Below are 228,195 nucleotides of genomic sequence, written 5' to 3' on the forward strand. Positions count from 1 at the left end.
GCTTCGTCGTAGGCCGCGCGCAGGGTGGGCGAGGCCAGGGTGGCGTAGCGGATCGTCATTTGTGGAGTGACGTGCCCGAGTAAGGACATCAAGGCCTGCAGACTCATCCCGGCGTTGGCGAGTTCGGTGGCCCAGGTGTGGCGCAACTGATGTGGAGTGACCATCAGGACGCCGCCGTCGGGACGGTGCAACCCGGCGGATTCAGCGGCGGTGAGCAGCCCGTTGCGCAGCCGGGTGTAGCCCAGGCGGCGTCCGTGCCGGGTGAACAGAAAGTCGGTGAGCACGCCGGTGCGTGGGTGCGGCAGCGGCCGGTGCGTGCCGCGGAGGGCGACCCACTCGTCGAGCGCGGCGAGGGTCGCGGCGGAGAGCGGGACCATGCGTTCGGTGGCGAGCTTGCCCAGTGGCACCTTCAGCCAGGTTCCGGCCGGTCCGTAGTCGATGATGCTGCCCAGTTCGAGGTCGAGCAGTTCCCCCGCCCGCAGGCCGGCACCACGCAGCACGGTCAGGCCGATGCGGGCGAACGGATCCTGCAGGTGGGCAACGGCGTTCATCACTGCCGCGTCCACATCGGGTGCTAGCGCGCGTGGCAACGGCTGGTCGAGTTTGGGGACGTCGGCGGCGAATACCAACCGCCGTGGTGGGGCCTGCGCCCAGCCCCAGGCGGTGATGTCGTCGAGCAGGTTGCGCAGACTGAGCACTGCCGACTGGGCCACCGCGGCCGAGACGGTGCGCCCGGCGCCCGCGGCGGCGCGCTGACCACGCCAGCCCCGGGTGCGATTCCATTTCAGGTAGCCCTCGATGCAGCTCCGGTCGAGTTCACGCAGGCTGATGACGTCGGGATGGTGAGCGGTGAGGTATTCGGCGAAGGGCAGCAGGTCGTTGATCAGCGACTCGACCGATTTGGGCCGCAGCACCGCCGCGCGCACGCCGATGTAGCGCAGCAACGTCTGACGGATCGGGTCGGGCATCTCCACCTCGGTGAAGCGCTGCTCGAGGCTACGGGCCCACCGCCGGCGTTTCGGCGCGGTGTCGATGACCGCGGTCTCGAACAACAGCTGCCGCAGGCTGGCCAGCCGCCCCCTGTATGCCCGCCGCGACGATGGCGGCACCACGGTACGTGACAGCGCGGCGTCGAAGTCGTCGAGCGCGTCGCCGGTCAGGTCGGCGACCATTCCGCCGTGGTGTGCCAGCACTACCGCCAGACATTCGCCGAGGACCGTCTCGACCCAGGAACTCCTCCAGCCCAACCGAATTCCCGCATTCCGCAACGCGGCGAATCCGCTCGGATCCCGGTCCTCCACTGCGCGGCCCAGCCCGGTCAACTGTTTGACCGCGGCCAGCTCGACGTCCAGCCGTAACCGGCCGGTGCCGATCGTGTGACAGATCAGCGGCCACGCCCCGGTGTCCCGTATCTCGGCGATCCGCTCGGCTGCCGGCAGCGTCATCCAGGCGTGCAGGTCGCGGTGGCGTGCGGTGAAGTCGCGAGCGATCCGAATCCGGTCGCGTACCGCCCGCCCGCTCAAACCCAGGGTGGCGACGTGGTCGAGATAATCCGCCACCACCTCGTCGGCGCCTACGGGTTGGCCGACCAACACCGTGGTCACTGCCGGGCTCCGGCCAACGTCGCACGAGCAGCACCGTATTCGGCGGCGAGCTGCTCGATCGACAAATGCACGTAGCGGGCCGTGGTCTCCGGCGAGACATGCCCCATCAACGCCCGCAACGCCAGCAGATCGATTCCGGCCGCCGACAATTCGGTGCCGTAGGTATGCCGTAAACGGTGCGGGCGGACTCTTGTGGCGCCAGAGGTCTCCCGGTGCCGACGGAACAGGCTGCGCAGCCCGGCCTCGCTGACCGGTGCACCGGTCGTCGGGCCGCGCAGCACTACGAAGCACTGCGGCGTCGCCAACCCCGGCGGCCGCTCCCATCGCAGGTAGGCGGCGAGCTCGGTGAAGAACGCCGCATCGACCGGGACATGACGTTCCTTGCCGCCCTTGCCGATCACCCGAAGCCGGCGCCGGCCCATATCGACGTCGGCGAGCAGCAGGCCACGCGCCTCGGCCGAACGCAGCCCTCCGAGTAGCATCACCAGCACCATCGCCCGGTCCCGGTGCGTTGCCAGTGTCGCCAGGAACGCGTCGACATCGTTGGTGGACAACGATTCCGGAAGACGCTGCGGCTGACGCACCAACCTACCGCCACTGCGTGCACGCCCGGGACCCAGATGACCGAGCAACCCCCGCTGCGACTGGCGCAGCCCCTGTCCCCGCCGCGGCGACGGCACCGGATTGTCGGTGCAGACACCGGTCATCACCAGATACTCGAATAACGCGCGCACTGCCGCGACCCGGCGGTTCACCGTCGAAGCTGCCGGCGGGGTCGACGAGCGGTGACCGCCGGTGGGCTGGTCCGTTCGGCGGACGCCTTGCCAGTCGATCCAGTCGAACACCAACGGCGCATCGACCGCGGCGAGCCCGACCGCTTGCTGGACGAGGAACCGGCTCAAATTGGCGACGTCGAATGCGTAGGCCCGCACCGTGGCCGCGCTGAACCCCCGTCCCGCCAAATGGTTGAGAAACGCGTTCACCGCGTCCTGCCCGTCCCAGTCGCCCTCCAGGACATATCCGCTGTCGCTCTTGAGTACCCGCATCGCCGCTCCGCCTTCCCCCACCGAGATGCAGACAGCATCCATCCGTGCTCAGCGCTTGTGCGTGAACCTCACGCTGCAGCCCGAACCGTGTCCCCGGAGAGCCGGTTAACGGATATCGGATTGTTCGACCAGATTTTCTGCCAATGCGCCTTCGGGAACGCGGTGAATGCCAACACGTCGGTCTTGGCCTCGGCCATCATCGTCGCCACTTTCGGGAACGAGGCGGCCAGGGTGTCGGCGACGCGGTCCCATTGTGCGGCGACCTCGCCGGGGTCGGTGTGGGCGAAGATGGTCTTGACCGCCGCGGTCACCGCCGGGGCGTGTTTGGCCGATACGGCGGTGTGCAGGTTGCGCATGAAATGCACCCGGCAACGCTGCCACGACGAGCCGGTGAACTGTTGGGCGACAGCGGCTTTCAATCCTGCGTGGGCGTCGGAGATGACCAGGTGAACGCCAGTCAGACCGCGAGAGCGCAGCGAGGTCAGGAATTCACGCCAGAACTCGTAGGACTCGCTGTCCCCGACGGCGGTGCCCAGGACTTCGCGGGTGCCGTCGATGGACACCCCGGTGGCCACCACCAGGGCCTGAGAGACCACGTGAGCCCCAATACGGACCTTGCAGAACGTCGCATCGCAGAACACGTACGGGAACTCGGTGTGGGACAGGCTACGGGTGCGAAACGCCTCGATCTCCTTGTCCAGGCCAGCGCAGATCCGCGAGACCTCGGACTTGGACACCCCGGCTTGCACGCCCATCGCCGACACCAGGTCATCGACGCTGCGCGTCGACACTCCGTGCACGTAAGCCTCCATGATCACCGCGTGCAAGGCCCGGTCGATGCGGCGGCGCCGCTCCAGCAGCGACGGGAAGAACGACCCGGCACGCAGCTTGGGGACCTGCACCTCGATGTCGCCGGCCGTCGTGGACACCGTCTTGGGCCGGTGCCCGTTACGGTGCGTACCGCGACCGTCGGTGCGCTCATAGCGGCCGGCGCCGATCCTCTCAGTGGCTTCGGCCTCGATCAGCGCCTGCAGCCCGGCGCGGATCAGCTCGGCGAACACCGCCCCGACATCAGCCGATTTCAACGCATCGAGCTGGGCCAGCAGAGCAGAATGGTCCTGGGTCATCGCGTGGTGTGTCCTTTTCCTGAGTCACTTTGGTAGGTAACTCACTGACCACTACGCGATGGCCCCACCCCAACACCGGCAACGACACACCCGGCAAAGGCCCGGCACCGTCACACCCCGATTCCGAAACCCCACCACCCCAGGGGACTTACCCTGGATAGCCGTCTGCTACCACAATAAGCCGCACGACGGTGTTGGAGAGGTTGGCCTGTGGAAACTGGGACTGAGCCCGGCGCAAATGTTCGAGCATGGCGTCTCGCGCGCCGGGTATATCGAGGCGCCGCGCGAACCCGACTTCGCCTATAACTTCCTGAAAGTGGAATGGCGGACGATTCAGCATTACGGTGTTCAGGTCGACAACCGTATCTACCGCGGTTCTGGACTGACGGGATATCGGCCGGGGGAGAAGAGTTCCTTCCGAGAACATCACGGGCAGTGGCCGTTTCATGTCGACCCTAACGACGTGCGCTTCATCTACTTTTTCGACTCCAAATCGACCCGCCGGTGGCACGCGTTGATGTGGGACCATGCCGATCTGTGTGATGGCCCAATGAACGAGGACGGGCTGTTATTCAGCCGTGAACTGGTGAAGGCTAAATACCGTTATTTTGACGACAAGTTGGCATTGTCTGAATTTCTCGAACGCCGCAACCTTGGTCAAGGACACACCATGGCCGAGCGACGAGCTGCCCTGCGCTTGTCTCGCGAGCAGTCCAGTCTGGCCCTGGATGTCAAGCAAGCGGCGCACGTTCCCGAACTGCCCACGGCGAAAAGGATCCTCGGTGCACTGACCGCGACGGAGATTGGGCCAGATGACCCGGGATCGGCCGACGAACTCGACGACGATCCGCGCATCGACGACGGTCACTTCTATGAGGATGTATTGGAGGACGTATGAGTGCGACCGGGGTGGCGAGCCGGAAAAAGACCAGTAACTTAGATAACCTGACGCTGTCGCGCAAGGAGGGATGGCGTGAGTATGTCGAGGCGCCCCGGCGGATCAGGCCCGAAGAGCTCTCGAGAGGCCAGATCCGCCGTCTCGGCGATGCAGCAGCCGACATCTACAATCAGCGACGAGCCGACTGGCACAACAACATTGGCCCGTTGAGAACACCACAGCTCGCGATGCTGCATGAAGATCTGTGGGACATCATGGATAGCAGCACGCAGGACGGAAATCATGCCAAGGGCGCAGTGGCAATAGACGGCTACCCCGGCTTAGGCAAGACCTGGGCGGCGGAAACCTTCGCGAAGGAGTTCCATAAGCGCGAGATTGGGCGGCATGGTGAATTCACGGTCGCCGGGAACGAGCGTTGGCCGGTCTGCCGAATAGGTATGCGCGGCAATACCAGCATGAAGGACTTCAATGCCGCGCTGTGCGACTTTTATGCGCATCCAGGCTACCGTCGCGGAAACAGAAGTAACGATCAACTAGGACGCCAAGCGCTCGATTGCGTACTAAGCTGCGAGACAAGGCTACTGATCATCGATGACCTCCACTTCCTGCACTGGCAGCGATCTGGTGGAGTGGAGATCAGCAACCATTTCAAGTATGTCTCCAACGAGTTCCCAGTAACGTTGCTGTTCATCGGCATTGGGCTCGGTGATCGGGGAGTATTGATGGAGGACCTGTGCTGCAGCCTCGAGGGAGCAGGCTACGGCGACATCGTGCTAGAACAAACGGCCCGGCGCACAACAATGTTGGAGATGCGGCCGTACGGTCTGCAAAACGACAAAGAACGATGCCAATGGAACGCGCTCCTAGCCACCGTGGAGCAGCGACTGGTCCTGGGGGCCAAACATCAGGGCATGCTGGTGGAAGATTTGTCAGAGTATCTCTATGAACGAAGCACCGGTCACATCGGATCGCTCATGGAGCTCATCCGGCGCGGATGTGCCCGCGCGGTTCGAACCGGCACTGAAACATTGAACCGAAAAATGTTGGACTCGTTCAGGATTGACAGTGCGGCCGAAAAGGCGCGGAAAGAACTCGCTGCAGCATTCCGCACTCGCCGCCTGCGAGCGCGATCTGCGCGACCGCCACGTGTGTCATAGATTCAGGCGCTGCTGAGCGATGCCGCCACGCACACTGCCCATCAGGGTTGCTCCGGTCCCTGGAGAGGCCCTGGAGTCGTGGTTGGGTGCAATTGCGCGAAGGCTCGAAACTCCTTGGGGCCATCTACTCGCAGCGCTCGAGCCGACGCCAGCCGACCCGCCAGGTCTCGTTCGAGAGAACCTCACGGCCTGCCTTCACACCCGCGAAGCCGCAGCAATCGCCCATGCCACTGGGATCTGGCAAGCTGCGGTCGAAGCCTCGACGCTCGGTCACTACGACGGGCATCTGATCACCGTCGATCGATCCACCGGACGGGTGCGGTCGACCTGGAAGTCCGTGCGATCGAGATTTTGCCCGCAGTGTCTTCGCGTCTCGAACGGCCGCTGGCAATTATCGTGGCGACTTCCGTGGATCTTCACCTGCCAGGTACACAGTTGCCTGCTCGTCGATGTGTGCCCCGAATGCGCAATGTTTCAGCGTGTGATGCCGTGGTGGCTGCGGGCGCACGAGATTCCGGACCTCTGTCGATGTTCAAGGAATATTGAATTAGATGGTGAGAAGCGCCGATGCCTCGGCGATCTCGCGTATGCTGCGATGCCATACTTAGCCCGGCAGCACCCAATCATGTTGGCGCAGTGCCGTCTATCGGGACTGCTGTCGCGGTCGGTGATCGACTGTGGGATATATCAGGCGATGCCAACGTCGACCCTTGATTTCCTCCGAGACGTGCGACTGCTTTCGGCGCGAATGCTGTCGATGGCAAAGCTTGACTACATCGCAGAGTCACTCGAGATGCGTGGAGATAGTCATATTCGAGAGCATTCGGCAGCTTACGGTTCGAATCTGGACCGCTGGTCGACACCTGGGGCCTTCGCGGCGAGCGCACCTGCGTTGGTCACCGGGCTTGGAATCATGCTGGCCCTCGATGTCATTGGACGTGAAAGTGTAGAAGATGCCGCGTCGCGGCTTCGCCCGCTCATAGAAAGGGCGAAGGCAACGGGACGAGAGCTCACACCGACGCTTCTTCGCTGCGGCGGCCCGACTGCAACGATGGACGCCGTTCACATCCGTGCATTCGAGCCTTCGTTCGGGGTGTTGGATAGGATGCGATACGGCACGGCGTCGTGCTTGCCGCGCTATCCGCGCACGTTGACCCCCGACTCGTTGCGGTCAATCCCCACCTTGTTCTGGCGCGAGTGGTCTTTTCGCTTGACCGTCGGACGCGGCACTCTTTCCGTGATCCGCCCAGTGCTCTCGATCATGCTCGTGTGCCACGGACATCAGACAACGGTGCCAAGTGCCGCCCGCAGACTGAGCCTGTCGATGACGGACAGGAGATTCGCCTACATGGTCGCAGAACTGCGCCCTCACCGGTTGTGGCCAAACATCCTCGCCACGATGATGCGGCTGGCCGACTATCTTCGCGAAAACCCGAGTCCGATCGACTACCAACGACGTCGCCTGCTTGATTACCGAGACCTGCTGCCGGCCCAGCAATGGAATGCCATCTACGACAACGCTTATCACGGACCCGGCTGGAGAAACCGGGTCGGCGACATTGCGCGATCATGGCTCTTTGAGCGGATAAGTATGCTGCCCCGAAGCGCTGCCCCATTTAAAACGACAACGCAATACCGCGATGCTGTGCGCGCCGAGATGATCGCTATGTTCACACCCGCCCTGATCGATGCTCTGAACAGTGCCGGTCTGCAATACCTATCGCACAACAACGTGATAGGCGAGCCCCTTACCTGGGCGCCGCCGTTCTCCCTAATTAACGACCTTGAGTTGCCGCGACCGGACCTCAACTCGATTTCTGTCACGCAGGTGCACCAGCTAGCTCAGGATCCCTTAATGACCACGGCTGCAATCGCGCGCAATTTGGCGGTTTCCGCCGACGTCGTGAGGTATCTGCTGGAGCAATTTCCGCTTGTGCGACCAACGACACGCCGGCGGATTCGCAACGACCCCGCCGAGACGCGCCTGACAAAAGCAGACCTTCTTCGCATGTACAACCGCGAGGGCATGACGCTGACGGCCATCGCGGCCGAGGTCGGCGTCGGGCGTGAGGCGGTCGGCGACCTAGCCCGAAAGTATGGCATCCCAATTCGTCACTACTACAGAATTGGTCCGGACATCTTGGACTGGCTGTACGAAGAACACGTCGTCAAGCAGCGCACCCTCACCGCTATAGCTCAAGACGTCGGCGTCTCTCTTTCCGCTTTGAGTCGAGCAGCGAGAAAGTACGGCATCCTGGTCTGCCGAGACCCCCGCAAGCGGCGCCAGTCTTCTCAGCGTGCATGAGAGTCGTTTACCGCTCTGCGTGACCAGCTCCGTGACTACCTACCGCGTCGAGAGTCGGCGAGCGGCGGTTGCCTGCACGCTGCCGATCACACGGCGCTGAGTTGCGGCCCAGTCCCCGGGAATGGTCGAGTCGTCCGATGTTGGTGCAAACTGCGCGACGAAAGCACCGTCCGTCGCAGGGCGTCAAGTGACGGGCTGTGCCCGATGTTCCAACAGTTCCGGGAATCCATCGGTGAGAATCCACGCCGGCGCATCGACGTCGTCAGCCATTGCAGGCGCTGGGCGGCGATCTCGGTGTCATCAGCCTGGAGGACGGGCATCGCCATACAAGCGGTGACGGCATCGGCGGCGGCGTTCGAGCACGCTACCCGCGCACCGCCACCCGTGACTAAAGGCCGCGCAAACCCGTTCTTTGCTGCGAGCACGAACTGCTCCCAGAGCAGATCGGAGATCGGGGCGGCCACATGAAAGGGCTGCGCGTAGCGCAACATCCAACTGCCCAGCGTGTGTAGATCTCCCATGAATATCGTCGATGGCACTGGCGACGACCCGTAGATGCCACCCAACGCATAGCCCGCGCGCAGCACGCGGAGAAGCTCGCATTGGGTCACCACCGCCGGATCTGTCCCGAGGCGTATGGCAGGAGCACCCGACAACGGCTCATGGCACCGTGGTCCCTCGCCGGATCGGGTCACACCCCGGGTGCACGACCCCAGCTTCGGTACCTCGTTGAAGCGAGGCGGTGCCGTGCGCTGCAGACCGCCGCAGACGCGGCACGCGTCGGCGAGCAAGGATCCATGCGTCGGGCACACGAATGCCCACCGCAACCGCCACCACACCCGCCATCTGCCACCGCGCTCCTCAAGGCACTTGGGACAGAACCGCGAACCAGTCATGCGCAGTGAGGCTGCAGACGGACGTTGCCAGCTGGTGTCGTTGATCCACGGTTGCAGAGTCATCGCCTGAAGCAGGCAGGGTTCGACGCCGGTGCAGTAGCTGATGGTGTCCCCCTGCCCCGGTGTCAGCGACACGTTGGCCCGCCCCGCCCAGTGCGAGGCCGTATTACCCCGCGCTCCCGAAATATCTACTGCGCGCAAAATTTGACCCCAGGTCGCGTCTGTGCGGCTAGCCAACGCTTCCAGCCAGGACTCAAGGCTCTCTTCTGGCAACGGTTTCACCCGGATCGGCAGAGTCCGCACTGCGCGCCAAGGCTCTACGCCGCCGCCGCGAGGGACGACCTCCCGTGGAAGCACCTCGGCGACCATCAACCCAGAATGCACTACTAGTAGTGCATTCTGGGTTGATTCGCCATTGCCGTGCTGCGCGTTTGGGATGTCGGGATTTCGGGCTCCGGCGTCCTAATTGTGCAGAGTCAAGTCTCGCCCCCGCCAATCCGAGCAAACTCGCGTATAGAGGTGAGTGAACGCGTCACATGCACCGAGATCCGGGGGGTCCACGCTCGGTGGGCGGCCATACTGCAAATTTAGACCTACTAGTAGGGCAGACTTTTCCGGGATCTGCAGCAGTACTGGTATGCGTGCCGACGCGCCCCAGTCAAAACGACCCCAAACGGGTCGCTGTGTGGGAGAGACGGCGCCGTCAGGTGGGCACTCGAATACAGACCCTGCGCATCGACCGCGGCTACACCCAAGAGGAGCTTGCATTGAGGTCCGGTGTTTCACGCAACGTGTTAATCGACCTCGAGTACGGCCGCCGCGGCATCCTGCACGAAAGACTATTCGATATCGCGAAGGCCCTCGGCGTGTCCGCTTCAGAGCTGCTCGAGGGCATAAAATGACTGATGTCGGAGCGCTCGACCAACTCGGTCGAGATTTGTTGTCAACAGTGTTTCCTCGAGCTGAGGACTCGCGGGCTCGGAGGGCAGGCGGACGCTCTATCGCGCTGCACGCGGGTGTACCCCGCAATGTGCTGATCCATGTCGAGTTCGGCCGGCGTGGCCTGCTTTACGCAGCTTTTTGACCTCGCGGACGCCCTCGAGGCGCCGGTCGCTGATCTGCTTGTCGTACCCGAACCGGCACCAGCGCGTAAGCGACACTCCAAGCCTCCTACGAAATAATGCTGCATTCCGGTTGACGTAGACGGGTGTCGACGTCTGCGGCCAAATGCGCGATCCAATGCAACACAACAACGTGTTCTGCCCTACTAGTGCTACACTCTGCAATGGGGACCTGGTCTGCTGGCTGACCTGAAGAGTCGGACAACGGGTGAGGATTCGGCCGCGCAAGGGGCGGTTCACCGCCGATCAGACGCCCCGCAGTGCCGCCGGCCAGGTCCACCCGCCACCGCGGCCACCTTGCCGCTCCCGGGCGGGCGCAAGCGTGACGGAGGTTGGGCATGTCACCACATGGTTGGCGGGAGTGGCTCGACACCGCCAACAACCTCATACCCGACCAGCGAGGCGCGCACCGCAGAGCCATTGCCTACAGCAGGTTGGAGGGCTGGAATCCTGATGCGCGATCCGTGAAACGGCTCGCCCAATTCAGCAGTGGGGCAACCACCTTCACCGAATACCGGGCGATCGTGCTAGATGGAGCGCGAGTTGGTCTCCGGCTACCCGAACGGTGGTTGATGAAGCAGACATTGAGGCCAAACACTATTCACAATAGGTCGACGTTGAAGGGTTTTCGGTCACGGCGCTCAGGGGGTGATTCCACGGTCGGCGAGCAGTCGCTCTTGCTGCGGGTCGATATCGATCACCGGTCAACTCGAAATCAATCTGACGCCATGGCGATCTCATGCCAGCCGCGACGGTATGGATGACAACCGGAGATGCATATGGTCGATTTCGCCCATGTCCGGAGTGAGGCCGAGTACCGAGAACAGCTCGAGCATGCTCGCGCCGAGGCGCGCCGCCGCTACCGCGACCACCTGGCGGCGGCATTCGAGCTGCACCGCTGCCCGCAACCCGAGACGCTCGCCGACCTCGCGCTCAAGGCACTCACGGATTGGCGCTACATCGACAGCGGCGAGCGATGCCGGTGCGGCTGCCACCCGCGGCTACCCGAAAGTGATTTTCACGACTACGGATTTGATTGCGTGTGCACACGCACGCCCGAGGATCGCCGCCGCTCGTGGCAGAAGTGGCGCCAGGGCCTGGCGGCGATCTGGGAATCGCCAGAGGGCCAACAGATCAAAGCCGACGCGCAAACCGCCGAAGCCGACCTGCAGGCCTGGCTGGCGGGCCAGAGCGATGTCATAGTGCGCAGCCATGGCGGGTGGTTCCCCGAAGAGTGGACCGGAGAAGTCGACGGCCACAGCTTCTACTTCTGTGAACGCCGCGGCGAGTGGCGCATCGAACTCGACCTGCGGCCAAGCGGTCGCTTCGTCCGTACTCTGACTGAGGACGACAGTGATGGTGCGGGCCAATGCTACGAGCGTGAACTGGACGAAGGTGATGTAATCGCCTCTGGCACAATCGATGTTGAGGGATACGGCAGCACCCCAGCTCAGCGGGCAGACTTCATTATCGATACCATCCGCGTCCATCTCGCCCGCCAAGCATGCACACTGCACCGCGACAACCTGCCCTCGATACAAGCGTCGCTGGGCGGCGTGCTCAGCTGGTGCCCAGCTTGCGGAACCCGCCTATCCACCTCGTGACCGCAGCAACCAACGCACGTTTTCAGTGCCAAACCGCCACCGGCGAAGCGCTGAGATCGATACGCGGCCGTCGACACGAAAACCCGTTGACGACCCGGCAGACAGGTGAGAATCTGTCAAGCTGTCCTGTAGCCGAATCACCCCAAAGCGATGAACCGCAACGCTAGCGGATCGAACGATCTGCCTGCCGGGCTCACCCGAGGCGCGGACCCAGTCCGCCGACCCATCACCGACGTCAACGGCTGGCTGGACAGCCAGAATGGCGACGTGCGATCAGCGCTGTGCGCACTCGGGGAGTTGCTGGTCGGCGTCGCCGAACAAGACAGTGCCGAGAACGCTGAACGATTCACCGCCCGCTGCCTCGGCGTACCGGACTGCGGGCACCTGCTCGACGAGGAACGCCCCTTGCATCCGGTATCACGACTGACCACCGCACTGGCGTTGGCGCAATGGATCGAGGAACACAGGCCGGACTGCGAGATCGGTCCAGGCGAATCCACCCACCCCCCAACGTGGACGCAGACCAAGATCGGCGCCCGACGCTACCGCCACCCACTCTGCCTGCGTGTGCACTTTCCCGCCGGGACGCTGCTCGACGACACCGGATGCATCATCCACATCGAGACCCGTGAGAACGTCATGCGGTCCGCTCACGTGAGTGCCTTCGTGACGCCCGATAAGCAAGCAGATGCCTGCGCGCTATTGGATCGGCTCGCCGAACGCGCCAACGCACTCAACCCGTACCGCGGCCGCGCGGTGCGCGCCACCTACCAACGCGGACTGAGCCTGGACGTCATCGACCTGCCCGCAACCGCGACGCGCCACAACGTCATCGTCGGCGACGAGGTGTGGGCCGAGGTCGATCTTGGTGTCACCGCGGTACGCGACCGCCACAGCGTGCTCAACGCGCACGGCTCGGGGTCCCGCCGCGGGGTTTTGCTGTGCGGACCACCCGGCACCGGCAAGTCAGCGATTAGCGCGGTCGTGGCCAGCGAAGTCGTCGGCGACTTCACCGTCATCTACATCGAGGCCAAGGCGGGTGCTGAGCTGCTGACCGCCGTCGTCGAGGAGGCGCAGCGCCTCGACGGTCCGGTGCTGCTCGTCCTGGAGGACGTCGACCTCTGGTGCCGGGACCGCTCGACCGGTGATGGGGGACTGTCGGAACTGTTGCAGGCAATGGACATCGAACCCAACGCCCGCATCCTGACACTGGCGTCCACGAACGATGCCGCCACATTGGATAAGGCGGCGATCCGCACGGGGCGATTCGACTCCATCGTCGAGGTCGGTTATCCAAACAGCACGCAGGCTGCCCGGATCCTCTCGGTGTTGATCAACGAGATTCCCGGCGGTCAGACCATTGACATTGCGACCGTCGTAGCCGCGCTGCCTGAAAATACCAGCGGCAGTGACCTTCGTGAAGTTGTGCGCCGTGCCGTGCTCGCCCCCGGTGACGAGGGAAGCATCAGTACCGCGACGTTGCTATCCGAAGTCGGCACCGGGCGATACCGGGCCCAGTTGTCGTCAGGGATGTACCTGTAACGAGCCACCGCGACAGCATCCCCGAGCTCAGCTAGTAGAACGGGGCCCCGTCGGCGAGCTGTGCCTCCCGAGCTACGCCACGTCACCAGAGTCGAAGGGGGACTGGAACTCCGAGCTTCGGTGGCCAAAACCGGGCATTATTCTCCTGTGGCCGCGACGCCGACCTTATCGATCCGACGTAATTGGTCATTATCGGGGCTTCTCCGACGCGGGATAATCTCCGAACCATGCGAAGTGAAGGCTCGGACTGCCGCGCTGGTTGGCTGTGACGAGCCGAGGTTTTGGCCGCATCCGGTCCATTGCTAATCACAGTTCGTATGCATTAACCATCGGCGCCCCAGGGCACGATTGTGGTGGACAGGCTTCGTCAAGGCGACGTGCGGCGCTGCGCTCCGGGGAAGGGTCGAGTAGCCGTCAAGCTCCGGTGGCGCTGATGTCTGGGGTGTCGAACATCTTGCCGAGGTCGAGTTGACCGGACTGCACCGCGCCGAAGAATCCGCCATCGGTAACCAATGCTTCGCCGTTGATGTAGCTCGATCGGGGGCTGTTAAGGAAGATCAGAGGCCACGCCTGTTCCTCGGCGGTTGAGCGCCGACGGATCGGCCCGACGAAGGCGTCAATGATGTTCTGCCCGGCGAATTCCACGAAATGGGGCAGCATCGCGGTGTCGGTGGGGCCGGGGTTGATGCAGTTGAGCCGGATGTCATCGGTGATCAGCGTGGCGGCCCGGGACGCCACCCAGGCGTTGATCGCCTTCTTGGAAAGTGGGTATGCACCGACCGCTCCCATCTCGTCATTAGCCACACACCACCGCTTGCCCTCATCGAACCCGTCGGTGGACACCAGTTCCATAAGCTGCTCCAGCTCCTTTTGCCACCCCATGGCGGCATTGGACGCGACCACCGCGATCGCACCGCCGGCAGGAATCTTGGGCAGGACCAGGTCCACCAGGTGCCGGGCTCCGACGAAGTTGACCAGCAACACGTCCAGGCCAGAGAACGGCGGCCCAGGCAGGCCCGCGCAGCCAAAATAACCATGGACCGGCCCGTCGATGGACTCGGCTGCCCGCTCGATCGATGTGCGATCACGCAAGTCCACTTCCAGCGCCCGGTCGACCGACGCCTCGGTAGGCCGCACGTCGAGCGCAGTGACGCGTGCCCCTAGCTTGGTCAAGATCGTTGCCGTCGCTGCGCCCATGCCCGACGCGGCGCCGGTAACCACCACATGGCGCCCCGCATATCCCAGTACGTCTTCCATGTTTCCTCCAACCAAGTTGACCGCGAAGATGATGACTACCGGTATACAGATATAACAGGTGTCCAAAGAGGAACATTATATTCTCCCTATAGGGATACGCTGTTGCTAGCGTCTTCTGGCATCGGCACGTCTGCGGCAGTAGGCCCGACTGGGCGATGCAGCGGGCGTCAAATTCTTCAGAGTTGGAGGTAATGCGCGGTGAGCGACCGCTGGGATTACGACAACATGTTCATCGACGGCGCTTGGACGGCCGACGACACGGTCGGGGTCATCAAAGTCATAGACCCGGCCACCGAGGAGGCCATCGGCTCGGTCCCGGAAGCGGGCCTCAAGGCCACCCGCGCGGCGATCGCAGCCGCCCGCCGGGCATTCGACGACGGCCCCTGGCCGCGGACGTCGCCGCGAGATCGGGCAAAGGTCCTACGCCGATTCGCCGCCATCCTTGATGAGCGCCATAATTTCCTCAAGAAGCTGGTGATGGCCGAGTCCGGGTCGGTCGGCTTTCTCGCCGACATCATTCAGGTGCGCGGCACGATTGACATCGCCGAGTGGATTGCCGAGGCCATGGAACTCGCGGTGCGGTGGACCGAAGTGTCTCCGCCGGCCGGGGGTCCGACCGGAATGGCCGGGCACGTTGTGGTCCGCGAACCGGTCGGTGTGGTGGCCGCGATCACCCCGTTCAACTTCCCGTTTTTCCTCAACATTGTGAAGGTCTTGCCGGCTCTGGCGGCCGGCTGCACCGTGGTGCTCAAGCCGCACCAGTGGACGCCGCTTGACGCCTTCGAGATCGCCAAAGCGGCTCAGGATGCTGACCTTCCGCCAGGCGTGCTCAACGTCATCGCGGGTGGCCCCGAGGTCGGGGCGGAGATGACCACCCACCCGCTGGTCGACATGGTCACTTTCACCGGCTCGACTACCACCGGGCGAGCCATCATGGCGGCCGCTGCCCCCACAGTCAAGCGCCTGCAACTCGAGCTCGGCGGTAAAAGTGCGTCGATCGTCTTGGACGATGTCCCTGAAGACCACGTCGCCAACATGGGCATTATCACCTCGATGATCCATGCTGGGCAGGGCTGCGCCATCCAGACGAGAATGCTGCTGCCCGAGCACTTGCTCGATGCGTACGTCGACGGCGCCAAGAGGTCGGCGTCGTCTCTGAAGGTCGGCGACCCCCGCGAGTCCGACACGCTCATCGGCCCGTTGATCCGAGAGCGGCAGCGAGCCCGGGTCGAGGCATACGTGCAATCCGGTCTGGATGAGGGAGCCGAGCTGGTCTTCGGCGGCAAGCGTCCCGCGCACTTAGCCAAGGGGTTCTTTTACGAGCCGACGCTGTTCGTCAACGCCCGCAATGACATGCGGATTGCGCGGGAGGAAATCTTCGGTCCGGTCCTCACCGTGATCACCTACAAGACTGAAGAGGAGGCGATTCGCATCGCCAACGATTCGATTTACGGACTCGGCGGCGGCGTCATCACGGGCAACACCGCGCGCGGCTTCAACGTTGCCCGTCAGATCCGGGCCGGAAATGTCTCGGTGCAGACGGTGGGGCCGCCCACCGTCAACGTCGAGGCTCTGGGCAGCTCCGGCCCTGGCTGGTCAGCCGATCAGCCCAATGGGGTGGGCATCACCGGTGTCTTCGGCGGATTCAAGCAGAGCGGCATTGGCAGGGAATGGGGCCACCACGGAATTGAGGAGTTCACCGAACTCAAATCCATCGCCTGGAGCTGAGTTGCAATCACTATCACGTGTGCGATAGGCAGGCTGGCTTTGATTCAGCATGTTAACCTCGTGAGACAGCACCTGAGCGTTTTGCACTGGTAGAACATGGTGGGCGTCATGCAAGAATTTGCTCACTCAAACCGAGGGCATGAGGGAGACAAGTGGAGGCTCAATGGGGGTCATCTGTCTCCGAACGGACCTGTGGTGTGCCGTTGAACGAGAAGCAGGTTGTTGAGGGCCGTGCATGACTGGGCAGCTGGGAGCGCCTCGTCCCTTCACCTATCAACACGATGGGTTGACGTTGGCCTATGCGGTGGTCGGCGACGGACCTCAGCCGGTCTTGTTCGTCCACGGCGCGACCGCCACGGGCGAGTTCGAGTGGGCTGGCCTGGCCGCGGCCCTGGGGCCGGGGTACCGATGCATCCTGCCCGATCTACGCGGCCATGGCCGATCGGAATTCCGATCGACGGCTACGACGGGGACCGCAGTCCGCTCCGACCTGCGGTATCTCATCGAGTATTTGGACCTGGGACGCCCGCACATCGTGGGTTTCTCCTATGGTGCGGAGATTGCGCTGACGCTGGAATTGGAGAACCCGGGAACGGCCCGATCCTTGATCCTCATTTCTCCCGGGACGGGACGCCCCAGCGACTACCGCGCTCCTCGGCTGGAGCATCTGCACCGCACGTGGCCGTTTGCGCTACGACGCTTGCATGAGGCCGTGCACGGGCCCGAGCACTGGCGCGACCTGGTCACCGCGCTACACGAGGACAGCGTGTCTTGGCCCGAATTGAGCGAGGAGACGTTGGCCGGCATCGCGTGCCCGATTCTGTTGATGGCAGGGGATCGGGACGAACTCACGCGTCAGCAGCAGGGTCGGCGATTCGCGCAAGTCAATCCGCGGGCCCGGTTTGTCGAGATAGCGGGCGCGGCGCATTCCGCCCACCAGAAGTGCCCAGATACGGTCAGGGGAGTTATCGGCGACTTCCTGGCCGAAGTCGACCTTGAGAGAGCGGAGCGTCATGGCGCGGTCAACTGAGCTGAAGGCAAAGAAAAATCACCAGCCGGCGGAGGCGCCCGTACCGAGTTGGCAGCGGGACAGTGTCGATCGCTCGCTGCGCAACGCCCGCGCGCGAGCCCAGGCACGTAGCGATCGCTTCGTGTCGGCGGCGATACAGCTCCTGGGGGAGCGAGACGAAAGCGACTTCACCATCCAAGACGTCGTTGACAAATCCAGCATGTCGCAGCGGACTTTTTACACCTTTTTCGATGGCAAAGACAGCCTGCTGTTGGCGGTGTACGAGACGATCCTGCGGACCACGGCGATGCCAATGATCCGCGAGCGGTGCGACGGCATCACGGATCCCGTGCAGCGGGTGCGGGCCTTAATGGAGGCACTGTCTGAAATCACCGCGATGCCGGCCCGACTGGCGCGTGGGCTCAGTGTCCTGCACCTGCGGCTGGCCGAGTCCCGCCCCAACGACCTCGCTTACGCCCTGGAACCCTTGCACTCCTTCATCGTTGAGTTGCTCGAAGAGGTTGCCGATGCAGGCTTGCTCCGCGATGACGTGCCGTTAGCCACCCAGGCCGCGCTACTTCAGGAGCTCCTGCTGGCGACGTCGCACTCCGCGGTGTTGTCCGGTGGGCGGACGACCAGTGTCGATGACCTGTGGGCTTTCTGCTCGGCGGCCATCCTCCGCGCGGCAACCTAACAGCCGAGGCGGCACTTCTCAGGTCACCGCGCCACTGACCTTGAGGTCGATCAGTTCGTCGTCCGACTTGCCGAGCGCCCGCAGAATGTCATCGGTGTGCTCGGCGAATTGTGGCGCCCGCTTGAGCTGTACGGGCTTCTCGTCGAACTGCACCGGGTTGGCGACCAGTTCCCGCGGAGCGCCGTCGATGTCGAGTACTTCGGCGATCATTCCATTGGCTCGCAACGCCGGGTCCTGGCCCACTTCCCACGGATCCTGCGCGATGGCCCACTGGCCTTCCATGCCGGCGAACCGGGTGACCCATTCGGCCAGCGGCCGCGCGGCGAGCACCTCTTGCACGATCTCGGCCGCTACCGGCGTATTGCCCATGAGTGCCTCGGTGCTAGCGAATCGCTCGTCATGGATGAGGTCCTCGCGGTCGATGTGCCGACAGAACTCGGGCCAATAGCGCCCGGGTTGGAGCATGGCCAGCACGAGCCAACGGTTGTCGGCGGTTCGGTAGTTGCCCACCAGCGGGTTCATCGGCGCCGTGTTGCCGGGTGCGCGGGGCGCCGGTGGGCCGCCCTCGAGAAGCGCCAAACCTACGGAGAGAGCGCTGGCCCAGGCACCCACGCCGAGCAGTGAGACGTCGACAACCGACGTTTCGCCGGTGCGTTCGCGCGCTAGGAGCGCCGCGGCGATGCCTCCGGCGATGGTCATTCCGCCCAACGAATCACCGTAGGCACCGGCAGGCATCTTGGGAATGCCATCGAACTCTGCAGGCGCGGCCCCCACCGCGCCACCGGCCCGAGCCCAGAAGGCGGTGCTGTCGTAGCCGCCCTTCTCGCTGTCAGGGCCGTTGGCGCCGAAACCGGATCCGCGGACGTAGATGATGTCCGGATTGATCTTGCGGACATCGTCGAGTTCGATGCCCAGCCGCCGTCGCGCGGCGGGCAGGAAGTTCGTCAAGAACACGTCACTGGTGCGGATCAGCTCGTGCAGCACCTGCAGCGCTTGGGGCTGCTCCAGCGCGAGGCCGATGCTGCGCTTGCCCCGATTGGGGTGTTCCATCAAGGGTGCGAACGACCCGCTGCCGACCGCCATGCCCATCACGGCGCTCAGGCCGCGCTGGGCATCACCCTTTTCTGCGTGCTCGACCTTGATGACGTCGGCACCCCAGTCGGCCAAGACCGCACCCGCGGACGGGACGAAGGTGAACTGTGCCACCTCCAGTACCCGGACGCCGTCCATCGGTCGAATCACTTTGTCTCCTTTGCGGTTTCGGCTTCATCCTGGGGAGGGGCTCAGCTGCTGGCCGGACGGACGTGGATCACATCCATCATCACTTCGCGGGGCCTGGTGATGACGTCGTGCAACACGTCGGCGACGGTGGCCGAGGTGAGGAGGTGGGTACCACTCATCCGGGTGAGGTAGCCGTCGGCTTCCCACAGCGGCCAGGCCTTTTCGAGGTCGCCCGGCCCGAAGTTCTCGTGGATTCCGGTATCTCCGACCGCGCCGAGGACGACCAAGGTCACCCGGATGCCGTCTCGGCGCAGCTCCTTGCTCATGGCTCCGGTGAAACCGTTGAGGCCACGTTTGGTGGCGGCGTAAAGGGTCATCATCGGCATGTCGTCGAGCGTGATCTCCGAGGAGATGTTCATGATGTCGCCGCCGCCGGCCGCGCGCAGTAGCGGAATGGCAGAACGCGTCGTGTAGATGGGTGCCACCAGGTTGGTGTTGACGGTCACGGCGATATCTTCGTCGCTGGCTTCTTCGATCAGCCGGATCCGGCTGGCACCCGCGGAATTGATCAGGACGTCGATACGGCCGAACTGCGTCGCGATCTGTTCGAAGGCGGCCTGCACATCGTGGCTGTTGGTGATGTCGGTGACGATCGGAACGGCACTGGGCCCGATGATCTCGACGACCTCGTCGAGCAGCAATTTACGGCGGGCCAGCAGCACGACCGTCGCGCCGTCCTGCGCGAGGCGGATGGCGGTGGCCCGGCCGACGCCCATCGATGAGCCGGCAATCACGGCGACTCGGCCCTCCATGCTCTGCGACATCACGCTCCTCATACTGGCCGGTTGCCGCGCTATCGAAAAACGCGGATCAGGGTGCATCGAGCATGCACTTGTTCCTTGCATGCAATGCACATATGGTTCTACCATGACGCGTACGTGATAGTCATCACCTGGCCCGGAACTCGCGTCCGGCAAAAATGCAGAAGGAGTCGGTTGTGGTCACAGGTGTCACCGGCAAAGAGGCGAAGGACTGGGCGTCGGAGCACCTGTGGGGCAATTGCAGTTCGCTCTACACTCCGTTCTACGGTCTCGACGGCGACGAAATCGACTACGGGGCACTGCGCGCGCTGGTGCGGCATTGCCTGGTCGACCTGGACCAGGACGGTATTTGGCTGACCGGCGGTATCGCCGAATTCTGGTCACTGACCACCGACGAACTCAAAGAAGTAGTCCGGGTCGCGATCGAGGAGGCTCGACGGGTCAAACCCGGCGCGCTGGTGCAGGTGATGTCGAGTACCGACACTGCCAAGCAGGCCGTCGAGCTCACGCTGAACGCCCAAGAGCTGGGCGCCGACATCTGCTACATCCTGACGCCGTATTTCGAGTGCTCGGGGAAGCCCGGGGTGCTGGAATATCTGCGCTATGTCGCCGATCGCACCGATATGCCGCTGGGCTTTTTCAACTCTCACTCGACAGGGCTGGTGTTAACCCCCGAGGAATGTGTCGAGCTCTACCGTGAGATCCCCGCTCTGTGCGGACTGAAGAACGGGCTGCTCGATGCGGAGCACAGCCTCGCGATTCACAAGCTGGCCCCGGAAATGGTGTTGTGGGAAGCGGCCGATGAGGCCGGGATCCGGTTAGGGATACCCCACCCCGGAGCGCTGGGTTCGGCCCTCTACCTCTACGAGAAGCCGGGTGCACTGCTGTTCAGCGAGTGGCGCGCACTGCTGATGCTAGGCGATTTCGAGCGCGCCGATACCTTCGCGGCCGAGACCGGTCTGACCGCCATGCGCGAGGCGAGCCGCCGCTATCAGTCCCATCCCGCCCGCCCCGGAATGTTCACGCATTGGGGAGCCGGGTTCAAATTCGGCGCTTCGTTGCTCGGCCTCCCCGTCGGTGACCACCCTGCCCGGCCGCCGCAAACCGCGTTCCCCGACGACCTGAAGCAGCCGATCCGTGAGGCCTATGTCGCCTCTGGGTTCATCGAGTCCTGAGAACGGAGAGCTGTAGTGGAGGTGCGCGAATTTCGCGCCAGCGTGCGGGCCTGGATCGACGAGGTCGGAGAGCCGTTGGTCCCCGCGATCGAAGACCAAAGTGTTGACGCCCAGCTGCACCATCAACGTCAAGTGCAGCGACTGCTGTTCGACGCCGGCTGGATGCGCTGGGGCTGGCCGACCCGGATCGGTGGCCTGGGGGGCTCGCCGATGCTGCGCGCCGTCCTCGGCGAGGAGCTCACCAGCCGAGCGCTGGTGCACACCACGTCCTGGTCGATGCACGAAGTGCTCGGGCCGGCGGTGGCCGAGTTCGGCCGGCCCGAACTGGTCGAGGAGATCTTCCCGCGGCTATTGCGGGGCGAGGAATTCTGGTGTCAGGGGTTCTCCGAGCCCGATGCGGGCAGCGACCTGGGATCGATGCGGACGACCGCGCGCCCGTGCGGCGACGGCTGGGTGATCAACGGCGAGAAGTTGTGGACCAGCTGGGCGCACCACGCCACCCGGTGCATCGTGTTGGCCAGAACCGGCAGCGCCGGATCGCGGGGTATCAGCGCTTTTCTGGTGGATATGGACACCCGGGGCGTGACCGCGAGCCCGCTGGAGACGATGGCCGGTGTCGACGAATTCTGCTCGACGTCGTTCGTCGACGTCGAGGTCCCCGCGCAGCGTCTGCTCGGTGAGCTGAACGCCGGCTGGCGGGTCGCACAGTTCATTTTGTCCTGTGAACGCGGCCCGATTTTCTGGCAGCGCGGCGCCTGGCTTGCCCACCATCTCGGTCTGCTCCTTGACGCCGCACGCGACGGGGCGTCCGCGTCGACCCTCGGCGAGGCCTACCAGCTGTTGTGGGCTTTTCGCGCCACCTCGAAGAACACACAGGACCGCATCGCTGCGGGTGATATGCCAGGACCCGAAGCCTCGGTGGACAAGATCATGATCGCTGCCGCTGATCAGGCCGTGTTCGACGCGGCGCGCGAGCTGCTGCGCGGCGACATGGAAACCGATGACACCGCGCGCAGCCGGGCGTGGCGCCGCGAGTGGGCGTATTCGCGCGCTGCCACCATCTACGGGGGCACCAGTGAAATACAGAAAGATATCGTGGCTACGCGGCTGCTCGGATTGCCGAGAAGCGCGTGAAGCAGGCTCACACCATCGATGCCGCCGAGCGGGAACTGATGGCGACGACCATCCGTGGACTGGCGGAGGAACTCGACGGGACCGAGCTTGCGCAGGCACTCGATGCGTTCGGGTTCGCCGACTTGCTCGCCGAGGCGCCCCGGGATGCGGTGTCGGCGCTGTTCACCGCGCTCGGTGGCGCCGGATCGATGTCGACGTCGCTGCAGGATGTGCTGCTGCGACCGTTGGCCGAACATCTGCCGGCCGCGGCGACGGGATACAACGTTGTCCTACCCGGCATCGGCGCCGATCTGGTCGGCGCGGCTGACGGCGAGCTGCTGGCGGTGCGCGGCCTGGTCATCGGAGCGCGGCCGGTGTTGAGGTATCTGGCGCCGATCGCGATCCGCGGTGAGCTGGTCTGGGTTGACCTGCAGGAGTCGTCGGGGGTCTCGACGCGGCGGATCGATGGTCTTGATCCGGCATTGCAGATGATCGAAGTCAGCGGCGTCGACGTGCTGTCCGAGGTGGTCCTGGCTGGGAAACAGGCCGTTGCAGCCTGGGATGCAGTGGCAACGGCAGGCCGGGTGGCGCTGGGCTACCAGATCATCGGGGCGGTCGGGCGGATGATCGAGCTTGCCATCGACCACGCCTGCAGCAGAGTGCAATTCGGCCGGCCTATCGGCTCCTTTCAGGCGGTAAGCACCCGGCTGGCCGACGCACACGTCGCTCGTGCGGGCGCCGCCGCGGCCCTCACGTCGGCCTGGGATGCCGATGATGCCGTTTTAGCGGGTCTGCTGGCGAAGTCGTTGGCGGGGCGTGCGGCCCGCATCGCCGCCACCCAGTGCCAGCAAGTCCTGGCCGGCATCGGCTTCACTGCCGAGCATCCCTTCCACCGCTTCTTGGCCCGTGCGCTGGTGCTGGATTCGGTGCTGGGCTCGGCCAGCGAACTGCCCTCGGTGATCGGTGCCCGTTTGATTTCGGCCGGGACGATTCCCCGGTTGGTAGAGCTGTGAGCGGCGGCGATCCGTCCTGCGCGGAAACGCATCCGGCCGTCATCGTCGACCGTCTCGGGTCGGTGGCGCGCGTGACGTTGTCCCGGCCGGAAAAGGCCAACGCCCTGGACGCCGAGATCACCGATGCACTGCTCGGGGCCGTCCTTGCGCTGCGTGATGAGCCAGACGTGCGCGCGATGGTGCTGACCGGCGAGGGCAGCGCATTCAGCGCCGGCGGGGACTTCAAGACCATCCGTGCCATGCGCGATGACCGCTCTCTGCGCGACACCGTGCTCGCCGCCCACCAAGAGCTGTTCTGGGCAATGACGCGCCTGCCGTTTCCCACCGTCGCCGCCGTCAACGGCGCCGCGGTCGGTGCTGGCGTCACGGTGGCGCTGCTGTGCGACCTGGTCGTGGTGGCCGAAGACTCCTTCCTCAGTGATCCGCGGGTTTCGCTAGGGCTGCTCGACGGTGCCGGCGGGTTGCTGCTGTGGCCGTTGCGCACGAGCCTGTCCGCCGCCAAGGAACATCTGCTCCTGGGCGACCGGGTCAGTGGCGCCGAAGCGCATCGCCTGGGGCTGGCGAACCGGGCGGTACCCGCAGCCGACGTGTTGCAGGAGGCGCTGCAGCTGGCCGATCGCCTCGCCGCGCTCCCGCAGCAGGCCGTCCGGCAGACGCGCCAGCTGCTGAATTTCCACATCGACCGGGTTGCCGCGTTACTGCCACATTGTGCCCGCGCGGAAAGCGAGTGCTTTGACACCGAGGAGCATCGCGTGCTGCTCGAGCGGCTGAGCGCACGCGCGGCAGCCAAGAACGCGAGGATCCCGTAATGGCTCGCGTCGCATTGGTCACGGGCGGCACCCGGGGGATAGGTCGTGCCATCACCGACCGGCTGACGCATGCCGGTGTCGCGGTGGCCGCGGCATATGCCCGCGACGACGTCGCCGCACACGCCGTGCGCGAGGAGGCTTCGCGGTGCGGGGCCACGGTGAGCCTGCATCAGGCCGATGTCGGGGAGCCGACATCCTGCCAGCGGCTGGTTGCCGACGTTCTCGAGCAGCACGGCCGGCTGGACTACTTGGTCAACAACGCCGGGATGGTCAACGAGCAACGGCTCAGCGAGGTCAGCTCCGAGGACTGGCAACGCCAGCTCGCGGTCAACCTGTCTGCGGCGTTTTACCTTAGCCAGGCCACGCTGGCGCACATGACCCAGCAGCGTTTCGGGCGGGTGGTCAACATCGGCTCGGTCACGGCACTGCTGGGCAGCCCGGTGCAGATCGCCTACGGCGCTGCCAAGGGCGGCATCGTCGGCCTGACCAGATCGTGTGCTCGGGCGGTCGCGCGCAAGGGCATCACCGTGAATTGCGTGATACCCGGCAGCTTCGATACCGATATGTCGGCCGAGCTGGCATACACCGACCGGGATGCGGTGACGTCGATGATCCCGGTCGGGCGCTGGGGCCGTCCCGAGGAGCTGGCGCACGCCGTCGCGTTTCTGCTCGACGACCTCGCTTCCTATGTCACCGGCGCCGTCCTGACCGTCGACGGCGGAATGAGCATGGGTGGATGAGCATGAACCGAACTCGACTCACCGCGAGTGACATCGTGGCGCCGCCGGTGGCCCCGGAGCGCCTCGCCGAATACCGCCGCTTCGGCTACATCAGCGACCAGACGATTTCTGCGTCGGTCGTCCGCGCCGCCCGTCAGTGGGGCTCACAGCCGGCCCTCGCCGAAGGCGGCCATCAGCTGACGTACCAGGAGCTGCTCGAGGTGGTCGAACGTGCTGCCGCGTGGCTGACCGGGGCGGGTATCGGGTCCGGCGACGTCGTCTGCTGGCAGACGCCGAACTGGTGGGAAGCTCACGTGCTGGGTCTGGCGGTCTGGCATGCCGGGGCGGTGAGCTGCCCGGTCGCCCCGTTCTACCGGGAACACGAGCTGCGCCAGGTCATCGAAGAGGTGCGGCCGGCCGCTGTGGTGACCGCCGAGGCATTTCGTGGATTCGCCCACGCCGACGCGTTCGACGACCTGCTTGCGGCGACCGGTCTCGGCGACGTTGCCCGAATCGTGCTGCGGGGGACCCGGCCGGGCTGGGCGCCGTTCGACGCGGTCGTCTCGCACGGGCGCCGCCAGAAATCCGCCACGGTCGGACCCGATGATCCGTGCCTGATCCTCTTCACTTCGGGCACGACGTCGGGTGCTAAGGCCGCGGTGCACTCGTCGCGCACGTTGCTGGCCGAAACCCGCCAGCTCGTTGATGCGTGGGGCCTGTCCTGGGAGGACGTCGCCTACATGGCCGCCCCGCTGCAGCACATCACCGGCGTGCTCAACGCAATGACCATCCCGTTGCTGGTCGGCGCCTCCGCGGTGCTGGCCGACCGTTGGGAACCTGACGTCGCGGTGGCCGACATCATGCGCCACCGGGTGACGTATTCGGCGGGGGCAACGGTTTTCCTGCAGGAATTGACCGACGCCGCTCGCGCCGCCCGCGTGCACCTGCCGCTGCGGATGTTCGCCTGCGGCGGGGCGGCGGTGCCGCGCGCGGTCATGGAACGCAGTGAAGAGCAGGGGATTCCGGCCGCCCGGGTGTACGGCATGACCGAACTTCCGACCGTGACGGTGATGAACCGCGCGTATCCGTTCGACCTGCGCGCGGGGACCGACGGCGCGATCGCCCCGGGGGTGCAGGTCCGGGTCGTCGGGACGGACGGCGAGCCGCTGGCCGCAGGCTGCCCGGGCGAACTGCTGGTGCGCGGGCCCGAGCAGATGCTCGGCTACCTCGATCCTGACGCCAACCGGGCGGCCCTCGACGACGCGGGATGGTTCAGCACCGGGGATGTCGGTCTCGTCGACGGTGCCGGCTTCGTCACCATCACCGGGCGGGTCAAAGACGTGATCAACCGCGGCGGCGAGAAGTTCTCGGCCCGCGAGATCGAAGACCTGCTCGTCAAACACCCGGCGGTGCGCAGCGCCGCCGTGGTACCCGGACCCGACGCAAGGTTCGGCGAAGTGCCCGTGGCGTTCGTCGTATTCGACCAGCCAGGCCAGGTGACAGCCGAAGACCTGTGCCGCCATCTGCACGCCACCGGACTGGCCCGCCAAAAGACCCCCGTCGCTTGGCATTTCGTCGACGCGTTGCCGACGACCCCTTCGGGGAAGGTCAAGAAGTTCGAGCTGGTCGCAACCGCGAGCACCGAGTAAAGGCTGGGATGAATCTCGATCAATTTCGCGCCATGCTCACCCTCGGCGACGACATCAAGGGCCGCACCGTGTTGCCGGTGCCGGATCCGAGCGCAGAGCGGATCTTCGGCGGACAAATCATGGCCCAGCTCATCGTTGCCGCCGCACCACCGGGATCTGCCAAAGCGGTGAAGTCACTGCAGATCGCGTTCCCGCGCGCCGGACGCGCTGCCGACCCGTTGTACCTGGACCTCGAGCAAACCCACGACGGTCGGTCACTGGGCCATCGGCGCGCGGTGGCGTGGCAGGGCGAGGAGGCCGGCCGGCGGGTGGTCGCGACCGCGTCGATCCTCGTCGACCGCGCCGACCCAACTGAGCAAGGGTACAACTATCAGTACAGCGCCGCCGCGGCCGGTGATCCGATGGCCGCCAAACCCATTGACTTTGCCGTGATCCCGGGCGAAGCCCGCTTGATCGGCGACGGTCTGGATGTTGAGGACGCGGTGGCCGCGGACCTGGCGTTCTGGATGCGCTGCCCGGACTTCACCGATACCGCGCTTGCCCAACCCGTCATCGCCTACATCTCGGACTGGCCGCTGATCGGCACCCTGCTCCAGGCGGTGCCCGGGGTCAGCCAGCGCGACGCCCACGTCAGCGTCCAAACCGGTGTCGTGACGCATTCGGTGTGGTTTCACCAGCCGTTCGACGTCGCGCAGTGGCTGCGGGTGCAGATCCACGGCGTGCGATTGATCGGTGGCCGCGGCTTCGGCACCGGCGACGTGTACACCCAGTCCGGATCACACGTGGCGTCCTTCGCGCAGGAAAGCGTCATAAGGACCCCACCGAAAGGAATGCAGCCATGACAGCTCAACACTTCGTCCGCTACGACTTCGACGATCGGGTCGCGGTCATCACCCTGGACCGCCCCGACGCCGCCAACGCCCAAACCCCGGGCATCCTCAAGGACCTCGACGAGGCCTGGCGTCGCGCCGACGAGGACCCCGAGGTCCGGGTCATCGTCTTCCAAACCACCGGTAAGCATTTCTCGGCCGGGCACGACATGTCGGGCACCGATCCTTCGGCCGACGGACGCAGCCTGAGCCCGCAGCGCACCGACGGCAAGCTGCTCGCCGACACCTACTACGACTGGGAGACCCGCGGTTACCTCGAATACGCGAAGCGCTGGCGCGACATCCCCAAGCCGTCCATCGCCGCGGTGCAGGGCAAGTGCATCGCGGCCGGGCTGATGCTGTGCTGGCCGTGCGATCTCATCGTCGCCGCGGACAACGCGCAGTTCTCCGACCCGGTCGGTCTGCTGGGCATCATGGGCGTCGAATACCATGCTCACACTTGGGAACTCGGTCCCCGCAAGGCCAAGGAGATGCTGTTCACCGCGGGTTCGGTGTCGGCCGAAGAGGCGCTGCGCTGCGGGATGGTCAACCATGTCGTACCGCTGGACGACTTACGTTCCGCCACAATGGATCTCGCTCATCGCGTCGCTCAGACCGATCCGTGGGCCCTGCGAATGGCCAAGCGGGCGGTCAATCAGACCCTGGACACCATGGGCTTCTCGACGGCGATCGCCTCATGTTTCGACATGCATCATCTCGGCCACACCCGGGCGCTGGCCGCGACGAACGGCCAGACGGTCGTGATGGCCGACCTGGAACGGATGAAAGCCGCGGGCCGCGCCCGGTGAAAAGGCTGGGTCGGAGTCAGGAATTGGCCACGGTGAGTAGGCCACGCGGTCGCCGCGGGAGTCAGCGGGCGGTAACGTCGGCGGCAAGCCCTCGACGCGAACCGATGCTTTACTTGCTCGCGCGAACAGATACTACGTATGTTGAGACTCATGGCAGGGAAGCCGGGCAGCAAGAGAGCGCGAAGGACAAAGCTCGAAGGGGTGACCTCGCTTAGCGCGGGTGAATCCAAGGTGATTCGCGCCTTACACCCGGGTTTTGTGACCATGATGCGGCAACTCGATGCTGACTTGCAGCACGAACATCGCATGTCGCACGCGGAATTCGTCGCGTTGATGTTCTTGTCCGAGGCTCCCGACCGTACGCTCGGGCTCAGCGAACTGGCTCGGCGCTGCCAGCAGTCGCTGAGCGCGATTAGCCGCACCATCGGGCGGATGGCGGCCGATGGGTTGGTCCGCCGTGAGCAGTCATCTCAGGACGCCCGCGCTTACAACGCCGTGCTCACTGATGAAGGGCTCACCCGATTGGAGCAAGCCGTCCCCACCCACGTGGTCAGCCTGCGTCGCCACCTATTCGATCACCTCGACGGTGTCGACCTCAGTGCCATCGGCGATGCATTCGAAAGCATCGCGGCCGCCGCTAGTGGAGACCCCCATATAGTTCCCGATCAACCATCACCAGACACCCCGGTAGGGCGATACATCACGGGCTGAACGGGCTGGGGTCGGTGGCGGTAGTCCCGGCAATCGGGCAGAGAGACCCGCCCGGATTCCCGGCTCTATTCCTTCCGCCCGCCGAGATGGGCTGCCGCCGGGTGGGGCTGTCTTCTGGCAACTACAGCTGAGGCCGCCAAACGGGTTGGGGTCGGTGCCGCCGATCGCGTTCGGGTCGGCGTTGGCGGGGGACGCCCCAACAACGGAGCCGAGAGCGATTGCTGCGCTGACCACTATTTTCGTGATCGCTCGGCGGTGCTGACTTGTCATGTCATCTTCTTTCGTTTGAGACGAACGGACGCCGCATCGTTGCGCAGACTGACTGGCTTGCTTGCGCCAGCAAGCATATGATTGCTTGCGCGTACAAGCAAGCGGTAGGTCTGTCGACGTGACACACAGCAGGGCGGTGCCGCCGCTGACCGCTCAGGAACGCAGGGTGATCGGGGCTCTCCCCGCGGCCCCCTGGCCATGATGGGCGAATTCGACGCCGACCGTGTTGCAGGAGCCGGCACGCAGGCTTCCCACGCCAAGGCCAGGGTTCGGGTAGTCGCTGGGCCTGTCACTAGAAGCTGGACGTGCCGCGCCCTCGGCACTCCGCTCTAACGCATTGCTGCCGCGCAGCATTCAATTCTGTGTCCAGCTTGTGATTGCAGGCCGCGAGGACCGACCAGCAGGGTCGTTGCGGTCGATCTTCTCAGCGTCGCACATTGTCGCCTGTGGGCGACGCCACCAATTGACCTCTGCCATCGGCACTTGTTTGTTGGCGCCGGCAAGCATATGATTGCTCGCGCAAGCAAATTACTAGGAAGGGTGCCAGACCCATGACCGCCGCCCCCATAACCCATCGGCGTGACAACCGTCGTTTCGCTGACGACATCCGGAATTTCACGGCGTCCCCACAACTGGCCGTCAATCTGCAGCGCGTGCTGGTCGACCTCGTTGAGCTGCACCTGCAGGGCAAGCAAGCACACTGGAACGTCATCGGCTCCAACTTTCGCGACCTGCACCTGCAGCTCGATGAGCTCGTTGACGCCGCCCGCGAGGCCAGCGACACCGTTGCCGAACGGATGCGTGCCCTCGATGCCGTTCCCGACGGCCGGTCCGACACGGTCGCAGCCACGACGAGCCTGCCGCAGTTCCCGAGCAACGAGATAAACACCGGCGACGTCGTCGATCTGGTGACCACACAGACGTACGCAACGGTCGATACCATCCGTGACGTGCACGACGCCGTCGACGCCGACGACCCCAGCACGAGCGATCTGCTCCACGAGATCATCGACTCGCTGGAGAAGCTCGCTTGGATGATCAAGTCCGAGAACCGCAAGATTTAACCCGGCAAGCACGACCGCCCGCCGGCTCCGCGTGGTCTGCTGAACGAGTCAGCGCCTGCGGCGCAAGTACGCCGATCGGATCGCCGACGATTCTCAGCGCTTCCCGACCAAGCCGTCAAACCGAATGTCCCACTGCCCCTCGACGACGCCCTGATTGCGGCGGGCCGGGCAGATTGCTCCTTCGGAGCTGACTATCGGCGGAGCATTCGCTTGCTGTCAAAGCTGTTCCACGCCTGCGGACGAAGCTCGATAACGACGCGGTCCTGCCGGGCCAACACCGCGGCGTCTAGGCCGGCCATTTTGCAGAACTGCGGGTAGAACCATTCGGTTGTGGACACGTCATCGCGCACGACTTCCAACGTCCGGGCACTGACCATCCGGCCATGGCCAAGCGGTTTACTGCGCTGGAAACTGCGACCGTGCTTCGGGGGTCGCCTATTAGGCAGTCGATTCCGGGACGGTCGCGGAAGGACGTCACCCAGAACGCATCGCGCTCAAACACATAGGTTAGGAATGCCGACACTGGCCAACCGTCGCTGTTGAGCCAGGAGACGGTGCATTCGTTCTGCGCTGCAAGAAGCTGCATTCGCTCGTCATCCGTCGGACGGAAGGCTGCGAAATCCACGGTTTTGCCTTCTTAGGCACGACGAAGTTGGTCCGTCGTCAACAGCCTAATCAGCCCATGGCGATCGAGCTTGCCGGTAGGGAGCATCGGTACCTCGCTCTCGGCAAGGATCGCGATCACTGTCGGCACCTTGAACCTGGAGAGGTTGGCGCCGGCGTGGGTGGCAACGGCGTCGGTGGACAACTGGGCGCCGTGCGCGGGCACGACGGCGGCTCCGACGACCTCGCCGCGGACGGGGTGGGGCAGGGCGACGACGAAGCTGTGCAGCACGCCGGGCATGGCGTCCAGAACCGATTCGACCTCTGCCGGTGAGACATTGGACCCGGCCGTTTTGATCAGGGCGCTGGCGCGGCCGGTGAAGTGCAGATGCCCGGCGTCGTCGAACCAGCCGCGGTCCCCGGTGTCATACCAGCCGTCGGCGGTGAACACCTCGTGGCGTTCCTGTTTGTAGATCGCGTTCATCAGGATCTGGCCGCGCACCTGGATCTGGCCCTCCTGACTCTGCGGCACCGGAAGACCCGCGGTATCAACGATCCGGTGCTGCACAACCCCGGGCAACGGGATTCCGAAGGAACCGCGCCGTTCCGGGGGAAGCGGGGTGTCGGGCACCTCGACCATGGTGTGCGGGCCGCCGGTCTCGGTCATGCCGAGCAGGTTTGGGGCCAGCTCGGGTTCGCTGGGTCGACGGTCGGGCGGGAGCGCCTGCAGCATGGTGCCGCCCCGGACGGTGGACAGGTCGCGCTTGGCGAAATCGGGGTGGTCGGCCATGGCCTGGCTGGCTTGTGCCCAGCAGGAGATGAAGGTGGCTCGGTCCCGTTCCAGCAGGGCAAGCGTGGCGCCTGCGTCGAACACGTCTTGAGCCAGGATCGCGGCTCCGGTGGACAGTGCCTGCAACACCACCATGGTCAGTCCGCCCACCCAGAAGAACGGCATTGGGGAGTAGATGCGGTCGGCAGCGGTGATGCCGCGGTGGCGGGCCAGGATGGCCGCGTGGCGCACCAGGCTGCCATGGGTGTGTACGACGGATTTCGGCAGCGCCGTGGTACCCGACGTCGTCACCAGCACGAGCTCGTCGGCGGGTTCGACCTCCTGCTCGGCCGAGCCTGTCAGGGTCGCGACGGGCCCCTTGTTGCCGGGCCACGGCGTTGTCCACTCCCGGTCGCAGTCGGGCCAGACGTGCACTCGGCGCAGGTACGGGACCGCGGCTAGAGCGATCGCCGCGTTGCCGTCGGCCACGCCCGGTAGTGCATCGGCTACTCGGGCAACCAGATCGTGGCCGGCGATCGACCGGCCCATCAATAGCACCTGAGTGTCGGTGTGGCGCAACAGCCGAGCGAGTTCGGCGCCCGGTGCAAAGGTCGACAACGGGACGGTGAGCGCGCCGATGCGCGCCGCGGCCAACCATGCGATGAGCCACTGGGCGCAGTTGGGGAACAGGATGCCGACGCGGGTTCCCTTGCCCACGCCCGATGCCAACAGCGCATCGGCGAGTGCCCTGGACTGCGCGTCGGCCTCAGCGAAACTGAGCCGCTCGGAGTCGGTGACCAGGAACTCGCCAGCAGGCTCGGCGCGCCGCCGTGACAGCAACTCGGGGACACTGCCCGGCAGCCCAAGGAATGCATCCGAGGCGGTCTGCGCCGCGGCCATCAGGCGACGTGCACCGGGATATGGGAGTAGCCGGCTACGTTGGACATTGTCACCCGCCGCAACCCTTCGGTATCCACGGTGAACCGCGGCCAGCGCTCGCGGATCGCGTGCAAGGCCACCCGAGTCTCGAGCCGCGCCAACCAAGAGCCCAGACAGCTGTGCGCGCCATATCCGAAAGCCAGGGTGGTGGAGCCGCCCCGCCTGATGTCGAACGCGTCGGGCTGGTCATAGGCCCGCGGGTCGCGGGTCGCAGCCCCGGTAACAAGCAGCGTCGGAGATCCGGCGGGGATGGTGCCGCCGTCGAGTACCACATCACGGGTGGCGAACCGGCCCTGATACTGCGAGGGCGGGTTGAGTCGCAGCATCTCCTCGATCGCGCCGGGGACTAGGCCGGGATCGGCGAGCACCAACTCCCACTGATCGGGATTGTGGTGAAAAGCCATGGTGCCGTTGCCAATTAGCTTGGTGACTGTTTCGCTGCCCGCCGCCGCGATCAGCACCGCGAACGTGGCGATGTCCTCGTCGGTGAGCCGGTGCGTCACCCCGGTCTCGTCCTCGTAGGTCGCGTCCACCAGCCTGCTAATGATCAGGTCGTCGGGCTGGCGGCGCTTCTCCTTGGACAGGGCCAGGAAGTAAGCGTTCATCGCCATCGAGTCGGCGACGCCGCTTTCGGTAGCGAAGGGGTTGTTCGGCTCACGGTGCAGGAACCCGTCGGTCCAATGCCGGATCTGCTGGCGCTCTCCCGGGGGGACGCCGAGCATTGAGGAGATGATTTCAACCGGGAACAGCGCCGCGAAGTCGGCCACGATGTCGAAATCGTCTCTGCCACTGAGGGCGTCGGCGTAGGAGGTGACGACGTCGGTCACTAGCGGCTCCAGGTTGGCGATCGCCGCCTTGGTGAAGACCTGGCGGACCAGCTTGCGGAGCAGTTCGTGTTCGGGGGGATCCATGAGGATCAACATCTTGAGTTCGTCGAACCTGTGGCGCATCGACAGTGCGTCCAGGGTGACGCCGTAGGCGCTGCTGAATGTCTCCCAGTCGCGGTGGGCGGCAACGACATCCTCATTCCGGGTCAGGGCATAGAAATCCCACCGCTCGCTGTAGTACACCGGCGCCTCGTCGCGCATCCAGCGATAGGTGTCGTAGGGGTCGTCGAAGAAGCTGTCGGAGTACGGGTCGAACTCCATGGGGGAGCCATCCTCGCGTGGTTTGGTGGCCGATCCCGCACCGTGGTCAGTCGACATCTCAGGCGTCTATCCGCATCATGTTCGACAGCGCCGATGATGCACTGGAATTCGCCCGCACGCACCGCGGTCCCGACGGCGCTCAACTGATCAACGATGTCCTGGTCCGCGAGCGCCTGGCCCGCATGGCGATGGAAGCTCAGGTGGCCGACCTGCTGGACCTGCGGGTGGCCTTCCTCGACGCCGAGGGCGAAAAGCCAGGTCCGGTATCGGCGTTGTTCGGGCCGGAAAGCTACGTGCGCGCATCGGCCGCGGCGGTCGACATAGCGGGGGCCGCGGGCATGATCGACTGGACCGACCCGGAATGCGCTGTGGACGGCGCCCTGGACGCGCACTATCGCAGCGCCGTCGCGTCGACGATCTACGGCGGGTCCAGCGAGGTGCTGCGCAGCCTCATCGTGGAGAACCGCCTCGGGTTTCCGCGTAGCCGTCCACGGCGCTGACGGGCCTCCCCCGCGGACGATACGCCGAGAAGGCAACGCGCTCAAAGGAAGTCGCTGCCACCGTCGACATTGAGGTGGGCGCCCGTCATAAACGTGTTGTCTGGTGAGGCACAGAACGCGATGACGGCGGCGACCTCGTGAGGCAGCCCGAGCCGACCCAAATCCACCGACATGCCGTGGCCGCGCCCCAGCAGTCCGAAGGCGCCCACGGGATCATTCGTCGCGATGCCGGCGGAGGCGAGCACCGGTCGCGCCCAATCGGTGAGGATCGGACCCGGGGCGACGGCGTTGACCAAGATGGCATCGCTGGCCAGACTGCGGGCGAGGTTCTTCGTCACGCTGAGGAGCGCGCTCTTGGCCGCGGTGTAGCTCACCAACCCCGCCGACTGGTGCTGCACCGACATCGCCGTCACGTTGACCACCCGGGCCCACTCTGCGGCTCGCAGCAGCGGTAAGGCCGCACGCACACACCGGACCGTGGACAAGACGCCCTGGTCGAACGCCGCCGTCCACGCCGCGTCGCCCAGGTCCTCGAAGCGACCGGCGCCGGTCGGACCGGCCGCATTGACCAGCACGTTGAGCGCACCCCAGCGCACGCCAACCATGTCGAAGATGGCCTCGACATCAGACGTCGAACTGAGATCCGCGGTCAACGGCAGCACCTCCGGACTGCCGGCGTCCGCCAATGTCGCGGCGGTTTCCTTCAGCCGGGCGTCGTCCCTGCCGATGACGCCGATCCGCGCGCCCTGTTCGGCCAGGCATACCGCCGTCGCCAGCCCGATGCCGCGGGTGCCCCCCGCGATCACCGCGGTGGCATCGCCGAATCCAAGATCCACGATCGTCGCCTACTACGACAGCGCCAGGGCGGCGTATTCGTCGGGCCGGCCCATCCGACGGGGGAAGGCCGCGTCGCGGGTCAGCTCACCAGCCATTTTCTCCGGAATTCGCGACGTGATCCCGGTGGCGAACAGGCTCGGCGCGACGGCGGTGACCCGGATGCCGAGGCTGCCGAGATCACGCGCCATGGTCAAAGTCATGCCCGCGATCGCGGCCTTCGCGGCGCTGTAGGCGACCTGGCCGATCTGCCCTTCGAACGCCGCAATCGAGGAAGTGTTGACGATGACGCCGCGTTCCTCGTCGTCGGGCTCGTTGCGACTCATGTGCCAGGCCTGTAACCGGTTCAGGTTGAAGGTGGCGATCAGGTTCAGCTCGATCACCGAACGGAAGGCGTCCAGGGGGTGCGGTCCGCTCTTGGACAGCGTGCGCGCCGACACCCCGCCACCTGCGGTGTTGATCGCGATGTGCAGGGCCCCCAGGCCTTCGATGACCGCCCCTAGCGCAGTCTCCACGCCGTCGGTGTCGGTGACGTCGCACGGGTGAAACGACGCGCCAGCGCCAAGTTCGCTGGCCACCGCGGCTCCGTCCGACGACGGCAGGTCCAGCACGGCGACTCGAGCACCCCGCTCGGCCAGCCGTTCGGCGGTCGCCCGGCCCATGCCCGAGGCGCCCCCGACGACCACCGCGCCGCTGTCCTTGACCTTCACGCCAACCTCAATCCGCTGTCACGACGTGCTGTCCTCCTACGAGGACATCACAGTACACATAAGTAGATCCATGCTCTATTAATTCGGCTAGGCATATATTCGTAATCTGTTACGGTGCGTGTTGGTTGTTCGTCGGTTGTGACCGGAGGTGTGATGACAGAGCCCGGCCCCGCCGAGCCGGTGGCGCGGCCGCTGCCGCAACCGACCATCAGCTCCGAGCCGTTCTGGACGAGTGGAGCCGACGGGCGCCTGCGGATCGCTCAATGCCAGGCGTGCGGCCGCTACCAGCACCCGCCCCAGCCGATCTGCCCGCACTGCCGCAGCTGCGAGGTGGCGATGACCGCGGTATCGGGACGTGCGACCGTCGCCGGTTTCACCGTGAATCATCAGCAGTGGCTGCGACGCTTCCCGCCGCCCTACGTCGTCGCGGTCGTCGCCATCGCCGAAGACCTTTCGGCCCGACTGACCACCAACATCGTTGGCTGCGAACCCGAGCGCGTCGCTGTCGGGCTGCAGGTCAAGGTGGTGTTCGAGCAGCACGACGATATCTGGATTCCGCTGTTCGAACCGGATTCCGAGGCCGCCGAGGTCGGGCCGGTTCCAGGCCCCCGGGATCTGACTCGCGATGTGCGGCCCATGTTGTCCACCCGCAAGTTCGAAGACAAGGTGGCGCTCACGGGGGTCGGGAGCTCGACGATCGGGCGTCGCCTCATGGTCGATCCGGTGTCATTGACCGTTACGGCGTGCCTGCACGCCGTGGCCGACGCCGGCTTAACGCTCGAAGACATCGACGGTCTGGCCACCTATCCGGGCGGGCTTGCCGGAGGGATGTCGGAGGGCGGGGTCACGGCGGTCGAGGAGGCTCTGCGCATCCGGCCCACCTGGATCGCTGGTGGGGCCGAAGTTCCCGGACCCAGCGGCAGCGTCGTGTCGGCCATGCTCGCCGTCGCCTCTGGGCTGTGTCGGCACGTGTTGTGCTTTCGAACGGTCTGGGAATCAACCCATACTGCCCTGGCCAGGCGCGCCCAGCCCGCGGCAAGGGAAGGGCGGGCATCGGGCATATTCGAGTGGCGCGCACCGTTCGGCGCGATGTCGGCAGCCAACTGGATCGGGGTCAACGCGTCGCACTACTTCTGGCGCTACGGCGGCGACCGCGCCTCGACGCTGGCCCCCATCGCCCTGACGGCGCGGGCGAACGCGTCGCGCAATCCGGCAGCGATCTACCGCGATCCCCTCACCCTGGACGACTATCTGTCAGCACGGATGATCAGCTCGCCGTTCGGCCTCTACGACTGCGACGTGCCGTGCGACGGGGCGATCGCGGTCGTCGTGTCGTCGATTGACACCGCGGCGGATCGGCCGAAACCACCGGTGCTGGTTGAAGCGGTCGGAACCCAGGTGCTCGACCGGATCTCTTGGGACCAGGACACTCTCACGCACGAACCGCAGGTGTTTGGTCCCGCGAAACACCTGTGGACCAGAACCAGCCTGCGGCCCGACGATATCGACGTCGCCGAGCTCTACGACGGGTTCACCTTCAACGCCGTCTCGTGGCTGGAGGCGCTCGGGTTCTGTGGTGTCGGCGAGGCCGCGGATTTTCTCGACGGCGGAACCACGATCGCGCTGGACGGGAAGTTGCCGCTGAATACCCACGGGGGTCAATTGTCTGCCGGACGGACCCACGGCTTCGGCTTCTTGGCCGAGGCCATCGCGCAACTGCGTGGCGAGGCCGCCGGGCGACAGGTCGCCAACGCACAGGTTGCGGTCGTCACTACCGGCGGCGGTACGCCCGGTGGAGCGCTGCTGCTGAGACGGGAGCACTGATGCGCAGGACGGACGGATGAAGCTGCAACAGGATCCAGAGATCGAGAGCTTCCGCGCCGAGGTCAGAGGTTTCCTCGAGCAGCACCGGCCGCCGGTGCGCACGCTGGGTAGAGCCGGGGTGCGCGCACCCGACGCCGAGGACATTCCCGCCCTGCGGACATGGACCGCCCAGCTGTTTGAGGCCGGGTACGTGGGCGCTGACTGGCCCGTCGAATGGGGCGGTGCCGGCACCAAGGACGCGCTGCGCGCGACAGTCGTCGGCGAGGAGATGGCGCGGGCTCGGGTACCCACGCCGATCGGTGCCGGCCTGCTGGCCGCCGCGGCCCTCATCCACTGCGGGCGCCCCGACCAGCAGAGGCGCTACCTGCCCCGGATCCGGACCGGCGAAGACATCTGGTGCCAACTATTCAGCGAACCCAGCGCGGGCAGCGACCTGGCGAGCCTGACCACGCGCGCGCGTCGCGACGGCGATGACTTCATCGTGGACGGTCAAAAGGTCTGGACCACCAACGGCCAGCACGCCCAACTCGGCTACCTGTTGGCCCGAACAAATCCCGATGTACCCAAGCATGCCGGCATAACCGCGTTCGTCCTGGACATGACCAGCCCGGGCGTCGACGTGCGGCCGCTGCGCGAGATCACCGGCACCAGCGACTTCAACGAAGTCTTCTTCGATGGTGTGCGGATACCTGCGAACAATGTGCTCGGCGAAGTCGACCAAGGCTGGAAGGTCGCGACCACGAGTCTCGTTGAGGAGCGCTCCAGTGTGGGCACCGCGGGCATCATCCAGTTGCGTGCGGTACGTGACGCCGTGGTGATGGCGCGGTCGCTGCGGCGCGGATCCGGCCCAGCGCTGGACAACGATACGGTCCGCCAAGACATCGGCCGGCTGTACGCGGCCGCGCGGGTCAGCGTTCGGCTGGGCCAGTACAACTTGTCGCGCGCGTTGAGTGGCGATTCCGATCCCGGCGATGCTCCTTTGGCCAAGGTGCTCTACAGCGAGACCAATCTCGCGCTCACCGAGTTCGGGCTCGGGCTGCAGGGCACCGATGCGCTGCTCACCGAAGACGACCCCGAGGCGATCGCGGGCGGTTGGTGGCAGGACGCATTCCTTTATTCGCGGGCTCTGACGATCGCCGGTGGCGCCAATGAGGTGTTGCGCAACATGATCGCCGAGCGTTCGCTTGGACTGCCCAGGGAACCGCGCGGTTCTTGACGTCTTCGGAGGTAAGTCGTGGATTTCACCGTGAGTGATGAACAACGGATGCTCGTGGAAAGCAGCCGCAAGTTCCTGGCGCGCGAATCGCCGATCAGTCGTGTGCGCGAACTCGCCGATTCCGATGAGCGCGGCTACGACGAGCGCGTTTGGCAGTTGGGCGCGGAACTGGGGTGGGCCGGCTTACTCATCGCCGAGCAATATGACGGTTTGGGGCGCGATCTGGTGGACGTCGCGCTGATCGCCGAGGAACACGGCAGGACGGTGCAGCCGGGCCCGCTCATCGGTAATACCCTTGCGGCAGTGGCGATCTCACAATCCGGACGCGACGACCTGTGTTCGGAGATATTGCCGCTACTGGCAAGTGCCCGGGGCGTCGCAGCGTGGGCCTTCGCGGAGTCGCGCCAGCCGTGGGACGCCGACGGAGTGTGCGCGGTGGCTGCCGAACATGCCGGGGGCTTCCGGCTGAGCGGCATCAAGGTCGCGGTGCAAGACGCCGACGCCGCGGGCTGGATTCTGGTCACCGCCCAGCTGGGAGGCCGCGTGGCGCAATTCCTTGTCGACCGACGGTCCGCAGGAATCGGTGTGCGGCGCCAGCACACCCTCGACATCACCCGGCGCCTCGACGAGGTCGTGTTCGACGATGTTGCGGTGCCGCCATCGGCGCTGCTGCACGCAGGCGACGCTGCGGAAACGGCGGCTGCACACCAAAATCGCTGTGGTGCAGTACTTGTCAGCGCTGACAATATCGGTGTCGGTGAGGCCGTGCTGGAGATGACTGTCCGGTACGCAAAGCTGCGGGTCCAGTTCGGTCGCCCCATCGGTAGCTTCCAGGCGGTCAAACACAAGTGCGCGACGATGCGGATGTGGCTGCAAGCTTCGAAGGCCGCGACCTATTACGCCGCGATGGCCGTGGCCGCCGAGGCGGATGATGCCGAGGAAGCCGCCAGCGTCGCAAAGGCGTACACCTCTTCGGCGATCGCCGCTCTGACCAGTGAGGCCCTTCAGGTGCACGGTGGCATCGGCTTCACCTGGGAACACGACCTGCATCTCTACCATCGTCGGGCCAAGGCGAACCAGGTCCTGTTCGGTGATCCTTATCTGCACCACGAGCGGCTCGCGGCGGTGCTGGAAACGGCTACCGCCTAGGCAACTGTTCGCCGGCCGAACTGGCGGGCCAACCAGTCCGCGCTGTCGCGTGCCGCGGTTCGCGCCACGGCGGTGTCGGCGAACATGTCGAAGCCATGCACAGCGCCTGAGTAGACATGCAGTTCGGTGGGCACCGCCGCCCGGGACAGTCGCGCGGCGAAATCGATCGACTCATCGCGCAAGCAGTCAGCCGTGCCGACGGCGATGAAAGTCGCTGGCAGACCTTTTAATTCGGTCGCCCGCGCAGGCGCCGCATCTTCTGGCACGTCTTCGGTGCGATACCGGTCGCCGAGATAGCTGCGCCAGCCGAACGCGTTGGATTCCCGGGTCCACACCGGCAATCCTTGGAGCTGGCTCGACGCGGTGCGGCCGCGGTCATCGAGCATCGGATATTCCAGGTATTGAAATGCCAAGGGGGCGTTTACATTATCGCGCCACCGTAGCGACAGGCCCGCCGCCAGTGCCCCGCCGGCACTGCGTCCGGCGATACCGACCTGCTGCGGGTCGACCTCTAGCTCATGGGCGTGTTCGAAGAGGAAGCGCAGCCCGGCCTCGCAGTCGTCCAGCGGGGCGGGGTAAGGCGATTCGGGTGCCAGCCGGTATTCGACGCTGACGCAGACGCAACCCAACCAGCGGCACCACTCGATCAGGCGGGCATCGTCCATGTGCCGGTTGCCGATCACCATCCCGCCCCCGTGCATCCAGAACAGGACGGGCGGCTCGGCCGCGGCTTCGACGGGTCGTAGCAGCGACAGAGCGACGCCATCGCGTTCGGTGGTCAGCTCGAGGCGCTCGATGTCGGGCGCGGACTGCGGCTCGAACATCGATCCGGCGCGCATGGCCGGAAGCGTGTCGATGGAGAAGTCGAAATCGGGGAATCCATCCAGACTTTCGTTTATCTCCGGGTCGATCCAGGTGGCTTTGATCGTCGCCATTAACCGACACCCATCAGGTGCTTGCCCGCGCCTACGAGACCACCGTCGACGCGGATGTCGCAGCCGGAGATGAACCCCGCGGCGTCGGACTCCAAGAAGGCCACCGCGGCGGCGATGTCCTCGGGACGCCCGGGCAGCGGTCGGTCTGGGCGCTTGACCGGGGTCACGTCGATCATGACCGGGATGATCTGCTGACGATCCAGTTCCAGCCTGCCCATCGGTGTGTCGATCAGGCCGGGTGAGATCGCGGGTGCGGCCGCCCCTTTTGCCCCACGGCGTGGCCAGCCGTTCTGCTAGCCGGACCACGCCGCGTTTGGCCAGGACGTAGGCCGTGGCACTGTCGAGCTCTTGGCCCATGGCCTGTTCGATCGTGGCGAAGAACCCTTCGGCCAGCGGATCGTCCAGCAACGGCTCGACGCCCGCGGGGACGTCACTGTATCCGGCGATCGATCCGATCAGGATCGCGGAGCTCCCCGGGTTGACCAGCGGGAGCAAGGCGTCGGTGATTCGGACCGATCCGGCCAGGTCCACGTCGAGCACCGTCGCCGCACCGGCCATTTCCGGTGAGACACCCGCGGTGTGCACGAGGCAGCGCAGACGCCCGAGCTCGCGTACCCGATCGGCGACCGCGGCGACATCGGCGGGGGAGGTCACGTCGCAGCGCAGCGTCTCGACGTCGGCCCCGTGCCCAGTCAGCGCCTTGCGCGCCTGGTCGAGTAGATCCTCGCGCATGTCCACGAGCAGCAGGCGGCCACGATCGGCCAGCGCGCGGGCGCAGGCCAGCCCCATGCCGCCCGCACCCCCGGTGATCACCAGGACGTTGTTCACAGTCATCCGGCTCCTCTCCATCGGTGGATCACCATCGGCCCCGCTGGCCGACGAATCCGCCGACAAGCCGTAGTGTGCCATAAAAGCAACTTAATATATGCGATGGAGGAAACCCTAGTTGTCCTAGAAAGAATGTGATGGTCTACTCGACTTATGAAGGTGACTTTCGAGCCCGATCTCTGTGAAGCCAATGGATTATGCGTGCTAGCGGCGCCCGAAGTATTCGAACTTATCGATGACGACGTCGTCGAGATCCTGTTTCCGGAACCGGCACCCGAGGTGGAGTCCGCCGTCACTGACGCGGTGATTGCCTGCCCTAAGCAGGCATTGCGACTACCTGCGGACTGACCTCAGCGCTTGTTGCAACGCTACATCGCACACGAACATTGCAGAATACGAACTTATCGTTCTACTCTGAGGGAAGTCTGCCTTACAGCTGACTGCGAGCTTGTTTATCCGTCTGTGCCATGAGGAGTCCTTAATGCTGCCCGACGACGCCAAGATCATTTCCGTCGACGACCACGTCATCGAGCACCCCCGAGTGTGGCTGGACCGCGTCCCCGCCAAGTACGCCGACGTGGCTCCGCGCATCGTCAAGCTGCCCGACGGCAACGACACCTGGCTCTACGAGGGCAGCCAGTCCGGCAACTTTGCCCTCAACGCCGTTGCGGGCAAGCACCCACGCGACTTCGGCATGGACCCGCGCAGCTACGACGACATGTTGCCCGGATGTCATGAAATCGCCGACCGCATCAAGGACATGGACACCGAGGGTGTGTGGGCGCAGCTGTGTTTCCCCAACTTCGGCGGATTCGCCGGCAGCACATTTCACAAGGCCAAGGACAAGGACTTCGCCAAACTGTGCATCAGCGCCTACAACGACTTCATCCTCGACGAATGGTGCGGCTACGCCCCGGAACGTCAGATCCCACTGATGATGGTTCCGTTCTGGGATGTCGAGGCCTCGGTCGCCGAAGTCGAGCGCACCGCGGCTAAGGGCGCTAAATCCATCTCGTTCATCGAGGCGCCGCACAAGATCGGACTGCCGTCGTTTCACACCGACCACTGGGATCCGCTGCTGCGCATCTGCGAGGAAGCGGAACTGCCGCTGTCCATGCACTTCGGCTCCGGTGGGATGCCGCAGGGGCTCGCCCCCGACGGCGACCTGTTCATCGGCATCGCATTGTTCGGATTGAATTCGATGATGGCCACCGTCGACCTGCTGATGTCGGAGGTGTTCTACAAGTTCCCCAAACTCAAGGTCGCGCTGTCCGAGGGCGGTATCGGATGGATGCCCTATCTGTTGGAGCGCATCGACTACTCGTTCGGCCGGCACAAGTATTGGTGCAACATCAACGCTGACAAGTTGCCCTCGGAGTTGTTCCGCGAGCACATCTACGGGTGCTTCATCTCCGACCGGTCCGGGATCGAGCAGCGTCACCGCATCGGTGTGGACAACATTATGTTCGAAAGCGACTACCCGCATTCGGATTCCAACTGGCCACACACCCGCAAGCTGCTCGCCGAACACCTGGTCGACGTACCCGACGAGGAAGCGCGCAAGATCGTCGAACTCAACGCCCGGGCCCTATACAACTTCTGGGTCTAAACCCGGCCGGCTCGTGACGACCCAGCAACCGCGCCGTTTACCCGTGCCAGCTCGGATACCGCGGGCGTGCTCATCTGCGCATGATGAAAGGTGACCGAATGATTGACCTCACACGGGGAAAGCGACTGCGATGCCGGCTGCGTGGCTCGAAGACGCCGGTGGTCATTCGCGACGCGCTGCCGCAAACCTCGACCGGAAAGGTCCTGCGGCGCGATCTCATCGCCGACCTACTCGGCGCGAAGCGGGCAGCGACTTTATGACCGATCAACCGCCGCACCCAACCTTCGACGGAAGCGACAACAATGCCTGACGCGCTCATACTCTCGGCCGCTAGAACACCAATCGGCAGGGCCCGCAAGGGATCCCTGACGTCAGTCGACGCCTACGAACTCGCCGAGGTCGCCGTTACCGCGGCCGTCGAACGGTCACAGATCTCCGTGGCTGACCTCGACGACCTGTTGCTCGCGGAGTCCCTGCAGGGCGGAGGGGTGATCGGGCGCAACATCGCAGTGCGCCTCTGCATGACCAACGTGCCCGGGGTGGCTATCAATCGGCACTGCGCCTCGGGCGCCACTGCCGTGCAGTTGGCGGCGGCCACCATCATGGCCGGCATGGCAGACGTGATCGTCGCCGGTGGAACGGAAAGCGCGAGCACCATGCCGCGGCTGACCAAGGTGGCACCAGGTGCCCAAGAACCAACCCCATGGTCGCCGCAGAGCCATCCCGACGCCCCCGGCATTCCCGCTTTCGATATGTCGGTCACCATCGGTGAAAACACCGCCCGGCTCCACCATGTTACCCGCGAGCAAGCCGACGCCTGGTCCGCACGCTCACAGCAGCGGGCGCTCAACGCGATTGCCAAGGGATATTTCGACGACGAGATTGTCACCGTCCCCATCAACCACGGCGAAGCTGTGTTCGACACCGACGAGCACCCGCGAGACACCACGCCCGACGCGCTCGCCGGGCTGAAGGTCCTGCACCCGGAACTACCCGACGCGGTCGTTACTGCCGGAAATTCTGCGGGCATCAACGATGCCGCCGCCGCGCTGGTTATCGGAGGCTCTGACTTCGCGTCCAGTCGCGGCCTCACACCGCTGGCACGGATCCGGGGTTGGGCATCTGTGGGCGTGGAGGTCGAACACACCGGAATGGCCCCGGTGACCGCAATCCCGTTGGCGCTCAGGCGCAGCGGTCTCACAGTGGACGACGTGGACCTCTTCGAGATCAACGAGGCGTTCGCCACGATGGCCGTGGCGTGCACGCGTGACCTCGGATTGGACGAGTCAATCGTGAATGTGAACGGCAGCGGTATCAGTCTTGGCCACCCCATCGCGGCGACTGGCGCTCGGATGGTGGTGTCGATCGTTCATGAACTCGCACGCCGCGATTCGCGCATCGGGGTGGTGGCGATGTGCGCCGGGGGAGGGATGGGCTCAGCGATGGTCGTCGAACGGATCTAACTCGAGCCCGAACGCTCAGCGCTGGACGGTGAGCTTGGTGTAACGGCCGCCCAAAAGCCATTCAGACACATAGAGATTTCCGTCGGGGTCCGTTGCGACAGCGTGCGGGGAGTTGAAGCGATCGTGGCTGGGCAGGTGCGGTATCTCCGTACGCCCATCGCCGGCGAGCGTGTTGGGCCAGCCCGGCCGGGTCGGCCACCCCGGGGCGGCAGTGGGGTCGTCGCCGATGTATCCCAGCAGATTGTCCTCGGGATCGAGTACGGCCACTCGCCCATAGAGCTCGGCGACGACCAGCAGGTCGCCCCACTGCGCAAAATCGCTGGGGCTGTTGAGGAACTGTTCACCGAAGGACCGCAGATAGCGACCGCCGATATCGTAGACCAGCACGCGGGTGTTGACTCGGTCGGCAACGTAGAGCTCAGGGACCGTTTTGCGGCGATCGATCAAAATTGCGTGTGGACATGCGAGTCGTTGGCCGACTTCCTCACCGGTCAGCGTCGACCGATGGTTTCCCTGCTTGTCGAAGCGGTGCACGACACCTGACCCGTATCCGTCCGCCACCCAGATGTCGCCCGTTCCACCGAACCGCTCCTCGTCCACAGCGCAACCACACGGACAATACGGTCCCATCGGGCCGGCGGGGATGGCCGGATTCTGTTGGGGCACAGGCAACTCGGACCGGATCTGACCGTCCACGGTCATCTTCACCACTCGGGGTGCCCGGGTCTGGCAGCGGACTCCCTTGCCGAACATCGGAGTCCAGTCGGGGTCTCCGTCGTCGGCGCCGCAGCTGAACACGAACCCTGGATCGCTCACCCAGAGGAGTTCGTCATCGCCCTCGCGCACGAGAGTGATGCCATGGCCTTCGGTGAGGTCTGTGTCGACCACGCGGAGCAGACGGCCTCCGGTGTCGAACGCGACGAGTCGCCCGGCGTGGAAACTGATGATCTCGCCACCGTCGGTGGCGACGACAGCGTTGTGCACCCAACAGGACGGGGCACCCGGGACGGCGGACAGTTCTGCCCAATCACCGACCACCTCGTAGGAGGGGATGCTAATGGGCCTGCGGGTATCTGATGACACGACGAGCCTTCCGCTCTACTCGGCGGCGATAGCGCTACCGCAGCTCGCCTGAACTTCGTGATATTGACGAAACCCTCTCGGGTTCAGCGTCGTTCGCTCTGGACCACACCTGGCCCGCATCGTCTTCAAACTTGATCCGCACGTCGGGTGCAGCGTTGGGTTCCAACGAATAAAGGGCGGAAGCGTGTTGGTTTGGCCGTAGCCAGCGCGGGAAGTCCACTGCGTTGTGGGCAGCAACAAGGTCCATCCGGTTGGCTAGGAACGCCGGCTGCCGAGTTGGTAAGGCCCCGCCCCTTTCGAGCAGTGGGTGATGCTCGTCGGGCCACGGACCAGTGCTCAGCTTGGCGACGACGTCGGCGATCGCTTGCGTCGAGCGTTTGGCACCGCCGGGTCGAGCGCGTCCTTTGGAGTCGACCGCGCCTACCGAGACCTGTAGGTCGACGGCTAAAGAGGTGCCGTGATTCACCACTGTCACGGCCCAGATCTGCGGGCCAAGAAACGCCACTGGCGTCCGGTAGATCCTTACTTGCCGTGCCGATGCGATGCGTTCGGATTCCACGGTCAGCGCGCCGAGATCGGCGTCGGTCAGATCGGCTGCAATCGCGCTTTGCAAGCGGCCCTCGAAGTCAGCATCCCCATGACCAATGTAGCGCGGACAGATCCCTTCCCTTGTCAGTCGCTGCGTCACGTTGTCAAGCCAACTCTGGTCGTCCGAACTGGGCCCGTGCGAAGGTGATTCGGCGATGAGCCAAACGAGTACCAACTTGCCGGCTCGCTTTGCGCGCTCTACGTCACCCATCACCTCAACGACATCGCGGCCCATCGGGTCGAAGAGGGCGATGAACGCGTCGCAGCGGTCGGTGATCCCGCTCGACGGAATTAACGCAATCTGGGTCCGCTGCCCGCTCGCGCAGTTCCACCAATTCAGAGCATGACCAATGGCGGTGCGAGATCGCCCCGTGTCGTCGGGCGAGGCGATTGCCACCTCCATAACGTGGGCGGGGAACACTTTCTCATCTCCTCAGAGATACGTCAGCACTCAAGCGGTGCTGCGATGGATGACGTTGAGTGCTTTTTAATCTACCGGTCCTTGCTTCATTGGGAAATGACATCCTACTATAGCGAACACAGCCTTGTAGCTTAGTGCTGATCGACCGGTTGCAACATGGCTCGCAGGCGTTCGCCAGTGAACAGGAGGGACATTGTCGACGGAGGGAAGCGTGCTGGAGTTCGACCCGTTCAAGCCTGGTCCCGCTGACGAGTTGCCAGCGGTTTACGCGGCGCTGCGAGAGCGGTTTCCGGTCTACCGGACCGGTACGAATATCTGGGTGATATCGCGATTTGATGATGTGAAGGCCGTTCAATCCAATCCCGCTGTTTTCTCGTCCCGTCCCAACCCCTACGAGGGAGATTCAGCACCGGCGGATGCCGAGATGAAGCCCGAGGTCATCGAGCGACTCATGGCCCTGACCGCGGGGATTCCCGTCGACATGAACGAGATGGCCTCCGCCAAGACCATCGCCGCCGCGGACCCGCCTCAACACACCCGGATACGCAGAATCGTGAGCAGGGGTTTCACGCCCCCTCGAATCAAGGAGATGGCTGACGCGATCGCCACGATCGTCGACCGCTGCCTAAGCGGTATTGACGAGCTTCCCAGCTTCGACCTGGTCGAGCGGCTGGCTATTCCACTGCCGGTGGAGATGATCTGCCACATCCTCGGTATCGACCGAAGCGAGTACGGGCGCGCCAAGTGCTGGTCCGACGCTTTCGCCGCCGCCGCCGGCGGCAATTTCAGCAGTGCCGCCGAACGCAACGAGTTGATGTTGACGACGATCAAGGAGTTCAGCACCTACTTCGTGCCGTTGATCGAAGCGAGGCGAGTTGAGCCGAGGAATGATTTGGTCAGTGCGATGGTCGCGGCGATCGACAACGAGTCGCTGACCAACGTCGAAACATTGATGGTGGCGATCACCATCATGGTCGCCGGCAACGAGACGACCACGAACCTTATCGGCAATGCCGTGGTCGAACTGCTGGCCAACCCCGACCAGCTCAAATTGTTGCTCGACGATCCGTCGTTGTTGCCCAACGCCGTCGATGAGGCGAACCGGCTGACGACGCCGATCCAGTTCGCATTTCGGGAGGCGACCGAAGACACCGTCGTCGCTGGTACGACGATTCCGAAGGGGGCCATCATCGCTCTGCACATGGCCGCAGCGAATCGCGATCCGCGCCGCTTCGACGAGCCCGATCGTTTTTTGATCACTCGTCCTCCCGGTAAAAGCCTGGCCTTCGGTCACGGCATCCACTTTTGTCTGGGTGCTCACCTGGCAGGGCAGGAAGTGCGCGCGGCGATCGGCGGGCTGCTGCCCTACCTCGACCGCCTCAAATTGACCGATGCGCCGCTGGAACGCAACCCGACGGCGCTGCTCAACGGGTGGCAACGGGTCGAACTAGCGTGGGTGTCGTAGTGGGCCTGGGGAATTCCCGTTGAACGCGGACAGATAACGATGTTGACGGCATCGATGCTGCTAGACCCGGCAGTCCTGCAGAACCCCTACGCCTTCTACGCGATGCTGCGGGAGCAGGCGCCGGTCTGGATGGTGCCTGGTACGGACGTCGTCGCAATCAGCACTTTCGCACTGTTGTCGGAGGCGGTCGCGCGGCCCGAGGATTTCTCCTCGATCATGCGTTGTCTGCTTTACCGCGATCAGGATGGACTGCCTGCGCGCCTCGATTTCGGTGAGGCGGCCATGCCGACGCTGGCGACCGCGGACCCGCCCGTGCACACCACGCATCGGCGCGCGGTCTTCCCCGAATTAGTGGCACGGCGCATGCGCACCCTGGAGGACGACATTCGCGCGTTGTCAGCGGCCGCAGTCAAGCAAGCCCTAGATGACGGCAGCTTCGACTTCATGGCGAAGATCGGCAACATGGTGCCGATCACCGTGGTGGCCAGGCTGATCGGTTTTCGCGACATCGACCCCATGCAACTATTGGAAGCGGCCTTCGACTCCACCACGATGGTGGGCGGCACGATGTCAATGGATGAGCTCAGTACTTTTGTCGCGCGCACCGAGACTATCGAGGCCTGGATCGCCGATCAGATCGCGGGCACCGGCGAGGGGGGAGAAGAGGGAATCCTGCTGGCGGTTCGGCGGGCGCTGGATGCTGGCACCTTGCGCATCGGGGAGGCCACCATCATCCTGCACACCATGCTAAGCGCCGGCGGGGAGTCCACGACCAGCCTGCTGGGCAATGCGGTCCGGATGCTCGCTGAAAATCCCGGATTACAACAGCGGCTGCGCGAAAAGCCGCAGGACATCGATGTTTTCGTCGAGGAGGCGCTGCGGCTCGAGTCACCGTTTCGGCAAATGATGCGCAGCGTGCCACGCGACACCACGCTCGGCGGCGTCGAGATCGCCTCGGGCTCCACGGTGTTGCTTCTCTTCGCGGCCGGGAACCGCGACCCCGCTCAGTTCAAACACCCCGACCGAATCGACCTGACGCGCGAATCCCCCAAACGTCACCTCGCTTTCGGGCACGGCATTCATTTCTGCGTCGGGGCGGCTCTCGCGCGTATCGAAGCCCGTGCGGTGCTCGGCGCAATCCTCGAGCAGACCCGATGCTTCACGCTCGACGAGGATCGCGCACCGCGGTGGGTGGACAGCCTGTTGGTCCGTCGGCACGCAGAACTCCACGTCTGCGCTACTCCCCGGTGAGCTATGAGTCCCGACAGCGAGGCGGAGGGGAATGTCGCCTCCGTCAATGGAGTTGGGAGATAACGGCGATCTCGGTGGGCGCGCGGGAGGCGAAGTCGATCACTCGCGCGCCGGCGGGCTAGACATCAGGTATCGGCTGGATGTCGCTGCCCACAGCGTCATCGAGGTGGACGACGACGCCGGCGGGTGGTTGTTCGATCGGGTGATGGCCGGGTGGGACGCCACTGTCTTCCTCGCCGCCGACGCCGATGTGCGAGAGCTGATAGCGCGGTCCTGCTGTGAGCGGACCGGCCAGCGAATGCTAAACGACATCATCGAACACCGGCTCGGCCAGTTCGGTCATTGCCGATCGGCCTCGAAGCCACGCCGAACCGCGCGTTGCCCAGTGCTCCCGTTCCAACACCTGGGCTAGAGCGAGTGCGCTACCCGACGCCAGAATTCTGGAGTCCCATTGCTTGGCGTGATCAGCCAAGCGTGCGGCCTCGTTGACGGCGTCTCCAATGACCGTGTATTCGTAGCGGTTCTCCGCGCCGATATTGCCTGCGAATACCGCACCGGCGGCCACTCCGATACCGAAGTCCACCAGTGGCAGCGCCCTCAGTTCCGTGCCGAGCGCGCGTGCCGTCGCGAGCGCCGCCGAAGCCGGTTCATCAATGTCGATGGGTGCTCCGAACACGGCCAGGACCGCGTCGCCTTCGAACTTATTGATCAGGCCGTGCTGCTGGTGCACGGCCGCGACCACTATGCGGAAGAAGTCGTTCAGGATGCTCGCGACTTCCTCGGGCCGCCGGCCGGCGGCGATCGCCGTTGACCCCACCAGATCGACGAAGAGTACGGCGACATCGCGGACGTCACCCGATAGGGAGCCATCGTGTTGAAGTGCCTGGCGTGCCACGTCTGCGCCCACGTGGCGCCCGAAGAGGTCCCGGAGGCGTTCCCTTTCCTCAAGGCCTGCCACCATCCGGTTGAATCCGACCTGGAGTCGTCCGATTTCGGAGGGCTCATACACCTCGACGAGCGCCCCGCCATGGCCGTGCTCCACCTCGGTCATGGCGATGACGACTTCACGAACTGGGTCCGAGATTGACCGGGCAACCAAGATCATCGCGCGAAACCCCAAGGCGAGGGATGCCACAGCGAGCACCAGAACCGGTGTTTCGATTGGCGCTGACTTCGGCACAAGCCACCCGTTGGAGCGCGACAAGACGATCAATGCGATTCCAGCGATGGGTAATGCACTAAAGAGGACCCACGTAATCATCACTCGTGCAAGTACCCCCGGCATTTCGCTAGAGGGTTCGGCGGTCTTCATTGACGCCGCCAGGATGGGCCGCAGGATGCGTTGAGTTATCAGATAGCCCATGGAGGCGGTGGCCGCACCCCCGAACAGAATGGCGGTACCGATCACGCAGGCGACGGCGCCGCCGGCGTGAAAGTTGACCAGAACCAACACTGCGCCGCCGACAGCCCAGATGCCGAACTGGACGACGGTCTGGCGGGCGGCTATGCGCATAGCCGCGCGCTGTTGAGCGGGCGTTGGTTCGGCGCCATCGGCGAACCAACGGAAGGACGGAACCATATTCAAGACACCGGCCACACCACCGACGGTTGCCGAGATTGCGACCAGACCGCACACAGCAATCAGGTTCTTTCTGCTGGAGAGGATGCCGGGGTCCCCGCCGCGGTTACGGGTGAGCGAGACGATCATCAAAGAGACTGCGCCGGCGGCCAGGAGGTGCGCGGAGGTCAGCGCAGCCGCATAACTGAGCCCAAGACGAATTGCAGCTTTGCGCCCAGGAGTCCGGATTGACAGCCATGGAGGATAGGATGATTCCACTGGTAGACCGTCACTTCCGTTTAACGCATCTAACGACTACCATAAACAGCATTAATTGTTCTACTTCGTAGGTATCCAAACTTCGCGCACGTTAAAACCCATGACGAGGCCAGGACAAGACTGAATGACTGCGCACACGACGCTGATTCCGCACTTCATCGATGGGCAGCGCACCGCCGGGCAGTCCGGTCGCAGCGCTGACGTCTTCGACCCCAGCACCGGGGGTGTCCAGGCGACGGTGCCGATGGCCGGCCAGGCCGACATCGATGCCGCGGTGGTATCGGCCGTCGAGGCCCAAAAGGGTTGGGCTGCAACAAATCCGCAGCGGCGCGCGCGGGTGATGATGCGCTTCATCGAGCTGGTCAACAAGCACAACGACGAGCTGGCCGAACTGCTGTCCCGCGAGCACGGCAAGACACTGGCCGACGCCAAGGGCGACATCCAGCGCGGCATCGAGGTCATCGAGTTCTGCATCGGCATCCCGCACCTGCTCAAGGGCGAATACAGCGAGGGCGCCGGCCCGGGCATCGACGTCTACTCGCTGCGCCAGCCCCTGGGCGTGGTCGCCGGCATCACCCCGTTCAACTTCCCGGCGATGATCCCGCTGTGGAAGGCCGGCCCGGCGCTGGCCTGCGGCAACGCGTTCGTGCTCAAGCCCAGCGAGCGGGACCCCTCGGTGCCGGTGCGGCTGGCCGAGCTCTTTGTGGAGGCGGGCCTGCCGCCCGGGGTGTTCCAGGTGGTGCACGGCGACAAAGAGGCCGTCGATGCCATCCTGAACCACCCCGACATCCAGGCGGTCGGGTTCGTCGGCAGCTCCGAGATCGCCCAGTACATCTACGCCGGGGCCGCGGCCACCGGCAAGCGTGCGCAGTGCTTCGGCGGCGCCAAGAACCACATGATCGTGATGCCCGACGCCGACCTGGATCAGGCCGTCGACGCCCTGATCGGGGCCGGCTACGGCAGCGCCGGCGAGCGCTGCATGGCGATCAGCGTGGCGGTCCCGGTCGGTGACCAGACCGCCGACCGGCTGCGCGCCCGGCTGATCGAGCGGGTCAACAACCTGCGCGTCGGACACAGCCTGGACCCCAAGGCCGACTACGGCCCGCTGGTGACCGAGGCCGCCGTGGCGCGGGTGCGCGACTACATCGCCCAGGGCGTGGACGCGGGAGCCGAACTGGTCATCGACGGCCGCGAACGCGCCAGCGACGACCTGGCTTTCGGTGACGCCAACCTTGAACGCGGCTTCTTCATCGGCCCCACCCTGTTCGACCACGTCACCCCGGACATGTCGATCTACACCGACGAGATCTTCGGGCCGGTGCTGTGCATCGTGCGCGCGCACGACTACGAGGAGGCGCTGCGGCTGCCGTCCGAGCACGAATACGGCAACGGCGTGGCGGTGTTCACCCGCGACGGCGACGCCGCCCGCGACTTCGTCTCCCGCGTGCAGGTCGGCATGGTCGGTGTCAACGTGCCGATCCCGGTGCCGGTGGCCTACCACACCTTCGGCGGCTGGAAGCGTTCGGGCTTCGGCGATCTCAACCAGCACGGCCCCTCGTCGATCACCTTCTACACCAAGACCAAAACCGTGACGTCGCGGTGGCCGTCCGGCATCAAGGACGGCGCCGAATTCAGCATTCCGACCATGAAATAGCCTTGACAGCAACCACTTTCATACCGTCCCAGCAGATTTCACACTCCAGCGCAGGAGCGGCAGTGAGCGAACCAGTCATCATCGAGGCCGCGATCAACGGTGCGACGTCGAAGACCGTGAATCCGAACGTGCCGGTGACAGAAGACGAGATCGTTGCCGACGCACTGTCCTGCTTCGAGGCCGGGGCCGCGATCGTTCACCAACACGTATCGAGCTTCAACGTGTCCGGCGATGAGGCGGCCGAAGTGTATCTCGGTATCTGGCGACGCGTGCTGGCTGAGCGCCCCGATGCGTTGTGGTACCCGACAATCAACCTCGGGCCAGCAGCCCACTGGTACGACCACATTTCGCCCCTGGCGGAGTCCGGGCTGCTCCGGATGGGAGTCAGTGACCCGGGGTCGGTCAACATGGGAGTCCTCGTGGACGGCCTGCCCGTCGGTTCCTTCGTGTACGCCAACACCTTCGACGACGTCGCCCATCAACTGGACCTGTGTCGCACCCACCGGCTGGGACCGAGCTTAGCCATCTACGAACCGGGCTTTCTGCGCACCGTCTTGGCCTACCACCGCAGCGACCAGCTCCCCGCGGGCTCGTTCATCAAGCTGTACTTCAGCTCCGAGGCTGGCCTCAGCGGAACGGCATTCGGGTTGCCGCCCAGCGCCACAGCTCTCGCGGCGTACGTCGAGCTTCTCGACGGTACCGGACTGCCCTGGGCAGCATCCGCAGTTGGCGCTGACCTCGTTCGCAGTGAGCTGTGCGGCGCGGCGCTCGACGCCGGTGGTCACCTTCACGTGGGGCTGGAGTTCTATGCCGGCGAGCGCACCCCCACCAACCTCGAACTGGTGACGGAGGCCGTCGAGGCGACCGCCGCAGCCGGCCGGAAGGTGGCCACCAGCGCCGAAGCCGCGGCACTACTCGGCCTACCACGGACCCTGGAATCGGTGCCGAATTAACCATTGCGGATTCGAAATCGGTTGCCGGACAATGATAAGAGAGAGCTGGTGTAATGAGTTACGATCTGGTGATCCGGGACGGCTCGATCGTTGACGGTTTGGGGGGAGCGCCCTATCGGGGCGACGTCGCGGTGCGTGGTGGTGTCATCGTGGCGGTTGGTCCGGTCGATGGTGTGGGCAGGCGTGAGATCGATGCGGCAGGCCTGTTGGTCACGCCGGGGTTCATTGACCTGCACACCCACTACGACGGTCAGGCGATCTGGTCGGATCGGCTCAACCCGTCGTCTTCGCATGGCGTGACCACCGCGATAATAGGTAACTGCGGGGTAGGCTTCGCGCCGTGCCGGCCGGCTGATCATGACGTGCTCGTCGATGTGATGGCCGGGGTCGAGGATATTCCTGGCGTGGTCATGGTTGAGGGGCTGGAGTGGGACTGGGAGACTTTCCCCGAATTCCTGGATCGGCTCGAAGCGGGTCGGCGCGACATTGATGTGGCTGCGTTGCTGCCGCATTCGCCGTTGCGGGTCTACGTGATGGGACAGCGCGGCGCGGACCGCGAAGCGGCGACGGTTGACGACCTGGCCGAGATGCGCGGTCTGGCTGCCGAGGCGGTGCGGGCCGGAGCGTTGGGCTTCGCCTCGTCGCGGTTGGCTACCCACCGCACCGACGGCGGTCAGCAAATCCCGAGCTTTGAGGCCGGAGAGGCGGAGATTCTCGAGATTGCGCGGGGGATAGCCGACGGCGGTGGGGGATTGATTCAGTTCGTACCGGATATTCCGGCCGGCGGCTATGAATCGGTGTTGCAGAATGTGTTTGACGCCGCCAACGTCACGGGTCTACCGGTGACTTTCACGCTTCTCGTCGGCAATGCCGGTGATCCGCTGTGGGAGGAGGCAATCGCGATGGTCGAGAAAGCTAACGACGCCGGCGGGCAGATTACCGCGCAGGTCTTTCCCAGGCCCATCGGGTTGATGCTGGGCCTGGAGTTGACGATAAACCCGTTCACGTTGTGTCCCGCCTACCGCCAGATCGCTGATCTTCCGCTGGCCGAACGCGTTGCGCAGATGCGCAAACCCGTTGTGCGCGCGAAGATTCTGGCTGATCGACCCACCGACGCCGCATCCAATCCGTTGTTCCACTTGGGACAAGCGTGGGAATGGATCTTTCCGATCGATGATCGCGCTGTTTACGAGCCCGACCGCGCCGAGAGCATATTGGCCAGGGCGCGAGCCCGGGATGTCTCACCGTTGGAGGAGGCTTACGATCGTCTGCTCGATGATGATGGCCACGCCATGCTGCTGGGCGCCATGGCTAACTTCACCGACAACTCCCTGGATACTATCGGCAGCCTGATACGCCGTGACGACGTTGTGCTGGGTTTGGGTGACGGCGGCGCACATTACGGGATGATCTGCGACTCAAGCTATCCGACCTATCTGCTGGCTCATTGGGCCCGCGACCGCGCCACGGGCCGACTGTCGGTTGCCGAGGCAATCCGGGAACTGACTTCGACACCTGCCAAGGTCGCCGGACTGCTGGACCGTGGTCGCGTCGGGGTTGGCTACAAGGCCGACCTCAACATCATCGACCACGCCAGGCTGCGGTTGCACAAGCCGGTGATTACCCACGATCTGCCCACGGGGGGACGTAGATTAGACCAAACCGCCAGCGGCTACGTCGCGACTATCGTCTCCGGCCAGGTGATCGCCGAGCACGACGCGGGCAACGACGCCCGGCCCGGCCGACTTGTCCGCGGTCGTCAGCCCGCGCCGGGCTGATCGCGAGCGCGGGGCTGATGAAGGCCACGGTCCTGGAGTCGGTGGACGCCGAAAGTCATGGTTCCCAAGACGACCGCGTTCGACAGCGACCTGCCACGCGAAGACTCAGGCAAGCTATTCAAACGACGACCCGATACTGGCGGGATATCGAAGCCAACATCTGAGCTCGCTCGTAACGTGATCCAGGCATCTAGCGGACGCCTCCCGCCGATGACGACACAGTGTCGAGCCCGCCTCGCGCAGTCGGGATCACGGCAGGCGTAGACAAGCACATAAACATATATTCATTTAAGTAATAGAAACCTCTAGACGACTTCGCGGCGCCGTGAGTAGCCTACGTGCATGTCAGGTTCATTTCTGTCCTACATCGGCTAGGTTTCAGTCGATCCGATCGGCCCGGCCAGCTCTCGGTCGCAGAGCGTCCGGCGCCCAGCGCCGCCGACCACCGCTCGGTGGCTGAGAAGGAGGACTTGGACATGCAGTATCGGCCGCAGCGCCTGCCGGCCTTGGTGGTTGCCACCGGCGCTCTGTTGAGCCTTCCCGTCGCGCATGCGGATAATGACAACAACACGCTCGTACCGAACAACAAGCGACTCAACGATGGTGTCGTCGCTAACGTCTTCACCGTGCAGCATCAAGCGGGCTGCACTAACGACGTGAGAATCAGCCCCCAACTTCAAGCCGCTGCGCAGCGGCACACCCAGGATGTGTTGAACAACCGGGCCCTCGATGGTGATATCGGTTCGGACGGGTCTAGCCCCCAAGACCGCGCCAATGCAGCTGGTTTCCACGGCCTTGTGGCCGAGACGGTGGCGATCAATCAGTCAATCGCGATCAGCGGCAATGACTTAATCAACCGGTGGTACTACAACCCCGACTATTTCAAGATCATGTCCAGCTGTGCGAACAGCCAGATGGGGGTGTGGTCGCTGAACAGTCCGGATCGTACGGTTGTGGTTGCGGTCTACGGACAGCCACAAGCCGATCCCTCGGGACGAGGAGCAACACCGCTGAACACCGAAGGACAGAACATTCCGCTCGATCCCAGTCCCGACTATGACGCCAGCGATGAACTCCAGTTCGGTCTCAACTGGTTCCCGTGGATCCTGAGGGGCGTGTACCCGCCGCCCGGCAATCCTCCGCAGTAGAGCGAGATTCGTCTATCGTTGGCGAACGTGCGTCAGCTTGGAACGTTCCGTCACAGACGAACCTGCGGCGACGTCGGCGCTGCTGCAAGCTGTGCCACAGCGGAATCGACGACAAAGCGGGGCCCATGATCTTCGCCACTCGATTTCGCCTTTTGTCCGCAACACTATTCGCTCGGCGAAGGCAGGGAGACGGTCGTTTTCAAGTGGTCATCGCGACAGCCGTCGCAATAACCGGCCGACCAGGTACTGTGTCCGAGCAGCTGCGGAACTCGGCGGTGAACTCCTGACGGGAGTCCTCCGGTCCCGGCCAGTTCTTGTGGAAGTCTGATGCCCCAGAATTGGGGCGAGGACGACTCGATTCATGGCACGGCGGCATACACCCGAGCAGGTGGTCCGCAAGCTGCGTGAGGGTGAACGGCTGCTCGGTGAGGGCACAGACCTCGGCGCGGTATGCCGGCATCTGGAGGTCAGTGAGCAGACCTGGCATTGCTGGCGAAATCAGTACGGCGGGATGAAAGCCGAAGACACCAAACGGCTCAAGGAGCTTGAGCGGGAGAATCAGAGGCTTAAGAAGTTTGTCGCCGAGCAGGCCCTCGATATCGACATGCTCAAGGAGACCAGCCGGGGGAAACTTGTGAGCCCGGGTCTGCTGCACGATCGGGTGACAATTTCGGTCACGCAGCCTGACTGGCCGGTGTGATCATGATTGCTTCGTTTTCGACGGGGGTCAACCGGCCGAGGGTGGCCTGGCGGCGGCGACGGTGGTAGGTGCGCTCGATCCAGGTGACGATTGCGATGCGTAGTTGCTCGCGGGTGTCCCCGCGGCGGCGGTCCAGAACGTTCTTCTGAAGCAGGGGAAAGAAGCTCTCCGTGGCGGCGTTGTCACGGGCCGCGTCAACACGGCCCATGGAGCCGGCCGTGTCGTGACGCGCCAAAGCACGAACGAATTTCCGGCTGCGAAATTGACTACCCCTGTCGGTGTGCAGGATGCAGCCGCGACCTCACCACGGCGTGCCACCGCACTGGCCAGCGCTGTGGTGGCCAGACGTGATTTCATCCGGGAGTCGATGCTGTAGCCGACGATGCGGTTAGAGAACACGTCCTTGATCGCACACACGTAGAGCTTTCCTTCGCCGGCTTGGATTGCAGTAGTCGTTGCAACACCTTCTGGAGGTGGCGGCGATGGCCGGTTCGAAGTACAGCAAGGAGCAGGAGGACGAGTTCTTCAGGTTGCTCGACAAGGGTGGACCCGTGCGTGCGGCAGCTCGAGCGGTGGGTGTGCATCAGGATGCGGGCTATAACTGGCTGCGAAACTCCGGGTTAACGATGCAGCGGGCGACGCCGCGGAAGTACTCAGCGGAGGACAAGGCCGAATTGTTCCGGCGGTTGGCGCTGAACCCGAACGTCTCAGCGGTCGCCAGGGAACTGGGGTTCACGCGAATCACCTGCTATTCGTGGGCCTTTAAGGCCGGCATCCCCACCAGCGAGGCCCGCAAGGTCAATCCCCAAAGGGAGGAGTTCCTGAGGCTTCGCAAGCAAGGCCTGACCCGCGCGCAGGCCAGGGCAGGTGTCGGCGCCGATGCCCGATCAGCCACCGTTTGGGATAAAGGCATCATTATCATCAACCGTGGCCGGATCTATTCCGATGGCCGCGTCGTGCGCTACCCGGACCCGACACTGATCGGCGTGAATGCAGAACGCAAGATGCGCGCAATTGGTGGAAGTGTCGACTGAACAAGGTCGAGAAGGTCATCGACGCCCGCTATTTGAGCTTGGTCGAACGCGAACTGCTCCAAGACCTTCACCGCACGGGAGTGACGATCAGACGGATCGCCGCTGCGCTGGACCGCTCACCGTCAACGGTCAGCCGCGAGCTACGACGCAACACCATCTCGACTCAGGGTTATCTGCCCCATACCGCCCACCGCCTGTCGGTTGCGCGGCGAACCCGATCTCGAAAAGTGAAGCTGATAACCAACATTGAGCTTCGCGCGTACGTGCAAGCGAAACTGGCCAAGAAGTGGTCGCCGTAGCAAATCGGCAACTGACTGATCCGGGACTTCCCGGCCACGGTGGAGATGCGGGTCAGTACCGAGACGATCTACCAAGCGATTTACGTCCACGCCCGCGGCGAACTCAAACGCGAGCTCGGCAAACAGTTGCGCCGCGGCCGGGCCGCCCGCAAGCCGCGCAAGCAGCCCGATGCACGTCGCCCACGTTTCGTCGACCCCCTGAAAACGATCAGCCACCGCCCCGCGGCCGCGCAGTCACGCGAAGTCCCAGGCTATTGGGAAGGCGACCTCATCACCGGCGCTTCCGGTGGATCAGCGATCGCAACGTTAGTTGAGCGCTCCAGCCGCTACGTCATGCTCGGATACCTCGGCCGCGAACGAAGCGCCGACTCCGTGCGCGACAACCCGGCACGTCACCGCTACGGGAATCCCGTCCGCGGCGAGCTCCTTCACGAGCGGGTAGAGCCTTTTGCCCGCAGATTTGCCTGCGACAGGTAGGCCGCGGCCCGGCGAAGGACCTCGTTTTCCTGCTCCAACAGGCGATTTCGGCGAAGCAGCTCCCGCAGCTCGGCCGACTCACTGGTGCTCTTGCCGGGCTTGGCGCCCTCATCGATGTCGGCTTGGCGCATCCAGTTCGCCAGCGTCATCGGATGAACACCGAAGTCGGTGGCAATCTGGTCGATCGTCACACCGTCCTCACGGTTGCGAGCGACCCGCACGACATTGTCACGGAACTCACAGGGATAAGGCTGGGCACACTGACTTCCTTCCAGCCTACCCGTCACGGGCAAGCCATCTCAGTTGTCACCTGTTCGGGCAGCAGACCCCCGGGGCACATCAAGGTCTGCATCAAACGTGGGACGGTGCAGTGTGCTGGCACGCCGGATTAGTCCTCAACGCAGACCAGAACTTTGTCTCCACCTCGTCCCAAAGCCTTGCCGCGAGACCTCCGGTCGAGGCCGAGCCGGGTCTCGTTGGGTTGTGCAAATGTCTCAGTAGTTGGCGGCTTGTCAACCGCGCGGCTAGTCCTCTACGGTAATCGCTAAACAAATAACGATTTTGCTCACAGAGCCGTGGTCAGTGTGATGGCAATCACGCTGACCACGCCGCGAACGTGCCAGCGGGACGAGCGTGCCAGCAGGGGAGGACGTTGGATGAAGGCGTGGCCTCAGATGGGGTCCGATGCTAAAAGGTGTGGCGCCAGGCAATTTATGTCTCCCCACGGATGGTCGGCGCCCGGCGTGGGCGCGTCAGCGCTGAGCGACCTCGGGCTCATCGGTGCACGGCCAATGAGGGTGGTACTACCAAAGCGTCGCGAAGACGGTTCGGCCGTGCTGCGCAGTCTGGAGACCTACTCCTCACGCAAGGCTTTTGGCATGCCGGGTAGCCTGCTGCCGCTAGTGCCTATCGCCCTTGACCCGTGGGAGCGCGTGCGTTTTCACAAGTGCGCTGGCGGTGATTCATGACCACTCGCATCGACGACGACCTACCTCAGGACGCGTTGAGTTCGGGCTTCAGCAGCGTGGGCCGATCACTGCTTATGGTTTACCCGCTCAGAGCTGCGCGCCACGTGGGCATGATTCCAAGGCGTACCGCGGCCACGACGGGTCGTGGTGTGCAGCTGTTTGCGGACGTGGTGCGCTACATCGTTGCCGACACCATTGCCATGAGGCTCCCAGTCGGCGAAATCGTTGTGCAGGCATGGATCTTGCTCAAAGTGACGACCATACCCGCGCTGCTGATGGCTGTTCCGATCGGCGCAATCACAACCATTGTGACGTCGGGTCTTGTCAACCAACTGGGGGCAACCTCGCTGCTTGGCGCGGCCGCCGGGGTCGGTGTTGTTCGGCAGGGAGCGCCGATGACGGCGGGATTGTTGATGGGTGCCGCAGCAGCTTCGGCCATTGCGTCGGACTTTGGGGCACGCGCAATCCGTGAAGAACTTGACGCAATGCGGGTAATGGGTATTGACCCGGTCCGCCACTTGGTGGTCCCACGTTTTCTCGCACTGCTATTGATAGCCCCGATTTTATGCATATTTATTGTGGCGTCGGGAATGGCGTCCTCATTTTTGATGGCAGTGGGAGCCTCCGACGTGGCGCCGGGAAGTTTCTGGATGTCCTTCGGGACATTCTCGAAGGTGGTGGACGTATGGTTCGCCATCGGCAAAACGCTCGTCTTTGGGGCAATCGTGGGCTTAGTTTCATCGCTACGCGGAATGGAGGCGAAGGGTGGCCCGCGGGGCGTAGCAGACGCCGTGAACTCATCGGTAGTGGTCAATGTCGTTTGGATTGTTTTCGCAAACCTCGCGATAACGCAGTTGCAGTCGATGTTTGCTCCGCTGGAGGTAGCGTAATGACTCCCGGTAGCGGCGCAACAGTACCTAGTATGTATTTCAGTACTCGACTGGTAACAGCGGCAGTCGAGCCGATCGGCGGGATGTTCCATAACCTTGGGCAGTGGGTGGTGTTCATTGCCAAGACATTCAGCTCGGTGCCAATAGCGGTCGTTAAGTATCGGCGACAAACATTGCAACAGATGAACAGTCTCGCTTGGGGTAGGGGTTCGCTGATCGTGGATGGTGGAGCGATAAGCGTATTATTGCTCCTCGGTATTGCGGTCGGTGCCTCGTTAGCCGTTGAGGCGTTTGCTGTCTTGAATATTATTGGCTTCGGTGGCTTGTCTGGGATTGTCGGCGGGATAGGAGGGGTGCGCGAGATCGGGCCGATAGTGAGCGCCGTCGCGTTCGCTGGACAAACGGGGTGCCGGATGACCGCCGAGATCGGTGCCATGCGCATCGCCGAAGAGATCGATGCCCTAGAAGCGATGGGGCTCAGGCCGCTGCCGTTTGTGGTCGGCACTCGCCTGGTCGGCGCGATGATATGTGTGGTGCCGGGATTTCTAGTGGCGCTGATAGCCAACTTCTTCGTCATGGACGCCGTCATCCGAGTATCTCACAATCAGCCCGGCGGAACATACGATCATTACTTTGCCGAGTTTTTGGTACCTAGGGATCTTGCATACTCTGTGATCAAAATAGCCGTCTACTGTGCGGCCGTGACCTTGATCCATTGCTATTACGGATACTTTGCTTCGGGTGGACCGGTCGGCGTTGGTCAAGCGTCGGGTCGCGCTGTGCGGACCAGTCTGATCACGATCATTGTCTTGGATTTGATAATGACCGTGGCGCTGTGGGGCCTTCATCCAGTGTTCGTGTTCAAAGGTTAGGTGAGCAGACATGCTACTGCACGCTTCTGCGGAATCTGAGAAGCGAACGCTGACCATCGTCGGCGCAGCGCTTGTGCTCTGCGTCGCTGCCGTGGGTGGCCTACTTATGGTGTTCAAGCCATTCGGCGGGAGACCAGCGAATGCAATTTCCATGGCAATCGATACGCCATATGTCGGTCCCGGGGTGGCCAAGGGGACGGAGTTGGTCATGCATGGGGTAAAGGTCGGCGAGGTCACGGCCGTGTCCAGATTGTCCGGGGGAGGTGTTCGGCTCAATGCTGATCTGCAAAAAACGCCAATAGCGGGATTAACTGATGCGATGGGTATTGATTTCCGGCCCGTCAACTATTTTGGGGTGACCGGTATCAATCTAATCGCAGGTGCGGGTGGGCGACCACTCCGCGATGGGACCCACCTGAAGATCACGCCGAAGGGCAACTTTACGCTTCAAGCCTTACTATCTCGCCTTGGAAGACTTGCTACGGGAACATTAACCTCGCGGCTGATCCAGGTGGTCGAGAAGGCCACTCGATACACTGATGCGTTGGATCCGCTGGCCGAGACCCTCTTGATTTCGGCTAATGCGCTTGCCAACACGCAAACAGTGAGTACCGCGCAACTATTAAGAAACGCGACAGGAATGAGTGTTGCATTTCCGTCGTTTACCGACGCGATGCTCGATGCCGGCGCCGATTTAACGCACGGTACTAATAAATTGAACAAGGGTACATGGAACGCCAGCGATGACGAATACTCGCATACTATTCTACCGTTCATGCAATTCGTAGCGGATAACCTGTTTGGTGCAATCGGCAGGCTGGAGTACACGCACATCGACGATCTGGCGCCCATGGTTGATACTGTCAAGGCGCTGACCGATGTGGTGCCGCCACTGATCAGGCCTCAAGGCATTTCGGAGATGCTCGTGGAACTGCGTTCCCGGCTTGAGAAAATGTACGCGGGAACGCCTGAGCAACGTGCGCTTCAGGTTCGCATTGTTCTTGACAGCCTTCCGGGTGTCGCGGCGCCACTTGCCGCTTTGGGAGGTGCCCGATGAAGCCTAGAGCGGCGTTGTGGCGACTCGCGATCAGCGGGGTCGTCGCGATCGTTCTGTTTATTCTGGTTGCGAATGTCATTAGGCAGCCCATGGCGGCGGAAACGCGATCGTACGATGCCGAGTTCACTGACGCATCGGGATTGCATCAGGACGCCGACGTGCGGGTCCGCGGAGTCCGAGTCGGGAAGGTCCACTCAGTCGGTCTCGAGCGAAGGCACGGTCAAAGCATCGCCGTGGTCGGGTTTACGCTCGACAAGCGATATGGCGTGGTATCCGGAACCCGGCTTGCCATCAAGTTCGAGGCTCTTACCGGTCTGCGGTATTTAGATGTCGTGGACGCGACAGAGGGGTATTCGAAGGCCGCGCTTGTCACCCATGTGACCACCGCGATGACGCAACCGTCTTTCGACGTCACCACGTTATTCAACGGGCTACAACCCGTGATTGCCACTCTGAACCCTGACGAGGTAAACACCTTTACCGCCAATGCGGCAGCATATCTCTCCGGTGATGGCGGTGGCTTGGCGCCGATGCTGGAGAGCATCCGCAAGCTCACCAGGTTTGCATCGGACCGTCAACAAGTCATCGCAACGCTGATGCGCAATCTCAAGGAAATTTCCGATACTATGGGCGGACATGGAAAAGACCTGATCCAGATAGCGGACTGGCTTAATAAAGGCCCGGTAGCTGGCATCTTTGGAATATTGGACGAGTTTCGAAAAGCTTACCTCTACGGTGAGTTTACAGGTGATGTCGCGCAATTGGTGGCTAACTTAGGATTTCCACCTGGTGTGAATAATGGCGATTACTTCACCTACGGCCCGGCCGCCAACAAGAATGCCAGTGACATGGACCAGGGTCTGGACCGTGCGTTCACCGTCCTCGACGACTTTACGGACGCCTTCAAGCTCGTTCCGGTCATGTGGGAAAACATCCCACCACCGCCGGAGGCCGGCGCGCCCTTGGCCTGTTCCCGGGGCAAGGCCCAGTTACCTGAGCAAATGGACGTACTTCTCAACGGCCGAAAAGTGGTGTTGTGCAACCGATGAAAGCGTTACGTAATCCGACTCTGTGGGGTGCTGGTGCCCTTGCCCTAGTGACGATTGTGGCGCTCGCGACGGCGATGCTCTATATCAGCCCCCCCGGGCAGAAGACCGTCACCTTCTACACCGACGACGCGGCGGCGATCCGTCCAGGAGACCCGGTACGCATTGCCGGAATCAACGTGGGCAAGGTGAAGGATCTGGCACTGGAATCGAACCGAGTGCGCGTCCGAGCACGGGTTGACGCTAGTGCATTTGTCGGTGATCGCTCGCAGGTGCAAGTCCGCATGCTCACGGTGGTTGGGGGCTATTATGTGAGCATCGTGTCACTAGGTGACAGTTCTTTAGGCGCTAAGCCTATTCCGGTCGAACGCGTGACGATGCCTTACAGCTTGATACAGACTCTCACCGACGCGACGAAGATCACCGACAAGGTTGACCCAAAGCCGATAAATGAATCGCTCAACCAGGTGCAGCAGGGGCTTAACGGCACCAACGTGGAATCAATCTCGGCGGTTATCGATGCGGGCAACAAGCTTATGTCGACAATTGAGAAGCAACGTGGACAAGTGAGTGCCATCCTGAATCTATCCAATGAGTATGTCGGAAAGCTGAACAATTACAGTGACGACCTCAAGGACATGGTCCGGAAATTGTCGATCATTGAACAGTCACTTACGCTCTACAGCGAGGGACTCGCCAGGGCGCTTAAAGGCATGGGCGACACCATGGATGGCCTATCACCAATCTTCATTTACTACGAGAATCATCGCGACACGGCTCTAGCTAGGATCCGTGACTGGGTGCAAAAAGCACGAATGTGGTCGGACCGCAACGGTGTAATAATCCGGGCGCTGCGCCTGGGGCGGAGAAAAATCGAACGGGTCCTGGGCGCACAGCAGGAGGCTCCGGAGCTATTGGCCACCGATCTGTGTATGCCGATACCGGGGAGTCCGTGCTAATGGCCTTGTCAGGTTCGCATCGCCTTGGTCGGCTCGGCGCGATCGCTTTGACAGCAGCGGCGGTAATGACCCTTGTGGCCTCATGCGGGCGGCTGCATGAAAGACAGCCGCACGCCGAATACTGCGCAATGATGCCCGACAGCATCGGGCTATATGTCGGCAATCCGGTCACGCAGATGGGCTATCAGATCGGGAAAGTCACGAGCATCACCCCCGGTACAACGGACGTCCGTGTCGATTTCAGTGTGACTGAGCGGCGTCCGTTGCCAGCGGATGTCAAGGCAATCATCAGGTCGACATCGATCCTTGCTGACCGGTCGCTGGAGCTTGTCGGCAACCCTGGTGCGGCACCTCACCTCGGTGCCGGTGAGTGTATTCCGCTTACCCGTTCGTGGACGCCGAAGAGCCTGTCCGAAGTGATCGGCTCGGCGACCAATTTCCTCAACAAGATCAACCCGGGTGGGTCGACGAATGTCGGCGATGTCGTGCGTGAGCTCGATCAGGCGCTGCACAACAATGGAGCCGGCGTCAATCAGCTGCTGACCACGTCATCGGCGGTAGTCGATAGCCCTGATCAAACGATCAGCGACATCGGATCCGTGATCACGAACCTTGCTGAACTGAGTTCGGCGCTCACCGAGATCAGAGGCCCGCTGAAGGAGGTTCTGCTCAACGCGGAACAGAACATGTCGGACTTCGCCGTGACGGTGGATGGCGGCAATCATATGGTCGGAGGATTTATGGGCTTGGTCAAAACGGGTGTCGACGTGGAAGACAACCTCGGTGACGAGCTTCAGTTCACGCTCGACTCGACGTCGGTTGCCCTGAGGAAGTTCAGTGCACACGCGCCGTGGCTGGCGAATCTTCTGAATCCGGTGCCTTGGTGGGTCAATACGCTAGCCAACCACTTCAATAACCGTGAGTTCCATATCACCTACCGTCCGCCGCTGTATCGCGTCCGTACCCCCAATGGACTTGCGCTGTGTGGCGTGATGAACGCTTCGATGCCCGGAAGCTGCGCGGATGTTGCTGGGCAACCGTACGCGGTTGATGTTGCGCTGCTTCAATACGTCCTCAACCAGGCGAACCGATGATCCGCCGGATGTGGCGGTTGGCCGCGGTCACTGCCGGTGTCGTCGCACTTTCATCGTGTGCATCGCTCAATGTGAGTTCGTTGCCTCAGCCTGGTAATAGCTATCGCGGTGGATATGACATCGTCATCGAATTTAACAACGCGCTCAACTTGCCGGATCGGGCAAAGGTGGTGTTGGACGGCACCACGGTCGGCGTCGTCACCAAGGTGGCACTATCCAGCCGTGCGGTCGACGTCACCTCGAGAATCGACCCCAACGTCGCGGTGCCGTCGAACATCCGAGCGGTCCTGCAGCAGGACACTGTCTTGGGCGACATCTATGTCGCCCTCGAGCGACCGCAAACCGACCAGGCTGCGGCACCAGCGTTGAGGTCCGGCGACCGCATCCCGCTGGCGCAGACTACATCTCCGCAACAACTGGAAGACACAATCGCGAACATGGCGAACTTCGTGTCGAGCGGATCCATCCAGCGCATACAGAACTCGATCATCCGTATCAACCGAGTCCAGCCGCCGGGAGGAGAAGGCGCGATTCGGAAGGTGGCTTCCCAAGTGGCAGCCGACCTCGGGGACCTGTCTGACAACATGAATCTGGTCGACCAATGGCTCAATGGCGTGTCCGAAACGGTCGATGTCATGCACAGGAGGATCCTGGTAATCCAGGAAATGTTCTCGAAGCAAGGCATGACAGCGATTAAACGGTTCTTGGAGATCTTTTCGTATGTGGGTACCATCCTTCCGTCTACCGGTAGTATATACGCCGGTGGTTTCTGGCTGGTGCCGTTACTGCGATCATTGAGTGATGAGATGGGCGCTCTTCAGCATTCCAAATGGGAGTTTGAAAAGGAGTGGCCCGCATGGCGCCGGCTATTCACTGGCTTCTTCCTTCCGGAAGATAAATATCCAGCGATCAATATTACGTCGATAGTCGGACCCGACGGTCGGGAAATGTCGGGCAACGTGCAGGATGTGCTACGGATCTTAGGTGCGACACCATGAGGGTGCGAGCCATTTTGTCCTTCATTGCATTTGCCCTGATGATTGCGTTTGCCGTGAGCTACATTGGCTCGCTCGGCGTGCGGGTTAGAGCGCCTTCTGACCGTACCAATCTCTCCATGACGGTGGGAGATATCAACGGTCTCGTTGTCGATTCAAATATCCTGCTGCGTGGCGTGCCAGTCGGCAAAGTAAGCCGTATCGCATCGTCTCTCGACGGAGCTACTATCGACTTCTACGTCGACGGCCACTTGCGCATCCCCGCCGACTGCGATGTTCGACTCGAGAATCTGTCTGCCCTCGGTGAAACCTATATAGGCCTGTTTCCGCGGCGTCGGGACGGCCCAATGTTGCACGACGGCCAGCACATCGCAACCGAGTCGGTAATACAACCACCATCAATAACAGAGCTGGCGGTAAGTGTCACGCGGATACTCAATCAGCTCGATCCCGAAGCGGTCGAACGCATCATCCATGAGGGTGACGCTGCACTGCCTGATCCAAACTTGGTGCTGCCTAACCTGTCGCACGCTAGCGAGTTGCTGAGAAACACAGCAGCGGACATGCATGGCCATGGGCGAGTGCTGCTGAGCAACTTCCAGACCCTCTTACGCAACGCTGGGTGGGTCGGGCCCACGCTCGCTGGCCTGATACCCGGAATCCGGGATAGCGCCGACAATTCTAAAAAGATCCTGCAAGGCTTTTCGGTAGGTGCCCTCGAGATCGGTCCGGACGGTATGCGCAAATTCGGCCACCTGCTTAGCCGGGTCCAGAAGTTATTGGATCAGAACGGCGGTGACCTCAAAGTGCTGGGTGAAGCGCTTCGGCCACGGGTGAAGGCCATCGCCGGTGCGTTGTTGAACTTCGACCCCAGTCAGATCCTGTCCAACATCCTGGACACAGTGCCCGAAGATGGCGCGATTACGCTGCACGTGGCCATCCCCCAGAATTAAATAGGCAGGCATGGCCGTGCGAGACCACGAATTAAGGAATTTACGTGATGATTGATACCGAAATAAATACCCCCGGACCGGATGCGGCCCAGGCCGATTCAGCCGAGTTTGAGCCAGCGGACGAGACACCCACTGAGGACACTTCGTCGACTACGGACGAGCCTCAGGGCAAGAAGTCCAGACGAGCGCAGCTCTCGGTTTCTCTTCCTAGCCTGGTGATCGCCGTCGCGATCGCCGTCCTTGTCGGCGGCGTCGCAGTGTTGGGCTGGCTATATGTTGGAGCGAAACACAAGCTGGACGAGCAGGCTCGGCAATCCGAAAACAAGGTGCACGCCGAAAACGTCGCTTTGCACTACGCGGTAGAAGCGGCAGCGATGAACTACCAAGATCTGAACTCGTGGAAAGGCAAGCTTGTCGGCGGCACCAGTCCCGAACTGAAGGACAAGTTGACCAAGGCCGCAACGTCAATGGAACAGATTCTGGTGCCGCTGCAATGGAATTCAACGGCACGGCCGCTGGCGGCCAAGGTCCGCAAAGTAACCGGCGCTACCTACGTCGTCGACTCTTTTGTAATGGTGCTTACCAAGACCGCGCAAGCTCCGGAGCCACTGCAGTCGACGGCAACGTATAGCGTCACAATCGATAGCAGTAAGGATTGGCAAATTACCGAGGTTGGCGGAGTTGGCGACGCGTTAGAACAGAAATAGAACTCCCGAACAGGAGATTATGATGGCTCGAACTAGGTGGCCCGATCTGGATGGCTGCGTTCATAGCTGTCTCCGCATAGTAGGAGTGTCTGCTGTCAAAGCTACGATGCGAAGCGTGTTTGCTCGTCCGATTGTGGTCTTGACATCCGTCCTGATTACGTTGTCCGGTGTGACCGTCGCGACTGAGCCCGCTTCTCGAGCCGATCCGTCCGATTACGAGCGGCCTCCCGAGCCATTACCGGTGGTCACTCCGACGCCTTCAAACTGGGCGCCCAAATTTCCATTCCCTTATGACGAAACAAAAGGAAGCGTCACCGATGCGGACATCAATGCGGAACGGGAGATGTGCCAGTGGTTCAACGCTCAATATGACGAATTGACGCGCCAGATCAACAGGCTTCAATTCAACCGGATCACACCGAATGGACCGGGGGTCATCTCGGGCGCCGGTTCCGACTGGGACTACAGCATCGGCGACCTTCAACAGCAAGCTGACATCGTTACCGCAAATATCGACCAGTCGGTAGACTTCCTCGCCCCGCGCGTTCAGGCGCTTACTCAGTCCACGGACCCTGCGGGTGATGTCTACTTCCCGCTCTATGAAGGTAAGAGTTTCTACCTACTGTGGCAGCACCTGTCCAATGTCAGCGCAGGGATCAAAAGCCATCAACCCGACTGGTTCACAGGTCCATCGGTGCAAAGAGTATTGCGTTGGGGTACTCGAATCCGCCGTTCGCACGTATGTCAGTAGAACGTAGTCCGGTAACTGAGAGGATGCGCCGAGCGTGCGCTTCGTGTCAATTCACAGCGGACTCCGATCTCTGGGTTAAACCAGTCTCTGGTGAGGGTGAGCGGTGGCGGTGAGCTGGGCCGACGTGGTTGCCGTTCGTAGCTTGCGCGCTGCTCCGGAGAAGGAGAATCACAGAATGTATCGCCGTGTTGGCAGTCGCCGGTGGTTGGCGACCACTGCCTCTGCGATCGGGTTGGTCTTGGGTACCGTCGCTCCGGCACACGCGGACCCGCCTGGCGGTGCTCCCGCGAATCCTTTTCCAGAGATGGCGCACATATCGGCGTGGTACGACAAATTCGAGCCAGACCGATTCTTCCTTGCTGACCATCCCGGTGTTTGGTTCTTGTCACCCTCTGGACTCAACTGCGGCATCTGGGATAGGGGAAGCTTTGGTTGCAGCGGCGTTATTCCGGGTGCACCCGCGGACAGCAATCACATCGCTTGGTTCAACGGAAACCGCTCCGTGCACCACGGCTGGACGGCGGCCATTCAGTTCCCTGCCGGACAAGCGGATCAAACCCTGCCGCCGCGCAGTTACGTAACGTACAACTCAACGACTTGTGCGATCGAGCCAGACGGCAGCACCTATTGCGGGCACGGCGAATTTAAGTTCTTGATAACCCACACAGAGACATGGTTCAAAGGCTACGACGAGGCCTCCACGCGGGTGTGCCTAAGCTACGGGTCTTGTTGACACAAGGCTTCTCTGCTACCAGTGAGGCCAGCGAGTTCTAACCGCACGACGAGAAAAGGCACATGTTGTCCCGCACTTCTGTGGCTCGTAATGGATTTCCAGAGAAGGAGTTGTAAGTGCTAAGACAATCACTTGCGCCGCTCGGTGGCCGCAAGTCGGCGCCGATACTCCCGTGCCGGAGGAAGGTGATCCGACTGGTAGTCGTGTTCATGCTGGCCTTTTCCGGTGCTATGGTGCTGACGCCATCGGCTCTGGCGGATTCGGAAGACAACCTGAAATACGCAATGGAGACCGCCCGCGGCGGGACGTCATGTCAGCCGTTGAGCTACAACCCGGTAGTCGAAAAGGCAGCGAGGATCATTAATCAGTCGACCGATGACTACCTTAGCCATAACTCAACACACCTCCCGATCACTGACCCGCTGCCAGGGTTAAAGGATCTCGGCTACGGCGGCAACAAGGCCGTCCTGCTTCAAGGTGCCCGCATGACCGAAGCTGATGCGATAAAGGGCGCGTTACTACAAGGCTCCACCGCCATCCCTGATTGCTCCTACACAGACTTAGGGATAGATGTGCGACGCAATGAAGCGACCGGTAATAGCTTGGTTTTGTTACTGTTAGCGGGGGCCCAGCGACCATGATTGCATCGGGTTTTGGCAATGACAGGCGTCTCACTAGCTCGGTGCATTGTTGCTATCCGGCCTGGTCAGCATTGAGCTCGACAGTGATACCTGCCGGAGGGATTAATGATTCGTACCCAGCTGATAATTATTGCGCTGATTACCGGCATTTCTGCCGTCGCGGTGGCGCCGGACGCTCGCGCTGAGGATAGCGTTACATACGAGGTCGTTTCAAACGATGTCGCCGCAGCAAATCTGGAGTACTTCGACTCCTCTGAGCGAAAAGTACTGGACGGCGTGCCACTGCCATGGCGGACCACCGTGACGGTGATGAATGCTCTCAGTCCATCAGTAGACGGCGCGGAAGTTCGCGCCGACTGGCGCCCTCGCGTGTGTGATGGGCGAGCCTGGTGCCCAGAGGCTAGGCCTAATAAGTGGGTAACGGTCCGGATCTATTTTCGCGGGAAGGTCATCTGCGAAAGCACCCTTGATGTGGGCAACGCGGCATGCTACGGCAGCACATCTTTTAAATCCTGACAGTCGATAACACCAAACCTCGTAGCACGCTCCACCTGTCGGGGTGGTGTGCGCATTATTCGGATCACTAAGCGGTCTTAAGTAAGTCGAGACATGCCGGCAGATGTCGCACGTTCCAACGGTGCCTGCTAACAATTGGAGTGTGCGCGACGATGGCCGCAAGCTCGATCACGAAGCTTCCCCAGAGTGTGGAGGTGACGGGGTCGCAGCTTTCCGGGCCAGTGTCTACGAGACTTGTTGGTGGGTGGTTTCGCAGTGCATTCGGAACCCCTCGGGGGTGAGGTCGTTGAGTGCGCTGTTGGGGTCGGTAGGTGTTGCATTCGGTGCGAGCCCACCGAACCCAAGGGTGCTCAATCCGCGAGGGCGTGACTAGTCAGGTCGGGTCCGTTGTGCATGCGGATGTGTTCGGGCTTGTGGCCCGTGTTCATGATCAGCTCATCGAGGAGGCCGGTGGTCCGATCGGCATTCAATGAGCGACGTGGCCGTGTCGCCAATGCCTTACGGGTGACTCGTCGATGACGTTGCAGAAGCGCAGCGCACGGCCGTCGACGGTGAGGTCGTGCTGATAGTCCAGCGCCCAGACGTGGTCGGGCGGACCGCCGCCATGCGCCATGGCTCCGAACTGTGGCCCAGGCGCAGGCGCTTGCGGGCCTTCGACGGACGTTGCCGCCGTTCGTCTTTCCACAATCGGTGGGTGCGTCTGGGATTGACCACCGGACCTTCGGACTTGGCGATGGCATGCGCCTTGCGCCAGCCCCACCGCGGATGCCCGAAGGCGATCTCGCGCAATCGGGCGCGCAGCCGCGCTTCGTCGCCATCGGGTCGGCGCGGCCCGTACTGCGCACCGAACTGTGTTGGCCGACCACCCGGCAGGCACGCCGGTGCGAGACCCCGAACCGCTCAACAAGCACAACCACCGCTCGCCGCCAACGGTCGGGGCTCACAAGTTTCCCCGGCTGATCTCCTTGAGCATGTCGATATCGAGGGCCTGCTCGGTGACAAACTTCTTAAGCCTCTGATTCTCCCGCTCAAGCTCCTTGATGACAGGATGCTCGATCTTCACCACGTCGGCGCCCCAGTCGGCGAGCACAGCGCCTGCCGAGGGAACGAAGGTGAACTGGGCGACCTCCAGCACGCGAACCCGGTGAGCGGTTTACGCATCAGATGTCCTTCAAGTGAGGGTGGGCACGGTGCCCACTCAGTGCATGATGTCTCGGACCTTCGTCTTCTCGTGGCCCTTGAGTAGCTCAGCGCTGGCGCTCTCCATGTGTCGCCGCCAATGCGCCTCGGCCTCGGCGCCGTCCCGGGCGGCCACCAAGTCGGCGAGTCGGGTGTAGGACCGCATCAGCTTGTTGTACTGAGCCTTGGGCACGACGTTCTGAACGCTGAGAAATGCTGCGGTCATGTGCCTTTCGAAGATTTCGTGCAGCATGCCGACGATCACGGTCAGTGTCGCGTTGCCCGACAGTTCGACTAGCCGGCGGTGCAATGCGGTGGACGCCGCGCCCAGCTTGCCGGTCTCCCATGCAGCGGGGATCTCCTCGATGAGTTCGCGTAACTCGCGGTGGGCCGCAGCGGTGCCATCCTCTGCGAGCAGCCGGGCCGCATACGGTTCAATGCCCATCCGTGCCGTCATCACGTCCGCGAGCGTCGTTCCCGCCATCTCGAGCAGGAAGCCCGCCGGCCGCGCGACGATCTCGGGGCCCGGCACGCGAACCCGGGCGCCGGTGCGTGAGCCGCGCCGCACCTCCACGAGGCGGTCGGACTCCAAGACTCGCACCGCTTCTCGCAGTGACGGCCGGCTGACCTGAAAGTGATCCATGAGTTCGGCTTCGTAGGGAAGGAAGTCGCCGTCTTTGAGCTGTCCCTCGACGATCATCCGCCGCAACGTGTCCGCCACGATCTCGGCCGTCTTCGGCGACCGCACCGCACCGTTATTCTGTGACGTGGCCATCGGCGCGAGCGGTTCCCGCTTGGGCATCGCGACCTCCTGAACTCGACATGTATTACTCAGTACACCATGTAAGGCACCCATCTGGTGCATCCGTAGCTGGCGTCAATGTAGTTGCGAAAGAACGCGCGTCGCGGCCGCACCATAGCCGGAGCGTCGTCGACGTCCGACCAGGAAGCTTGGCGGTGAGGCAAATGCCGTGTCGGGCACTCGTTTGCGAGTCGCCAGCATCTCGCGTGCCTGTGTGTCGTCGCCACAGATCGCGATCGACCACAGCATATCGTCAGTGACGTGGTCGGCGATCGTTTCCGGATGGCCGCTGCGGAAGGCCGATCGGATCCGGGCGACCTGGTCTGTCCAGCCGTGCAGTTCGACGAGTGAGTCGTAGGTCTTCACGGTGAAGTAGAAGGCGATCTGCAGCCGCGCGTCCCGGACAGCCCGTGCCGGGTCGTCGTTGTCGATCGCGGTGATCAGCCACCCCCAACGTCGTAGCTCGGCCGGGTCACGTCCGCTTGCTTCCGCGCCGCGGACCAGTTCGGGCTCCACGACTTCGGTCCACCACCGATCGGTGAACAGGCCGTGCCCCAGTACGCCATCGGCGGTGCGACCTACCGTCCGCAACATGATCTTGTTGAACGCTCCGATCAGGATGGGAACGTCTAACCGGCCGAGCACCGGTGCACGGATGTCGGCGTCAATCGTGTAGAACCGGCCCTCGTAACGGACGCGTTCGCCGTTCTCGGCGTTCAGGAACGCCCGTATCGCCTCGATCAGTTCGGCCATCCGGGGGGCGGGGTGGGCGGCGTCGACACCAAACCAGTCCTTATTCATCCGTGAGGTCCCCGACCCAAGTCCCAGAAAGACCCTGCCCGGGGCGAGTGTCCAGAGATGTCGGACCGCCGCGGCGTGCACGAACGGGGACCGGGCGAATGCGTATGCGATTCCCGGGCCGATGTACGCCCCCGAGGTACCGAGAGCCATCTCGGTCGCGGTGATGTATGCGTTGAGGTCGGCGAACTCGCCGGCGCAAAACGCCTGCGCGCCGGCGGTCTCCGCCTGCGCTGCCAGCGCGGGCCCCGGCCACGGCAGACCCCAGTCCATGCGTCCTCGCATCCGTCGGCACTACGTCACTAACCTAGTTAGATACGTAATTGTACTTCCTGCCCGGTGGCTACGCCATCGCCCCTGCATCGATCGTTTTCGACAAAAGTGTCAAAAAAGAGTAGCCTCGCGATAGTCCTGCTGCTAGGCGTCGTGCGTGGAAAGGACATTCCGATAATGCAAACATTGCCGAGCATGCTGCCCACCGGGTGGTTTCAGGTCGCCTGGAGCGCTGACCTTGCCGTCGCCGAGGTTATCCCGATGCACTACTTCGGCCGGGATCTGGTCGCCTTCCGGCAGCTGGATGGGGTGGTGAAGGTGCTGGACGCGCACTGCCAGCATCTTGGCGCGAGCCTGGCCCACGGCGGCTGCGTAGTCGAAGAAGGCATCCAGTGCCCTTTTCACGGCTGGGTGTGGAACGGCGCGGGACGCAACGTCCACATTCCCTACCAGGATCGGCCCAATAAGGGCCGCCGAGTACGTAGCTACCCGGTCGCCGAGCTCAACGATTCGATCTTGATCTGGCATGACAGCGCGGGCAGAGATCCATTGTGGGCGGCACCCGACGCGTTCGCGGTGCTTGGCGAACACGTCCGCTCGCAACGATTCCACCCATTGACAGCCGATTGCCGGACGCGGCATGAGCGGGTAAAGGTGCATCCCCAGGTGATCGCCGAGAACGCCGTCGATCCTCACCACTTCCAATTCGTCCATCGCACCCCGATCAGTCCCGTGGTACTGCGTGAAAGCACCGACAGCTCGACCTGGTCGGCCAAGGTCGGCTTTGGCCGGAGGTGGAGCGACGGCCTGGACCGCACCGGCGACACGATGAACACGATCGAAATCTATTGGTCAGGAATCGGGCTCAGCTACAACGGCGAACACGTCCGCGACGGAATCCGAGTCATCTCCATCTGCGCGACACCGGTGGACGACACCAGATCCGACATCTTCGCCGGCTACTGGATCAGCGAGGAAACGTCAGAAGGCCCGGATGATTTCGAGGCGCGTCTGGCCGCAGCGAAACGCGCCCTGCCCGACGACATCCGGATCTGGGAGCACCAGAAGTACCTCGAACCGCCGGGTCTGGCGACCTCGGAGGCGGCAGGCTTTCGCGCGCTGCGTCGGTGGGCGAGCGGGTTTTATCCCGAACCGGAGGCCGCCGCCGAGCCGGTCGCGCATGGTGTCTGAGGGCTCGCGCCCGCGGGTAACACGCAAGTCCGACCGCACCCGAGAGTCAATCCTGGACGCTGCGCGGACCGCGTTTGCGCGCAAGGGTTTCTCGGGCGTCACCATCAAGGACATCACTGACCTCGCGCCGGTCACCCGGGCGAACTTCTACTATTACTTCTCCGACAAGACCGAGCTTTTCATCGAGCTCGGCACCGACACCTACCGCGAAGCGCTGGCGGTTGTTGAGGGTTTCATGGAGCAGGGGAGCCCGCCCAGCCGGGAGGACGTCGAGGCCTGGGTTGCCGGCTACTTCGACTACCTCGACCGCAACGGTGCGTTCGTCATCCGCTCCACGGAGGACATGCCTCCCGATCGCAAATTCCGCGCGGCGGTCGCCCGCTCGCACCGTCGAACCGCCGCTGCGCTCGGTGAGGGCATCGCAAAGATGGCGCCGACACCGCCCGACCTCGACCCCGTGGCTACCGGGCTGGTGATTATGGCGATGCTCGAACGCTCATGGCTGATGGTTCGCCACAACGAGGTCCCGTCGACGACACGCCAAGCGGTGGTCATGGCGGCCACCGAGATGCTGTGGCGAACAGTCAACGGTCAGACCTGACCGATGTCCATTCGCCGATAAGCTTATCGATCGTGGTCAGCCGACCCAGCACGGCAATAGTGTTGTCCAGCACCTGTTCTGCATAGTCCTTGGGGGTGCCGCCGACGGCGTCGCGCGGGACGACGAGTTCGAAACCGGCCTGCGTAACATGCCCGGCAGTGTGGGTGATCGCCAGGTTCAGCGAAACGCCGGCAAGGACGATGGTGCTCACGCCGAAGCCTTTGAGCACGGGCAGTAGTTCGGAATCGAGCGTTGGGAAAAGGCCGTGGTGGCGCGGTAACACCAGATCGGTGGGTGCCAGTAGCTCGGGAAGCACTGTAGTGGAGGCGGTTCCCGGTGCCCAGTGAGCGGTTGCGGGGCCCAGGGCCCGCCAGATGCGCGCCGTCCCGGTCGGCCGGCCCCCGAGGTTGCCCTCATAGGTCGCGTGCACCACCCGCGCGCCGAACTGGCGGGCGGAATCGAGAAGTCGGCGCACACTGGAGACGAGTTCAGAGCTGTCGGCGGCCAAAGCGGGCAAGACGGACTCGGGGCCTAGTACACCGTTCTGGCATTCCACACAGACAACGGCCGTAGTCTCGGGGTCCCATGGTGTCAGAGCCATCCCTGCACCCTAGTCTATTTTTTTGACACCTGTGACGAAAAATTCGGTAGATCCCTTACAAAATATCGCGTTTCGCCTTCTTTACCTCGGAAGACTCTAAGGTGAAATCGTGGAGATCCGCGATCACATCTCATCCGGTAAACCTGCCCTGGTCCTCGCTCGGACTGGCACGGTGATCGACTTTGCCGAGCTGGAGAAGCGTGCCAATCGTCTGGCTCACTTCTGGTATGCCGCCGGACTTCGCGAGGGCGACACGGTTGCGGCATTACTCGAGAACAATGAACACGTCCATGCCGTGATGTGGGCGGCGCGCCGAAGCGGTCTGTACTACGCGTTGATCAACACTCACCTGACGGCCGCCGAGGCCGCCTACATCGTCGACAACAGTTCAGCAAAGGCGCTGATCGGGTCACGCGCGACTCGCGACATCTGCGAAGGCCTTGCCGAGCATTCCCCCGGCGGGTTACCTGAGCTGCTGCTGATCGCCGACGACGATCTAGACGGATGGTACCGCTACCCGGAATGCGTTGCCGACCAACCCGAGACGCCGATCCCCGACGAAAGCGAAGGCGATCTGCTGCAGTACTCGTCGGGAACCACTGGCAGACCCAAGGGGATCCGCCGTGAGCTTCCGCATCTACCACCAAGCGAAGCACCCAACATCCTGATGCCGTTGATGAATGCCGTCGGAATCACCAGCGAGTCGGTGTATCTGAGCCCGGCGCCGCTGTACCACACCGCGCCGTCGTTCTGGTCGATGGTGGTGCAGTCGCTGGGCGGCACCACCGTCGTGATGGAGAAGTTCGACCCGGAACACGCGCTCGAGTGCATCCAGCGCTACGGCATCACTCATGGCCAATTCGTCCCGGCGATGTTCGTGCGGATGCTCAAACTGCCCGAAGCGGTGCGCATATCCTACGACGTTTCCAGCCTGCAGCGGGTGGTGCATGCGGCCGCGCCATGCCCGGTGGACATCAAGAAACAGATGATCGCGTGGTGGGGGCCGATCATCGACGAGTACTACGCCGCTTCGGAGGCGGTGGGAGCCTCGTTCATCCGCGCCGAGGACTGGCTTACCCACCCCGGCTCGGTCGGCCGACCCTTGGTTGGGGTCCCACACATCCTCGACGAGAGCGGCCATGAGCTACCGCCCGGTGTGCCCGGCGAGATCTATTATGAGGGAGGGCATTCGTTCCAGTACCTCAAAGACGATGCGAAGACGGCGGCGGCCCACGACGCGCACGGCTGGGTGACCGTCGGTGACATCGGCTATCTCGACGTGGATGGCTACCTCTATCTCACTGATCGCCGTCATCACATGATCATTTCGGGTGGCGTGAACATCTACCCGCAAGAAGCCGAAGACCTGCTGATCACCCATCCCAAGGTGCTCGATGCCGCAGTCTTCGGTATTCCGGATGACGAGATGGGTCAGGCTGTCAAAGGCGTGGTGCAGACGGTCGATCCGGCTGATGCCAACGACGGCTTCGCGGCAGAGTTATTGGAGTGGCTGCGAAACCGGTTGGCGCACTACAAGTGTCCGCGGTCTCTCTCGTTCGAGGCGCAGCTGCCCCGGACCGATGCCGGTAAGTTGTACAAGCAGCAGCTCGTCGGCAAGTATTCGGCGAAGGGATAGGTGATCAGCCCAGTTTCAGAGGCACGCGCTCAAGTGAAAAGGTGCTCGCGGGGAACACAATCTGCGGTTCCTCACCGACTTTCACCGAAAACTCGGGAATGCGCCGGAGCCATTCGCCCACGATCAACTTCAGCTCGAGGCGGGCCAGGTGCGACCCTAGGCAGCGGTGTGGCCCGCCACCGAAGCCCCAGTGCCGGTGCACCTTTCCATCCATCACCACGTCGTTGGTCGAGATCTCGTCGCTGTCGTCGCGATTGATGGCAGCGACACACAACCGCACCATGGTGTCGGCGGGCAGCGTGACGTCCCCGATGGTGACCTCGGTGGTGGTCACGCGGGGCAGCATCGGCGCCGGCGGCTCCAGCCGGACGATCTCCTCGACGAACACGTCGATCTGGTCGGGATCGTCGTGGAGGGTGGCCCTCAGCTCCGGGTTGCGGGCGAGCTCCAGCAGTGCGGAACTCATCGCCGCGGTGACGGTGTCCAGCCCGGCCAGGACGAAAAGGAAGCTCAGGCCCATGATTTCGGCGTCGTCGAGTGGCTCCTCGCCATTGAGCAACTGCGACAGGATGTCCGGCCCGGGGTCGGCGCGCCGTGCGTTGATCGCCTCGGTGAGATATGCGACCAATTCGAGTGCCGGCGTCAGGTCGGCATCCTCGAGTGACGGCGCTTCCGAGATCGCGATGACCGAGGTTTTCCACGCGACGAGCTTGTCGCGATCCTCCAGCGGAAGCCCGAACAAGGTCAGGAATACCTGTGAGGGATAGGGGATCGCCACGTCGGCCACGACTTCGCACTCGCCTTGTGCGGCTACCCGTTCGATGATCTCGATCGCCTGCTGCTGCAGCGAGGGCAGCATCTCTTTCAAGGTGTGTGGACTGAAGAAGGGCTGCAGGATCTTACGGAACCGGGTGTGTTCCGGCGGATCGAACGAGATGGGCACCAACGGCAGCGGGCTGCCGAGCACGTCAAAAGCTTTCTTCGAGGAGAACAATTCGGGATCGCGCAGCGCGGCCAGCACGTCCTCGCGGTGGGTCAGATAGAAGATTCCGTCGACGGACACCACCCGCCCTGCGTCACGCAGGACCTTCCACCCCACCCCGCGGTCTGCCGCCATCGGCAGGCTGGCGAAGGAAAGTTCGGGTGCGCCAAGGGTTTCCACGTATGCTCCTAAAGGTTAGAATGCCGACCGGTGCAAGCCACCGTCGACTTCGATCCAACTACCGGTGAGGTAGCCGGCAGGTTCTGAGCAAAGATAGGCGATGAGCGAGGCAATCTCGCTCGGTTTGCCCATTCGCGCTGCTGGCACCCGAGCTTCGCGCAGCATGAACTCGCGTCGCTCCTGATCGGTGCTCGCGCCGAGGTGCTGCTCCAGGTAGGCCAGTGCGTTCTCAGTCTCGATCCAGCCGGGCGCGACGGTGTTGACCGTGATGCCGAACTGGGCGTACTCGTCGGAGACCGTCTTGAGCAGGCCGATCGTCGACGGCCGACTGGTGTTGGCCACCGCATGGTGGATGTTGCCCGCCGGCTCCTTGGCGGTGGCGGAGCCGATGTGCACGAATCGGCCCCAGCCGGCGTCCTGCATGGCAGGCAGGACCGCGTGCAGCAGGAGGATCTGGCTCATCGTGTGCAGTTCGAAAGACTCGCGGTAGACGTTCACATCGGTGATATCGGCGAAATCGCCGGGCCGCTGGTACTTGGCCTGCCCGACAACGATCAGCGGCGCCCCGTGCCGGGCCGCAATCTCGCGGACGGCGTCGGTGAGCTGCCCGTCGTCGGCCACGTCGGCAGTGACACCGATGGCAGTGCCCCCTTCAGTTCGGATCGCCTCGACCGCGGCGTCGACATCGGTCTTAGTCCGCGCCAGTATCGCAACCCGCGCACCTTCTGCGGCAAGCAGTTTGGCGACCTCGAACCCGATTCCCTTGCTGCCGCCGACGACCAGCGCCGATCGGCCGTCGATTCCGTAATGCATCCGGCGCGCCGACTAGCCTCGCCGCACGTCCATGCCGGCGTCCACCTTGAGCATGCTTCCGGTGAACGAACGGCCCGCGTCGCTGATCAAAAAGAGGATCGTGTTGCTGACGTCGCGTGGCTCGATCAGCGGCAAGTCCGGCAGCGCGGTCTGGACCGCATTGACCATGCGGGGGTTGTCCTCGATCACTTTGAACAGCGCCGGGTTGTCAGTGATCATCGGGGTCGCGCAATTCGTCGGCGCCACCGCATTGACGCGAATACGGTCGGGGGCAAGCATGGCTGCGTACGCGCGGACCAGGCCGACGACGGCGACCTTGGACATCAGGTAGGCGTCGCTGCCGCCGCGGCCGTCGGTGAGATCCAGTAGGGCGATCATCGAACTCGTCGCGATCAGATTGCCGCCCTCGCCACGTTCCTTCATGTGGGGGATCGCTACTTGGAAGGCGTTCCACACCCCGATGAGCATGATGTCGAGCCCTAGCCTCAGCGCCTCTGAGGCGTCGCGCTCATCGGCGTTGGTGAGCACGACCCCGGCATTAGCGAGCACCGTGTCGACGTGGCCGAACTCGGTGACACCCGCGTCGAACGCCTCCTGCAGGGCAGCCTTGTCGCGGACGTCCGCCTTGCGGGTCAGCATCTTCCTGCCGGTCTTTTCCACCAGGCGGGCCGTCTCCTCGAGATCGTCTTCGGTGCCAAGTGCATAGGGCACGATGTCGAGGTTCTCGCAGATGTCGACGCCGATGATGTCGGCACCTTGCTCGGCGCACATCACCGCGTGCGAACGGCCTTGCCCGCGAGCGGCTCCGGTGATGAAGACAACTCTGCCGTCCAGTGAACCCATATCTTTAAGCCTCCAGTAGCTCTCGCTATCGGCCGCGCTCTGCGGGATGGTGAGGGCGCGACGCAGTGACGTCCGCCACGTTACGCCGCGGAATTGGAATCATACAACTATTTGGCTAATTTGGTGGACGACGGAACACTCCGAGCTTTGGAAGGGATATCACATGTCCGACAGCCCCAATGGCGGTCCGCGCCCACCCGACGGTGACTGGTTGGGGAGCCCCTACCTGAGGTTCGAACGTGAAGGTGCGTTTGCGATCTGCACCTTGGACCGCCCCGAGGCGCGGAATGCGATGACGCCCGCGATGTACTTCGGGATCCGTTACGCGGTGAGTCGCGTCAATGCCGACCCCGACCTCGCGGGCCTGCTCATCACCGGCACCGGCGACGTCTTCGCGCCGGGAGGTGACCTGGGTCAGAAAGCAGCAGACAACTGGATGGACTTCGCGTCCACCATGGGAACCGACGTCACGCCGTTCGACACGCTGCGGCAGTCGGCCAAGCCGGTCGTCTCCGCGGTCAACGGCATCTGTCAGGGTGGTGGCCTGCAGATCGCGATGTGCAGTGACCTCGCCGTGGTGAGTGATCGGGCCGTCTTCCGGGTGCCCGAATTGTTCCGTGGCATCGCCGACACGTACTACAGCCAGGTGCTGGCCCGGCTCATCGGACCGGTCCGGACCAAGGACCTGATGTTCACCGGACGGACGCTGAACGCGCAGGAGGCGCTCGACTGGGGCATGGTGAGCAGGGTGGTCCCGCACGACGACCTGATGAGCGTCGCCAAGGAGTTGCTCGCGCAGTGTTGCCGGACCGCTCCGGGAGCGCGCGGGTTGGTCAAGGCGAGCCTGGACAACTACCTCGGGCTGTACGACCGGATCGGCATGACGACCAGTCTGTTCGGTCCCGAGGCGGCCGAAGGCTTTCGGGCGTTCAAGCAGAAGGACTCGCCGGACTGGGTGCACCCGGAACTCCGGGTCCAGGGCCGGTTGTAGCCCGTCGCTGCGGGCCGACGCGAGGTCGGCCCGCAGTCCACGCCGGCTACTTCGGAGTGAAGCGCTGCGCGCCGTCTAGGCGCATCACCTCGCCGTTGACGTAGCCGTTGGACAGCAGAAACGTTGCTGCGTCGGCATACTCGGCAGGAGTGCCTAGTCGCTTGGGGAACGGGATGTTGGCGGCGAACTTTGCGATCGCCTCTTCGCCGACCGACTCCATGATCGGCGTCTTCATCGTTCCAGGTGCGATGGTGTTGACTCGGATGCCCACCGAACTGAGGTCGCGAGCGGCAGCGATGGTCAACCCGATCACGCCGGCTTTCGCTGCGGCATAAGCGGTCTGGCCGATCTGGCCCTCATAGCCGGCAACCGAGGCCGTCATAACGATGGCACCGCGTTCGCCGTCCTCACGAGGTTCGGCAGTGGCTACCGCAGCCGCTACCAGCCGTGTCAGGTTGTAGGTGCCGTTGAGATACAGGTTGATCGTCTTGGTGAATGCGGCCATGTCGGCGGGACTGCCGTCGCGCTGCACGATCCGTTGGGCCACCCCGAAGCCGCCGTGCGCAACGACCGCGTAGCGCAATCGACCGAGCTGGTTGGCCTGCTCGATGGCGCCCTGCACACTCTCGTCACTGGTTACATCGGTACTGACAAACAGTGCCCCGCTGCCCAGTTCGTCGGCCAGAGCCTTACCCTTGTCGGCGGCGAGATCGGCGATCACCACGCCGAGTCCGTCGGCATGGAGCCGACGGACCGTCGCCTCGCCCAGGCCACCCGCGCCGCCGCTGACAATCGCCGAGGCTCCGTCGAATTTCGCTACAGTCACCAATTCTCCTTATTAACCATTGTTTTCACTTCAGGCGGATCGCCCGTCACCAAGCTCCACGGATCCTCCGCGGCCAGCACCAGCCGGCCGAGTCGTCGTGCGTAGTTCGCGATCGTGCCGTAATCCGCGGTCCAGCTCTGAGCGCGCAGGGTGAACAGCCACAGCGGGTGCTCACTGGTGACGCCGATCGCGCCGTGCAACTGATGGGCGACGCTGGTGACCGGGCCGACGGCGCGGCCGACTGCGACCTTCGCGACGGTGACGGCATAGTCGGTGTGGGGGGAGTTGAAGCCGTGCTCGGAAGCGGCGGCGACAGCTAATTCCGCAGCGGCACGCGCTCTTTCGATCTCTCCGGCCATGCCGGCCAGTGACTGCTGCACGGATTGGAAGGCGCTGAGCGGACGACCGAACTGGACGCGCTGCCGGGTGTGCTCGACTGAAAGTGCGGCGGCGGCGTCCAGCACCCCGATGGTCTGCACACAGCGTGACCATGCGCCGCGCCGAGTCAGCTCGGCGCCGAGTGCCGGGTCTACGGCGTGTAATTGGTCGGCGGACACGTCGAACGGAACCGAATCGCGTGGTTCGCCTGCCAGGTTGTGGCCTTCCTGCAGATCACCAGAGGCCACGTCGATGACGCCGACCCGCAGCCCGGCGGGCGTGGTGACGGCTAGCAGGGCGGCGGCGCACGCTCGAGCCCATGGCACGCCGGTCGCGGTGCCGGTGACCCTTGCGCCGTCGGTTTCGGCATCGGCGACGGCAACGGTCAGCGGCCCGTTGGGGAGCTCGATCCCGGCCTGCTGGCCCAGCCACCCGGCAAGCGCGTCGGTTTCGGCCAACGGCACCGCGCCGGCGTGGCGGGACACGCCGTAAAGCGCAATGGCCAACTCGTGCGGGCCGGCTCCCATGTCGGGCGCGCTCGTCAGCCTGGCCAGCCCGGTGTCCTCGAGGTTGCGCCAGAGTTCGGCGTCGAACTGGTCGGGGATGCCGCGACGGCCCAGCCCCGCGTCATAGGAACGCCGGCCAAGGTCGTCGACGAGCTGGCGCAGCTGTGTGTCATCATTTTGAGAGTCGGTCGCGGCGAATACCCCGCCGGCCAGCGCGCTCATCGCAGCCCCATACCGCGGGCGATGACGCCGCGTAGCACCTCGTTGGTGCCACCGCGCAGCGTGAACATGGGTTTGTGCAGCCACGCGGTGGTCAGCATGGCCTCCAGTTCGGAATTCGGCGGTGCCGCCTCGAGCAGGTCGGCGATCAACCCGACGGATTCGGCTTCGAAACGGGTGCCGAGGTCCTTCACCAGCGCCGCCTGATTCGCCGCGTCGCCGCCGTCGGTGAGCGTGCGTGCCACCGACAACGACAGCTGCCGCAGCGAGATCAACCGCGCCATCAGGTCGCCGATGTCGGCGGCGGTACGGTCGTCGGGCACCGGCCCGCGACCGAGTGTGCGGATGGCGGCGAACAGCAGGGGACCGGTGGACAGGATCCGCTCGGGCCCGCTGCGTTCGAACGACAACTCGGACGTGACCTGGTGCCAGCCGTTGCCGACCTCACCGAGCACGTCGGCATCGGGAACGAAGACCTGCTCGAACAGCACCTCGTTGAAGTGGTGAGCCCCCGACATCAAGATGATCGGCTCGATGCGGACGCCCTCGGCATCGCACGGCACCAGGAATTGGCTGAACCCGGCGTGGCGGTGTTCTGGATCCGACGGGCTGGTGCGGGCCAGCACGACGACCTGGTGCGCATGGTGGGCCCCGCTGGTCCACACCTTGCTGCCGGAGAGTAGCCAGCCGCCGTCGGCGCGGACAGCCTTGGTTTGCACAGCAGCAAGGTCGGACCCGGCGCCGTGTTCGCTCATGCCGATTGACGAAAAAAGCTGTCCTGCAACAATCTTGGGCAACAAACGTTCGCGCTGCTCCTCATTGCCGTAGGTCAGCAGGGCGGGTGCGACCTGACGGTCGGCCGTCCAGTGGGCGGCCACGGGCGCGCCCACCGCGATCAGTTCCTCGGTCACCACGTAGCGGTGCAGGTGCCCCAGCCCGTGGCCGCCGTAACGCTGCGGGATGGTCAGGCCGGTGAATCCGGCGGCGCCAAGCCGCCCCGAGAACTCCTCGTCCCACCCGGCCAGCCATGAATCGACGCCGGGCTGCCAGCCGAATTCAGCACGGTCGGACTCCAAGAAGTCGCGCACGGCGTGCCGCAGCTTGACCAACTCGGGCTCACGGGCGCTCAACGCGTCGAACGAATTCACCACTGCCGCTTCCTAAACCGTCGGCGCCGGGGCCGACAGGAGGTAGAAGTTGGGCGTCAGGTCATCCTCGTTGGCCGCCAGTAGGTACTCCGACAGGTCGGCGCGGCCCTCCTCGCGAAGGATCTCCTCGTCGGTGTAGAAGTGGCCGCTGCACGCCGCGGCGGGACGGGTGACCAGCGCGTGCACCGCCTCGGCCATGATCTGCGGGCTGCGGGCCTGCGCCCGCACCGTTTCCTCGCCCATTGCGACCATCATTCCCGTACTGGCGATCGTGGTGGCCGGCCACAGTGAATTCACCGCGATGGGCACCGAGGCGAACTCCTCGGCCCATCCCAAGGTGAGCAGGCTCTCGGCGTACTTGCCCACGGTGTGCCCGACATGGGCACCAACCCATCGGGGGTCCATGTTCAGCGGAGGGGCGACATTGACCACGTGCGCATTGCCCGACCGGCGCAAGTACGGAAGTGCGGCCTGCACAATCGCGAACGGCCCTTCGACATTGACCTCCAGCAGCCGGCGCAGGCTTTTGGGCGGTAGCTGCGCGGTCGGTCGTAGATCCAGGGCTCCGGCGTTGTTGATGACGACGTCGATGCCACCGAACGCGTCGGCTACCGCCTCGACTGCCGCTGCGACCGCTGCCGCATCGCGCACATCGCAGGTCAGCGGCAGCGCCCGACCGCCGGCACGTTGCACGGCGTCCGCGGTCTCGGCAAGGGTCCCCGCGATCTTGGGATTCGGTGTCTCAGTTTTGGCCAGCAATGCCACGGCGGCACCGTCTTCGGCGATACGCTCGGCGATGGCGGCGCCGATGCCGCGGCTGGCACCGGTTACCAGCACGACGCGATCCCTCAGACTGCGAGGATGGGGTTTGCCCACGGTTCGTTGACCCTTCCGTCCGTCGCTAGGCTGTGAGGTTGAATGCTATAACTATATAGCTAGTTTGTTGCGCGATGAAATGCGCGCTCATCCACAAAAGCGGGGATCTATGACTCGGGTCTTTTCGATCGGCACCTATCTGCCGCCATGGACTGTGCGCGACCGGCGGGTCAAGGGGCCCGACGAGGACGCGCTGACGATGGCCGTCGCCGCCGGCCGCGCCGCCGATCCCGAGGCCACGGCGCAACGCGTGGCGTTGGTGTCGCGTGACTTTCCGCTGCTGGAGGGCGGCAACGGCGCGGTGCTGTTGGCCGCGTTGTCCCTGCCGGCCGACACCCCCGTCGCCGAGGTCCTCGGCGGTGCGCCCGCCGTGTTGGACCAAATCTGCAGCGCCGGCGAAGGCACCTTGGTGATCGCCGCCGACGACAACGATCTCGCGGCGGGGGCCGGTGCGGTGCTCACGGGCGATGGCGGCGCCTCCGTGACCCCGCTGGCACGCCAGACCCGCAGTCTGCCGTTGACGGCCCGTGGTGCCGACGGCGCCCGCCACTCCTACGTCGACCCCCGGCTGCAACGTGAGGTCGGGGTGCGTTCCACACTGGCCCGATTGGGCCTCGCCCCAAACTCGGCGGTGGCAGCGGTCGCAGGCGTGCCGGTCGCGCAGGTCGGGGGTGACTTCGACACATCGCACGCCGTCGGCATCCCCACCGTCTCCGCCACGGCGATCATCCGGCTGTTGGCCGATGCGATCGAGGCTGGCGCACAAGGCTTGTTGATCGCCGTCGAGCAATCCAGTGTCAGCGCGGCCGATCTCGCGCAGGGGGGCGCCAAGCCCAGGATCGCCCGCGACGAGTTTCCGGCGCGGGAGCTACCCAAGGCGCGCGTTGCCGACGGCGTCGGCATTCCGATTTCGATGCCCGCGTATGCGCGCGCTTTCGAGCCGAAGATCCGTTGGGAGGCGGCGGTTTTCGAAGAGAGCCCCGGCATCGATGCCGCACCGCAGTTTCCACCGCGGCTCCGAGTCGACAATGCCGGACGGTTGGCCACCGAGTACCGGCTCGAGTCGCTGCCGCGAACCGGCACCGTCTACACCCACACCACGGTGCGGATTCCGGTGCCCGACTTGCCCAGCCCGTACTCCCTGGCCGTCGTTCAACTCGACGACAGCCCGGTGCGGGTGCTGCTGAAAGTCACCGGTGTGCCCGCGGGCGAGGCGACGATCGGACAGCCGGGGGCGGTGGTGCTGCGCAGGATCGCCACTCGCACCGGCATTCCCGATTACGGCTACGCCTTCTGGCCCGGACGGACGCTGGAAGGAGCGGTTGCATGAGAAAAGTCGCCATCGTCGGCGCGGGGATGACGCCCTTCGCCGAACACTTCGAACTGGGTATCAAGGACCTGGTGCCGATGGCCTACGCCGAAGCGGTCGCCAACGTTGACAAGGGCATTCAGAAGTCTGAGCTCGAAGCCGCGTGGTTCGGCGAGTTAGCGACCACCGACGGGTTCCCGTCCGGCATTTTGGCCGACACCCTCGATCTGACTGACATCCCGGTAACCCGCGTCGAAAATGCCTGCGCCACCGGCAATGACGCGATCCGGAACGGCACGCTGGCCATTGCCTCCGGCCTCTACGATGTGGTGCTCGTCGTCGGGGCCGACAAGGTCCGCGAGACCTCCTCGAACACCACGTTCTGGGACTGGGCGGCGATGACCCGCGACAACGCCTGGGACTATCCGCTGGGGCTGGTTGCGCCCGCCAATTTCGCGCTGCACGTGATGCGATATCTGCACGAGTCTCCGGCGACGAAGGAGCACATGGCGATGGTGGCGGTGAAGAACCATTTCCACGCGGTGAACAACCCGAAAGCTCAACTGCGCTATGAGATCACCGTCGAGCAGGCGCTTGCCGCGCCGATCGTGGTCGAACCCTTCGGGCTCTACGACTGCACCCCGCAGAGCGACGGCGCGGCCGCGGTGATCTTGGCTGCCGAGGACGTCGTCGACCGCTACACCGACCGTCCCGTCTGGGTTCGCGGCGTGGGGCTGGGTATGGACCGGGTGATGCACCAGCATAAGACGGACATGACGACGTTTCCGCCGACGGTGCGTGCCGCCAAGGCCGCAATGGCGATGGCCGGGGTGACGCCGCGCGATATCGACGTCGCCGAGGTCCACGACTGCTTCACCGGCGTCGAGCTGATCAGCTACGAAGATCTGGGCTTCGCACACCGTTTCGAGGCCTACAAGTTGGTGGAAGGCCGCGAACACTATGTGGGCGGGTCGATTCCGATCAACCCGAGCGGCGGGTTGAAGGCTAAGGGGCATCCGCCGGGTGCCACCGGCGTGGCGCAGTGTTACGAACTGTTCAACCAGCTTCGCGGTGAAGCCGAGAATCAGGTTGACGGCGCACGAATCGCGTTGGCGCACAACATCGGCGGGCCGACCGCGGTCTCCGCGGTCACCGTCCTTTCCAACCAGAAGAACTGATAGGACCATCACATGACAACTTCCGAGATCGCCACCCTGCCCGGCTACGAAGAGTTTGCGCCGTGGCTGCTGGTGGAGAAGACCGGCAACGTGCACGTGATCAGCATCAACCGGCCGGAGGCTTTCAACGCCGTCAACGAGGACGTGCACCACGCGTTCGCGACGATCTGGCGGGTACTGGCCGCCGACGATGACGTGCGGGCGGTGGTGACAACCGGTGTCGGAAAGGCATTTTCCGCGGGCGGCGACATGGTGATGTTCGGGCGCCTCATCGAGGACCCAGTGGCACGTCAGTTTCAGATCACCGAGGCCCGCACGGTTTTTCTCGAGGTGATCAATTTCCCCAAGCCGCTGGTGTCGGCCGTCAACGGCCCGGCTGTCGGGCTCGGCTGCTCGATCGCTTTGTTGAGCGACTTCCTGGTGATGGGGGAGAACAGCTACCTGGCCGACCCGCATGTCGCGGTCGGCTTGGTGGCCGGTGACGGCGGTGCCGCGATGCTTCCGCTGCTGATCGGCCTGATGAAAGCCAAAGAGTATGTGCTGCTCGGGGATCGGATCACCCCTGCCATTGCGGACAAGCTGAACCTCGTCACCAAAGTGGCCACCGATGACACCGTGCTCGACGAGGCGCTCGCAATAGGAGAGCGGCTGGCCGGTCTGCCGCCTCAGGCCCTGCGCGCCAGCAAGGTCGCGATGAACATGCACCTGTCTCGGGCCGCGCTCGGTGTGCTGGAGTACGCGCTGGCCGAGGAATACACGTCGTTCTCGACCCCGGAATTCAAGGAGCGGGTGGCCGCGTTCCGGGCGCGCTCGAAGAAGTAGCTCGACGGGCCGGCGCGGGAATCAGTCAGCGGTAGGCCGTCACTCGCGCGGTGATCGCCACCTTGCGGTCGTGGCCGGTGGCCTGCGCATCGCCCACGCCGGTGTTGCGGCCTACGCGCAACGGCGTGCCCTCGTAGCGGGATTCATTGCCGGCGAAAAACGGACGCAGAAAGTTCACTCGCAACGAGGAGGTCTGCAGCAGACCGCCGGAACGGTTCTGGTTGATCGCCGCCGAAGCCGCGAGCTCGAGGCCGGCGGCGGCCACGCCGCCGTGCACGATGTCCATGTCGTTGTTCAGGTTGCCGTCCGCACGCTGCGCCAGCACCGTCGCCGGACCATCCTGCGCGACGTGCACCGCCATCAGGTCGGCGAACGCGGTCTCGCCCGACCGGCGCAGGGTCTCCGACCGTTGCTGAGGGACGATGTCGCCGGCGTGGATGAAGAATGACCGCACTATGCCGGTGCCGATCACCACGCCGCGATAGGTCAGCGTGCAGATCCCCAGCGACGTGGCACCCAGCGGACCGGGTGAGTGCGCGCTGGCCAGCACCGGGCCGTCGAGTTCGCCGACGTCGGGGCTGAGGTCCATCGAAAGCTCGCTTGACACCGTCCAGTGCCCGGGCCGCCTGCGGTAGTGGTTGACGATCCCGGCGGCCGCGTCGACGAGGATCGCCAAGGGGGCCACAGTGGGAGCGCCGGTGCACGGATTGCGGAATCGATGCATCGGCATCGACAGCACGGCTGTGGCCTTGGGCGGGTCTGATTCGACGTATTCGATACCGAACCGGACCTGTATCGAGTCGGGTGTCTCGAGATCGTGCTGGTTTACCTGTTCGTCGACCCCGGTCATTCGAGAAGGTCTACGACGGTGGACAATTCGGCGCCGGTCAAGACGAACTCCTCTGCCTTCTGCAGGTGGCGCTTCCAGAGCTCGCCGGCCTGCTCGGCGTCGCCGTCCTTGATCATGTCCAGCACCATCCGGTGGGTCTTCGCTGAGCGGCGGACCGCCTGCTCGGCGCGCGTGCCCTTGGTTGGCTGCAGCGACCGGTTGGCCTTCTCGATGATGTGATGCAGCATGTCGCTGACGATTTGCAGAGTGCTGTTGCCGGATAACCGCGCGATTGCGGCGTGGAAGTCGGTGAGCTGATCGACGGCGTCGCTGCCGGGATTCAGCTGCGATTCGCGTTCGACGATCTGCTCGAGTTCGGCGATCACCTTGGGACTGCGGTCCTTGGCCAGCTGCTCGACCATCGGAACCTCGAGCGTCACTCGTGCGTCATAGACGTCCTTCACCGTGACGCCTTCGTATTCGAGAATCAAGCCGGCATAGCGGGCGAGTGTCTCGCGCCGGGGGCGGGTGACGCGGGCGCCGCCGCGTACCCCACGCTGAACCTGAATCAGCGACTCCGATTCGAGCACGCGGAACGCTTCCCGCAGCGTCGGCCGGGACACGCCGAAACGCTCCATCAGCTCCGATTCCGGCGGCAACATGGTGCCTTCGGTGATCTCGCCGCGGATGAACATTCGCCGCAGCACCGTGGCCACCCGATCGGCCATCTTCGGTTCTCGAAGACTGGTGACCTCCATTGCAACCTCCACCGCTATGCGAATATGCGAATCAACTAACCATTTAGAGGTTAGCCGAACTAGAGGGCCGAGTCGGGAATCGGCGACCGTCAGTTAGCAAACTCACCCTTAGTACCCCATCGCCCGTCCCATGAGGTCCTTCATGATCTCAGTGGTGCCCGCATAGAGCCGCTGCACCCGCGAGTCCCGCCAGAGTCTGGCTACTTCGTATTCGTTGATATAGCCGTAGCCGCCGTGCAGCTGCAGGCAGCGGTCGATGATCTCCCACTGGACTTCCGAGGTCCACCACTTCAGCCCGGCGGCGTCCTGATCGCCCAGGGTGCCGTCGTTGACCGAGAGCACGCATTGGTCGAGGTAGGTCTGAGCGGCGTCGAGCTTGGTCTGCATTTCGGCCAGGAAGTGCCTATTGACCTGAAACTTGCCGATAGGCTGCCCAAACGCGGTGCGCTCCAGCGCGTAGGCCTTGGTCAGGTCGAGCGCACGGCGGGCGGCCGGCAGCGCGTAGCAGGCTACGCCGACCCGCTCGCTGGGCAGGTTGGAGACCAGATGGTAGAAGCCGCGGTTGAGCTCTCCCACCAGGTTCTCCTTGGGCACCTTGACATCCTCGAAGAACAATTCCGCGGTGTCGGCGGAGTATTGGCCGATTTTGTCGAGCTTGCGGCCACGGGTGAAACCCTCCATCCCGTCCTCGATCATCAGCAGGCTGATGCCCTTGTGCCGCGCCGACGGATCGGTCTTCACGGCCGTCAGCACCAGCTTGGACAGCAGGCCGTTGCTGATAAAGGTCTTCTGGCCGTTGACCACCCAGTGGTCGCCCTCGTCGCGCGCGGTGGTCTTGATGCCGGCCAGGTCGGACCCGGCCGCGGGTTCGGACATCGCGATGGACCCGATGTACTCGCCGGAGACAAACTTGGGCAGCCAGCGTTCCTTCTGCTCCTCGGTGGTCAGATCGTTCAGGTACGGCACCAGGATGTCGTTCTGCACGCCGAGGCCGATGCCGACCGAGCCGGTAAGGAACATCTCCTCGGAGACGATCTGATTGAACCGGAAGTCCTTGACGCCGAGCCCGCCGTACTTTTCGTCGAACTCCCAGCCGATCAATCCGTGTTCGCCTGCGGCCAGCCAGGCCTCACGGCTCACCTTGCCGTCGCGTTCCCACTTCTCGACGTTGGGCACGCATTCGCGCTCGAAGAAGCTCCTGGCGGTGGCCCGGAACTCGTCGTGGATCTCCTCGAAAATGTTGCGGCGCATGTACTTCCCTCTACTCGGCTGTCTCGTCGGCCCACGTGACGACGGCGGGCAGCGCGCGGCCGGTGGCCCAGCCCTCGTCGGAGTCCTCGAAGAGCCGCTCCGCGAGCAGCCCTTCGAGCTGGTCGTGTGACCCGCAGAGCGCGTCGATCTGGAATCCTCGAGTGACGTAGCGGTGCAGATCGTGCTCGGCGGTCAGTCCGATCGCACCGCACACCTGCAGTGCCACGTCGCTGACGGCGCGGTGTGCCCGGCCCGCGGCGGCCTTGGCGGCCAGCGCCAACAGTTCGCCGCCGTCTCGCCATGACTCGCCCAGCAGCGCCCGCGCGCCTGCCAGCACCGCCGAGGCATCGGCCAGTGCATGCCGCGGCGATTGGAATGACCCGATCGGTGCGCCGAACTGGACGCGCACGCTGACGTGGTCGACGGCGATGCGCAGCGCCCGCTCGGCCAGTTCCACCAGTTCGGTGGCCAGCGCCCGACGGGCTGCGGTGACGGCGTTCTTCCATTCGGTGGAGGCCTCGACCAGCGGGGTGTCGATTGATCCGCTCACTCGGGTCCAATGCGTCGACACGTCAAAGGTGTCCAGCCGCTGGCCGTTGAGCCGCGATGCGTCCACAACGGCCACCGAAACGGTGTTCCTCGGCCCGACTACCGGGACCACGATCCGGCCCTCCGGCGGTCCCAGCATGATGCCCGAGACCCGCTCAGCATCGGAACCCGCCACACTTCCGGTGGCGAGGTCGGGCAGCAGCACGTGAGCTGCGGAACCGTCGAGCACTCCGGCCAGTTCGGCCAACATGATGCGGTCCAAGCAGTCCGTCAGGGCCAGCGATCTGCCTTGCGCGCGGAACAACAGCTCACCCGCCTGGACGGGGTACTCGGCCTCGATCTCCGACCAGCCCAACTCGGCCAGCCGCCCACCGATTGCCAGGTGCTCACCGGCGTTCTTACCCGCCAGTTCCTCGAAGAGGCGAAACACCGCCTCTTCGACCATCTGCCATGACTCGTCGGGCACCGGCGCCTTCCTCATCGTTTCTCCTTGGGCAGCCCGAGCAGGTGGTCGGCGATGATGCCGCGCTGCACTTCGGCGGTGCCACCCATCACCGTGGCGGCCCGCGAGTACCACCACTCGGCCCGCGCGGTGTCCAGTTCCGCGCCGCCACGGCCTGTGCCGGCGATCAGGTGCTCTCGCTCGATTTCCAGGATGAGGTCGTTGACCTCCTTCTCGGCGCGGCCGAACAGCAGCTTGTCGATGCTGCTATCGGCACCGACCGCCTCGCCCGCGGCCAATCGGCGCACGGTGGTGGCAGTGCGTGCCTGGGCGGCCGCCACGTCGACATACACCCTGGCGAAGCGCCGGCGTTGCGCGTCGGTAGCGCCGGCGGTCACCATGTGCTCACGCAATCGACCCAATTCGGTGAGCACCTTGTTGAGCACCGCGTAGCCGTACATGCCGCGTTCGTACTGCATCAGATGCATCGCCACGGCCCAGCCGCCGCCGACGTCGCCGACGACCCGCTCACCGTCGACCCGGACGTCGTCGAAGAACACTTCGGCGAGTTCGCGGCGTCCGCTGGCCAGCGCGATCGGACGAATGGTGACGCCCGGTGCGTCGGCGTCGACCATGATCATCGTCAGCCCGCGGTGTCGGCTCTCGGGGGTTCCGGTCCGGACCAACGCCAACAGGCGCGTGGCGGTGGGCCCTTGGCTGGTCCAGATCTTCTGACCGTTGACGACGAACCCCCCGGCCCCGTCGTCGACCGCGCGGGTGCGCAGGCTGGCCAGGTCGCTGCCCGACTCGGGTTCTGAGAAACTTTGGCCCCACCACTCGACGCCGCTGAGGTAACCCGGCAGATACGCCGCGGCCAGACCGGGAGCGAACTTCAACAGAGCGGGGCCGAGGGTCTCCAGCGTCCAGTGTTGGGCCGGAATGGGCAGCATCGCGCGGCCGAGTTCCTCGTAGTACACCGCACGGTGAATCTCGTTGCCGCCCAACCCACCCGCGGCCTCCGGCCAGCCGTACCGGTTCCAGCCGTCGGCGTTCAGAGTGGCCATCACCGTGGCGTCGTGCGCAAGTCCGTCCTCGGCGCTGGTGAACGCGGCCGCGCGCCACTCGTCGGCTGTCTTCAAATTACGCAGGTAACGTCGGAAGTCCTCGCGGTACGCCGCGATGCTGGACAGGTATTCGGGGTGGCGACCGCTATGCAGGGCGCTATCGACAGGGGCGGACAACTGCTGCCCTTCCGTTGGTTCTCGCGTCTCGCCAGCCGGAGCTGAATCCGCTAAACAGTTATCTATAACAAGGTACACTAGCCCCACGCCGACAACTCTGCGAGAGGGAGCGCCAATGACGGCTTCACCGGTCGCCGCTACAACTGTCCAGTTCAATCCCGAGGCCAGGCTTTTTATCGACGGCCGGTTGCGGGATTCGTCGACCGGTAAGACCGTCGACAACATCAATCCGGCTAACGAAGAAGTGCTCGGCCTCGCCACCGACGCCAGCGCCGAAGACATGGAGGAGGCCATCGCCGCTGCCCGGCGTGCCTTCGACTCCACCGACTGGTCCACCAACCACGAGTTCCGTCAACGCTGCCTGATGCAGTTGCACGACGCGCTGCAGGAGGAAGCCGAAGACATCCGCGCCGAGCTGATCGCCGAGGTCGGTGCGACGGTGGGGATGACCCACATCGCACAGATGGGATGGCCGCTGGCCGACGCCATCCGGTGGCCGGCCCAGCTGATCTCGACCTTCCAATGGGAGCGGATGCTCGATCAGGACGCGAAGATGGGCGTGCCGTACAACCGCGTCGTGGTCAAGGAGCCGATGGGTGTCGTCGGCGCGATCACGCCGTGGAATTTCCCGTTCGAGATCATCAGCAACAAGGTGGGCCAGATCCTGGCCACCGGCAACACGATGGTGCTCAAGCCGGCCATGGAGACGCCGTGGAGCGCCCTGCGGTGGGGCCGGATCATCGCCGAGAAGACTGACATCCCGGCCGGTGTCGTCAACATCGTCCCGGCGTCGGACAACGACATCGCCCAGGTGCTCGCCACCGACCCGCGGATTGACATGGTCTCCTTCACCGGATCAACAGCTGTCGGCAAAGTCATCCAGCGGCTCTCGGCCGACACCATGAAGCGCAACATGCTCGAGCTCGGCGGCAAGTCGGTGTACCTGGTGCTCGATGATGCCGACATGGACACGGCGCTGCCCGGCTGTATCGGCGCACTGATGCATTCCGGGCAGGGGTGTGCGCTGGCCACCCGGATGCTCGTCCCGCGTTCCCATTACGACCAGGCCGTCGAGGTCGCCTCCGCGACATTTGGCTCCCTGGCCGTCGGCGACCCTGCGGACCCGAATACCTTCTGCGGGCCGCTGGTCTCGGCCAAGCAACAGGCCCGGGTGCTGAACTACATCGAGATAGCCAAGCGTGACGGAGGCCGCGTCACCACGGGCGGCGGAGTTCCCGACGGCCTGGACCGCGGATACTTCGTGGCACCGACCGTCGTTGCCGACGTCGCACCGGACCACACGATCTTCCAGGAGGAAGTGTTCGGGCCGGTGCTGTCCATCACGCCGTACGACGGAGGTGACGACGGCGCCGTCGAGTTGGCCAACAACTCCACCTACGGCCTGGCCGGCGGCATCATGGGCTCCGACGAGCGCGCCATGGCCGTCGCCCGCCGCATCCGCACCGGCTCACTGATGATCAACAGTGGCATGTACTACGGCGCCGACGCCCCCTTCGGTGGCTACAAGATGAGCGGTATCGGCAGGCAGAACGGCATCGAGGGCTTCGAGCAGCATCTACAGACCAAGACGATCGGATACCCCCTGTGAGCGACATCCTCAGCGGAATACGCGTCGTTGAGCTGGCGGCGTGGACATTCGTTCCGGCCGCGGGCGCCGTGCTCGCCGATTGGGGTGCCGACGTCATCAAAATCGAGCACCCCGAGACCGGTGACCCGCAGCGTGGCCTGATCAGCTCCGGGATCGTCACCGGCGCAGGGGGAGTGAATCACTTCATCGAGCAACCGAACCGCGGCAAGCGCAGCATTGGGCTGGACACCTCGACCCCGGACGGGCTCGAGCTGCTGATGAAGCTGCTCGAAACCGCCGACGTCTTTGTCACGAATCTGCTGCCGGATTCGCGCCAGCGGATGGGGATTGACGTCGAGCAGGTGCGGGCGCGCAACCCCAAGATCATCTATGCCCGCGGCCACGGCTACGGCACCCGTGGCGACCTCGCCTCGCAGGGCGGCTTCGACCTGGCCGCCTACTGGGCGCGCGGCGGCATCGGCGATGCCTATTCGGCCGGCGACGGCACCTACCCGCCGATTCAGCGACCGGCATTCGGCGACTCCTATGGTGGGCTGGCGATCGCGGGCGGAATCGCCGCGGCCCTGGTGAAGCGCGAGCGCACCGGCGAACCGTCGGTGGTCGACGTGTCGCTGCTCAACGCCGCGATCTGGCAGTTGGGTCCGGACATCGTCGGATCAGGCGTCACCGGTCAGGACATCCCGAAGTTCAACCTCGACGAGATGCCCAACCCGGTGGCCAGCATCTACAAGACCCGCGACAACCGGTTCATCGCCTTCGTGCTGCTGCAGGCCGACCGATTCTGGGCGGACTTCTGCACCCGGCTGGGCCGCACCGATCTGATCGAGGACGAACGGTTCGCGAACGCGGTCGTGCGGTTCGGCAACCGTCAGGAGTGTATCGGCGAGTTGCGCAGCGCGTTCGAGTCCAAAGATCTCTCGCACTGGGAGAAGGCATTTGCTGGTTTCGACGGGGTGTGGGACGTCATGCACACCGCGCATGAGGTGCACAGTGACCCGCAGGTGATCGCGAACGGGTATCTGCCAAGGGTCACCGATGCGAACGACAACGAGTTCGCGCTGGCGGCCAGCCCCGTGCAGTTCGACGAGGCTCCGCTGGACCTGACGTGTGCGCCGGGCCACGGTGAGCACACCGACGCGCTGTTGGCCGAGTTGGGCTTCAGCGAAGAAGAGATCATCGAATTCAAAATCAATTCGGTTGTGCTGTAGTGGGTTCCGAGGAACTTGCGCGACGGTTCCTGCACGTCAATCTCAACTGCGCGTCGCTGGACGCCACCGAGGCGCTCTATGTCGGGCAGCTTGGACTGGCGGCGCGAATGCGCACCGATCCCAAAGTTCCGACCGACGGCAGCATCCTCGGCATCGACGGCGACGAAACGTTTTGTGAGACATCGTTTCTCTACGATTCGCGAGGCGGCCGCGCCGGCTGCGCTTTGGAGGCCATCGAGTTTCACAACCCGGCGCTGAAAGCCGACCCGAACAGTGACCCGACTCGTCCCGGCATCCGGTCAACGCTGCTGACAGTGGCCGATCTCGATGCAACCGTCATAGCGTTGCGTGAGGCCGGCATCACCGTGGGCGGGCCGGTCGACGGCCTGATCTCCGGCTCTAAATCGGTTCTCGCGGTCGACCCCGACGGAGCGGTCATCGAGCTCACCGAAGCCCCGAGCGATAAGCCGGGGGCGGTGTTCGCCGGAATCCGCATCGCTGCCATCGACGCAGTGGCCACCGGAGAGTTCCTTGCCGCGATCGGTTTCACTCAGGTGCAGGCGCCGACTCAAGTCGAGGTGGCCGGCGACCAACTCACCCCTGGCGGGTCAACCGATGCCGTCAAATGCGCGGTGTCGCGCTACGCGCTTCCTGAGGACGCCCATCAGTTCAGCCTCACCATTGTGGAACATCCCGACACGCGTGACGCGGACCCGGTGCCGTGGGGCGGGAACCATCAAGGGCTGTACCGCTGCGCGCTGCGGGTGGAAAACACCGAGGCGGCAATGGCGTTGGTCCCGAATTCCGTTGAGACCATGGGTGATCCGGTGTGGTGCCCGTTGCCGGGCACCAAGATCGAGGGGCTCTACATCTCGTTCCTGCGCTCGCCCGACGGAGTGGTATTCGAATTCGTCGAGCGGCCGCTGAAGTACTTCAGTCCGGCCGTGGCAAGGGGTTGAGCGTTGGACCTGGGAGTGCGCGGCAAGGGTTATGTCGTCGTCGGCGGGACGGCCGGCATGGGACTGGCGGCAGCACGGGCGCTGGCTCGCGAGGGTGCGTCGGTCGTCGTGGTCGGGCGCGATCCACAGCGGGGAAAGAACGCCGCGGAAGAAGTCGCCGCAGCGGGTGCTGCCTCGGCGCATGACCTGGTCTTCGACGTGAGTCAGCCCGGAGCTGCGGTGGCCGCGGTCGACGAGGCTGTGCGGCTTCTCGGCAGGCTCGACGGCATCGCGGTCACTATGGGCACCGCCGGAATGATGCCGATCGACTCCGACGACGACGCCTGGGACACCGCGTTTCACGACGTCTTGCTGGCCACCGTCCGCAGCGTGCAGGCGGCACTGCCGCACCTCGCGGTCAACGGAGGCGCGATCGTGACCACCGCCGCGTACTCGGCGCGCTCGCCGCACGAGCCCCGGCTGCCCTACGCCAGCCTCAAGGCGGCCGTTGCCACCTTCACCCGCGGCATCGCGCGCACCCATGGCAAATCGGGCATCCGGGCGAACAGCGTAGCCCCCGGCGCCGTGGAAACCGATGCGCTGCATGCCATCCGGGGATACGTCGCTGAAAGCAAGGGCTATCCCTACGACGAGGCCCTCGAGCGGGCACTGGTGGAGGATTTCGGGTTCGACGCCGCGCTCGGGCGCCCCGGACAGCCCGATGAGATCGGCGCGTTGATCGCCTTCCTGCTATCGGACATCTGCGCGTTCGTTACCGGCCAGACCATCTACGCCGATGGCGGTGCGCCGTAATCTCTTCGGGGCTCAGGCCGTCGGCAGCGGTCCGGCCAGTCCGCGGGGCGAAGTCGCGTAGAGCCAGCTGACGGCCTGTCCGATCTCGGAAAAGGTCAGCGAAGCACCATCTTTAGCGTGGTAAGCGCCGGGCGCTTCGGTGAAGCCCTCGATGCGGGTGAGCTTGTCGCCGTTGATGCGCAGGATCTGTCCGGTGAGCCACGACGACTGCGCCGATTGCAGCCAGGCCACCACAGCGGAGCTGCGGGCGGGATCCAGCGCGGGATCGTCAGCCCGGGCGCCGAAGACATCGGCGGTCATTCGCGACATCGCCAGTGGCGAGATCGCATTGACCGCAACACCGTAACGCTGTGCCTCCATCGCGGTGACGAGCGTCAGGTTGGCGATCGCGGCCTTGGCCGCGCCGTAAGCGCTCTGCCCGACATTGCCCCACAAGCCCGCGCCGGACACCGTATTGACGATGTGCGCGTCAATCGGGTTGCCTGCCTTGAACTGAGCACGCCAGTACTCGCAGGCATGTCGGGTGACGGCGAAGGTGCCTTTCAGATGTACGGCGATGACGGCGTCCCAATCGGCCTCGCGGGAGGCGGCCACCATGGAATCCCGCAGGATGCCCGCGTTGTTCACCACTCCGGTCAGGCAACCGAAAGTGTCGATGGCGGTGGAGATCATGTCGGCGACGTCGTCCCACGCCGACACCGAACCCGTGTGCGCGACGGCCTTGCCGCCGGACGCCTCGATCTCGGCGACGACGTCCGCCGCGGGACCTTCCTCGTCACTGCTAGAACCGTCCCGGCCGACGCCTGGATCGTTGACAACGACGGCCGCGCCCTGCTTGGCCAACTCGAGGCAGTGGCCGCGGCCGATACCCCGTCCACCTCCGGTGACCAGGACGACCTTACCGGTCAGCGGACCTTCAGGCATTGCGCGTTATCTCCTTCATTCCGTGAATAATTCGGCTATCAGTGTGCGGCGCTGGGGCCAGTCTGCCGCGCGCAAGTCGACGTACCCGGCCTCGGTGACGATCAGGTCGACGTCGTGGGCGGGGGTGGAAGTGGGCCTGCTGAGCTGCTCGACCAGGGGTGAGCGCCCGTTCACCCGCGTCGGAACGGCGATGATCGACAGTCCGCCGCTACTCACTCGGGCGGCGGCGCAATAGTCGGGATGTCCGCCGATACCACCAACCACCTTGTCGCGCACGCCTTCGACATTGACCTGCCCGTATTGGTCGATCTCGATGGCGGTGTTCACCGCGACCAGCGGTGCACCACGCGACAGCCGGGTGAGGTCGTGGGTGTAGTCGAGTCCGCGCAGGATCCGGCGCCCGTCGGCCCAGTCGTAGAGCGCGTCGCTGCCCAGCAGATACGTCGCCGACGGAGTGCCCGCCAAGAGGCCGCGCCGGTCCAAGTCGACGACGGCGTCGGTGAGTAGCCCGGTGTCGATATACAACGGCACCTGTGCCCGTCGCAGCAGTGCGGTGCCGAGCTGGCCGGGTCCGTACTGGATCCGGGCGCCCTCTGGCAGCAACCGCAATACCGCATCGGCGAGCGCCTCGTGGATCGGCTCGGGCTCGCGCTGCGGTACTCGTAGTGGGCCGCCCCGCACAGTGCCAAGTACCTCGAGGCCCGGCGGGCCGAGTCCAGGCTCGGCAGCCGCTGCGGGCGCCGAGGTGTCGATGATCGCGAGAGTCCTTGTCCCGCTGTCGGTTACCGCGCGCTGCCAGGACACCTCGGTGCTGAAGTGCAGCAAGCCATCCCGGCGGACCAGCCGGGTGAGCAGCACGTCGGGCCGCAGCACATCGGCCAGCAGGGCGGGAATCGCCGCCAGCCGCGTCGGCAGGAACCGCGCCTTCGGGCTGCGCAGCACCTCACGCACACCCCACCCGGGCATCAACGCAACCACCTCACCGAACGCGTCTGCGTCGAGGCCGTCGATCGGGGCGGGCAGCCAGCCCAGTACCAGCCGCACCGAGCCGACCTCCCTGGCCGCGGCGCTCAGCGCCGCGCCGACCGAGCCGCCGTCGTCAAGGCAGCCCAGCGCGCCAACTCCGTCGCCGAGGACAACCGTCATTCCGGGGCGCAGCGCAGCGCGCAACGCGGCGGTGAAGTCGACCCTGGTCAAAGGGTTCAAACCCGCTGTCATCGCGGTTCTTTGGGAAGTCCGAGCACTCGCTCGCCGAGGATGTTGCACTGAATCTCGCTGGTTCCGCCCAGGATAGTCTGCGCTCGACCGATCAGCATGTGGTGCACCAGGCCGTCCTCCTCGGGGTCGGTGCACGCGTCGGTACCGAGCACCTCGGTGGCGATGTCACCCAGGTCCTGATCGGTTTCCGAGGTCATCAGCTTGAGCACCGAGAAGGCCGGCGACGTCAGGTCACCCGAGTCGATGGCGCGCTGCCAGGTGAACCGCAGCAGCCACATCCTGGCCCACAATCGGGTCATCGACCTGGACAGCACCGGGTCGAGCAGGTCGTGTTCCCGGGCCGCATCGACCATGCGCTCGTGCAACCGGAACATCGATACGGCCTGCGAACCCAACGTCAGGCGCTCACGGCCCAGCGTCACCATCGCCACTGTCCAGCCCTGACCGACTTCACCGATCAGGGCATCTTCGTCGAGCTCGGCGCCGTCGAAGAAGACTTCGTTGAATTTGCTCTCACCGTCCATCTGGGTCAGTGGGCGCACCGTCACCCCCGGGATATCCATGGGCACAACGAACATCGACAAGTCACGGTGCTTGTCCGGGCCGGTGCGGGCGAGCAGCAGCCCGAAGCGGGCCGAGGCGGCCGCCGAACTCCACACCTTCTGACCATCGATCCGCCAGCCGGTCGTGGTGCGCTCGGCACGGGTACGCACACCGGCGAGATCTGACCCGGCGCCAGGCTCGGAGAAGAGCTGACACCAGACATCGTCGCCCAGCCTGATCGGCTCCAGAAAGCGATCCTTCTGTTCCTGGCTGCCGAACTTGATCAGCACCGGTCCGACCAGGTCAGCGCCGGTGATGTTGAGCTGACGGGGCACTTCGGCTCGCGCGCACTCCTCGGCGAAGACGGCCTGGTACGTCACTGTTGCTGCGGCACCGCCGAACTCGCGCGGCCAGTGCAGACACGCGTAGCCGTGGTCGGCCAGATAGCGGTGCCAGACCCGGCCGGCTTCGACGTCATCCGCGGTGGGAGTGGGCCCGTAGTTCCGGAGGCCGGCCGGCCTGGGTGCGTTGTCCAGGAAAGAGCGGATCTCCGCGCGTAGGGCGTCGACATCGTTGAGCTCTTTCGTCACTTCTGGCGAAGCCGGCGGCTGAGTCGACGGGTCCAGCGTCGATAGCCGGTCCCAGTGCTGGCCCGGGGCGCCGAGGAGCACCTCGTCCGTGCGGGCGCGCCGGAAGTACAGGTGTGCGGAATCCTCCCAGGTAAAGCCGATGCCGCCGTGAATCTGGACGTTTGCCTTAGTCGCGTTGCGCAGCGCCTCTGAGCAGACCGCCTTGGCCATGCTCGCCCGCCAGCCCGCTTCGCCGGCGGCCGCGGAGTCCGGATCGTCGAGAGCTTCCAGGGCCGCCTGTGAGGCCGAGCGCGCCCACTCGAGATCGACCAGCATGTCGGCGCACTTGTGCTTGATGGCCTGAAAGCTGCCGATCTGCCGTCCGAACTGCTCACGCGTGCGGGCATAGTCGGTGGCGATCTCGAGCACCCGCTCGCAGGCGCCGACCTGTTCCGCCGAGAGCACCGCCAGCGCAATGTCGACGTTGCGGTCGACGACGTCGCCAAGGGGTGCGTCGCCGGACAGCCGCAGCGCCGGCGCCGAGCTCAGCGTGATGGTGGCCATCGGCCTGGTGCGGTCGAGCACGCGTTCGGCCTCCGCGACGACGCTGTCAATAGTCGGGTCGAGCAGGAACACCGCCGGCTCGCCATCTTCGTCGATGGCGACCACGACGAGGTCGTCGGCAACGGAGCCGCCCAGCACGTGGCGTACCGTGCCGTCGATGTTCCAATCACCCCCGGCGCGAGCGGCGCGCAGGGTCACCGCGGACCGTCGCCACAACCCGCCGTCGCCGGTAAGGGCTGCGGCGGCGGTGCGGCGACCTTCGATGAGCCCGGTGAGTCGCTTGTCCGCATCCGGGTCGCGCTCGGTCAGGTCGAGCAGCAGGCCGGTGGCCAGCACCGTGGAACTGACGAACGGCACCGGGGCCAGCGCGCGGCCGAGTTCGTGGGCGACCACACCCAGCGCGGACACTCCGTAACCTGCGCCGCCCAGGTGTTCGGGCAGCGCGATGCCGGCCACCCCCACCTGATTGCACAGCACGTCCCACAGCACCGTGTCGAAGCCGGAATGCCCGTCTCCGCCGCCGCGGTTGCCCTCGGCGTATGCGACAGCGCGCACTCGGTCCTCGGATGCCAGTCGCTCACAGGCGGAGCGCACCGATTGCGCGAGTTCCTGACGCTCGTCAGCGGACAACGCCGTCATCGGGTTCCTCCTGCGATCTGCCGGGCCAGCTCGGACTTGGCGACCTTGCCGAGCCCTGTCAGCGGGAACTCGTCGACGAGGACGAGCCGCTCGGGCCACTTCTGCTTCATCAGCCCGCGTTGGTCGAGGAACGTGCAGAGTTCATCGAGGGTGACGTCGCGATGGCGTGGCGAACGACGCACGACCGCGCATACCAACTCGCCGCGCAGTTCGTCGGGCTGGCCGAGCACGGCGATCTCGTCAACCAGGGGGTGGGCCAGCAGTTCGTTCTCGATCTCGTCAGGGGCAACGTTCTCGCCCTTGCGAATGATCAAATCCTTGGTGCGGCCGGTGACCACGATGCGCCCGTCCGGGCGAAGGTGGCCCCGGTCGCCGCTGCGGAACCACCCGTCGGCGGTGAGCGCATCGGCCCACTGGTCGTGCTGCAGGTATCCCGCTGTCAGGTTGGCGCCGCGCAACTCGATCTCGCCGTTCGCCCCGATCCGCACCTGCGATCCAGGGATAGGCCGGCCGGCGCTGTTGGCCAGTTGCTCGTCGGTGTCGGTGGCCTCGCTGACGCAGATCATCGGCGCCTCGGTCATCCCGTAGGCATGCACGACGGGTACGCGTAGGTGTTCACGCACCTGCTTGTGCACCTCGGGCGGACACGGGGCACCCCCGCCGATCAGCATCCGCAGCGACGGCACCAGCAATTCGGTTGTCGGCGCGGCCATCTGGGCGGCCAGCAGCATCTGGTAGAACGCGGTGCTCGCTCCGGTCACCGTCACCTGATGTTCGGCGAGCACCCGGGGCAGGTCGGCTGCGGAAACTTTGGGGATGAGCACCACGGGAAAGTCGCCGAACAGAGCGGTGGCGAGGTAGACCATGCCGCCGATGTGTGCGATGGGAAAGGCGATCGTGCCGACTTCCCGCGGATGGCTGCCCACGCCGAGATGCGCGACATAACCGCGGGCGGCGCTGAGCAAGGTGGCGTCGGAGTGGCGGACGGCTTTCGGGCGGCCGGTGGTGCCCGACGTGAAGTACACCCAGCGCGGCTCCGCTGCGGAGGGGAGCGCTTCGTACTCGGCGCTTGTAGCCGGTGACGTCTGGAGTCGGCGGACAAGGTCGGCAGGCACCGTGATTGTCGGTAGCCCTGGTGCGGCATTGGCGGCCGTCGACTCATCAACCAGCAGGATGTCAGCGCGCGCGACGTCGACCGCCGCGCACACCTCGCGGCACCGATAGAGGTGTAACACCGGGGCCTGCACAACGGGCATGCGGGCCAGCGCCAGCATCACCACCGCCGCGTTGACGTGTGAGGGTAGCTGCCAGGCGACCGTCATGCCAGGACGTACACCGGCATCTGTCAGCCATCCCGCGGCAGCCGAAGCCAGTCCGGCGACCTGCGACACGGTGAGTGTCTCGCCGTCGACGTCGCGTAGCAGCGGACGATCCGGCCGGCCGGCGGCACACTCGTCCAGCAGCCCGGCGATGGTGCCAGCCGTCACCGCGTTCTCCCGTCCCGGCCGGCCGTCAGCCCACCCGCGGCCCGGGCGTGAAACTGACCGGCAGTTCGCGCACGGCGTACACCTCGCCCGCGTCCTCGAACAGTTTCGCCTCACCGGCCAACTCGAAGTCGGGTAGCCGCTTGAGCACCTGGGTGATCATCACGTCGAACATCAGCTTGGCATAGTGCGAGCCAAGGCAGCGGTGCATGCCCACACCGAAAGCCATGTGCTTCTTGGCATTTGGGCGATCGAGGTCGAGTTCGTCGGGGTTCTCGAACATTGCGGGGTCACGGTTCGCCGCAGCCCACATCAGGATCGCCCGGTCGCCCTGGCACAGGTGTTGGCCGTGAAAGTCGGCGTCGCGCGAGACGGTGCGCGCCAGGCCGAGCGTCGGCGTGTACAGGCGCAGCAGCTCATCGGTGGACTTCTTCACCAGGCTCGGATCAGCGGTGAACTTGGCGCGCAGCTCGGCGTCCTTGCACAGCCGCAACAGCACATTGGCGGTGAAGCCACTGGTGGTGTCCATACCACCGAGCATCATCAGCACGGTGTACATGGTGATCTGGCCATCGTCGAGCGGTTCGCCGTTCAGCGTCCCGCGCAGGATGTCGCTGAACAGGTCATCACCGAGTCCCTCGGCCCGACGCTGCTCCATGTGCTTGACGATCTCGCCGAACATCTCCATCCCCGCGATTCCGGCCTTCTCCGGGTCATGGGCACGGTCGTGCACGGTGGTGTGCACCCAGCCGACCCAGTCCATGAACCGCGACTCGTCGAAGTTCAACAGCCGCAAGATCAACCGCGCCGGCAGCGGCGTCGTAAGCTCACCGACCAGGTCACACTCACCGCGCTCGATGAAGGCGTCGATCGCCTCATTGGTCATCTCGATGGCTGACTCACGAAACCGTTCCGCCGAACCCGGCGAGAACCGCTTGAGGGTGACCTCGCGCAACTCCTGGGTCTCGGGAGGATCCGACTCGATCGGCAGGATCGGCAAGGGCAGCTCACTAGCGGGCACACCGACCGAGGGGAAAGAGTTGAACAGGTCGTCGTCGCGGGCCGCTTCGAAAACCGATGCGTAGTCGACCAGCGCCCAGAAGCCTTCGTAGTGCTCGGAATGTGCTACTGGACAGCCTGATTCGCGCATCTCACGGAACCGGCCGTAGGGGTCATCGCGAAACTCGGGCGAGTGGTGGTCGAGGTCGACCTCGGCGCGCGGGCGCGATTCCGCCTGGGTGTCGGTCATCGGCAGTACTCCCTTCGGGATGGCGGCTACTTGGACAAGATGGCGACGGCTGCGGTTCCGGGTGCCCCGTACAGCTGGGCCAGCCCGACCTGCGGATCGTTCGGCACCTGACGGTCACCCGCGATGCCACGCAACTGCTGGACCAGCTCGTAGACCTGACGTAGGCCGGACGCGCCGACCGGTTCGCCGTTCGCCAGCAGGCCGCCGTCGGTGTTGATAGGCAGCCGTCCGCCGATCTTGGTGGCGCCGTCAGCGAGCAGCGCCTCCTGTTCGCCGTCCTTGCACAGCCCCGTCTCGGCCATGTGGATGATCTCGGAACCCGAGTCGGTGTCCTGCAATTGCGCGACGTCGACGTCCTCGGGACCTATCCCGGCCAATTCGTAGGCGGCGCGGGCGGCCTCGGCGGTGGTGCCTGGCACGATCGGCAGCTCGATCGAGGTACGCAGCAGTTCGTAGGCGCCTTCGCGGCGGCTGCGCAGCGCGGTGGAGCGCAGGTAGATCGGAGAGTCGGTGTACTGCTTGGCTTTATCGGCCCGGCACACCACGACGGCGGCGGCGCCTTCGTTCGGGTTGCAGTACATGTATTGACGCAGCGGTGCGTTCACGACCGGAGAGCTCAGGATCGCGTCGACGCTCATCGGCTTGCGGCGCCATGCATGCGGCGCCAGCGCTCCGTTGTCGAAGTTCTTGGCGGCAACGCGGGCCAGGGTCTCCTCGGTGATGCCGTGATCGTGCATGTAGCGCATGATCTTGGTGCCGAAGTAATGCGTGGTCAGGAACATGCCCTGATCGCCGTACCACTGCGGCAACCCCGATACCGACGGGTCGGCGCCGAAGGCGCCGCGCGGATGCTTGTCCAGCCCGACGCCGACCGCAATGTCGGCTTCGCCGAGTTGGACGTCTCGGGCGGCCAGGGTCAACAGCGAGTTTCCGGTCGCGCAGCCGCTCAACGTGGCCCGCGCCGGGAGGCCAGTCATCCCTGCCAACCCCGTCACCGCCTCGGGATTGGCCACCTCGAGGCTGCCCGCATACAGGCTGCCCACGTCGGACCACGCCACCCCGGCATCGCGCAGTGCCCTGCTGATCGCCACGGCGCCCATCTCCAGTGCCGACCGGTCCTCGTACCGCCCGAACGGGTGAAGGCCGACACCGATGATGGCGATCTCGGGCCTGCTGCTCATTGTGTTCCCTTCAGCATGCGTCACTGTCGAACCCGCCGTCGACGGGAGCGCGCGTTGACTCAGATACCACTAAGCCTATAACTATATATCTGATTAGTCGGTGCGGGTCTAGAATCGGGTCGCTACGCACTAACGGCGTTAGGGCATCAACTCGCAGGTGAGGGCTGAGGGGCGTTGAGTATTTCGTTGCTGCTGGAGATGGCGGCGTCGGGTGATCCCGGCCGGGTTGCCGTGGTGGACGGCGACATTCGATTGACCACTGCCGACCTCGGCGAGCTCGCCGACGGCGGTGCAGGTGTTATCGCCGCATCCGGGGCATCCCATGTCGCTTACGTCGGCACCGGCGGAGCACTACTCCCGCTGCTGCTGTTCTCTTCGGCGCGCGCGAACACGGCGTTCACGCCACTGAATTATCGGCTGAGTCCAGAGGGGCTGCGCGAACTCATCGATCGGCTGGCCTCGCCGTTGGTCGTGGTCGACGCCGAGTACCGCGATATCGTGGCCGGTTTCGGCCAGCCGGTGATGACGTCCGACGAGTTCATCGAGACCGCGCGATCCACCGAGCCCGTCTCGGTCTTCGCCGACCCCGACGACGTGGCGGTCGTGTTGTTCACCTCGGGTACCACGTCGCGGCCCAAAGCCGTTGAGCTGACTCACAACAACCTGACCAGTTATGTCACCGGCACTGTCGAATTCGGTTCCGCCGATCCCGCCGATGCGGCGCTGGTGTGCGTCCCGCCATATCACATCGCGGGGGTCGGGGCCGCATTGTCAAACCTGTATGCCGGACGGGCGATCGTGTACCTGCGCCGGTTCGATCCGCACGAATGGGTTCGACTGGTCCGCGACGAGCGGGTCACCACCGCAACGGTGGTGCCGACCATGCTGTCCCGCATCGTGGCGGTCCTCGAGCAGCAGTCTGCCGAGCTTCCGACGCTGCGCAACTTCGCGTACGGCGGATCGAAGGTGGCGCGACCCCTGGTCCGAAGGGCGCTCGACCTGCTACCGCAGGTCGGCTTCGTCAACGCCTACGGGCTGACCGAGACCAGTTCGACCATTGCGGTGCTCACACCCGAGGACCATCGCCTGGCCCACGAGGCGCGAGACGACGCCGTCGCCCGTCGACTGACTTCGGTCGGTCGACCGGTCCCCGGCATCGAGGTGCAGATTCGCGCGGAGGACGGCACCGTGCTAGGGCCGGGCGAGACGGGTGAGCTGTTCGTTCGCGGCCCTCAGGTCTCGGGCCGTTACACCGAGATCGGTTCGGTGCTCGATGCGCAGGGCTGGTTCGCGACCAGGGACGTCGCGATGCTGGATGAGGATGGCTACCTGTTCATCGGAGGGCGGTCCGACGACACCATCATCCGCGGCGGCGAGAATATCGCCCCGTCGGAGGTCGAGGACGTGCTCATTGAGCACCCCGATGTCCGCGAGGTTGTCGTCGTCGGGCTGGATGACGCCGAGTGGGGGCAGGCCATCGTAGCGGTGATCGTGCCCGAGTCAGGCACCGCGCCGGCAGCTGAGCAGTTGCGCGAGTTCGCCCGCAGCAAGCTGCGCGGGTCCCGCACGCCGGACCGCATCGTGTTCCGGGATGAGCTGCCGACCACGCCGACCGGCAAGGTGCTGCGCCGGGAGATCCTCGAAGACCTCAAGCCGGCGGCAGCCGAGCACTGAATCCGTCTCCCAGACAACAACAAGGAGTCCGACATGATCAAGAACGGCACGCGCATGCAGAGCCAGGTGTGTGACACCCAGGTGATCGTCGTCAAAGCCGCTGAGAGCCTGGACGATCTGCGTTGCGGGGGCCGGCCCATGCTGCCGCTGGACGCCGAGCGGTCTGCCGACGCCGCGCCCGACCCAGCCTTCGCCGACGGCAGCACGATGGGCAAGCGGTACGTCGACGACGGCGACGCCGAGGTGCTGGTCACCAAGGCCGGCGCCGGTTCACTCAGCGTCGGGACGACGCCGCTGGTGCTCAAGGAAGCCAAGCCGCTGCCGGCGAGCGACTGATAGTCAATGACACATCTAGGCCGCGGCGCGTACGCCGCTGGGCCGTTACCTCCGTCGAACGTCCCGTGGATGGTGGAGGTTGGCGGGTGGATCGCCTTCGGCCTGGTGGCCGTGTTCCTGCTCTACCGCTGGCGCAAGAATGGCCGGCCCGACACGGCTGCGCTGCTGTTCATCGGGTGCTTCACCATGTGGTGGCAGGAGTTCTACGCCGACTGGGGTGCTTACCTGTACTACAACCCGGATCTGGCGCTGCTGCCCTGGGGAAAGACCCCGTACACCACCCCCAACAAACCGGTGTACGTGCTGGCCGGCTACGGCTGGTTCTTTGCCGGCGGATTCGCAGCCGTGTTGAACCTGTTCCGATGGTTCCGGCGTCGCTATCCCTCAGCGAACTACCTTGCCGCCCTGGCGATCACCGTGTTCGTTCCGTTCATCCTCTGGAACTTCGTGACGGCGGACGGAGTTTCCTACGTGACGAACTGGTTCCAGTACCTGGAATCGATCGGACCGACCATCCACACCCACAAGGGTGGTCTGCAGCTGATCTATCAAGGTGTCCCGCTGGCCATCTTCGCCGTCGCAGTGGTCGCCAGCCTCGACCGGCGCGACGTCGCCGGGCGCACGTGGTTCGAGCGGATGCTGGGCGTGCGACCCGTCATCACCAGCTGGGCGCAGCGCGCACGCCAGGTCGTCGCCTGGATCGTCGGGATGAACGTCCTGTACGCGGTGTTCCTGACCCTCCCGCTAGTGATCGCGCGCATCCTGTTCTTCCCAGACCATCCCTGGGTGCCCAACCCGTGACGTCCGAGCAGGCGATCGATGCGTGGATCGCCAATCACGGTCACCTCAGCGCAGCCGGCCTTCGATGAACACGCTTTCCGGGACGGCGGCATCGAGGCCTGCCGGGACGGCTCGGTTGCTTGCGGCCATCAGATCCTCTGCGCTCGTCGCAGCGGTGACAGTCCAGCCATGCGCTTGCAGCCAGTCGACGACCTCGGTTCGCTCTTCTTCATAGAGCAGGTTGCCAGACTCGGTAATGTCTTTGCCGCCCAGCCTGATTGCGGCCTGTCGGTAGCGTTCCGTCTGCTCCTCGCGGCGCGCGAAACTCTCTGGGCTGAAGAACTCGTTGGTGAACGCTTCGACCGCGACACGGCTCCCGGGAGCGCTGAGCGACTGGATTCGATCGAACAACAGGCCCTGGGCATCGGCTGTTAGATAAGGCAACAGCCCTTCCGCCGACCACGCCGTCGGGGCCGACGCGTCAAACCCGGCCTGCGCCAGTGCCTTCGGCCAATCCAGACGGAGGTCGATGCCGACGCTGACATGAGAAGCGATCGGGTCGACCGCATGCGATTTCAAGGTGCCGATCTTGAATTCCAGCACCTTCGGCTGATCGATCTCGTAGACCACACACCCAGCCGGCCAGGCGAGTCGCCAGGCACGTGAGTCCAGACCGGCCGCCAGGATCACGATCTGCCGGATACCTTCGCCGGCCGCCGCCAGAAAGTAGTCGTCGAAGAACTTCGTCCGGCACGCCGTATAGCCCAGCATCGCCTGCATCCGGTCCTCGAATTGTGGATCGGCACCGACCAATTCGGCCGGTAACTCATCGTCCAGATAAACCCGCCAGATGCCGTCGCCGGCCGCTTCGAGGAACAGTTTTGCGTAGGGATCGCTGATCAGCGGATCGGCGCTTCTGGTCTCCGCGGCCCGCCCGCCGGCAACCCCTAACGCGGTAGCGCCGACGCTCTCATTGATGTCCCACGTGTCATTGTCGGTTCTGGCCATCACGGTCCCTTTCGTGGCTCTCGGCGAAACGAGCTATTCCGAGCCTACCCGAAAAGTTAGCCGTGCTTACTAAATGGACCATTAGCGCTGCGTGTACCTCAGGCGTTCGCCAATTGCGGGGGCTTGACGGCCTCCGGGTCGGGGTTGGCGATCGGCAGCCCCATGAAGCGACGGGCGTTGTCACCCATGAAGTCATAGGTGCGACGCTCGTCCATACCCTCGGCGTACTGCCAATAGCGCTTCGGCTCCGCCAAGCCTTCGGGATGCGGCCAATCCGAGCCGAACATCACCTTGTCCCATCCGACGGTCTGCACGACGTCGGCCACGGAACCCTCCCAGAACGGGCTGACCCAGATGTTGCGTCGGAACACGTCGTGCGGATGCTCGGGGAAATTCTGCGGCATCTTGCCGTATGTCGACTGCAGGTCGTCGAACAGCGGCTTGATCCACGCGCTGCCGTTCTCGACGCTGGCGATCCGCAGCTTCGGGAATCGGGTCAACGTGCCGTGGCAGATCAGGCTGGTCAACATGTCGGCGATCTCTCGGTGGCCCAGCGCGGTCCACTTGAACGCCGACATCTCGAACGCGCTGCTGGTCGACGGCGGCTCCCACCTGTCGATGTACTCCTGCAGCGGAGGTTGGCTGGCGTGCAACACGATTGGCAGACCTGCGTCCTCGACGTCGCGCCAGAACGGGTCGAACTCGGGAAGCGCGGGGGAGCGCCACCCCTTGTAGCCATTCACCGGCGCCGGCTTGATCAGCGCGACCTTGGCGCCGTTGTCGAGGATGTACTCGAGTTCGCGACGCGCTTCGTCCACGAGTCCCAGGGTGAGTACCGGTGTCGAGTAGACGCGGTTGGCATGGCTGAACCCCCAGTGCTCCAGCATCCATTGGTTCAGCGCATGGATGATCGCCACGGTCAGGTCGGGATCCTCGGCGGCCGAATGCTCGACCAGATTGGCCAGCGTGGGGTAGTTCAGGCACGCGTCGACGCCCTGGCGGTCGAGTTCGGCAATTCGGTCTTCGGGGTTGCGCGCTCCCGGGGGGGTGTCGATGCCGCGGCCGGACATCTCTCGCATCGACAGGCCCTCGGGGTTCTGACCCGAGTAGAACTTCTCGTGCGCGCCGGGGGCCGCGACCCGTTCGAACGTCGGGTTCGGCATGTAGTCGGTGATCTTGTTCAGGATCGCGATGCGGGTGTGCCTGCCGATCTGGACGAACTGCACCTTGGGCTGGAACTCCTTCGGCAGATATTTCGTCAGCGCATCGGGGGTCTCATACATGTGCTGATCGGCATCGAAGATCGGTGCGTCGGTGAACTGCGTCATCGTGGTGCCTCTCGCTATTCGACTTTGGGCTTGGCTATGAGCTTCGCCTAACTTGACACTTGTGTCAAGTTCAGATGATTCCACGCCATGATTCGTCGAATAGGTGCATTGATTGCAGTTGACGGCGCTGTCATATAAAGTCGCCGCATGACGGTGACCTCGGCTTCGGCCGCCGAACGGGAATCGGACCCCACCCGCGGTGAACGCACCCGCGCGGCGATCCTGAACGCCAGTCGCCGTCTGTTTCTGGAACGCGGCTACGCAGGCACGCCGATCAACGCGATCACTGAGGCGTGTGGCATCTCTCGGGCCGGCTTCTACACCTACTTCAAAGACAAGCGCGAGATCTTCAACGTCCTCGGCAAGAACGCCTACCGCGAAGCCCTAGCCGTCATCGGGGAATGGGCCGAGGCCGACGCAGCGTTCGGCCCAGCCGACATCCGGGCCTGGGTCGGTCATTACTTCGACTACATGGATCACCACGGTGCGTTCGTACTCGCTTCGGCGCAGTCGGCGCCCGACGACGACGATTTCCGAAACTCCCGCAACCGCATGGTGACTCGGGCGTCGTGGAAGCTTGGCCAGGCGATTGCCGGAAACGGCACACACTCGCCAGACGTCATCGGCGTCGCGGTGATGGGGCTGCTGGACCGCGCCTGGCACACGGTGCACCGGCAGACCGTGGCCGTCGACCGCGACGAGATGATCGCGGTGGTCGCGGAGATGATCGTCGCGATGGCAACGCCTCTCGCGTCGTGACCCCGCTGTCGCTCGACGCGCCGGACGTCATCGAGCTCCTCCATGCCCACCACCGCGTGTTTCTCTTCTGCCGCGATGGCGCCGGACGTCCGATCGGCTACGCCATGCGTTCGGTCGCCTATCGCTCCGCCACCCGCTGCCTCTACTTCGCCACCTACGCCAAGAGCGCCAAGGTCCGACACCTGCGCTCCGCTCCCGAGGTCGCCTGCTTGGTCGGCGACCACGAGGGTTGGGTCTCTGTTTGCGGTCATGCATCCGTCTACCAACCGTCCGCAGCCGAGGTCGACGAACTCATCGGCGAAAGCTCACCGGATCAACGCGTGCCGGAGGCGGTCGTGACGAACGTCCGCGACCGCCTCCTCAGCGGCAAGCGGTGCTTCATCGGCCTGACGCTCAACCAGATCCGCGCCGCCGATCTCCCCGATCGACGTGCCTAATCCGCGCAGCTCCGGCCCGATTGCGATGGCCGAGGACGAACTAGCCGAGTTTTTGGCGCAAGGGCCGTCCGGCGCGATCTGTGTCGTCGACACCGACGGCCAGTTGCTGGCGCTACCGGCGCGGGTGGTCGACTTCGATTCCGCCACAATCGCCGTCATCGTTGACGGTGTGAGTAGTGAGGCCGCACAACGCGCTGAAATCCAGGCGTGCGTGGTGGCTGACACCTTCACCGCCTATCGGGACATTCGCGGTGTGATCTCGCAGGGAACAGTGATCTGGCCACCCGCAGCGAATCACGTGACCACGCTGACGGTTAGCCGCACACGGACGTTCTCGTTCGCCAACGCTTAGAGGATTGAGCGCCGGGATTCTGGCTATTCAGTAGCCATGTCAGGATTCGATACCAGCCAACCGATCACCGACGAGGCGTCCCTCGAGGACATCGACGAGGTTGACGGCGCGACCAGGCCGAAGTCGGCCACACCTCCCGCTCAACCCGACGAGCTGGGTGACGCGACGCCGGGCCCGCGCTGACGCGCTCAGGCTGCTTTCACTAGGCGTATCAACGCCTCAGCGTCGGCGACGCTGCGCAGCAGGTCGTTGAGGTGGGTGCACGTACTGGTGCCCGATAGTTCTCGACGCACACGAAAGTGCAGTTCCTGCAACGTCATTCCGGTGATTCGCGCAGCGCTGGCGACGGCTCCGGGGCATTCCTGCCACGGCAGCACGCGCGGTGTGGCCCGCGAATCGACGATGACGCCGGTCTCGGTGTCCACGACGGCGTCCAGGGTGTACTCGTGGATGATCGTCTCCACCCCGTCACCGCGCACGTAGGTGTCGCGGAACATCGCATCGATGCCGACCCGCCGAGCGCTCTCTTCATAGACGTCGACGCGCCGTCTACGGCGCATGGCGTGGCGCGGCAAGGCCGCCACTTCGTGCCAGGCCCAGGGGTCCCCAGGATCTTGGCCGTGGTCGAGGTCGGGAGCCGCCGGGCCGGTGACGATCACCGGATCGCCCGCCTCGAAGGACGTCATTAGCAGACCCCCGGTCGCGAAACCCGCACACTGGTCTGCGACCGGCAGGTAGTACCGGGACTTCGCGACGTCGCCGAGCAGGTTGGATGCCGACAGCGCGTGGCCGGAGATCAGCGTCGCGACCGGAACGTCGTCGAGCAGCGTATAGCGCAGATCGCGGGCTTGCCGCAGCTCGGGAGCCACCTTGTCGGCCGCCGCGCGAAACCCGCTCATCGCGGGCGCGCCCGCCAGCCGGGACATCGCGGCGACGGCTGGCGTCACCTCGACGTGACGGACGACGCGGGCGACCAGCTCGATGGTGGCCGAGAGTGTCGCGGAGCCGAGTTCGGTCGCCGTTTCGTCGCCGGCTGTCCACAGATCGCGCGCCCGCCCACTCAGATACACCGGATCCAGCGAGCCCTCGTCGCGGGTCATGTCGATCGAGGTGGTCCGGCGCGCGGATCGCGGCCGGCGCGGCGGATTGCCGGTCGTGGGTTCGTGCACGCCGTGCAGGGGATGAAGCCCGAATTGCGGAGAGCCCAGGTCCGTCACCGAATGGACTCTAACTCTCCTCGGCCGGTCGGAACGCGAACGTCAGCAGCGACTGACCGTCGGCGGTCTCCAGGGTGGTGGTGGTCGAGACCAGGCGCTGGCCGATGCGCAGTTCGTCGGCAGTCGCATCGACGATCAGCGTCTCCACCAGCACGCCCTCGGCCAGCTCGACGAAGCCCACCACATACGGCTGGAACACTTTCGGATCCCGATTGCCCTTGTAGGGTAGCGGTGGCGGGAACTCCTGCGTCGTATAGGTGTACAACGTTCCCGCGGTGGACAATTCGATCGGCTCGATGTCCTGCTGAATGTCGGAGTCGCCGTCGAACAGCTCGGGCCGCTCTGCAGGGAACTTCACCGCACCCGACGAACGCCTGCGCGACGCGAACAGCACCGCACGGCCGCCGTCGACCCAGAACAGTCCCTCGGTGATCAGTGCGGTCATCTCAGGCCACCTCAATGACCATCGCGGCACCCATACCACCGCCGGCGCACATTGACAGCACGCCGATACCCCCACCGCGCCTGCGCAATTCGTAGATCGCCGAGGTGACCATGCGGGCGCCGGTTGCGGCGATCGGGTGGCCCAGGCTGATGCCCGAGCCGTAGACGTTGACGATCTCCTCGTCGAGACCGAGTTCGCGCGCACACGCCACCGCCTGAGCGGCGAACGCCTCGTTGATTTCGAATAGTGCAACATCCTCGAGCTTGCGGCCCGCCAACTCGAGCGCCTTCGGGATAGCTTTGATCGGCCCGCTGCCGGTCCGCGTCGGGTCCAGTCCGACCTGTGTCCAGGACAGCACGCTTGCCAGCACTTCCTGCTGGGTGTCCGGGCTGGCCAGCGCGACCACTGCCGCGGCATCGTTGATCCCGGAGGAGTTTCCTGCCGTCACGGTGAAGCCTTCGATCTCAGGATGCAGCACCTTCAGCCCGGCAAGCGACTCCATCGAACTCCCGCGCCGTGGATGCTCGTCCTCGGCGAAGGTAATCACGCTGCCGTCGGCCTGGGGCACCTGGAGCGGGATGATCTCGTCGGTGAACGCCCCGGTGTCGATGGCCCTGATCGCGCGCTGATGGCTGCGCAGCGCCCACTTGTCCTGGTCCTCGCGGGTGATCCCGTACTGAAGGTTGCAGTTGTGCGCGACGGTGATGGACATGTCCATGGCGGGCGCTTCCGCAGTCGGCGGATGCGACTCGGGGAACCACTGCGCGTAGTCCTCGGGCGACTTGCCTGCGGTGAAGAGCTTGCGCTTCTGCATGATTGGGCCGGTCGACAGCGACTCCATACCGCCGGCCAGGATGGCGCGGCTCATCCCGGACGCGATCTGCCCGGCGCCCACGGCGATGGCCGAAAGACTCGATGCGCACTGGCGGTTCACGGCGAGCCCGGGAATGTCGAGCATGCCGAGGGCCACCGCGATGTAGCGGGCACTGTCGCCGCCGCCCTGCATGCTCTCGGCCAGCACCAGGTCGTCGAAGTCCGCCGCGTCCAGTCCGGAGCGTTCGACGACGGCCTGCACGACGGGTTTGGCGAGCTCGATCGCGGGCATGTTGGCCAGCGTGCCCTTGCGCGCCGTTCCGATCGGTGTGCGGGCAGCGGCCACGATCGCTGCGCGGGACGTGGTGGTGGCCATGTGTCTCCCAAGATCGTTAGAGTTGACGGGCTGCTTGCCCGACGAGCGAGGCCAGTCTATACCGTTAAATAGATATCGGTATATCGGCGCAGGCGACGTTGGGAGCAGCGGTGAAAATGATCAGGTCCGTGGACGATGCACTCGCGACGATCGGTGAGGAACTGGGCGTCAGCCGGTGGGTGGAAATCGACCAGAGCCGGATCGACGCCTTCGCCGACGTCACGATGGATCATCAGTGGATCCACGTCGACGTCGAGAAGGCCAAGGCCGAAAGTCCTTACGGCGCAACGATCGCGCACGGCTTTCTCACGCTCTCGCTCATCCCCGGTGTGAGCAAGGACAACTACCGCGTCGAGAACGCCAAGATGGGCATCAACTACGGCCTGAACAAGGTGAGATTCCTGTCCGCGGTCACCGCCGGTAGCCGCATCCGAGTCCGGTCCGAGCTCGCCGACGCCACCAAGGTCGCCGACGATACCGTGAACCTGACCGTGCGACACACCGTCGAGATCGATGGAGTCGACAAACCGGCCGCCGTGGCCGAACTGATCGCGCGGTTCGTATGGTGACCGGTGGTCCGTTCGACGGCAAGGCCGTCCTGACCGGAGCGGGTAAGTCGCAGGTCGGCCGCAGGCTGGGCCGGACGGGATTGGACCTCACCCTCGAGGCGGTGCTGCGGGCGATCGCCGACGCCGGGCTGAGCGTCGACGACGTAGACGGGATCGCGAGTTACCCGGGACCGGGTGTGCCGGACGCGGGGTTCTCCGGAGCGACCGTCCAAGAGGTCCGCAACGCACTCGGACTGCGCACCCGCTGGTACGTCTCCGCGATGGAGACAGCGGGGCAGATCGGCCCGGCGATCGAGGCGTGCATGGCGGTCAGTCTCGGGCTGGCCAACCACGTCGTGGTCTACCGGTCGGTATGGGAATCCACCGCCGCGCAACAAGCCGGCGGCGGTCGGGCCTCGGTGCTGTTCGGCGGCGGGGAATTGCCCCCGCACCTGGAATGGACGGCGCCCTTTGGCGCACTGTCGGCGGCGAACTGGCTGGCGATGCCCGCCCAGCGCTACATGCACGACTTCAGCCTGACGCGCGAGCACCTCGGCCGCATCGCGATCAACGCCCGCACCAATGCCGGACTCAATCCCGATGCGGTCTATCGCGAACCGATGACGATGGACGACTACCTCGGTGCGCGGATGATCTCCGAGCCGCTGTGCCTCTATGACTGCGATGTGCCCTGCGACGGCGCCACCGCCGTGATCGTGTCGCGCCGTGACGCCGCCAACGGCCTGCCGCGACACCCGCTGACGGTGGAGTCCGTCGGGCCCGGGATGTTCGAGCGGGCGACCTGGGATCAGCGCGGCGACATCACCACGATGGCGGCGCACGATTCGGCGGCCACGCTGTGGGAGCACACCACCCTGACTCCCGCCGATGTCGACATGGCCCAGCTCTACGACGGCTTCTCCTTCCTGACCGTCATGTGGCTGGAAGCGATGGGCTTCTGCGAGCACGGCAAGGTCGGCGAATTCGTCGGCGACGGTTCGTCTATCGCACTGGACGGTTCGCTGCCGATCAACACCAGCGGCGGTCAACTCTCCGGCGGGCGACTGCACGGAATGGGCTTCCTGCACGAGGCATGTGTGCAGTTGTGGGGCGAGGGCGGCGATCGGCAGGCGCCCCGCACCCCCGAGGTGGTGGCAGTCGGTGTGGGCGGCGGGCCGGTGGCTGGATCGATGCTGCTGAGTAGCCGGTAACTCATGTCGAGGGCCGAAGTCGACGACATGACGCTCGGTGACATCGTGACCGACAACGCAGTCCGCTTTCCCGACGTCGTCGCCTACCGGTACGGCCAGCGCACCGTGACCCACGCACAATTATGGGACCGGGCGGTCCGATTGGTGTCGGCGATGGCCGCGGCAGGGGTGAGGCGCCAGGACCGCATCGCAGTGTTGAGCCGCAACAGCATCGAGTTCGGCGAACTGAACGCGGCCGCCCAACTCGGCGGAATTATCATGGCCACCATCAACTTTCGGCTTTCGCCTCCCGAGATGGATGATGCGCTGCGGCGCGTCGCCCCGTCGATCGTGTTCTGCGCCGCCGAGTTCGTGCCGGTGATCGGCGATCTCATCGCGGATATGCCGTCGCCACCGATGTTGGTGGTCATCGGCGGACAAGCTCCGCAGGGGATCACGGGCTACGAACGATTTGTGGAGGAAGGCCGTAGCGGCGAGCACGAGTTCGTGGCCCGGCCCGACGACATCGCGTACCTGCTGTTCACCAGCGGCACGACCGGCGCATCCAAGTGCTGCATCCTCGGACAGCGAGAGATGCGCAGGGTCGCATTCACCATGAACAACGAGATGCGTTGCGGCAGCGCCGATCGCGGGCTGATCAACATGCCGATGTTCCACTTCGGTGCGCTCGGGATTATCGGTGGGCTGCATGCTCGAGGCGGAACCGTGGTGCTGCAGCAACAGTTCGACGCGGCCGATGCGGTGCGGCTGATCGCCGACGAGCGCATCACGGTGCTGCATCTGGCGCCGGTCATGCTCAGGGCGCTCCTCGATGAGGTGAGTGATCGCTTGGCGGTGGAATCGGTTCGCACGGTGGTCTATTCGGCCGCGCCGATGACCGCGGCTATCCTGCGGCGGGCACTCGCCGTTCTGCCGGACGCGGGTTTCCTCAACCTTTACGGACAGACGGAAGTCATTGTCTCTGGACTGCCACGGGAACTGCACATCCTCGACGACCCCTACGCTGCCGAGCGGCTGAGCTCGGTTGGCTTCCCATTTCCCGACACCCGGGTACGTGTGGTCGATGCGGACGGTGGCGTCCTGCCCGTGGGGCAGGCAGGTGAGATCGTCGTGCGGTCCGACTCGATGTTCCGCGGCTACTGGCAGGACGCGGCGGCGACGCAGGCGACGCTGCGGGACGGGTGGTGTCGCACCGGCGACATGGGTCGACTGGACGAGCGCGGGCTGCTCTATTTGATGGACCGCAAGAAGGACGTGATCATCAGCGGCGGGGAGAATATTTATTCGCCCGAGGTCGAGGATGCGGTCAGTGCGGTTGACGGGGTGGCCGCTTGCGCCGTCGTCGGGGTGCCCGACGACAAGTGGGGCGAGGCGGTCTGCGCCGTTGTGGTGCCGCGCGGCGGTGCGTCGCCGACGCTGGAAATGGTGCAAGAGGGGGTCCGGCAGCGGTTGGCGCGCTACAAGGTGCCTCGTCGACTGGTGTTGGTCGCCGATCTTCCTGTACTGGCCAGCGGCAAGGTGGATAAGAAGCGACTGCGCGCCGAGCTGAAGGCCGCCGCCGGCTGAGCTCCTGTGTTCACGCTTCACGCAGGAGCGAACGGCGCAACAGCTTGACCATCAACTCAGCGGCCTGCTCGTCGCTGTTCGGTCCGCTAGCCCCCGTCGGCTCGGACATCCGGCCCAGGACCGCCACGAACACCGCGCCTGCCACGTCAGCGTCGATGCCGGGCGGCAGGTCGACGGTGGACAACAACGCGGCAACCGCCTGGAAAATCGCGCCAATACCGTGGTCCACATCGGCGTTGGAGAGCTGTTCTGCGACCGTGCCGTCGAACCACGCCCGGATCACGCCGCGGTAGGTGCGATGGAATCGGACGTAGCCAAGCATCCATTCGGTCAGCGAATCCGCGGCCTTGGCAGGCAGGGCGGCGGCGTGCTTTTCGATCTCGGCGACCGCTCGGCGGGTCAGTTCGGCCAGGATCTTGTCCTTGGTGCTGAAGTACCGGTACAAGGTCGCGCGGCTGACATCGGCGGCGGCCGCGATCTCCTCCATGCCGATGGCGTAGTAGCCGCGTTCGGCGAACAACGCCGAACTGACCGACAGCACATCCTGCGGAATCGGCGATCCCGACGCCTCGACGGCCGCCGGTGTCGCCGCGGCATAGTCGAGGGCGCGGGGCGTGGTTCGTGCGCATCCGTCTCTTGCCGGTGCTACCACCTGCAACACGTCGGCTGGGGTCTCGGGGAACAGCATCAGCTGCAATGCACCGGTCAACGACCACGTCACGGTCGCGCGAGCGGGCAAAGGGAGCATGTCCCGGTACCGGTAGAGGTGAACCATGTGGGGGATCCGCCCGAGTGCTGCGGCCGCATCGTCGGCTTCCAGATCCCGCAGGCGTGTCCGCCGCAGCCGATCGGTGACGGTCTGATGGAACTGGGCGGCGGCCGAGCTGGCATCGATGACGGCCAACCCGGTGGCCGTGCCGATGCCCGGAAACTCGGCGAACACCGCGGCGTGGGCGTCGTAGATATCCGCCCATGCGACGAGCCAACGGTGCAGCGCATCCACTCCGTCGACTGTCGGGCCGAGTTCACCGAGGTGTTCACCGTGTGCCAGCACATCGCGTTCGGCCAGCGCACTCAGTTCGCGGAAGATCTCTTCCTTGCCCGCGAAGTATTGATACACGGTCGCACGAGAGGCGCCGGCCGCCCTCGCGATGGCGTCAAGTGAGGTGGCGTGAAATCCGTTGGCCAGGAACACTTCCGCGGCGGATCCGAGTATGCGCTCGCGGGTGTGCAGGCCGCGGCGTCCCACACCGTGATTGGCGGCGGGGGCATAGCCGGAGCGCCGCAACTTGTCGGGAGTGCGAGCCATGTGTGAATTATCCGTACGCGCCGACACGCTCATCGGGCCGACGGCGCTCCGGGCAGGTTGCGCTTGGCTTTGCCCGGATAGCCGAAGAACTTCTCGAAGTTGGCGTCGTTGATGGGCTGCGCGCTGTTGCGGGCTGCAGCGGACCGCAGTGCATCGAGGCGGGCCTGGGCCTTCTCGAGCGCCTCGACCGGCCCGGATTGCTGCAGGCCTTGCACCTCTCGCGCAGCCGCGGCGATTTCCAGGCGCAGTCGTTCGCCCGCTTCGCCGAAGGTCAACAGGTCGTGGTCGTCTTCATCGACCTTGTTCCGGCCTGCGTCTTCGGCGGGTCGGTCCGTGGATTCCATGTCGCGCCTCTCAACTGCTGGACGAATGTGGCATGTGTCATATAGTCTGTGAGACGAACCGTCAGAAAACAAGACGATATGTCAGAAAAATACGACCGATCGTCAGATGCGAAGGAGCATCATGCCGCTTCAGGATGACCACCAGATCGTGTCCGTTGATGACCACTTGGTCGAGCACCCACGCGTGTGGCAGGACAGGTTGCCGCAGAAATACCTCGAACAGGGCCCGCGCATCGTCGAGGAAAACGGCATGCATCTGTGGCACTACGACGGTCAGGTCTTCCCGACCATCGGCCTGAACGCGGTCGCCGGCAAACCGCCCGAGGAGTGGGGCATGGATCCCGTCCGCTACGAGGACATGATTCCGGGCTGCTACGACCCCGTCGCGCGGGTCGCCGACATGGACCTCGACGGTGTGCAGTCGGCATTGTGCTTCCCGTCGTTCCCGGGATTCGGCGGCGGCACGTTCCAGCGTGCCGAGGACAAGGACCTGGCACTGTTGTGCGTCAAGGCGTGGAACGACTTCTACATCGACGAGTGGTGCGCGGTGGCGCCCGAGCGCTACATCCCGCTGGCGATCCTGCCGACATGGGATATCGACGCATGTGTGGCCGAGGCAGAGCGCGTCGCCGCCAAGGGTGCGCGCACGATCTCGTTCCCGGACAGCCCGGTGCCGCTCGGTCTGCCGTCATTCCACTCCGATCACTGGGACGGCTTGTGGCGGGTCTGCTCGGACGCCAAGATGCCGGTGTCGCTGCACTTCGGGTCCGGCTCGTTCGTGCCGGGTTTCTCGTTCTCGACGATCAAGCCGGTCCCGGGTCAGATGGCGGTGCCCGACGCACCGTTCGCGGTCGCGACGGCACTATTCTCCACGAACCTGATGTGGTCCACGGTCGACCTGCTGTTCTCCGGCAAGCTGCAGCAGTTCCCGGATCTCCAGATCTCGCTCGCTGAGGGCGGCATCGGTTGGGTGCCTTACATCCTCGAGCGAACCGACTACGTGTGGGAGCGGCACCGCTACTACCAGAAGATTGACTTCGACACCCGGCCTTCGGATCTGTTCCGCAAGCACTTCTGGGGATGCTTCATCGACGACGAGCACGGCCTGACGAACCGGCACAGCATCGGCATCGACCGGATCATGCTCGAGATCGACTTCCCGCACAGCGACTCCAACTGGCCGAACTCGCGCAAGCGGGCAGCCGAGGTCCTTGCCGACGTGCCCGACGACGAGTGCAGGCTGATCGTCGAGGAGAACGCCCGCCGGATGCTCAACTTCCCGCGGGTGGGTGCGGTCGATCGGCAACTCGCCGGCGTCTAGAGTTTGCCCCGCGAGACCAGCTGTGCGGCAATGACGTTGCGCTGTATCTCGTTGGTGCCCTCGCCGACGATCATGAGAGGTGCGTCGCGGAAGTAGCGCTCGACGTCGTATTCGGTGGAATAGCCGTAGCCGCCGTGGATTCGGACGGCGTTGAGCGCGATTTCCATGGCTACCTCCGACGCGAACAGCTTGGCCATCCCGGCCTCCATGTCGCATCGCTCACCGCTGTCGTATTTCTCTGCGGCGTAGCGGGTGAGTTGGCGCGCCGCGGTGAGTTTGGTGGCCATGTCAGCCAAATAGTTGCCGACCGACTGGTGCTTCCAGATCGGTTGGCCGAAGCTCTCCCGCTCCTGCGCGTATTTCAGCGCGTCTTCCAGCGCTGCGCTCGCCACCCCTAGCGCCCGCGATGCAACCTGAATCCGGCCCGTTTCGAGGCCTTTCATCATCTGGGCGAATCCTCTGCCTGGTTCATCTCCGAGGATCGCCGCGGCCGGTACGCGGCACTCGTCGAACGACAGCTCGCAACTCTCCACGCCCTTGTAGCCCAGCTTAGGCAGGTCGCGTGAGACGGTCAGACCCTGACCGTGTTCGACCAGGACTATCGAGATGCCCTTATGGCGTGGCTGCGCTTGTGGATCGGTCTTGCACAGCAGTGCGATGAGGCCGGACCTCCGCGCGTTACTGATCCAGGTCTTCGCGCCGTTGATCACCAGCTCGTTGCCCTCGGCTCGTGCGGTGGTCGTCATCGCCTGCAGGTCGGAGCCGCCACCAGGTTCGGTGAGCGCCATCGTGGCCCGCATCTCCCCGCTCGCCATGCGTGGCAAGTACTTCTGTTTCTGTTCTTCGGTGCCGTACAACGAGATCAGCTTGGCGACCACGGTGTGTCCGCCCATCGCGCCGGCCAGGCTCATCCAGCCACGGGCTAACTCCTCGGTCACCTTCACATAGCAGGGCATCGATACCGGTGAACCGCCGTATTCCTCGGGCACGGCAAGCCCGAAGATTCCGATCCGCTTCATCTGTTCGATCCACGCTTCCGGGTACTCGTTGGCGTGCTCGACTGCGCGGACCGTGGGCTTGACGTCGCGGTCGACGAAGGCCCGCACGGTTTCGACCAGCATGGTCTCTTCATCGCTGAGCGCGACTGTCATTGCAGCTCCTATCGAACATAGATGTCAGAACCAAGTGGAACATAGCTCAGTTGATCGCCACAAATATCCACTGACTCTGCGATATGAGTCAGGAATATGTATCGACACAAGTGTCAGAATAAGTGTGGACTAGAGGTGTGTCGAAATAGCTAAAGCTTTAGCCTTATGCTGAAAACTTGGATGAGACCGTACGCCTGGACGGTCGAGCGGAGGAGGTCGTATGAAGGTTCGGCTCGAGCAGTCGAAGTGCGTGGGCCATGCCCAGTGTTACGCCGTCGACCCGGATTTGTTCCCGATCGACGACTCCGGCTACTCCATCCTGGGGGAGCGTGAGGTGCGACCGGAAGACGAGCAGCTCACCCGCGACGGGGTCGCGGCATGCCCCGAGCTTGCTCTCATTCTCGAAGACGGCTGACGGGCGCGCTTGCCAAGCGGCTGCATTAACCGGCACACTCCAGACATAGTTAACCAAGTTGACTTTGTGGAGTGCCATGCAGACTGCTGATTGGCGGCCGCGTCTCGAGTTGCTGCTCGCCGAGTTTCGTCGTCGTCAGGCCGACGTCGCTCGGTCGGGCGTTGAACCCGACCGGATCGAGGTGGCCCGCGCTTGGCACGCCGAACTCGTCGACCACCAGCTGGCTGCGCCTGGGTGGCCCCGCGAGGTCGGTGGACTCGACCTATCGCTGGCGGATCAGCTGGACTACTACCGGATGACCACGGATGCGGGTGTGCCACCGCATCCGTGTCCGCTGTCGTTCATCCTCGCCCCCACGCTCATCGCGCACGGCACCCAGCAACAGAAGGATCGCTTCCTCATACCGCTGCTGCGCGCGGATGAGTTCTGGTGTCAAGGGTTTTCCGAGCCTGGGGCGGGCAGTGACCTGTCGTCGCTGTCCACCCGCGCGGTCCGCGACGGCGACGTGTACCGGGTGACGGGGCAGAAGGTGTGGACCACGATGGCCGATCGCGCCGACTGGATGTTCGCGCTGGTGCGGACGGGGTCGGGGGGCAAACCATCGGACGGGATCACCTATCTCTTGATCCCGATGAAGAGCCCCGGGATCACCGTGCGTCCCCTGCGCGACATCAGCGGCGCGGCGCATTTCGCCGAGGTCTTCCTCGACGATGTCGCGGTGCCCGTCGAGAATGTGGTCGGCGACGAGGGCGCGGGGTGGTCGATCATGCGCACATCGCTGGGCCACGAGCGTGCCACCGCCTTTCTGGCCGACGAGTTCAAGTACCGGCGCACGGCCGACCGGGTGATCGACCTTGTCGTCGCACAACGGCTTGACGACGACCCGCTGGTCCGCCAGGACGTTGCTCGGCTGGAATCCGGGGTCCGCACCATCGCAGCCAACAGCGCCCGCGCGCTGGCCCCGGTTCTGCGCGGCGAGGATCCCGGCGGTATGGCGTCGGTGAACCGATTGGTGAAGTCGGAGTTTGAGCAGCACATGCATGCGCTCGCCCTGCGCGCGGCCGGTCCCTATGCGGCGCTGGGCAGCCGCGCACCCGACGCCGTCGACAAGGGGCGTTGGACGTTCGGCTATCTGATGAGCCGTGCGACCACGATCGGTGCGGGCACCGCGGAGATCCAACGCAATACCATCGCCGAGAGCGTGCTCGGGCTGCCGTCACACCGCGGCGAGGGCACCCGGGAAGCGGCCGTCACGCCCGGCGCCCCGCTCACCGTGCCCGAGGAAGATGAACGCGAGCTGCGCGAGGTGCTGGCGGCGACACTGCAGGCCAAAGTGGACGAAGCAGCATTGCTCGACCGCAAGCGTCCCGTCGATGCGGCCGAGCCCGAAGTGTGGTCGGCGCTCGTCGAATTCGGCCTACCGGGCCTTGCTGTCGATGAAACCTTGGGCGGCGCCGGCGCCCGACCGCGGTTGCTGTACACGGCCGTCGAAGAGGCCGCCAAGGCATTGGCCCCGGCGCCGCTTGTCCCGACCGTGATCGGGCTCGACGTCGCGTTACATTGCGGCGCAAAGGCTTTGGTTAAGCGAATCACGGGCGGTGCAACGGCGGCGTTCGCCGTACCCGTCAACGACAGCGGCTGGGTGACCAGCGGCCCCGAGCTGCCCGAGTGGGACGGAACTGGTCTCTCCGGTGTGGTCCCGATCGTGGCGGGAGCACCACACGCCGAGGTGCTCGTGGCATTGGCTCGCGTCGCAGCCGGGGTGGGTGAGGTATTGGTGGCCGTCGACGCGTCCGCCGACGGCGTTGAGGTGACGGCCCAGCAGCCGCTCGACCTCACCGGCACCGTCGGCGCGGTGACCTTCAGCGGGGCGGCGGGGGAGGTGCTGGCCGACGGAACCGATGTGCCTCGGATGTTGGCCGCGGCGCGCCGCCGGGCGGCCCTGGCCGTGGCCGCGGATTCCGTTGGGGTTGCGTCGCGCGCGCTGGCGATGGCCGTTCAGTGGGCACGCGAACGGCATCAGTTCGGCCGCCCCATCGGCAGCTTCCAGGCCGTGTCGCACCGGTGCGCCGACATGCTGGTCGCACTCGAGGGCGCCCGCAGCCAGATCCTCGAGGCCGTCGAGTCCGACCTCGAGGAGTCGGGTTACCTGGCGGATTTGGCCGCCGCGGCCGCCCTCGATGCCGGTGTCGCCGCCACCGAGGGTGCGTTGCAGATCCACGGCGGCATCGGCTTCACCTGGGAGCACCCGATCCATTTGCTGCTGCGCCGCGCTCGGGCCAACTCCGTGTTGGTTGGCCGTGCCGACGCGCTGCGAGACCGGGCGGCCGGCGAACTGTTGGCGCCGTACCGACAACGGCGCTCCGAATAACGTTGAGGCGCTGAGACGTTCGTAATCAACAGGAAGACGGAAACGTGGAATACGGAATGGGTCCCGAACTGGAGGCCTTTCGCGCGGAGGTGCGGGCTTTCATTGCGGAGCATGCACCGCCCATACCGCCGCGGGCGGGCGTGCGCAGCGCTGAGAATGAAGCCGAACTCAAGGCGCTTCAGGATTGGACGGCGCGTCTGTTCGAAGCCGGCTACGTCGGCGCCGACTGGCCCGTGGAGTTCGGCGGCCGCGATGACCGCTCCGCTGAACACGCCATCGTGGTGGGCGAGGAGCTGGCCCGGGCTGCGGTGCCGGGCGTGCCGAGCGGTAACGCGCTGGCATCGCATGCGCTGATCCACTACGGCACCGATGACCAGCGCCGCAGGCATCTGCCCGAGATCCGCGCGGGTCGACAGCTGTGGTGCCAATTGTTCAGCGAGCCCGGTGCAGGAAGCGATCTGGCGTCGCTGCGTACCCGCGCTGTTCTCGACGGTGATACCTATACCGTCAACGGGCAGAAGGTGTGGACCACCGACGGACACTGGGCCGACTACGGATATCTGTTGGCGCGCACCGATTCCGACGCCCCCAAGCACAAGGGCATCAGTGCGTTTATCCTCGACATGTCCAGCCCGGGCATCACGGTGCGCCCGCTGCGCGAGCTGACCGGCACCTCGGACTTCAACGAGGTCTTCTTCGATTCCGTCGAGGTGCCGGCCGAGGCGATGATCGGAGAACCGGGACAGGGCTGGGCGATCGCAAACGCCACGTTGGGGCATGAACGTACCAGCGTGGGCGCCGCGGTCGTCAAGTTGAGGCTGGCCATTGAGGCATTGGTGCAACTCGCCTCGCACGTCACCGTCGACGGTCGCCTCGCGATCGACAACGACCGTATTCGTGATCGGATCGGCGAGTTCAGCGCCGAGGTGGAGGCGCTGTCCGCGCTGACGTACGCCAATCTCACGCGTTGGCTGCGTGGCACCGAGCGCATGCACGACGGCGCGATGGCCAAGCTGATGTTCAGCGAGCTGAATCTCGAGATGGCACGCTTCGCAGTCGAACTCGGCGGCGAGGCAGGCGTTTTAGTGGAGGGCGACCCGGACGTTCTCGACGGCGGTCGCTGGCAGGACGAGTGGTTGTACGCTCGGGCCTACACCATCGCCGGCGGCAGTTCGGAGATCATGCGCAACCTGATCGCCGAGCGGGGCTTGGCGCTGCCGCGGGATCGGCGCTGAATGTCAAGCCGTGAGCAGCGCCGCGCGGTGTTCGGCGACGCTCCCGTTGAAGGCTTCGTCGACCTTGATCCGGCGCAGGAACAGATGCAGATCGTGTTCCCAGGTGAAGCCGATGCCGCCGTGCACCTGCAGCGCCGTTCCGGCCACCTTGGCGGCGGCGGACTTCGTGTACGCCGCCGCCGCGGACGCGGCCCGGGACCGGGCAGCGGCCGACGCGGTGTCCAGTGCGAGCGCCGCGGCCCACAGCGTGGCCCGGCCGGCCTCCACCGCGACTGCCATGTCGGCGCAGTGATGCTTGACTGCCTGGAACGACCCGATCGGCGCGCCGAACTGCTCCCGCTGCTTGGCGTAAGACACCGTCATGTCGAGCTGTCGGGCCGCCGCGCCCAATGCGTCGAACGCCCGGTGCACCGCCAAAGCGTCGCGCAGCAGGGCCAGCGTGCCGGCAGGCAGCCGCGTCCAGTCGGCGATCGTCGCGTCGAGGTCCACGCGTGCCCACGAACGGCTCAGGTCGAGCGTCGACATGCCCGACAGCGTCGGGGCATTCAGGACCGCCAGGTACTCGCCGTCGTCCACGTGGCCTGCCACCGCGATGGAGTCCATATCGGCGGCCATCGGCACCGGACGGGTGATACCAGCCAGCCCCAGCGCATCGCCATCAAGAAGGGCGTCGGGACCGAGCGTCAATCCGGTCAGTTCGCCGTCTCCGGCGGGCGAGTCGACGTGGTCGAGCAGCCAGGCCGCGATATTGAGATCCGCGACCGGGAGCGAGCTGGCCGCGTATCCGTGCTCCTCGGCGAGGATGGCGAGATCCACATGGGTGCCGCCCATTTCGGGAGTGAGCAGCTCCAGAAGACCCGATTCCGCCGCATGCGCGACCGCCGCAGGATCGACGGTGACCGCAGCCGAGTCCAGCGTCGCGCGGACCCTGGCGATGGGGTCGTTTTTGGTGAGCCAGGCCCGCTCCGCCGCGGCGAGTTGATCCTGTTCGTCCGTCAAGCCGAAGTCCATCGCAAAACCTTTCACAAAGTTGACCTAGTAAACCATGTCCACTAGTTTCAGGAGAACGGCTATCCGCCGCGGAAGTCGATCCGGAAAGTCACGATGACGAGCATTGACGATGCGCTGGGACGGCTCTGGGACGCCGACGACGACGACCGCATGTTGGAGTGCGACGGACGCTGGGCGTCTTGGGGTTCCGTTCGGTCACTCACCGAGCGGATCGACCGGGAACTGACCGCCGCCGGGTGTCAGACCGGCGGCCGAGTCGCCGTCGTGCTATCCAATCGAATGGAGTCTGTCGCGGCGCTCATCGCCATCTTTCGGGGCGGACGGACGTTGGTGACCATCAGCCCGCTCCAGCCGCCGGACCGGCTGAGCGACGACCTCGGGGCGTCCGCCGCTCCCTTCGTCCTTGCGCCTGCCGCGTTGTGGTCCGACGAGGTGTTCAACCGCGTCGTCGCCGATCTCGGGGCGACCGGCTGGAGGCTCGACGACGGCGAACTCGACCTGCAGGTACGGGGCACGACGGAAGCGGTGAGCGGCGATCCAGCGGTAGCCATCGAGATGCTGACTTCGGGCACGACGGGTGCCCCGAAGCGCATCCCGCTGACCCGCGCGCAGCTCGAGGCCTCCCTGGCTTCGGCGTTGCGGCACAACGATCGTCCGGAAGTGAGAACCAAGCCGCCGCTGACCGGAGCGGTCGGCCTGGTGACGTTGCCGATCGTGCACATTGGCGGGCTCTGGTCGTTGTTGCAGTCACTGGTCGCGGCCCGGCCGATCGCGATGCTCGATCGATTCACGGTGCCGGGTTGGCACGCCGTGGTGAAGCAGTATCGGCCCGCGGTGGCAGGGCTGCCCCCGGCGGCCATGCGATCGGTGCTCGACTCCGACATTCCGCGGGAGGACCTGGCGAGCATCCGAGCCATCAATGCGGGTACCAGTCCCGTCGACCCAGCGTTGGTCGATGCGTTCTTCGAGCGCTACGGCATCCCGATCCTCGTCGTCTATGGCGCGACCGAATTCTCCGGCGCCGTGGCCGGATGGACGGTGAAGGACTTCCACTCGCGGTGGGCCGACAAGAAGGGCAGCGTCGGACGCGCCTTTCCCGGTGTGCGGTTGCGGGTCGTCGACGACGATGGCGCCGCGGTCAGCCGGGGGGTCACCGGCAGGCTGCAGGTTGCCACGCTGCAGGCCGGCGGCGCCGGAGACTGGATCACGACCAGTGACCTAGGGCATCTCGATGAAGATGGTTTCCTCTACATCGACGGCCGCGCGGACGACGTGATCGTGCGCGGCGGTTTCAAGGTGTCCCCGGAGACGGTCGTCCGCGCATTGCGTGCGCACCCGGCGGTGGCAGATGCCGCCGTCGCGCCCATGCCGGATCAGCGGTTGGGCCAGATTCCGGTTGCCGCAGTTGAATTGCGCCCAGGCGCCGCCGCCGATGGCGAGGCGCTCCGGGAACACTGTCGGGCCACACTGACGCCCTATGAGGTGCCCGCCCGCATCTTCGTCGTCGACGAGTTGCCTCGTGGAGCGGCACTCAAGGTCGATCGTCGGCGTTTAATCGCACTGCTCGAGGACCTTGGCGTGCCGATCGGTCAACCGGCCGCCGCAGGCTGAAACTCCGGCACTGCCAATCCAATCGGAAGGAGACATTATGGCTGAAACCCTGACAGAGGTGACCCGCCAAGCCGCCGTCGTCGAGCGGCGGGGCAACGTCGCGCTCATCACCATCGACCGGCCAGATGCGCGCAACGCCGTCAACGGCGCGGTCAGCACGGCCGTCGGTGACGCACTCGAAGCGGCGCAGCGCGATCCCGAGGTGCGGGCCGTCGTCCTTACGGGTGCCGGCGAGAAGTCGTTCTGTGCCGGAGCAGACCTCAAGGCCGTCTCTCGCGGCGAGAATCTCTACCACGCGGAGCACCCTGAATGGGGCTTCGCCGGTTACGTGCACCACTTCATCGACAAACCCACCATCGCCGCAGTGAACGGCACCGCGCTCGGCGGCGGCTCAGAGCTCGCCTTGGCCAGCGATCTGGTGATCGCCTGCGAGAGTGCGAGTTTCGGACTTCCTGAGGTGAAACGCGGCCTGATCGCGGGTGCGGGCGGCGTGTTCCGGATCGTCGAGCAGCTGCCACGCAAGGTCGCGTTGGAGTTGGTGTTGACAGGTGAGCCGATGACAGCCTCCGACGCCTTGCGGTGGGGCCTGATTAATGAGGTCGTGCCGGACGGCACCGTCGTGGAAGCCGCCTTGGCGCTCGCCGAGCGGATCACCTGTAACGCGCCACTGTCGGTACAAGCCAGTAAGCGGATCGCCTACGGTGCCGACGACGGGATCATCGGCGCCGAGGAACCCAAGTGGGAACGCACGATTCGCGAATTCACCGAGTTGTTGAAGTCTGAGGACGCCAAGGAAGGTCCGTTGGCCTTCGCAGAGAAGCGTCAACCCGTATGGAAGGCACGCTGAAATGGGTCGAGTGCAGGACAAAGTGGTTCTGGTTACCGGAGGAGCCCGCGGTCAGGGCCGCAGCCACGCCGTCAAACTGGCCGAGGAGGGCGCTGACATCATCCTCTTCGACATCTGTCACGACATCGAGACCAACGAATACCCACTGGCGACATCGCGTGATCTCGAGGAAGCCGGTCTGGAGGTGGAGAAGACCGGCCGCAAGGCCTACACCGCCGAGGTCGACGTGCGAGACCGGGCGGCCGTCGGCCGCGAACTCGCGAACGCGGTCGCCGAATTCGGCAAACTCGACGTGGTAGTTGCCAATGCCGGCATCTGCCCACTGGGCGCTCATCTGCCGGTTCAGGCCTTCGCCGATGCCTTCGACGTCGACTTCGTCGGCGTCATCAACACCGTCCACGCCGCGCTGCCGTACCTGACGTCCGGCGCGTCGATCATCACCACCGGATCGGTCGCCGGCCTCATCGCAGCCGCCCAGCCCCCCGGCGCCGGCGGCCCGCAGGGCCCGGGCGGCGCGGGCTACAGCTACGCCAAGCAGCTGGTGGATTCCTATACCTTGCAGCTCGCCGCACAGCTCGCCCCACAATCCATCCGCGCCAACGTTATTCACCCGACAAACGTGAACACCGACATGCTCAACAGTGCGCCGATGTACCGGCAGTTCCGACCAGACCTCGAGGCGCCGAGCCGCGACGACGCCCTGCTGGCCTTCCCCGCCATGCAGGCGATGCCCACCCCCTACGTCGAAGCCTCGGATATCTCGAACGCGGTCTGCTTTCTGGCCTCGGACGAATCCCGGTATGTCACGGGCCTGCAGTTCAAGGTCGACGCCGGCGCAATGCTGAAGTTCTAGGAGGACCGATGACCACCACAGAAAAGCACAGCGCCGACGCGGCCGCCGAAGAGGGCCGCATCACCGACGAGGACATCGAACGCGCCAAAGGGCAGATCGGAATTCCCGTTCACCAGCGCGACGAAGCGTGGAACAAGCTGCCGTCGGCCGACGCCATCACGCACTTCGCCTTCGGCTGCGGTGACGACAACCCGTTGTTCCACGACCCGACGTACGGGCCGTCGACACGCTGGCACGGACAGATCGCATCGCCGACCTTCCCGATCGCGACGGGCCTGGATCAGACCCCTAAGTTCACCGATCCGGAGCGGAAGAAGCTGTTCCGCGGTCTGTTTCGCGGAACTGGCAAGTACTACTCGGGGGTGAAGTGGACGTGGTACCGCCCGATCTACGCGGGCAGGCCGGTCTTAGCGGAGAACTACACCCTCGACGTCCAGGTGAAGGAAAGTGAATTCTCCGGTGGGCGTTCGGTCAAGGAAACCTTCCGTTACCTCTACGTCGACATCGACGGCAACCCGATCGCGACCCGCGACGAGTCCTACATCAACGCCGAGCGTCACGGCTCGAAGAAGTCCGGGAAGCTTAAGGACATCGCGCGCAAGCACTGGACTCCCGAGGAGTTCGCCCAGGTCGAGGAAGAGTACGAGGCAGAGCAACGGCGAGGCGCTGATCCCCAGTGGTGGGAGGACGTCTCGGTGGGCGACGAACTCCCCGGAATCATCAAGGGCCCGTTGACTGTCGTCGACATCATCTCGATGCACATGGGGTGGGGCTGGGGCGGCTATGGCGTGGGGCCGCTGAAATTCGCCCACCAATTACGCAAGCGGATGCCCGCTTTCTACCAGCCGGATGAGTATGGCGTCCCCGACGTCGTGCAACGACTGCACTGGGATGCCGAACGCGCTCAGGCACTTGGTATTCCGGCGCCGTACGACTATGGTCAGATGCGCGCGGCGTGGGTAAGCCACCTGCTGACCAACTGGACCGGTGACGACGGCTGGCTGGCTGAGATGGATCTGCAACTACGCGGCTTCAACTACCACGGAGACGTGCACCGCTGCACTGGCACGGTCACCTCAAAGGGCGAGGGGGCTGAAGACCCAGTGTCGCTGGACGTCTTCGCCACCAGCCAGCGGGGCGAAACCACCACGCGAGGCACCGCCAAGGTGTTGCTGCCGTCGAAGGCGACCGGTGCTGTTGTGCTGCCGATCCCGGATGCCGATCTGCGAAGGCGGGGAGCACAGGTCGTTTCGCGAGTTTCTGGCAAAGTCGGTGAAGAAATGCGACGACTGTATGGAGAGTGAGATCACCACATGAAAAGACTCGTTCTGGAGCCGGAGCACGAGGCATTCCGCGAGACGGTCCGGCAGTTCATCGAGCGTGAACTCGTGCCAAACGCCGAGCGTTGGGAAGCCGACCGCATCGTCGACCGCTCGGCGTTCGTCGCCGCTGGCAAATACGGGTTGATCGGGTTCAACATGCCCGAGCAGTACGGCGGCGGGGGAGTCGACGACTTCCGGTTCAACGCGGTCATCGACGAGGAGATCGCCCGATACGGAGGGCCGTCGCCGTCGTTGAGCCTGCAAAACGACGTTGTGGGCCCGTACTTCTCGTCGTTGGCCAACGATGAGCAGAAGGAGCGCTGGCTGCCGGGCATCATCAGCGGCGAACTGATCGTCGCCGTAGCGATGACCGAGCCTGGCGCGGGCAGCGACCTGGCCGGGATCCGCACCTCGGCCGTCCGCGACGGTGACGACTGGATCATCAACGGCGCCAAGACATTCATCTCATCCGGCATCAACTGCGATCTGGTAGTGGTGGTATGCCGCACAGACCCCGAGGCCGGCCACAAGGGCTTCACATTGCTCGTGGTCGAGGCGGGCATGGAGGGCTTCAGCCGCGGCCGCAAGCTCGAAAAGATGGGGTTGCATTACCAGGACACCGCCGAGCTAGCCTTCGAGAACGTTCGGGTGCCATCGGCGAACCTGCTGGGCAAAGAGGGACGCGGCTTCTATCACCTGATGCACAACCTTCCGTCGGAGCGGTTGTCCATCGCCATCTCAGCCATCGCCGGCGCACGCGAGACCTGGCGGCAGACCTTGCAATACGCCAAGGACCGCAAGGCTTTCGGCCAGTCGATCGGCAGCTTCCAGCACAACCGATTCCTGTTGGCCGAGATGGACACCGAGCTCGAGATCGGTGAGCAATACATCGACAGGTGCCTCCAGGCGGTAGTGGACGGGGAACTCACCGCAGTCGAGGCATCGAAGGCAAAATGGTGGTGCACCGAGACCGCCAAGAAGGTGATCGATGGCTGCGTGCAGTTGCACGGCGGCTATGGCTATATGACGGAATACCGCGTCGCGCGCGACTATATGGACAATCGCATCATGACGATCTTCGGTGGCACCACCGAGATCATGAAGGACATCATCGGACGCGACCTCGGCCTATGATCCCGTTGCGATGAACGGCATCTCGGTCGAGCACGACGGCGCGGTGCTGCGGATCCGGCTGGACCGACCGGAGAAGCTCAACGCCGTCGACACCCCCATGCTCGAGGAGTTGTCGGTTCACATTCGCGATGCCGAGGCAGACGAATCAGTCCGCGCGGTGCTGCTCACCGGTGCCGGTCGAGCATTCTGTTCCGGCGGCGACCTGACCGGCGGTGACACTGCGGGCGCCGCTGATGCCGCCAACCGGGTGGTCCGGGCGATCACCTCGCTACCCAAGCCGGTGATCGCCGGTGTCCATGGAGCGGCCGTTGGCTTCGGGTGTGCGCTGGCGCTCGCCTGCGATCTGGTGGTGGCCGCGCCAGCGTCGTACTTTCAGTTGGCCTTTACCCGGGTCGGGCTGATGCCGGACGGGGGTGCGTCCGCGCTGCTGCCATTGCTGATTGGTCGAGCGCGCACCGCTCGCATGGCCATGACCGCGGAAAAGATCTCCGCTGCAACCGCATTCGAATGGGGGATGATCTCGCACATCACTTCCGCGGACGAATACGAGTCGGTGCTGACCGACGTGCTGCGGTCGGTCTCCGGCGGTCCAACGTTGGCGTTCGGCTGGACGAAGCGTGCGCTGGCCGCAGCGACCCTGGCCGAGCTCGAGCCGGTGCAAGCTATCGAAGCCGAGGGGCAGTTGGCGTTGGTCGAGACCGCTGACTTCAGAGAAGGGGCACGCGCCTTCCGCGAACGGCGCACCCCAAATTTTCGTGGCCACTGAGCACAGGAGAGTCGACGTGACAACCCAGACAGTACGAGTAGACAACTTGGACATCGAATACACCGACAGCGGAACGGGTTCGACGATCCTTTTCGTCCACGGCGTCTATGTCACCGGCGCGGTGTGGAACGACGTCGTGGCTGAACTAGGGGAGGGCTGCCGCTGCATCGCGCCGACCTGGCCGCTGGGCGCGCATAGCACCCCCACCGGCGGCGCCGACCTGGGCGCTGAGGCGGCAGCGCGGCGCATCGTCCACTTCATGGAAGCCCTCGATCTGACCGACGTCACCGTGGTGGCCAACGACACCGGTGGTGGACTGGTGCTGGCATCGCTGGGCGATCCAGGTCTGGACACATCCCGCATCGCCCGTCTGGTACTCACCAATTGCGATAGCTACGAACACTTTCCGCCTGGCTCCTTCGCTCAGATCGTCAAGCTGTGCCGTCTCAGCTCCCGGGTGGGTGGAGGAATTGTCCGCCTGTTGGCCACTGAACCAGGGCAGAGCTTCTTCCTGAAGGCGGTGTCCAAGCACCCGCCCTCCCACGAGCGGCAACGGGAGATCTTCGGCGCGTTCGCCACCAGCCGAGCGGCCCGTCGCGACGCGGTCATGGTGACCGCCTCACTGGATCCGGCGCTGACTCTGCGTGCCGCACCTGCGATCAAGGCGTTCGACAGACCCGTCACATTGACATGGGGCACCGAGGATAAACTGTTCCCCCTCGACCATGCTCGCCGGCTACGCGACGCGTTTCCACATGCCGCGTTGATCGAGATCCCGGATTGCTCCGCCTTTGTCATGATCGATGCGCCCGCGAAACTCGCTGAGGCGATCCGCAACGGATGACCGGCTAAGCCCCAATGATCACGGTTCCAGAGCCGGCAGCCTAGATGGTGCGTGCCCAGCATTTCCAGGGCAATGCTTGTGCGCCGCAGGGAGGTATCGATGCACATCAAGTCCACGACTTGATCGAACTGAAGCTCGAGGGTGCCATCACCTGAGCTCCGGTCAGCTCACCACCATTGACGGTGGTGGCGTGAATCCCGGGTTCGACAACGCCGTTGCCATCCCGCTGCCGATCGGCCCGGTTTCGTCAAACAGGGTCGCCACCCCAGTGGCGACCCCCGCATGGCTGTAGTGCGTCACCGACGCCAATCCGATGTAGACACCTTCCGGCAGGCGACTGAGCGTGATCGTGTAGTCGGCGTTGATGAACTGCAATCCCTCAGTACCCCAATTGGTTAGCGAGCTGGTGACGTCTCCGGCCATGACGGCGCGAGTGAAAGGCGATAATGGCTCGTCATCGACGAGAAACTTCGTCTCCCGCATCCACGCGAATTTCTGGCCGTGGTGTCGCCACTCTTTGATGCCGACACCCGGACTCCCCGCGACTGGGTCCCGGCCGAACGAGTGAAACACCATCGGGGCATCGTCATTCAGCACGTCGGGCTCCGCGGGCACTGCGGGCATCGTGACGGGTGACGTCCACACGGTGTCCACGGCATGCTCACTCCGGCGGAGGAACAATGCGCTGGCCCGCGCCACGATCACGTCGTTCTGAGTCATGACCGCGTCGACCAGTCGAAGTCGGCGGCCGTCACGCACAACCGAGGAATGCATCTGCAGTGGTTGCAACGCCACCGGCCTGAGCAGGTCGACGGTCAGCCGGGCGGGTTGAAGGTCGACATCGTCTACTTCTTGCTCGACCGCTCGCCCCAACAACCCACCGATGTAATTGCCGCTGAGCGACGGACCCCATGGCCCTCTCGCCAAAGAAGTAGGCACATAGCATTTTCCGTCGGTGACGAAGAAGCACGTCGGTGCTGGGTCGGATTGATTCGTCGATGATGAGTCTGTCACCTGATCTCTAGCCCCTTAACCGGCATCGCTCGATGAGTATCTCGGCCAATCGCACCGGATGGCTGAACATCACCTCGTGGCAGGCATCGACGGGGATAACGGTATCCACCCCGCCGAGTGCCGCGATGCTGGCGTGCTGTGAGGCCACCGACAGGGCGCGGTCGCGGGTGGTCAATATCCAGGTGCGCGGCACATCGGTGGGTAGTCCGCTGCGGTCGACCGGCTCTCCGGGTATCCGCGCTGACTCCGCTTGCAGTTTGGACATCGTCAGCCGGCGCTGCGCGGGGGTCATGCCGTTGCAGAACGCCCAGCGTGCCGCCGGCGTTGGAATCTTCATGGGTCTGCCGATACGCGCGGCGCGCCGAGCGAAGACCGCCAGCGGTCCGCCGAGTGTGTCCGCGATGGCCGAGCCCTGCGGCGGAACGAATGCCGTTGCCAGAATCATCTCCCGGACTCGGGAGGGACCGAGCTTAGCGACGACGCCGGGGACGGTCACACCCGCCATCGAGTGGCCCACGATCACGATGTCACCGAGACCCGCTTCCTCGATGTCGGCGACGACAGAGTCCACCCAATCGGCGATCGTGACGGTCGCGAGGTCGCCTGGCTTATTGCCGTGTCCGGGCAGATCCACTGCGAGAGTGCGTAATCCGGGTTCCTGGCGGCGCAATTCGGCGATGACGAGATCCCAGCAGTCACCGGCGTGCTCGCCGCCGTGGACGAGCACGAGGTCGGGCAGGGACTTGACGGCGCCGTTCATCGGGAGTTGATCAACTGGGAGCTCAGCATGTCGATGTCGGTCCGGAAGTCTGTGTAGCTCCTGCTGGCCGGCTCGATGGTGATCCACGTGACACCCGCCTCGGCGTAGGCGTCCAGCCGCGGCTGCACCGCGGCGCAGAATCTCTCGCAGTTGCCGCTGGCGAGCAGGTGCGCTTCGAACGGAACGAAGGCGACGTCAGCAGCGCCGCGGCCCGCTTCCGCCCGCTGCTTGTTCACCCTCGCGATCCAGTCACCAAGCGTGTCGATGTCCTCGAGTGGGCGGGCGCGGGTGATCGCGGCCATCTCGCCCGACGCGGCCATCGGCATCCAGCCGTCGGCGACCTCCACGACACGACGTTGCGCGGCCGCGCCGTTGCCACCGATCCAGATCGGCGGACCACCCGTCGTCAGCGGCGGTGGCAGCGCGACATGTCCGCTGACCCCGAACTCCGGCCCGTCATGATCGACGCCCGCCCACGTCGCCTTCCACGCCGCGATCGCCTCGTCGAGCAGTGCGCCGCGCCGGTCGAAATCGGCTCCTAGCGCTTCGAATTCGGCCTTGAGATAGCCGGCTCCCGTGCCTAATGTGAACCGACCACCCGAGAGCAGATCGAAGCTCGCGGCCGCTTTGGCCGTCAGATACGGGTTGCGATAACCCGACACCAGAATGTAGGTCATCAATCGGATGCGGGTGGTGGCGGCCGCCGCGAAGCTCAGCGACACGAACGGATCGAAAGCGTGGTGGCCGCCGCGGGCCAGCCACTCCCGATCCGGATAGGGGTGTTCGGACATGGAAAAGCCATCGAAGCCGGCCTCTTCCACCAGTCGTGCGACGTCCCCGATACCGGCGCCTTCGCACCAGCGGTTCCAGTGCTTGACGGCCCGCATCGGAAACATCAGGTTGTATTGCACTTCGGTCCCTTTCAGCTCCATTGTCGCCGCGGCTATCGCACCAGCGATCGCGCGATGATCTCGCGCTGGACTTCCGTCGCACCTTCGCCCAGACGCTTGACGCGCAGGTCGCGAAACCATCGCTCCAGCGGCAGTTCGGTAGAGATTCCCAGTGCGCCGTGAATCTGGATGCACCGATCCAGAACTCGGTATGCTGCTTCGGTTCCGAACATCTTGGCCACCGACGCATCCACCCGGACGTCGCGTCCGAGGTCGGCGTTCGATGCGGCCTGGTACATCAGCAGCCGTGCGGCCCGCAGGTCTACCTCACTGTCCACCAGCATCCACTGGATGCCCTGCTTGTCAGCCAGCCTGCCGCCGAACACGTCTCGGTCCCTGGCCCATCGGCAGGCCATGTCCAGCGCGCTCTGCGCAATGCCGATCGGCCCGGCGGCGTACACGATGCGGCCGTGCACCAGGAACTCCCCGGCTAACGAAAAGCCCTGTCCCTCTTCGCCGATCAGCTGTTCGGTCGGGAGCCGAACGTTATCGAAGTGCAGTTCGTAAGGGGCGAAGGACGCCATCACGGGGATCCGGCTGAACGTGACTCCTGGGGTGCCCTTTTCGAGAATGAAAGCCGAGATACCATGGCGCCCCTCACCGGTGCGGGCATACACCACCCCCCAATCGGCGTCGGGAGCATGTGAAATCCACATCTTCGAGCCGTTGAGCAGGTAGCTGCTGCCGTCACGCGTCGCCTTGAGCTTGATCGCCCGCGCCGGATCCGACCCACCGGAAGCCTCGGTGATCGCGGTGTACGCCTTGGACATGATCCCATCGATGACAGGTCGGGCGTACTTTTCGAACTGTTCGGGTGTCGCCTTGAACATAATGTTGGGGGGGTTGCCGCCGAAGGCTCCGAGGGCCGGAAAGAAGGCCCCCATCCGGCATTTCGCTGCCTCCTCGGCGACCACCACTTGGCCGAGGACACTGAGCCCGGCGCCGCCGTACTCCTCGGGCGTCTGCAGTGACCACAGTCCGGCCTCCCTGGCTTTTGCCTGCAGCGCGACGAGCTGTTCGCGGGGTAGCCCGACTGTGTCGTGGTCCAGCTTCTCCTCGACGGGATGCACATGCGCATCCATGAACCGCCGCACCGTATCGCGCAGCATCACCAATTCTTCCGGCAGCTGCCATGCGCCAGAAGGCCCTTCGGACATCAGACCCGTGCCGCAGCAGCAGCCCGCAGGTCGCGTGCACTCTGCAGCTGCGGCTCGTGGTTGGCCTCGTACTGCTCGATCCACTCCTGCGGCAACTTGCCCCATGCCTCACCGATCCGCAGCCGCTGTTCGGAGCTGAACACCTCCGCGGCGACGACGTCACCCACAAAGATGGTGTTCTCGTCGTTGTCCAGCGACCCCGTGATGCGGCATTCCACGTAGCTGTGTGCGTCAAGCAGGATCGGCGCACCAGTGACGCCCGGCTTGCTCCGCAGCTTGGAGATCTTGTCACCGTCCCGGCCCGAGCTGCCGCCGAGGGTCATCAGGATCTCCATCGACTTCTCGATCTCGTGCGGGCCGGCTGACAGCATGTGCATCACGAAAATGCCGGAGTTCAACAGCATGTCGTGCGTCCTATTGTATTTGGTCAGGCTGACGGTCGCGCGTGGCAGCTCCGGCACGATGCTGGCCGAGCCGGCCGACAGCGACATCAGCCCATTAGCGAAACCGCCGTCAATCGTGGTGACCGCCACCGGAAACGGCCGCAGTCCGGCCAGCACCTTGTCGGCGGCCGCGAGATTCAGCGTCATGTCTTTCCCTTTTGTCGATTCAGCCGAGCGTGAACGGGTCGCGAGTCTCTCCGGACAGCTCCACCCAGACCGCTTTGGTCTCGGTGAAGTCCTTCACGGCGTCGATGCCGTTCTCCCGTCCGATGCCGCTGTAGCCGATGCCACCGAACGGAACATGAGGCGCGACGACTCGATAAGCGTTGATCCACACCGTGCCGGCCCGCAGCTTGGCGGCCACCCGGTGCGCGCGGTGGACGTCCTTGGTCCACACCGCCGCGGCCAGTCCGAACTCGGTGCCGTTGGCCGCGGCGACGGCTTCGTCTTCGTCTTCGAAGGTCATCACCGCCAGCACGGGTCCGAAGATCTCCTCAGCGACGGCCCGCATCGACTGGTCGACGCCGGTCAGCACCGTTGGCTTGACGAAGAACCCGCCGAGGTCGCTGGCGGGCTCGCCGCCGTAGGCGACCGTCGCCCCCTGCTCACGTGCAGAAGCGAAGTGCGACAGCACCTTTTCGTACTGCGGCAAGTTGGACACCGGACCCATCTCGGTCGTCGGGTCCTTCGGGTCGCCCAGTTTGATGGTCGCCGCCCGCGCGACGATCTTCTCCACCAACGCGTCCGCGACGCTGCGGTCTACCAGCAGGCGCGAGCCCGCCAGACACGTCTGGCCGGTGGCGGCGAAGACGCCGGCGATCACCCCGTTGGCCGCGGCGTCGAGGTCAGCATCGGCGAACACCACTTGCGCCGACTTGCCGCCGAGTTCGAGTGAGAACCGGGTCATGTTCTCGATCGCGGCCTTGCCGACGTGAATGCCGGTGGCCGTCGACCCGGTGAACGCGACCTTGTCGACGCCCGGGTGCGACGCCAGCGCGGCGCCCGTCTCCGGACCCCAGCCGGTGACGACGTTGATCACGCCCGGCGGAAAACCGGCCTCGGCGAACAGCTTTGCGAACGCCAATGTCGACGTCGGGGTGTGATCGCTTGGCTTGACGACGAACGTGCAACCCGCGGCCAGCCCGGCGGCCAACTTCCAGGTCAACAGCAGTAGCGGTGAGTTCCAGGGCGTGATCGCGCCGACCACGCCGACGGGCTCATGGCGGGTGTAGACGAAGTAGTTGGGCTTGTCCACCGGTATGACGTCGCCCTGCAGCTTGTCTGCCAGCCCGCCATAGTAGAAGTAGTAATCCGGCAGCGACCGCATCTGGCCGACCATTTCGCGAACCAGCTTGCCGCCGTCACGCACCTCGAGTTCGGCGAGCTGGTCGGCTTCGCGCGCGATGATCTCACCGAGTCGGTGCAGCAGCTTGCCGCGGGCGGTCGCAGTGAGCGCACCCCACGGTCCATTCAGCGCGGCACGGGCGGCGGCGACGGCGCGATCCACATCGGCCGCCGCGGCATCGGGCACGCGCGCCCAGGGCCTGCCAGTGAAGGGGTCAACGCTGTCGTAGGTCAATCCCGACGCAGCGGAGGATGGTTCGCCCCCAATCAGGAGGTCGAACTGGACCAACGTCTCGGTCGCGGTGTCGGTCATCGCCTCCTCCTCATCTTGTTCGGGGTTTCTTCTTGTTGTTCAACGAGTCCGGGGTAGCCCCGGCGTTGCCAAGGTCGGTGAAGAACTTGCCGTGCCGGGCGGCGACACTGGGGGTCAGATCACGGGCCTCCCACATCGCGCGAACGGTGCCCTGCACGCCATTGGGTCTGCGCGCGGCGATTTCGGAGGCCAGTTCGAAGGCGCGGACGCGTAATTGGTCGTCCGGGACCACCTCGGTCACCAGCCCGATTCGCAGCGCGGTCTGCGCCGACATCCGCTCCTCGCTGCCGAGCAGCGCCCAGCGCATCACCTCGCCGTAGGGCACGCCAAGGGCCAGCATGCCCATCGGCTCCAGCGCCGAGACGATGCCCGCGTTGGCATGTGGGTCAAAGAAGGTGGCCGTCTCACTGCAGATCGAAAAGTCGCACTGGTTGACGAAGTACATGGCGCCGCCGGCCACGATGCCGTGCAGTGCCGCGATCACCGGCTTCCACACCTTGTGTGCCTTCGGCCCCAGCAATTCTCCCGGATCCTCTTGATTGAAGATCGGTCGGTGCTTCCACCAGGTGCCCTCGGTCACGTCGATGCCGGTGCAGAAGGCGCGCTCGCCGTTGGCGCACAGCACCGCGGCCCGGATGTCCTCGTCGTCGCGCACTCGGGCCCACACCGCGGCGAGTTCGGCGGCCATCTGTTCGGTGAAGCTGTTCATTTTCTCGGGCCGGTTGAGCGCCACGGTGGCGACGTGGTCGGCGACCTGGAATTCAATAGTGGCAAGGTCGGTCTGCTCGATCATCGTCGCTCCTCGGTCGATCCGGTCGATACCGGCATCTTCCCACCCGACTGGCTGACGTGGTTCACCTGGTTAGCGATCTCGCGTTTGAGGATCTTGCCCGCGGGCCCCAACGGGAACTCACGCCAGAACACGAACCGGCGCGGCTGCTTGTAACCGGCCAATTCCGCGCGGCACAACGCAGCCAGTTCCGCAGTCAGTGCGTCCTGATCGCCGACGTGGGATTTGGCAATCACGGCGGCCACCGGCGTCTCACCCCACTCGGGGTCAGGCACCCCGACCACCGCAACCATGTCGACATCGGAGTGCTGCGCGATCACCCGCTCAATCTCCGCCGGGTAGACATTGAACCCGCCGGAGATGATCAGATCGGTCTTGCGACCGGTGATGTGGAGGTAGCCCTCCTCGTCAAGGTAGCCCAAGTCGCCGGAGCGCAGCCCATCAGAACGGAACGTCTCGGCGGTCTGCTCGGGCCGGTTCCAGTAGCCAATCGCGTTGGCGGGGCTGGTGATGACGATTTCGCCGACATCGCCGGGCGGGGCGTCGTTGCCGTCGACGTCGATGACGCGGATCACGCACATCGGGGTTTCCTGTCCGCATGAGGTCGCGATCGAGGTTTTGCCGGCGACGATGTCGCGGTGATCTTGCGGGGTGAGGATCGTTGCCTGTCCTCCGCATTCGGTGAGGCCGTAGCGCTGTTGCAGCTCGCAGCCGAGCAGGTCCATCGCCTTACGTGCCAGGCCCGGCGGCACTGGGGCCGAACCATAGGAGATGCGCCGTAGGCTCGACATGTCCCGCGGTGGGCCGTCTTCGAGGATCGCCAGCGTCCGGTGCAGCATCGTCGGGATGAAGGTCGTGAACGTGATCGCACTGCGTTCGATCTCGTCGATCACCGCCTGCGGGTCGAATCTCTGATGGATCACCATGGTCTGACCGAGATAGAGCCAAGACACCGTGCGGACCATGCCGCCTGCAGTAAAGAACGGTGTCGTCGCGAGCATGACGTCGGAGCGGTTGGCCTCGGTGACCAGGTTCGTGTCGGCCGCCTGGTAGAGCAGGGCGCGATGAGTGTGCATCACACCTTTGGCGCGACCGGTGGTACCGCTGGTGTACAAGATGAACGCCACGTCGTCCGGCGTGATGTCGCGGCGCTCGGCGCCGGGCTGCGCTTGCGCCAGCGCCGTCTCGTAGTCGGTGACCAACTCGCTCGTGCCGAGCATTGAGTGCGCGCCCACGCCTAATATCAGTGCCAGCTCGGTTAATTCGCCCAGGAACTTGTCCAAGTGGTCGGCGTGGATGATCACCGCTCGTGCGCCGGAGTCGTCGCGGACGTGGGCGACTTCGTCGGGAGCCAGCCTGATGTTCACCGGCACCGTGATCAGCCCGGCTTTGGCCAGGCCGAACGAGATCTCAGGCCATTCGATGCAGTTGCGGGCGATCACCATCACCCGGTCGCCCGGTACCAGCCCCCGTCCGATCAGGAAGGCGGCGAGCCGCCGGGCTCTGTCGTCGACCTGCGACCAGGTAAGCGCCCGGTCGGCATCGACCAGCGCACGCTTGTCGGGGTAGCGGCGGGAGTTGTTGGTCGCGATGTCACCGATGAGCATCAGATGAAGTCCGTTCAAATTAGGAAAGCGAGTGTCTCGACCGGGCCGCTTGCGTCGATCAGGTGCACGATCTTGCGAATCAGCCGGGGGCCGTCCTGTGACAAGCGAATCGTGTGGATAACCCGGCCGGCCCAGAAGCGTTGACGTAGACGGTATTCGAATAGAGCGAAGTTGGATTCCACAGTGACGGAGTCGGCGGCCGTTTCCACCACCTCGCTGTTGGAGACCACGCGCCGCATTACCGACGGCGGTGTCTGGGAGTGCCGGTTACCCGTGTTGAGCTGAGCCACCCGGCTTTTGATCCGTCGCCGGTTGTCGTTGATGTAGGCCAGCGTGGTGCGCGGGTCATCGTCGGGGTGCATCGGGACGCGGTACTCGACCGTGTCGTCGTCATCGGCCCACAGCGCTTCCCACTCCGAGTAGCGGCCCTCGTCGGCCAGCCGCGCTTCCAGATAGAGAAACGACAGGATCTCGGGGGCGGGCAGCGCGCGTAGAGCGGGACGTGCCTGGGCTTCGGAGTTGACGGTCATGCTTCGCTTCTCCCACCGACGACCGAGGCCCAATGTGAGTAGAAACCGCGCTGGGGAGTCTCGGCGCTCTTGTCGCGGTTGATGATTCCAGTCATGTCGTCGACATCGCTTTCTATGCCGCGGGCCAGCATCAGCCACTCCGGCAGCTCTGCGGCGAGCCCGGCCTGGTTGCGCATCCCGATCTCTCCGTCGTCGGCGATCAAGAACCCCGCAGGACCCATCGCCCCCTCGGAACGGCGCAGCGTGCGCTCGTTCAACGCATCCTGGCCGGGTATCAGGACCGCGGTGGTGTAGGCGATGGTGCGGTCGGGCGCCTGCGGTTCGACGAACATCACGTTCATCTCGGCGAGGAAGAGGTTGGGCCATATCAACGTGTGTGGTGGACCCACCACCAGTGCGTCGTGCGCCTGCTCGGGGCCGTACGCACCCTCCAGCGCGCCGACGTAGTCGGCGAGCTTGGCTCGCGGGATCCTGCCGTACCAGACGAATTCCTCGTCGAGTTTCCGGTATTCGTCGCTGTAGTCGATCTCGGAATGGCCGTTACCGAGGTCGCGGACCAGCACGTCGACCTTAGTCGGGACGTGCGACACCTTGGCGGGCTTGATCGCGTCGTACACCGAGGCATGGGTGAACAGCGCGTGGTAACCGTCGACGTTGTTCTCCACCACCATCTTCCAGTTGGCGTGGTGCAAGTGCTTCATCCAGTTGGCCCGCAGGTCGATCTCGCGGGTGGGGGACAGGTTGAGCAGACGGTCGATGGCGCGTGTTGCCTTGCCAAGGTGCTCGGTTAACGAGATACCGTCTGGCGCCAATGATGCGAAGACGAATCCGCCGTAGCTGTCGACCCGAGGCGCCTGGGCAAGGCCCAGCTCGGAACGCACCTTGTTGAACTCCTCGCCGTAACCCTCACGCATCGGAACACCCTGCAGAGCACCGGTGTTGCCGAATGTCCAGCCGTGATACGGGCACCGGAACGAGTTGGCGTTGCCCTTCTCGGCGTTGCACAGCTTGTTGGCACGGTGAGTGCAGCGGTTGAGCATCACGCGAACCACGCCATCCTTACCGCGTGCGACGACGACCGGGTCGTGGCCGATCATTCGGGTCAGGTAGTCACCCGGCTCGCTGACCTCGCTCTCGTGGGCGACGTAGACCCATCCGGTCTTGAAGATAGTGTCCATTTCGCGTCGGAAGATCTCGGTGGACGTATACACGGTCCCGTGCACACGGTCGTGGCGGATGACACTGCCGACGTCGAAGTCGTCGACGGCGGGGGCGGATTCAAGTGTCGTCACTGGTCCTCCAGAATGTCGATGGCCGGGATGGCGACGTCGCCGAGGTGGCGGAAACCAATATGGACTGTTGTGCCGATGGGCGGTGCGGTGTCCGCAGGTTGCACGGTCGTCATCACAATCCGGTGCCCACTCGTCAGCTCGACGTCGACGACGGGGTAGGGCACCAGGCCGTGCACCAGGCCCGCTTCACGCCGGTGCATGAGCGTCGCAGCGTGTACGGTCCCGCGTAAATCAACTGTGCGCCAGTCTTGTTCGGCGTTCCCGCATTGGTCGCAGACTTCTTGATCGAGCTCGAGTGGCAGGGCGCAAGCCGCGCAGAACGGCAATGCGAGCTCATTGCGTGCGGCCGCTCGGTACAGCGGCGCCAGCATGTCGTCATCGGCGGCGGGCGCCAGTGCGCTGTCCAGCAGCCAGTCCTCGACCGCGGTGGCGGTCATGCGGCACGCTCCAGCACCAACGCGGCATGGTGGTCCATTCGGCCGCCGATACCGCCGACCAGCGCCACCGTGGCCCCGGGAACCTGACGTTGCCCGCCGGTGCCGCGCAGCTGAATCATCGCCTCCGCCAAGGGCGTCATGCCCTGCAGGTAGAAACCGGACAGCTGGCCACCGCCGGTATTGGTCGGCAGTGTGCCGCCCGGCCCGGTGTGGCCGTCGCGCACGAACGCACCCGCGGGAATGTCACCGGTGAGCCGGTATTCATCGAGCAGCACCAGGGTCACAATCGAGAACGGGTCGTACAGCTCGGCGACGTGCAGGTCTGATCGGGCCATGCCGGCCTGTTCGAGTGCGTCCTGGACCGCGCGGCCACCGCCGCCGAACCACGACTCGGCTCCGGAGCGACGGCGCCGCACCGGATGGTCGCGCCCGGTGCCGCGAACCCGCAATCGGGCGCCCCCGACCGAGGGCCGCCCGGTGAGCACGACGGCGACCGCCCCGTTCACCGGCCGAGCACAATCGAGCAGTCGAAGTGGTTCGGCAACCATCGGGGAAGAGTCATAGCCGGCGTCGTCGAGCGGCTCGCGGTTGACCGCGTCGGGATTGCCGCACGCCCATGCCCTTGCCGTGGTGGCCACGGAGCGCAGCGCGTCGGTGCGGGTGCCGGTGACGTGCAGCCAGCGCTGGGTAAGCAGCGCATACGTCGGGACTGAGCCAAGCAGCCCCGAGGCCCGCTCCAGTCCGCGCACCCCGACGTTGCCGCCACTGTGTGCGTAGGTCGAGCCCGCGCCGCGGCCGGCCACCAGGGGCGCGTCGGCGAACACGCACAGTATGGTTGCCGCCTCAGCGGTGAGGATCGCGTGGCGCGCGCGCTGGATCATGGCGATGGTCGTGGCGCCCTTGATCTCGACGTGCTCCAACAGGCGCAGATCCGAGAAGCCGGCCGCGGCGGCGAAGCCGACGCCCAGTCGTTCCGGCCGAACCCCCTGCGACGAGCCGACCAGGATCCCGTCGATGTCAGCCCGCTCGAGTCCGGCGTCGGCCAATGCGGCGGCGCTCGCCTTGACGGCCAGTTCGAGCGGCGTCGCGCCGGGACGCAGCGACATCGCGGTCATGCCCAGACCCACCAGGTCGGCGGCGGCGCTCACGGCCGCTCCGTTGAGCGGCGTTCGCCGCGGTAATTGCCCACCCTGATCCACTCCTCGCGGTCTTCGGCGGTGGCCATGGTGAAACTGGCCAACTCCAAGGGGCACAAGAAGACCTGCTCGCCGCCCTCCAGGTCCTCGACGAGCAGGCGGGGGCCGTTGCCGTTGACGTCCAGCGACAACCGCACGGCCGCGAACTCGTTGACCAGGTCGGCGAGGACGCGGCGTCCGGCCGGAGTGTTCACCTGCCCAGTATTACCGCATACAAGTGTCAGAATCAATGGAATGGAGCGGAATGACTCTAGGCGTATTACTTGCAGGCCGAGCGGTGGGAGCCATTCCCTACATGGGAACATAGAGCTTGTGCGACGATGAGGGGCATGCATCGCGACGCCAGCGCCAGATGACATATATGTCAGATACGAAGATTTGAGAAGGTGATGATGAGCCAAGCACCAGCACCGGCCGACGCGGTCGATGTGAGCCGGGTCGACACCGAGAACTACCGCAGCATCTGGATGTACCTCAAGGAGCTCGAGTTCCGGCAGGGGTTCATTGACATCCCGGTCAATGGAGTCCTCGTCCGTACCCGCTATGCCGAGGCCGGCGGTCCGGACAAGCCGCACGCCATCCTGCTGCACGGCACCGGCGGGCACTGGGAGACCTTCGCGCCCAATCTCGCCGCACTGTCGCAGCACTTCCACTGCGTGGCGATCGACATGGTCGGCAACGGGTTCTCCGGAAAGCCGGACTACGACTATGAGATCGCGGTTTACGTCGAACACGTATTGGGGGTGATGGACCACTTCGGCATGGCGTCGGCCAACTTCATCGCCATGTCGCTGGGCGCGTTCGTGGCGTCCGCGGTCTGCGTCGGCCACGCCGACCGGGTGGAGAAAGTGATCCTGATGTCGCCGGCCGGACGGGAAGCCTCGGCGTCGAACATGGCGCGCATCCGCACGGAACGAACCAAGGCGGTCAACGAGCCGACGTGGGAATCGCTGCACGCCGTGTTCGCTCACCTGATCGCCGACGAAGCCAATCGGCTGCCCGATCTCATCGGCCTACGCCAGGCCGTGTATCGGCGCGAGGACACCCGCAACACCATCGACCGGCTGCTGATCCTGCAGGACGAGAAGGTGCGTCACCGCAACCTGATTCCCGACGACAAGTGGCGCGGCATCGAGGCGCCGGTGATGATCGTGGCATCGGGCAAGGACCACGGCGTGTATCAGGACACGGCGCGCACCATCGCCGACCTGATCCCGAATTCGGAGGTGTTCGAGATGCCCTCGGTGCGGCACTGGCCGCATTTCGAGGATCCCGAGGCGTTCAACGCCGCGGCGATCGAGTTCCTTACGAGATGAGCAGACCCGCCGAGGACGAGCTCGCCGACATTGCCCGGCGGCTCTACGAGGCCGAGCAGACCCGCACGCCGATCCGGCAGTTGTCGTTGGACTATCCCGACATGACCATCGAGGACGCCTACGCGGTGCAGCGGGCACTCGTCGCGCTCAAGGTCGCCGACGGGCGAGAAGTCAAGGGTCGCAAGATCGGTCTGACCTCGAAGGTGATGCAGCGGGCGGTGTCGATCGACGAACCGGATTACGGCGCGCTGTTCGACGACATGTTCATCGAGGATGGCGGCCGCATACCGCTGGGCCGTTATATCCGTCCGCGCGTCGAGGTCGAGTTGGCGTTCGTAATGGGCGAGCAGCTATCCGGCCCCGGCGTCACATTGTTCGACGTGCTGCGGGCCACCGAGTTCGTGACTCCCGCACTCGAAGTCCTCGACGCCAGGGTGCAGATGTCGGACCCCGAAACCGGTCATCTGCGCACCATCGTTGACACCATCGCCGACAACGCCGCGGACGCCGGTCTGGTCCTGGGCGGGCGGGTGTTCCGCCCGTTGGACGTCGACTTGCGCTGGGTGGCGGCCCTGCTGCTGCGCAACGGCACCATCGAGGAATCCGGGGTAGCCGCTGCGGTGCTCAACCATCCCGGCAATGGCGTGGCCTGGCTGGCCAATCGGCTTGCTCCACACGGTGTTTGGCTGGAACGCGGCGAGGTCATCCTGTCCGGATCGTTCACCAAGCCGGTGTTCGCCGAACCGGGGGACACCTTTGTCGCCGACTATGGACCGCTGGGCACGGTGTCGGTGACGTTCGATTCGGAGGCATCGTGACAAACCGGTGGACACAGCGCATCGGCGACGGTGACCCGCGCATCGGCATGTGGGTGGCCTCGGGCAGCGGTTACGTCACCGAAATCTGTGCAGGATCCGGGATCGACTGGCTGCTGTTGGATCAGGAGCACGCGCCCAACGATGTGCGCACCACGCTCGAACAGCTGCAGGTGTTGGCCGGCTACCCGGACGTCGACGTGCTGGTGCGTCCGCCCTCGGCTGACCCGGTGTTCATTAAGCAATTGCTCGACATCGGGGCTCAGAACATCATCGTCCCGATGATCGATGGCCCCGGTGAGGCGGTCGCGGCGGTTTCCGCCACGCGTTATCCGCCCAACGGCATCCGCGGGGTCGGCAGCGCGTTGGCCCGAGCGTCCCGTTGGAACCGCATTTCTGACTATCTCGTCACCGCTGACACGGCCGTGTCGTTGACCGTCCAGGTGGAGAGCGTGGCCGGTCTGGCACAGCTCGGGGAGATCGCCGACGTCGACGGAGTGGACGCCGTCTTCATCGGACCGGCCGACCTGGCAGCCTCGATGGGCAAACTTGGGCAGCCGGAGCATCCAGACGTCGTGAGCACCATAGAAACCGCGCTGGCGACCATCGTGGAACACGGCAAGCGCGCCGGAGTTAATGCGTTCAGCGAGCCACTGGCGCGCCGCTACATGGCGGCCGGGGCGAGCTTCGTGCTCGTAGGAGCGGACGTGGCACTGCTGGCCCGTGGCACCGAGCAGCTGGCAGCGAGGTATCGCCGCCAATGAACGACGCATTGTTTCTGACTGTCGTGTCACCTAGAATTCCGGATCATGGATCTCGACTTCACGCCTGACCAGCTCGAGTTCCGTGACCAGGTCCGCACATGGCTCGACGAGAACAAACCGGCTGAACCCCGCCCGCGCGACGACGCGGGGATCCGTGAATACGACCTTGCCTGGCAACGCACTCAGGCCGAGGGCGGCTGGGCCGGCATCGCCTGGCCCACCGAATACGGCGGCAAGGGGCTGACGCTGCTTCAGCAGTTGATCTGGTACGAGGAGTACGCCGCGCGGGGGTTCCCCGGCATCGATGCATGCTTCGTTGGTAACTCGCACGCCGGGCCAACCCTGATCACCAGGGCCACCGACGAACAGAAGTCTTTTCACTTGCCGAAAATCCTTGGTGGTGAAGTGATTTGGTGTCAGGGCTTCTCCGAGCCCGACGCCGGATCGGACCTGGCGGCATTGCGTACCAAGGCGGTGGTGGACGGCGAGGACCTGGTGGTCTCGGGGCAGAAGCTGTGGACCAGCTTCGCCACCGTCGCCGATTACCAGGAGCTGCTGGTGCGCACCGACAACACCGGCAGCAAGCACAAGGGCATCACCTGGGTGATCTGTGACATGAGCACGCCGGGCATCGACGTCCGCCCTATCGAGACCATCGAGGGCGGCTCGGAATTCTGCGAAGTGTTTTACGACGATGTGCGAATCCCGCTGAGCAACGTGGTCGGCGATGTCGGCGAAGGCTGGTCGGTTGCGATGGCCACCCTGTCCTTCGAGCGCGGCACCGCGTTCACCGCCAACCAGGTGCGGCTGGCGAAGATCATCGAGGACCTCATCGACTATGCCCGCGACCATGTCGGGCCGGACGGCCGCAGGCCCGCCATCGCCGACGACGACATCGCGCGACGGCTGGCGCGGGCCCGCGCCTCGGTGGCGTCGCTGCGGGCGCTCACCTACACCAATATCTGCGAGGCCATGAAGACCGAGACGCCCGGCCCGCGGGGTTCGATCGTCAAGCTGATGTATGCCGAATTGGCCAAGGAGATCGGCAGATTGGCGATGGATGTTGTCGGTCCCGCCTCGGTCCGGTATTCATCGCGCTGGGACGTCGACGGCTGGGTCGGTTACTACTACTACAGCTTCTCCCAAGCCATCGGCGGCGGAACGTCGGAGATTCAGCGCAACATCGTCGGCGAACGAGTGTTGGGGCTGCCGCGATGAGAGGAGATGACGGTGGACCTGCTGCCCGGAGCTGAGCAACTCGAAATCATTACGGCAGCAGGAGAATTCCTCGCCGATCGGATGCCAGTGGACCGGATCCGCGCTAATCGTCACGCCGAAGCGCCGATTCCCGAGTCACTGTGGCGAGAATGCGCCGAGCTGGGCCTGCTCACACTCGGGCTCGACGAGGCGTCCGGTGGGTCGGGCCGGCGGTTGGACGACGAGGCTCTGCTGTTCGTTGAGCTCGGCAAGCGGCTCGCGCCGGGGCCGTTCCTGGCATGCACGTTGGGCGCCCGGGTGGCCGCCCGTTGCGGCGACGACGCGCTGGCGCAGCGGATCGGCTCCGGGGCGGCATCGGTGGCCCTCGCGGTATTGCGCGGCGACGGCGACGTGCGCCCGGTCAAAGGCACTTTCGATTTGTTCGACCCGGCGGGTGTCTCGCACGCCCTGCTGGTGGCCCGCAGCGGTGCCGCACTGGTCGGCATCGATTCCTTCGGACCGCTTAAATCCGTGACCGCCGCAGACCCGGGTACCCGAATATCCTCGGCCACGGTCGAATCCGCCGAACCCCTGCACTGGTTGCCCGCCGAGGACGAATGGATCTGGGGACGCGCCACGGTACTCGCGGCGGGCTATCTCACCGGATTGGCCGCGGCCGCCGCAGCGTCGGCGACCGAACACGCCAAGACTCGTGTGCAGTTCGGCAAGCCGATCGGGGTGCACCAGGCGATCAAGCACGCCTGCGTCAATATGGAGATCGCTGCCGAGGCCGCTCAGGCGCAAACGTTCTTCGCTGCGATCGCTGTCGGCAGTGGCCGCGCCGACGCCTTGATGCAGGTGCTGTCGGCCCTCACGGTGGCCGGGTCGGCGGCCGTCGAGAATGCCGCCGCGGGCATCCAGGTGTTCGGCGGGATGGGCTACACATTCGAGAACGACATGCACCTGTATCTGAAGCGCGCGCACGTGTTTCGGCACTTGTTCGGTGAGCCCACCGACGTGCTGGCCGAACTGCTGGCCCAGGACCGCGCCCAGTGAGCGGCGCCGCTGGGGCCGCAGCCATCGCGGGCGTCGCCCTGTCCGACGTCGGCCGGGTCGACGACAAGGGACCCTACGAGCTGATCGCCCAGGCCAGCCGCCGCGCCCTGGCGGATGCCGGTCTGACACCCGATGACGTCGACGGGTTGGCCTCCACCGGCCAGGGCACACTGCCCCCGGTCGATGTCGGCGAGTATCTCGGTCTGCGGCCCCGCTGGATCGACTCCACCGCGGTCGGGGGAGCGTCGTGGGAGGTGATGGCCGCCCACGCGGCTGATGCGATCGCCGCTGGGCACGCCGACGTGGTCCTGCTGACGTACGGCTCGACCGCCCGCTCGGATCTTCGAAAGGGATTGCGGGGGGCCAACATCAACTGGGGCGCACGCGGACCCCTACAGTGGGAAGCGCCCTACGGCCACACCCTGATCTCCAAGTACGCCATGGCTGCGCGGCGGCACATGTTCACTTATGGCACCACGATCGAGCAGCTGGCCGAGGTCGCTGTGTCCGCGCGGTTCAACGCGGCCGACAATCCCGATGCCTACTATCGCGAACCGATCACTATCGACGACGTGCTCGGCGGACCGATGATCGCCGACCCGTTCACCAAGCTGCACTGCTGCATTCGCAGCGACGGCGGGGCCGCGGCAGTGCTCGTCAGTGCGGAACGTGCGAAGGATCTACGTAGTAAGCCAGTTTGGGTGCTGGGTTCAGCGGAAACGACCTCGCACATGCTCACCTCCCAGTGGGACGACCTCACCGTTGGCCCGGCCGCGGTCAGCGGACCGCTGGCCTTCGCCCGCGCCGGGGTCTCGCCGTCCGACGTCGACGTCGCCGAAATCTACGACGCGTTCACCTACATGTTGCTGCTCACCATCGAAGACCTCGGCTTCTGCCCCAAGGGGGAGGGGGGTGCCTTCGTCGAGAAAGGTGCGCTGCGCCTGGGCGGCGCGCTTCCCACCAACACCGACGGTGGCGGGCTGTCGGCGTGCCACCCCGGTCAGCGGGGGTTGTTCCTGCTGGTCGAGGCTGCGCGACAGTTGCGCGGCGAATGCGGCCCGCGCCAAGTGCCCGATGCCAAGATCGCCTGTGTCAGCGGCACCGGCGGCTGGTTCTGCTCCAGCGGCACAATGATTCTCGGCGCCGAGGAGCCGTAGGTGGACCGCGCACCGCTGAGCTCCGACGTCGTGGATACCCGCGCGATGTTGGAGCTGGCGGCCGCCGTTCACGGCGATATCGAGGCCTACGTCGAGCCGGGGGCGCGAATCACGTTCGCGGAGTGGATCGGTCGGGCTCGTAGCGTCGCGACCCAGTTTGCCGACCTCGGCGTCGGCAAGGGCGATGTGGTCGTGCTGTGGCTGCCGTCGGGCATCGACTACGCGACGTGCTACGCCGCGGCGGCCATGATCGGTGCGATCACCACCGGGCTGAACCCGCGACTGGGCCGCAGAGAGATCGAATCGATTCTGCAGCAGGCAGATCCGGCGTTGGTCGTCGCTGACGGACTGCTTGATGCGTTACCCGGCACCGGGCATCGGCTGCTGTCGCGGGATGCGCTGTGCCGTGACACATCGCGCTCGGCGCCGCCTTCGGTGGAGTTGAATCGCCGGGACGTTGTTGCGTTGATCTTCACCAGTGGCACGACGGGGACGCCAAAAGGTGCAGCCTTCGACGCCGACCGGCTGGCCGCGGGCGCGGCAGCGTCAGGCGTGATGAGCGCGCCCTATGACCGGCGGCTCACGTCCACGCCGTTCGCCCACGCCGGCTACATGTTCAAGCTCTGGGATCAGTTGGTCTGGGGCAGCACGCTGGTGGTGCCCCCGACACCGTGGTCGGCCCAGGGCATGTTCGACGTCCTTCGCGACGAGCGAGTCACCGTGGCGGGCGCGGTGCCGACCCAGTGGGCCAAGCTGCTCGACGTCGATGGAGTGACCTCGAAGGCATTGCCGCACTTGCGGATCGGAGTGGTGGCCACAGCGCCGGCGCCACCCGAACTGGTACGCAGGGTCGCCGAGGGCATCGGGGTCCCGCTGGTCGTGCGGTACGCGATGACCGAGTGCCCGACCATCAGCGGCACCGAACCGGACGACGCCCCCGAGGTTCAATTCCGCACCGTGGGACGGCCTGCCGCGGGAATGGACGTGCGGATCGGATCGGACGGCGTACTTGAGGTGAGCGGCCCGTGTGTGATGCGTGGCTACTGGCGCAACTCGGAACTCACCGCAGAGGTGCTGCGCGACGGGTGGCTGCGCACCGGCGACGTCGGCGTGCTCGGCGACGACGGCAATATCACACTTGTCGGGCGCCGCGGTGACATGTACATCCGGGGTGGCTACAACGTGCATCCCGGTGAGGTGGAGCGGACGCTCACCGGGCACCCCGGCGTGAAACATGCCGCCGTGATTGGCCGTTCCGCACCCGTGATCGGAGAAATCGGCGTCGCGTGCGTGGTACCCGCGGACGCCACCGGTCCGCCGACACTGGCTGAACTGCGCGCCCACGTGGCAAGTGAACTGGCCGACTACAAGGCCCCCGACGAGCTGCTCATTGTTGATGAGCTGCCCTTGACGGCGATGCTCAAGCCGGACCGGCTAGCCCTGCGCGAATTGATCACCCAGCGTGACAGAGATATTCAGCGTCGACAATCGACACGATGAGAGGAATCTAGCTATGGGAAGACACGACGGACGGGTGGCGTTCATCACCGGCGCGGCGCGAGGGCAGGGCCGCGCCCATGCCGTTCGGCTCGCCGCCGAAGGCGCCGACATCGTGGCCGTGGACATCTGCCGCGACATCGACTCGATGGACTACCCCAACGCCACGCCCGACGATCTCGATGAAACCATCAAGCTCGTTGAGAACCAAGGTCGGCGGATCATTGCCCACCAAGCCGACGTCCGCGACGCCGATGCCTTAAAACAGGCCGTCAACGAAGGCGTCCGCGAGTTCGGCCGTCTCGACATCGTCCTGGCCAACGCCGGCATCATCAGACTCGGCGGCGAGGGAGACCGCAGCCAGATCTTCCGCGACATCGTCGACGTGAACCTCATCGGAGTCTGGAACACCGTCGAGGCCGCTATCCCCGCCCTCATCGACGGCGGCCGCGGCGGATCCATCGTGCTGACGAGTTCCAGTGCGGGATTGAAGGGCACCGGTACCGACCGGGCAGGCGGACAGGCTTACACCGCCGCCAAGCGGGGACTGGTCGGGCTCATGCAGGTGTGGGCGAATGAGTTGGCGCAGTATTGGATTCGGGTCAATACCATCCACCCCACCGGCGTGGCGACCGGCATGGTGATGAACGAAACCATGGGCAAGCTGCTCGAGGCCAACGACACGGCAGTGGCCGCCATGCAGAATGCGCTGCCGATTCAGATCCTGATGCCCGAGGACATCGCCGGCGCAGTGGCGTGGCTGGTCTCCGACGAGGCGAAATTCATCACCGGGGTGGCGTGGCCGCTAGATGCCGGATTCGCGGTGCGCTGAGCGGACGGCTCAGGGCTGGTCGGGTCGCAGGACGATGAACAGTCCCTCTGCTTCGGCGCACAGAGTGTCACCGTGAGTGATCGTCGCCCGCAGAATCCGCTTACGTCCTTGCTCGCTGACGAACCAGGCGCGCACCGCGAGCTCCTCGCCGATCGGTGTGATCGATCGGTAGTCGGTGTGCAAGTAGGCGGTTCGCGCAGGCGCCCGGTCGCCGCTACTGGCCAGCCGGCCGAGCACCTCATCGAATAGCAGCGAGATGGCCCCGCCGTGCACCGCGCCACCACCGCCGAGGAAATAGCGGCCGAATGTGACCACCCCGTGCACGCTCTGGTGGTCGCCGCCGAGCGGAATGAAGTTGGGGGACATGGTTTGTCCGCGGCCGGGCAGATCAAGCCGGCGGGCGAAGATCTGCCTGCGCTCAGGTACTGCAAACTGGGCCACCCGGTTGGCCCACCCGTTCAAGTCCTGTGTGAGGTCCACTGTGGTCGCCACGTCCGGAGCGGCCGCTGCCACATGGTCGAGGAAATTGCGCAGCGCGGCGATCATGTCGCCGTACTCAGCACCGCCACCCGGGCTGCTTACGGTCGGCTCCTGCCAGGTCCGCATGGGCGGGAAACCACCCTGTGTCTGCCGTTCATGGATCACTTCGCACACCCCTCAGTCACGCGGCAAGACTAATGCATTGACATTAATCTTGGTCGCTGCGATGCTGGCGTGGCGTGCGTCACAACACGTCGAACGAGACCTGCCAGCACACCCTAGGAGCGAACATGCCGGAAGTCGGTACGGCGTCGGGCGGTCCACTGGCTGGTCTCGTGGTGGTCGACCTATCGACAACGCTGCCCGGAGCGCAGGCGACGCAGTTCCTCGCCGACTGCGGTGCCGAGGTGATCATGGTCGAGCCGCTCGACGGTAGTCCGCTGCGCGAGCTCGCGGGCTGGCCCGCCCTGCTGCGTGGCAAGCTCAGCGTGACATTGGACCTGCATGACGAGGCTGATCTGGAGCGTCTGCGTGCTTTGCTGCGCCGCGCCGACGTCATGGTTAACACCATGCGGCCGACCACGGCCGAGCGCATCGGACTTACCCCCGACGCATTGTCGGAGGCCTACCCGCGACTTGTCGTGGCGACGATCACGGGCTGGGGATCGACCGGGCCGTTTCGCGACTACAAGGGCTGGGAGGCCCTGGTGATGGCGAAGACGGGTGTCATGCACGAAAAGCGCGGACTGACCACGAGGCCGGGACCGGCCTACACCACCTTCGCCTATGCCTCTTGGGGCGCCGCCCACGCCGCTGTTCAGGGCGTGCTTGCCGCGCTCCTTGAGCGGGAGAGCAGTGGGCGCGGCCAAACCGTCGAGACCAATCTGGTGACCGGCATGGGTTCGATGGATCCGTACAACTGGTTTTACGAGATGGTGCTGGAACGGTATCCGGGCGCCTTCGAACCGATGGACGCCGCCTACGACGACCAGGGCCGGCCCCAGGCCTACCTAATCTACGCACTCCTGGTCTGTCCGACGAAGGACGGTCGCTGGCTACAGTTCGCTCAGGTGTCGCCCAAGTTGATCGGCGCTTGGCTGACTGAACTGGACCTGCTGGGGGACCTCGCGGACCCGAAGTGGCAGGGTTTTCCGATGCTGCCGACCCCCGAACTTCGCACCGAGTGGTGGGACATGATGATCGAGCGGGTGGGGGCCCGCACGCTCGCCGAATGGCAGCGGGCCATGACAGAAAACCTTGACCTGAGCGGCGAACTGTTCCGAACTCCCGAGGAATCACTGGATCACCCGCAAACCGCTCACGAAGGCCGCGCCGCGACCGTGATCGATCCCGATCTCGGGCCGGTACGGCAGCCGTCGACCCTCATTCACGCTGACGGCAAGCCGTTGACCCCGCTTCGGCCGGCTCCGCGAGTCGGCGAGCACAACGACTCGGTCACCTTCGAGCAGCTCGGCCAAGTGCGCAGGGCCGCACTACCCGCACGGCACGCGGACCACGACGCACCGCCGCTGACGGGCGTGACGGTGCTGGAGTTCGGCAGCATGTTCGCGGGACCGTACGGCGCGACCCTGCTGGCCGACCTGGGCGCTCGCGTCATCAAGGTCGAGCCGCTGGAAGGCGACAACATCCGCAATCTGGTCGCGTTCCCCGAGGCGGGCGGCGCAAAAGTGTTGCAGGGCAAGGAAAGCGTCGCGATTGACTTCACCAAGCCCGAAGGCCTTGAGCTGGTGTACGAACTGGCCAAGCGGTCCGACATCGTGCTGCAGTGCTTCCGTGGCAAGGCCGCCGAGCGGGCGAAGATCGACGAGGCGTCGCTGCGGGCGGTCAACCCGGACTTGGCGTTCGTGACGACCTCAGGTTACGGGGTCGACGGACCCTTCGCGCACCGCGCCGCCTACGCGCCGTCGGTCGGTGCGGCATCCGGGCTGGCGCTGGTCGACAGCCACGACACGGGCGAGCCGGCCACCGACTTGGATGACCTGCACCGCCGAGCGGTCAAACTGCACGCGGGCGGGGCCGTGCCCGCAGTGCAATCTGACGGCATCGCCGCGCACGGTGTCGGTTCTGCGCTGCTGGTCGCGCTGTATGCCAAGCGGATGGGACGACCGATGTCCAACGTGGTCACCACGATGCTCGCCACCGCGCAGCAGGCGATGATCGCCTACAGCGCAAGCTATGCGTCCCGTCCCGCCGAGGCAGCCGCCGACGAACAATTCTTCGGCATGAATGCCTTGTACCGGATGTACCGCGCGGCAGACGGTTACGTCTTTCTCGCCGCACCGTTGCCGCGCGAATGGCCGGCGCTGACGAAGGCGATGTCGCCCTACGTCGACTTGCACGCCGACGAGCGTTTTACCGATGCCGAATCTCGCGCGGCGCACGACGACGAGCTGATCTCCGTACTGACAACCGTGTTCGCCAACAAGACCAAGTTGGAGTGGGAGCACGAACTGTCCGCCCAGGACGTCGGCTGCGTCGAGGTGGTGGAGGCCAATTCCGAGTTGGTGCTGCAGAGCGATCCGTACTACGAGGCAGGCTATGCCGTGGACGCCCACAGCCCGATTTTCGAGGAGCACCGGCGGCTCGCACCGCTGTGCCGGTTCTCGCGCTCGCGGACACGGGCCGACGCGGGATGCACCATCGGGCAACACACCGAGGCGGTGCTGCGCGAAATCGGACTGGACGAGGCGGCGATCGCCGACCTGAGAGCCAGAGAGATCGTCGGCGGCGGCTGAGCGTTCAGTTATCGTCGCGCTCAGCGATCAGCGCGCGGGTCTCGTAGGACACCGGCGCCGTCAGCATTCCGACCCAGGTGTCCACGTAATTGTGCAGCTGCGCTTCGCTGAGTCCATGCCCCACGCGGGCGGAGGCGGCCAGCACGTTGATCAGACTGATGTACAGCTGAAACGTACGGCCGCGCCGGATCCGCTCAGGCAGGTCCTGCAGCGCGGCGTCTACCAGTTTCTCCAGCTTCTCCTGTGTCCATTCGTCGTCGACGTGGTCCGGCCAGTAGTCGCTGCGGGCCCGCGGATCCTCCATGAGCCGGGCCAGGAACGGCGCGAACATCTCGCCCGCGGCGATGCTGTTGGCCAGTGGGCGCACCATCAGCCACACCACGGCGCGCGGGTCCGCCTCTTTTCCTTCCTCGCGCATGCTCGCGAGCATCTTCTGGCGATCGATCCCGAGGGACGCCTGGCGGTAGGAGATTAGGGCGCGGATCAGACCCTCGCGAGAGCCGAAGTGATAGCGAATCACCGACGTGTTGGACTGCCCGGCCGCTAGTTGGATCTCCCTTAACGTCACCGCCTCGATGCCGCGCGTGGCGAACAGCCGCTCGGCGACCTCCATCAACATCACCCGGGTCGACTCACCCGACGCGTTGCGCCTCCGCGCGCCCGCGGCCGACTCAGTTCGCAGCTCCGCCATGGGCCTCCTCCAGTCCGCCTAAGTCTTACTGGCGTCGCACCTTGGACCAAATAATAATGGCTATGTATTAGAAATACTGGACTTGCGCGAGAGCAGCTGGCATCATCCGAAGGAGCGACGGATCCGTGGAGGGCCAATGAGCATGATCTGGACGAATTCGGGTGACTCCCACTTCCTGGAGCCCGACGACCTGTGGCAGTCCCGGTTGCCCAAGGCGCTCGCCGAGCTGACGCCGCACGCGGAGAAGGATCCCGACGGCGAGTACGAGACGGTCTCGGTCGACGGACAGATCTTCCGGCGCAAGCTGCCGTCCTCGGCGATGGAGGCCTTCATCGAGGAGAGCATGAAGCCGCAGGGCATCCGCGACGCGAAGGCGCGGTTGGCGGACTTGGACAAGGAGGGTGTCTGGGGTGAGGTGATCTTCCCGTCATTGGGCATGTGGGGATCGACTTTCCGCACCCCCGAACTGCTCAAGGCGTGCATGCGCGCCAGCAACGAATGGGCACTCGAGGAGATCTGCGCGGTGTCACCGCGCTATGTGGTGACCGCCCAGGTGTCGACACTGATCGTGGAGGACGCAATCGAGGAATTGCATTGGGCCGCAGGCAAAGGCTTCAAGGCCGTGTTCTTGCCGACCACTCCTCATCCGAGCGCTCCGGACTGGCACCGCAAGGAGTGGGAACCGTTCTGGGCGGCAGCCGAGGAAGCCGGCATGGTGATCGCGTTCCACATCGGCACCGATCCGGTCGACATGACGGTCGGTGGCGCGAGCGGCGGGGCGGGCATGGTGTACCGCGGGCCGGGCGGGGCCGTGATGAATTACGCCGAGACCACGTTCTCCGGTCAGCGGGCGGCGATGAAGATGGTCGCCTCCGGTGCCTTAGACCGCCACCCCGACCTCCGGGTGCTGATCTCCGAAGGTGGCGCCACCTGGGTGCCGTTCCTTGGCGACCGGATGGTCGAGGGCTATCGCCAGCACCATATGGCGGTGCGGCCCAAGCTGAATCGTAGTCCGAAGGAGATTCTCTACAGCCAGGTTTATGCGTCATTCCAGCACGACGAGACCGCCGTCGCCGCTTACGAGCACATGGGCTACAAGAACGTGATGTTCGGCAGCGACTACCCGCACATGGAAGGCACCTTCGGGCACACCCAGGACACCCTGAAGGGACTGTTCGACGGGGTCAGCGACGAGACCCGGCTGCGCATCACCCAGGGCACGTTCTATGAACTGTTCCCCGACGTGCCGCCCATCCCGGCCGAAAAGTTCTGAGCGCGTGGCTACTTCGTCTGGACTGCGCGACGTTGCGATTGTGGGTGTCGGTGCCACGCCCTATTACAAGCGCGGCGGGTCATTACCGAAGTCGATCACCGAGTTGGCCGGCGAGGCCATCCTGGCGGCGTGTGATGACGCCGGCCTTCCCGTCACCGACGTCGACGGGTTCGCCTACTACTCAGGCGCCAGCGCGGGCTACACGGAGAAGATGGACACCGCCGACTTCATGGAAACGCTTGGCATTCCGGAAGTCCGGTTCACCGCCGCACTGACCTCCGGCGGCGGCGGCTCCGCGGGCGCGATCGGCCTGGCGCGGGCGGCCATCGTCGCCGGGGACGCCTCGGTGGTGGTGACGGTGATGGCGCTGCAACAGTCCAAACAACGCCTGGGCTCGGTGTTTTCGGCCATGGACCCCGATCCGATCAACTCGTTCCTCCAACCATCCGGCCTGTTCGGGCCCGGTCAGTTGATGTCGGTGCTGGCGCGCAGGCACATGCACCTCTACGGCACGCGCCGCGAGGCGTTCGCCGAGATCGCACTCTCCACGCGGGCGAATGCGTTCAATCGCCCAAAGGCCATGCATCGCCAACCGCTGACGTTGGACGACTACTTCAATGCGCGGATGATCGCAGAACCTTTGTGTCTCTACGACTTCTGTCAAGAGACCGACGGCGCCGTCGCAGTCATCACCACCAGCATGGACAGGGCCAGGGATCTGCGGCAACCGCCGGTGCCGGTGGTTGCCGCCGCCCACGGCGGCGTCCGCGACTGGGGCAGGGCGTTCGCCTGGATGGGCATGCCCGACGAATACTTCGCCTCCTCGGGCAATGCGCCCATCGCCAAGCGGCTCTACGAGCAGGCCGCTATCAGCGCCGCCGACATCGACGTCGCCCTGCTCTATGACCACTTCAGCCCGATGGTGCTCATGCAGCTCGAGGACTACGGATTCTGCGGCAAGGGGGAGGGCGGCGCGTTCGTCGAAAGCGGAGCGATTCGCTACGACGGTGGCTCGATTCCGGTCAACACCCACGGCGGTCAGCTCTCCGAGGCCTACATCATCGGGATGACCCACATCATGGAAGGAGTCGAGCAGATGCGCGGCACCGCCATCAACCAGGTCCGCGACGCCGAACTCGCTCTGGTCACCGGCGGGCCGGCAAGCCTGCCCGTGAGCGGGCTGATTCTGGGACGCGCCGCATGAGCACCGCCGCGGTCACCCTGGCCACCACCATTCCGGGCGAACACGTGCGGATCGCGGTCAACAAGGACACCGAGCCGTTCTGGATCGCCGCGAAGGAGCGGCGGTTGGTGGCCCCGCAGTGCGGCGACTGTCAGACCTTCCGGCTGCCCCCGACACCGTTTTGCCCCAATTGCCAATCAAACGCGGTGAACTGGGTCGAACTCAGCGGCCAGGCGGTCGTCTACAGCTTCGCCGTCGTGCACGGCTTCCCGGGCATGCCCGATCTGTTGTTGGTGCCCGCGGTCCTCGACCTGCCCGACGCGCCCGGTGCGCGACTGGTCTCGAACATCGTCGACGTCGCACCCGCCGACATCACGATAGGAATGTCTGTGCACGTTGATTTTTCACCGATTACCGATGGCTGGATGCTCCCCGTCTTCCGAGCCGCGGCCTCCCCCAACGCCAAGGAGTAACGCCATGTCCGATGACAGCGCTCTCCACGAAAAGCCCCTGGAGTTCCTCACCAGCATTGCCAACACCGGAGGATCGTGTGACGGCCAGGCAATCCTGCCTGTCAATGGTCACTTCCGTTGTACGTGCTCGTGCGGCGACTGGGACGTCGACGTCGACGATCCGCAGGAAGGCCTGCGGCAAGCCCGCATTCACACGGGCAGTGCGGCCGAATAATCGTTGAGGAGCTGGATGTGCATTCGGGCAGAATCTCGCGTTACCGGTGCCCTATGGCCGGAGCGGATCGGAAACAGAACCTTCACATGCGGCCGCCCGGCGACAATGCCGTTGCCATCACCAATTAGCCCGACACTGGACTGCCCGGACCCTGAAGGCTCTGCTTAAAGATTGTGGCGAGCCCACCGCATACTTCCCGAGACTCGCAGCAGGGCGCATCTATTCGATGTTTGCGGTATGCGCCAAGAGCATCGTCTTCGAGTCGTTACCGCGGCGATTGCTACACCGCCGAGGCGATTCGCGTCGCCTCGGCGAGTTCTCGGATCAGGCGGCCGATGTCCTGCTCGAGCTGTCGCCAATCCGGTTCTTCGGGCACAAGGTAGTCCGAGGTATAGACGACCGGGATGCCGATGAGCATTCGGGTAAGGGCGTCTTCGGGGAGGCCTCGGAAGTAGCCCTGTTGCTGGGCCTGCTGAATGGCTTGATGGAACAACCCGGTCGCCGACGCGGCGATCGCACTCACTCGGGTTTTCGTATTCGGGTCGGCGATTACGGTCATGAAGGACGCGGACCGGAAACCGGCGATCTCTGCGAAGAGTTCAAAGGGCGCGATGCACATAGCGATGATCCGATCGATCGGATCTTCAATGTCCTGGGCCGCCAGCCAGGCCTGCTGAACTCGCCTGTACTGAGTCCCGGTGGCCGCCGCCAAGAGCGCCGACTGGCTTGGAAAGTGCTTGTACACAACGCCATAGGAGATGCCCGCACGGCGCGCAATCTCCCGCATCGGAGCCGCCGTCCCGTACTCAGTCATCACGTCCAGCGCCACGTCGAGAATGCGTTGGGTCACGGCTGGATCGCGCTCAATCTTTGGTCTGGCCACAGCCTGCACCCTACGTCGACGCGAGCGTGAGCTGCCTAGGCGCCGAAGAATCTCGTCGGGAGAATGCGCCCAAAACCTTGCGTCGACCTCCCCATAACGCTAGCGTCAAGCATTGCGTGATCAGTGATCATGAAACCTTGAGATGGTTGCTCAGCCGAGCCGTCATCCCTACCACGCCATGCCGGCCCACGCCATGACCGATCCATGGATTAGACACCGACGTCTGAGGAGATCGCACACACATGACCAACGTAGAAGCCTCGCCAGCCATCACTCTCGACCAAGAGATCGGCCGCCGTGAAGAGCTGGCCGACCGGTACACCGGTATCCACTTCCTCGAGGACATGGGGGCTGGGATCTTCGGAAAAGCCAAGGGCGAGAATGTTCTGCTCATCGCTCTGCATTACCGCGTCGGTGGATCTGTCTGGGGAGTCGGCGACACGATCATCAACAACACCACGTTCCACGCCGCACCGTATGACCGGCAGAAAATCGAGGACAACGACTTCATCAGCCATCGCATCGACCCGATCCACCGCGTCGATGACTACACGATCACGAAGGAAACCGACCGGGTGGTCTGGCAGGCAGGTGACCGGGCAATCATCGCCCGGCCTCCCTTCTGGGACATCACGGGTGAACACCTCGGCGTCGATGTCGATGTCACCATGGAGCGAACGAGCGAACCCGACTGGTACATCGGCACGTGGGAAGACCTTCCCACCGAGGGACGCGGCGGCCGCGACTTCTGGGCCAAAACCAGCGGCACCATCACCGCCAGGGGCAAAAAATATGAACTCGAGGAGCACTCGTATTCGATCAACGAGCATCTCGTCTTCGGGGAGAACTGGGTCGTCGAGGCCCGCTCCTTCCCGGTCCAATACTTCTACCACCTGTATCGCAGTGACGAACTGCAGATCTTCCTCTACGCACGTCCTGATTCCGGCGTCGTCTACAGCCGAGTGGTGTTCACCGACGGCAAAGAAATCTTCTACGACTGGGACCAGGTCACCGTCGAAGAGGAAGAGTATTGGTTCGACCCGCAGACCCACATCCGGCCTCCGGTCAAATTCCGGGTGAAGCTCGACTCGCCCGAAGGCCGGGTCGAGCTGGCGCTGACCGCCTACAGCCGATCCATCTACTCGTTCCAACTCTCTGAAGGCACACGGACGCACTACAACTACTTCGTGCATAGTCAGGGCCAGTTCACCTCACCCGACGGCAAGACCATCCCCATCAAAGACAGCGAAAACGACACCTGTTTTGCCGAATGGGGACTGACCAGCCCCCTCGGCAGCGGCGCACCACTACTAACACCGTAAGGCCCCACACGTAGTCATCTTGGCGAGCCCCGATACCGTCAGCATGGCGCGCCGGTGATCGACGAGAATCGGGCGTCCAGAGGGGATGCCCCCGACCCAGCCAGCGGTATTGCGCTCGCCGTTTAACATAGTTAACCTAGTGTGCTGAGTCGCCGGGCGAGCATCGGCCACGATTTCGATCGATTATGACAGTCGACTGCCGTAGTATGCGACCCGCGGGTGCTTGGACTTCGCGCTCGTTCGCTGCCGCTACGGAAGGACGTCATGAGCGAGAATCGGCCTACGGCAACATGTCCCGTGAAGAATATTGAGATGAACACTCCGGAGTCGCCGGCGCTAGCGCACTTCCATCTGCTGGATGAGTGTCAGGACGAGGCCCGGCCGGTCTTCCGCAACACCGAGGCCGGCATTGGTTACTGGGTGTTCACCGACAACTCGGTGATCCTGGACGGACTCCAGCACCCGGAGCTCTGGTCCAGCAGCGTCATCGTGCCGACGGAACCGGAGCCGCCGTACAAGTGGATCCCGATCATGATCGACCCGCCCGACCATGCCAAGTGGCGCCATGTGCTGGCCGAGTACTTCTCACCGGGTCGCGTCAAGGGCCTGCGCGACGCGCAGCAGAAGTTGGCCGCGGAACTGATCGACCAGGTCGCGGGCGAGGGTGGGTGCGACTTCGTTGCGCGGATCTCGCGGGTGTTCCCGTCGACGGTCTTCCTGACGATCATGGGCATGCCCGTGGAGGATCTCGAGAAGTTCCTGGCCTGGGAGGACATGATCCTGCATCAGAGCGGGGTGGGCGAGGAAGTCAACGCGGCCCGGCTCGAGGGCATGACGCATGTGATGGGTTACTTCTCGGGCCTGATTCAACAGCGACGCGAGAACCGTGACCCGGATGCCGACGACATCGTCAGCAAGGCCATCGACTGGACCATCGACGACGAACCGATCAACGACCTGGAGCTGCTCAACTGCCTGCTGTTGTTGTTCATGGCCGGGCTCGACACGGTCTCCAACCAGCTGTCGTACGCAATGCTGCATCTGGCCACCCATCCGGCCGACCGCGCCCGGATCGTCGCCGAACCGCAGCTCATTCCGAGGGCCGTGGAGGAACTGCTCCGGGTTTATCCGATCGTGCAGACCGCGCGAAAGGCGACCCGGGACATGGACTTCCATGGGTGCCCGGTCAAGGCGGGCGACATGGCGTCGTTCTCGTTGGCGTTCGCAGGCCGGGACGAATCGGCCTACCCCAATGCCCGCACGGTCGACTTCGACCGCGGCGTCACACGTCACCTGTCCTTCGGCGGCGGCCCGCACCGGTGCCTGGGTTCGCATCTCGCCCGACAGGAGCTGGCGGTGGTGCTGGAGGAGTGGCACAAGCGCATTCCGGAGTACGAAGTCTCGGGGCAGCCTATCGAGCACGGCGGTCAGGTGTTCGGCGTGGATTCGCTGAACCTGACGTGGGGCTGAGGCCGTCGACCCATAGGAAAGCACAATGCCCAACACCGTCGGATTCCTCGGCGCCGGACAACTCGGCGAGCCGATGGTCGAGCGATTGCTCGGCGCCGGCCACGATGTCTCGGTGTACGCCCGCCGCGAGGAGATTCGCCGGCGTTTGGAGGCGAAAGGTGCGGTGGCGGCCGCTTCGGTGGCCGACCTCGCGCGCGGGAGCGACGTCCTCATCTCGTGCCTCTTCTCCGACGCCCAGCTGCGCGAAACCGGGCTCGGTCCAGAGGGTTTCATCGCCAATGCGAAGCCGGGTGCGGTGTTCGTCTCTCACACGACCGGCACACTGTCCACCCTCGAGGCGTTGCGGGACAGTTCTGCCGCGGCGCCGATCGTCCTCGACGCGCCGGTCAGTGGCACCGTCGAGAACATCGATGCGGGCACGCTGACCGTGTTGATCGGCGGGCCGAGTGATGCCGTCGCATCGGTGACGCCGATCCTGGCCGCATATGCCGACCCGGTGGTGGCGACCGGCGCACTGGGCAGCGCGTTGGCGCTCAAGTTGATCAACAATCTTCTATTCGCAGCCAATGCTCAACTTCTCTGTGCAGCAACGCATCTGGGCGTTCGGCTAGGTGTCGACCCGAGTGTGTTGCTGTCCACCCTGCAGGTGTGCAGCGCCGGGAGCCATGTGGCCGCCCACGCCCATCGCATCGGCGGGATGGATCGTTTCGAAGAACTGGCGGGGCCGTTCCTGCGGAAGGACATCTCGGCGTGCCGTGAGGCGGCGGCCGAGGCGGGTGTGGAGCTGGGACTGTTGGGCACCGCAGTGCGCGAGGGGCCGCTGGCCCTGGACGTCGACTCGGCGACCGCAGGGTCAGACCGATGACGGGCCGGCTCGCGGGGAAGGTGGCCTTCATTACCGGCGCCGCAAGGGGACAGGGCCGTGCACACGCGGTGCGGATGGCCGAAGAAGGGGCCGACATCATCGCCGTCGACCTGGCGGGCCCATTACCTGACTCAGTGCGCTACCCGTCGGCCACCGCCGATGACTTCGCCGAGACGGTGGAGATGGTGAAAGCGACAGGTGGCCGAATCATGGCTACCGCCGCGGACATCCGCGATCTGGATGCGCTGCGGACGGCCGTCGACGAGGGCGTCGAGGCCTACGGCCGGCTGGACGTCATCGTGGCCAACGCCGGAATATGTGTCCCGGCGCCGTGGAACGAGATCACGCCCGAGTCGTTTCGCGACATCATCGACGTCAACGTGACTGGCACGTGGAACACGGTGATGGCGGGCGCGCAGCGGATCATCGACGGGGGTCGGGGCGGGTCGATCATCCTGATCAGCTCCTACGCCGGTGTCAAGGTGCAGCCCTACATGGTGCACTACACCGCTAGCAAGCATGCCGTCACAGGGATGGCCCGGGCCTTCGCCGCGGAGCTGGGCAAGCACGACATCAGGGTCAACAGCGTGCATCCCGGTCCGGTCAACACTCCGATGGGCGGTGGCGACATGATTGCCGCGCTGTTCGCCGCGATCGAGACCAACCCCACGCTGAACAACATGGGGACCCCGTTCCTGCCGCAATGGGCCTGCGAGCCGGAAGACGTTGCCGCCGCGGTGTGTTGGCTGGCCTCCGACGAGTCGCGCTATGTGACCGCCACCCGTTTGTCGGTCGACCAGGGCATGGCGCAGTTCTAGCGAATCGCCGGATCTGATGCCTTTCGACCACCGTCAGCTGCGCGACAAGTGGTATAGCGCCGGTTGGTACTCCGACCGCACCTGCCTGGACGCCTTCGAAGCGGGGGCGGTCGAGCACAAGGACGTGCCGTTGACTTTCATCATCGGCGATTCGGTGTCCAGTCCGACGGTATGCGAAATCCACGACCGGGCCGTGGCGTTGGCGGCGTCGTTGCAGCGGCTGGGGGTGCGCGACGGCGACGCCGTCGCGGTACAGCTGACCAATCGTGTCGAGTGTGCAGTCGCTTATCAGGCGGTGTTGTTGTGCGGGGCAGTGCTGGTGCCGATCGTGCACATCTACGGTATGGCCGAGGTGGCCTTCGTTCTCGACCAGTCGGCTGCAAAGGTACTGATCATGCCAGAGCGGCACGGATCGATCGTGTATAGCAAAAGGCTGCAAGATCTTTCGCGGATCGACTCACTGCAGCATGTCGTCATGCTAGACGCCGAGTCGGGCGAGGGCTATCTCGCGTGGTCGCAACTGGACACATCCGCCGCCCGGTACCGGCGCCCCGCAGTGGCCGCCGACGATATCTGTCTGCTGCTGTACACATCGGGCACCGCGTCGGCGCCTAAAGGTGTACAGCACACCCACAACACGGTTCTCGCCGAGCAGAGAACCATGCCGGCGCTGCTGGCCGGTAAACCCGACGACGTGTCGCTGGTGACCTTTCCGCCGGGCCACATCGCGGGCGTCGGGTCGATGCTGCGGCCGTTGCTCAGCGGCGCCCGGACTGTCTTCATGGATGGTTGGGACCCGGCGCAGGCGGTCGAGGTGGTGCACCGTTTCGGCGTGACCTGCACTGCGGGCACACCATTTCACCTCGCGGGCATCCTTGATCTGGGTGACACCGGAGACAAGCTGGCAAGTCTGCGGGAGTTTCTGGTCGGCGCCGCACCGGTCGCCGAGGAGATCGGCCGGCGTGCTGCGCAAGCGGGGATCAGCACCTTCCGCAGTTACGGCGCCACCGAACATCCCACCATCACCGGCGAACACGAGGGACAGCCGCAGTGGGCCCGGCTGAGTACCGATGGAAAACCGCTCCCGGGCTCAGAGATTCGCATCGTCGGGTCCGACGGCGCGGACTGCCCGATCGGGATAGATGGCGAGGTCGTCGTGCGCGGTCCCGATCAATTCGTCGGCTACCAGGATTACGCTTTGAACGCTGAGGCGTTCACTGACGACGGTTGGTTTCGCACCGGCGATCTCGGGCACCTTGACGCCCACGGCAGATTGACCATCACCGACCGGATCAAGGACGTCATCATCCGCGGTGGCGAGACCATCTCCTCGGGTCAGGTCGAAGAGGTGCTCAACGCACACCCTGCGGTCGCCGACGGTGTTGCCGTCGCAGCCCCGGATTCGCGTTACGGCGACGTGGTCGCCGCGGTCGTGGTGCTCAAACCCGGGTATGCGCTCAACCTCGACGACCTGCGGGCCCACTTCGCGGCATCCGGGCTGGCCCGGCAGAAGACCCCGGAACGTCTCGCCATCGTCGACGAGCTACCGCGCACGTCGTTGGGCAAAGTGCGCAAAGCGCAACTGCGCAGTGACCACTTCGGCGCCGCTGGGCGTTAGTGTGACCGGACCCCGAAGTCGATGTCCGCAATGCCGGAGAACGGCGTGAAGCCGGCCTTGTCCAGCCATGACGGCGCTGCCTTATGTCCCGGTTCGGGGCGTGCCCAGTCCACCCAGGAGCCCCAGTCCTCGCGGCGCAACTTCTGTTGCAGCGTTTGCGGATGTGCGTCGGCGGCCGTGGCATAGCGCTTCGCGAATTGCTTCATCTCGGCCGGAATCCAAACGTCCTCCTCGGAACGCCACTTACCGCCGCCGGCATACTCGATGAATTGATACGAGGGGAAGTCGATGGGCGCCCCGCCCGGCTCCGGGTTGTCGGCACGGTTGACCACCTTGTACGCGACGCGGGCGCCGTCGACGACGTACCAGACGAGCGGGCTGTAGACCTGCGGTGCCGCTCCCATCGTCCCCTCGAGGAACTTGGTGATCTCCGCCGGGCCGGTGAACGTTCCGTAGAAGTGGTCGAAGTACGTCGCGTCTTCGGTGAACAGGTGTGCCCAGGCGTGCCAGTCCTCGAGTACCGGCCCGGTCATGAAATACCGCCGGAACTCCCGCTCGACCTCTTCGACGTCCGCCGTGGTTTTCATCCTCCGAGCCGCAGGCCCGTGTTTCGGGTGCCGAACACGTCGGTGGCCATGATGGCGCCGAGTTTTTGTGCATCCCAGCGCTTTTCGCCATTCGAGACAGACGCGACGGGGTGCCAGCCCTTCAGGAGCTGGAGATGTTCGCCCATCGCACGGATCACTTGACCGCTGACGTGGCCGGCCTCGGGGCTGGCCAGCCAGGCCACCACCGGCGACCCCAGTGAGGGGTCCTTGGGGTCGAACTCGTCCTCCGCGCGCTCGTCGGGCTCGATCGGAGCCTGCGCGCCGGGCATGGAGGCCGACATCCGGGTGCGCCCACCCGGGCTGATCGCGTTGACGGTGGCGCCGATCGACGCCAACTCCAGGCTCAGTGTCTGGGTCAGACCGACGATTGCGGCCTTGGCCGCGCTGTAATTGGTCTGCCCGAAGTGGCCGTGCAGACCGGCGCCGGAGGTGGTGTTGATGATTCGGCCGTAGACCTTTCCGCCGGATTCCTTCGATTCCGCGCGCCACTTGCGAGCGACCGCGCGGCTGGTGAGCCAGCTACCGCGAACGTGCACCCGCATCACCAGGTCGAAATCGTCGGCGGTCATGTTCCAGATCGCCTTGTCGCGAACGATTCCTGCGTTGTTGACGACGATGTCCAGCCGCCCCAGCTGCGAGTAGGCACGCTCGACGGCGAGGTCGACCTGCTCCTCGTCGCCGACATCGCTGAAGTCGGAAACAGCGGTACCACCGCGGCTTTCGATGATCGCCACCACCTCGTCGGCCACCTTGCCGGTGCCCTCGCCGGACAGGCTGGTGCCGAGGTCGTTGACGATCACGGTGGCGCCGTGCTTGGCGAGTTCGAGAGCGTGGCCCCGGCCGATGCCGTGCCCCGCCCCGGTCACCAGGGCGACTTTGCCATCGAGCAGTCCGGTCATGGGTTCTCCTCGCTAGGTGTGAAGACTGTCAGATAGGGGCTGTCGGGATCGGTGTCGTCGACCGGGCGGAAGACGGCGGTAACCGGCATTCCGACCCGAAGGTCGTCGAAGTCCGCGCCTTCAATCGTCGTCATCAGCCGAGGGCCTTCGGTCAGTTCGACGAGCGCGGCGACATACGGCACTCGCTCCTTGAACGGCGCCAGATCATTCACGTAGACAGTCGAATACGTGTAAAGGGTTCCAGTTCCGCTGGCCTGTACGGGCGCAACGTCCTCGCTCCAGCAGAACGGGCAGAACGGGCGGGGGTAGTGATGGACCTTGCCGCACGCTGAGCATTCGGCGATCAACAATTGACCCTGCCTGGCGGCCTCCCAGTAGGGAGCGCTTGCCGCGTCGATGGTCGGAATGTCAGCGCGAGCCACCTTTACCACCCGGTGAACTCGGTCGGTCGTTTCTCCACGAACGCCTGCACGCCCTCGGTGGAGTCGTGTGAATACGACTGGATCTCCTGTGCCATTGCCTCCGCGACGAATGCACCGGAGCGGTCGGTGTCGGGTGAGTCGTTGAGCAGCCGTTTGGTGAACGCGATCGCGGAGGTCGGCGCTCCGGCCAGCCGGCCGGCGAAGTCGGCGACCGTAGCGTCGAAGTCGGCGGCGCTGACCACCCGGTTCACCAGACCCAGCGTGAATGCTTCGGTGGCTGAGAGCTTTTCGCCGAAGAACGCCATCTCCTTGGCTTTCTGCATGCCAATGCGGCGGGGCAGTAGATAACAGCCGCCGCCGTCGACAACCAGCCCACGCTTGACGAATGACTCTGCGAAGTAGGCGTTTTCGGTAGCGATCACCAGGTCGGAGGCGTACACGACGTGGGCCCCTAGGCCCGTCGCCGCACCATGCACTGCGGCAATCACCGGTTTATTGCAGTCCAGCACGCTGGCCACCAGCTTCTGGGCGCCGTTCATGATGCGCCGGGTAGGCTCCAGCACTCGCTTCTGGCCCCGCGCGCGCCGTTCGGCGAGCGATCCAACGTCGGCGCCGGAGCAGAAGTGCTTGCCGTTGGCCCGCAACACCACCACACGTACCTTCTCGTCGGCGTCGGCGGCGGCCAGTAGCGCGATGAGGGCATCGCGGTCGTCGGGACGTACCGCGTTGGCGGCTTCGGGCCGGTTCAGGGTGATCGTCAAGACGCCGTCCGCGATGTCGGACAAAACTGCTGCCTGCGTGTTCATGGTGTGTACGTGGCCTTCAGGTGTTTGATGCCGTTAACGAAGTTCGACCTCAGCATGACCGGTTCGCCCGCGGCGGTGATGTCAGGGTAGCGCGCGTAGAGCATCTGGAATGCCACGTTCAGCTCAAGCCGGGCCAGGTGCGCACCCAGGCAATAGTGCGGTCCCGGGCCGCCGAAAGCGATGTGGTTGTTGGGTTTCCGCGCGATGTCGAAGCGCTCCGGCTGGTCGAAGACCGCGGGGTCGCGGTTGGCGGCGGGATACCAGACCACAACTTTGTCGCCGGCGTTGAAGGTGTGGGTGACCTCGCCGTGGGCGTCGGTCAGCGTCACGCCGTCGCGGGTCACCGTACGGCGAAAGTGGATCACCGGGCTGGCGTATCGCAGGATCTCCTCGACCGCGGTGGACACCATGTCGTCGTAGTTCGCCAACAGTCGGTCGCGCTGCTCGGGGTGGGCGCTGAGAATGAGCAGCCCGTGGGTAAGTGCATTGCGGGTGGTCTCGTTGCCCGCGCCGATCAGCAGGATGAAGAACTTCGCCAGCTCCTGGGGTGTGAGGTTTTCTTCGTCGGAGTTGACCAGTTTGCTGATCACGTCGTCGCGGGGATGGGCGATGCGGTCCTCGGCGATGCCCTTGAGCAACTCGATGAGCTGCTCGCTGATCTCGGTGACCGCGGCTCCGATGCCCGCGACGGTCTGGTCGGGTACGTACTCGGGGTCCGAGGCGCCGAGCACGATGTTGGTCGCCCGCAGGATGAACTGTTCGTGTTCGCGTGGAACGCCGAGCATGGTGTCGATAATGCGCAGCGGCAGCAGCGTGGCGAACGAAGAGACGAAGTCGCACTCACCCGTGCGCGGCATCTCCTCGAGGATCTCGGCGGTGGTCTCTTCGACCAGGCCACGCAGCTCGGAGAGTATGCGGGGGGTGAAGCCCCGCGAGACAATCTTGCGCAGCCGCATGTGTTCGGGATCGTCCATGTCGATGATGGAGCCGCGGTATTCGCGCATCTCGGCGGTCTGGTCGAAGATCTGCGTGCCCTGCCCGGAACTGAAGTCGCCGGGGCGGCGGCTGATGTCGACGACGTCGCGGTGGGCGCCGATCGCCCAGAACCCGCGGGGCCGCGGCGAGTCGGGTCGGTTGGTGCGGACGAACACCGGGCCGCCGGCCTCGCGAAGGCGCCGGTAGAGCTCGCTCCGTTCAGCCGGACGCTCCTGCCACCACCGCAGATCGATCAGTGGTGCGAACTGCTGCTCGTCGGTGTCGATCGCGCTCACAGCACCCGATTCTGGCACCCATGTCACTTATAGGCAATGCCGGGGTGCTAGATCAGATCGGGCAATGTCTCAATATTTATTCGCTCGCGGCACGAGTTATCTAACGTTAGTGTCACTGCAAACGGAGGAACGGAGAAGAGCACATGACTTTACGGGTCGGCATCATCGGCGTCGGGTGGGGCGCACGTGTGCAGGTGCCCGGTTTCCGGGCGGCGAAGGGCTTCGAGCCCGTCGCGCTCTGTGCGCGTACACCCGATCGGCTGGAGCGTGCGGCGGCCAAACTGGGCATCGAACAGACCTCCACCGATTGGCAGTCTTTCGTTACCCGCGACGACCTAGACGTCATCTCGGTCGCGACTCCCACCGTGCTGCACCACGAAATGACGATCGCCGCACTGGCGGCGGGTAAGCCGGTGTTGTGCGAGAAGCCGCTGGCGGGCGACCTCGAAGCGGCCCGCCACATGGTGCGTGCTGCGACCGATTCCAAGCTGCCCACCGCCTGCTGTTTCGAAAACCGGTGGAACCCGGACTGGTTGGCAGTCGCCGACAAGGTGCGCTCGGGCTTTCTCGGTTCGCAGTACCTCGCCCGGGTCAGTCGCAGCGCGTCGTATTGGCATCCGAGTCATCCACTGCAGGCACATTGGATGTACGACCGCGAGCAGGGCGGCGGCTATCTGGCCGGCATGCTGGTGCACGATCTGGACTTCCTGACCAGCCTGCTCGGCCGCCCGGTGTCGGTGTGCGCGGAGGTGCGCACCAGCGATCCTGTCCGCGAACTGCCCGACGGGGGGACCCTACCGGTCACCGCCGATGACACCGCGGCACTGCTGATGCGTATGGAGTCGGGGGTGACCGTCATTTTGAGCCTCTCCGTTATGGGCGCCCACGCCGATCACTACCGCCTCGAATTGTTCGGCTCCGATGGCACCATCATCGGCGACGGCGACTTGCGTTCCGCGGCATACAGCCTCGGCGCCGCCACCGATGCGGGATTGAGTCCCCTGACGGTGGATGAACGCGAGCCCGCGCACCCCGAGCGGTTGCCCGGGGGCCTGGCGGGTCACGCCAGCAGGGCTATGGCGCTGATGCTGCAGGACTGGCTGCCCGCGTTCGACGGTGGTCCCAGCGGCGCGGCTACCTTCGAGGACGGGCTGTTGTCGCTCGCGGTGATCGACGCCGCGCACCGCTCCGCCGAAGGCGGAGGGTGGGAGCAGGTGCAGGTTTGAGATGTGCGACTAAAAATAGGCTTCACCTCGACGGTGGCGCGACCCGAATGAACTGCGTCAAGAGTGAACAACGGCGCGGCTTGCAACGTCGTGATCGCCTGCCGTTGGCTCCGACGATGTGATTGATCGTCAAGCGCAGAGGGCTGTAGTCGGGACGTAATCAGTAGCGGAAGGGAAGTGCCCAATGAGAGGCGGACCGTCGATCAAGCATCTCGACGACGTACCGGCTGAGGAGATGCTGCGTTATGAGTTCGCAGATGGCCGTACGGCGTCGATATGGGAGAAGTGGATTGAGCTGTCTCCCCGGTACTTCGCGTTCTGGAACAAGTGGGACCCGGGGGCCATCTCCTCGCAGCACGGTCACACCGGCGATCACAGCAATTTCATCCTGGCCGGCGAGATCCGCTGCGGCGACGTGGTCGCCCGCGCAGGCACGCACATCATGCTTGAGTGGGGGGACGTATTCGGACCTTGGGAGGCCGGCCCGCAGGGGTGTGAACTGTATGGGTTCATCGCCGGTGAGGGACAACCGTTCGGCGGCGATACCGCCGCGTACGAGGCACTGCTCGAGGCGCGTGGCGCCCGGTCGGTACCGTTACCGATGCCAAAAAATCTACCGCCGTGGATACGTGCCAAACTGGGTGCCTCATTCACCTCATCGATTACCAACTGGGTGGCGTCGACCTGAGCCGCGCGGGTGTAGCGCCCGGTCGTCGGGTTAGTTGAGGGACGAGCCGGCATCAACCGTCACGTGCCGGCCGGTTATCGCTCGCGATTCGTCCGCCGCCAAGAATGCCACCGCGGCGGACGCATCCGTGTCAGCCCAGGTCGTAACAGGCCATGACATGGTGGAAAGCGACGCCGCGCCAACGCGATCAACGTCGAGCATGACGGGCCGATACAGCCGTCCGGCGTAGCCAGAGTCGTAGCCGTTCTCCGAACCGCTGGCGGTATTCACCCGAATACCAAGTGGCGCAAGCTGTTTAGCTAGCATCTGCACATACTGCGAAACCATCGACTGCGCGAGTTCATACGCCGCCCCGCCGGGTCCCTGCGGCCGATCGTGGAGAGGTCCTTGCGCCGACGATGAGGGACCAGAAGCGATAAGGGACGCGCCTTCGCTCAATCGTGGCATCGCGGCGCTGAAAGTGTTTACCACGCCGAGAAAGTCGACGTCGAACGTATCGATGAAGGCCGCGATCGGGGCTTCCGCCCGAGTTGGGGCGATGGCGGCGCTCGCGACGACGACGTCGAGCGCGCCGAGTTGCCGTACCGCGGTGTCGACTGCGATCTCCATTTCGGTTCGATCGCAGACATCGCAGCGGTACACCGCCGCTCGTCGGTCGAGCTTCTCGATCATGCAAGCGGTGCGGTCGAGGTCTTCGCTAGTGGCGAGCGGATAGTCACACGAAGGGATGTTGTCACACAGATCTACCAACATGATGTCTGCGCCTTCGCGGGCCAAACGTAGCGCGTGGCTTCGACCCCGTCCTCTGGCTGCACCGGTCACGAGCGCCACCTTGCCTGCCAGACGTCTGCTGATCATGTCGCTCCTCCCCAGAGCCATCCCGCGGTCGCGAGCGTCCCGGCAGTGTCCACGCACTTCAGCCGAGGAGATGACATCTCGCTTCCTTTCTCACGCTGCACTCGGTCGATGTGCCGCCAGATCGTCCGGTCACGTGCCCAGCGGACCTCGTATGTGAGACCGCATCGCCTCAGCCGAGTGATCCCTCGGCGGGCGGATAAATCAGTACGCCACGGATATTGGCGCCGGCGTGCATGTCGGCGTAGCCGTCGTTGACCTTCTCCAGGGGGTAGGTGCGGGTGACCATGGATTCGAGGTCCACCTGCCCGGCGCTGTACAACTCGAGGATCTTAGGGATGTCGGCACGGGGATTGCCCGAGCCGTAGAGGGTTCCGACAATCTGCTTCTCGGTCAGGGTGAGGTCCATCAGATTAGCCCGGATCTCCCGTTCCAGCATTGGGTGGATGTTGGTGACCACCAGCCGGCCACGCTTGGCCGTCATGGCCAGCGCCTGGCCGACCAGTTGGCCGTCACCGACTCCCATAGCACAGATGAACTTGTCTACGCCGCGGTTCCAGGTAGCTTCGGCAACAACGGCTTTCGCCTCGTTCCAGTCGGCCGCGGTATGAGTGGCTCCCATCTTGACCGCTTCGGCCCGTTTGTACTCCGAGGGGTCGATGACGGTGATGGTGCGGGCACCCGCGAGCCGCGCGCCCTGGACTGCCGCGGCGCCGATGCCACCGACCCCGGCGATGGCAACGGTGTCGCCCGGCCTGACGTTGGCGGCATAGACCGATGATCCCCAACCGGTGATGAAGCCGCAGCCCAGAAGACAGGCCAGGTCGAGGCGATAGTGGTCCGGGATCTTCACGCAACTGGCCTCGTGCACCACGGTGTGGTGGGCAAACGAGCCGATACCGCAGGCCAGCGCGAGGTCGTCGCCACCGAGATGGTGGCGAGCGGTGCCGTCGTGAATCTGCATGCCCGAGTAGATCTTTGCGCCGAGGTCGCACAGACTCTGGTGGCCCGTCGAGCACGACGGGCACCGTCCGCACGACGGGATGAAGCTGAACACCACGTGGTCGCCCGGCGACAGCCACGACACGTGCTCACCGACGGCCTTGACCACGCCCGCGCCCTCGTGCCCGCCGATGCAGGGCAATCGGATCGGCATGTCGCCGGTGACGAGATGGTCGTCGGAGTGACACATGCCCGAAGCGTGTAGTTCGATCAGCACCTCGGTCGCCTTCGGCGCGTCGAGCTCGATGGACTCGATGGACCAGGGTGTGTTGCGTTCGAACAAGACCGCTGCTTGAGTCTGCACTGGAATCCCTTCCGGCTCAACGGATGATGGCTTGATGCTCGACAAACCCGGCGATGCCCTCGGGGCCCCCCTCGCGGCCGATGCCGGACTGCTTGAATCCGCCGAACGGGCTGGCGAAGTCGAGCACGGCGGTCGAGTTGACGGCCACGGAACCCACCAGCAGCTGGGCCGCCACCGCCGCCGCCCGTTCCGTGTCGGCAGACCACACCGCGCCGACCAGCCCGTACCGGGAGTCGTTGGCGATGGCCACCGCCTCAGCGACGTCGTCGGCGCCGGTGTCGTCGTAGGCGATCACGACCGCGACCGGTCCGAAGACCTCTTCGCGGGCGATCTCCATGTCGTTGGTCGCGGCGACGACCGCGGGAGAGAGGAACCACCCTGGACGGTTGGGCCGCTCGCCGCCGACCAACACGGTGGCGCCGTCCTGCCGCGCGCGCCGCAGGAACCCCTCGACCCTGTCGCGCGCAGCCTCGTTGATCAGCGGACCGATATCGGTGACCCGGTCGGCGGGATCCCCGACGATCAGCTCGGCGACGGCGGCCGTCAGTGCGGCCACAAATTCGTCGTAGCGGCTGCGCGGCAACACGATTCGCGTCAGAGCGGCGCACAGCTGACCGTTGTTGCCCATCACGCCGGCGACCAAACCCGGCACCGTCGTCTCAAGCGGCGCATCGGGCAGCACGATGGCCGCGGACTTGCCGCCCAGTTCGGTGCTGCAGCGGCGGATTCGGGAGCCACACGACGCTGCGATCCTGGCACCGACGGCCGTCGAGCCGGTGAAGCTGACCTTGTCGACCCCCGGATGTTCGGTGAGCAGCTCGCCGGTTTCAGCGCCCCCGTTGACGACGTTGACGACTCCGTCGGGCAGTCCAGCTTCCTCGATCGCCTCCATCAGCACGCCGAATTCGAGCGGGGCATCGGGCGCCGGCTTGAGCACCACTGTGCACCCCGCCGCCAGGGCGGGGCCGAGCTTTAGCGCTGCGATGAACAGCGGTGTGTTCCATGGCACGATGGCGCCGACCACGCCGACGGGAAGCTGACGCACCTCGACGGTGCCGCCCGTCACCGATGGACGGGTGGTCGAGAAGGGATAGTGCGGGGTGATCGACGCGTAGGCGCGCAGCACGCCGACCGCGGTGATGACCTGACCGAAGGTGCTCCAGGATCGCGGCGAGCCGATCTCCGCGGTGGTCAGGTCGGCCAGTTCACCCTTGCGGGCGCTCAGCGCGTCGGCGAGTCGCCCCAATGCGGCACCGCGATCGGCAGGAGCGACCCGCCCCCACGACTGCAGCGCGCCGCGGGCGGCGGCGACCGCGGCGCCCACGTCGTCGGGGCCGGCAATACCGACGGTGCCCAGCAGCTCGCCGGTGGCCGGCGACGTCACATCCAGTGTTCCGGCGTGCGCGCCCGACACCCATTTGCCTGCGGCATAGCTTGCCGCCAACTCCACCATGGGCACCGATTCTGGCAGCAATGTCATCTTTGGACAAGCAGTCCATTGGCTACGAAGCGACGATTTAGTTTCAGGTCTTCACTTTTTCTGACAGTATTGGTCACTATGACTGCATCGCCCGATAACGACGCCGACGGTAATTCCGGACGGCCGTGGGACCTGGTCGTGGAGCAGGGCAAGGTCGCCGAGTTCGCTGAGGCCATGTTGTGCGACGATCCCGCCTACCGTGGTCCTGACGCGATCATCCCGCCGACATTCCTGACGACCGCAGGCCGCTGGGCCCCGGCCGGTGTCCGGGTTGACGTGGGTTTCGACCGCAAGCGCTTGCTGCACGGCGAACAGGAATACACCTTTCACTCCGCCCCGCCCGCGGCCGGTGACGTCCTGACCGCACGGGAGAGGATCGTCGACCGGTACTCGAAACCGGGCAAACGTGGGGGCACGATGCGTTTCGCCACCGTGGTTACTGAGTACCGCGACGCCGGCGGAGCGCTCGTCGCCGAGGCCAAAGCCACCTTCATCGAGACGGCCCCCCGATGAGTCCCGGCGACGGCGCAGGCGGACAGACCACGACGACCACCGCATTGCGTGTCGGCGTGCAGGCGCCGGTCCGCGAGTTCGGACCACTGACTCGGCAGATGTTCGTCCGCTACGCAGGCGCGTCCGGTGATTTCAACCCCATGCATTACGACGATCAACTCGCGCGTTCCGCCGGCTACCCTTCGGTGTTCGCCCAGGGCATGTTCTCCGCGGCGCTACTGGCCGGGTTCGCCACCGATTGGCTGGGCGCGGGCAGCGTGCGCCGTTTCGGCGTCCGCTTTCGCGAGCAGGTCTGGCCGGGCGACGTGTTGACCTGCTCGGGCACCGTGACCGCCGTGTCGGCGGAGCCTGACGCCGAACGGGTGATCGTGGAGTTGACCGCTACCCGGCAGACGGGCGGCGTCGCGATCACCGGCACCGCCGAGTTCGTCAACCCGCGGAACGCCGCTCGATGCGGCGCGGGTGACGCGGATCGGCCATAGGCTGGAAACATTATGTCCGAAGCCTCGATCGTCCGCCGGGCCAGCTACGGCCCCTCCAGCCCCGCAGTGGGCGCTCGCGGTGCCAACACCCGGGGCCGTATCGCCGAGGTCTCGCTGGAGCTATTCGGCCGGGTGGGCTACTTCGACACCTCGGTCGACGCGATAGCCAAAGCGGCAGGGGTGTCCCGGGCCACCCTGTACCAGTACTTCAAAGGCAAGGACGAGATCTTCCTGGAGCTGCTCAACGAATGCGGCAGCGCGTTGTTTCGGGTGGCGCGTCGCATCGGTCCGCTCGGCCCGGACGAGGTCGGCTTCGACAATCTGAACTGGTGGCTAGGGGAGTGGAGTTGGGTGTTCGACAAATACTCCACGATGTTCGTGCAGTGGACGGCGATCGCCTCGTCGGACACCAAGGTGCGTCCCGAAATCACCCGGTTTGTACGCGGTTATAACCACCGCCTCGCGGAGCGGCTCGCCGGCTCGGGCCTCAACGGCCTGGACCCGGAGGTCGCGGCCATGGCGATGACCGCGCTGGTGCACCGCATCAATCTGTTCGTACATACCGACCGCGCTTATGGCCGTAGCGCCAAGGATGCGGTCGACACGTTGTCGGTATTCCTGCAGCTGATGTTGTTCCCTGACACCCCACGATCGGTGCTGCGGTCACTGTCTTTGCACGCCAGCACGGATCCGGCGGCCGACATCGACGCCCTCAAGGCACCTCCGGCCCCAGACATCGCGGGGCTCTCGATCAGCGAGCGCACCACCAGCCTCAGTAAGCGCGCCGTCACCACCGTAAATGCTTTGGCCGATGCCGGCGCAGCCCAGTTCCGCGCCCGGGGCTATCGCAGCACCAGTGTCGATGACATTGTCGAGGCGGCCAACGTGGCGCGGGGCACGTTCTACAAGTACTTCAGCGACAAGCAGGATCTGCTCGCCGCCGTGGCCGCCGAAATTTACGGGGCCGGAACGGCATTCGCCCACCGGATCGCCGACGTCGACCCAGTGGCCAAGAAGTCGACGCTGCGGCACTGGCTGCGTACCTACGTCGAGTTCTACGACCGGTATTCGGGATGCATCGAAGCGTGGGTCGAAGGCGCCACCGACGACCCCACCATCGTGAGCATCGGGGAGAACGGCCAGGTGCAGATGGATATCGGCGCGGCCAGGATGCTGATCCGCGGACCGGGTCGGTATCCGTTCGACCCGGTGGTCTCCGCACTGATCCTGCGTGCGCTCGTCACCCGGGTGCCGCAGGCCGCTCTCGATCTGCCCGAACCGATTGACGCCGACGAGCTCGTCGATGTGTTAATGACTTGCATCAACCGCGGATTCTTCGGACGCGCGAAGTAGATCGAGTCCTGAGCTATGCCGTCGTAACACCAGCGGCGATGAGTTCGTCGGTCGCCTGTGCGGAATATCCCAACTCGTGCAAAATCTTTCGGCTGTGCTCGCCCAGCGCGGGCACGTCACCAATCACCGGATCGACGCCTGCCAGGCCCGCGGGCGGCGGCAGCGCGGCAGCCGGACCGCCGGGCGTCTGAATCTCGTGCCATCGATCCCGGCCGACGAGTACCGGATGTAGCCACAAGTGATCAACACCGTTCATGCGCGCGTGCGCCACGCCGGCGCTCTGCAGGCGCGCTTCGAGTTCTTCAGCGCTCAGCCGCGCCGCCACGGTGGTGATAATCGACTCCAACTCATCGCGGTGCGCTACCCGATCAGGGTTCGTAGCGAACCGCGGTTCGTCGACGAGATCTCTTCTTTCCAAGACGATTTCGCAGAACCTCAGCCATTCGGCTGAATTCTGCACGCCCAGCAACACGGTGCCGCCGTCGCCCGCGGTCACCGGGCCGTACGGGGCGATCGTCGGATGCCGCGCGCCGGTGCGTGGTGGCGCCTTTCCCCCGTAGCGGCCGTAGTAGAGGGGTTGGGACATCCATTCGACCAACGCGTCGAATAACGACACCGAGACCGGCCGCACCGCGCCGGTGGTGGCGCGGGTGTAAAGCGCGGTGAGGATTCCGGAGAAGGCGAACATGCCGGCGGCGATGTCGGCGATCGATACACCGGTGCGCGCCACCTCCGCCGGCGAACCGGTCACCGACAACAACCCGGCCTCGGCTTGTACCAAAAGGTCGTAGGCCTTGCGGTCGCGCCAAGGTCCGTCCTGTCCATAGCCGCTGATGGTCGCCGTGATGGTCCGTGGGTGCGCGCGCGCCACCGATTCGGTGTCCAAGCCCATCCGAGCCGCGGCACCCGGCGCCAGGTTTTGCACCAGCACGTCGGCGCCCTCGAGTAGACGCTCAACGATGCGTCTGCCCTCGGGCTGCTTGAGGTCGACAGTCAACGACTCTTTGCCACGATTGAGCCAGACGAAGTAGCTCGACTCCCCGTGCACTGTGCGGTCGTAGCCGCGGGCGAAATCGCCGCCCTGCGGACGCTCGACCTTGATTACCCGTGCGCCGAGGTCCGCCAGCTGTCGGGTGGCGTACGGCGCGGCGACCGCCTGCTCGAGGCTCACGACGGTTATGCCGGCCAGTGGCGCACTCGTCATGTCGCCGGCGAATTCCGGGCCGGCTGACCGGTCCAACCGCCTGCCTCGTATTCGGCTGTAATACCCGAACCGCGGACGCACACAGTGCAGCACCCCCGAGGATTAGATGACGGATACGTCAGAAAATCATATCAGGATGACCTCGTAGCCCCTGGATGCATTGCGCAGACAGAAAACACCATATGTATGCGGTGTCAGATTATGGCTAGGCTCATCAGGTGGTAGATAGCTGCCCGCAGGCACCGGCGGGTCCTCTGAATGGCATTAAGGTCGTCGAACTCGCGGGCATGGGACCCGGGCCACACGCCGCAATGTTGCTCGCCGACCTGGGTGCCGAAGTGACGCGGGTTCAGCGGCCCGGGGGTGGTGGTGGGGGCGCCCAGCTGCGTGGGCGCCGGATCGTTTTCGCCGATCTCAAAGACGCCGCCGAGCTCAACGGGGTGCGCCACCTCATCGACGATGCTGACGTTCTCATCGAGGGGTTCCGACCCGGCGTCGTCGAACGCCTCGGCCTCGGACCTGACGAATGCTGCCGTCGTAACCCGAGATTGGTTTACACCCGCATAACCGGATGGGGCCAGACCGGTCCCCGAGCTCGACAGGCCGGCCATGACATCAACTACGTCGGCCTCACCGGATTGCTTCACGCCATGGGTGACCCGGATCGTCCGCCGGCGCCACCCCTGAATCTGGTCGGCGACTACGGTGGTGGCTCGCTATTCGCGGTCGTGGGCGTCCTTGCCGCCTTGCTAGAGCGACACGCCTCGGGGCGAGGCCAGGTGATCGATGCCGCGATTGTCAACGGCGCACCGATGCTGGGCCACATCCTGTGGGCGATGCTCGGCGACGGCCGGTGGTCAGACGGGCGGGGTGACAACATCTTTGATGGCTCGGCGCCGTTCTACCGCACCTACGAATGCGCGGACGGTGGCTACGTCGCCGTGGGTGCGCTTGAACCGGCCTTCTTCGCCGAGTTGCTGCGGCTGCTGGAGATCGACCCGGACACTCTGGGCCCGCAACGGGAGCGTGCCGGCTGGCCCGCGATGCGGGATGCCCTGTCGGACAAATTCCGGGAGGAAACTCGGGACCACTGGGCGCGGGTTTTCTCGGATAGCGACGCATGCGTCACGCCGGTTCTGACCGCGACCGAGGCGATCGACGATCCGCATATGCGGGCACGCAACGTGTTCGTCGACATCGATGGGATCCGTCAACCGGCGTCCGCGCCGCGCTTCTCCCGAACCCCGGCCGCGCAACCGCGGCCCGCGCGCGTGGCGCCTCGATCACGCTGACGCAGCGACGGCCATCCCGGTGATCCATTCCGGCACAGGCTCATAGACCATCGGGGTTACCGGCCGCCCACCGCCCGCGGCGCCCGCGGCAAGCCAGGTCCTGACCTCGTTGGCGCCCGCGCCCGCACGGGTGTGGGCGGTGTCGACGAGCCGAATCAGCGAAGCGACGTCCCAGTTCGACATGGCGTCCAACACTTCGGCGTCCCAATCGGGACGGATCTTGGTGCGCGCTGCCGCCATACCCTCGGCGATGATCCGAGCCCGGTCTTCGTCGCTGAGGTCGTAGGTATCGACCTCCAGACTCGGCGGGGAATGTGACAACCCTCCGGTCCCGATCACCAGCACCCGCTCGGCGATCCCGTCGAGGAACCGGCCAACTTCCGCGCCGAACTCGGCCACTCGACGGCCAGTCGGAAGCGGAGCCGTGGCACAGTTCACCGGCAGCGGGATGACCGGCTTGACCGCCAAGTCGCCGAGCAGATCCCGAACGGGCTGGGCGAACGCGTGATCCAGTCCGATGTCACGACATGCCGCGACGTCGAACCCGGCCGACAGCAGGTGTTCGCACAGTCGGCGTGCCACCGCGGACGGGACATCAAGGTTGCCGGCCGGGTGGCCGCCTTCGGCCAGAATCGATGCGGACAACGCGACCCCGAAGGCGGGTACCACGTGTCGAAACGCGCGGCGGTGGTCACCGCCGAACACGATCACCACGTCGGGATCGAAGTGTTGCGCGCGTTCGGCCGCCGACGTCAGTGCCGAGCGGAACCTGCGACCGAAGGCGCGTTCGACATCGCGCTCCTTACCCGGGCTGTGGCTTGCACAGACAACCAGCCGCTCTGGCGTCACGTCCATCACCTCCGCTAGAAGTGACACTAATGTTAGATCAGTCGCCGGCCGACCACGGCATCACACCGTAATGACGATGCCTTGCGTCAACGCCACGATGACGCCGAGGATCACGATGAACGCCACGCATGCCGCGACAAGCCGGACGGTTTCTCGCTGCAGCGCGGCATTGGTCTGCGGAGGAAGAAAGAATTCAGCGGGCAGCTTGTTCATGCGTTCGCTTGCCACCACGACTCCTTTCGGATCACGGAATGTAGGGGCTGTCGGCGCCGGTCACGGTGCGCAACACCACCAGCGGAATGATCAGGAACACAAAGAAGGTGACCTGGAAGATGATGAACCAGGCGCCCAGTCGCAAGATTTCGAAGCGCCACCGCGGAATCGCCACGTCGTAGTTGAGGTAGTCGTCGAATTCTTGCTGCTTGGTCGAGACCAATTGCTTGGTGGCAACGGCTGTCCCGCCGCGACTTTCGGTGTCGGCAGCCGGATGCAATGCGGTCCGCGGGACGGTGAAGCGATCTAACCGGCAGAATCGCTCAATATGGTTGAGGCCGCGAATCGGCGGTTTACCGGCCCAATAGGCGATCAGGTTGGGCCATATGCACATGATGCCGATGGTCCAGAGCAGTGTGATGCGACCGCCGTTGCCCCACTCCAGAACCGGCCCCATGCCGGGATCGTAGGTCCACCATCCCATCGCCGTGGCGGTGCCCTCGACGGCGAAGTCCCAGATGTAGTTGACTGGAATCGCAAGCACCAACATGGATTTGAGCATGCTCCAGCCGAACCGTGCGGACACCCATTGACTCAGCCACAACACCAGAAGCGCGTGCACTCCCCAGTACACCGCGTAGGCGAACGGCATGAACAACGGATCGTTACGGGTCTTGATCGGTAGCCATTCGAGCAGATGGTGCTGGGCGAACGCCGGGCTGTAGAAGAGCATCTGGCCCCAGTCCCCGATGGTCTCCATCCAATACACCGCGAGGCTGTTGAACAGGAAAAGGAATCCCCAGGTCAGGCGCCGACGACGAATGACGTCGGCGATCGCCAGAACGATGAAGATGCTGCCGGCGATCGGTATCACCCAGTTGAAAAACCAGACGCCAGATGGGTTGAGGGTTGCCGGTGGTGCCAATTGTGATGTGGCGAAGAGCATCGTTGCCTCTCAGCTGGAGGGAGCGGACCCCATTCCGTTCAGCCGATCTTCTACATATGTAACCTAGTTGACTATATTTCGTTTGTCACCAGAATCTGTGATGGAGTGTGCCTCCGCTGTATGACGGCTTGAATGCTGCGGCATACCGGTTGCGGTCCGGCATCCGATGCCGGACATTGACACTATGACAGTGAACTGTCATCTTTGGTAGGTCGTGCCAAAGGAGCTACTAGTGACGGATCTGAAGTCCTCTAGCCGGGCAGAGCCATCGGCCATCGAGCCTCCGCAGATCAAGACGATTCGGCCGGTGCTGTTCTGGTCGAGCCTCGGCGCGGTGTGCGTAATAATCGCCGCCTACGTCTATATCTCGTGGATCGCGTCGGGCAATGCGACCCGGGTGAATCCCGGTCCCGACCCGATCCCCGCGGCCACCCACTGGGCGATGACCGCCTTCCAGATCGCCTGCCCCATACTGGCGATGGCTGCCATCGGCTACGTTATCCGCAAGAGCGTGCGCGAGCGTCAACTCTGCGTCGAAGCTGCCATCGTGATCGGATCGGCAATCGCATGGTGGCACGACCCGCTGATCAACTGGTTTCAGCCGGCGCTGTTCTATAACGCCGGCTTGCTCAATTTCGGCAACTGGACGCAGAACATCCCCGGCTGGCTCAGCCCCGACGGTCGATTGATGGCTGAGCCGGTGCTGATGATCGGAATGATCTATATCTGGATGCCGCTGGCCATGGGCTCGATCGCCCGGTGGACCATGGGACGGGCGCGGCACCGATGGCCGACGCTGGGGCCCGTCCGCACCTTCTGCACCGGTTGGCTTGCGGTGTATGTCATCGAGTTTCCGCTCGAGATCTTTGCGGTGCGCCACGGCCTGCTCGGCTATCCGGCGTCGATTCCCGGCGTCACGCTCTGGGCGGGTCAGACGATGCAGATACCGCTCTACGGCCCCATCCTGTGGTCGCTGGTGCTCAGCTCCAGCGGAGCGCTGATGTTCTTTCGCAACCGCGCCGGCCAGATCAGGGTGGAGGCGGGTGTGGAGACGCTGGGGTGGGCAGGGCCATGGGCCAGAGGACTGCTGAGGGTGCTCGCGGTCACCGGGTTTCTGCACGTGGTGGCGATCGGCGTGTACGACCTGCCGGTGAACTTCGCGGGCCTTTACGCGGGGCCGACCCAGACCTACCCGAGCTATCTGCGCACGCAGTACTGCGGACCGGACACCCCGCGGGCGTGCCCCGACGGCACCCGTTTCGACGATCGCTAGCTCGCCCTACTTCAGTACCGCGGGCAGGGCGGCGAACTCCTGGCGGATCAGGTCGTCGAGTGAACGGCCTGGCGTCGAAAGCCACTGATTGAGGGCGCGCTCGACGAGCAGCATGCCAACGGCCGCCAAGAGCCGGCATTCGCTGTCGGGGGCGGGCATCCGGCGTCGTTCGGCGATCACCTGAGCGACGGTCTCGGCGTTGGCCTCGTGGTTTTTGCGTTCGCGGCCCAGCAACACGAGCGACGACGCGACGGCGTCGTGATACTGCGCGATCCGTTTACGGATGCGCTTGAGTCCTGGTGCAAGCAACGCGAATGAATTCGCCAACGCCTCGAAGTCTGATGCCTCCTCCGGTTGAGCGAGGTAGACCCCGCTCACGGCGTCGATGAAGTCGTACTCGCCGAAGAAAAGCACCGACTCTTTGGTTGGGAAGTAGCGGAAGAAGGTCCTCGGCGAAACGCCCACGCTCTCGGCGATCTGGTCCGTGGTGGTCTCGTCGTAACCGTTGGTGCTGAACAGGTTCAGGGCCGCGTTCAGCAGCGCATTGCGGACCCGGTCCGCATGCGCGTCCCGCGGTGATCGGTCGCCCCGGGCCATCCGCCATCCCCTTTCCCGTCTGGGTGTCCCGACAGTACAACGACTCCGGGTGCCGGCACATCGTTGACACTCGTGGTGATACCGACGATACTTCCCAATATATGACAGTGCACTGTCATAGTGTTACTTGAGCGCCAGCCGGCGCGGGTAGGGAGGATCTCGTCTCAATGACCGAGCTTGGCATCACCGGAACGCTGAACATCAACGATCTGCCCTTCGCGGAGGACCGCACGCGCGCTTGGCGGGAGCTGCGGGAGGCCGGCGAGGCGGTGAGTTCTGGCGAGGAGGTCGTGCTCACCAGTGCCGAGGCCGTCGAGTTCGCGGCCAAGAAACCTGAGATCTTCTCGTCGGCACGGGCTTTCGACCGGCTGGGAAGTCCGGTTCCGTTGGTACCGATCGCGATCGATCCGCCAGATCACACCCGCTTCCGCCGAATGCTTGACCCGTTCTTCGGCCCGAAGAAAATGGCCGAGCGTGAGCCCGAACTACGCAGGCAGGCGGGCGAGTTGATCGATGCCATTGTCGCGAGCGGTGAGTGCGACGTGGTACCCGATCTCGCGACACCTTTTCCCTCCCAGGTGTTTTTGACACTGTTCGGGCTGCCCATGGCCGACCGCGACCGGCTGGTGAAGTGGAAGGACGCGATCTTGCAGTTCACCGATCCGAGTAGCACCGAAGCGACCCCGGAGGTGATGGCTCATGCGCTGGAACTGTTCAGCTATTTGACCGAGCACATCGCCGAGCGGCGCGCCGATGCAACCGGCAACGACATGCTGACCCAGTTGATCCAAGACACCGACGAGGGCGGAATGTCGGACAACGAGATCCTGGGCCTGTGCTTCATGTTCGTGCTGGCCGGGCTCGACACCGTCACCTCCGCCGTCGGGTTCTCCTTGGCCAGGCTGGCGGCCGACGACGACATGCGCCGGCGTGTTGCGCATGACTTCACGCTCATACCGGCGTTTATCGAAGAAATCTTGCGCGTCGACGGTCCTGTTCCGTTTGCGCCACGTGTCACCACGGAGGGGGTCGAAGTGGCGGGCAGGTTCGTGCCCAAGGACACCACGGTCATGCTCAGTTATGGCAGCGCCGACCGCGATCCGCGTCGATACCAGGATGCCGACCAGATTCATCTCGACAGCAAGGTCGTGCACTTCGCATTCGGGCGTGGACCGCACCGGTGTCTGGGTTCACATCTGGCGCGTCTCGAACTACGGCTCATCCTCGAGGAGTGGCACTCACGCATTCCCGAATACACTCTGGCGCTGGGCAAGCCGCCACAGATGCCCTGGCCGACCGGGACGATGTCGCTGCAATCGGTGCCGCTGAACATCAAGCCGTCGTCGAGGGGTCAATAGATCTCGCGGCTGTCGCGGAACGCTCATCCGACCTTGGGGATGATTTCCTCGGCTACCCACTGCATGTGGTCGAGGTAGGCGCTGAGCCCGTCCAGCGCTGGTGGGTTAACCCACGTGTCCGTGACGCCGCGCTCGGCCAGCATGTTGCAGTTGTCGATGACCTGCTGGGCGCTTTGGCCGAACTGCGCATTCGGGTCGTCGACGATGGCGTGTTCCTGACCGACGGACAACACCGCCAGGCTGTAGAACACCGAAAACGGCCGGTCGTCGAACCCGGGCTGCGAGCGTAGGTAATCCAATTTGGCCGGCAGCTCGTCGGGCTTGGTGAGCCATGGCGCCCAGCCATCTCCGAACCGGGCCGCCCGGCGCAGTACCGCGTCGGCGTCTCCGCCCATCCACACCGTCGGGTGCGGTGTGGAGATCGGCTTGGGCCCGAACGCGACGTCGTCGAACTTGACGAATTCACCGTCGTAACTTGGCGAATCGCTATGCCACAACTCGAACATCGCCTCGAGATATTCGTCTGCCATGCGGCCGCGCTTGGTGAACGGGACACCGATCGCGTCGTACTCCTCTTTAAGCCAGCCGACACCGACGGTGGTCTGAGCGCGACCGCCACTGAGCCAGTCGAACGTTGCGATCTGCTTCGCGGCGATGATCGGATTGTGCAGCGGCAGAATGGTGACCATCGAGCCGACGGTGATCGTCGAGGTGGCGCCTGCGACGAAGGCCTGGGCAGTGGTGGCGTCGAAGTAATGATCCCCGGACAACTCGAGATGAGCCGTCGGGGTGAGGAAGTGCTCTGGCAGAAATACCATCGAATAACCCAGCTGCTCGGCGTGTTGGGCGACTCGCGCAATGTCGGCACCGGAGAGCTGATGTTCCCAGGGCTGCGTGATGGCGGCGACGTGCATGCAATTGGGCAGGTAAACCGTGAATCTCATCTGGCGCCTTCCGATTTCGTGGTCCGGGGGCGGAGCGCCGACTGAATGGTTCTCGCGCACCCGACCGTGGCCCGCCCATTATGGCAGTCTACTGACAAACGTCAAGGTTCCGGCGGCCGACCCAGCCGGTTCGGCGCCCGGTCAGGTCACGCCATCGGCGAGCCATGAGTCTGACGTTGACTGTGACAGTCGACTGTCATATTGTGGGTCCAATCCCTGGTTGTTGCGAAAGGCGTGTCACGTGGCTCCGAACCTGTTTATAGCGCTCACCAACCCGATCGAGGGTGAAGATGATGCCTTCAACAAGTGGTATGACGCTCAGCATGTACCGGAGGTGCTCGACGTTCCGGGAGTGGTTGCGGCGCAGCGTTACGACATCACCGAACTGAAGGTGCCCGACGACGAGGATCTGCCGGCCCAGCTCCCGCCGCCGACCCACCGTTACATGGTGATCTACGAGCTGGACAACGAGCCCGATGTCGTCATGGCGGAATTTCTAAAACGTGTCATGGCCGGAACCCTCACACTAGGGGAGTGGCTTGATCTGACCACGGTGTCGCTCACGGGATGGACGCCGCGCGGCGAACGCGTGCAGGCGGACCGCTAGTGGGCGAGCTGCTCGCCGGTATTCGCGCCCAGCGGGCGTGTCGGCGATTCGACCCGGACGGCAAAGTACCCGATTCCGACGTCGAGCAGATGTTGGCGGCCAGCGTGCACGCGCCGAGCGCGGAGAATTCTCAGCCCTGGACGTTCATCGTGGTTCGCGACGAGGGCAACCGTGCACTTCTCGCGTCTTGGTGGACGGAGACGTGGAATGCCGGCGGCGGCGACTTCGTCAAGCAAAGCGTCGAAGACAAGGTGCTGGTCGCCGACCTCGAATTCGGTTTCAGCAAAGGCGGCTTCGCCGCGGCGCCGGTTGTCATAGTGGTGTGCGCCGACACGGACCGCGTGCCGGAGATCTATGCACCGTCGTCGATCTACCCCGCCGTGCAGAACATGCTGCTTGCCGCTGCCGACCTGGGATATGGCTCGTGTCTGACCACCGGTCTGACTACCTTTGGTGTCGATCGTGTGCGGGAACTGCTGCAGCTGCCGCAGAACCTGATACCGATGGCCGCGGTCTACGTGGGCCTGCCCGCACGCAAGCTTTCACCACCGCGCCGCCGCCCGGCGACGTCGGTGACCTACCGCGAGGCTTTCGGTAACCCGTGGTGACCAGAACGGAGAGCTGCCAATGCCATTGGCGATAACCGAAGATCATCGCGCGCTCGCCGAAGTCGCGGCCGCGATGGTGGCCGGGCGCGCGGGCACCGTGCGTGCCCGCCGGATCCTGCTCGACCGCGAAAAGAGCGGTGCGTGGTGGTCGACCGATGGGCTCTGGAAAGAGATGGTCTCCACCGGGTGGCTTGGGCTGCACATCGACGAAAGATTCGGCGGTCAGGGTTACGGACTGCCTGAACTGACGATTGTGTTGGAGCAGCTCGGTCGCGCCGCGGTGGGTGGGCCATTTCTTCCCACGGTCGCGGTGTCCGCGGTGATCTCCGAAGTAGGGACCGACGAGCAGCGTGAGCGGTGGTTGCCGCGCCTGGTATCCGGTGACGTGGTCGCGGGTATCGGCACGAACAGCGATGTCGCCGTTCGTGATTCGACGGTCTCAGCGGCTGCGGTGCCCGCCCTGGCCGAAGCGGCCGCCGACCTTTTCTTGCTTCCTTCCGGCGACGACCTCGTCCTGGTGCAGGCCGGTGACGGGGTCAGCATCCGAACCATTGACTCAGTGGATCAGCTGCTCGCACCGGTGATCGTGGCCAGCCTGGACTCCGTTCACGTCGCCGAGGTTTTCCCCGGCGCAGCCGGGGTAGCGGTGCGGATCCTTCGTCTGCTGGCCGCGGCCGAAGCCGTCGGCGGTTTGGGCGCCTGCACCGAGATGGCCACGGCGTACGCCGTCGGCCGTGAGCAGTTCGGTAGGCCCATCGGCTCGTTCCAGGCGATCAAACATCACTGCGCGAACATGCTTGTCGACACCGAGCTCGCCACTGCCGCGACATGGGACGCCGCGCGCGCCGTCGGTGCGGAGGCCGAACTGGCCGCCACGATGGCCGCCGGACACGCGCTGACCGCCTATCAGCGGGTGTCGCTGCAGAACGTGCAAGTGCACGGCGGCATCGGCTATACGTGGGAGCACGACGCCCACCTCTACATCAGGCGGGCCACCGTCCTGCAGGCCTTCGCCGGTGATCAGGATGCACTGCGGGACAAGGTCATCGCGCTGCAGCTCAACGGCGTGCGCCGGCGTCAATCGGTGGACCTACCCGAGGGTGCCGAGCAATATCGGCAGGCCGCCCTGGATTTCCGTTCCGAACTCGAGGCGTCCGACGCCGTTGAGCGCCAACGGCTCTGGGCGCGTAGCGGCTATCTGCAACCGCACTGGCCCGCGCCGTACGGACGGGCCGCTGACAGCGTCGAGCAGTTGATCATCGAGGACGCACTGGATGGGTTGGACAAACCCAGCCTCGGACTCGGCGAATGGGTGGTTCCGACGCTCCTGCAGCACGGCAGCAAGGAGCAGGTAGACCGATTGATCTGGCCGAGCCTCGAGGGCGAGCTGCGGTGGTGCCAACTCTTTAGTGAGCCCGGCGCGGGCTCGGACGCGGCGGCAGTTGCCACCAAGGCCACGCGGGTCGCCGACGGCTGGGTGGTCAGCGGTCAAAAGGTATGGACCAGTGATGCGGTGAATTGCCAACGCGGGCTGGCCACCGTGCGCACCGATCCGAAAGCGCGTAAGCACAAGGGCATTACGGCGATGATCATTGACCTCTCCGATCCGGCGGTGCGGATCCGCCCGCTCACCGAGATCACCGGCGAGACGCTGTTCAACGAAGTCTTTTTCGACGACGTCTTCGTGCCCGATCGCGACGTGGTCGGCGCCGTGAACGACGGCTGGAGCGTGGCGATGGCGGCGTTCGGCAACGAACGGGTGTCGATCGGCGGTGGCTCTGTCACCATGACGGCCGAAGCTTTGATCGATCTGTTGGAGCGGCACCGACCCGGCGACAGTGGCGTTGCCCGCGAGGTCGGTGCATTGCTGATCGAGTCCTACACCTTGGCCACGCTGAACCTGCGGCAGGCTGCCCGCGCCGTCTTCGACGCCGGGGCCGGGATCGAAGGCAACATCGCCAAGCTGTTCGGGGCTGAGCATGCTCAGCGGGTGGCAGAGTTGGCGCTGCGGATTGCCGACCGGGCCATCCTGGTCGGTGAGGAACCCGAAGTTGTGCACGACTATCTGTTCAGCCGGTGCCTGACTATCGCTGGCGGTACGTCGGAAATCGTCAGAAACCTGATCGCGGAGCGCATTCTGGGCCTGCCCCGCGATCCGGCGCCTAAGTAGATCGGAGAGCCACATGACCTGTGCCGTCGTCGGGATCGGTCGTACCGAGTACTCCCGCAACTCCGGCCGCACCACCCGCGGGATGGCCGTGGCTGCCTGCCGCGATGCCATCGCTGATGCCGGCCTCACGCCGGCCGACGTCGACGGCATCTGCACCTTCATGGCCAACGACTCCGAGCAGCCGATCTTCGTCGGATGGGCGCTTGGCATCGACGAATTGGCTTGGGCCAACGCCATGTACGGCGGCGGCAATCTCGTGGCTGACCAAATCGCCACCGCCGCCGCGGTAATCGAGGCCGGCATGTGCAAGGCCGTGCTGGTGTACCGGTCACTGAACGGCCGCTCGGGCTACCGGTTCGGCCATATTGAGGGACCGATGCAGGTGCAGCACCACGACCAGTTCGACACGGCGTCCGGTTTCATGGTGCCGCCGCAGTGGTTCGCGATGTGGGCCCGTCGCCATCAGCATGAGTACGGTTCCACCAGCGAGGATTTGGGGCACATCGCGATCACTCAACGCAATCATGCGGGGCCTAACGAACACGCTCTGAGACGCGAACCGCTGACCATGGACGACTATCTGGCGGCGCGCTGGATCAACGAGCCGTTCCGGGTACTGGACTGCACTTCGGAGGTCGACGGCGCGGTAGCGGTGCTGATCGTCGGAGAGGACATCGCCCGCAACACCAAGCAGCCCCCGATGTGGCTGGTCGGATCGTCGAATTCACAGGGTGGTGCCGGCTGGAGCGAGTGGGACGATCCCACCGAGATGTACTCGCGCACAGCAGGACCGAAGATCTGGGAGAAGACGGGGCTTACCCCTGCCGACATGGATGTCGCCTGCATGTACGACTGCTTCACGTACACGGTGATGGCGACCATGGAGGGTTTCGGCTTCTGCGAGAAAGGCGAAGTGGGCAAGTTCTTCTCGACCGGACGCGCCACCTACGGCGGTGACGTGGTGGTCAACCCGCACGGGGGGCTGCTGTCCGAGGGCTATATTCACGGCCTCAACCACCACTACGAGGCAGCGCTGCAACTGCGCCACGCGGCTGGTGTGCGTCAGGTCGAGGGCGCTCAACTGGCACTGGTGACCGCGGGCGGCGGGCCCTTCGGTGGTGCGAACGTCTACAGCAAGGAGCACCCGTGACGAATCCTGCACTGGTAGCCCCAATTCCGGTACCCGACCCTGATTCGGCGCCGTATTGGGAGGGTCTGAAGAACGGTAAGTTGATGTTGTGTCGCTGCGACGACACCGGGAAATGGATCCATCCGCCGTTGGAACGCAGCCGGTACACCGGTGGTCCCGTGCACTTCGAGGAAGTCAGCGGTGACGGCACGATCTTCAGCTACATCGTCGTCCGGCAGGCCCTGGTTCCCGGCCGTACGCCTCCCTATGTCGTCGGGCTGGTTGAACTTGCGGAGCAGCCGGGCTTGCGGATCAACGCCGTCATCGACGTCGATCCCGCCGACGTCCGAATCGGACAAGACGTTGAGCTACGCATCGTCGATCTCGGCGAAAGTGGTTATCGCATACCAGAATTCGTCATCAAGTAAAGGCTGGGAGTGGCAGATGGGCAGAATGGACGGTCGAGTCGCCTTCATCACCGGAGCTGGCAAGGGCCAGGGACGGTCGCACGCTGTCCGGTTAGCCGAGGAAGGTGCCGATATCGTTGGTGTCGATATCTGTCGCCAACTCGACGGCGTGCTGTATGCGATGGCCACGCCGGAAGACCTCGACGAGACCGTCAACTTGGTGGAGAAGACCGGTCAGCGGATGATCGCCCGTCAGGCTGATGTCCGCGACCGCAAAACACTACAGGCCGCTTTCGACGATGGCGTCGCAGAATTCGGCTACATAGATACGGTGGTGGCTAACGCGGGGATCGTATTGAACCGGGTCGACGAGCCTGATCCCGAGGCGGCGTGGGAACTCGGCATCGGCGTGCTGCTCACCGGTGTGTGGAACACCCTGCAGATCGCAAGCGCCCACATGATGAAGTCCGATCGCGGCGGTGCCATAGTCGCCACCAGCTCGATGGCTGGTCTGAAGGCACTGACTGACGGCAGCGGCGGCGCGGATGCGTACGCCGCGGCTAAAATCGGCGTCACTGGACTGGTAAGGGCCTACGCACAGCGTATGGCAGCCAAAAATATCCGTGTCATGGCGATCGCACCGACCGGTGTCAACACCGCCATGATCGTGGAGAATCCGGCGCTGTTCGAGGTGATCGCCCAGAATGAGCATCTCGCTAAGGCGATGACTAACGCCCTACCGGTGACGGTGATCGAACCGTCTGATGTCTCGGAGACGGTGTTGTTCCTCGTCTCGGACAGTGGCCGGTATTACACGGGCACAACGCTAATGCTCGACGCCGGCATGAACATGACCTGACGGCTGCTGCCGCACGGAGTCAGCTCAACACCGTGCCGGTGCCCAGGTCGTAATAGGCCTCCGCGAAGCGGCCAAGCACCGCGCCCACGACCTCGACCGAATACATCTGGTCGGGCGCGATCGCCCACATGCAGAAGCCCCAGGCCGGGCTCTGGCGATACGCGGTCCACATGGACTCGCGGTCGGGTAGCGAGGTGACGCCGGCGTCGAGCAGCCGGCCGCGATAGTTGTCCAGCAACTCGCGCTCGTGGGCCCGCCGAAGCTCCGGGGATAGCGCGGCGATCAACGCATAGCCGACGTCGTGTGACCACGAGCCGCGCCGAATCAGCTGCCAGTCGAGGAGACCCATTCGGCCGTCGGGCAGCACATACGTGTTGCGTGGGTGTGGATCCCCGTGCAGCACCGTGACCGGCTCGCGGGCCACCCGGTCCTGGAGTCTCCAGAAAGCGGCCTCCATACCGTCCATGTCAGTGCCGGCAGCATCGAGCAGCGCCTTCTTGTACGGGGCATCAACGAGAGCGCGGATTATCGCGAACCCGTTTGTCGCGCAGAAAGTGTGCGAACCCGCCGGTGACGGGGTCCTGTAACCAAGACAGGTCGCCGCCGTTCGCCAGCCGTCGGCTGCCCCAGAACGGAGCGTGCAGTTGGCTCAACGTTGCGAGCAGCGCGTCGGCCTGCTCGACAGTAAGGCCGGCTACCGCATCGGGGACCTGCGCGCCGCGCAGTGTGATGTCCTCTCCGAGGATCAGGAACTGCGACGGGCCGTCGAGGTGGTCGGCGAAGTAGGTCGTCATGGTCTCGACGCTCAGGTCTGGGCGCAGGTCGCGGTAGAACCTCGTCTCGTCGTCGTACAACACGGTCCCGCCGCCGCCTTCGGACAGCGACTCATCGAACGCCTCCGGCAGGTCGTGCACAGTTCCCAATTGCGTTTTGATGAAGAGCCGCTGTGGAAGTCGGGTTTGCGGATCGGCGTAGGCCACGTCGAGGTGCAGGTGCGAGGTAGTGCCCTGCCAGGTGTGCCCAATCGTGACGCGGGTGACCGTCGCCTCGGGATCGTGTCGGCGTAACAGCGACGTCAGAATCGCAGGCGTGATGTCCTCGGCGGACTGAAGCGTGACGTGCAGGGCTTGTCCGGTCATCACAATCCTCATCTGTGAGATTCAACAATGACAGTCGACTGTCACGTTATCACCGGACCCAAGGCATGAACTGGTTTTGGGACCCTTTGGATGGACCGGCTTACTACCTCGTCTTGACCGGCCGGAACAGCGGCACCCACACCCGGCTGTCCTCTTCGCCCGAGAGCGCGGTCCAGTCTTCAAAGAACACCTCGACGGCCATCCCGACGCTGATCGCCTCCGGGGCAACGTCGACCACATTCGAAATCAACCGGGTATCGGGTTCCTCGGCAAGCTCCACCATCGCCACGATGTAGGGCGGTTCGAAACCAGGAATCCAGTTCTGGCGGTTCACCGTATATGCCGCGACTGTTGCCCGGCCGGAGACGGGTTCTGGTGCAACGTCGGTGCTGCGACAGCGCCAGCAGGCCGGGCCCGGCGGGTGAAAGAAGTGGCCGCAGCCGTGGCAGCGGGTGATCAGTAATTCGCCGTTGCGACCACCGGTCCAGAACGCAAGCGACTCGGCGGTAGGGCTGGGCGCCAATCGCAACTGGGGACGTTGGTAGTTCATGATCCGACCAACGATCGACCGATCACCAGCCGCTGAATCTGGTTGGTGCCCTCGAAGATCTGGGTGATCTTGGCTTCGCGCATGTAGCGCTCGACACGGTAATCCCTGGTGTAGCCGTAGCCGCCGAACACTTGCACGGCGTCGGTGGTGACCTTCATGGCGGCATCGGTGGCGATCAGCTTCGCCACGGAAGCGTTGCGCGAGTACGGCAGTCCTGCGTCGCGGCGCCGCGCCGCGTCCAGGTACGTGGCACGCGCGGAGTCGACCGCGGCAGCCATGTCCGCCAGCAGGAAAGCCAGGCCCTGATGGTCAATGATCTTGCGACCGAACGTCGTTCGTTGCTGAGCGTAGGAAACGGCCTCGTCGAGGGCTGCCTGCGCCAGTCCGACGGCTACCGCGGCGATGCCCAGGCGTCCGGAATCCAATGCACTGAAGGCGATCTGCAGGCCCTGCCCTTCGGCGCCGATCCTGCGTTGGGCAGACACGAGCGCATTGTCATAGTGCGCCGTGGTGGTCGGAATGGCGTGCAAGCCCATCTTCTCCTCGGGTTTGCCGAACGTGAGTCCTTCGGTGTCTTTATCGACCAAAAAGCACGAAATACCTTGTCCACCTTCACCAGTGCGGGCGAATAGGCTGTAGAAATCGGCTATGCCGCCGTGGGTGATCCAGGCCTTGGCGCCGTTGACGCGGTAACCACCGTCGGTCGCGGTGGCCTTGCAGGTCAGGGCGGCGGCATCGGAACCGGCCTGCGGCTCGGACAAGCTGTAGGCGCCAATCGTGTGACCACCCAGCATGGTCGGCAGCCACTCCTGCTGCTGTTCGTCGGTGCCGAACGCGATCAACGGATGGCAGGACAGGACGTGGACGCTGACTGCTACGGCGACTGCCGCCCACCGAGCCGCCAACTCCTCGAGAACCTGTAGGTACACCTCGTACGGTTGCCCGCCACCGCCCCACTGCTCCGGGTGCGGCAGTGTCAGCAGCCCGGTCTCACCCAGGGTGGCAAAAACTCCCTCGGGATAGGTCTCGTTCTTCTCATGCTCATCGACGATCGGATCAAGCACCTTGTCCGCGACATCGGCCGCCAGTCGAACCAGTTCGCGTGCTTCGGGTGTCGGCAGCAGTCGGTCAACGGTCATGGATGGCTGTCCTGCCACTCGCAACCGGTCAATTCGGCAGAGATGTCCCAGAGTCGTCGCGCGCTGTCCGCGTCGCGGGCCTTGTGTCTGAGTGTGGTGGGCTTTGGTTTTCCCCACTGGTGCATCAGGCCGCGCGGCGCGATGTAGGTGCCGTTGGGCAGCGTCGTGGTGATCGCCTGAATGGTCGAGCGGGCACCGTCGGCCGGGCTCTGCGCGATATGTGGCGAGAGCACTCGGCCTGCCCACTGCAACACGCCCGAACCGTTGCGGGTGATCCCGGTGTCGGTCATGCCGGGATCGGAGGCGTAGGCGGTCTTGCCGCGGGCGACCAGTTCGCGCACGAACAACAGGTTCGCCAGCTTGGACTCCCCGTACGCCGACCACGGGTTGTAGCGGCGATGGTGGTAGTTGAGGTCGTCGAAGTGCATACGGGCGGTGTTGTAGTTGGTGCTGGCCACCAGCACGACCCGGTCGCGGATCCGGTCGCCGAGCAGGCACGTCAACGCGAAATGGCCTAGGTGATTGATGCCCATGTGAGCCTCGAAGCCGTCGGCTGTCCGAGTCAGTGGCAAGCCCAACACACCGGCGTTGTTCACCAGCACGTCGACGTAGTCGACGGTGTCGGCGAACTTGCGCACGCTGGTGAGGTCGGCCAGATCCAGCTCGCGCACCGTGACGTCGCCGGGCATCGACGCTGCGGCTTGGTGCGCCTTCGTCAAGGAGCGGCAGGCGATGACCACTTCGTGGCCGGCAGCGGCCATTGCGTGCGCGGTCGCCTTCCCGACGCCACTGTTTCCACCGGTGACGATAATGCGCACGGTGCGACGGCCTCCTTCGTACAGTCCACACAAACAGTAAACTATTTATCGCTTTGGTGAAACGGTGAGGAGAGATGTTGAGAGATACCCACCCGACCAGTCCGGTTCAATCACTCGGATGACGTGGCTCGAGCGGATTTGCGCAGTCCACGAACGCAGTGAACGCGTGGCGGTCATCGGCGAAGTGGGCTCTGTAAGTGGACGCGAACTGATCGGTAAGGCGGTCGCGGCCGCGGACCTGCTCTGCGACCTCAACGTGCCGGCAGGTCAACCGATCCCCGCGTTGCTCACCACCAATGCCTGCGCGCTTGCCCTGCTGTTGGGCGGCGCCGCCGCCAACAGACCGCTCGCTTTACTTGGGCCGCGGCAGACTCCGACAGAGCTGGCCGCAATGGTGCGTCGGAGCGGCTCGCCAGTCCTGCTCGTTGAGGCCGAGTTCGCCGGGGCTGCCCGGCAGGTCGCCGACGCGGTTGGGATACGGGCGGTGACAATACCTTTCCTGCCGGTGTCGGATCGGTCGTTGCATCCGGAACCAGGTCCCACGGCGATCTACCTGCACACTGCGGGAACGACCGGATTCCCGAAGGCCGTTCCACTCACTGAGCGAGTGCTCGACGCTCGCGCTACGCTTTTGCGTCGCCTGATCGAGATTGACCCCGACGACCGCTACGCCACCGGCTCACCGCTGCATCACATTGGGGGACTGGGCAACGTCCTGGTGGCGCTCACGGCCGGGGCGGCGGTTATCTGTACCAACAGATTCTCCTTCGATTGGTGGCACAGCCTGAAGCAACTCGGTGCCACCCACTGTCTACTCGTTCCGACCATGATCGAGATGCTGCTCGGCAAGGGGCTACTCGACGCGGTTCCGCTGAAGACATTGATCTACGGTGCCTCGCCGATCACCGTCGACACGTTGCGACGCGTTCTTGACGTGTTGCCCGACGTCGCGATGGTCAGCCTCTACGGCCAAACCGAGGGCAGTCCGATCACCAGCTTGGGCCCAGCGGACCACCGGTTGGCCGCGGTTAAGGATCGCGACATTCTGTCTACCGTCGGCCGGCCGGTGGACGGCCTTCGCCTGCAGATCGACGAGCCGGACCCGGCAGGAATCGGCGAAGTGTTCGCCGCCGCGGCCCACCTTTCCGGCCAGGCGGCCGACGGATGGCTGCGCACCGGTGATCTGGGTGTGGTGGATGCCGACGGTTATCTCCGCCTCTGCGGTCGTCGGCACGACATGGTGGTTCGCGGTGGAGAGAACGTTTATCCGCTGGAAGTCGAGAATGTGCTCAGCGCCCACCCCGGGGTTGCCGCCGTCGGCGTCGTGGGCGTGCCAGAGACGCGACTCGGAGAAACCCTGGCCGCGTTCATAGTTCCTACAGATTTGGTGCATCCGCCACGGCCCGAGGAGCTAGGGTCTTTCGCCCGGGTCAAGCTCGCCGGTTTCAAGATTCCACAGTATTGGTATTCGGTCACCGAGCTGCCGCTGAACAGTGCAGGCAAAGTCGTTCGCGCCACACTTCGGGCGGCACATCTTGAGCGTCAGCACGGCGCGTCAACTTGAGTTATCTGCACACGCCGGACCAGGAGGCGGGGGCGTCGCGCTCCCGAGGATCTGGCGTAGGCGCAACTGTCGGAGCCCTACCCGTTGGCCCATCTCACCGATGGGAATCCCGATCAGGGTCGGCCAGGGCGTGGTCTGCCTGTACTTCTATGGTGACGCACCTGGACCTTATCCGTTATATAGTTTAACGTCTGGATCTATGCCCACTGCCGTGCGAAGCCGATCAGCTCAACGGGTGGACCAAGGTGCACTTTTGGACCCAATTGTGGCGATGCAGGCCACACGTTCGAGCCGCCAACCATGAAGCGTTGGAAATCGCTGGCTGCTTTGATCGCCGGCGCAGTTGCCATCGCCGGGCTCCTGTTGTCGTCACCACCGCGTGTACATGCCGCTCCGGCGCCCGAGGTCGAGTACGTGTACGACGTGGTGGTGCGGCGGCATTACGGATTTCCTGACAATGACGCGCTGGGCTATGGCCACGGAATTTGCGACAAAGTCGGCCGGGGCGAGGGCTACGGGCAAGTCATGGGTGAGGTCAAGAGTGACGTCACCCCCAACGATGAGTTCGCGGCTAATTACCTAGTCTCCTATGCGGTTAACTTGCTTTGCCCTGAGCTGATATGGCAGCTGCGGAACTCAGCCGCTGGCTACCAACCTCCGGGCGGAGCATCCGCGCCCGGTACCTATTACTGAGGCAACCTTTTTGTACTCACTCAGGGCCTGACTACCCGCACTCGATGTTACGACAAGCGATGGCTCGCAGGCAGCCACCGGGTCTGCTGCACGATCAGGTCTACATGTCACCTATCCGTGCAGCAGACCCGTGTTCTGCACCAAGGATATTGGCGTCTGCGACTGAAGAATCGCGTGTGTCCACTAGACTGGCTGGTGTGCGGGTCACATTAGACCGGGGTCGATCGCGAGCGCCTTCCAGCACTTAGGTCATTATCGGCGAGCCTGCGTTACCCTGACCACTTATCTTCTAGATAGATCGTCATTGAATCCTCTTGTCTGCGAGAGGATGTCCCGTGTTCAGTGGAACTTCGGTGGCGCTCAGTGAGCATCGGCGGTTACTCCTGGCGGGTCCGGTCGTCGGCGTAAAGCCCTGACGGCAATCGTTCGTCGTCAGGCAGCGCGTCGCCGGTTTTCACCGTGATGTGCTTGGACAGTAGCCAGCGCCCATTTTCACGACGAAGGTGATCGTGATAGCGCCCTACAAACGACATCTCGGCGGGGCCCTCTTCAGGTACCAGCGACACGATCACATCGCTCCAGGCTCTGGCATCGTTTCCATAGATCTCGATTACCGGTGCGTACACGAAATGTTTGATCCTGTGCGGGATCTTCGGTTGCGTCCCGGGCAGTCCCTCGATGATCTCTTTGCGCCCCCGAAACGTGTTTCCACCCCACGGCAGCACACCATCCGGGCAAAATAACGCCGCAAGTTCGGGCCATCGACGCTCATCGAGTAGCTGAGCGTGCAACGCGATAACGCGTCTGATCGCTTCGTAGTCGTTCACGACCATCCTCTCTGAAGGCGCACAAGCACCGATTTAGCCGACTAGGGCTGGCCCAGCAACAACTCGAAGATATCCCGAGCTCCGTGGAACTTCGGTGGCGGTCCGGTGAGCACCAGGTTGCGCCTGTTGACGACGGTTGAAGACCCGGCCAGTTGCGACGGTTGAAAAGTAGGCCACCCGATCAGATTGGATGGGGTGATCTCTTGGAAGACTGGGCCTTGATCAGGCATCTTCACCGCAGCGAGGGTTTGTCGCAGCGGGCTATCGCACGACAACTTGGCATCGCGCGTGACACCGTGGCGGCCGCGGTGGCCAGCCATGGTCCGCCGAAGTACGAGCAGGATTCCCGACCCGCAAATCGTTGGGGGACATCAACTTCGATCATCAACCCGCACTCAACCGGGACATGGTCGCTCATCTGGGTACAGGGGCGTTCCTGGGCAAGGCCCGCAACGTGGTGCTGCTCGGCCCGCCGGGCACTGGCAAGACCCACCTCGCGATCGGGTTGGCGATCAAGGCCGCACAGGCCGGGCACCGAATCGCGTTCGCCACCGCGGTGGACTGGGTCGCCCGGCTCAAAGGCCGCCCACAACGCCGGGCGACTACCGGCCGAGCTGGCCAAGCTGCGCCGCATCGGGCTGCTCGTCGTCGACGAGGTCGGCTACATCCCCTTCGAACAGGACGCCGCGAACCTGTTCTTCCAACTGGTCTCCCGCCGCTTCGAGCACGCCTCGCTGATCTTGACCTCCAACCTGCCCTTCGCCCGCTGGGGTGATGTGTTCGGAGATCAAGTGGTAGCCGCGGCCATGATCGACCGCATCGTCCACCACGCCGACGTCCTGACCCTCAAAAGCTCCAGCTGCCGCCTCAAAGACACCGGAATCGACACCTTGCCCTCCGCCAGAGCCGACAACACGGCACAATAACCACGACCACGTGGCCTACTTTTTCACCGTCGCTCCTGGCCTAGTTTTCGACCGTCGTCAACAGCGCCCACCTCGTCATCGTGCACGACAACTCCAGGTTCGGAGATCTCACGTTCCGGCGCGGCAGGAAGCGTCGGTCGGTGCGGGTGCACACTTTTCGACCGGAATCACCTGCTCACTTTTCGACCGGAACCGACAGACCGGCACCCGTCGTCCGCCCAGCGCCTTGACCGCGCTACTGGAAGCGGCTGAAGAAGCTGCTCGAGGGCGCATTGATTAAGGTGTCGGGCGGTGGCCAGTCGAAACTAGATACCGTCTCGGTGCGCGACATGCTCGCGGCGTCTGATCGCTGGCGAGCGCGACGCCCGACGACTCGCTGACTACCCAGTGCCCGGATGCGGATCAAACACGGCGCCTTGATTGGCACCCTCTGAGCGCGCGGATCGACACCTTCAACACTGGCGAGGATGACCAACTGGGCGCCCTCACCAATGTGGCAGCCGAAGCGGCGACTCCACTGCCAGCGGGGCCGGCGGCGGGCCAGGCCAGATCGTCGTCGACGACACCATCGCCGCCCGGCCGAGCGCCAAAGTCCTGCGGGCCTTCGCGCAGCGCGCTACGCTGCGCCAGGTTGTTGGAGTGCGGGTCGATACTGTCGTGGCCGCCTCGGCACTGCCAACCCGAGACGGAGATCGAGGATCGTTACCTGCCCCTATACCTGGAGCGTAGAGGCCGGTTGGATGATTACCTGCAGCGAATGCCATCTGGGCCCATGGGTTCGCCACCGGCGCGTGGACGCGCTGCCGCGCTGCGGATATGTGGAGGTGATCGTGAATGGCTACCAGTGGAGATGACGTCGACCGGATGCAGGCGGCGATCCTGGCGGCCATGATGGACCACGACACGTCAGCCTTGAGCACTCGTGATGATGACTTGTCCCGCATCAGCGTCGCGGCCCTGGTCGCTGACGACGCCCTCGGGCGAACAGTGTCTTCGCGTGACGACATCCGCATAAGGGGCGACGGCGTGACCGGGGTGTCGGGCGGGTGTTCGAAGTTGCCTGCGTGATGGCCGGATTTCAACGCCTGGCCACCGCGGTCGGGGTAGCCCAACAGGGCGATAAAGCGCTCGGACACCAACTCGACGCCGATATACGCCGCCGCACCGACCTGCTGCTGAGGTCCCCACCCGGCGCCGGATCGATCATTTTGACCCTCACCCCCGCGACCTCACCGATCGCCGAAACCGGCCACGACGGCGGAAAGGTCGGCATGTTCGCCGAACTCTCGAAACTGAAGGCCAGTTGCTCGACACCGCAACCGGTACGGCGATCGATGTGTTCAGCGCCGCCAACGACATCGGACCCAGCCCGCACCATTGGGCTTTGTGCAACAGCTCACCGAGATGGGCCGCGTACTGCCTCAGCCCTACGCGATCTGTCCAAAACGCTGGACCGCGCCCGCTGCGACATCGAAATCGACTGGCAGCAACCATCGCGCGCCATCCACCGCGTCATGGTGTCGTCAACTGCAGCCGCCCACGTCGCCGCCACTGTCGAAACGCCGACTTCGATGAACAACCCGTACACATCTTCGGCGAATACCGCGCTATCAACGCCGTCTCGTGGCTCATCCAGCAAGACGACGGCGACACCATCACCGGCAAACTCGGAGAAATGGGATGGATGAAGCCGCCGGCCTCGCCGTCGGCGACCGCGTCGGTATCGAGGCTCATGAATATCGAAAACATCCGCGGCGGCAGTATCAAACCGCCTACACCGCCCAGCCGTCCACGGCTCGGCGACCGACATTGAGTCTAAGTTAGCCAGGAGGCTTTATCCTCCCGGCGAGCCGGTGGTCCAATCGCTTTAGCAAATGACAGAGGAGAGCAAATGGCTGTTGACCGCCAGCGATCCAATAGTGCTGTGCAGAAGATTCTGACAGGCACTATGAAGGCGCTTAACCGAAAGGGCACCCAGAAGCTCTCGGTGAGTGACATTTGCGCGGCGTCACAGGTAGCGCGTGGCACTTTCTATCGTTATTTCGACAGCAAAGACGACGTTTTGAGGCACCTGGGACGCCACTTCGAGGAGGGCGCCGCAGAGGCGTTCGCAAAAGCTATCGCGGCTACTCCCGATCCTTCATCGCGGGTCAAAGTCGTTATGGATACTCTGACCGGCTATAACGCCGCCGGAGCGGATCTGACTCGGATGTTTGACGTAGCACCAGAGTTCACGTTGTCGTTAATCCGTGACATATTCCCGAACTTGATTGACTTGGTCGTCGAAGCGCTTGGTCCGGCCACCCACGAGTCACCGCTGGTGATGAGTGGAGCATTGACGGAACGCCAACTTGCAGATCTCTTTCTGCGCAGTGTGATATCGACTTTGCTCCTGCCCGGAAGCCAGCAGGATGAGGTTCCCGCGGTCGTGACGGCGCTGTTCGCCGCGAGCCCAAACAGCACTGAGGCAAGGCCGGCAGCGGCGACCTCTACCTGATCGGAGGACTCGGCGAGGCCGCCCGGCAGTCCCGTACCGGCACTTCGTCGAATGGTGAGTAGGCAGGGCCAAGGCACCCGGCGAAGCCGGGTCATGCGGTATCTGTTTGAGATGCGGATCACGCGGCGGTGTCGGTAACGACTGCTTTGCCGTCGCGGATGACGAGATGCTGACAGGTGTGGCTGTGGTGGTGCGCGAGCCACGTAGTTGCCTAACTGTGTGTGCTCACCGCCTTCGGCCACGCGAGTCGCCTGATGCTCGAAAGAATTCGGTTAGGCCCCCTGCGGTGTCTGGTCAACGGTGACGGCCTTGACGGTGTGGTGCTCGCGTTTGATCTCCAGCGCGATGTCGATGAGCTGGTCTTCCTGGCCGCCGATGAGTTTGCGCTGGCCCGCCCGGTGCAGCAGCTGGTGGGCCGGCACACCGTAGCGCTCGGACTGGCGGATGGCGTGCTTGAGGAAGCTCGAATACACGCCGGAGTAGCCCATGATCAGGGCGTTGCGGTCGAGCAGGCACTCGGCGGGCATGGCGGGGGCGACCACCTCTTCGGCGGCGTCGGCGATGTCGAAGAAGTCGATCCCGGTCTTGACGCCGATCTTGTCGAACACCCCGATCAGGGCTTCGACGGGCGCGTTGCCGGCCCCGGCGCCGAACCGGCGGCAGGAGCCGTCGATCTGCTTGGCGCCCGCCCGGACGGCCTCGACGCTGTTGGCGACGCCGAGCCCGAGGTTCTCGTGGCCGTGGAAGCCGACCTGGGCGTCGTCGCCGAGCTCGGCGACCAGCGCGGCGACCCGGTCACGCACGCCCTCGAGGACCAGCGCCCCGGCCGAATCGACCACGTAGACGCACTGGCAGCCCGCGTCGGCCATGATGCGGGCCTGGGCGGCCAGCTTCTCGGGGGTGATGGTGTGGCTCATCATCAGGAACCCGACGGTCTCCAGGCCCAGTTCGCGGGCCAGCCCGAAGTGCTGGATCGACACGTCGGCCTCGGTGCAGTGCGTGGCGATCCGGCAGATCTCCCCGCCGTTGTTCTGGGCCTCTTTGATGTCCTCCTTGGTGCCCACACCGGGCAGCATCAGAAAGGCGATCTTGGCTTCTTTGGCCGTGTCGGCGGCCAGCTTGATCAGCTCCTGCTCGGGTGTCTTGGAGAACCCGTAGTTGAAGCTCGAGCCGCCCAGGCCGTCGCCGTGGGTGACCTCGATGACGGGCACCCCCGCGGCATCCAGGGCGGCCACGATGGCGCCGACCTCGTCGGTGGTGAACTGGTGACGTTTGTGGTGGGAGCCGTCCCGCAACGACGTGTCGGTCATCCGGACGTCCCAGATCGGGTTGAAGAAGATGTCAGAAGTCATAGCGCCGCTCCTCCTCATCGCTTCGCTCTGCATCGTCGACGGCGCGGCTCATGATTGCGCTCCTCCGGCCGTCGCGCTCAAGGACTCCTTGGCGATCTCCTCGCCGACTTTGGTGGCCGCGGCGGTCATGATGTCGAGATTTCCAGCGTAAGGCGGCAGATAGTCGCCCGCACCCTCCACTTCGACGAACGTGGTGACCAGTGCCTGGCCCCCGGAGTGGATCGACGGGTCATCGAACTGGGGCTCGTTGAGCAGCCGGTAACCCGGCACGTAGGTCGCCACCTCGGCCACCACGTCGTGAATCGACTTGGCGATCGCGTCCCGGTCGGCGTCCTCCGGGATGGCGCAGAAGATGGTGTCGCGCATGATCATCGGCGGGTCCGCCGGATTCAAGATGATGATCGCCTTGCCACGCTTGGCGCCGCCGATGGTCTCCACACCCCGGCTGGTGGTCTTGGTGAACTCGTCGATGTTGGCGCGGGTGCCGGGGCCGGCCGACAGCGAGGCGACCGAGGCGACGATCTCGGCGTACGGCACGCCGCCGAGGTCGGCGACGGCGCGCGACACCGCGTAGACGATCGGGATGGTGGCCTGCCCGCCGCAGGTGATCATGTTGACGTTCGGCGCGTCCAGGTGCGCGCGCAGGTTGGCCGGCGGGATCACCGCGGGGCCCACCGCGGCCGGGGTCAGGTCGATGGCCCGGATGCCGGCGGCCTCGTACTTGGGGGCCGCGTCGCGGTGCACGTAGGCGCTGGTCGCCTCGAACACCAGGTCGGGCTTCTCGGACTGGGCCAACAGCCAGTCCACACCCTCGTGGGTGGTCTCCAGACCCAGCTTGCGGGCCCGGGCCAAACCCTCGCTCTCCGGGTCAATGCCGACCATCCAGCGCGGTTCCAGCCAGTCCGAACGCAGCAGTTTGTAAAGCAGGTCAGTGCTGATGTTCCCCGACCCGACAATGGCGATGGACGACTTAGACGGCATATGTGCTCCTCATAATGGCGTGCAGCGTTTGAAAAGAATTGGTTCAGCCAGCGCGACTGGAATCTCCGACTGAGCCCGAACTTCACCCGGCCGCCGTTGGTCGTGGTTTGAGGTCGACCCTGGCCACGTCTCCGATGGCGGCAACAGGTGGACGCCCAGCACGAGAACCACGGTGACCCGAGCAGGATTGGGCTCCAGCGTTGCAGTTCACGCCGAGCCCGCTGCGGATTAGCGCTTCATTGCACCGACTTCGGGGATGTGCGCGCGCACAGCAAGTTCCGGATCGGGTACCAGGGTTAGTCGGCGCAGCTGACCGGGATGCGGTCGGCGCGCCAGGATCATGCGTTGTGGTCGTGTTCCAGCACGCGGCCCCGGCTGCGCCAACAACAAGCCGCCCGTCGTCCGTCACGTGAGCGGCAGCGCGTCGGTAGCGATCCCAAGTTCGTCGAGACGTGCCAGATAGGCGCCAAGGTTACGCACCTTGACTTCCTCGTAGCCGCGAATGAGATCGGGGGCTGAGGCGACGGCCAGTGCCCATTCGTAGGAGTCGCGTGTGAGCGACCGCAGGAGGTCGTTGATGGTTGCTTCGTAGTGGGTGATCAACCGACGTTCGAGCCGTCGCATCTCGGTGTAGCCGAAGGGGTCCAGAGGCGTTCCCCTGAGACGTTTAGCCTTCGCCAGGAGCCGAAGCGCTACGTGGGTGCGCGGACCCATGCTGATCTTCTTCTTGCGACCGAGTGCCTTCAATATCGGTGGGTGCAGCTTGAAGGTCAGGTTTTCCCCGCCGGGGACCTGTGACCGCACCGATGCGAGGAACACCGGGTCGGTGAGCATGCGGGCGACCTCGTACTCGTCCTTGTATGCGATGAGCTTGAAGAAGTTTCGGGTTATGGCTTCAGACAGGTCGGTGCGCTCGGTGATTTCGCGCTCCTGATCCCACGCACGTTGTGTCAGGTTGATCAGCCGAGCAGCCGTGTGGTCGTCCTGGTATGCGACCAGGTCCGCCGCCCGCCGTTCCAAGAGTTCACGCACGGCGCCCGTGACCGTGCTCGTCGTGAAGAGATGGCTCGGCACCTGAGGCGTCGGGTCGTCGGCCGGGTCTGCGGTGGCGGTCCGGAATTCCGCGGGGTTGGCGACGGCGACCCGACCCCACCTGAAGGCCGCTTGATTCATCTGCACGGCGACCCCGTTGATCGAAATCGCGTCCTCGATCGCGGCGGCGGTCACCGGGAGCGCGCCGAGTTGATACGCGGCGCCGACCAAGAGAAAGTTCGCGGTGGTGGTGTTTCCGAAGAGGCGTTCGGCGGCGGCCAGCGCGTCAAAGGACACGAGCGACCGAGTCCGAACCTTCAACCGAGACAGCAGCGAGTCATCGCTCGGGTGCTCGACGGCGGCGTCGTAGACCATGTCGCCGGTGGGCGTCCTGCTGGTCGAGGCGACCGCGACGGTGCGAACCGGGTTGCTATAGCGGATGTTCTGGGAATCGACGGCCGTGAGCAGGTCGAAGGCCAGTATGCAATCGGCCGCCCCGGCGCTGATTCGGTTGGATGAGGGGACGGCTTCGGTACTGAGCCGTAGGTGGGAGGTGACCGGTCCAGCCTTCTGGCTGAGGCCCGTCTGGTCCAGGCCCTCGGCGTAAAAGCCGGTGCGCAGGGCGGCCATCGCCAGCACCTGGTTGACGGTCACGATTCCCGTTCCCCCGATGCCGGCCAGAAAGACGTTGTAGACACCGGAGATCGGTGCCACCTCGGGGTCGGGCGCGTATGGCGGGATGGGTCGCTCGATCTCAGTGGAAGGGCCCTTTGTCGCGGGCATTTCCACGGTCACGAATGACGGACAGTTGCCGTCCAGGCAGGAGTAGTCGGTGTTGCAGGTGCTCTGGTCGATTCGGGTCTTGCGGCCGAGTTCAGTTTCGACCGGCTGAACCGACAGACAGTTGCTCTTGACGCCGCAATCGCCGCAGCCTTCACAGACCGACTCGTTGATCACCACCCGAGTGCGCCGGGGCGGCAGCATTCCGCGCTTACGCTTGCGGCGGGCTTCTGCCGCGCACTGCTGGTCGTAGATCAGTGCCGTGACGCCTTGGGTGTCACGCAACAGACGCTGTGCCTCGTCGAGGCGATCGCGGGGCCACAGCAGCACTCCGTCCGCGAACACCGCACCCTTGTGTCGCTCGGGCTCGTCGGCGCAGACGATCACTTTTGACACACCGTCGGCGATGAGTTTGTGGGTGAGTTCGGGAACCGTCAGTCCTGCCGCGACGTCCTGGGCTCCGGTCATCGCGACCGCGCTGTTGTAGAGGATCTTGTAGGTGATGTTCACACCGGCGGCGACACATGCCTGCACCGCAAGCTGTCCAGAATGAAAATAGGTTCCGTCGCCGATGTTTTGGAAAATGTGTCGGACATCGGTGAACATCGCCTGGCCGATCCATTGCGCGCCCTCGCCTCCCATCTGGGTGAGGGCAGTGACCGCAGAATCTGTTCGCGAGGACATTGTGACTAGCGTGTGACAGCCGATTCCGCCGCCGGCCAGCGATCCGTCCGGCACCGCGGTGGAGCGGTTGTGTGGACAACCGGAGCAGAAGTAGGCGGTCCGGGTGGAGGGCAGCACCGTCAGGTCGAGCGCCGGCGGCGGGGCGGGCGCGAGTGCCACCCGTTCCTTCAATACCGCGCGAAGCGGTACGAGCAGGCGTGCGGTGGTGAGTTCGCCATCCGGGGGTATCAGCGTGCTCCCGTTGGACGCCTTCTTACCCAGGATCTCGGGCGCCGCGCGGCGGCCGTAGAGGATGTCCTTGACCTGCGTCTCGACGAACGCCGATTTGTCCTCGACCACCAATATCCGCTCGACGCCGTCGGCCAGGCGGGAGACAATTTGTGGGTCAAGGGGATAGGGCATACCGATGCGCAGGATGCGGATGCCTGATCGGGTCAGGGCCGGGTCGGTCAACCCTAGGTCGACGAGTGCCTCGCGCACCGTGTCGTAGGCCGTGCCGACGGCGACGATGCCCAGCCATGCCTGCGCGGGATCAACCTCGATACGGTCGAGGTCGTTGGCGGCGTTGAATGCTCGCACCATCGCCCAGCGGGGGCCGTATAGGTCCGCCTCGGCGAGCAGGCTGTCCGGCGGAGCGGCGCAGATGCGTTGGCGGTAGGTCCAGGGTCGGCCGTCCCATTCAATGGTGGGGACGGTGATGTCGAAGTCGGAGAAGTCGCGGTCCAGCGTCCAGAGTCCGTCTGCGACGTCGGCGACGATCTTCATGGCAGCCCAGCATCCCGAGGCGCGCGACAACGCGATGCCGTACATGCCGAACCTGATGACCTCTTCGGCATTGCGGGGGAACAGGATCGGCATCGATAGGGCCGCCAGGGATCGCTCACTGGCGACCGGGAGGCTCGAGGACTTCGCGCCGGGGTCGTCACCGACCAGGGCGAGCGCACCGCCTGCGGGGTTTGCCCCATACATCGCTCCGTGGCGCAGGGCGTCGCTGGCGCGGTCTAGCCCAGGGCCCTTGCCGTACCAGACACCGATCACCCCGTCGTAGCTGCGGCTACCACGGGGCAGGTCATTCTGGCTACCCCACACCGACGTGGCGGCGAGTTCTTCGTTGACTCCCGGCACAAGGTAGACATGATGCTCGGATTCGAGGTTGGGCAGGCTGGCTAACAGCTGGTCCAGTCCGCCAAGCGGACTGCCCTGATACCCCGAGACGAAGGTGGCGACGTGGTGGCCATTGCGGGCGTCCCGTTCGTGCTGTTCGACCATCAATCGAGCGATTGCTTGCACTCCAGTCAGCAGGACTGGCCCGGAGGATGGCCGGTACCGCGCGTTGAGGTCGGGGTCGGGCCCGGCTGTACAAAGATCAGTCAAGGTGATGCGCCGTTCAGGGGTTAATGAGTCGCGGGTGGCATGTGGTTCGAAAGTTCCTATCAGGTTGGTCTGGAATGGATTTCAGGTCAACTAATCTTGTTTCAACTGAGCAAATAGTTCAGTTGTACAGGTAAAACAACTTAGTGGGGTGACTCGAATGTTCAGCATTGATCGGCTCGACGTCGATCTGCTCGAGATGCTCGCGCGCGACGCGCGGGCCGGAGTCCTGGAACTGGCGTCCAGGCTGGGCATTTCGCGTAACACCGTGCAATCCCGGCTGAAGCGACTCGAAGAGGGCGGGCTGGTCGCCGGCTACCGCCCCGAACTCGACCTCGCACGGATCGGAATCGCCACGCAGGCCTTCATCGGACTCGAGGTGCAACAGGGCCGCCTCGGCCCAATCGTGGAAGCTCTCATCGGGATACCTCAGGTGCTGGAGATCCACGCGACCACAGGGCGCGAAGATCTTCTGGTCCGCGTCGCTACCGAGACACAGGCCGGACTCCAACAGTTGATCGAGCAGGTGGTCGGTATTCCGGGGGTGGTGCACTCGACGACGACGTTGGCGCTGACGACTCCGCTGACCTTTCGGGCCGTGCCGCTGCTCAAGGACATGACGCGCAACGCGGGTTGGGGACGGTCGACGCCGAAGGATTGAGGGGTCGGCGGTCGGGGCTGGTTCGCTGTCAGCACCGTACCGGCGGGCAAGGGTTACCTATTGAACACATATTATGCAATCTGTACTATCCATAGTAGACGTTTCGTCATCTGAGCTGACTTATTCGTACCCGCGGGGCCAACGAACGGAGAGTTGCGACCAGGCATGGGTATCGATCCCGTCGTTGTGGGACAGGCGTTGTCCAACGTAGCCCCCGATCATAGGACCCAACTCATTTGCAGCTCATGTCTTCCTGCAGAGAGCGGTCCTGCCACCAAGGGGGCGTTGCCCCGTTGCAGAAGGAAGGTGTCATGACCGACCAGTCCGTGGTCCTCGATGAGGTTCGCCGAGGCATGATCCCGGCCCACATCTATAACGACCGGGAGATCTATGAGTTGGAGAAGCAGCACATCTTCGCCCGGGCGTGGATTTTCGTCGGCCACGAATCGGAGATCGCACAGCCAGGAGACTATGTCGTGCGGCGGATTCTCGAGGACTCGTTCATCATCACCCGCGACGAAAACGGCAATGTCTGTGCGCATTTCAACATGTGTCTGCACCGCGGCATGCAGGTATGCCGGGCGGAGATGGGCAACGCCTCGCACTTCCGTTGTCCGTATCACGGATGGTCCTACCGCAATGACGGCAGGATCGTGGGATTACCCTTCCATCAGGATGCTTACGGCGGCGAGGAAGGATTTGCCCGCAAGGGACAACGGCTTCTGCCGGCTCCCAACGTTGCCGTCTACAACGGCATGATCTTTCTCAGCCTGAACGCCCAGGCGCCGCCACTGGAAGATTACCTGGGGGACTTCCGGTTCTACCTCGACTTCTACACGCGGCAGAGCTCGCGTGGCATTGAGCTGCACGGACCACAACGCTGGCGGATCAAGGCCAACTGGAAGATCGGCGCCGAGAACTTCGCCGGCGATATGTACCACACGCCCCAAACGCACACCTCGGTGGTCGAGATCGGGCTCTTTCGTGAGCCCAACGCGCAGAAGCGCAAAGAGGGCGCGCTGTACTGGGCCGGCAATGGCGGCGGAACCACCTACAAACTGCCTGACGGATCGTTGGTGGACCGGCTTCGGTACGTCGGCTATCCCGACCAGATGATCGAGCGGATGAAGCAGAGTTGGTCGCCGGAACAGATCGCCCTTATCGGTACCGACGGCTTCATGTTCAGTGCCGCAACGCTGTATCCCAACCTGTCATTCGTGCACAACTGGCCGAAGGTCGCCGACAGCGACGATGTGCTTCCGTTCATCACGCTGCGGCAGTGGCAGCCGATCAGCGAGGACGAGACCGAGGTGCTGTCATGGTTCGCCGTGGACGCCGACGCCCCGGAAGAGTTCAAGGCGCTGTCCTACAAGGCCTATCTCATGTGCTTCGGTAGTACCGGCATGTTCGAACAGGACGATGTCGAGAACTGGGTGTCGCTGACCAACACCGCGGCCGGCTCGATGGCGCGGCGATTACTGCTCAACAGCCGGATGGGTCTGCTCGCCGATGACTCGGAGGTAGCGCCTCCACTGCCTGCCGACCGATTCAGCGGACCGGGTATCGCCCGTCAAGGTTACAGCGAGTTCAATCAGCGAGAGCTCTTGCGGCGCTGGGCAAATGATCTACAAGCAGGTTCTGCTGAGACGGCACGCCCGGAACCATCCGACGGTGTGACGGTCAATGGCGGCCCCGGGACAGTGACGCGAGTATGAGCACCGCCCCCGACACCCATTCCAGCCGGTCCCGACTCGGAGGGTCGGCATCGCGCGTCACCCGGACAGGCAAGACACTGCGATTCGACGATGAGCGGCACCTGGTCGCCCACCAGTGGCTGGTGGACGAGTCCTATCTGCTGGACGCACAAGCGTATTCGCAGTGGCTCGAGGTTCTCTCTGAGGACATCCACTATCTGATGCCGGTCAGGGTCACGACGGCACTGGCCGCCGGCTACGACACTTCGCCTGGCATGGCACATTTCGATGAAGACAAGTACTCGTTGTCTCGCCGGGTAGCCCGCTTCCTCACCGAACACGCCTGGACCGAGGATCCGCCGTCCCGGCTGCGCCACCACCTGTCGAACGTGCGGACCTTCGCTACCGACGACCCGGACCACCTGATCGTCGAGTCCGCCACCCTCCTGTTCCGGAGTAGAGGCGACGTGCGGGAAGGTGCCTTTCTATCCGCGGGCCGGGAGGACCTGCTGCGGCTCGAGGGCGAGCAGTGGCGGCTGGCCCGTCGCATCATCTCGGTCGACGAATCCGTCATCCGGATGCAGAATCTGGCGGTGTTTCTGTGACGCCCCCCGAGCGTGAGCAGACTGGCTCGCCGGGCGCGGCACGCAGTGAGCTGCTCAAACATGTTGTCGGCGAACCGATCACAATCGGTAACGAGTTCAGTGAGGTGCGCCTCACCCGGGTCGATACCCGCAACGGCTCGCGGCTGCTGATCGAATCGCAGAAGTCCGGGCAGTGGGTGGCGCTGTGTCCTCTCGAAGTCGAGGCCCTGACGTGGCAGTCGACCGCGACATTCTCGGCAATGATCGGACACCCCTTCGGATCCCTGGTCGACGAGCGGTCGGGTCAGTCCGCTCCGGAGTCGTGGTGACCGGCTGGCTCACCGGTCGGCGGGCTCTTGTCGTGGGCGCCGGTTCGGGGATCGGCAGGGCGGTGGTCGACGCCTTCCTGGATGAGGGTGCGCGCGTGGCTGTTCTGGAACGCGATGAGGAGAAGTGCTCGGCGCTGAGCGCCCAGCATCCCGACGTCCCCGTGGTGTGTGGCGATGCGAGCTTGCGCGCCGCCAATGACGCGGCCGTCGACGCCGCTGTCGAGGCGTTCGGCGGTCTGGACGTGCTGGTCAACTGCGTTGGGGTGTTCGACTTTTACCGCAGCATTGAAGAAATCGACGTGGACGTGCTCGACGAGGCATTCGACGAGATCTTTCGCGTCAACGTCAGAAGCTACCTGCATTCGGTCAAGGCGGCGCTTCCCGCGCTGCGTGAATCCGAGCGGCCCGCCATCGTGCTGACCGAGTCCACGTCCGGGTACTACGCGGGGCGAGGTGGGGTGCTCTACGTGGCTTCCAAATTCGCCGTCCGCGGATTGGTCACCGCGCTATCTCATGACCTGGCGCCGCAGATCAGGGTCAACGGTGTTGCCCCCGGCGCCACCCTGGGTACCGACCTTCGCGGCCTGGCCGTTCTGGGCATGGCGGACCGCAGCATCTCGAAAGTGCCCGGTCGTGCCGAAGAGATGTCGGCGCGCGTTCCCCTGCAGGTCGCCTTGTCCGCTGAGGACCACGCGTGGAGTTACGTTTTCCTGGCATCGCATCGCGCCCGTGGCATCACCGGCGACGTGATCCACCCCGACGGAGGCATGAGCGTTGCCGCGGCCCCGAGGAAGCGCAGTTGAGCACTCGCACCGCACGATCGGAAGAGAGGGGACAACTATGCCCAGACTCCACGCTGACTACCAGTCGTGCCAGGGTTATGGCAACTGCGTAACCGGCGCTGCCGACACCTTCGATGTCGACGACGACGGCGTGGTGGTGCTGTTGCGCGACACCTTCGCAGAGCCTGAGCGCTCACGAATCGAGGACGCGGTTGGCAGTTGCCCCGTGAACGCCCTGAGCATCGAGGCCGACTGATGTCCGGGCAGACCGTCGTCATCGTGGGGTCGTCCGTCGGCGGAGTGCGCACCGCGAAGGCGCTACGATCCCAGGGCTTCGGCGGCCGAATCGTGTTGATCGGCCGCGAGAGCAATCTGCCCTACGACAAGCCGCCCCTCTCTAAGCAGTTCCTCGCAGGCTCGTGGGATCAGAGCCGGCTGACGATGCTCACCGCGGAGCAAGCCGACGAGGCCGGTATCGAACTGCGCCTCGGCAACGCAGCTGAGCAACTTGATCTTGCTGATCGAGCGGTGGTCCTCGCCGACGGCGCGCGCGTCCCATTCGACATCCTGGTCGTCGCCACCGGCGCTGATGCGCGACCGGCCCCGTGGCCGGTGGCCTCCGGCGTTTATCTCGTGCGGACGCTCGACGACAGCCGTGGACTGGCTCGCGCGCTGGCGGCCGCCGGACCGGTGGTAGTCGTGGGCGGCGGGTTCATCGGCGCCGAGGTGGCCTCGACTGCGCACGCCGCGGGGCGGAACGTGACCATCGTCGATCCGCTCACCGCGCCGATCGGCCGGATCGTCGGGGCTGAACTCGGCGCCATCCTCACCAGCGTGCACGCGAGGCACGGGGTGCAGACGCGATTCGGCGCCGGTGTCGAGTCGGTCGATGGTCGCGAGGGCGATCTTCGCGTCACCCTAACGAGCAACGAGACGCTGCGCGCGGCCATCGTGGTCGTCGGTATTGGCGCCATCCCCAACGACGCCTGGCTATCCTCCTCCGGACTGCTGATCGACGATGGCGTGGTGTGCGACGAATTCTGCCGCGCGGTAGGGCATCCGGGCGTCTTCGCGGTCGGTGACGTGGTGCGCTGGCGTCATCCTGGGCATAAGGAAGATGTACGCGTCGAGCACTGGACCAACGCCGCCGAGCAGGCCGCCTGTGTGGCCCACAACATCACCCACCCCGACGAACTGCGTTCCTACGCTCCGACCGAATACGTGTGGAGTGACCAGTACGACTGGAAGATACAAATCGCCGGGCGGCCGCACCGAGCGACGCTCGATCGGATCGTTGGCGACCTGGACGTCGACCCGCCGCAGAGTGCAGCAGTATTCGGCGATCAGGACGGGATGCTGACTGCGGCTGTCACCGTCAACTGGCCGAAGGCCTTGATGCTGTGCCGCAGAATGATTGGCGCGGGAACGACCGTCGCCGACTGCCTGGCGGAAGTGGAACGCTTACCGCAGCTCAACGTAGGCCAATCGGCCGGAGGGTGATCACCGGATGACTATGGAAGCAGAACCGATCGTTGCCCGGGCATACGGGCCGACACCCCAGTACCCCGTGGAATCGGTCGACAACGCCTTGCAGATCGTCATGCTCCTGGCGACCCGGAATGAACTCCGGCTTACCGATGTGAGCGCCTACCTCGGCGTGGCGAGTTCAACGGCGCACCGGCTACTCGCCATGCTGTCCTACCGCGGACTGATCCGCCAGGATCCGAAAACTAGGGCCTACCGTGTAGGACCGGGTCTGGATCTGCTCGCCTTCAGCGTGCTGCGCCAGCTGGATGTCCGCGACCGTGCCCGGCCGGTGTTGGAAAAACTGAACGCCGGTCTAAGGGAAACCGTGCATCTGGGAAGGCTGGAAGGCGCCGAGGTCGACTTCGTCGCCTCCATCGAGAGTCCGCAGGCGCTGCGGGTGTCTAACCGTCTGGGCGTGGCGATGCCCGCACACTGCACGTCGACCGGCAAGGCGTTGCTTTCCGCTCTTGGGCCCGGGGAGCTCGACCGGCTCTATCCCCACGCCGATCTGATCCAGATGACGCGGAATTCCATTGCATCGAGGGTGGCGCTCGATGCGGAGCTCGCCGAGGTGCGCAAGCGCGGGTATGCCATCAGTAATGAAGAGGGCGAGGTGGGCGTGATCTCCATCGCAGTAGCGCTGCGCGGCGGATCGTATGCCCTCAACGCATCGGTGCCCGTCAGCCGAATGACTAAGCGCTTGCGCAGAACAGTGCTCAGTGAGCTGATTGCTGCTACCGATGAGATCGATGGACTGCTGCCATGAACCGGGCAGAGCGTCTCGAATTGACCTACGGTGGCGAACTTTATGACAGAACGCGTCGCCTCTACACGGGCGAGGTCGCACCTGAGGGTATACGGATGCGCTACCTGCACACCGCGATCGAAGACCTCTTCTGGCGCCAGGGCAAGTACGGCGAGTTCGACGTGGCCGAGTATTCGATGGGCGCATACCTGTCCACGGTTGACGATCCCGATCGGCCTTTCGTCGCCCTCCCGGTCTTCCCGTCTCGGCTTTTCCGCCACTCCAGTGTCTACGTGCGCGACGACGCGAATGTGTCCGAGGCGGCCGACCTCAACGCCGGCGTCATCGGGACCCCCGAATGGAGCATGACCGCCTCGTTGTGGATGCGCGGCATACTGGGCGAGCACCACGGTGTCGATCTCGCGTCGATCCGTTGGCGCACAGGTGGTCTCGAGGAGCCGGGTCGTCAGGAGAAGGCGCCGGTGACACCCCCTGCCTATTTCGACGTGTCCCGCATCGACGACGAGGACACCCTCAGCGAACAGCTGATCCGCGGTGAACTGGACGGACTGATCACAGCGCGTGCCCCACGGGCGTTCCTGCAAGGCGATCCGCGGATTCGACGGTTGTGGCCAGACTTCCGTGCCGTGGAGCGCGCCTATTTCGAGGCGACTCAGATTGTTCCGATCATGCATGTGGTGGTCGTCAAACGTTCGGTGTTGACCGCTCATCCATGGGTGGCCAACAACCTCGTCGATGCGTTCGAACGGGCCCGCAAACCCGTACAGCGGGAGCTTATCGACACCGCAGTCTGCACGACCAGCCTGATATGGGAGTCCTCCTACGCGGAAGCAGAAAAAGACATTCTCGGCGATCCCTTCCGCTGCGGCGTCGCTGAGAACCTCGCCGCCCTACAGGCACTGCTGGCCTACGCGCACGAGCAGGGGTTCAGCGAACGCCCGCTGCGACTCGAGGATGTGTTCGTACCGTCGACCGTCAGCGCAGCGCGCGTGTAGCCCCAACAAACCCGCTGTGACTCAGGCGAGTCCAAGGATCCTCTCGGCGGTCAGCACGCTGACCGCCGAAGTGACCGCGTCGGGGAGACCGGCGCCGAGCAGGGCCGCTCCTGCTGGTCGTTCGGCGATGGCGAACGGATAATCGGTGCCGACCACCACCCGATCTGCCCCGACCCGCCCGACCAGAGCCGCAACCGCGTCCTCGTCGAAGAGCAGCGAGTCGTAATAGAAGCGGCCGGCATAACTCGACGGACGGTCGCTGCAGTACGTCACTGCCGATGAGTTCTCCCAGAATCGCTCGATTCTCGGAAGCAGTGCCAGAAATGCACCTCCGCCGTGAGCGAGCAGAATGTCGAGGTTGGGATGGCGGTCAAGAACGCCGCCCATCACCAATGACGCTGCAGCCGTCGCCGTCTCAGCGCCCATTCCGATGGAATCGGCGAGACCGTGCTTCGTGAGCCGATCCGAACCCAGCACCTGCCACGGGTGTACAAAGACCAGAGCGCTGTGATCGGCACAGGCCGCGAAGAAGGGATCCAGCGCGCGGTCGTCGAGATTAAGTCCGCGGACGTTCGAGCCGATCTCGACACCAGCGAGGCCGAGAACCTGCCGAATTTCGACGACCATCTCCGCGGCCCGGTCCGGGTCCTGCAGCGGGACTGTGCCCAGCCCGCTGAACCGCGCCGGATATGCGCGAACCGCGTCGGCGATCCATTCGTTCTGCACCCGCGCCATCTCGGCCACGCCATCGGCGCTCAGACCATAAGAGAAAGTTATCGGTATGGGTGAAATAACCTGTCTTGCAACGCCGTCAGTCTCCATGTCGGCGAGTCGTCGCTCCAGGTTCCAGCATTGGTCCGTGATCGAACGAAAGTGCCGGTCGCCGAGCATGATATCGGCGCTACACGGACCGGTTTCCACCAGTTCCAGCCAGGAACCCGCGAAGCGTCGGCCGAAGTTGGGTAGGGAGCGGGGCAGGCCATGGGTGTGGAGATCGATCACAATATCGCCTGAAAAGACGCCGGTAGTCTCATGAAGACACCTGACCACGGAGCCTCGGGCGTGGGCGCTTGAGATCGGCGCCATTGGTGACGGTCTGGCAGTTCTGTTCGATCGAGTCGTAGAACTTGCCGAGCAACGTCTGCAGCTGACGCTTCTGCGGGGGTGTCAGATCGCTCATCAGGGTCTGTAGGTATGCCCAATGTCCGGGCAGAAACTTGCGTAGAAAGGCGCGGCCGGGTTTACCGATGCGGATCAGGAAGGACCGACGGTCATCGGGATTCGTTATGCGTTCGACGTAACCCCGCCGCGCCAACCCGTCCACGACACCGGTCAGGTTAGCCGGCAGCACGGAGACCGCCTGACCAAGAGCCCCCATCGTCAGCGGCTCCGAGGCGCGGTCGAGCACCGTGAGGATATTGAGCTGGCTGATGTTCAGGTCATGCGGCAGTAGTTCGCTGACGTGAGCCCGCTCAAAGGCGGTCGCGGTACGGAACAGCGCCAACGTCAGTCCCAGGACTGCGGTGTCGAATCCCGGATCCTCCCGGTCGGCCGCCCTTGCGATCTCCTCGGCGATCGAGCGTGGGTTACGGGGTCGTCGCGGCATGGGATCGCCTCCCGATTTGATCACGATTGTGGATAGTTCCGGTTCTGTACAGTACCGACGTCAACAAATTTGTCGCGGTGTCGGGTGAATGGTTTACAACTCACGGGAGAGGAATGTTGACGGTCTTGGTCTGGAGGTAACTCTCCAATTCCTCGACTCCCTCTTCGGTACCTGTTCCGCTGTCCTTGCGCCCACCGAACGGCGCACCCAGAAAGTGGCTGCCGCTGCCGTTAATCCACACATAGCCGGTGTCAAGCCTGTCTGCCACCGAGACTGCGGTCGTGATGTCGTTGCTCCAGATCGCGCCGGTTAGACCGAACGGTAGTGCGTTGGCCTGAGCGATGGCGGCGTCAAGATCTGTGAATCGCAGCACCGACAAGACCGGGCCGAAAATCTCCTCACGGGCAACGGTCATCGACATGTCGACGTCGGCGAAGACCGTCGGCTCGACGTAGAAGCCCGCCTCGAATTGCTTCCCCGGCGGCCGTCCGCCGCCGGTGACCAAGCTAGCCCCTTCGCGTTTCGCGACGTCGATGTAGTGATTCACCTTGTCGAACTGCGCTTGGGATACCAGGCATCCCATCTCGGTGGCCGGATCCAGCGGATGACCGATCCTGATCGACTTCAATCGCTCGACCAGGCCGGAAACCACCTGGTCGTGAAGTGACTCGTGAAGAAAGAGCCGGGTCGTCGATCCGCAGGACTGTCCCTGGCTCCAATGACAGTTCATGCCGAAAGCCGCGCCCTCGACGACGGCGGTCGGGTCGGCGTCTGGGCAGACGATCATCGCGTTCTTGCCGCCGAGTTCCAGGGTGACGTGTTTGATGCCCGCCTCGGCTGCCGCGGCCATCACTTTCTGGCCAGTGGGGACGCTGCCGATGAGTGCGATGCGCTTGACGTCGCGGTGTCGGACCAGTGCGTCTCCCGCCACCGCACCGCTTCCCGAGATGATGTTGACAACGCCGGGCGGAAACGACTCGAGAACCACCTCGGCCATCAGCAGGGAGGACAGCGGAGCCTGATCGGGCACCTTGAGAATCAGTGTGTTGCCGGTGATCAGCGGAGCGCCTACTTTGGCGGCGGCGAACAGGATGGGGTGGTTATAGGGAATTATCCGCCCGACCGCGCCGTACGGTTCTTTGCGGGTCATCAGCCAGCTGCGCGTCATCGACGGAAGGGTGTCGCCGGTGACGCTGAAGGCCACCGCCGCGTGGTAGTCGAGCCACCGGCTAGCCATAATGACGTCGCCGACCATGGCTGTCACGGGATTGCCGGTGTCGATAGCGTCGAGCAGACCGAAATCGGTTGCGCGGGCACGCAATCTCTGCGCGAACGACCTAATCATCTCCGAGCGCTCAAGCAATGTGGTGCCGCGCCATTGCGGGAACGCCGCCACCGCCGCCGCGACAGCTGCGTCAACGTCGGGGAGGCCCGCGGCAGGAACGCGGGCGATGGTGGAGCCGTCATGCGGGGCGGTGATCTCCATCGCCGCGCCGTCAGCGGCGCTGACGCGGTCGCCCCCGATGAGCATCCGCCAGTCACGGTCGAGCAGCCTAGCGACGTCCGTCTTGTTGCTTTCGAGAGAGGATTGCACGTGCTATGCCCACTTTCTGGAGGACCACTCGTCAGCGTAAGCCGACTCTAGCGGTTAAACCTGCCGTTGAGCCTATATCCACAAATATTTCATAACTATAACTAATTCGGACGCTACCGCACACCGCTACGTGGCCGCGACCAGGTCACGTAATGGCCTGTTGCGCAGGGCGAATCTTGCGACTTCGATCCGACAGGGGTCATTGCGCTCGCCACCTCCCTAGGTGTGCAGGGACGGCTTTGACCCGAAGGGCAGTACGCAATATAGTTCACAAGCATAAGTAAAAACCGAGTGGCGCATCTGGGATGTCGCGGTGCGGGCTGAGTTGCCTCGTCAGGTTCAGGAAGGTCGGAGATGATCGAACTGCAGGACATTGCTTACGTGCGATCGGGGGTGACCGATCTCCAGCGTGCGACCCGCTTCGCGGTCGACATCGTGGGACTGGATCCGGTCGCGCAGGACCAAGGTGTCACCTATTTGCGGGCCGACGGCCGTCATCACTGCCTAGCGCTGATCGAAAGCAACCGGCCCGGCGTCCTCGCATCGGCGTTCTCGTTGCGAGACGATGCCGCGCTCGAGTCAGCCGAAGTCGAGTTGCAGCAGTACGGCTGCACGGTTTCGCGTGGCACCGAACAGGAAGCGCGACACCGACATGTTCGCAATTTCATCGCTTTCGACGACCCCTTCGGCAATCACGTCGAATTGGTCACGGGCCAGAGCACCCTGGCGCGTCCGATCAACTTCGGTCGACCCGCCGCAGGTATCACGGAGTTCGGCCACCTGTGCCTCGATGCCCCCGATGTACGGGCTGCGCACGCCTTCTGGTCTACGGTGTTCAGCGCCAAGGTGTCCGACTGGATCGGTGAGGGCGCTTGCCTGATGCGAATAGACCCCGTCCATCACAAGCTCGCGTTCTTCCAGAGCGACGCGGGACCAGGCTTCTGTCACATCAACTTCCAGGTCGAGACGCTCGACGATGTGATGCGCAATTGGCGATTCCTGCAACAGAACGATGTGCAGATTCTGCATGGGCCAGGCCGTCACCCGACGTCGACGGCCATCTTCGTCTACTTCCTCGGGCCCGACAACCTGACCTACGAGTACTCATTCGGGGTTCAGTTGATTGAAGACGAGGCGTGGACCCCCCGCATGTTCGAGCTCGGAGAGCCGGGCTCGATCGATATGTGGTTGGGTCCAACCCAGCGGACCGTCTCCCAGAGTCAACTCGTAGGCCGCTCGACAGCATCGCTTTCTGTCGTTGCGCCTGAGCTCAGCGTGTGATGCGTACCGAAGAGTGCCATCAGATGGCCGAGGAGCTGCTGGCGGCCTACCAGACGCGCAGCCCGATCGCCCCGCTGACCGACCGATTCCCTGACTTGACCGTGGCGGAGGGCTTCGACATCCAGCGAGCACAGGTCGACCGGTGGATGGCCGAAGGCCGGATCATCAAAGGCCACAAAGTTGGCCTGACCTCTGCGGCCATGCAACGCCAAATGGGGGTGAATCAACCGGATTTCGGTGTCTTGCACGACCAGATGTTCCACCCAGAGTCCGATCCCATCCCGGTGACTGCTTTCCTGCAGCCGCGTGTCGAACCGGAGATCGCCCTAGTAATCAAGCGTGACCTTGCCGGTCCCGGCGTGACAGTCGCCGAGGCCCTGGCCGCGGTGGACTTCGTGCTGCCGGCACTGGAAATCATCGACAGCCGCATCGCCGACTGGCGTATCAGCGTCGCCGACACGGTTGCCGACAACGCCTCGTCGGGGGGAGTCGTGCTCGGCGGGCGTCCTGTTCGACCCACAGATGCGGACCTTCGGCTCCTCGGATGCAACCTGTACTGCAACGGCGAGGTGGTCGCGACGGGTGCCGGGGGAGCGGCGCTCGGCTCGCCGGTGATATCGCTGGCATGGCTGGCCAACACCCTGGGTCAGCAGAACGACTGCCTGAGAACCGGTGATGTCGTGCTGCCGGGTTCGGTGACCGCGGCACAACCGGTGCGACCAGGCGATGTCTGGACCGCGCAGTTTGCCCAACTCGGGCTCGTCACCACACGTTTCGCCGCAGGAGAGTCGTGAATAAATGGACCGTTGATCGGGCGGCCTCCGCGCTGCTTGACGCAGAGGACACGCGAACCGCCCGCAACCCGATCACCGATGATTGGGCCGACCTCGACCTGAGGACCGCCTATGCGGTTCAGGACGAGGCGTTGTGCCGCCGAGTCGAGCGTGGTGAAAGCGTCGTCGGTGTGAAGCTGGGCCTGACGTCTCGAGCCAAGCAGCAGCGAATGGGTATTTCGTCGCCGCTCGTTGCGTGGCTGACCGATGCGATGACGCTGCCCGCCGGGGCGCCGTTGCCGGCGGGCGTGTTGATTCATCCGCGCGTCGAGCCGGAACTCGTCTTCGTCATGAAGGAGCGGTTGAGCGGTCCCGGTGTTACAGCGGCACAAGCGATGTCAGCGGTGGGGCACGTCTACGCGGGCATGGAGATCATTGACTCCCGCTATCGCGATTTTCGGTTCACGCTGCCTGACGTCGTCGCCGACAACGCCTCATCGGGTCGATATCTGACGGGCCCAATCGGATTGCCGCCGGAAGAACTGGACCTCTCACTGGAGGCGTGCTTAGTCGAAGTCGACGGCGTCATCGTCGACAGCGCCACCGGAGCCGCGGTTCAAGGTCACCCTGCGGAGGCGCTGGCGCTGGCGGCGAACGTGCTCGCCGACCGGGGGTTGGCGATCGAACGCGGTTGGATTGTGCTCACCGGCGGGATGACCGATGCGGTTGCGCTCGGTCCTAAAAGCGTTGTGAGAATGCATTTTTCGAACCTAGGCTCACTGGTCGTCCACGAAGGGAAGTAACGCGATGCCGTTAGTCGAAGTCACCCTGGTCCAGGGCCGGGCACCACACCAGTTACGCACGCTAATCAGCGAGTTGACCGACGCCGTCGAGACGGCGCTGGGCGTCTCACGTTCCGCCATCCGGGTGGTCCTGCGTGAAGTTCCCGATACCCATTGGGCCGCCGGTGACGTGACCATCGCCGAGCGCAACAAGAGTTCATGATCATGACCGAGCTCATACCTCACGTCATCGATGGTGAAGAGACCGAGTCGGCCAGTCAGGCGTGCTTCGACACCGTCGATCCGTGGACCCGCCAGCCGTGGGCCAGGGTGGCGCTCGGCGGCGCTGAGGAGGCCGCCCGGGCCGTAACCGCGGCGCGCCGGGCCTTCGACGAAGGCCCCTGGCCACGAATGGGT

215 protein-coding genes and 11 pseudogenes (2 of these 226 running past the window's edge) are annotated in these 228,195 nt (G+C 64.6%); 132 read left to right on the top strand and 94 right to left on the bottom strand.

Annotated features, from left to right (window positions below; genetic code table 11):
• The 3 genes and pseudogenes from U8D42_RS27310 to U8D42_RS27320 form a co-directional block, all read right to left on the bottom strand.
• A protein-coding gene (locus tag U8D42_RS27310) for a tyrosine-type recombinase/integrase (protein WP_007172497.1) crosses the window boundary here: on the bottom strand, positions 1–1,604 show its 5' portion. 340 nt of this gene lie to the left of the window's left edge; only the first 1,604 of its 1,944 coding nucleotides appear in the window; the start codon lies at positions 1,602–1,604; its stop codon lies off the left edge, out of view.
• Positions 1,601–2,650: a tyrosine-type recombinase/integrase gene (locus tag U8D42_RS27315; protein WP_007172498.1), complete on the bottom strand. Its 1,050-nt coding sequence runs from the start codon at positions 2,648–2,650 to the stop codon at positions 1,601–1,603. The genes U8D42_RS27310 and U8D42_RS27315 overlap by 4 nt, the downstream gene beginning before the upstream one ends.
• A 74-nt stretch (positions 2,651–2,724) precedes the next feature.
• A pseudogene (locus U8D42_RS27320) lies at positions 2,725–3,777 on the bottom strand (IS256 family transposase); the annotation flags it as partial.
• Positions 3,778–4,015: 238 nt separating this feature from the next.
• Between U8D42_RS27320 and U8D42_RS27325 the strand changes: the two are divergent.
• The 3 genes from U8D42_RS27325 to U8D42_RS27335 are packed head-to-tail and all read left to right on the top strand — an operon-like array spanning position 4,016 to position 8,137.
• On the top strand, positions 4,016–4,675 hold the full coding sequence (locus tag U8D42_RS27325; RefSeq protein ID WP_348636990.1) for a hypothetical protein: 660 nt from the start codon (positions 4,016–4,018) through the stop codon (positions 4,673–4,675).
• Complete coding sequence (locus tag U8D42_RS27330; protein WP_009953180.1) at positions 4,672–5,832, top strand: ATP-binding protein; 1,161 nt, start codon at positions 4,672–4,674, stop codon at positions 5,830–5,832. The genes U8D42_RS27325 and U8D42_RS27330 overlap by 4 nt, the downstream gene beginning before the upstream one ends.
• Before the next feature lie 19 nt (positions 5,833–5,851).
• Positions 5,852–8,137, top strand: a complete 2,286-nt coding sequence (locus U8D42_RS27335) for a TniQ family protein (RefSeq protein WP_014379483.1) — start codon at positions 5,852–5,854, stop codon at positions 8,135–8,137.
• An 86-nt stretch (positions 8,138–8,223) separates the two neighbouring features.
• Here U8D42_RS27335 and U8D42_RS27340 read toward each other — a convergent pair whose 3' ends face one another.
• A complete protein-coding gene (locus tag U8D42_RS27340; protein WP_225323323.1) occupies positions 8,224–8,724 on the bottom strand; it encodes a hypothetical protein in 501 nt (166 codons plus the stop codon).
• A gap of 210 nt (positions 8,725–8,934) precedes the next feature.
• Positions 8,935–9,402, bottom strand: a pseudogene (locus tag U8D42_RS29445) (TniQ family protein); the annotation flags it as partial.
• A 272-nt stretch (positions 9,403–9,674) separates the two neighbouring features.
• Between U8D42_RS29445 and U8D42_RS27345 the strand changes: the two are divergent.
• From U8D42_RS27345 to U8D42_RS27355, 4 genes are all read left to right on the top strand, one after another.
• Positions 9,675–9,935, top strand: coding sequence for a helix-turn-helix domain-containing protein (locus U8D42_RS27345; RefSeq protein WP_029384319.1), 261 nt, complete (start codon positions 9,675–9,677; stop codon positions 9,933–9,935).
• A 557-nt stretch (positions 9,936–10,492) separates the two neighbouring features.
• Positions 10,493–10,918, top strand: coding sequence for a hypothetical protein (locus U8D42_RS29450; protein ID WP_158086682.1), 426 nt, complete (start codon positions 10,493–10,495; stop codon positions 10,916–10,918).
• Between the two features lie 15 nt (positions 10,919–10,933).
• Positions 10,934–11,758: a hypothetical protein gene (locus tag U8D42_RS27350; protein ID WP_009953187.1), complete on the top strand. Its 825-nt coding sequence runs from the start codon at positions 10,934–10,936 to the stop codon at positions 11,756–11,758.
• Positions 11,759–11,908: 150 nt separating this feature from the next.
• Positions 11,909–13,300 (top strand): AAA family ATPase, encoded by a 1,392-nt coding sequence (locus U8D42_RS27355; protein ID WP_047323405.1) that lies wholly within the window; start codon positions 11,909–11,911, stop codon positions 13,298–13,300.
• A 414-nt stretch (positions 13,301–13,714) separates the two neighbouring features.
• On the opposite strand, the gene U8D42_RS27360 is transcribed toward U8D42_RS27355, so the two are convergent.
• Positions 13,715–14,557, bottom strand: coding sequence for an SDR family oxidoreductase (locus U8D42_RS27360; protein ID WP_009953190.1), 843 nt, complete (start codon positions 14,555–14,557; stop codon positions 13,715–13,717).
• A gap of 225 nt (positions 14,558–14,782) precedes the next feature.
• Between U8D42_RS27360 and U8D42_RS27365 the strand changes: the two genes are divergently transcribed.
• The 3 genes from U8D42_RS27365 to U8D42_RS27375 all read left to right on the top strand — a co-directional run bounded on the left by U8D42_RS27365 (position 14,783) and on the right by U8D42_RS27375 (position 17,988).
• Complete coding sequence (locus U8D42_RS27365; RefSeq protein WP_044059229.1) at positions 14,783–16,285, top strand: aldehyde dehydrogenase family protein; 1,503 nt, start codon at positions 14,783–14,785, stop codon at positions 16,283–16,285.
• Between the two features lie 235 nt (positions 16,286–16,520).
• Positions 16,521–17,315, top strand: coding sequence for an alpha/beta fold hydrolase (locus U8D42_RS27370; RefSeq protein ID WP_014379486.1), 795 nt, complete (start codon positions 16,521–16,523; stop codon positions 17,313–17,315).
• Positions 17,299–17,988 (top strand): TetR/AcrR family transcriptional regulator, encoded by a 690-nt coding sequence (locus U8D42_RS27375; protein WP_009953194.1) that lies wholly within the window; start codon positions 17,299–17,301, stop codon positions 17,986–17,988. The genes U8D42_RS27370 and U8D42_RS27375 overlap by 17 nt, the downstream gene beginning before the upstream one ends.
• 18 nt (positions 17,989–18,006) lie before the next feature.
• Here U8D42_RS27375 and U8D42_RS27380 read toward each other — a convergent pair whose 3' ends face one another.
• Complete coding sequence (locus tag U8D42_RS27380; RefSeq protein ID WP_082147612.1) at positions 18,007–19,218, bottom strand: CaiB/BaiF CoA transferase family protein; 1,212 nt, start codon at positions 19,216–19,218, stop codon at positions 18,007–18,009.
• Positions 19,219–19,271: 53 nt separating this feature from the next.
• Positions 19,272–20,033, bottom strand: coding sequence for an SDR family oxidoreductase (locus U8D42_RS27385; protein WP_047323407.1), 762 nt, complete (start codon positions 20,031–20,033; stop codon positions 19,272–19,274).
• Between the two features lie 173 nt (positions 20,034–20,206).
• Here U8D42_RS27385 and U8D42_RS27390 point away from each other — a divergent pair, with 173 nt between their 5' ends.
• The 10 genes from U8D42_RS27390 to U8D42_RS27435 all read left to right on the top strand — a co-directional run bounded on the left by U8D42_RS27390 (position 20,207) and on the right by U8D42_RS27435 (position 30,231).
• Entirely contained in the window at positions 20,207–21,205 is a 999-nt protein-coding gene (locus U8D42_RS27390) for a dihydrodipicolinate synthase family protein (RefSeq protein WP_224112268.1), read from the top strand.
• Positions 21,206–21,220: 15 nt separating this feature from the next.
• A complete protein-coding gene (locus U8D42_RS27395; protein WP_047323409.1) occupies positions 21,221–22,339 on the top strand; it encodes an acyl-CoA dehydrogenase family protein in 1,119 nt (372 codons plus the stop codon).
• On the top strand, positions 22,336–23,331 hold the full coding sequence (locus U8D42_RS27400; protein WP_224112267.1) for an acyl-CoA dehydrogenase family protein: 996 nt from the start codon (positions 22,336–22,338) through the stop codon (positions 23,329–23,331). Before U8D42_RS27395 ends, U8D42_RS27400 begins: the two co-directional genes overlap by 4 nt.
• Positions 23,328–24,140, top strand: coding sequence for an enoyl-CoA hydratase/isomerase family protein (locus U8D42_RS27405; RefSeq protein WP_047323410.1), 813 nt, complete (start codon positions 23,328–23,330; stop codon positions 24,138–24,140). The genes U8D42_RS27400 and U8D42_RS27405 overlap by 4 nt, the downstream gene beginning before the upstream one ends.
• Positions 24,140–24,880: an SDR family oxidoreductase gene (locus U8D42_RS27410; RefSeq protein ID WP_047323411.1), complete on the top strand. Its 741-nt coding sequence runs from the start codon at positions 24,140–24,142 to the stop codon at positions 24,878–24,880. The genes U8D42_RS27405 and U8D42_RS27410 overlap by 1 nt, the downstream gene beginning before the upstream one ends.
• Positions 24,877–26,508 (top strand): AMP-binding protein, encoded by a 1,632-nt coding sequence (locus U8D42_RS27415; protein ID WP_224112266.1) that lies wholly within the window; start codon positions 24,877–24,879, stop codon positions 26,506–26,508. The genes U8D42_RS27410 and U8D42_RS27415 overlap by 4 nt, the downstream gene beginning before the upstream one ends.
• An 8-nt stretch (positions 26,509–26,516) precedes the next feature.
• Complete coding sequence (locus U8D42_RS27420) at positions 26,517–27,350, top strand: acyl-CoA thioesterase (RefSeq protein ID WP_081235440.1); 834 nt, start codon at positions 26,517–26,519, stop codon at positions 27,348–27,350.
• On the top strand, positions 27,347–28,186 hold the full coding sequence (locus U8D42_RS27425; RefSeq protein WP_047323413.1) for an enoyl-CoA hydratase: 840 nt from the start codon (positions 27,347–27,349) through the stop codon (positions 28,184–28,186). The genes U8D42_RS27420 and U8D42_RS27425 overlap by 4 nt, the downstream gene beginning before the upstream one ends.
• Before the next feature lie 150 nt (positions 28,187–28,336).
• Positions 28,337–28,897: a MarR family winged helix-turn-helix transcriptional regulator gene (locus tag U8D42_RS27430; RefSeq protein WP_167380149.1), complete on the top strand. Its 561-nt coding sequence runs from the start codon at positions 28,337–28,339 to the stop codon at positions 28,895–28,897.
• 821 nt (positions 28,898–29,718) lie between these two features.
• Positions 29,719–30,231 (top strand): Dps family protein, encoded by a 513-nt coding sequence (locus U8D42_RS27435; protein ID WP_047323414.1) that lies wholly within the window; start codon positions 29,719–29,721, stop codon positions 30,229–30,231.
• Between the two features lie 637 nt (positions 30,232–30,868).
• On the opposite strand, the gene U8D42_RS27440 is transcribed toward U8D42_RS27435, so the two are convergent.
• Both U8D42_RS27440 and U8D42_RS27445 read right to left on the bottom strand, forming a co-directional pair.
• Positions 30,869–32,503: a class I adenylate-forming enzyme family protein gene (locus tag U8D42_RS27440; RefSeq protein WP_047323416.1), complete on the bottom strand. Its 1,635-nt coding sequence runs from the start codon at positions 32,501–32,503 to the stop codon at positions 30,869–30,871.
• Entirely contained in the window at positions 32,503–33,747 is a 1,245-nt protein-coding gene (locus tag U8D42_RS27445) for a cytochrome P450 (protein ID WP_047323417.1), read from the bottom strand. Before U8D42_RS27445 ends, U8D42_RS27440 begins: the two co-directional genes overlap by 1 nt.
• Here U8D42_RS27445 and U8D42_RS27450 point away from each other — a divergent pair.
• Positions 33,708–34,190: an acyl-CoA dehydrogenase family protein gene (locus U8D42_RS27450; protein ID WP_322860573.1), complete on the top strand. Its 483-nt coding sequence runs from the start codon at positions 33,708–33,710 to the stop codon at positions 34,188–34,190. The genes U8D42_RS27445 and U8D42_RS27450 overlap by 40 nt on opposite strands.
• Before the next feature lie 41 nt (positions 34,191–34,231).
• On the opposite strand, the gene U8D42_RS27455 is transcribed toward U8D42_RS27450, so the two are convergent.
• Together U8D42_RS27455 and U8D42_RS27460 are read right to left on the bottom strand one after the other, a co-directional pair.
• Positions 34,232–35,026 (bottom strand): SDR family NAD(P)-dependent oxidoreductase, encoded by a 795-nt coding sequence (locus tag U8D42_RS27455; RefSeq protein WP_047323421.1) that lies wholly within the window; start codon positions 35,024–35,026, stop codon positions 34,232–34,234.
• Positions 35,027–35,041: 15 nt separating this feature from the next.
• Positions 35,042–35,734: pseudogene (locus U8D42_RS27460) on the bottom strand (SDR family NAD(P)-dependent oxidoreductase); the annotation flags it as partial.
• 153 nt (positions 35,735–35,887) lie between these two features.
• On the opposite strand from U8D42_RS27460, the gene U8D42_RS27465 reads away from it, so the two are divergent.
• The 3 genes from U8D42_RS27465 to U8D42_RS27475 are packed head-to-tail and all read left to right on the top strand — an operon-like array spanning position 35,888 to position 39,923.
• On the top strand, positions 35,888–37,558 hold the full coding sequence (locus tag U8D42_RS27465) for a thiolase C-terminal domain-containing protein (protein ID WP_047323422.1): 1,671 nt from the start codon (positions 35,888–35,890) through the stop codon (positions 37,556–37,558).
• A 16-nt stretch (positions 37,559–37,574) separates the two neighbouring features.
• Positions 37,575–38,774 (top strand): acyl-CoA dehydrogenase family protein, encoded by a 1,200-nt coding sequence (locus tag U8D42_RS27470; RefSeq protein ID WP_083175122.1) that lies wholly within the window; start codon positions 37,575–37,577, stop codon positions 38,772–38,774.
• 18 nt (positions 38,775–38,792) lie between these two features.
• Positions 38,793–39,923, top strand: a complete 1,131-nt coding sequence (locus U8D42_RS27475; protein WP_083175123.1) for an acyl-CoA dehydrogenase family protein — start codon at positions 38,793–38,795, stop codon at positions 39,921–39,923.
• On the opposite strand, the gene U8D42_RS27480 is transcribed toward U8D42_RS27475, so the two are convergent.
• The 3 genes and pseudogenes from U8D42_RS27480 to U8D42_RS27490 all read right to left on the bottom strand — a co-directional run.
• Entirely contained in the window at positions 39,920–40,858 is a 939-nt protein-coding gene (locus tag U8D42_RS27480) for an alpha/beta hydrolase (RefSeq protein ID WP_083175125.1), read from the bottom strand. The two genes, U8D42_RS27475 and U8D42_RS27480, sit on opposite strands and share 4 nt — an antisense overlap.
• Positions 40,858–41,076 (bottom strand): SDR family oxidoreductase, encoded by a 219-nt coding sequence (locus U8D42_RS27485; protein WP_322860583.1) that lies wholly within the window; start codon positions 41,074–41,076, stop codon positions 40,858–40,860. The genes U8D42_RS27480 and U8D42_RS27485 overlap by 1 nt, the downstream gene beginning before the upstream one ends.
• Positions 41,077–41,308: 232 nt before the next feature.
• Positions 41,309–41,647 (bottom strand): annotated as a pseudogene (locus U8D42_RS27490) (SDR family oxidoreductase); the annotation flags it as partial.
• On the opposite strand from U8D42_RS27490, the gene U8D42_RS27495 reads away from it, so the two are divergent.
• From U8D42_RS27495 to U8D42_RS27510, 4 genes are all read left to right on the top strand, one after another.
• Positions 41,589–41,759: a hypothetical protein gene (locus U8D42_RS27495; protein WP_322860584.1), complete on the top strand. Its 171-nt coding sequence runs from the start codon at positions 41,589–41,591 to the stop codon at positions 41,757–41,759. The pseudogene U8D42_RS27490 and the gene U8D42_RS27495 sit on opposite strands and share 59 nt — an antisense overlap.
• An 80-nt stretch (positions 41,760–41,839) precedes the next feature.
• On the top strand, positions 41,840–42,034 hold the full coding sequence (locus tag U8D42_RS27500) for a ferredoxin (RefSeq protein ID WP_009953689.1): 195 nt from the start codon (positions 41,840–41,842) through the stop codon (positions 42,032–42,034).
• 133 nt (positions 42,035–42,167) lie between these two features.
• On the top strand, positions 42,168–43,295 hold the full coding sequence (locus U8D42_RS27505) for an amidohydrolase family protein (protein ID WP_009953692.1): 1,128 nt from the start codon (positions 42,168–42,170) through the stop codon (positions 43,293–43,295).
• A 302-nt stretch (positions 43,296–43,597) separates the two neighbouring features.
• Positions 43,598–44,758, top strand: coding sequence for a thiolase family protein (locus tag U8D42_RS27510; RefSeq protein ID WP_009953694.1), 1,161 nt, complete (start codon positions 43,598–43,600; stop codon positions 44,756–44,758).
• A gap of 15 nt (positions 44,759–44,773) precedes the next feature.
• On the opposite strand, the gene U8D42_RS27515 is transcribed toward U8D42_RS27510, so the two are convergent.
• Positions 44,774–45,841: a hypothetical protein gene (locus U8D42_RS27515; RefSeq protein ID WP_244184719.1), complete on the bottom strand. Its 1,068-nt coding sequence runs from the start codon at positions 45,839–45,841 to the stop codon at positions 44,774–44,776.
• Positions 45,842–45,875: 34 nt separating this feature from the next.
• Positions 45,876–46,850, bottom strand: coding sequence for a hypothetical protein (locus U8D42_RS27520; RefSeq protein ID WP_322860572.1), 975 nt, complete (start codon positions 46,848–46,850; stop codon positions 45,876–45,878).
• A gap of 211 nt (positions 46,851–47,061) precedes the next feature.
• On the opposite strand from U8D42_RS27520, the gene U8D42_RS27525 reads away from it, so the two are divergent.
• Positions 47,062–48,315 carry a cytochrome P450 gene (locus U8D42_RS27525; protein WP_322860571.1) on the top strand — a complete coding sequence of 418 codons (1,254 nt, stop codon included), beginning with the start codon at positions 47,062–47,064 and terminating at the stop codon, positions 48,313–48,315.
• 102 nt (positions 48,316–48,417) lie between these two features.
• Positions 48,418–49,566, top strand: a complete 1,149-nt coding sequence (locus tag U8D42_RS27530) for a cytochrome P450 (RefSeq protein WP_225323316.1) — start codon at positions 48,418–48,420, stop codon at positions 49,564–49,566.
• Between the two features lie 301 nt (positions 49,567–49,867).
• Here U8D42_RS27530 and U8D42_RS27535 read toward each other — a convergent pair whose 3' ends face one another.
• Entirely contained in the window at positions 49,868–51,274 is a 1,407-nt protein-coding gene (locus U8D42_RS27535) for an adenylate/guanylate cyclase domain-containing protein (protein WP_181447328.1), read from the bottom strand.
• A 253-nt stretch (positions 51,275–51,527) separates the two neighbouring features.
• Here U8D42_RS27535 and U8D42_RS27540 point away from each other — a divergent pair, with 253 nt between their 5' ends.
• The 5 genes and pseudogenes from U8D42_RS27540 to U8D42_RS27560 all read left to right on the top strand — a co-directional run.
• On the top strand, positions 51,528–53,057 hold the full coding sequence (locus U8D42_RS27540) for a CoA-acylating methylmalonate-semialdehyde dehydrogenase (protein WP_322860570.1): 1,530 nt from the start codon (positions 51,528–51,530) through the stop codon (positions 53,055–53,057).
• A gap of 62 nt (positions 53,058–53,119) precedes the next feature.
• Complete coding sequence (locus U8D42_RS27545) at positions 53,120–54,010, top strand: 3-keto-5-aminohexanoate cleavage protein (protein ID WP_322860569.1); 891 nt, start codon at positions 53,120–53,122, stop codon at positions 54,008–54,010.
• A gap of 53 nt (positions 54,011–54,063) precedes the next feature.
• Entirely contained in the window at positions 54,064–55,788 is a 1,725-nt protein-coding gene (locus U8D42_RS27550) for an N-acyl-D-amino-acid deacylase family protein (RefSeq protein WP_322860568.1), read from the top strand.
• Positions 55,789–56,264: 476 nt separating this feature from the next.
• The gene (locus U8D42_RS27555; RefSeq protein ID WP_322860582.1) at positions 56,265–56,936 is read left to right on the top strand and encodes a CAP domain-containing protein; all 672 of its coding nucleotides are present in this window, start codon (positions 56,265–56,267) and stop codon (positions 56,934–56,936) included.
• Between the two features lie 361 nt (positions 56,937–57,297).
• A pseudogene (locus U8D42_RS27560) lies at positions 57,298–57,579 on the top strand (transposase); the annotation flags it as partial.
• A gap of 31 nt (positions 57,580–57,610) precedes the next feature.
• On the opposite strand, the pseudogene U8D42_RS27565 reads toward U8D42_RS27560, so the two are convergent.
• Positions 57,611–58,086, bottom strand: a pseudogene (locus U8D42_RS27565) (transposase); the annotation flags it as partial.
• 392 nt (positions 58,087–58,478) lie between these two features.
• On the opposite strand from U8D42_RS27565, the pseudogene U8D42_RS29455 reads away from it, so the two are divergent.
• Positions 58,479–59,353: pseudogene (locus U8D42_RS29455) on the top strand (IS30 family transposase); the annotation flags it as partial.
• Positions 59,354–59,397: 44 nt separating this feature from the next.
• On the opposite strand, the gene U8D42_RS27585 reads toward U8D42_RS29455, so the two are convergent.
• Positions 59,398–59,733 (bottom strand): transposase, encoded by a 336-nt coding sequence (locus U8D42_RS27585; protein ID WP_322860565.1) that lies wholly within the window; start codon positions 59,731–59,733, stop codon positions 59,398–59,400.
• Positions 59,734–60,488: 755 nt separating this feature from the next.
• Here U8D42_RS27585 and U8D42_RS27590 point away from each other — a divergent pair.
• The 12 genes from U8D42_RS27590 to U8D42_RS27645 all read left to right on the top strand — a co-directional run bounded on the left by U8D42_RS27590 (position 60,489) and on the right by U8D42_RS27645 (position 71,628).
• Positions 60,489–61,304: an ABC transporter permease gene (locus U8D42_RS27590; protein WP_322860580.1), complete on the top strand. Its 816-nt coding sequence runs from the start codon at positions 60,489–60,491 to the stop codon at positions 61,302–61,304.
• A gap of 32 nt (positions 61,305–61,336) precedes the next feature.
• Complete coding sequence (locus tag U8D42_RS27595; RefSeq protein ID WP_431523895.1) at positions 61,337–62,176, top strand: MlaE family ABC transporter permease; 840 nt, start codon at positions 61,337–61,339, stop codon at positions 62,174–62,176.
• A 10-nt stretch (positions 62,177–62,186) separates the two neighbouring features.
• Positions 62,187–63,233 (top strand): Mammalian cell entry related domain protein, encoded by a 1,047-nt coding sequence (locus tag U8D42_RS27600; protein ID WP_322860564.1) that lies wholly within the window; start codon positions 62,187–62,189, stop codon positions 63,231–63,233.
• On the top strand, positions 63,230–64,282 hold the full coding sequence (locus U8D42_RS27605) for an MlaD family protein (protein ID WP_322860563.1): 1,053 nt from the start codon (positions 63,230–63,232) through the stop codon (positions 64,280–64,282). The genes U8D42_RS27600 and U8D42_RS27605 overlap by 4 nt, the downstream gene beginning before the upstream one ends.
• Positions 64,279–65,238: an MlaD family protein gene (locus tag U8D42_RS27610; RefSeq protein ID WP_322860578.1), complete on the top strand. Its 960-nt coding sequence runs from the start codon at positions 64,279–64,281 to the stop codon at positions 65,236–65,238. Before U8D42_RS27605 ends, U8D42_RS27610 begins: the two co-directional genes overlap by 4 nt.
• A complete protein-coding gene (locus tag U8D42_RS27615) occupies positions 65,238–66,332 on the top strand; it encodes an MlaD family protein (protein WP_322860562.1) in 1,095 nt (364 codons plus the stop codon). Before U8D42_RS27610 ends, U8D42_RS27615 begins: the two co-directional genes overlap by 1 nt.
• Positions 66,329–67,330, top strand: coding sequence for an MlaD family protein (locus U8D42_RS27620; protein ID WP_095795448.1), 1,002 nt, complete (start codon positions 66,329–66,331; stop codon positions 67,328–67,330). The genes U8D42_RS27615 and U8D42_RS27620 overlap by 4 nt, the downstream gene beginning before the upstream one ends.
• Positions 67,327–68,280, top strand: coding sequence for an MlaD family protein (locus U8D42_RS27625; protein ID WP_047324173.1), 954 nt, complete (start codon positions 67,327–67,329; stop codon positions 68,278–68,280). Before U8D42_RS27620 ends, U8D42_RS27625 begins: the two co-directional genes overlap by 4 nt.
• 47 nt (positions 68,281–68,327) lie before the next feature.
• Positions 68,328–68,987 carry a hypothetical protein gene (locus U8D42_RS27630; RefSeq protein ID WP_322860561.1) on the top strand — a complete coding sequence of 220 codons (660 nt, stop codon included), beginning with the start codon at positions 68,328–68,330 and terminating at the stop codon, positions 68,985–68,987.
• Positions 68,988–69,093: 106 nt separating this feature from the next.
• On the top strand, positions 69,094–69,738 hold the full coding sequence (locus U8D42_RS27635) for a hypothetical protein (RefSeq protein ID WP_431523896.1): 645 nt from the start codon (positions 69,094–69,096) through the stop codon (positions 69,736–69,738).
• Positions 69,739–70,680: 942 nt separating this feature from the next.
• On the top strand, positions 70,681–71,112 hold the full coding sequence (locus U8D42_RS27640) for a hypothetical protein (RefSeq protein ID WP_322860576.1): 432 nt from the start codon (positions 70,681–70,683) through the stop codon (positions 71,110–71,112).
• A gap of 105 nt (positions 71,113–71,217) precedes the next feature.
• A complete protein-coding gene (locus U8D42_RS27645; RefSeq protein WP_322860560.1) occupies positions 71,218–71,628 on the top strand; it encodes an MmpS family transport accessory protein in 411 nt (136 codons plus the stop codon).
• Between the two features lie 466 nt (positions 71,629–72,094).
• Here U8D42_RS27645 and U8D42_RS27650 read toward each other — a convergent pair whose 3' ends face one another.
• The 4 genes and pseudogenes from U8D42_RS27650 to U8D42_RS27665 form a co-directional block, all read right to left on the bottom strand.
• Positions 72,095–72,241, bottom strand: coding sequence for a hypothetical protein (locus U8D42_RS27650; RefSeq protein ID WP_322860559.1), 147 nt, complete (start codon positions 72,239–72,241; stop codon positions 72,095–72,097).
• 411 nt (positions 72,242–72,652) lie between these two features.
• Positions 72,653–72,763, bottom strand: a pseudogene (locus U8D42_RS27655) (CoA transferase); the annotation flags it as partial.
• Between the two features lie 63 nt (positions 72,764–72,826).
• Positions 72,827–73,609: a FadR/GntR family transcriptional regulator gene (locus tag U8D42_RS27660; protein ID WP_322860558.1), complete on the bottom strand. Its 783-nt coding sequence runs from the start codon at positions 73,607–73,609 to the stop codon at positions 72,827–72,829.
• Between the two features lie 75 nt (positions 73,610–73,684).
• Positions 73,685–74,680, bottom strand: coding sequence for an LLM class flavin-dependent oxidoreductase (locus tag U8D42_RS27665; protein WP_085289227.1), 996 nt, complete (start codon positions 74,678–74,680; stop codon positions 73,685–73,687).
• Positions 74,681–74,857: 177 nt separating this feature from the next.
• On the opposite strand from U8D42_RS27665, the gene U8D42_RS27670 reads away from it, so the two are divergent.
• A complete protein-coding gene (locus tag U8D42_RS27670; protein WP_083175148.1) occupies positions 74,858–75,871 on the top strand; it encodes a Rieske 2Fe-2S domain-containing protein in 1,014 nt (337 codons plus the stop codon).
• Complete coding sequence (locus U8D42_RS27675) at positions 75,861–76,472, top strand: TetR/AcrR family transcriptional regulator (RefSeq protein ID WP_083175149.1); 612 nt, start codon at positions 75,861–75,863, stop codon at positions 76,470–76,472. Before U8D42_RS27670 ends, U8D42_RS27675 begins: the two co-directional genes overlap by 11 nt.
• On the opposite strand, the gene U8D42_RS27680 is transcribed toward U8D42_RS27675, so the two are convergent.
• Positions 76,456–77,073, bottom strand: coding sequence for a cysteine hydrolase (locus U8D42_RS27680; protein WP_083175151.1), 618 nt, complete (start codon positions 77,071–77,073; stop codon positions 76,456–76,458). The two genes, U8D42_RS27675 and U8D42_RS27680, sit on opposite strands and share 17 nt — an antisense overlap.
• A gap of 109 nt (positions 77,074–77,182) precedes the next feature.
• Between U8D42_RS27680 and fadD4 the strand changes: the two genes are divergently transcribed.
• On the top strand, positions 77,183–78,709 hold the full coding sequence (fadD4, locus tag U8D42_RS27685; protein ID WP_322860557.1) for a fatty-acid--CoA ligase FadD4: 1,527 nt from the start codon (positions 77,183–77,185) through the stop codon (positions 78,707–78,709).
• A gap of 4 nt (positions 78,710–78,713) precedes the next feature.
• On the opposite strand, the gene U8D42_RS27690 is transcribed toward fadD4, so the two are convergent.
• The 3 genes from U8D42_RS27690 to U8D42_RS27700 are packed head-to-tail and all read right to left on the bottom strand — an operon-like array spanning position 78,714 to position 81,527.
• The gene (locus U8D42_RS27690) at positions 78,714–79,826 is read right to left on the bottom strand and encodes a cytochrome P450 (RefSeq protein ID WP_224112187.1); all 1,113 of its coding nucleotides are present in this window, start codon (positions 79,824–79,826) and stop codon (positions 78,714–78,716) included.
• Between the two features lie 60 nt (positions 79,827–79,886).
• On the bottom strand, positions 79,887–80,684 hold the full coding sequence (locus U8D42_RS27695; RefSeq protein ID WP_009953736.1) for an SDR family oxidoreductase: 798 nt from the start codon (positions 80,682–80,684) through the stop codon (positions 79,887–79,889).
• 12 nt (positions 80,685–80,696) lie between these two features.
• Positions 80,697–81,527 (bottom strand): mycofactocin-coupled SDR family oxidoreductase, encoded by an 831-nt coding sequence (locus tag U8D42_RS27700; RefSeq protein ID WP_014379513.1) that lies wholly within the window; start codon positions 81,525–81,527, stop codon positions 80,697–80,699.
• A gap of 163 nt (positions 81,528–81,690) precedes the next feature.
• Here U8D42_RS27700 and U8D42_RS27705 point away from each other — a divergent pair, with 163 nt between their 5' ends.
• A complete protein-coding gene (locus U8D42_RS27705; RefSeq protein WP_009953740.1) occupies positions 81,691–82,518 on the top strand; it encodes an enoyl-CoA hydratase/isomerase family protein in 828 nt (275 codons plus the stop codon).
• Between the two features lie 46 nt (positions 82,519–82,564).
• Here the strand turns inward: U8D42_RS27705 and U8D42_RS27710 are convergent, their stop codons facing one another.
• From U8D42_RS27710 to U8D42_RS27725, 4 genes are read right to left on the bottom strand one after another with little or no spacing between them, the layout of a single operon-like run.
• Positions 82,565–83,344 (bottom strand): SDR family oxidoreductase, encoded by a 780-nt coding sequence (locus U8D42_RS27710; protein ID WP_322860575.1) that lies wholly within the window; start codon positions 83,342–83,344, stop codon positions 82,565–82,567.
• Positions 83,341–84,450 carry an acyl-CoA dehydrogenase family protein gene (locus tag U8D42_RS27715; protein ID WP_322860556.1) on the bottom strand — a complete coding sequence of 370 codons (1,110 nt, stop codon included), beginning with the start codon at positions 84,448–84,450 and terminating at the stop codon, positions 83,341–83,343. Before U8D42_RS27715 ends, U8D42_RS27710 begins: the two co-directional genes overlap by 4 nt.
• Positions 84,447–85,598: an acyl-CoA dehydrogenase family protein gene (locus U8D42_RS27720; protein WP_322860555.1), complete on the bottom strand. Its 1,152-nt coding sequence runs from the start codon at positions 85,596–85,598 to the stop codon at positions 84,447–84,449. Before U8D42_RS27720 ends, U8D42_RS27715 begins: the two co-directional genes overlap by 4 nt.
• Positions 85,599–85,607: 9 nt before the next feature.
• Positions 85,608–86,447, bottom strand: coding sequence for an SDR family oxidoreductase (locus tag U8D42_RS27725; RefSeq protein ID WP_431523897.1), 840 nt, complete (start codon positions 86,445–86,447; stop codon positions 85,608–85,610).
• 133 nt (positions 86,448–86,580) lie between these two features.
• Between U8D42_RS27725 and U8D42_RS27730 the strand changes: the two genes are divergently transcribed.
• The 3 genes from U8D42_RS27730 to U8D42_RS27740 are packed head-to-tail and all read left to right on the top strand — an operon-like array spanning position 86,581 to position 89,780.
• Positions 86,581–87,801 (top strand): Zn-ribbon domain-containing OB-fold protein, encoded by a 1,221-nt coding sequence (locus tag U8D42_RS27730; RefSeq protein ID WP_322860553.1) that lies wholly within the window; start codon positions 86,581–86,583, stop codon positions 87,799–87,801.
• A complete protein-coding gene (locus tag U8D42_RS27735; RefSeq protein ID WP_011724876.1) occupies positions 87,798–88,958 on the top strand; it encodes a thiolase C-terminal domain-containing protein in 1,161 nt (386 codons plus the stop codon). Before U8D42_RS27730 ends, U8D42_RS27735 begins: the two co-directional genes overlap by 4 nt.
• 12 nt (positions 88,959–88,970) lie before the next feature.
• Positions 88,971–89,780 carry an enoyl-CoA hydratase/isomerase family protein gene (locus U8D42_RS27740; RefSeq protein WP_009953753.1) on the top strand — a complete coding sequence of 270 codons (810 nt, stop codon included), beginning with the start codon at positions 88,971–88,973 and terminating at the stop codon, positions 89,778–89,780.
• 25 nt (positions 89,781–89,805) lie between these two features.
• Here U8D42_RS27740 and U8D42_RS27745 read toward each other — a convergent pair whose 3' ends face one another.
• From U8D42_RS27745 to U8D42_RS27765, 5 genes are all read right to left on the bottom strand, one after another.
• Positions 89,806–90,630, bottom strand: a complete 825-nt coding sequence (locus U8D42_RS27745) for a PaaI family thioesterase (protein ID WP_083175161.1) — start codon at positions 90,628–90,630, stop codon at positions 89,806–89,808.
• Complete coding sequence (locus U8D42_RS27750; RefSeq protein WP_083175162.1) at positions 90,627–91,367, bottom strand: FadR/GntR family transcriptional regulator; 741 nt, start codon at positions 91,365–91,367, stop codon at positions 90,627–90,629. Before U8D42_RS27750 ends, U8D42_RS27745 begins: the two co-directional genes overlap by 4 nt.
• 108 nt (positions 91,368–91,475) lie before the next feature.
• On the bottom strand, positions 91,476–92,618 hold the full coding sequence (locus tag U8D42_RS27755) for an acyl-CoA dehydrogenase family protein (RefSeq protein WP_083175164.1): 1,143 nt from the start codon (positions 92,616–92,618) through the stop codon (positions 91,476–91,478).
• Positions 92,619–92,628: 10 nt separating this feature from the next.
• Positions 92,629–93,648, bottom strand: coding sequence for an acyl-CoA dehydrogenase family protein (locus tag U8D42_RS27760; RefSeq protein WP_014379517.1), 1,020 nt, complete (start codon positions 93,646–93,648; stop codon positions 92,629–92,631).
• The gene (locus tag U8D42_RS27765; RefSeq protein ID WP_083175165.1) at positions 93,645–94,850 is read right to left on the bottom strand and encodes an acyl-CoA dehydrogenase family protein; all 1,206 of its coding nucleotides are present in this window, start codon (positions 94,848–94,850) and stop codon (positions 93,645–93,647) included. The genes U8D42_RS27760 and U8D42_RS27765 overlap by 4 nt, the downstream gene beginning before the upstream one ends.
• A 115-nt stretch (positions 94,851–94,965) precedes the next feature.
• On the opposite strand from U8D42_RS27765, the gene U8D42_RS27770 reads away from it, so the two are divergent.
• From U8D42_RS27770 to U8D42_RS27785, 4 genes are read left to right on the top strand one after another with little or no spacing between them, the layout of a single operon-like run.
• Positions 94,966–96,459 (top strand): aldehyde dehydrogenase family protein, encoded by a 1,494-nt coding sequence (locus tag U8D42_RS27770; protein WP_014382029.1) that lies wholly within the window; start codon positions 94,966–94,968, stop codon positions 96,457–96,459.
• Positions 96,456–97,667 carry a CaiB/BaiF CoA transferase family protein gene (locus U8D42_RS27775; RefSeq protein ID WP_083175167.1) on the top strand — a complete coding sequence of 404 codons (1,212 nt, stop codon included), beginning with the start codon at positions 96,456–96,458 and terminating at the stop codon, positions 97,665–97,667. The genes U8D42_RS27770 and U8D42_RS27775 overlap by 4 nt, the downstream gene beginning before the upstream one ends.
• The gene (locus U8D42_RS27780; RefSeq protein WP_083175168.1) at positions 97,667–98,626 is read left to right on the top strand and encodes a VOC family protein; all 960 of its coding nucleotides are present in this window, start codon (positions 97,667–97,669) and stop codon (positions 98,624–98,626) included. Before U8D42_RS27775 ends, U8D42_RS27780 begins: the two co-directional genes overlap by 1 nt.
• A gap of 15 nt (positions 98,627–98,641) precedes the next feature.
• On the top strand, positions 98,642–99,418 hold the full coding sequence (locus U8D42_RS27785) for an SDR family NAD(P)-dependent oxidoreductase (RefSeq protein WP_083175170.1): 777 nt from the start codon (positions 98,642–98,644) through the stop codon (positions 99,416–99,418).
• Between the two features lie 12 nt (positions 99,419–99,430).
• Here the strand turns inward: U8D42_RS27785 and U8D42_RS27790 are convergent, their stop codons facing one another.
• The 7 genes and pseudogenes from U8D42_RS27790 to U8D42_RS27820 all read right to left on the bottom strand — a co-directional run bounded on the left by U8D42_RS27790 (position 99,431) and on the right by U8D42_RS27820 (position 107,789).
• Positions 99,431–100,342 (bottom strand): SDR family NAD(P)-dependent oxidoreductase, encoded by a 912-nt coding sequence (locus tag U8D42_RS27790; RefSeq protein ID WP_047322077.1) that lies wholly within the window; start codon positions 100,340–100,342, stop codon positions 99,431–99,433.
• A 15-nt stretch (positions 100,343–100,357) separates the two neighbouring features.
• The gene (locus U8D42_RS27795; protein ID WP_083175171.1) at positions 100,358–101,560 is read right to left on the bottom strand and encodes an acetyl-CoA hydrolase/transferase C-terminal domain-containing protein; all 1,203 of its coding nucleotides are present in this window, start codon (positions 101,558–101,560) and stop codon (positions 100,358–100,360) included.
• On the bottom strand, positions 101,557–102,693 hold the full coding sequence (locus U8D42_RS27800) for an acyl-CoA dehydrogenase family protein (protein ID WP_322860574.1): 1,137 nt from the start codon (positions 102,691–102,693) through the stop codon (positions 101,557–101,559). Before U8D42_RS27800 ends, U8D42_RS27795 begins: the two co-directional genes overlap by 4 nt.
• Positions 102,694–102,771: 78 nt before the next feature.
• Positions 102,772–103,875 (bottom strand): annotated as a pseudogene (locus tag U8D42_RS27805) (acyl-CoA dehydrogenase family protein); the annotation flags it as partial.
• Complete coding sequence (locus U8D42_RS27810) at positions 103,872–105,362, bottom strand: class I adenylate-forming enzyme family protein (protein ID WP_083175175.1); 1,491 nt, start codon at positions 105,360–105,362, stop codon at positions 103,872–103,874. The pseudogene U8D42_RS27805 and the gene U8D42_RS27810, both read right to left, overlap by 4 nt.
• A gap of 25 nt (positions 105,363–105,387) precedes the next feature.
• Positions 105,388–106,608, bottom strand: coding sequence for a cytochrome P450 (locus tag U8D42_RS27815; RefSeq protein ID WP_009953770.1), 1,221 nt, complete (start codon positions 106,606–106,608; stop codon positions 105,388–105,390).
• 26 nt (positions 106,609–106,634) lie between these two features.
• On the bottom strand, positions 106,635–107,789 hold the full coding sequence (locus U8D42_RS27820) for a thiolase family protein (protein WP_009953771.1): 1,155 nt from the start codon (positions 107,787–107,789) through the stop codon (positions 106,635–106,637).
• Positions 107,790–107,963: 174 nt separating this feature from the next.
• Between U8D42_RS27820 and U8D42_RS27825 the strand changes: the two genes are divergently transcribed.
• The 3 genes from U8D42_RS27825 (at position 107,964) to U8D42_RS27835 (ending at position 110,600) form a co-directional block, all read left to right on the top strand.
• Positions 107,964–109,463: a class I adenylate-forming enzyme family protein gene (locus U8D42_RS27825; RefSeq protein WP_322860552.1), complete on the top strand. Its 1,500-nt coding sequence runs from the start codon at positions 107,964–107,966 to the stop codon at positions 109,461–109,463.
• Between the two features lie 33 nt (positions 109,464–109,496).
• Complete coding sequence (locus U8D42_RS27830) at positions 109,497–109,799, top strand: hypothetical protein (protein WP_322860551.1); 303 nt, start codon at positions 109,497–109,499, stop codon at positions 109,797–109,799.
• A gap of 69 nt (positions 109,800–109,868) precedes the next feature.
• Positions 109,869–110,600 (top strand): spirocyclase AveC family protein, encoded by a 732-nt coding sequence (locus tag U8D42_RS27835; RefSeq protein ID WP_009953774.1) that lies wholly within the window; start codon positions 109,869–109,871, stop codon positions 110,598–110,600.
• A 45-nt stretch (positions 110,601–110,645) separates the two neighbouring features.
• On the opposite strand, the gene U8D42_RS27840 is transcribed toward U8D42_RS27835, so the two are convergent.
• On the bottom strand, positions 110,646–111,587 hold the full coding sequence (locus U8D42_RS27840) for a class I SAM-dependent methyltransferase (protein WP_009953775.1): 942 nt from the start codon (positions 111,585–111,587) through the stop codon (positions 110,646–110,648).
• A gap of 98 nt (positions 111,588–111,685) precedes the next feature.
• The gene (locus U8D42_RS27845; protein ID WP_009953777.1) at positions 111,686–112,915 is read right to left on the bottom strand and encodes an amidohydrolase family protein; all 1,230 of its coding nucleotides are present in this window, start codon (positions 112,913–112,915) and stop codon (positions 111,686–111,688) included.
• 147 nt (positions 112,916–113,062) lie between these two features.
• On the opposite strand from U8D42_RS27845, the gene U8D42_RS27850 reads away from it, so the two are divergent.
• From U8D42_RS27850 to U8D42_RS27865, 4 genes are read left to right on the top strand one after another with little or no spacing between them, the layout of a single operon-like run.
• Entirely contained in the window at positions 113,063–113,674 is a 612-nt protein-coding gene (locus U8D42_RS27850) for a TetR/AcrR family transcriptional regulator (protein WP_009953778.1), read from the top strand.
• Entirely contained in the window at positions 113,671–114,111 is a 441-nt protein-coding gene (locus U8D42_RS27855) for a pyridoxamine 5'-phosphate oxidase family protein (RefSeq protein WP_085289242.1), read from the top strand. Before U8D42_RS27850 ends, U8D42_RS27855 begins: the two co-directional genes overlap by 4 nt.
• 25 nt (positions 114,112–114,136) lie before the next feature.
• On the top strand, positions 114,137–114,463 hold the full coding sequence (locus U8D42_RS27860; RefSeq protein WP_322860550.1) for a hypothetical protein: 327 nt from the start codon (positions 114,137–114,139) through the stop codon (positions 114,461–114,463).
• Between the two features lie 36 nt (positions 114,464–114,499).
• On the top strand, positions 114,500–114,646 hold the full coding sequence (locus U8D42_RS27865) for a hypothetical protein (protein WP_009953781.1): 147 nt from the start codon (positions 114,500–114,502) through the stop codon (positions 114,644–114,646).
• Between the two features lie 5 nt (positions 114,647–114,651).
• Here the strand turns inward: U8D42_RS27865 and U8D42_RS27870 are convergent, their stop codons facing one another.
• Genes U8D42_RS27870 through U8D42_RS27880 form a run of 3 tightly spaced genes read right to left on the bottom strand, consistent with a single transcriptional unit; the run spans position 114,652 to position 117,314 of the window.
• On the bottom strand, positions 114,652–115,680 hold the full coding sequence (locus tag U8D42_RS27870; protein ID WP_322860549.1) for a DUF2889 domain-containing protein: 1,029 nt from the start codon (positions 115,678–115,680) through the stop codon (positions 114,652–114,654).
• A gap of 10 nt (positions 115,681–115,690) precedes the next feature.
• Complete coding sequence (locus U8D42_RS27875) at positions 115,691–116,125, bottom strand: Zn-ribbon domain-containing OB-fold protein (protein WP_322860548.1); 435 nt, start codon at positions 116,123–116,125, stop codon at positions 115,691–115,693.
• A gap of 1 nt (position 116,126) precedes the next feature.
• Positions 116,127–117,314, bottom strand: a complete 1,188-nt coding sequence (locus tag U8D42_RS27880; protein WP_009953786.1) for a thiolase family protein — start codon at positions 117,312–117,314, stop codon at positions 116,127–116,129.
• A 110-nt stretch (positions 117,315–117,424) separates the two neighbouring features.
• On the opposite strand from U8D42_RS27880, the gene U8D42_RS27885 reads away from it, so the two are divergent.
• From U8D42_RS27885 to U8D42_RS27895, 3 genes are read left to right on the top strand one after another with little or no spacing between them, the layout of a single operon-like run.
• Complete coding sequence (locus tag U8D42_RS27885; protein ID WP_009953787.1) at positions 117,425–117,883, top strand: MaoC family dehydratase; 459 nt, start codon at positions 117,425–117,427, stop codon at positions 117,881–117,883.
• Positions 117,877–119,073, top strand: a complete 1,197-nt coding sequence (locus U8D42_RS27890) for a thiolase family protein (protein ID WP_009953788.1) — start codon at positions 117,877–117,879, stop codon at positions 119,071–119,073. The genes U8D42_RS27885 and U8D42_RS27890 overlap by 7 nt, the downstream gene beginning before the upstream one ends.
• A 3-nt stretch (positions 119,074–119,076) precedes the next feature.
• Positions 119,077–120,639, top strand: coding sequence for a class I adenylate-forming enzyme family protein (locus tag U8D42_RS27895; protein WP_009953790.1), 1,563 nt, complete (start codon positions 119,077–119,079; stop codon positions 120,637–120,639).
• A gap of 10 nt (positions 120,640–120,649) precedes the next feature.
• On the opposite strand, the gene U8D42_RS27900 is transcribed toward U8D42_RS27895, so the two are convergent.
• The gene (locus U8D42_RS27900) at positions 120,650–121,948 is read right to left on the bottom strand and encodes a TetR/AcrR family transcriptional regulator (RefSeq protein WP_009953791.1); all 1,299 of its coding nucleotides are present in this window, start codon (positions 121,946–121,948) and stop codon (positions 120,650–120,652) included.
• A 29-nt stretch (positions 121,949–121,977) separates the two neighbouring features.
• Positions 121,978–122,292 (bottom strand): hypothetical protein, encoded by a 315-nt coding sequence (locus U8D42_RS27905; protein ID WP_009953792.1) that lies wholly within the window; start codon positions 122,290–122,292, stop codon positions 121,978–121,980.
• 121 nt (positions 122,293–122,413) lie between these two features.
• Here U8D42_RS27905 and U8D42_RS27910 point away from each other — a divergent pair, with 121 nt between their 5' ends.
• Positions 122,414–123,613: an amidohydrolase family protein gene (locus U8D42_RS27910; RefSeq protein WP_009953793.1), complete on the top strand. Its 1,200-nt coding sequence runs from the start codon at positions 122,414–122,416 to the stop codon at positions 123,611–123,613.
• Here U8D42_RS27910 and U8D42_RS27915 read toward each other — a convergent pair.
• Entirely contained in the window at positions 123,610–124,764 is a 1,155-nt protein-coding gene (locus U8D42_RS27915; protein ID WP_009953794.1) for an acyl-CoA dehydrogenase family protein, read from the bottom strand. The genes U8D42_RS27910 and U8D42_RS27915 overlap by 4 nt on opposite strands.
• Positions 124,765–124,984: 220 nt before the next feature.
• Here U8D42_RS27915 and U8D42_RS27920 point away from each other — a divergent pair, with 220 nt between their 5' ends.
• The 3 genes from U8D42_RS27920 to U8D42_RS27930 all read left to right on the top strand — a co-directional run bounded on the left by U8D42_RS27920 (position 124,985) and on the right by U8D42_RS27930 (position 128,785).
• Entirely contained in the window at positions 124,985–125,179 is a 195-nt protein-coding gene (locus tag U8D42_RS27920; protein WP_009953795.1) for a ferredoxin, read from the top strand.
• 76 nt (positions 125,180–125,255) lie between these two features.
• Positions 125,256–127,550 carry an acyl-CoA dehydrogenase family protein gene (locus U8D42_RS27925; protein ID WP_322860547.1) on the top strand — a complete coding sequence of 765 codons (2,295 nt, stop codon included), beginning with the start codon at positions 125,256–125,258 and terminating at the stop codon, positions 127,548–127,550.
• Positions 127,551–127,594: 44 nt separating this feature from the next.
• A complete protein-coding gene (locus U8D42_RS27930) occupies positions 127,595–128,785 on the top strand; it encodes an acyl-CoA dehydrogenase family protein (protein WP_009953797.1) in 1,191 nt (396 codons plus the stop codon).
• 3 nt (positions 128,786–128,788) lie between these two features.
• Here the strand turns inward: U8D42_RS27930 and U8D42_RS27935 are convergent, their stop codons facing one another.
• On the bottom strand, positions 128,789–129,796 hold the full coding sequence (locus U8D42_RS27935; protein WP_322860546.1) for an acyl-CoA dehydrogenase family protein: 1,008 nt from the start codon (positions 129,794–129,796) through the stop codon (positions 128,789–128,791).
• 93 nt (positions 129,797–129,889) lie between these two features.
• On the opposite strand from U8D42_RS27935, the gene U8D42_RS27940 reads away from it, so the two are divergent.
• From U8D42_RS27940 to U8D42_RS27970, 7 genes are read left to right on the top strand one after another with little or no spacing between them, the layout of a single operon-like run.
• Positions 129,890–131,407: a class I adenylate-forming enzyme family protein gene (locus U8D42_RS27940; protein WP_014382032.1), complete on the top strand. Its 1,518-nt coding sequence runs from the start codon at positions 129,890–129,892 to the stop codon at positions 131,405–131,407.
• 37 nt (positions 131,408–131,444) lie between these two features.
• Positions 131,445–132,254, top strand: coding sequence for a crotonase/enoyl-CoA hydratase family protein (locus U8D42_RS27945; RefSeq protein ID WP_014379527.1), 810 nt, complete (start codon positions 131,445–131,447; stop codon positions 132,252–132,254).
• Between the two features lies 1 nt (position 132,255).
• Complete coding sequence (locus U8D42_RS27950; protein ID WP_020188806.1) at positions 132,256–133,107, top strand: mycofactocin-coupled SDR family oxidoreductase; 852 nt, start codon at positions 132,256–132,258, stop codon at positions 133,105–133,107.
• An 8-nt stretch (positions 133,108–133,115) separates the two neighbouring features.
• Positions 133,116–134,411, top strand: coding sequence for an FAS1-like dehydratase domain-containing protein (locus tag U8D42_RS27955; protein ID WP_009953803.1), 1,296 nt, complete (start codon positions 133,116–133,118; stop codon positions 134,409–134,411).
• 9 nt (positions 134,412–134,420) lie between these two features.
• Complete coding sequence (locus U8D42_RS27960; RefSeq protein WP_009953806.1) at positions 134,421–135,563, top strand: acyl-CoA dehydrogenase family protein; 1,143 nt, start codon at positions 134,421–134,423, stop codon at positions 135,561–135,563.
• A 10-nt stretch (positions 135,564–135,573) separates the two neighbouring features.
• A complete protein-coding gene (locus U8D42_RS27965) occupies positions 135,574–136,329 on the top strand; it encodes an enoyl-CoA hydratase (RefSeq protein ID WP_009953808.1) in 756 nt (251 codons plus the stop codon).
• Positions 136,330–136,375: 46 nt separating this feature from the next.
• On the top strand, positions 136,376–137,173 hold the full coding sequence (locus tag U8D42_RS27970; protein WP_009953810.1) for an alpha/beta fold hydrolase: 798 nt from the start codon (positions 136,376–136,378) through the stop codon (positions 137,171–137,173).
• Positions 137,174–137,335: 162 nt separating this feature from the next.
• Here U8D42_RS27970 and U8D42_RS27975 read toward each other — a convergent pair whose 3' ends face one another.
• Genes U8D42_RS27975 through U8D42_RS28035 form a run of 13 tightly spaced genes read right to left on the bottom strand, consistent with a single transcriptional unit; the run spans position 137,336 to position 149,200 of the window.
• A complete protein-coding gene (locus tag U8D42_RS27975) occupies positions 137,336–138,187 on the bottom strand; it encodes a thioesterase family protein (protein ID WP_029384511.1) in 852 nt (283 codons plus the stop codon).
• Positions 138,188–138,194: 7 nt separating this feature from the next.
• Positions 138,195–138,947 (bottom strand): alpha/beta fold hydrolase, encoded by a 753-nt coding sequence (locus tag U8D42_RS27980; RefSeq protein WP_009953812.1) that lies wholly within the window; start codon positions 138,945–138,947, stop codon positions 138,195–138,197.
• The gene (locus U8D42_RS27985; RefSeq protein ID WP_009953813.1) at positions 138,944–139,879 is read right to left on the bottom strand and encodes an LLM class F420-dependent oxidoreductase; all 936 of its coding nucleotides are present in this window, start codon (positions 139,877–139,879) and stop codon (positions 138,944–138,946) included. The genes U8D42_RS27980 and U8D42_RS27985 overlap by 4 nt, the downstream gene beginning before the upstream one ends.
• A gap of 11 nt (positions 139,880–139,890) precedes the next feature.
• Positions 139,891–141,054 (bottom strand): acyl-CoA dehydrogenase family protein, encoded by a 1,164-nt coding sequence (locus tag U8D42_RS27990; protein WP_009953814.1) that lies wholly within the window; start codon positions 141,052–141,054, stop codon positions 139,891–139,893.
• Positions 141,054–141,644 (bottom strand): flavin reductase family protein, encoded by a 591-nt coding sequence (locus U8D42_RS27995; RefSeq protein ID WP_009953816.1) that lies wholly within the window; start codon positions 141,642–141,644, stop codon positions 141,054–141,056. The genes U8D42_RS27990 and U8D42_RS27995 overlap by 1 nt, the downstream gene beginning before the upstream one ends.
• A gap of 19 nt (positions 141,645–141,663) precedes the next feature.
• Positions 141,664–143,154 carry an aldehyde dehydrogenase gene (locus U8D42_RS28000; protein WP_009953817.1) on the bottom strand — a complete coding sequence of 497 codons (1,491 nt, stop codon included), beginning with the start codon at positions 143,152–143,154 and terminating at the stop codon, positions 141,664–141,666.
• 10 nt (positions 143,155–143,164) lie between these two features.
• Positions 143,165–143,947, bottom strand: a complete 783-nt coding sequence (locus U8D42_RS28005) for an enoyl-CoA hydratase/isomerase family protein (protein WP_009953818.1) — start codon at positions 143,945–143,947, stop codon at positions 143,165–143,167.
• Positions 143,944–145,551 (bottom strand): class I adenylate-forming enzyme family protein, encoded by a 1,608-nt coding sequence (locus U8D42_RS28010; RefSeq protein WP_014379531.1) that lies wholly within the window; start codon positions 145,549–145,551, stop codon positions 143,944–143,946. Before U8D42_RS28010 ends, U8D42_RS28005 begins: the two co-directional genes overlap by 4 nt.
• A 14-nt stretch (positions 145,552–145,565) precedes the next feature.
• The gene (locus U8D42_RS28015) at positions 145,566–146,081 is read right to left on the bottom strand and encodes an aromatic-ring-hydroxylating dioxygenase subunit beta (protein WP_009953820.1); all 516 of its coding nucleotides are present in this window, start codon (positions 146,079–146,081) and stop codon (positions 145,566–145,568) included.
• Positions 146,078–147,373 carry an aromatic ring-hydroxylating oxygenase subunit alpha gene (locus U8D42_RS28020; protein ID WP_009953821.1) on the bottom strand — a complete coding sequence of 432 codons (1,296 nt, stop codon included), beginning with the start codon at positions 147,371–147,373 and terminating at the stop codon, positions 146,078–146,080. Before U8D42_RS28020 ends, U8D42_RS28015 begins: the two co-directional genes overlap by 4 nt.
• Positions 147,370–147,810, bottom strand: a complete 441-nt coding sequence (locus tag U8D42_RS28025) for a Zn-ribbon domain-containing OB-fold protein (RefSeq protein ID WP_009953823.1) — start codon at positions 147,808–147,810, stop codon at positions 147,370–147,372. The genes U8D42_RS28020 and U8D42_RS28025 overlap by 4 nt, the downstream gene beginning before the upstream one ends.
• Positions 147,807–148,925 carry a thiolase family protein gene (locus tag U8D42_RS28030; RefSeq protein WP_036390512.1) on the bottom strand — a complete coding sequence of 373 codons (1,119 nt, stop codon included), beginning with the start codon at positions 148,923–148,925 and terminating at the stop codon, positions 147,807–147,809. Before U8D42_RS28030 ends, U8D42_RS28025 begins: the two co-directional genes overlap by 4 nt.
• 29 nt (positions 148,926–148,954) lie before the next feature.
• Complete coding sequence (locus tag U8D42_RS28035; RefSeq protein WP_009953826.1) at positions 148,955–149,200, bottom strand: hypothetical protein; 246 nt, start codon at positions 149,198–149,200, stop codon at positions 148,955–148,957.
• A gap of 195 nt (positions 149,201–149,395) precedes the next feature.
• Here U8D42_RS28035 and U8D42_RS28040 point away from each other — a divergent pair, with 195 nt between their 5' ends.
• The 8 genes from U8D42_RS28040 to U8D42_RS28075 are packed head-to-tail and all read left to right on the top strand — an operon-like array spanning position 149,396 to position 157,640.
• Positions 149,396–150,322 (top strand): alpha/beta fold hydrolase, encoded by a 927-nt coding sequence (locus U8D42_RS28040; RefSeq protein WP_009953827.1) that lies wholly within the window; start codon positions 149,396–149,398, stop codon positions 150,320–150,322.
• Positions 150,319–151,140, top strand: a complete 822-nt coding sequence (hpaH, locus tag U8D42_RS28045) for a 2-oxo-hept-4-ene-1,7-dioate hydratase (protein WP_009953829.1) — start codon at positions 150,319–150,321, stop codon at positions 151,138–151,140. The genes U8D42_RS28040 and hpaH overlap by 4 nt, the downstream gene beginning before the upstream one ends.
• The gene (locus U8D42_RS28050; RefSeq protein WP_009953831.1) at positions 151,137–151,901 is read left to right on the top strand and encodes an aldolase/citrate lyase family protein; all 765 of its coding nucleotides are present in this window, start codon (positions 151,137–151,139) and stop codon (positions 151,899–151,901) included. The genes hpaH and U8D42_RS28050 overlap by 4 nt, the downstream gene beginning before the upstream one ends.
• 45 nt (positions 151,902–151,946) lie before the next feature.
• Entirely contained in the window at positions 151,947–153,119 is a 1,173-nt protein-coding gene (locus U8D42_RS28055) for an acyl-CoA dehydrogenase family protein (RefSeq protein WP_009953832.1), read from the top strand.
• 6 nt (positions 153,120–153,125) lie between these two features.
• Positions 153,126–154,154: an acyl-CoA dehydrogenase family protein gene (locus tag U8D42_RS28060; RefSeq protein WP_014379533.1), complete on the top strand. Its 1,029-nt coding sequence runs from the start codon at positions 153,126–153,128 to the stop codon at positions 154,152–154,154.
• On the top strand, positions 154,151–155,311 hold the full coding sequence (locus U8D42_RS28065; RefSeq protein WP_009953835.1) for an acetyl-CoA acetyltransferase: 1,161 nt from the start codon (positions 154,151–154,153) through the stop codon (positions 155,309–155,311). The genes U8D42_RS28060 and U8D42_RS28065 overlap by 4 nt, the downstream gene beginning before the upstream one ends.
• On the top strand, positions 155,312–156,811 hold the full coding sequence (locus U8D42_RS28070) for a class I adenylate-forming enzyme family protein (RefSeq protein ID WP_009953836.1): 1,500 nt from the start codon (positions 155,312–155,314) through the stop codon (positions 156,809–156,811).
• A 13-nt stretch (positions 156,812–156,824) separates the two neighbouring features.
• Positions 156,825–157,640 (top strand): mycofactocin-coupled SDR family oxidoreductase, encoded by an 816-nt coding sequence (locus tag U8D42_RS28075; protein ID WP_009953837.1) that lies wholly within the window; start codon positions 156,825–156,827, stop codon positions 157,638–157,640.
• Positions 157,641–157,649: 9 nt separating this feature from the next.
• Here the strand turns inward: U8D42_RS28075 and U8D42_RS28080 are convergent, their stop codons facing one another.
• Positions 157,650–158,246 (bottom strand): PaaI family thioesterase, encoded by a 597-nt coding sequence (locus tag U8D42_RS28080; protein WP_014379534.1) that lies wholly within the window; start codon positions 158,244–158,246, stop codon positions 157,650–157,652.
• A gap of 164 nt (positions 158,247–158,410) precedes the next feature.
• Between U8D42_RS28080 and U8D42_RS28085 the strand changes: the two genes are divergently transcribed.
• The gene (locus U8D42_RS28085) at positions 158,411–160,876 is read left to right on the top strand and encodes a CaiB/BaiF CoA transferase family protein (protein ID WP_014382035.1); all 2,466 of its coding nucleotides are present in this window, start codon (positions 158,411–158,413) and stop codon (positions 160,874–160,876) included.
• Between the two features lie 4 nt (positions 160,877–160,880).
• On the opposite strand, the gene U8D42_RS28090 is transcribed toward U8D42_RS28085, so the two are convergent.
• Complete coding sequence (locus U8D42_RS28090) at positions 160,881–161,567, bottom strand: TetR/AcrR family transcriptional regulator (protein WP_009953840.1); 687 nt, start codon at positions 161,565–161,567, stop codon at positions 160,881–160,883.
• Between the two features lie 136 nt (positions 161,568–161,703).
• On the opposite strand from U8D42_RS28090, the gene U8D42_RS28095 reads away from it, so the two are divergent.
• From U8D42_RS28095 to U8D42_RS28110, 4 genes are read left to right on the top strand one after another with little or no spacing between them, the layout of a single operon-like run.
• A complete protein-coding gene (locus U8D42_RS28095; RefSeq protein ID WP_009953842.1) occupies positions 161,704–162,840 on the top strand; it encodes an amidohydrolase family protein in 1,137 nt (378 codons plus the stop codon).
• Between the two features lie 40 nt (positions 162,841–162,880).
• On the top strand, positions 162,881–164,044 hold the full coding sequence (locus tag U8D42_RS28100; RefSeq protein WP_011724936.1) for a thiolase C-terminal domain-containing protein: 1,164 nt from the start codon (positions 162,881–162,883) through the stop codon (positions 164,042–164,044).
• On the top strand, positions 164,041–164,496 hold the full coding sequence (locus U8D42_RS28105; protein WP_009953845.1) for a Zn-ribbon domain-containing OB-fold protein: 456 nt from the start codon (positions 164,041–164,043) through the stop codon (positions 164,494–164,496). The genes U8D42_RS28100 and U8D42_RS28105 overlap by 4 nt, the downstream gene beginning before the upstream one ends.
• Positions 164,497–164,500: 4 nt before the next feature.
• Positions 164,501–164,710 (top strand): hypothetical protein, encoded by a 210-nt coding sequence (locus U8D42_RS28110; protein WP_009953846.1) that lies wholly within the window; start codon positions 164,501–164,503, stop codon positions 164,708–164,710.
• Positions 164,711–164,990: 280 nt separating this feature from the next.
• On the opposite strand, the gene U8D42_RS28115 is transcribed toward U8D42_RS28110, so the two are convergent.
• A complete protein-coding gene (locus U8D42_RS28115; RefSeq protein ID WP_020188803.1) occupies positions 164,991–165,593 on the bottom strand; it encodes a TetR/AcrR family transcriptional regulator in 603 nt (200 codons plus the stop codon).
• Between the two features lie 242 nt (positions 165,594–165,835).
• Between U8D42_RS28115 and U8D42_RS28120 the strand changes: the two genes are divergently transcribed.
• The 5 genes from U8D42_RS28120 (at position 165,836) to U8D42_RS28140 (ending at position 171,686) form a co-directional block, all read left to right on the top strand.
• The gene (locus U8D42_RS28120; RefSeq protein ID WP_009953849.1) at positions 165,836–166,915 is read left to right on the top strand and encodes a hypothetical protein; all 1,080 of its coding nucleotides are present in this window, start codon (positions 165,836–165,838) and stop codon (positions 166,913–166,915) included.
• A gap of 312 nt (positions 166,916–167,227) precedes the next feature.
• Positions 167,228–168,385, top strand: a complete 1,158-nt coding sequence (locus U8D42_RS28125; RefSeq protein WP_009953850.1) for a cytochrome P450 — start codon at positions 167,228–167,230, stop codon at positions 168,383–168,385.
• Positions 168,386–168,410: 25 nt separating this feature from the next.
• Complete coding sequence (locus U8D42_RS28130; RefSeq protein ID WP_009953851.1) at positions 168,411–169,250, top strand: NAD(P)-dependent oxidoreductase; 840 nt, start codon at positions 168,411–168,413, stop codon at positions 169,248–169,250.
• Positions 169,247–170,068, top strand: a complete 822-nt coding sequence (locus tag U8D42_RS28135) for a mycofactocin-coupled SDR family oxidoreductase (protein WP_014379538.1) — start codon at positions 169,247–169,249, stop codon at positions 170,066–170,068. Before U8D42_RS28130 ends, U8D42_RS28135 begins: the two co-directional genes overlap by 4 nt.
• 16 nt (positions 170,069–170,084) lie before the next feature.
• A complete protein-coding gene (locus tag U8D42_RS28140) occupies positions 170,085–171,686 on the top strand; it encodes an AMP-binding protein (protein ID WP_014379539.1) in 1,602 nt (533 codons plus the stop codon).
• Here the strand turns inward: U8D42_RS28140 and U8D42_RS28145 are convergent.
• From U8D42_RS28145 to U8D42_RS28165, 5 genes are read right to left on the bottom strand one after another with little or no spacing between them, the layout of a single operon-like run.
• Positions 171,683–172,273 carry a nuclear transport factor 2 family protein gene (locus U8D42_RS28145; RefSeq protein WP_009953854.1) on the bottom strand — a complete coding sequence of 197 codons (591 nt, stop codon included), beginning with the start codon at positions 172,271–172,273 and terminating at the stop codon, positions 171,683–171,685. The two genes, U8D42_RS28140 and U8D42_RS28145, sit on opposite strands and share 4 nt — an antisense overlap.
• Positions 172,270–173,193, bottom strand: coding sequence for an SDR family NAD(P)-dependent oxidoreductase (locus U8D42_RS28150; protein WP_009953855.1), 924 nt, complete (start codon positions 173,191–173,193; stop codon positions 172,270–172,272). Before U8D42_RS28150 ends, U8D42_RS28145 begins: the two co-directional genes overlap by 4 nt.
• A complete protein-coding gene (locus tag U8D42_RS28155) occupies positions 173,190–173,624 on the bottom strand; it encodes a Zn-ribbon domain-containing OB-fold protein (RefSeq protein ID WP_009953857.1) in 435 nt (144 codons plus the stop codon). Before U8D42_RS28155 ends, U8D42_RS28150 begins: the two co-directional genes overlap by 4 nt.
• The gene (locus U8D42_RS28160; RefSeq protein WP_014379541.1) at positions 173,618–174,421 is read right to left on the bottom strand and encodes an enoyl-CoA hydratase/isomerase family protein; all 804 of its coding nucleotides are present in this window, start codon (positions 174,419–174,421) and stop codon (positions 173,618–173,620) included. Before U8D42_RS28160 ends, U8D42_RS28155 begins: the two co-directional genes overlap by 7 nt.
• The gene (locus U8D42_RS28165; RefSeq protein ID WP_009953860.1) at positions 174,418–175,692 is read right to left on the bottom strand and encodes a cytochrome P450; all 1,275 of its coding nucleotides are present in this window, start codon (positions 175,690–175,692) and stop codon (positions 174,418–174,420) included. The genes U8D42_RS28160 and U8D42_RS28165 overlap by 4 nt, the downstream gene beginning before the upstream one ends.
• Before the next feature lie 143 nt (positions 175,693–175,835).
• Here U8D42_RS28165 and U8D42_RS28170 point away from each other — a divergent pair, with 143 nt between their 5' ends.
• The gene (locus U8D42_RS28170) at positions 175,836–176,918 is read left to right on the top strand and encodes a Gfo/Idh/MocA family protein (RefSeq protein ID WP_009953861.1); all 1,083 of its coding nucleotides are present in this window, start codon (positions 175,836–175,838) and stop codon (positions 176,916–176,918) included.
• A 184-nt stretch (positions 176,919–177,102) separates the two neighbouring features.
• The gene (locus tag U8D42_RS28175) at positions 177,103–177,606 is read left to right on the top strand and encodes a hypothetical protein (RefSeq protein ID WP_011724946.1); all 504 of its coding nucleotides are present in this window, start codon (positions 177,103–177,105) and stop codon (positions 177,604–177,606) included.
• A gap of 30 nt (positions 177,607–177,636) precedes the next feature.
• Here U8D42_RS28175 and U8D42_RS28180 read toward each other — a convergent pair whose 3' ends face one another.
• From U8D42_RS28180 to U8D42_RS28190, 3 genes are all read right to left on the bottom strand, one after another.
• The gene (locus U8D42_RS28180; RefSeq protein ID WP_224112183.1) at positions 177,637–178,464 is read right to left on the bottom strand and encodes an SDR family oxidoreductase; all 828 of its coding nucleotides are present in this window, start codon (positions 178,462–178,464) and stop codon (positions 177,637–177,639) included.
• A 169-nt stretch (positions 178,465–178,633) separates the two neighbouring features.
• On the bottom strand, positions 178,634–179,767 hold the full coding sequence (locus tag U8D42_RS28185; RefSeq protein WP_009953864.1) for an NDMA-dependent alcohol dehydrogenase: 1,134 nt from the start codon (positions 179,765–179,767) through the stop codon (positions 178,634–178,636).
• A gap of 16 nt (positions 179,768–179,783) precedes the next feature.
• Positions 179,784–181,247 (bottom strand): aldehyde dehydrogenase, encoded by a 1,464-nt coding sequence (locus U8D42_RS28190; protein WP_009953865.1) that lies wholly within the window; start codon positions 181,245–181,247, stop codon positions 179,784–179,786.
• Between the two features lie 78 nt (positions 181,248–181,325).
• Here U8D42_RS28190 and U8D42_RS28195 point away from each other — a divergent pair, with 78 nt between their 5' ends.
• Genes U8D42_RS28195 through U8D42_RS28205 form a run of 3 tightly spaced genes read left to right on the top strand, consistent with a single transcriptional unit; the run spans position 181,326 to position 183,595 of the window.
• Complete coding sequence (locus U8D42_RS28195; RefSeq protein ID WP_009953866.1) at positions 181,326–181,760, top strand: FAS1-like dehydratase domain-containing protein; 435 nt, start codon at positions 181,326–181,328, stop codon at positions 181,758–181,760.
• On the top strand, positions 181,757–182,242 hold the full coding sequence (locus U8D42_RS28200) for a MaoC/PaaZ C-terminal domain-containing protein (RefSeq protein ID WP_009953867.1): 486 nt from the start codon (positions 181,757–181,759) through the stop codon (positions 182,240–182,242). Before U8D42_RS28195 ends, U8D42_RS28200 begins: the two co-directional genes overlap by 4 nt.
• A gap of 12 nt (positions 182,243–182,254) precedes the next feature.
• A complete protein-coding gene (locus U8D42_RS28205; protein ID WP_011724949.1) occupies positions 182,255–183,595 on the top strand; it encodes a TetR/AcrR family transcriptional regulator in 1,341 nt (446 codons plus the stop codon).
• Between the two features lie 13 nt (positions 183,596–183,608).
• On the opposite strand, the gene U8D42_RS28210 is transcribed toward U8D42_RS28205, so the two are convergent.
• Positions 183,609–184,799 (bottom strand): CaiB/BaiF CoA transferase family protein, encoded by a 1,191-nt coding sequence (locus tag U8D42_RS28210; RefSeq protein WP_033722671.1) that lies wholly within the window; start codon positions 184,797–184,799, stop codon positions 183,609–183,611.
• Positions 184,800–185,086: 287 nt separating this feature from the next.
• Between U8D42_RS28210 and U8D42_RS28215 the strand changes: the two genes are divergently transcribed.
• Positions 185,087–186,091: a CaiB/BaiF CoA transferase family protein gene (locus U8D42_RS28215; RefSeq protein ID WP_196233644.1), complete on the top strand. Its 1,005-nt coding sequence runs from the start codon at positions 185,087–185,089 to the stop codon at positions 186,089–186,091.
• Here the strand turns inward: U8D42_RS28215 and U8D42_RS28220 are convergent.
• The 3 genes from U8D42_RS28220 to U8D42_RS28230 are packed head-to-tail and all read right to left on the bottom strand — an operon-like array spanning position 186,083 to position 188,099.
• Complete coding sequence (locus U8D42_RS28220; RefSeq protein ID WP_009953872.1) at positions 186,083–186,946, bottom strand: 3-carboxyethylcatechol 2,3-dioxygenase; 864 nt, start codon at positions 186,944–186,946, stop codon at positions 186,083–186,085. The two genes, U8D42_RS28215 and U8D42_RS28220, sit on opposite strands and share 9 nt — an antisense overlap.
• A 54-nt stretch (positions 186,947–187,000) precedes the next feature.
• Positions 187,001–187,168, bottom strand: a complete 168-nt coding sequence (locus U8D42_RS28225; protein WP_155254932.1) for a DUF7156 family protein — start codon at positions 187,166–187,168, stop codon at positions 187,001–187,003.
• Positions 187,169–187,184: 16 nt separating this feature from the next.
• Positions 187,185–188,099, bottom strand: a complete 915-nt coding sequence (locus U8D42_RS28230; protein WP_014382043.1) for a spirocyclase AveC family protein — start codon at positions 188,097–188,099, stop codon at positions 187,185–187,187.
• 232 nt (positions 188,100–188,331) lie between these two features.
• On the opposite strand from U8D42_RS28230, the gene U8D42_RS28235 reads away from it, so the two are divergent.
• Positions 188,332–189,372 (top strand): spirocyclase AveC family protein, encoded by a 1,041-nt coding sequence (locus U8D42_RS28235; RefSeq protein WP_011724954.1) that lies wholly within the window; start codon positions 188,332–188,334, stop codon positions 189,370–189,372.
• 6 nt (positions 189,373–189,378) lie between these two features.
• Here the strand turns inward: U8D42_RS28235 and U8D42_RS28240 are convergent, their stop codons facing one another.
• Positions 189,379–189,969, bottom strand: a complete 591-nt coding sequence (locus U8D42_RS28240) for a TetR family transcriptional regulator (RefSeq protein ID WP_011724955.1) — start codon at positions 189,967–189,969, stop codon at positions 189,379–189,381.
• Between the two features lie 167 nt (positions 189,970–190,136).
• Between U8D42_RS28240 and U8D42_RS28245 the strand changes: the two genes are divergently transcribed.
• A complete protein-coding gene (locus U8D42_RS28245; RefSeq protein WP_011724956.1) occupies positions 190,137–191,327 on the top strand; it encodes a cytochrome P450 in 1,191 nt (396 codons plus the stop codon).
• A gap of 23 nt (positions 191,328–191,350) precedes the next feature.
• Here U8D42_RS28245 and U8D42_RS28250 read toward each other — a convergent pair whose 3' ends face one another.
• Complete coding sequence (locus U8D42_RS28250) at positions 191,351–192,271, bottom strand: TIGR03619 family F420-dependent LLM class oxidoreductase (protein WP_011724957.1); 921 nt, start codon at positions 192,269–192,271, stop codon at positions 191,351–191,353.
• A 241-nt stretch (positions 192,272–192,512) separates the two neighbouring features.
• On the opposite strand from U8D42_RS28250, the gene U8D42_RS28255 reads away from it, so the two are divergent.
• From U8D42_RS28255 to U8D42_RS28280, 6 genes are read left to right on the top strand one after another with little or no spacing between them, the layout of a single operon-like run.
• Complete coding sequence (locus U8D42_RS28255; protein WP_009953881.1) at positions 192,513–192,878, top strand: DUF4286 family protein; 366 nt, start codon at positions 192,513–192,515, stop codon at positions 192,876–192,878.
• On the top strand, positions 192,878–193,486 hold the full coding sequence (locus tag U8D42_RS28260; protein ID WP_047322056.1) for a nitroreductase family protein: 609 nt from the start codon (positions 192,878–192,880) through the stop codon (positions 193,484–193,486). Before U8D42_RS28255 ends, U8D42_RS28260 begins: the two co-directional genes overlap by 1 nt.
• A gap of 19 nt (positions 193,487–193,505) precedes the next feature.
• The gene (locus U8D42_RS28265) at positions 193,506–195,656 is read left to right on the top strand and encodes an acyl-CoA dehydrogenase (protein ID WP_011724959.1); all 2,151 of its coding nucleotides are present in this window, start codon (positions 193,506–193,508) and stop codon (positions 195,654–195,656) included.
• Positions 195,657–195,669: 13 nt separating this feature from the next.
• Positions 195,670–196,806: a thiolase C-terminal domain-containing protein gene (locus U8D42_RS28270; protein WP_009953884.1), complete on the top strand. Its 1,137-nt coding sequence runs from the start codon at positions 195,670–195,672 to the stop codon at positions 196,804–196,806.
• Positions 196,803–197,213, top strand: coding sequence for a Zn-ribbon domain-containing OB-fold protein (locus U8D42_RS28275; RefSeq protein WP_033722650.1), 411 nt, complete (start codon positions 196,803–196,805; stop codon positions 197,211–197,213). The genes U8D42_RS28270 and U8D42_RS28275 overlap by 4 nt, the downstream gene beginning before the upstream one ends.
• A 16-nt stretch (positions 197,214–197,229) precedes the next feature.
• Complete coding sequence (locus tag U8D42_RS28280) at positions 197,230–198,051, top strand: mycofactocin-coupled SDR family oxidoreductase (RefSeq protein WP_011724961.1); 822 nt, start codon at positions 197,230–197,232, stop codon at positions 198,049–198,051.
• A 19-nt stretch (positions 198,052–198,070) separates the two neighbouring features.
• Here the strand turns inward: U8D42_RS28280 and U8D42_RS28285 are convergent.
• The 4 genes and pseudogenes from U8D42_RS28285 to U8D42_RS28300 form a co-directional block, all read right to left on the bottom strand.
• A pseudogene (locus tag U8D42_RS28285) lies at positions 198,071–199,190 on the bottom strand (phosphotransferase).
• 103 nt (positions 199,191–199,293) lie between these two features.
• Positions 199,294–199,740, bottom strand: a complete 447-nt coding sequence (locus tag U8D42_RS28290) for a Zn-ribbon domain-containing OB-fold protein (protein ID WP_020188798.1) — start codon at positions 199,738–199,740, stop codon at positions 199,294–199,296.
• Positions 199,737–200,879: an acyl-CoA dehydrogenase family protein gene (locus tag U8D42_RS28295; protein ID WP_009953890.1), complete on the bottom strand. Its 1,143-nt coding sequence runs from the start codon at positions 200,877–200,879 to the stop codon at positions 199,737–199,739. The genes U8D42_RS28290 and U8D42_RS28295 overlap by 4 nt, the downstream gene beginning before the upstream one ends.
• Positions 200,876–201,697, bottom strand: coding sequence for an SDR family NAD(P)-dependent oxidoreductase (locus U8D42_RS28300; protein ID WP_009953891.1), 822 nt, complete (start codon positions 201,695–201,697; stop codon positions 200,876–200,878). The genes U8D42_RS28295 and U8D42_RS28300 overlap by 4 nt, the downstream gene beginning before the upstream one ends.
• A gap of 118 nt (positions 201,698–201,815) precedes the next feature.
• On the opposite strand from U8D42_RS28300, the gene U8D42_RS28305 reads away from it, so the two are divergent.
• Both U8D42_RS28305 and U8D42_RS28310 read left to right on the top strand, forming a co-directional pair.
• On the top strand, positions 201,816–203,261 hold the full coding sequence (locus U8D42_RS28305; protein WP_009953892.1) for a class I adenylate-forming enzyme family protein: 1,446 nt from the start codon (positions 201,816–201,818) through the stop codon (positions 203,259–203,261).
• Between the two features lie 300 nt (positions 203,262–203,561).
• The gene (locus U8D42_RS28310; protein ID WP_020415599.1) at positions 203,562–203,954 is read left to right on the top strand and encodes a DUF732 domain-containing protein; all 393 of its coding nucleotides are present in this window, start codon (positions 203,562–203,564) and stop codon (positions 203,952–203,954) included.
• 377 nt (positions 203,955–204,331) lie between these two features.
• Here U8D42_RS28310 and U8D42_RS28315 read toward each other — a convergent pair whose 3' ends face one another.
• On the bottom strand, positions 204,332–204,787 hold the full coding sequence (locus tag U8D42_RS28315) for a nuclear transport factor 2 family protein (RefSeq protein ID WP_009953895.1): 456 nt from the start codon (positions 204,785–204,787) through the stop codon (positions 204,332–204,334).
• Between the two features lie 331 nt (positions 204,788–205,118).
• Between U8D42_RS28315 and istB the strand changes: the two are divergent.
• The 4 genes and pseudogenes from istB to U8D42_RS28335 form a co-directional block, all read left to right on the top strand.
• Positions 205,119–205,707 (top strand): annotated as a pseudogene (istB, locus tag U8D42_RS28320) (IS21-like element helper ATPase IstB); the annotation flags it as partial.
• Between the two features lie 834 nt (positions 205,708–206,541).
• Complete coding sequence (locus tag U8D42_RS28325; protein ID WP_014379546.1) at positions 206,542–206,775, top strand: hypothetical protein; 234 nt, start codon at positions 206,542–206,544, stop codon at positions 206,773–206,775.
• Complete coding sequence (locus U8D42_RS28330; RefSeq protein WP_014379547.1) at positions 206,754–207,395, top strand: hypothetical protein; 642 nt, start codon at positions 206,754–206,756, stop codon at positions 207,393–207,395. The genes U8D42_RS28325 and U8D42_RS28330 overlap by 22 nt, the downstream gene beginning before the upstream one ends.
• Before the next feature lie 203 nt (positions 207,396–207,598).
• A complete protein-coding gene (locus U8D42_RS28335; protein WP_225323321.1) occupies positions 207,599–208,204 on the top strand; it encodes a TetR/AcrR family transcriptional regulator in 606 nt (201 codons plus the stop codon).
• A gap of 272 nt (positions 208,205–208,476) precedes the next feature.
• Here the strand turns inward: U8D42_RS28335 and dmpG are convergent, their stop codons facing one another.
• From dmpG to U8D42_RS28350, 3 genes are all read right to left on the bottom strand, one after another.
• Positions 208,477–209,556 (bottom strand): 4-hydroxy-2-oxovalerate aldolase, encoded by a 1,080-nt coding sequence (gene dmpG, locus U8D42_RS28340; protein ID WP_009953902.1) that lies wholly within the window; start codon positions 209,554–209,556, stop codon positions 208,477–208,479.
• A gap of 48 nt (positions 209,557–209,604) precedes the next feature.
• Positions 209,605–210,537 (bottom strand): acetaldehyde dehydrogenase (acetylating), encoded by a 933-nt coding sequence (locus U8D42_RS28345; RefSeq protein WP_009953903.1) that lies wholly within the window; start codon positions 210,535–210,537, stop codon positions 209,605–209,607.
• A 405-nt stretch (positions 210,538–210,942) separates the two neighbouring features.
• Positions 210,943–214,407, bottom strand: coding sequence for an indolepyruvate ferredoxin oxidoreductase family protein (locus U8D42_RS28350; protein WP_141224620.1), 3,465 nt, complete (start codon positions 214,405–214,407; stop codon positions 210,943–210,945).
• A 157-nt stretch (positions 214,408–214,564) separates the two neighbouring features.
• On the opposite strand from U8D42_RS28350, the gene U8D42_RS28355 reads away from it, so the two are divergent.
• The 9 genes from U8D42_RS28355 to U8D42_RS28395 all read left to right on the top strand — a co-directional run bounded on the left by U8D42_RS28355 (position 214,565) and on the right by U8D42_RS28395 (position 221,742).
• On the top strand, positions 214,565–215,065 hold the full coding sequence (locus U8D42_RS28355; RefSeq protein WP_014379553.1) for an Lrp/AsnC family transcriptional regulator: 501 nt from the start codon (positions 214,565–214,567) through the stop codon (positions 215,063–215,065).
• 311 nt (positions 215,066–215,376) lie between these two features.
• On the top strand, positions 215,377–216,780 hold the full coding sequence (locus U8D42_RS28360) for an aromatic ring-hydroxylating dioxygenase subunit alpha (RefSeq protein ID WP_009953907.1): 1,404 nt from the start codon (positions 215,377–215,379) through the stop codon (positions 216,778–216,780).
• On the top strand, positions 216,777–217,364 hold the full coding sequence (locus U8D42_RS28365; RefSeq protein ID WP_009953908.1) for a 3-phenylpropionate/cinnamic acid dioxygenase subunit beta: 588 nt from the start codon (positions 216,777–216,779) through the stop codon (positions 217,362–217,364). Before U8D42_RS28360 ends, U8D42_RS28365 begins: the two co-directional genes overlap by 4 nt.
• Complete coding sequence (locus tag U8D42_RS28370) at positions 217,361–217,672, top strand: hypothetical protein (RefSeq protein ID WP_009953910.1); 312 nt, start codon at positions 217,361–217,363, stop codon at positions 217,670–217,672. The genes U8D42_RS28365 and U8D42_RS28370 overlap by 4 nt, the downstream gene beginning before the upstream one ends.
• A complete protein-coding gene (gene hcaB, locus U8D42_RS28375) occupies positions 217,669–218,475 on the top strand; it encodes a 3-(cis-5,6-dihydroxycyclohexa-1,3-dien-1-yl)propanoate dehydrogenase (protein ID WP_009953911.1) in 807 nt (268 codons plus the stop codon). The genes U8D42_RS28370 and hcaB overlap by 4 nt, the downstream gene beginning before the upstream one ends.
• Positions 218,476–218,512: 37 nt before the next feature.
• Positions 218,513–218,710: a ferredoxin gene (locus U8D42_RS28380; RefSeq protein WP_009953912.1), complete on the top strand. Its 198-nt coding sequence runs from the start codon at positions 218,513–218,515 to the stop codon at positions 218,708–218,710.
• Positions 218,710–219,954 carry an NAD(P)/FAD-dependent oxidoreductase gene (locus U8D42_RS28385; RefSeq protein WP_009953913.1) on the top strand — a complete coding sequence of 415 codons (1,245 nt, stop codon included), beginning with the start codon at positions 218,710–218,712 and terminating at the stop codon, positions 219,952–219,954. Before U8D42_RS28380 ends, U8D42_RS28385 begins: the two co-directional genes overlap by 1 nt.
• Positions 219,955–219,961: 7 nt before the next feature.
• Complete coding sequence (locus U8D42_RS28390) at positions 219,962–220,747, top strand: IclR family transcriptional regulator (RefSeq protein ID WP_009953914.1); 786 nt, start codon at positions 219,962–219,964, stop codon at positions 220,745–220,747.
• Positions 220,744–221,742: a hypothetical protein gene (locus tag U8D42_RS28395; protein WP_036390486.1), complete on the top strand. Its 999-nt coding sequence runs from the start codon at positions 220,744–220,746 to the stop codon at positions 221,740–221,742. Before U8D42_RS28390 ends, U8D42_RS28395 begins: the two co-directional genes overlap by 4 nt.
• A 21-nt stretch (positions 221,743–221,763) precedes the next feature.
• Here U8D42_RS28395 and U8D42_RS28400 read toward each other — a convergent pair whose 3' ends face one another.
• From U8D42_RS28400 to U8D42_RS28410, 3 genes are all read right to left on the bottom strand, one after another.
• A complete protein-coding gene (locus tag U8D42_RS28400; protein WP_052955271.1) occupies positions 221,764–222,744 on the bottom strand; it encodes an amidohydrolase family protein in 981 nt (326 codons plus the stop codon).
• Between the two features lie 28 nt (positions 222,745–222,772).
• Positions 222,773–223,348 (bottom strand): MarR family winged helix-turn-helix transcriptional regulator, encoded by a 576-nt coding sequence (locus U8D42_RS28405; RefSeq protein ID WP_020415598.1) that lies wholly within the window; start codon positions 223,346–223,348, stop codon positions 222,773–222,775.
• 100 nt (positions 223,349–223,448) lie between these two features.
• Positions 223,449–224,942 carry an aldehyde dehydrogenase family protein gene (locus U8D42_RS28410; RefSeq protein ID WP_014379557.1) on the bottom strand — a complete coding sequence of 498 codons (1,494 nt, stop codon included), beginning with the start codon at positions 224,940–224,942 and terminating at the stop codon, positions 223,449–223,451.
• Positions 224,943–225,296: 354 nt separating this feature from the next.
• Here U8D42_RS28410 and U8D42_RS28415 point away from each other — a divergent pair, with 354 nt between their 5' ends.
• The 5 genes in view from U8D42_RS28415 to U8D42_RS28435 are tightly spaced (at most 4 nt apart) and all read left to right on the top strand, a layout consistent with a single transcriptional unit that may run on beyond the window.
• The gene (locus tag U8D42_RS28415) at positions 225,297–226,223 is read left to right on the top strand and encodes a VOC family protein (RefSeq protein ID WP_009953924.1); all 927 of its coding nucleotides are present in this window, start codon (positions 225,297–225,299) and stop codon (positions 226,221–226,223) included.
• Positions 226,223–227,017: a 2-keto-4-pentenoate hydratase gene (locus U8D42_RS28420; RefSeq protein WP_047322053.1), complete on the top strand. Its 795-nt coding sequence runs from the start codon at positions 226,223–226,225 to the stop codon at positions 227,015–227,017. The genes U8D42_RS28415 and U8D42_RS28420 overlap by 1 nt, the downstream gene beginning before the upstream one ends.
• Positions 227,014–227,799, top strand: coding sequence for a 2-keto-4-pentenoate hydratase (locus U8D42_RS28425; RefSeq protein ID WP_009953926.1), 786 nt, complete (start codon positions 227,014–227,016; stop codon positions 227,797–227,799). Before U8D42_RS28420 ends, U8D42_RS28425 begins: the two co-directional genes overlap by 4 nt.
• Positions 227,800–227,803: 4 nt before the next feature.
• Positions 227,804–228,001, top strand: a complete 198-nt coding sequence (locus U8D42_RS28430) for a tautomerase family protein (protein WP_009953929.1) — start codon at positions 227,804–227,806, stop codon at positions 227,999–228,001.
• Positions 227,998–228,195, top strand: partial view of an aldehyde dehydrogenase gene (locus U8D42_RS28435; protein WP_009953930.1) — the start only. The gene runs 1,257 nt beyond the window's last position; 198 of the gene's 1,455 nt are visible here — the first part of the coding sequence; the start codon lies at positions 227,998–228,000; its stop codon lies off the right edge, out of view. The genes U8D42_RS28430 and U8D42_RS28435 overlap by 4 nt, the downstream gene beginning before the upstream one ends.

The organism is Mycobacterium europaeum, from assembly GCF_034555895.2.
Classification (GTDB): Bacteria; Actinomycetota; Actinomycetes; order Mycobacteriales; family Mycobacteriaceae; genus Mycobacterium; species Mycobacterium europaeum.

Excerpts from the sequence above, each read along its gene's own strand:
- U8D42_RS27435 (WP_047323414.1), top strand. The coding sequence starts at position 29,719 with ATGACCGCCGCCCCCATAACCCATCGGCGTGACAACCGTCGTTTCGCT.
- U8D42_RS27835 (WP_009953774.1), top strand. The coding sequence starts at position 109,869 with ATGGTGGAGGTTGGCGGGTGGATCGCCTTCGGCCTGGTGGCCGTGTTC.
- U8D42_RS27485 (WP_322860583.1), bottom strand. The coding sequence starts at position 41,076 with ATGGGCAGGCTGGAACTGGATCGTCAGCAGATCATCCCGGTCATGATC.
- U8D42_RS27670 (WP_083175148.1), top strand. The coding sequence starts at position 74,858 with ATGCAAACATTGCCGAGCATGCTGCCCACCGGGTGGTTTCAGGTCGCC.
- U8D42_RS27875 (WP_322860548.1), bottom strand. The coding sequence starts at position 116,125 with ATGACCGCACTGATCACCGAGGGACTGTTCTGGGTCGACGGCGGCCGT.
- U8D42_RS27795 (WP_083175171.1), bottom strand. The coding sequence starts at position 101,560 with ATGACAGCGGGTTTGAACCCTTTGACCAGGGTCGACTTCACCGCCGCG.
- U8D42_RS27755 (WP_083175164.1), bottom strand. The coding sequence starts at position 92,618 with ATGCGCCGCAACATTTTCGAGGAGATCCACGACGAGTTCCGGGCCACC.
- U8D42_RS28000 (WP_009953817.1), bottom strand. The coding sequence starts at position 143,154 with ATGACCGACACCGCGACCGAGACGTTGGTCCAGTTCGACCTCCTGATT.
- U8D42_RS27480 (WP_083175125.1), bottom strand. The coding sequence starts at position 40,858 with ATGGCGACGATCAAAGCCACCTGGATCGACCCGGAGATAAACGAAAGT.
- U8D42_RS28120 (WP_009953849.1), top strand. The coding sequence starts at position 165,836 with ATGACCAACGTAGAAGCCTCGCCAGCCATCACTCTCGACCAAGAGATC.
- U8D42_RS28365 (WP_009953908.1), top strand. The coding sequence starts at position 216,777 with ATGAGCACCGCCCCCGACACCCATTCCAGCCGGTCCCGACTCGGAGGG.
- U8D42_RS28245 (WP_011724956.1), top strand. The coding sequence starts at position 190,137 with ATGACCGAGCTTGGCATCACCGGAACGCTGAACATCAACGATCTGCCC.
- U8D42_RS28140 (WP_014379539.1), top strand. The coding sequence starts at position 170,085 with ATGCCTTTCGACCACCGTCAGCTGCGCGACAAGTGGTATAGCGCCGGT.
- U8D42_RS28345 (WP_009953903.1), bottom strand. The coding sequence starts at position 210,537 with ATGCCGTCTAAGTCGTCCATCGCCATTGTCGGGTCGGGGAACATCAGC.
- U8D42_RS28030 (WP_036390512.1), bottom strand. The coding sequence starts at position 148,925 with ATGACCGCGATGTCGCTGCGTCCCGGCGCGACGCCGCTCGAACTGGCC.
- U8D42_RS28195 (WP_009953866.1), top strand. The coding sequence starts at position 181,326 with ATGACTGCATCGCCCGATAACGACGCCGACGGTAATTCCGGACGGCCG.
- U8D42_RS27905 (WP_009953792.1), bottom strand. The coding sequence starts at position 122,292 with ATGGAATCCACGGACCGACCCGCCGAAGACGCAGGCCGGAACAAGGTC.
- U8D42_RS28390 (WP_009953914.1), top strand. The coding sequence starts at position 219,962 with ATGACTATGGAAGCAGAACCGATCGTTGCCCGGGCATACGGGCCGACA.
- U8D42_RS28405 (WP_020415598.1), bottom strand. The coding sequence starts at position 223,348 with ATGCCGCGACGACCCCGTAACCCACGCTCGATCGCCGAGGAGATCGCA.
- U8D42_RS28055 (WP_009953832.1), top strand. The coding sequence starts at position 151,947 with ATGGATCTCGACTTCACGCCTGACCAGCTCGAGTTCCGTGACCAGGTC.
- U8D42_RS27360 (WP_009953190.1), bottom strand. The coding sequence starts at position 14,557 with ATGGAAGACGTACTGGGATATGCGGGGCGCCATGTGGTGGTTACCGGC.
- U8D42_RS27335 (WP_014379483.1), top strand. The coding sequence starts at position 5,852 with ATGCCGCCACGCACACTGCCCATCAGGGTTGCTCCGGTCCCTGGAGAG.
- U8D42_RS28105 (WP_009953845.1), top strand. The coding sequence starts at position 164,041 with ATGAGCACCGCCGCGGTCACCCTGGCCACCACCATTCCGGGCGAACAC.
- U8D42_RS28160 (WP_014379541.1), bottom strand. The coding sequence starts at position 174,421 with ATGAACACGCAGGCAGCAGTTTTGTCCGACATCGCGGACGGCGTCTTG.
- U8D42_RS28090 (WP_009953840.1), bottom strand. The coding sequence starts at position 161,567 with ATGGCGGAGCTGCGAACTGAGTCGGCCGCGGGCGCGCGGAGGCGCAAC.
- U8D42_RS27595 (WP_431523895.1), top strand. The coding sequence starts at position 61,337 with ATGTATTTCAGTACTCGACTGGTAACAGCGGCAGTCGAGCCGATCGGC.
- U8D42_RS27940 (WP_014382032.1), top strand. The coding sequence starts at position 129,890 with ATGACGAGCATTGACGATGCGCTGGGACGGCTCTGGGACGCCGACGAC.
- U8D42_RS27665 (WP_085289227.1), bottom strand. The coding sequence starts at position 74,680 with ATGGACTGGGGTCTGCCGTGGCCGGGGCCCGCGCTGGCAGCGCAGGCG.
- U8D42_RS27730 (WP_322860553.1), top strand. The coding sequence starts at position 86,581 with ATGACTCGGGTCTTTTCGATCGGCACCTATCTGCCGCCATGGACTGTG.
- U8D42_RS27530 (WP_225323316.1), top strand. The coding sequence starts at position 48,418 with ATGCTGCGGGAGCAGGCGCCGGTCTGGATGGTGCCTGGTACGGACGTC.
- U8D42_RS27370 (WP_014379486.1), top strand. The coding sequence starts at position 16,521 with ATGACTGGGCAGCTGGGAGCGCCTCGTCCCTTCACCTATCAACACGAT.
- U8D42_RS28295 (WP_009953890.1), bottom strand. The coding sequence starts at position 200,879 with ATGACCGTTGACCGACTGCTGCCGACACCCGAAGCACGCGAACTGGTT.
- U8D42_RS27850 (WP_009953778.1), top strand. The coding sequence starts at position 113,063 with ATGACGGTGACCTCGGCTTCGGCCGCCGAACGGGAATCGGACCCCACC.
- U8D42_RS28110 (WP_009953846.1), top strand. The coding sequence starts at position 164,501 with ATGTCCGATGACAGCGCTCTCCACGAAAAGCCCCTGGAGTTCCTCACC.
- U8D42_RS28230 (WP_014382043.1), bottom strand. The coding sequence starts at position 188,099 with ATGCTCTTCGCCACATCACAATTGGCACCACCGGCAACCCTCAACCCA.
- U8D42_RS27675 (WP_083175149.1), top strand. The coding sequence starts at position 75,861 with ATGGTGTCTGAGGGCTCGCGCCCGCGGGTAACACGCAAGTCCGACCGC.
- U8D42_RS27535 (WP_181447328.1), bottom strand. The coding sequence starts at position 51,274 with ATGATCGTCTCGCTCACCCGTAACCGCGGCGGGGACCCCGGCATCCTC.
- U8D42_RS27860 (WP_322860550.1), top strand. The coding sequence starts at position 114,137 with ATGGCCGAGGACGAACTAGCCGAGTTTTTGGCGCAAGGGCCGTCCGGC.
- U8D42_RS27650 (WP_322860559.1), bottom strand. The coding sequence starts at position 72,241 with ATGGCGCATGGCGGCGGTCCGCCCGACCACGTCTGGGCGCTGGACTAT.
- U8D42_RS27960 (WP_009953806.1), top strand. The coding sequence starts at position 134,421 with ATGAAAAGACTCGTTCTGGAGCCGGAGCACGAGGCATTCCGCGAGACG.
- U8D42_RS27735 (WP_011724876.1), top strand. The coding sequence starts at position 87,798 with ATGAGAAAAGTCGCCATCGTCGGCGCGGGGATGACGCCCTTCGCCGAA.
- U8D42_RS28265 (WP_011724959.1), top strand. The coding sequence starts at position 193,506 with ATGCCATTGGCGATAACCGAAGATCATCGCGCGCTCGCCGAAGTCGCG.
- U8D42_RS27440 (WP_047323416.1), bottom strand. The coding sequence starts at position 32,503 with ATGGCCGCGGCGCAGACCGCCTCGGATGCATTCCTTGGGCTGCCGGGC.
- U8D42_RS27425 (WP_047323413.1), top strand. The coding sequence starts at position 27,347 with ATGACAGCTCAACACTTCGTCCGCTACGACTTCGACGATCGGGTCGCG.
- U8D42_RS27500 (WP_009953689.1), top strand. The coding sequence starts at position 41,840 with ATGAAGGTGACTTTCGAGCCCGATCTCTGTGAAGCCAATGGATTATGC.
- U8D42_RS27745 (WP_083175161.1), bottom strand. The coding sequence starts at position 90,630 with ATGACCGGGGTCGACGAACAGGTAAACCAGCACGATCTCGAGACACCC.
- U8D42_RS28380 (WP_009953912.1), top strand. The coding sequence starts at position 218,513 with ATGCCCAGACTCCACGCTGACTACCAGTCGTGCCAGGGTTATGGCAAC.
- U8D42_RS28240 (WP_011724955.1), bottom strand. The coding sequence starts at position 189,969 with ATGGCCCGGGGCGACCGATCACCGCGGGACGCGCATGCGGACCGGGTC.
- U8D42_RS28175 (WP_011724946.1), top strand. The coding sequence starts at position 177,103 with ATGAGAGGCGGACCGTCGATCAAGCATCTCGACGACGTACCGGCTGAG.
- U8D42_RS28150 (WP_009953855.1), bottom strand. The coding sequence starts at position 173,193 with ATGACCGGACTGCTCGATGGCAAAGTCGCCCTGGTGACCGGGGCGGGG.
- U8D42_RS28220 (WP_009953872.1), bottom strand. The coding sequence starts at position 186,946 with ATGGACGTGACGCCAGAGCGGCTGGTTGTCTGTGCAAGCCACAGCCCG.
- U8D42_RS28310 (WP_020415599.1), top strand. The coding sequence starts at position 203,562 with ATGAAGCGTTGGAAATCGCTGGCTGCTTTGATCGCCGGCGCAGTTGCC.
- U8D42_RS28355 (WP_014379553.1), top strand. The coding sequence starts at position 214,565 with ATGTTCAGCATTGATCGGCTCGACGTCGATCTGCTCGAGATGCTCGCG.
- U8D42_RS28415 (WP_009953924.1), top strand. The coding sequence starts at position 225,297 with ATGATCGAACTGCAGGACATTGCTTACGTGCGATCGGGGGTGACCGAT.
- U8D42_RS27715 (WP_322860556.1), bottom strand. The coding sequence starts at position 84,450 with ATGAGCGCGCTGGCCGGCGGGGTATTCGCCGCGACCGACTCTCAAAAT.
- U8D42_RS27660 (WP_322860558.1), bottom strand. The coding sequence starts at position 73,609 with ATGCCCAAGCGGGAACCGCTCGCGCCGATGGCCACGTCACAGAATAAC.
- U8D42_RS27705 (WP_009953740.1), top strand. The coding sequence starts at position 81,691 with ATGTCCGACAGCCCCAATGGCGGTCCGCGCCCACCCGACGGTGACTGG.
- dmpG (WP_009953902.1), bottom strand. The coding sequence starts at position 209,556 with ATGACTTCTGACATCTTCTTCAACCCGATCTGGGACGTCCGGATGACC.
- U8D42_RS27615 (WP_322860562.1), top strand. The coding sequence starts at position 65,238 with ATGGCCTTGTCAGGTTCGCATCGCCTTGGTCGGCTCGGCGCGATCGCT.
- U8D42_RS27945 (WP_014379527.1), top strand. The coding sequence starts at position 131,445 with ATGGCTGAAACCCTGACAGAGGTGACCCGCCAAGCCGCCGTCGTCGAG.
- U8D42_RS27840 (WP_009953775.1), bottom strand. The coding sequence starts at position 111,587 with ATGGCCAGAACCGACAATGACACGTGGGACATCAATGAGAGCGTCGGC.
- U8D42_RS27410 (WP_047323411.1), top strand. The coding sequence starts at position 24,140 with ATGGCTCGCGTCGCATTGGTCACGGGCGGCACCCGGGGGATAGGTCGT.
- U8D42_RS28125 (WP_009953850.1), top strand. The coding sequence starts at position 167,228 with ATGAACACTCCGGAGTCGCCGGCGCTAGCGCACTTCCATCTGCTGGAT.
- U8D42_RS28205 (WP_011724949.1), top strand. The coding sequence starts at position 182,255 with ATGTCCGAAGCCTCGATCGTCCGCCGGGCCAGCTACGGCCCCTCCAGC.
- U8D42_RS27925 (WP_322860547.1), top strand. The coding sequence starts at position 125,256 with ATGCAGACTGCTGATTGGCGGCCGCGTCTCGAGTTGCTGCTCGCCGAG.
- U8D42_RS28280 (WP_011724961.1), top strand. The coding sequence starts at position 197,230 with ATGGGCAGAATGGACGGTCGAGTCGCCTTCATCACCGGAGCTGGCAAG.
- U8D42_RS27375 (WP_009953194.1), top strand. The coding sequence starts at position 17,299 with ATGGCGCGGTCAACTGAGCTGAAGGCAAAGAAAAATCACCAGCCGGCG.
- U8D42_RS28025 (WP_009953823.1), bottom strand. The coding sequence starts at position 147,810 with ATGACCGCCACCGCGGTCGAGGACTGGCTGCTGGACAGCGCACTGGCG.
- U8D42_RS27640 (WP_322860576.1), top strand. The coding sequence starts at position 70,681 with ATGCTGGCCTTTTCCGGTGCTATGGTGCTGACGCCATCGGCTCTGGCG.
- U8D42_RS27505 (WP_009953692.1), top strand. The coding sequence starts at position 42,168 with ATGCTGCCCGACGACGCCAAGATCATTTCCGTCGACGACCACGTCATC.
- U8D42_RS27470 (WP_083175122.1), top strand. The coding sequence starts at position 37,575 with ATGAAGCTGCAACAGGATCCAGAGATCGAGAGCTTCCGCGCCGAGGTC.
- U8D42_RS27605 (WP_322860563.1), top strand. The coding sequence starts at position 63,230 with ATGAAGCCTAGAGCGGCGTTGTGGCGACTCGCGATCAGCGGGGTCGTC.
- U8D42_RS28290 (WP_020188798.1), bottom strand. The coding sequence starts at position 199,740 with ATGAACTACCAACGTCCCCAGTTGCGATTGGCGCCCAGCCCTACCGCC.
- U8D42_RS28015 (WP_009953820.1), bottom strand. The coding sequence starts at position 146,081 with ATGACCGTCAACTCCGAAGCCCAGGCACGTCCCGCTCTACGCGCGCTG.
- U8D42_RS27495 (WP_322860584.1), top strand. The coding sequence starts at position 41,589 with ATGTCCACGAGCAGCAGGCGGCCACGATCGGCCAGCGCGCGGGCGCAG.
- U8D42_RS27980 (WP_009953812.1), bottom strand. The coding sequence starts at position 138,947 with ATGAACGGCGCCGTCAAGTCCCTGCCCGACCTCGTGCTCGTCCACGGC.
- U8D42_RS27750 (WP_083175162.1), bottom strand. The coding sequence starts at position 91,367 with ATGGAGGTCACCAGTCTTCGAGAACCGAAGATGGCCGATCGGGTGGCC.
- U8D42_RS28170 (WP_009953861.1), top strand. The coding sequence starts at position 175,836 with ATGACTTTACGGGTCGGCATCATCGGCGTCGGGTGGGGCGCACGTGTG.
- U8D42_RS28075 (WP_009953837.1), top strand. The coding sequence starts at position 156,825 with ATGGGAAGACACGACGGACGGGTGGCGTTCATCACCGGCGCGGCGCGA.
- U8D42_RS28395 (WP_036390486.1), top strand. The coding sequence starts at position 220,744 with ATGAACCGGGCAGAGCGTCTCGAATTGACCTACGGTGGCGAACTTTAT.
- U8D42_RS28305 (WP_009953892.1), top strand. The coding sequence starts at position 201,816 with ATGACGTGGCTCGAGCGGATTTGCGCAGTCCACGAACGCAGTGAACGC.
- U8D42_RS27915 (WP_009953794.1), bottom strand. The coding sequence starts at position 124,764 with ATGACAGTCGCGCTCAGCGATGAAGAGACCATGCTGGTCGAAACCGTG.
- U8D42_RS27985 (WP_009953813.1), bottom strand. The coding sequence starts at position 139,879 with ATGGAGCTGAAAGGGACCGAAGTGCAATACAACCTGATGTTTCCGATG.
- U8D42_RS27635 (WP_431523896.1), top strand. The coding sequence starts at position 69,094 with ATGCGAAGCGTGTTTGCTCGTCCGATTGTGGTCTTGACATCCGTCCTG.
- U8D42_RS27910 (WP_009953793.1), top strand. The coding sequence starts at position 122,414 with ATGCCGCTTCAGGATGACCACCAGATCGTGTCCGTTGATGACCACTTG.
- U8D42_RS27890 (WP_009953788.1), top strand. The coding sequence starts at position 117,877 with ATGGTGACCGGTGGTCCGTTCGACGGCAAGGCCGTCCTGACCGGAGCG.
- U8D42_RS27690 (WP_224112187.1), bottom strand. The coding sequence starts at position 79,826 with ATGGCGGCAGACCGCGGGGTGGGGTGGAAGGTCCTGCGTGACGCAGGG.
- U8D42_RS28190 (WP_009953865.1), bottom strand. The coding sequence starts at position 181,247 with ATGACATTGCTGCCAGAATCGGTGCCCATGGTGGAGTTGGCGGCAAGC.
- U8D42_RS27760 (WP_014379517.1), bottom strand. The coding sequence starts at position 93,648 with ATGAGGAAGGCGCCGGTGCCCGACGAGTCATGGCAGATGGTCGAAGAG.
- U8D42_RS28335 (WP_225323321.1), top strand. The coding sequence starts at position 207,599 with ATGGCTGTTGACCGCCAGCGATCCAATAGTGCTGTGCAGAAGATTCTG.
- U8D42_RS28010 (WP_014379531.1), bottom strand. The coding sequence starts at position 145,551 with ATGCTCATCGGTGACATCGCGACCAACAACTCCCGCCGCTACCCCGAC.
- U8D42_RS28325 (WP_014379546.1), top strand. The coding sequence starts at position 206,542 with ATGGCTACCAGTGGAGATGACGTCGACCGGATGCAGGCGGCGATCCTG.
- U8D42_RS27365 (WP_044059229.1), top strand. The coding sequence starts at position 14,783 with ATGTTCATCGACGGCGCTTGGACGGCCGACGACACGGTCGGGGTCATC.
- U8D42_RS27645 (WP_322860560.1), top strand. The coding sequence starts at position 71,218 with ATGATTCGTACCCAGCTGATAATTATTGCGCTGATTACCGGCATTTCT.
- U8D42_RS27880 (WP_009953786.1), bottom strand. The coding sequence starts at position 117,314 with ATGGCCACCACCACGTCCCGCGCAGCGATCGTGGCCGCTGCCCGCACA.
- U8D42_RS27325 (WP_348636990.1), top strand. The coding sequence starts at position 4,016 with ATGTTCGAGCATGGCGTCTCGCGCGCCGGGTATATCGAGGCGCCGCGC.
- U8D42_RS27350 (WP_009953187.1), top strand. The coding sequence starts at position 10,934 with ATGGTCGATTTCGCCCATGTCCGGAGTGAGGCCGAGTACCGAGAACAG.
- U8D42_RS27355 (WP_047323405.1), top strand. The coding sequence starts at position 11,909 with ATGAACCGCAACGCTAGCGGATCGAACGATCTGCCTGCCGGGCTCACC.
- U8D42_RS28080 (WP_014379534.1), bottom strand. The coding sequence starts at position 158,246 with ATGCGGACCTGGCAGGAGCCGACCGTAAGCAGCCCGGGTGGCGGTGCT.
- U8D42_RS27790 (WP_047322077.1), bottom strand. The coding sequence starts at position 100,342 with ATGCCTGAAGGTCCGCTGACCGGTAAGGTCGTCCTGGTCACCGGAGGT.
- U8D42_RS27920 (WP_009953795.1), top strand. The coding sequence starts at position 124,985 with ATGAAGGTTCGGCTCGAGCAGTCGAAGTGCGTGGGCCATGCCCAGTGT.
- hpaH (WP_009953829.1), top strand. The coding sequence starts at position 150,319 with ATGAGCAGACCCGCCGAGGACGAGCTCGCCGACATTGCCCGGCGGCTC.
- U8D42_RS27865 (WP_009953781.1), top strand. The coding sequence starts at position 114,500 with ATGTCAGGATTCGATACCAGCCAACCGATCACCGACGAGGCGTCCCTC.
- U8D42_RS28385 (WP_009953913.1), top strand. The coding sequence starts at position 218,710 with ATGTCCGGGCAGACCGTCGTCATCGTGGGGTCGTCCGTCGGCGGAGTG.
- U8D42_RS28210 (WP_033722671.1), bottom strand. The coding sequence starts at position 184,799 with ATGACGAGTGCGCCACTGGCCGGCATAACCGTCGTGAGCCTCGAGCAG.
- U8D42_RS27415 (WP_224112266.1), top strand. The coding sequence starts at position 24,877 with ATGAGCATGAACCGAACTCGACTCACCGCGAGTGACATCGTGGCGCCG.
- U8D42_RS27900 (WP_009953791.1), bottom strand. The coding sequence starts at position 121,948 with ATGGCTCGCACTCCCGACAAGTTGCGGCGCTCCGGCTATGCCCCCGCC.
- U8D42_RS27550 (WP_322860568.1), top strand. The coding sequence starts at position 54,064 with ATGAGTTACGATCTGGTGATCCGGGACGGCTCGATCGTTGACGGTTTG.
- U8D42_RS27830 (WP_322860551.1), top strand. The coding sequence starts at position 109,497 with ATGATCAAGAACGGCACGCGCATGCAGAGCCAGGTGTGTGACACCCAG.
- U8D42_RS27610 (WP_322860578.1), top strand. The coding sequence starts at position 64,279 with ATGAAAGCGTTACGTAATCCGACTCTGTGGGGTGCTGGTGCCCTTGCC.
- U8D42_RS27770 (WP_014382029.1), top strand. The coding sequence starts at position 94,966 with ATGACGGCTTCACCGGTCGCCGCTACAACTGTCCAGTTCAATCCCGAG.
- U8D42_RS27620 (WP_095795448.1), top strand. The coding sequence starts at position 66,329 with ATGATCCGCCGGATGTGGCGGTTGGCCGCGGTCACTGCCGGTGTCGTC.
- U8D42_RS27625 (WP_047324173.1), top strand. The coding sequence starts at position 67,327 with ATGAGGGTGCGAGCCATTTTGTCCTTCATTGCATTTGCCCTGATGATT.
- U8D42_RS27465 (WP_047323422.1), top strand. The coding sequence starts at position 35,888 with ATGACAGAGCCCGGCCCCGCCGAGCCGGTGGCGCGGCCGCTGCCGCAA.
- U8D42_RS28180 (WP_224112183.1), bottom strand. The coding sequence starts at position 178,464 with ATGATCAGCAGACGTCTGGCAGGCAAGGTGGCGCTCGTGACCGGTGCA.
- U8D42_RS29450 (WP_158086682.1), top strand. The coding sequence starts at position 10,493 with ATGTCACCACATGGTTGGCGGGAGTGGCTCGACACCGCCAACAACCTC.
- U8D42_RS28040 (WP_009953827.1), top strand. The coding sequence starts at position 149,396 with ATGATGAGCCAAGCACCAGCACCGGCCGACGCGGTCGATGTGAGCCGG.
- U8D42_RS28095 (WP_009953842.1), top strand. The coding sequence starts at position 161,704 with ATGAGCATGATCTGGACGAATTCGGGTGACTCCCACTTCCTGGAGCCC.
- U8D42_RS27895 (WP_009953790.1), top strand. The coding sequence starts at position 119,077 with ATGTCGAGGGCCGAAGTCGACGACATGACGCTCGGTGACATCGTGACC.
- U8D42_RS27740 (WP_009953753.1), top strand. The coding sequence starts at position 88,971 with ATGACAACTTCCGAGATCGCCACCCTGCCCGGCTACGAAGAGTTTGCG.
- U8D42_RS28135 (WP_014379538.1), top strand. The coding sequence starts at position 169,247 with ATGACGGGCCGGCTCGCGGGGAAGGTGGCCTTCATTACCGGCGCCGCA.
- U8D42_RS27700 (WP_014379513.1), bottom strand. The coding sequence starts at position 81,527 with ATGGGTTCACTGGACGGCAGAGTTGTCTTCATCACCGGAGCCGCTCGC.
- U8D42_RS28005 (WP_009953818.1), bottom strand. The coding sequence starts at position 143,947 with ATGATCGAGCAGACCGACCTTGCCACTATTGAATTCCAGGTCGCCGAC.
- U8D42_RS28130 (WP_009953851.1), top strand. The coding sequence starts at position 168,411 with ATGCCCAACACCGTCGGATTCCTCGGCGCCGGACAACTCGGCGAGCCG.
- U8D42_RS27555 (WP_322860582.1), top strand. The coding sequence starts at position 56,265 with ATGCAGTATCGGCCGCAGCGCCTGCCGGCCTTGGTGGTTGCCACCGGC.
- U8D42_RS27630 (WP_322860561.1), top strand. The coding sequence starts at position 68,328 with ATGATTGATACCGAAATAAATACCCCCGGACCGGATGCGGCCCAGGCC.
- U8D42_RS27430 (WP_167380149.1), top strand. The coding sequence starts at position 28,337 with ATGGCAGGGAAGCCGGGCAGCAAGAGAGCGCGAAGGACAAAGCTCGAA.
- U8D42_RS28315 (WP_009953895.1), bottom strand. The coding sequence starts at position 204,787 with ATGGTCGTGAACGACTACGAAGCGATCAGACGCGTTATCGCGTTGCAC.
- U8D42_RS27820 (WP_009953771.1), bottom strand. The coding sequence starts at position 107,789 with ATGAGCAGCAGGCCCGAGATCGCCATCATCGGTGTCGGCCTTCACCCG.
- U8D42_RS28215 (WP_196233644.1), top strand. The coding sequence starts at position 185,087 with ATGGGACCCGGGCCACACGCCGCAATGTTGCTCGCCGACCTGGGTGCC.
- U8D42_RS27680 (WP_083175151.1), bottom strand. The coding sequence starts at position 77,073 with ATGGCTCTGACACCATGGGACCCCGAGACTACGGCCGTTGTCTGTGTG.
- U8D42_RS27385 (WP_047323407.1), bottom strand. The coding sequence starts at position 20,033 with ATGTCGCAGAGCATGGAGGGCCGAGTCGCCGTGATTGCCGGCTCATCG.
- U8D42_RS27420 (WP_081235440.1), top strand. The coding sequence starts at position 26,517 with ATGAATCTCGATCAATTTCGCGCCATGCTCACCCTCGGCGACGACATC.
- U8D42_RS27935 (WP_322860546.1), bottom strand. The coding sequence starts at position 129,796 with ATGGACTTCGGCTTGACGGACGAACAGGATCAACTCGCCGCGGCGGAG.
- U8D42_RS28430 (WP_009953929.1), top strand. The coding sequence starts at position 227,804 with ATGCCGTTAGTCGAAGTCACCCTGGTCCAGGGCCGGGCACCACACCAG.
- U8D42_RS27965 (WP_009953808.1), top strand. The coding sequence starts at position 135,574 with ATGAACGGCATCTCGGTCGAGCACGACGGCGCGGTGCTGCGGATCCGG.
- U8D42_RS27380 (WP_082147612.1), bottom strand. The coding sequence starts at position 19,218 with ATGGACGGCGTCCGGGTACTGGAGGTGGCACAGTTCACCTTCGTCCCG.
- U8D42_RS27815 (WP_009953770.1), bottom strand. The coding sequence starts at position 106,608 with ATGACCGACACCCAGGCGGAATCGCGCCCGCGCGCCGAGGTCGACCTC.
- U8D42_RS28060 (WP_014379533.1), top strand. The coding sequence starts at position 153,126 with ATGACGGTGGACCTGCTGCCCGGAGCTGAGCAACTCGAAATCATTACG.
- U8D42_RS27445 (WP_047323417.1), bottom strand. The coding sequence starts at position 33,747 with ATGTCGACTGACCACGGTGCGGGATCGGCCACCAAACCACGCGAGGAT.
- U8D42_RS27590 (WP_322860580.1), top strand. The coding sequence starts at position 60,489 with ATGGTTTACCCGCTCAGAGCTGCGCGCCACGTGGGCATGATTCCAAGG.
- U8D42_RS27315 (WP_007172498.1), bottom strand. The coding sequence starts at position 2,650 with ATGCGGGTACTCAAGAGCGACAGCGGATATGTCCTGGAGGGCGACTGG.
- U8D42_RS28360 (WP_009953907.1), top strand. The coding sequence starts at position 215,377 with ATGACCGACCAGTCCGTGGTCCTCGATGAGGTTCGCCGAGGCATGATC.
- U8D42_RS27950 (WP_020188806.1), top strand. The coding sequence starts at position 132,256 with ATGGGTCGAGTGCAGGACAAAGTGGTTCTGGTTACCGGAGGAGCCCGC.
- U8D42_RS27330 (WP_009953180.1), top strand. The coding sequence starts at position 4,672 with ATGAGTGCGACCGGGGTGGCGAGCCGGAAAAAGACCAGTAACTTAGAT.
- U8D42_RS27695 (WP_009953736.1), bottom strand. The coding sequence starts at position 80,684 with ATGCATTACGGAATCGACGGCCGATCGGCGCTGGTCGTCGGCGGCAGC.
- U8D42_RS27845 (WP_009953777.1), bottom strand. The coding sequence starts at position 112,915 with ATGACGCAGTTCACCGACGCACCGATCTTCGATGCCGATCAGCACATG.
- U8D42_RS27600 (WP_322860564.1), top strand. The coding sequence starts at position 62,187 with ATGCTACTGCACGCTTCTGCGGAATCTGAGAAGCGAACGCTGACCATC.
- U8D42_RS27990 (WP_009953814.1), bottom strand. The coding sequence starts at position 141,054 with ATGTCCGAAGGGCCTTCTGGCGCATGGCAGCTGCCGGAAGAATTGGTG.
- U8D42_RS28200 (WP_009953867.1), top strand. The coding sequence starts at position 181,757 with ATGAGTCCCGGCGACGGCGCAGGCGGACAGACCACGACGACCACCGCA.
- U8D42_RS27510 (WP_009953694.1), top strand. The coding sequence starts at position 43,598 with ATGCCTGACGCGCTCATACTCTCGGCCGCTAGAACACCAATCGGCAGG.
- U8D42_RS28250 (WP_011724957.1), bottom strand. The coding sequence starts at position 192,271 with ATGAGATTCACGGTTTACCTGCCCAATTGCATGCACGTCGCCGCCATC.
- U8D42_RS27540 (WP_322860570.1), top strand. The coding sequence starts at position 51,528 with ATGACTGCGCACACGACGCTGATTCCGCACTTCATCGATGGGCAGCGC.
- U8D42_RS28420 (WP_047322053.1), top strand. The coding sequence starts at position 226,223 with ATGCGTACCGAAGAGTGCCATCAGATGGCCGAGGAGCTGCTGGCGGCC.
- U8D42_RS28085 (WP_014382035.1), top strand. The coding sequence starts at position 158,411 with ATGCCGGAAGTCGGTACGGCGTCGGGCGGTCCACTGGCTGGTCTCGTG.
- U8D42_RS28270 (WP_009953884.1), top strand. The coding sequence starts at position 195,670 with ATGACCTGTGCCGTCGTCGGGATCGGTCGTACCGAGTACTCCCGCAAC.
- U8D42_RS28145 (WP_009953854.1), bottom strand. The coding sequence starts at position 172,273 with ATGAAAACCACGGCGGACGTCGAAGAGGTCGAGCGGGAGTTCCGGCGG.
- U8D42_RS27995 (WP_009953816.1), bottom strand. The coding sequence starts at position 141,644 with ATGACGCTGAATCTCGCGGCCGCCGACAAGGTGCTGGCCGGACTGCGG.
- U8D42_RS27955 (WP_009953803.1), top strand. The coding sequence starts at position 133,116 with ATGACCACCACAGAAAAGCACAGCGCCGACGCGGCCGCCGAAGAGGGC.